Here is a 225,821-nt window from a genome sequence, read left to right on the forward strand (position 1 = left end):
CCAGATCGCCGTCCGTTTGGCCCGCCGACTGCCAAGATGCCCGTGCTGCCTTCAGGCCTGCCCTCTTCAGAAACCAAACTTATGACACAGTAGTATTAGCAGGACGCGGAAAAAGGCTGTGCTGCGGTGGGGTGTCGTGATTCTCCTTTCTGGCACAGGATGGGTTGGAGAGGGGGCGATGCGCGGATCGGACGAACGCAGCGAGCGTCTGTTCCGCTACGTGAGCTGTGAGGTTCGGGTTCCGGCGAACCATCCGTTGCGGCCAATCCGGGCGATCGTGGACGAGGCGCTGGAGGTGATGTCTCCAGCGTTCGAGGGTCTGTACTCCAAGATCGGCCGGCTTTCGATCCCGCCGGAGAAGCTGCTGCGGGCGCTGCTGCTTCAGGCTTTCTACTCGGTGCGCTCGGAGCGTCAGCTGATGGAACAGCTTGATTACAACCTGCTGTTCCGCTGGTTCGTCGGGCTGTCGATGGACGCGCCGGTGTGGGATGTGACGGTGTTCACCAAGAACCGTGAGCGTCTGCTGGCCGGCGATGTGGCAGCCACGCTCCTGGCCACCGTGCCGGGTCAGCCGAAGGTCAAGGCGCTGCTGTCGGACGAGCATTTTTCAGTAGACGGCACACTGATCGAAGCCTGGGCGTCGGTGAAGAGCTTCCGGCCCAGGGACGGCAGTGGCGAGCCGCCGGGGCCGGGGCGCAACGGCGAGCGCGACTTCCACGGCGAGAAGCGCTCCAACCAGACCCATGCCTCGACCAGCGATCCCGAGGCGCGGCTGTACCGCAAGGGCAACGGGCAGCCGGCCAAGCTGGCCGTCATGGGGCATACGCTGATGGAGAACCGCCACGCCCTGGTGGTGGATGTCCGGCTGACGGCGACCACCGGCTTGGCTGAGCGCGAGGCGGCGGTCTCGATGGTCGAGGCCATCCCCGGCCGCCACCGCATCACCGTGGGAGGTGACAAGGCCTACGACACTAAGGATTTCGTGGCGAACATGCGCGAGTTGGGCGCCGCTGCGCACGTCGCCCAGAACACGAGCAACCGCCGCTCGACCATCGATGGCCGGACCACCCGCCATCCCGAGTACGCCATCAGCCTGCGCATCCGCAAACGGATCGAAGAGGTTTTCAACTGTATTAAGGGAGCCGGGCTGCGCAAGGCCCGCCATCGCGGCACGGCTCGCGTCGGCTGGATGTTCACGCTGACCGCCGCCGCTTATAACCTGATCCGCCTGCCCAAGCTGCTGGCAGCATAATTTCGCCCGGAGTCCGCCTGAACGGCGGCTCCGGGAGCCTCGGAGCGCGGGAAAACGCTCCATCCCAGCCAAAACCGGCTTTCGAAACGGCATCTTCAAGCCTCAGCGGAGGCAAGGCCGCTGCATCGGCCCGTTTTTCCGCGTCCTGTTAGGCCTTCTCGCCTTGATATTCCAAAGGTCACTGATTGCAATCAGAAAAGCCAGGGAGAAGAAAACGTCGCACCGCTTCACGTGCTGAGATGGGGCACCGCTAAGCGGTCAAGCTCATTGTCGAAGCGAATTGAACAAGAGAGCCGCATTGTATGCCTGGATCACCCGAACAGGCTTGGCAAAATCCATGACGGCATAGTTGCATCTCGCGCCTCATACTAAGACGTGATCAGACGTCACATTTGTTTGATGTGTTTACCGCCCCATCGCCGTTGAAACCGGGTACACCTGCAAAGCTGTCCGCCAGCAGAGCGGAAAGCCAAACTCCACGCGCACATAGAAGTGGGACGGAACGTGGTACGCGCAACAAGCGCCCCAGATTTTTCCGTTTCAAATCAATTCATTAGGAAGGGAAAGTGGCGGAGGGGATGGGATTCGAACCCACGATAGGGGTTTGAGCCCCTATAACGGTTTAGCAAACCGCCGCCTTCAGCCTCTCGGCCACCCCTCCACCGGGTGCGGTGCGCGGCACCGCTGGCGTTCGTGCGTTCTAACGATCCGATCCGGGCCTGTCAACGCCTACGCTAAAAAATCTCTCCTGCCGAAAATTGCTGAATCGAAAATCACGTTAGGTCGCATCTATGGAAAATCTGTATAAAATTTTATCGACTTTTTAGCGACATCGGGCTATCGTAGCAACGTGACCGATAAAAAACACTGGTTTGGGGGATGCCATGAGCCTGTCACGCCGCTGCGCCGAAACGCTGATCGACTTGGTCGAGATCAAGCTGAGCTGCCTTGAGATCACCGACCGCGAGGACATGCGCGAGAAGGAATTGCTGATGCGCTGCGTTCAGGAACTGAACGCCGAGTTGCGCGGCGAGAACGGGGCCATGTCCGCCTTCGCGGCGCCGAAGCGCCGTGGCCGCCGGCCGAAGCATCTCCAGTATCAAGAACTGCACGTCGTCTGATTGGCGGCGCACAGAGGTTTCTTCAGGCCAACGGCAGGGGAATTCTGTCCGCCACCCGCTGCTCCACCGCCATGCTCTCCGCCGGAACGACCGACAGCGGGGCCGTGCGCGGCAGGCGCAGCGTGAAGCGGGTGCCCTGCCCGACCGTGGACCGCACCGACACCGTGCCGCCCAGCACGCTCTTCACCGTGTTGAACACGATGTGAAGGCCAAGGCCCGAACCGCCCTCCGCACGCTTGGTCGTGAAGAAGGGATCGAAGACCTTGGGCAGATGCTCCGGCGCGATGCCGCAGCCATCGTCGTCGAAGTGGACGACCAGCCACGCATCCCCGTCCGGCTGGGCGCCGATGCGAATCGTGCCGGTGCCGCCCTCGTCGTAGGCGTGGATGACGGCGTTGATGACGAGGTTGGTTAGCACCTGACCGAGCGCGCCGGGAAAGCTGTCCATCGGCAGGTCGTCCGGACAGTCCACCTCGACCGCCAGCCGCGTGCGCTTCAACCGTGGCCGCAGCGAAAACAGAATCTCGTCGATGTAGGTCTTCACGTCGAAGACTCGCCGCTCGCCCGAAGTCTGGTCCACCGCCACCTGCTTGAAGCTCTGCACCAGCGCCGCCGCGCGGGTGATGTTGGTGACCAACAGCCGCGCCCCCTCGGTCACCCCGTCCAGATACTCCGCCATCTCCGACTTGCGCAGCTTGCCCGTGGCGAACTGGCCGCGCAGCAGGCGGGTCTGCTCGCCGATGTGGCTGGCGGCGGTCAGGCCGATGCCGATGGGCGTGTTGATCTCGTGCGCCACCCCGGCGACCAGTTGCCCCAGTGAGGCCATGGTCTCCGCCTGGATCAGGCTTTCCTGCGCGGCGCGCAGTTCGGCCAACGCGTGTTCCGCCTCGTCCTTGGCGGCCACCACCGCCGCTTCCGCCGCCTTGCGGTCGGTGATGTCGGTCATGATGCCGACGTAGCGCACGACCCGGCCGCCCTCGTCGTGAATCGCGCGCCCCATGGCGGCGATCCACATCCAGCCGCCGTCCTCCCGCCGCAAACGGTAATCGTAGGCGTAGGACGCCGTCTCGCCCCGCAAATGCGCCTCGACGTGCCCGAGCACCCGCTCGCGGTCCGCCGGGTGCAGCCGCGATTCCCAAAAGTCCCGCGGCATGGGCGGAATCTCGGCGTGGCCCAGCATGCGCGGAAAGCTGTCCGACCACCAGCAGGCGCCGCTCACCACGTCTGCATCCCAGACGGCGGCGTTGGTCGCCTGCAAGGCCATCTCAAGCCGCTCGGCCAGATCGCGGCGGGCAGCGTCGGCCATCTTCAACTCGGTCAGGTCGTAGACCCAGGTGATGTGGCAGGGGCGGCCGGCGTGCTCGATCAGAGTCGAACTCATGGAGCCGGTGTAGATCTCGCCGTCGCCGCGCCGGAACAGCACCTCCTCGCCCTTGAAGGAACCGTGGCGGTACAGGATCTCCAGCGTGCGGGTGCGGTCGTCCGGGTTGACGTAGAGCGATGCAACGCCGTCGCTGGCCAATTGGCCGTCGCGGGTCTTGAAGGACTCGGCGGCGCTGGCGTTGTGATAGAGATTCTCACCGTCCCGCGTGTTGATCAGCACGCCGACGGGGGCGGTGTCCAGGATGGCGCGCAGCTGCGCTTCCACCACGCCGGGGACAGGCCGGTGTTGGCCGGCACGAAAGGCGATGAACGCGCCCCCAAGGGCACCGATGCACGAAGCCGCAAGCGCAACGGCCAGATATTCCGCAATCATGGATCCTCCCGCCGGCCAACACTGGAGACCGACGGGAGAACAAAATCAACGGATATATCGTCGCGCTTGCATCCCCGTTACTTATATCAAGCTTCAGTTATCGCAAGCGATTACCGAGCCCCTCAGCCCTTCAGCTTCCTGGTCAGGATTTCGTTGACCAGGGCCGGGTTGGCCTTGCCCTGGGTCGCCTTCATGACCTGACCGACGAAGAAGCCGAACAGCTTGTCCTTGCCCGACCGGAACTCCTCGACCTTGTCGGCGTTGGCGGCCAGCACGGCGTCGATGGAGGACTCGATGGCGCCGGTGTCGGTAACCTGACGCAGGCCCTTCTTCTCGACGATGTCGGCCGGCTTCTCGCCGGTTTCGAACATCGCCTCGAACACCTCCTTGGCGATGCGGCCGGAGATGGTATTGTCGGCGATCAGGTCGATCAGGCCGCCGAGGTTCTCGGCCGAAACCGGGCTCTCCTCGATCTCCTTGCCGGCCTTGTTCAGATAGCCGAACAGCTCGCCGGTGACCCAGTTGGCTGCCAGCTTCGGGTCGCGACCCTTCGCCACGGCCTCGTAGAAGTCCGCCTTGGCCTTCTCCGAGACAAGCACGTTGGCGTCATAGGCCGACAGCTTGTACTCGCTGATGAAGCGCGCCTTCTTGTCGTCGGGCAGCTCCGGCAGGGTCTTCTTGATGTCCTCGACCCATTCCGGCTCCAGCTCCAGCGGCAGCAGGTCGGGATCGGGGAAGTAGCGGTAGTCGTGCGCCTCTTCCTTGGAACGCATGGAGCGGGTCTCGAACTTCGTCGTGTCCCACAGACGCGTTTCCTGGTCGATCTTGCCGCCTTCCTCAATGATGTCGATCTGGCGGCGCGCCTCGTACTCGATGGCCGCCATGACGAAGCGGATCGAGTTGACGTTCTTGATCTCGCAGCGCGTGCCGAACGGCGCGCCCGGCTTGCGGACGGAGACGTTCACGTCGCAGCGCATGGAGCCTTCCTCCATGTTGCCGTCGCAGGTGCCGAGGTAGCGCAGGATCGAGCGCAGCTTGCGCAGGTAGGCGCCCGCCTCCTCCGCCGTGCGCATGTCCGGTTCCGACACGATCTCCATCAGCGCGACACCCGACCGATTCAGGTCGATGTAGGTCTTGGCCGGGTGCTGGTCGTGCAGCGACTTGCCCGCGTCCTGTTCCAGGTGCAGGCGGGTGATGCCGACTGTCCGGCTCGACCCGTCCGGCAGGTCCAGCACGATCTCGCCCTTGCCGACGATGGGCTGCAGATACTGGCTGATCTGATAGCCCTGCGGCAGGTCGGCGTAGAAGTAGTTCTTGCGGTCGAAGACCGAGTGCAGGTTGATCTGCGCCTTCAGGCCCAGGCCCGTGCGCACCGCCTGCTCGACGGCGTGTTCGTTGATGACCGGCAGCATGCCGGGAAAGGCGGCGTCAACGAAGCTGACTTGGCTGTTCGGCTCGGCGCCGAACTCGGTCGCGGCCCCGGAAAACAGCTTCGCGTTGGAAATGACCTGGGCATGGACCTCCAGCCCGATCACCATCTCCCAATCGCCCGTCTCGCCCTGAATGTACGACATGGCTCTATTCTCTCGTACGGCTCACGCCACGAACGGCGGGGTGGCGGTAAAGTCGGCGGCCTTTTCGATGACGTGGCCGACGCGCAGAACGGTCTCCTCGTCGAAGGGACGGCCGATGAGCTGCAGGCCCAGCGGCAGACCGTCCGAACCGAGGCCCGCCGGGACCGACATGCCGGGCAGGCCGGCGAGCGAGGCGGGCACCGTGAACACGTCGTTCAGGTACATCTGGATCGGGTCGTCCATCTTCTCGCCGATGGCGAAGGCCGTGCTCGGCGCGGTCGGCGTCAGGATGACGTCGCAGCTCTTGAACGCCTCGTCGAAGTCCCACTTGATGCGCGTGCGCACCTGACGGGCCTTGTTGTAGTAGGCGTCGTAATAGCCGGCCGACAGCACGTAGGTGCCGATCAGGATGCGGCGGCGCACTTCCTTGCCGAAGCCGGCGCCGCGCGTGTTCTCGTACAGATCCTTCAGGTTTCCGCCCTCGACCCGCAGGCCGTAGCGGACACCGTCATAGCGCGCGAGGTTCGACGACGCCTCGGCCGGCGCGACGATGTAGTAGGTCGCCAGCGCGTATTTGGTGTGCGGCAGGCTGATATCCACCGGCTCGGCGCCCGCGGCCTTCAGCCATTCGATGCCCTGGTCCCAGATCTTCGCGATCTCGGCCGGCATGCCCTCCACGCGGTATTCCCTGGGAATGCCGACCTTCAGGCCCCGGATGTCGCCGGTCAGCGCGGCGCGGAAGTCCGGCACCGGCATATCGACGGAGGTGGAGTCCTTCGGGTCGAAGCCGCACATGGAGCGCAGCATGATCGCCGCGTCCTCGACCGTGCGGGTCATCGGCCCGGCCTGATCGAGCGACGAGGCGAAGGCCACGACGCCCCAGCGCGAGCAGCGCCCGTAGGTCGGCTTGATGCCGACAATGCCGGTGAAGGCCGCCGGCTGGCGGATTGAGCCGCCGGTGTCCGTGCCGGTGGCGCCCAGCGCCGCGCGCGCGGCCACCGCCGCCGCCGAACCGCCCGACGAACCGCCGGGGACCAGCTGGCGCGACCAGTTGCCGACCTCGCCCGGGCTCCAGGGGCTGACCACGTTGCCGTGGTAGGAGGTGATGTTGGCCGAGCCCATGGCGAACTCGTCCAGGTTCACCTTGCCCAGCATCACCGCACCGTCGCGCCACAGGTTCGTGGTGACGGTCGATTCGTACTCCGGCTTGAAGCCGTCCAGGATGTGGCTGGCCGCCGTGGTCAGCACCCCCCTAGTGCAGAACAGATCCTTCACCGCGATGGGCAGGCCCTCCATGGGACCGACCTCACCCTTGGCGCGGCGGGCGTCGGACGCCTTGGCCATCTCCAGCGCCTTGTCCGGCGTCTCGGTGATGAAGGCGTTCAGCGGGCGGATGGTCTCCACCGCCTTGACGTGCGCCTCGGTCAGTTCGACCGCGGTGTATTCCTTCTTGGCGAGGCCATCCAGGGCCTCCGCCATGGTCAGATGCGTCAGCGCGCCCATCACTCGACCACCTTCGGAACGACGTAGAAGCCTTCGGCCGTTTCCGGGCCGTTGGAGAGGACGGACTCGCGGTAGCCGCCGTCCGTCACCTCGTCCTTGCGGCGGCGCAGCTTCTGCGCGGCCACGCTGGTCATCGGTGGCACGTTGTTCGTGTCCACCTCGCCCAGCTGTTCGACGAAGGTCAGGATTTGGCTCAGCTCACCCGCCAGGTGATCCAATTCCTCTTCCGGCACCTTGATGCGGGCCAGATGCGCGATCTTGGCCACAGTGGCCTTGTCGAGCGACATGCCTTCTACTCTCTTCCAAGACGTCTGGAAAAAACGGCCTGGAAGCTAGCACCCGAAAACGGTCACCGCAATGATTCAGGCCGCTTGGCGGTGCTGGCGTTCCCACACCTCGCGCCCCATCCGCATGGTGAACAGGGCGATCCGCTCGTTCCACGGGGCCGTCCGCTCCTCAATGGCGACGGGAACGAAACCCAGCTTGCCGTACAGCAGCAGCGCCGGAGTGTTCGTGTTGAAACAGCGCAGGACCAGCTCCGGCAGGCCGTGATGGCCGAAGGCGCGGTCTATCATGGCATGGAGCAGATATTTCGCCACGCCCGCCCGGCGCATGGACGGGTCCACGCTGACGTTGCCGAGGCTGGCACTGCGCCCCTCCTCGAAGGTCGCGAAGTTGGCGTAGCCGACGACCGTGCCGTCGCTCAGCACCACCGTCGGGTCGCGCCGCTCGGCCAGCGAGGCGCGCACCTGCTCCGGCGTCAACGGCCAGCTGGCCCTGGGGAACAGGAAATACAGCTCCTTCGCGTCGCGCGGGAAGGCGCAGATCCGCGGGATGTCGGCGTCGGTCAGGGGGCGGTGCATCAGCATGGGCGTGCTCCAAAAATTACTTACAAGAATAAGTATCCTCGGGCACAACTCAAGCGTTCTTGCCGAGACACCCCGTGGCTTCTATGGTTCGTGGCATGATTCACACGCTCCCCGAACTCGCGGCCCGGTTGGGCCGTGGCCAACGCCTCCTCGGCCTGGACGTCGGCACCAAGACCATCGGCATGGCCGTGGCGGACCCCGGCCTCGTCGTCGCCTCGCCCATCGGCACGCTGCGCCGGACCAAGTTCACGCAGGACGCGCGGGAGTTGGCGAAGACCATCCGCGACTATTCCATCGGCGGGCTGGTCATCGGCCTGCCGCTGAACATGGACGGGTCGGAGGGGCCGCGCGCCGAGTCCACCCGCGCCTTCGCCAACAACCTGATGGGGCGCGCGGATCTGCTGGGCTGGGACGCGGAGATCGCCTTCTGGGACGAGCGGCTGTCCACCTCCGCCGTGGAGCGCTTCATGATCGGCGAGGCCGACATGACCCGCAAGCGCCGGGACGAGGTCGTGGACAAGATGGCCGCCGCCTACATCCTTCAGGGCGCGCTCGACGCGCTGGCGCATCGGCGCCGTATGGAGCAGCAGGAGCGGGACGACCTGGACGACGACGGAGACGGCGAGGACTGACCGCCCGTCCATGCTCGCCATCTTCGGGGCGCTCGCCCCCATCTTTCTGCTGATTCTGTTCGGGCAGGGTCTGCGCCGCCGCGCCGTGGTGCCGGACCATGTCTGGCCGGGGGTGGACCGGCTGACCTATTTCCTGTTCTTCCCCTGCCTGATCGTGGACGAGCTGACCAAGGCCGACCTGGGCGCCGTCGCCATGGGGCCGATGGCGGCGGCCATGGCGGCCGGAGTCCTCGCCACATCAGCGCTGGCGCTCGCCGCCCGGCGGCCGATCGGGCTGGACGGCCCCGCCTTCACCTCGGTCTTTCAGGGGGCGATCCGGCCCAACACCTACGTCGGGCTGGCCGGCGCCAAGGCGCTCTACGGCACCCAGGGCCTGACGCTGACCGCCGTGGGCATCGCCGTCGTCGTGCCGCTGGTCAACGTGCTGTGCGTCACCGTCATGGCGCGGTACGGCCGTGATGGAAAAGGCGCCACGCTTGGCACCGTCGTCGGAGCGATCGTCCGCAACCCGATCATCATCGCCGCGCTGTTCGGCGCCGCCCTGAACGTCAGCGGCCTCGGCCGGCTTCCCGTGCTGGGCGACATTGTGGAGATCCTGGCCCGCGCCGCCCTGCCGCTCGGCCTGCTGTCGGTCGGCGCCGGGCTCGACCTCGCGGCGGCGCGGCAGGCCGGGGCGGGCGTCGCCCTCTCCTCCGCCTTCAAGCTGGCGCTTGTCCCCGGCCTCACCGCCCTGGCCGGGACGTGGCTCGGCGTGGACGGGGCCGCGCTGACCGTCGCCGTGCTGTTCAACGCTCTGCCCTGCTCGGCCAGTTCCTACGTCTTGGCCCGGCAGATGGGCGGCGACCACGCACTGATCGCCGCCATCATCACGGTGCAGACCCTAACCTCGGCGCTCACGCTTCCCGTCGTCCTCTACGCCTTCGGCTGATCCTGGTATACTGATCGGGGCGGCCGATCAAGGCGGCTCCGGCGCGCCTTCCGGGAAGCGCTCCAACGAATCGTCGATCTCGTAATAGTCCGGCTTGCTGCCGACATGGATGTGCCGCAGCGTGACCAGCCCGGTCGGCTGGTCCAAAGACCCGGCGGCGATGTCCACCAACGGATTTTCGTCGCCTTTCCAGAACAGCGACGCCCCACAGCGCGAGCAGAAGCCCCGCTGGGCCGCCTCCGACGACCGGTACCACGCCAGTGTGGAGTCGGCGTCGAAGAAGACCGTATCGCGGGGCACGGTGATGTAGGCGCCGAAATGCCCGTGGAACCGGCGGCACTGGCTGCAATGGCAGTTCACCACCCCCAACGGCCGTTCCGTCACGAGGAAGCGGACACCGCCGCACAGACAGCCGCCCGGCAGAATCGCCCCGCCGCTTATGGCTCCACCTTCGACTGGTTGCCCGGCTCCGTGCTGGTCTTCCGGATCAGACCGTCCTCGCCGATGTCGTAGTAGTCGCCCTTGAAGTCGACCCAGATGTGCCGGTCGGCGCGCAGGCCCGTCGGCTGGTCGAGGCTGCCCGCCGTCACGTCCATGCGCGCTTCTCCCACCGGATCCCAGAACAGCCCCGCGCCGCAGCGGGAGCAGAACCCCCGCCGTGCGCGCTCGGACGACTGGTACCACGCCAGCGTCTCATCCTTGACCAGCCGGAACGCCTCGCGCGGGAAGGTGGTGTAGGCCCCGACGTGGCTATGCTGGCGGCGGCACTGGCCGCAGTGGCAGAAGGAGATCGGGCCGGGCCGCGCCGCGATCTCATACCGCACACCGCCGCACTCGCAGCCGCCCGCCCAAACCTGAGTCTCATCGGCCATCGCTCAACCCCGCCAGAAGGGCTTGTCGGCCTCGTTCACCGCGTCGGCGCGCGACAGGCCGATGTCGTGCAGCAGATGGTCCGGCAGAGCCTCCAGCGCGCGCCGCTGGCGCCGCCGCTCCGTCCATTCCGCGACCGTGTCGAGCAGGGTGACCACGGCGCGCGTGACGCCGCTTTCCGAACGGGCGGAGGTGCCGGAACTGGCCGTATTCGTGCTCTGGAACATGCTCGGTCTCCTCATCCGAAGTCGGTGTCGTGACTGTCTCTCTGCCAAGGAGAATGGGCCACCCGCTTCTTGCGCACAAACGACGCTTTCTCATAAGCTGGATTAGGAAAACTAATCCGAAGGCCCGCCCCGGAGGTTCGCCGCAAGATGTCCCGCCGCCTGCCCCCGCTGAACGCGCTCCGCGCCTTCGAGGCCGCCGCCCGCCACCTGTCCTTCACCAAGGCGGCGGACGAGCTGCACGTCACCCAGGCCGCCGTCAGCCATCAGATCAAAGGGCTGGAGGAATGGCTGGGCATGCCGTTGTTCCGCCGCCTGAACCGCGCCCTGCTGCTGACCGAGGCCGGACAGTCCTACCTGCCCGCCGTGCGCGACGCGCTCGACACCCTCTCCCACGCCACCGAGCGCCTGTTCCGCAAGGACAGCGCGGGCGCCCTGACCATCTCCACGATGCCCAGCTTCGCGGCGAAGTGGCTGGTCATGCGGCTCGTCCGCTTTCAGTCCAAGCATCCCGAACTGGAGGTGCGCCTGCACAGCACCCCGCAGGTCGTCGATTTCGGCCAGCAGGACGTGGACATCGCCATCCGCTTCGGCTCCGGCCGCTGGCCCACGCTCCGTTGCGAGCGGCTGCTGACCGAGGACATCTTCCCGGTGTGCAGCCCCGCCCTGCTGGACGGCGACCGCCCCCTCGCCGCGCCGGAGGACCTGCGCCACCACACGCTCCTTCACGACGACTACATGATCACCTGGAGCGTCTGGGCGGAGGCCGCCGGCCTGACCGGCTTGGACATGACGCGCGGCCCACGCTTCGACGATTCCGCCCTGCTTCTCCAGGCCGCCGTCGAGGGCGCCGGCGTCGCGCTCGCCCGCGGGGTCCTCGTCGCCGACGACATCGCCGCCGGGCGTCTCGTCCGCCTGTTCGACGTGCATCTGCCGGGCGACTACGCTTATTACGTCGTCGCCCCGCCGCATTACTTTTCCCGGCCCAAGGTGAAGGCGTTCCGCGACTGGCTGTTCGAGGAAGCCGCCGCCACCGAACGCGACGCGCACCTGCTCGGCCCAGCCTTGTCCAACCAGCCTCCGGTCCCAACCTCTCCCACAGCCGCCTGATTCGGCCGGCGCCTTGTCCAGCGTCCTCAGGGAGACGGTTTCCATGCCCCACGCCCGCAAGCTCGCCGCAGCCGCCCTTCTCATCGCCACCATCGCCGTCCCCGCCGCCGCGCATCACGGCTGGGGCAGCTACGACGCCGACAAGGTGCTGACCCTGACCGGCACGGTGCAGCAGTTCGCCTTCAAGAACCCGCACGCCATGCTGAACCTGCAGGCCGACGGCAAGGTCTGGCACGTGGTCCTGGCCCCGCCGGGCCGCATGAGCGCGCGCGGCCTGCCCGACGGGACCATCCAGCCCGGCCAGACCGTCACCGTGGTCGGCTACCCCAGCAAGTCCGAACCCGGCGAATTGCGCGCCGAGCGCATCAAGGCCGGCGACCAGACGGTCGAGCTGCGCTGATGGACCATGACCAGGGCCCGACCGGACCGGGCTGGCTCGTCGCGCTGGAGACATCTCCGCTCGGCGATACGCTGCGCCAGTCCATCTGGCTCTATCCCCTGGTCGAGATCGCGCACATCCTGGGGCTGGCGCTGCTCGTCGGCTCCATCGTGGCGTTCGACCTGCGCCTGATGGGCGCCCGTGCCCCGCTGCTGCCGGCGGACGCCTTGTCGCGCCTTCTCCTCCCGATCTCGGTGACCGGCTTCGCGCTCGCCGTCCCCACCGGCATCCTGCTGTTTATCGCCGAAGCAACGGCCCTAGTCCGCAACCCCGCCTTCCTGGTGAAGATGGCGCTGCTCGTCCTGGCGCTGGTCAACATCGCGGTCTTCCACAGCCTCGCCGGCCACGCCATGGCCGCCTGGAGCCTTGCCGACCGACCGCCTCGCGCCGCCCGCCTCGCGGGTGCCGCGTCCCTCACCCTCTGGGTCGCCATCCTGGCCTGCGGGCGGCTCATAGCTTATGTGTGAAAAACTGGGGCTTACGTCTGAAAACAGCGTGTGAGGGGCGCTTGCGGGCGTCCCACGCCGCTCCTATAGTCCCGGCCCATGACCGGAACGCCCCAATCTGACGCGATCTTCCCGCACCGCCACCTTCTCGGCATCGAGGGGCTGACGGCCGGCCAGATCACCACCATCCTCGACCTCGCCAACGGCTACGTCGAGCAGAACCGCCAATCCAACAAGAAGTCGACGCTTCTCAGCGGCCGCACCATCATCAACCTCTTCTTCGAGAATTCGACCCGCACCCGCACCAGCTTCGAGCTGGCCGGCAAGCGGCTCGGCGCCGACGTCATCAACATGTCGGTGGACGGCAGCTCGGTGAAGAAGGGCGAGACGCTGATCGACACGGCGATGACGCTGAACGCCATGCATCTCGATGCGCTGGTCGTTCGCCACGCCGATTCGGGCGCCGTCAAGCTGCTGGCCGACAAGGTCAACTGCTCGGTCATCAACGCCGGTGACGGCCACCACGAACACCCGACCCAGGGCCTGCTGGACGCGCTAGCCATCCGCCGCCGCCTGGGCCGCCTCGACGGCCTGATCGTGGCGATCTGCGGCGACATCCTGCACAGCCGCGTGGCGCGCTCCAACATCCATCTGCTGAACGCCATGGGCGCGCGCGTCCGCGTCGTCGCCCCGCCGACCCTGATCCCCTCGCAGATCGAGCGGTTGGGCGTCGAGGTCCACCACTCCATGGCGACCGGCCTTCGGGATGCCGACGTGGTGATGATGCTGCGCCTCCAGACCGAGCGGATGAGCGGCCAGTACATCCCTTCCACGCGCGAGTACTTCTACTTCTACGGCCTCGACTACGAGAAGCTGTCGGTCGCCAAGCCGCATGCCGTCGTCATGCACCCCGGCCCGATGAACCGGGGCGTGGAGATCGACTCGGAAGTCGCCGACGACCTCAAGCGCTCCATGATCCTCGATCAGGTCGAACTGGGCGTCGCCGTCCGCATGGCCGTCCTTGATCTACTCACCCGCGATCGCCGGGGGACCAATGCCTAATTCCAACGCCACCCGCGTCGCCTACCGCAACGCCCGCCTGCTCGACCCCGCCACCGGCCTCGACCAGCAGGGCACGCTGCTGACCGAAGGCACGAAGATCGCCGACTTCGGCCCGTTGCTGTTCAACGACGGCGTTCCCGAAGGCATCGAGGTCGTGGATCTGAAGGGCCAGTGCCTCGCCCCCGGCCTCGTGGACATGCGCGTCCTGATCGGCGAGCCCGGCCACGAAGAGAACGACACGATCAAGAGCGCGTCGCGCGCCGCGGCGGCCGGCGGCATCACCGCCATGGCGCTGCTGCCCAACACCGACCCCGTCCTTGATGAGGTCGCCGGCCTGGAGTTCATCGCGCGGCGCGCCCGTGAGGTGAAGCTGGTCAAGGTCTTCGCCTACGCCGCCGCCACGCGCGGGACCGAGGGCAACGAGATCACCGAGATGGGCCTGCTGGCCCGCGCCGGTGCCGTGGCCTTCACCGACGGCATCAAAGCGATCGCCAGCGCCAAGGCGATGCGCCGCGCGCTCGGCTACGCCAAGACCTTCGACAAGCTGATCGTGCAGCACCCGGAGGAGCCGAGCCTGGCGTCCGGCGGCATGATGAATTCGGGCGAGCGCGCCACGCGCCTCGGCCTCGTCGGCATCCCGCGCGAGGCCGAGATCATCATGATCGAACGCGACCTGCGCCTGCTCGAACTGTCCGGCGGCCGGCTGCACTTCGCCCACGTCACCACGGGCGAATCGGTCGATCTGATCCGCCGCGCCAAGGCGCGCGGGCTGAAGGTCACCTGCGACACCGCCCCGCATTACTTCGCCCTGACCGAAACGGACGTCGGCGACTACCGCACCTTCGCCAAGGTCTCCCCGCCGCTGCGCGGCGAGATGGACCGCCGCGCCGTCGTGGAAGGTCTAGCCGACGGCACCATCGACGCCATCGCGTCGGACCACATGCCGCAGGACCAGGACCAGAAGCGCCTGCCCTTCGCCCAGGCCGCCTTTGGCGTCATCGGGCTGGAGACCCTGTTCCCGCTGACCCTGGAGCTGGTCCACAAGGGCAACATGCCCCTGCTGAAGGCGCTGGCCTGCGTCACCGTGAAGCCCGCCGAGATCCTGGGCCTGCCGCTCGGCCGCATCGCCAAGGGCGCGCCCGCCGACCTCGTCGCCTTCGACCTGGACGTGCCGTGGAAGGTGGACGTGGACCTCTTCAAGTCCAAGTCCAAGAACAGCCCCTTCGAGGACCGCCCCGTCCAGGGCCGCCCGCTCCGCACCATCGTGGACGGCCGCACCGTCTGGCAGTTCGAGGGCTGACGCGGTGGAACTCCCGGTGGAACTCGCTGTCTCGGCGTTGCTGGGCTACCTGCTGGGCTCCATCCCCTTCGGGCTGGTGCTGACGCGGCTGGCCGGTCTGGGCGACATCCGCAAGATCGGCTCCGGCAACATCGGCGCCACCAACGTGCTGCGCACCGGCAACAAGCCGCTGGCGGCGGCCACGCTGATCCTCGACAGCGGCAAGGGCGCCATCGCCGCCCTCCTGGCGATGGCCTTCGCCGGCCCGGAAGCGGCGGTCCTGGCCGGCGGCGGCGCGATGCTCGGCCACACCTTCCCGGTGTGGCTGGGCTTTAAGGGCGGCAAGGGGGTGGCGACCGCGCTGGGCGTGCTGCTGGCGGTGTCCTGGCCGGTCGGCGTGATCGCCTGCGCGACGTGGCTGGCGATGGCCTTCCTTTTCAAGATCTCCTCCCTCTCCGCCCTGACCGCGCTGGGCCTCAGCCCGCTGGTCGGCTGGTACGTCGCCGGCCCGCTGGTCGCCGGCCTGTGCCTGTTCATCGCCGTACTGGTCTATTTCCGCCACGCCGCGAACATCCGCCGCCTGCTGAAAGGCGAGGAGCCGAAGATCAGTTTTGGGAAAAAGAAGGCAGCCTGATCCTTTTGTTGCGCTGGCGCGGCAGGCGCCAACAACGCAATCACTGGCGATGACAGCGGATTAGACGGCAAGGCGGAGCACGGCTGTCCGCACACATACACTCGCGTGTTGAAAACAGCTCGATGTCGGTTGTAAAACAGGGCGCATGACACAACCGCGCCGCACCCTCACCGACGCAGAACGGTTCGACTGGCTCCGCCTGATCCGGACGGAGAATGTCGGGCCGATCACCTTCCACCGTCTGCTTGACCAGTACGGCAGCGCCAGGGCGGCGCTCGACGCGCTGCCCGAACTGGCGAAGCGCGGCGGACGGACCAAGCCTCTGCGCGTCGCCTCCAAGGCGGAGGTCGAGCGCGAGTTCGCGGCCAACCAGCGCATCGGCGCCCGCCTGCTCTGCGCCTGCGAACCCGATTATCCGGAACCGCTGGCCGCCGTGGACGACGCGCCGCCAGTGGTCTCCGTCCTTGGCCATGCGCATCTGCTGAGGCGGCGCGCGGTCGCCCTGGTCGGCGCGCGCAACGCCTCGCTGAACGGCAAAAAGTTCGCCGAACAGATCGCCCGCGACCTGGGCGAGGCCGGCTTTCTCGTCGTCTCCGGCCTTGCGCGGGGAATCGACACGGCGGCCCACGCCGGGGCGCTCGGCACCGGCACGGCGGCGGTAGTGGCCGGGGGCATCGACGTGGTTTACCCGCCGGAGAACGACCGGCTCTACCGCGACATAGTGCAGCAGGGCGTGGTGGTGGCGGAAAGCGCCATCGGCACCCAGCCGCAGGCCCGCCACTTCCCGCGCCGCAACCGGCTGATCTCCGGCCTGTCGCTGGGGGTTCTGGTGGTGGAGGCGGCGCTGCGCTCCGGCTCCCTCATCACCGCCCGAATGGCGCTGGAACAGGGGCGCGAGGTCATGGCGGTGCCCGGATCGCCCCTGGATCCGCGCTGCCAGGGCACCAACAACCTGATCAAGGAAGGGGCGTCCCTGGTGGCGTTGGCCGACGACGTGATCCGCGCGCTGGAAAACCTGTCCCCGCCCGCCGTTCGCGAGCCTCAAGGCGACCTGTTCGCAGCCCCCAGGCCCAGCGAACCGGCCGAGTCCGAGTTGGAGGCGGCCCGTGCGGTGGTGCTGGAAAACCTCGGCCACACGCCGGTTGCCATTGACGAACTCGTCCGCGGGTGCCAATTGTCCGCACCGGTGGTGTTGACCGTCGTGCTGGAACTTGAGCTTGCGGGCCGCGTCCAGCGCCAGCCGGGGAACCAGGTGAACCTGATCTGAACCCGGCACCGCACCACCCGCGTATTGATAAGGCACATTCAGGGGCGCGGACTCTTGCCGGGCAGCAACGTCGTCATCGTGGAATCGCCGGCCAAGGCGAAGACCATCAACAAGTATCTTGGCTCGGACTACACCGTGGTCGCCAGCTTCGGCCATGTGCGCGACCTTCCCGCGCGCGACGGGTCGGTGCGTCCGGACGAGGACTTCGCGATGGAGTGGGAACTGGGCGACCGCTCCAAGCGCCACATCGACGAGATCGCCAAGGCGGTCAAAGGCGCCGAGCGCGTCTACCTCGCCACCGACCCGGATCGCGAGGGAGAGGCCATCGCCTGGCATCTGCACGAACTCCTTCGCGAAAAGCGTCTGATCGACAAGGTCGAGGTCCAGCGCATCACCTTCAACGAGATCACCAAGAGCGCCGTTCAGGCCGCCCTGGAGAACCCGCGCGACGTGTCCCGCGAGCTGGTGGACGCCTATCTGGCCCGCCGCGCGCTGGACTATCTAGTCGGCTTCACTCTGTCGCCGGTTCTGTGGCGCAAGCTGCCGGGCTCCCGCTCGGCGGGGCGCGTGCAGTCGGTGGCACTGCGCCTGATCTGCGAGCGCGAGTCGGAGATCGAGGTCTTCAAGCCGCAGGAATACTGGTCCATCGACGTGGGCTTCACCACGCCGGGCGGCGCGCCCTTCACCGCGTCGCTGACCCAGCTGGACGGCAAGAAGCTCGACAAGTTCGCCCTGCCCAACCGCGAGGCCGCCGAAGCCGCCGTGGCGAGGATCCGCCCGCAGGCCTTCGCCGTCTCCCAGGTCGAGCGCAAGCAGAGCCGCCGCAACCCGTCCCCGCCCTTCACCACCTCGACCCTCCAGCAGGAGGCGTCGCGCAAGCTGGGCTTCGGCGCCACCCGCACCATGCGCACCGCGCAAAAGCTGTACGAGGGCGTGGACATCGGCGGCGAGACGGTCGGCCTCATCACCTACATGCGAACCGATGGCGTCAGCCTGTCGCAGGAGGCCATCGAGGGCGCGCGCAGCCTGATCGGCTCCCACTACGGCGAGCGCTACGTGCCGGGCCAGCCGCGCGTCTACAAGACCGCCGCCAAGAACGCCCAGGAGGCGCACGAGGCCATCCGCCCGACGGACCTGTTCCGCCGGCCGGAGACCGTCGCCGCCTATCTGGAACAAGACGAGCTGCGCCTGTACGAGCTGATCTGGAAGCGCACGCTGGCCAGCCAGATGGAAAGCGCCGTCCTGGATCAGGTCGCGGTGGACATCGCCTCCCCGTCGAAGGACGTGGTGCTGCGCGCCACCGGTTCCGTCGTCGTGTTCGACGGCTTCCTGAAGGTCTATCAGGAGGACCGCGACGAGCCGTCCGACGACGACCAGCAGGAACGCCGCCTGCCCGCCATGGACCAGGGCGACGCTCTGTCGCGCGGCGACATCAACCCCGAGCAGCACTTCACCCAGCCGCCGCCCCGCTATTCGGAAGCGAGCCTCGTGAAGAAGCTGGAGGAGCTGGGCATCGGGCGCCCCTCCACCTACGCCTCGATCCTTCAGGTTCTCCAGGACCGCAACTACGTCCGGCTGGACAAGCGCCGCTTCATCCCGGAAGACCGCGGTCGGCTGGTCACCGCCTTCCTGAAGAACTTCTTCAACCGCTACGTCGAATACAACTTCACGGCGGAGCTGGAAAACCAGCTCGACGAGATCTCCGACGGGCGGATCGACTGGAAGACGGTTCTGCGCGACTTCTGGCGCGCCTTCCACGCCGCCGTGGAGGGCACCAAGGACCTGACCATCACCCAGGTTCTGACCACGCTGGACGAGGAACTCGGCCCCCACTTCTTCCCGGCCAACGCCAACAGCAACGCGCCGGGGCACGACCCGCGCGTCTGCCCGGTGTGCAGCGCCGGGCGCCTCGGCCTGAAGCTCGGCAAGATGGGCGCCTTCATCGGCTGCTCGCGCTATCCGGAATGCCGCTACACCCGCCCGCTCGCCGTCGCCAACGACGAGAACGGCGAGGTGCAGGAAGGCCCGCGCGAGCTGGGCAACGATCCGGAAACCGGCCTGCCCGTCACCGTGCGGCGCGGCCCCTTCGGCTCCTACATCCAGCTCGGCCCGGCCCCGGCCGCCGCCGCGCCCCCGGTGGTCGAGGAAGTCCCCGCCGACGGCAAGAAGGCCAAAAAGGGCAAGAGGGCCAAGGACGAGGCTCCGAAGCCCAAGCGCGTGTCGCTGCCCAAGGGCATGTCCGCGGCCGATGTGGATCTGGACACCGCGCTGAAGCTGCTGGCGCTGCCGCGCACCATCGGCAACCACCCGGAGACGGGCGAGGAGATCAGCGCCGGCATCGGCCGCTTCGGCCCCTACCTGAAGCACGGCAGCGCCTACAAGTCGCTGACGCCGGACGACGACGTGCTGACCATCGGCATCAACCGCGCCGTCGATCTGCTGGCGGGCGCGGCCAAGAAGTCCTCCGCCCCGGCCAAGACGCTGGGCGACCACCCGAAGACCGGCAAGCCGGTCACCACCGGCGCCGGCCGCTTCGGCCCCTACGTTAAGCACGGCTCCGTCTACGCCTCCATCCCCAAGGGAACCGAGCCCGACAGCGTGACGCTGGAGCAGGCCCTGGAACTGCTGGAGGCCAAGGCCGCCAAGGACGCCGCCAAGAAGGGCAAGGCTCCCAAGGACGCCGAACCCGCTACGGCCGAGGACACCGAGAAGGCCGAAAAGCCCGCCAAGGCGAAGGCTCCGGCCAAGAAGGCCGCGCCGAAGAAGGCCGCCGCGAAGCCAAAGGCGGAGAAGGCTGAAAAGGCGGACGACGAGAAGGCCACCCCAACCCGCAAGCGGGCCTAACGAACCCAGCGCATGACGCCGCCCTCGAACGGCGCCCATGCGCCGACCGTGACGCCCGCGGCGCGCAGCCCCTTGGCCGTCCACTCGTTGCAGGTGTCGTAAAGGCTGTAGCGCCCGACCGCCTCGTAAAACAGGTCGGTCGGGCCATAGCCGCTGCCCGGCAAGGGCATCACCGCCCCGCCCCCATCCCGCCGAAAGCTGCCCCGGACATAGTCCACCAGGGCGCGGTACTGTCCATCCCGCAGCATCAGCGCCCCACAGTCCGGGCTGCCGACCGGCGCGTACATGGCATAAACAGTGCATCACTGTCGGCCCACCGCCGAACACGGCCGAAACGGCGGTGAAGGGGCTCACGTCCTCCCAGCGGCGGGTTTCCAGGTAGAAGGCCCGGTCGCCCCAGCCGAAGGAAAAATGCGTCGTCCAGGGATCGGCGCCGGGAAAGTCGGCACGCGCCAGTTCCGTTGTCCAATCCATCGCCTTGGAAACCGCCGGCAGCACCAGATCCGTGTGCACGCCGTTGGTGCAGACGAACACCTCCAGCCCGTCCCGCGCGGGCTGCAGCCCCTCGACCGGCACGTGGGCAAGAACCACGGCGGCCAGCAGGTACGCCACCACGGCCAACCCGACCAACCCCGCTCCCACCTTCACGCCCCGCACCGGTGCCCTCCCGCCACGCTCGCGGTAGTTTGGCGCGCTTTTGTGGCGCAAGCGGGGCGTTCCGGTTGGATTTCCCCGCGCCAAGGCTTACTTAAGCCATCCACCAACGAGCACCGCGATCCCTTGAGCGACACGCCCCGCCGCACCGGCACCTTCCCCGACAAGGACACCATCCTTGCCTTCATCCGCGGCAGCACCACCCCCGTGGGCAAGCGGGAGATCGCGCGTGCCTTCAAGTTGTCCGGCACCGCCGACCGCGAACGCCTGAAGGAACTGCTGAAGGAACTGGAGGCCGACGGCAACGTCGAGCGCGGTCGCGGCAAGCGCGTCGCCCCGCCGCAGTCCCTGCCCGAGGTCGCCGTGCTGGAGGTCACCGGCGTCGATCCGGATGGCGAGGTGCTGGCCCGTCCCCTGACTTGGACTGGCGAGGGCAACCCGCCGCGCATCTTCATGATGCCGGAGAAGAAAGGCCACCCGGCGCTGGCCACGGGCGACCGCGTGCTGGCGAAGCTCAGCCGCATCAACGACCGCCTCTACGAGGCCCGCACCATCCGCCGTCTGGAAGGCACGGTGGGCCGCGTGCTGGGCGTCTACCGCCCGGCGCCGGAGGGCGGACGCATCGTCCCGACCGACAAGCGCAACAAGACCGAACTGCTGGTCCTGCCAGCCAACCGCAACGACGCCGAACCCGGCGAACTGGTCTTCGCCGACGTGCTGCCGGCCGGGCGCCTCGGCCTGCCCCAGGCCCGCATCGTCGAACGGCTGGGCCACACGGCGGAGCCGCGCGCCGTCAGCCTGATCGCCATCCACAGCCACGGCCTGCCCACCGACTTCACCTGCGCCGCCGTCCGGGAGGCGGAACTCGCCTCGGTCCCCTCCCTCACCGGCCGCACCGACCTGCGCCAGTACCCGCTGGTGACCATCGACGGTGCCGACGCCCGCGACTTCGACGACGCGGTGTGGGCCGAACCCGACGACGATCCGGCCAACCAGGGCGGCTGGCACCTGCTGGTCGCGATTGCCGACGTCGCCTATTACGTCCGCCCCGGCTCGCATCTCGACCGTGCGGCGTACGAGCGCGGCAACTCCGTGTACTTCCCCGACCGCGTCGTGCCGATGCTGCCGGAGGCGCTGTCCAATGACCTCTGTTCCCTGCGCCCGAACGAGGATCGCGCCTGTTTCGCCGTCCACATGTGGATCGACCGTCACGGTGTGCTGCAACGGCACCAGTTCGTACGCGGCATCATGCGCTCCGCCGCGCGGCTGACCTACGAACAGGTGCAGGAAGCCCACACCGGCACACCGGACGAGGTGACCGGCCCCTTGCTGGAGCCCGTCCTGCGCCCGCTCTACGGCGCGTACGCCTGCCTGTGGGCGGTGCGGGAACGGCGCGGTACCCTTGACCTCGACCTGCCCGAACGGCGCGTCCGCATCGACGAGCGTGGCCGCGTGGCGGAGATCACCGTGCGCGAGCGCTTCGACAGCCACCGGCTGATCGAGGAGTTCATGATCTGCGCCAACGTCGCAGCGGCGGAAAGCCTGGAACGCGCTGGCATGCCCGCCCTCTACCGCGTGCACGATCAGCCCTCCCTCGATAAGCTTGAGTCCCTGAGGGAGTTCCTCGGCGGCATCGGCTACACACTCGCCAACGCCCAAGCCCTCAAACCCGAACACTTCACCCGCATTTTGGCGAAGGCCGCCGGCACGCCGGAATCGCAGCTGGTCAGCGAGGTCATCCTGCGCAGCCAGTCGCAGGCCGCCTATGCGCCCGAGAACATTGGCCATTTCGGCTTGGCGCTCAGCCGCTACGCCCATTTCACCAGCCCGATCCGCCGCTACGCCGACCTGATCGTGCACCGCGCCCTGATCCGCGCCCACGGCCTCGGCCCCGGCGGGTTGGACGACGCCGCCATGATGGGGCTGGAGGACATCGGCGAGCATATTTCCACGACCGAACGCCGCGCCGCCGCCGCCGAGCGGGACGCCATCGACCGGTTCACAGCGGCCTTCCTCGCCGACCGGGTGGGCGCCACCTTCTCCGGCCGCATTTCCGGCGTCACGCGGTTCGGCCTGTTCATCCGGCTGGACGAGAGCGGTGCCGACGGCCTGATCCCCGCCAGCACCCTGCCCGACGACCAGTATGAGCATGACGAGCACGCCCACGCCCTCGTCGGCCAGCGCTCGGGCCGCATCTACCGGTTGGGTGCGCCGGTGAAGGTCACGCTGGTCGAGGCCGACCCGCTGACCGGCAGCACGCTGTTCGCCCTGCGGGGGGACGGCGGCGCGGATCTGCCGTGGCATTCCGGCAACCCTCCCCGTGCGGCAAAGCCACAAAGCCGCCCAAGTTCACGCCCGCGCCAGCGTGGCCGCTAGGCCACATTGGTGGACAATCAGCAACAAAGGGGTAGTCGGCCGACTTTTGTCGCGTCCGCGATTCCTTTCGAGGTGTTATTCCTTGCCCATTCGAATCCGGTCATTGTCCGTCCGGATCCGCCTATGGGAAAGGAGGCCTCGGTCGGCGCGCCATGGGCAATCGCAATCGAGGGTTTTCGCCGCACCGGCGCTTGGTCGCCCCGCTTGCGGCCGTCATGTTCATCCTCGGCCATCAGGGCGAGCCGCCCCGGTCGGCCGCTGCCGTCGATCCGACCGTCATCAGCGAGCAGGTCTTCACCGCCGGCTTCGGCAAGATCGCCGAAGTTTATCTCCAAACCGTCGATTTCGGACGCCTGGGACTTGACGGGTTGAAGGGCCTTTCGTCCATCGATCCCAGCACCCGCGCCGAGCGTGTCGGCAACACCGTACGCCTGTACGTGTCCGGCGGGCAGGTTGGGGAGTACAGCGCCCCGTCCGCCAGCGACGCGGCCAGTTGGGCGTCGCTGACCACCCGCGTGGTGGAACGCGCCCGCCTCCACTCGCCGACGCTCCATCAGGCGACGCCGGAACGCATCTATCAGGTCGTCTTCGACGCCGTGACGGCCGATCTCGACGGCTACTCCCGCTACACCGGCACCCAGCGCGCCACCAACGAGCGCGCCCAGCGCGAAGGCTATGGCGGGATCGGCCTGTCGCTCGACACGTCCAACGGGCGCCCTCAGATCCGGGACGTGCTGTCGCGTGGCCCAGCCGACCGCGCCGGCCTGCGCGACGGCGACCAGCTTCTTGCCATCGACGGCGACCTTACGGCCAAGATGACCGACGCGGAGATGCGCGACCGCCTGCGCGGCCCCACCGGCACGCTGGTTCTCATCACCGTGGCGCGCGACAACGGACCGCCGCGCCGCGTCCCGATCCGCCGCGAGCGGGTCGTTCCGAACACCGTCAGCATGACCGTCACCGAACAGGTCGGCGTGCTCAAGGTGGACCGCTTCAACGCCTCCACCGCAACCAACCTGCGCGAAGCCGTTCTGAGCACCCGCCAGAGCGTCGGCAAGGTCCTGCGCGGCTATGTGCTGGACCTGCGCGGCAACCCCGGCGGACTCCTCGATCAGGCGGTCGCCGTGGCCGACCTGTTTATTTCGCGCGGCAAAATCATCTCGACCGAGGGACGCCACCCCGACAGCCGCCAGCGCTTCGAGGCCGCGCCCGACGACATCGCCGACGGGCTGCCGATGGTCGTGCTGGTGGACGGCCGCTCCGCCTCCTCCGCCGAGGTGGTGGCCGCCGCCCTTCAGGACTCGGGCCGCGCGGTGGTCGTCGGCGCCTCCTCCTACGGCAAGGGCAGCGTCCAGACCGTCACCCGCCTGCCCAACGACGGCGAGCTGTTCCTGACCTGGAGCCGCATCTACACGCCGGCCGGCTACACCCTGCACCGCCAAGGTGTGCAACCGACCGTCTGCACCAGCCGCGCCGGCCAGGATGACCCGTCGGCCCTGCTGACCGACCTGCGCGACGGCCGCGCCCGCCCGATTGCCCAGTTCGCCGGATGGCGCGCCAAGGCCGCCGATGACGAAGAGGCGCTGAACCGCCTGCGCGAGGCCTGCCCCTGGAAGGAGCATGAGCCGGAACTGGACCTGAAGGTCGCCCTGCGCCTTCTGTCCGAACCGGCGATGTATCAGCGCGCCGTGGCCTTGGCCTCCACCAACACGGTGGCCGAGCGCTGAGGCGGCGCAACAGCTTGTGCCAAACAAGGTCTTGCCGGTTACAAGCTCTTGACATGGCGGCCGTAGCGGGTATCTTCCCCCGCTACGACGCCGCCCCGCCGGGCCGGCGGGGCACGGATTTTTTGTCGGGATTGAGATCATGGCCAAGCAGAACACCGTCCTCATCAAGCTGGTGAGCACGGCCGACACGGGCTTCTTCTACGTCAAGAAGAAGAACCCCAAGAAGACCACCGAGAAGCTGTCGTTCCGCAAGTACGACCCGGTGGCGCGCAAGCACGTCGAGTTCAAGGAAGCCAAGATCAAGTAAGGTTTCCCGGACCGCCGGAATCGAAAAGGCCGCCTTTCGGGCGGCCTTTTGCGTTTCTGCGCTTCCTACGATAAGCCCCCATCCCACCTCCATCTTCGGCTCTCAGCGAATGCCGGTGGCATTCGCCTGACGCCGGAAGCGCACGCTTCCCATACGCGAGAGGCGGGTGAGGGAGAAGCAAAAAGCCCTCCCCCGCCGTCAGTTGAGGGAGGGTTGGGTGGGAGCCCGGTGCGACGAATGTTTGGGATTACAGCGCTACGGCGCGCGGATCGGCGATGACACAATTGCGGCCCGACCGCTTAGCCTCGTACAGCGCCTCGTCGGCGCGGCGGATCAGGCCTTCGGCGGTGTCGCCCAGACGGCCGCCGACCGAAATGCCGATGGACACCGTCACCGGCACCTCTCCGACCTCGGCGGACACCTTGAAGGGCGAATCGCCGATGCGGTTGCGCAGGCGCTCGGCGACGACCATGGCGGCCTCGCCATCGGTGTCCGGGAGGATGACGATGAACTCCTCGCCGCCCAGGCGCGCCACCAGATCGAAGGTGCGCAGGTTACGGCTGGCGCGGGTCGAAACTTCCTTCAGCACCTCGTCGCCCACGGTGTGGCCGTAGGTGTCGTTGACCACCTTGAAATGGTCGATGTCGAACATCAGGATCGACACGGGCTTGTGGCTGTCGATGGCCCGCTCCAGCAGGCGTGGCAGGTGCGCGTTGACGTAGCGACGGTTGAAGACGCCCGTCAGGCTGTCGGTCAGCGCCATCGACAGGCTCTGCTCGTAGTTCGCGCGCAGCCGCTCCTGGTAGCGCTTGCGGCGGATCTGCGTACGGGCGCGGGCCAGCAACTCGTTACGGTCGATGGGCTTGATGACGTAGTCGTTGGCGCCCAGCTCAAGGCCCTTGGCGACGCGGTTCAGGTCGCCCTCGTCCACCACCAGCAGGATCGGCACCTGCCGCGTGCGCTCGTGCGAGCGCAGCTGCGAGCACAGGCGCAGCCCATCCTCGTTCATCAGGGTCAGGCTGACCACCACGAGGTCCATATCGTCGCTCAGCGCGCGCTCCAGCGCCTTGGCGCAGGTCTCGGCCGACAGGACGTGGTCGTGGTCGCGCTGCAGCGTCTCGGTGACCTTCTCCAGGTCGAGCAGCGAGTCCTCCAGCACCAGCACGCGGGCGCGCTCGTGGGACTCATTCTGCAGGGTCCCGGCGCGCTCGATGACGCCGAACTGGCCGGACGTGCTCTCGCGCAGCCGCCACTCGTCCATCATCATCTTCAGCCGGACGAGCGAGCGCACCCGCGCGAACAGCGCGATGTCGTTGACCGGCTTGGTCAGGAAATCGTCGGCCCCGGCCTCCAGCCCGCGCACCCGGTCGGCCACGTCGGACAGCGCCGTCACCATCACCACGGGAATGTGCATAGTCGCGGGGTCGGAGCGGATCTTCTCGCACACCTCGAACCCGTCCATGCCCGGCATCATGACGTCGAGCAGGACGATGTCCGGCGACTCCTTTCGCACCAGCTCCAGCGCTTCGGGACCGTTGTAGGCGGTGATGACGTCGAAGTACTCGCGCGTCAGCTTGGCCGCGAGCAGCTTCACATTGGGCAGAACGTCATCGACGACAAGGACACGAGCGGACATGGAGGGTGCGACCGATCCCGCTGGAATTCGTTAGCTGAGAAACTTCTGAACGGACTCGAGAAACTTCGTAACGGAGATCGGCTTGGCGATGTAATCCTCGCAGCCGCCCTCGCGGATCTTCTCTTCATCGCCCTTCATCGCGAAGGCGGTCACGGCAATGATCGGGATGGATTTGAGATCGTCGTCCTCCTTGATCCACTTGGTCACTTCCAACCCCGACACCTCGGGAAGCTGGATGTCCATCAGGATCAGGTCCGGGCGGTGCTGGCGCGCGAGTTTCAGCGCTTCCATGCCGTCGCGGGTCTGGAGGGTGTCATAACCGTGCGCTTCCAGCAGATCGTGGAAGAGCTTCATGTTCAGTTCGTTGTCCTCGACAATGAGGACCGTTTTCGCCGGCTTGCCGTCCGTCATCGCCATCATGAGGCTTTTTGGTTCCGTGAGCATCGAAACCCTCCCAGGGCTGTCGCCCGTCTGGACGTCATGGCCACCCCTGCGAGCGGAATCGTCAGGGCCGGTATACCTCCTTTTCTGATAAGCCGCGACGGTTAATTTGTCGTTACCGGGACGGTTAAGTCACAGACCGGGAATGCCACCCCAGCGTGAAGACGTCGCGGGCACCGCCCGCCCTGCCCGATCCCGGTGTTCAGGCGGCGCGGCGGGTCCGACGCCGTTCACTCTTGGTCCGGCCGCCCTTGGTCCGGCGCTTGGCCTTCCGGCGCCGCTCCCCCTTGTCGCCGTACATCTTCACGTCGGCCTGACGGATGACGTCATCCTCGTGATCCTCGGAGCCATAGGCCTGGATGCCGATGGAGAAGCGGATCGGCAGTTCGGCGCCGCCCCATTCGGCGTGCTGGCCGTGGGCCTGTTCCGCCAGCTGGCGGGCGCGGGCGGCCCCCGTTTCGGCGTCGGTGTTGGTCAGCAGCACGGCGAACTCGTCGCCGCCCAGCCGGGCCACCACGTCCTCCTGCCGAACCGCGCCGACGATCAGCCGCGCCACCTGACGCAGGTAGGAGTCGCCGGCAAGATGCCCGTGCGTGTCGTTGATCGCCTTGAAGCCGTCCAGATCGATCATCACCAGAACGCCGCCCGCTGTGCCGTTGCGCCGGGCCGAGGCCAGCTCCCGCCGGAAGTGGCTGTAGAAGCCACGCCGGTTCAGCAACCCGGTCAGCTCGTCCGTCATGGTCAGGCTTTCCAGGTAGGCGATGCGCTCCTGCTGCTCGGCGATCATCGCCTTGGCGTCGGCTAGCTGCTGGGCCAGCGCGTCCGGTTCGATGGCCCGAGGGGTACCAAGCCGCACGCCGCGCACGGCCGGGGTCCAGGCCAAGCCGTCGAAGCGTTCGGCGGCGGCGTGGGACTTGGGCTCCAGAGCGGTGACAATGGCGTTCATCGGTCGGCTCCTCATGATCGAAGAGATCTGCGCCATCCTCACAGCAACCGGCGTGCCAACTCCGAAAGCCTTGAACCGCCTTGTTTTTCCGCGCGGCAGTTTCTTCCGCCGCCCTGTTCTGCCCGGCAGCATTTTCCGCCGGGCCATCGCTACCCGGCAAAAATGTACGGCATTTTAGTCAATTTGATCAGACGACCCGGTCCGGCGGCTCGGCCCCGGCGAAAAAAGCGTCCAGGTTGTCCAGCGCCTTGAAGCCCATGGCGTTGCGCGTCTCGACCGTGGCGCTGCCGAGATGCGGCAGCAGGAAGGCGTTTTCCAGCCCGCGATAGCCGGGATGCAGGTTCGGCTCGTTCTCGAACACGTCGAGGCCGGCGGCGGCGATCCGCCCGGTCTTCAGCGCGGCGATCAGCGCCTCGTCGTCCACGACCGTGCCGCGCGCGGTGTTCACCACGACGGCGCCCGGCGGCAGCTTTTCGATGCGCGCGGCGTTCAGCCAGTGTCTGGTCTCCGGTGTTGCCGGAAAGTGCAGCGACAGCACGTCGCTGACCGCCAGCATCGCTTCCGGGTCGGCGTGGAAGACCGCTCCTTCCTCCAGTTCCGCCGGCAGACGCTTGCGGTTGCTGTAGTGGATGGTCATGCCGAAGGCCCGCGCCCGGCGCGCCACCGCCTGCCCGATTCGGCCCATGCCGATGATGCCCAGCCGCTTGCCGCCGAGATGGGTGCCGAGCAGTTGCGTCGGTGTCCAGCCGGTCCAGGCGCCCGCGCGGATCATCCGCTCCCCCTCCGACGCGCGGCGGGCGGCGCCGAGCATCAGCAGCAGCGCGATGTCGGCGGTGGCGTCGGTCAGCACGTCCGGCGTGTTGGTGACTACCAGCCCGCGCGCCTTGGCAGCGTTCAAATCGATGTGATCGGTTCCGACTGAGAAGGTGGCGAGGATGCGCACGCTGTCCGGCAACGCCTTGATCGCATCGGCGTCCAGCCTGTCCCCGGCGGAGCACAACACCCCATCGGCACCCTGCGCCCTTGCGGCGATGTCCGTTCCCGACAGCGCCTTGTCCTCGGGATTCAGCCGCGCGTCGTAGTCGCGCGCCGCGCGCGCCTCCACCGCGTCGGGCAGATGCCGGGTCAGCACCAGGACGGGCCGCGAAGCTTGGGCGTCGGTGCGCATGGGTGTATCCTCCCAATTCACAGGGTATTGAGGTCGGCGGGCCTTCCGGTCCGGGGCCAAAACACCCATAATCCATCTGACGTTTCCAATCACCCGCCAAACTGACCGTGGATTTCACCTTGCAGAACCGCCGCACCGCCGCCCGCCTCGCCGTCAGCGCGACCTTCGGCGCGTTCCTGCTGGCCCTTGCTCCTGTCCCCGTGGCCCAGGCAGCCCCGGGGGCGGCCTCTGGTGCGGCGGCGGAGATCCTCCCGCACCGGGCTGTCTACAAGATGTCGCTGCTGTCCGCGCGCAACAGCTCCAAGGTCAGCGACGTGCGCGGCCGCATGATGTTCGAATGGGCCGACGCCTGCGACGGCTGGACGACGGAGCAGCGCTTCCAGCTGCGCTTCGTCTACGCCGAGGGCGACGAGATGGCGATGAACACCAACTACACGACGTGGGAGGCGAAGGACGGCCTGCGCTATCGCTTCAACGTGCGCAAGCTGATCAACGGCGAGGTGGACGAGGAAGTGCGCGGCGAGGCCCGGCTGGAGAAGGACGGCACCGGCAGCGCCAACTTCACTAAGCCCGAAGCGCAGGAGATGAAGCTGCCCGACGCCACCATGTTCCCGACGGCGCACACGTTGGCGATCCTCGACCACGCCGGTGCGGGCGACAACTTCTTCAACCGGATCGTCTTCGACGGCGCCGACGCGGAAGGCGCCACCGAGGTCTCGACCGTGATCGGCAAGGGCGACACGGTGAAGGAGGACGGCACCGACCCGCTGCTGAAAGGCAAGAAGGGATGGCCGGTGCGCATGGCCTTCTTCCCGCTGAAAAGCGATGCCGCCCAGCCGGAATATGAGATGAGCCTGCGCCTGCTGCAGAACGGCGTCGCCGAATCCATGCAGATCGACTATGGCGACTTCACCGTGAACGCCATTCTTGAAAAGGTTGAGGCTTTGCCAAAATCCGGGTGCTGACGCGTCCGCGCCACAGCCCATTCGGACAAGATTCCCAGGGATTGAACACCACCTGCAAGAGAGGTTTACTACCTTTGGCTAGTCCGCCGACCGGTGCGTTGCGGTGTGCGCCGGCGCCACCAAGGGGTTTCTCATGAGCAAGAAGCAGGTTCAGGTTGGTCAGGTGTTCCAGTCCGTCGGTTCGGCCAACGGCCGGTCCTGGCGCGTGAAGTCGACCTTCAACATGCTCGGCATCCCGCACGCGCAGGTGGTCAGCATCGAGGACGAGGGCGATTCCAAGACGCTCAGCTGCCTCGTCCTGGTCGATCCCGACTATTATCGCCTGATCGAGTCCCCGCCCCCCGGCAGCGTCGCGGCCTGATCCAAACAAAACGTTCCTCTCCCGCCAGGAGACCAGCCGGCGGATACGGCGCGGGCTGGCGGCGCTGGCTGGAGCCGGCCTACGCCAGGACGAACCAAAGGGAGCGATCCTCGGACAGGCTCGCCACCCCCTCCAGCAGCACGGTGCTGCCGTCGCTCACCGCCACACGGGTGCCGGCACCGTACGAGGAGACGGTCCAGGTCAGGCCGGCCCGAATCTGCAGGCGATCCCCCTCGGCCACGTTGAAGTCGGTGATAGTGTCGGTGCCCGTGCCGCCGCCGATCAGGAACCGGTCGGCCCCGGCCCCGCCGGTGAGCGTATCGTCGCCCAGATCCCCGAACAGCCAGTCATCGCCCAGGTCACCGAACAGGCGGTCGCCTTCCTGCCCGCCGAACAACGTGTCGGCGCCCTGCCCGCCGTAAAGCGTGTCCGCTCCAACGTTGCCGTACAGGATATCCGCTCCAACGTTGCCGTGGAGCGCGTCGGTCTCCGCACCGCCGGCCAGCGTGTCCGCGCCGTCCCCCCCGAACAGCGTGTCGCGGCCGAGGTCGCCGGACAACCGGTCATCGCCCAGGTCGCCGGACAGCCAATCGTCGCCCTGGCCACCATAGACCTGATCGTTGCCCTGCCCGCCGTGCAGCGTATCGGCTCCGGCATTGCCGTACAGCCGGTCGTCTCCAACGTTGCCGTTCGCCCAATCGTTGTCGCCGCCGCCGTGCAGCGTATCGTTACCCTCGCCGCCGGTGACCGTGTCGTTGCCGCCGTCGCCGTAGAGCAGGTCGTTGCCGCCCAGCGATCCCACGACATCGCCGCCGCCGCCGCCGTGCAGCGTGTCGTCGTCGGCGCCCAGAACGATGATCTGCCTGCCGCCACCGCCCATCACGGCCTGCGACCCGGCTCCACCCGTCACCCGCGCATCCCCGAGAATGACCGCGAACTCGACATTCTGAAGCTCGATCGTCGTCCCCGGCGGGAGGTTGCGCAGGTCGAGAACCAGCGCCTCCTGCGTGCCGGTGGCACCGGCCGGGGCGGAGATCACGATGGGCTGCTCCGGCGCCTGGGTCGTGCCGGCCGGAACGCTCGGCACGATGGTGCGCAGGATGACCTGGATGTCGGCGGACAGGTTGCCGAGGACGTCCATGGCGAACTGCACCATCGAACCGTCGCCGGAGCGGGTGCCAAGGGTGCTGGTCAGGTCCGCCAGCGCCTGGGAAGGATTCTGCGGCCCGCCGGTCGGGCCTTCCACGCGCAACCCGAATCCGGCCGGCAGGTCGGCTCCCAGCAGCGCGGCGCCATCGCTGCCCTTGACCAGCGGCACGCTGATGCTCGGGATCGGCTGTCCGGTGCGCGGGTCGACCATGGGGACGGTCGAAATCGAAACGACCTCGATCGGCTTCCCGGACCCGTCCGTCTCGGTCCTCGTCACCACGGGCACACCGTTCACGATCTCCGTGTTGGGGGTGCCGGGCGGCGTGCTTGGGGGCGTCGATGGACCGGGGTCGGCGGGCGGCGTTGAGGGGGCGGTCACCGTGAGGGTAACGTCCTGATAAGCGGTGTTGCCGGCGGTGTCGGTGGCCTTCAGGTAGACCTTGTAGCTCCCGGCCGTGAGTGCCGTACCTCCGACCTTCAGAGCGTTGCCGTCGATGCTGAAGCGGGCGTTGTCGGCGTCGTTGCTGCCGTTGCCGATGGCGAAGCCGTAAGTGATGGTGTGGGTGTCGCTGGCCGACAGCGTGGCGAGGCTGGCACCGCTGGTCGTGGCGGTCGAACTCAGGCTGGTCGTCGAGAGCGCCAAGCTGGTCGGCGCCGACGTGTCGATGACCACCGCGTAGGCGGAGGAGGCGTCGGAGGTGTTGTTGGACGCGTCGGTGGCCTTGGCGGTGAAGCTGTAGCTGCCCTCGGCCAGGGTGACGCCGGTGTGGTCGAAGGTCCAGTTGCCCGAGGCGTTGGCGCTCGTCGTGCCGAGGCTGGTGGTGGTGCCGCCCGCCGTCCTGAACAGCTCGACCGTGGAATTGGCCTCGGCGGTGCCGGCGAGGCTCAGCGTCGTGTCGTTGGTGATCCCGTCGCCGCCGGTGCCGCTGTCGTCCGAGACGCCGGTGATGACCGGCGCGGCCGGCGGGGTCGTGTCGGGATCGGTCACCGTGAGGGTGAAGGCCTGGTAGGCGATATTGCCGGCGGTGTCCGTGGCCTTCAGGTAGACCTTGTAGCTCCCGGCCGTGAGCGCCGTGCCGCCGACCTTCAGCGCGTTGCCGTCGATGCTGAAGGCGGCGTTGTTGGCGTCGTTGCTGCCGTTGCCGATGGCGAAGCCATAAGTGATGGTGTGGGTGTCGCTGGCCGACAGCGTGGCGAGATTGGCACCGCTGGTCGTGGCGGTCGAACTCAGGCTCGTCGTCGAGAGCGCGAGGCTGGTCGGCGCACTGGTGTCGACGACCACCGCGTAGGCGGAGGAGGCGTCGGAGGTGTTGTTGGACGCGTCGGTGGCCTTGGCGGTGAAGCTGTAGCCGCCCTCGGCCAGGGGGACGCCGCTGTGGTCGAAGGTCCAGTTGCCCGAGGCGTCGGCGTTCGTCGTGCCGATGCTGGTGGTGGTGCCGCCCGCCGTCCTGAACAGCTCGACCGTGGAATTGGCCTCTGCCGTGCCGGCGAGGCTCAGCGTCGTGTCGTTGGTGATCCCGTCGCCGCCGGTGCCGCTGTCGTCCGAGACGCCGGCGATCACCGGCGCGGCCGGCGGGGTCGTGTCGGGATCGGTCACGGTGAGTGTGAAAGCCTGATAGACGATGTTGCCGGCGAGGTCAGTGGCCTTCAGATAGACCTTGTAGCTCCCGGCCGCGAGCGCCGTGGCCCCGACCTTCAACGCGTTGCCGTCGATGCTGAAGGCGGCGTTGTTGGCGTCGTTGCTGCCGTTGCCGATGGCGAAGCCATAAGTGATGGTGTGGGTGTCGCTGGCCGACAGCGTGGCGAGATTGGCACCGCTGGTCGTGGCGGTCGAACTCAGGCTCGTCGTCGAAAGCGCCAAGCTGGTCGGCGCCGTGGTGTCGACGACCACCGCGTAGGCGGAGGAGGCGTCGGAGGTGTTGTTGGACGCGTCGGTGGCCTTGGCGGTGAAGCTGTAGCTGCCCTCGCCCAGCGAGACGCCGGTGTAATCGAAGGTCCAGTTGCCCGAGGCGTTGGCGTTCGTCGTGCCGAGGCTGGTGGGGGCGCCGCCCGCCGACTTGAACAGCTCGACTGTCGAGTTGGCCTCCGCCGTGCCGGAAAGGCTCAGCGTCGTGTCGTTGGTGATCCCATCGCCAGCGGTGCCGCTGTCGCTGGAGATGCCGGTGATGACCGGCGCGGCCGGCGGGGTCGTGTCGGGAAGCACGTAGTCGGAGGTATCGAGCGTGAACGTGTAGCCGCTGCTGTAGACCGTGTCGGCAAACAGCACGGTGTAGGAGCCCGGCTGTTCGACGAAGATGCCTTCCCCGTGCCGTCCACGATAATAGCGACCATTATCCGTGGCGGGCGGGTTAAAATCCGCCGCCGCTGAAAAGGTAACCATTTCACCGAGGACAAAAACACCATCGTCATTTCCCGTCCCATCCCCAGGCGACTCCTTGAAATAACGAATTTGATCCAAATTAATTCCGGTGGTTATACTATAACTGCCGCCACCATTATTCTGAACAAAATAGAAATTTTTCTTTGACAAAACCGACATGATACACGCCCGCGGACAATTTCAGCTTTGGCTCATGAAGCCGCATACTTCGCCGTACAGTAGCAGCCGCGCACCGTCAAGTTGCCGCTTCCTATCATCAACGCCGATTGAGAATCCGACTCCCCGGTGGCGGGTACGGGAGGAATGGGCGCGCGGTTCCAGCCGGCGGCGCCGGAACCAGATATGAAAAAAGCCCCGCTCCAACGGAGCGGGGCTTTTTCGGTTCGTCCGGCGATCAGCCTTCCTTGGGCACGGCGACCTTCGGCTTGGGCAGGTCGAGCTTCAGATGCAGTTCGCGCAGGCGCGCGGTGTCCACCGGGGCCGGAGCCTGCATCAGCAGATCCTCGGCGCGCTGGTTCAGCGGGAAGGCGATGACCTCGCGGATGTTCGGCTCGTCGGCCAGCAGCATCACAATGCGGTCGATGCCCGGCGCCGAACCGCCGTGCGGCGGGGCGCCCAGCTTGAACGCGCTCAGCATGCCGCCGAAGCGGGCTTCCAGCTCCTCCGGCGGGTAGCCGGCGATGTCGAACGCCTTGTACATCACCTCCGGCAGATGGTTCCGGATGGCGCCCGACGACAGTTCCACGCCGTTGCAGACGATGTCGTACTGGTACGCCTTGATGTCCAGCGGGTTCATCGTGTTCAGCGCCTCCAAGCCGCCCTGCGGCATGGAGAAGGGGTTGTGGCTGAAGACGACCTTGTTGGTCTCCTCGTCCAGCTCGAACATCGGGAAGTCCACGATCCAGCAGAAGCGGAAGGCGTTCTTCTCGATCAGGTCCAGCTCCTCGCCGATCTTCGTGCGGGCGAAGCCGGCCAGCTTGGCGGCTGCCGCCGGCTGGTCGCAGACGAAGAAGACCGCGTCGCCGTCCTCCAGCCCCACCGCCGTGCGCAATTCGGCCTGGGCGGCCTCCGGCACGAACTTGGCGATCGGCCCCTTGCCGCCGGTCGCCTCGAAGATGATGTAGCCGAGGCCGGGCGCGCCCAGACCGCGCGCCCAGTCGTTCAGCTTGTCGAAGAAGCTGCGCGGCTTGTCGGCAACCTTCGGGGCGCGGACGGCGCGCACGACGCCGCCCTTCTCGATGGTCTGCTTGAAGGCGCGGAATTCCACGTCCTCGCGCTTGAACACCTCGGTCACGTCGGTGATGACCAGCGGGTTGCGCAGATCCGGCTTGTCGTTGCCGTACTTCAGCATCGACTCCGCGAAGCTGATCCGGCGGAACGGCGGCTTGTCGATGACCGGCGCGGTCTCGCGGCGGAAGCCGCCGAACTCGTCGAAGATGCCGAACAGCACCGGCTCGATGGCTTCGAAGACGTCGTCCTGGGTGACAAACGACATCTCGAAGTCGAGCTGGTAGAACTCGCCCGGCGAGCGGTCGGCGCGGGCGTCCTCGTCACGGAAGCAGGGCGCGATCTGGAAATAGCGGTCGAAGCCCGCGACCATCAGCAGCTGCTTGAACTGCTGCGGCGCCTGCGGCAGCGCGTAGAACTTGCCGGGGTGGTTGCGGCTCGGCACCAGATAATCGCGCGCACCCTCCGGCGAGGAGGCGGTCAGGATCGGCGTCTGGAATTCGGTAAAGCCCTGCTCGATCATGCGGCGGCGGGCCGACGCGATGACGCGGGCGCGCAGCATGATGTTCTCGTGGATGCGCTCGCGGCGCAGGTCCAGGAAGCGGTAGCGCAGGCGCACGTCCTCGCCGGTGTCGGCGTCCTGGTTGACCTGCAGCGGGATCTGCTCGGCCTCGCCCTGCACCGTCAGTTCGGCGATCTGCACTTCGATGCGGCCGGTCGGCAGCTTGTCGTTGATCGTCTCCGGCGTGCGCTTCACGACCTTGCCGGTCACGGTGATCACCGACTCCAGCTTCAGCCGCTCGGCGATCTGGAAGGCCGGGTTGGAGGTATCGACCACGCACTGCGTCAGGCCGTAATGGTCGCGCAAGTCGATGAACAGCAGCTGTCCATGGTCGCGCTTGCGGTGAATCCAGCCCGACAGGCGGACGGTCAGACCGGCGTTCTCTTCGCGAAGCTGGCCGCAGGTGTGCGTGCGGTAGGGGTGCATGGGTCGAAACACCTTGGGATAAGGTCGGAATCCTGCGCGGAAAGGCGGCCCGACACACCACACCGACAGCGCCGGATTGTCAAGCCGCGATCCGTGCTTTTCTGCCCTTCACGCCCCACCAAAGGGCGAGCTTTCACGGCGCGCCCTGCTCGTGTATGAAGCAATCATGACTCTCATCACCACGACCGAAGCCCTGGAAGCCTTCTGCCAAACGCTGTCCGGGACCGAATACATCACCGTCGACACCGAGTTCCTGCGCGAGAAGACCTACTGGCCGCAGCTCTGCCTTGTGCAGGTCGGCGGGCCGGACGGGGCCGTCGCCATCGATCCGCTCGCCGAGGGCATGGATCTGGCGCCGCTGTTCCGCGTGATGACGGATCCGTCCATCCTCAAGGTCTTCCACGCCGCCCGCCAGGACGTGGAAATCTTCTGGCACCTGTCGGGCCAGATCCCGCACCCGCTGTTCGACACGCAGGTCGCCGCCATGGTCTGCGGCTTCGGCGAGAGCGTAGGGTACGAGACGCTGGTGACCAAGCTGGCCGGCGCCCGCATCGACAAGTCCAGCCGCTTCACCGACTGGTCGCAGCGCCCCCTGACGGAACGGCAGCTGACTTACGCCCTGTCCGACGTCATTCACCTGCGCCCCGCCTATGAGAAGCTGAAGCGCCGCCTGCACCGCACCGGCCGCGCCCACTGGCTGGAAGAGGAGATGGCCGTCCTGACCGACCCGGCCACCTATCAGGTGGATCCGGAAACGTCGTGGCTGCGCCTGAAGGTGCGCACCAACAAGCCGCGCTTCATGGCGATCCTGAAGGAGCTGGCCGCGTGGCGCGAGCGCGAGGCGCAACGCCGCGATCTGCCGCGCTCCCGCGTGCTGCGCGACGAGGCCCTGCTGGAGATCGCCGCACACGCGCCGACCACGGTGGACGACCTTGCCCGCACCCGCGGCATGGGCCGGGGCTTCGCCGAGGGTCGCCAGGGCACGGACGTGCTGGCCTGCGTGCAGCGCGGCCTGGACCTTCCCGACTCCGAGCTGCCGCGCGTCGAGCCGCGCGAGGAGCCGCCGCCCGGCCTCCAGCCCATCGTCGAGTTGCTGCGCGTGCTCCTCAAGATGAAGTGCGAGGAGAACAACGTGGCGTCCAAGCTGGTTGCCTCCGCCGCCGACCTGGAGGCCATCGCCGCCGACGATTCCGCCGATGTGCCGGCCATGCACGGCTGGCGGCGCGAGCTGTTCGGCGAGGACGCGCTGGCGCTGAAGCATGGGCGCGTCGGGCTGGCCGTCATGGACCGCCGCGTGCGAATCGTTCCGACCGGCGAAGGCTCGGCACCGTGAACAAAGGGTGGCCGCCCCGGCGGCCATCCATTCGATCCCGCATCTTTTTTGGTGAGAATTCGAAACGTATTTCGTTTGTTAACCACGCTTTAAGGCCTTTTTAAACAAGCATAGGCTTGATATCTCAATGGACCGAGTCCGTGCTGACCTGGTCCAAAGGGACGATGGCGGCATTCGGGCGCGAGCACCGGGCCGGTTTGGGGGATTTCGCGTATGAGCAGGTTCGGCGGCAAACCACCTATGGGACGCGACCGCGTCCGCCTCTCCACGACGGAGAAGCAGGCCGCCGTCGCCGCCGCCAAGGACCAGAAACCCGAGTTCGACAACGACAAGCTGCTGAACCTTCTGCGCTCGGCCAAAAGCGAGTTGCAGGGGACGCGGCTCATCCACATGCACCTGTCGCTGCTGAAGGACAAGGACCCGGCCAGCCAGATGATCGTGCGCACGATCATCCAGGAACTGTCGAGCAAGGCGTCCTACCTGCAAGCCTTCAACATCTCCAACGGCGACGTCATCATCCTCTACAAGGGTTTGAAGCTGACCGGCGTCACCGACGTCTGCCAGAAGGTCGAGCAGATCTTCCTGTCGAAGACGACGCTGACCGGGCCGAACCCGTACAAGGAATATTCGCTTTATTCGATCATGGAACTGGCGTTGAACTTCATCAACGTCATCCGCTTCGTCGAGGAGTTGCAGGCCGGCGAGACGGGCTTCCACACCGCCGAGACCAAGCCGCCGATCACGCTGGAGGAGATGGCCAAGCTCGAACGCTCCATGCAGATGTTCGACCTGTCGCCGTTCCTCTTCAACCAAGCCATCTCCAACATCGGCCCGGCCACCGAAGACGAGATGGAGTATTTCGAACTCTACATCTCGATCAAGCTGCTGCAGGAGCGGCTCTGCCCCGACTACGACATCACCGCCAACAAGTGGCTGTTCAACTACTTCACGGCGAATCTCGACCAGTCGGTGCTGCGCGCGCTGAACCACGGCCTCAGCTTCATGCGCGGTCGGCGCATCGGCATCAACATCAACCTGTCCACCGTGATCTCCACCGGCTTCGTGAAGTTCGACGAACGCCTGCCCATGGACTTCCGCGGGCAGGTGGTGCTTGAGATTTCCAAGGGCGACCTGATCGAGAACCTGTCGCTGTTCAACGAGGTCGTCGATTTCGCCCAGGACCGCAAATACCAGATCGCGGTGGACGGCCTGAACCCGTTCTGGGTGACCAACTTCGACCTGGAATATCTGAACGCCGACTACGCGAAGATCTTCTGGTCCAGCGACATGCTGGAGATGGACCCGACCTTCGAGAAGTATTTCTTCGACCGCATCGCCGAGCAGGACCGCTGCAAGTTCATCCTGGCGCGCTGCGACAGCGTGTCCAGCCTCGTCTACGCGCACAAGGCCGGTATCAATTTCGTCCAGGGCCGCGCGGTGGACAACATCCTGCGCAAGGGCGTCAGCGTCCGCGAAGCCATCTCCCACGCCAAGGTGACCTGAGCCTCTTATTCTCGCAGGCAATAGATTTTTCACGGATTACACGGATTTAAACGCGAATTTATTCGTCTTGTTAAACCGCGGCCCTTCCGAAAAAAGCCGCTGGCAAGCAAATAAAAATCCGTGCAATCCGTGTTTTAAATCCGCGAAATCCGTGTAGTCTCTGTTGCTCCACGAGAATCCATCACTCCGCCGCTTCCGGACGGGGTTGGACGACTTCACCCTTACGGCTCAGCACCTTCGCCAGCGCATCCAGCCGCCTCTGGACGACCTCGCCGGCCGGCACGCTGCCATCCTCGGGCAGGGTCAGCACCAGCCGCTCGCCCGACACCTTCAGCACGGTCCGCTGCAGCAGCGCCGTCGCACCGCCGGTCAGCGTGTGGGCCAGCCGCAGCGCCAGCCCCAGCACCAGGGCCTTCAGCGCCTGCGCGTCCGACAGCAGAGCCCGCGCCCCCAGCGTCGCCGGCCCCTCGATCGTTCCCGTGTAGCGGGCATAGGCGGCCAGAGCCAGGAACGCCCGCTCATCGTGGTCCACGCCGGGAAACGGGAAGCGCAGAATGCGCAGGAAGGCGTGTTCCGCCCGATAGTCCGGATGATCCGACCAGCCCACATCACTCAGAAGGCAGGCCGCATGGCGCAGCCGCTGCGCGGCGTCGTCCTCTCCGGCGAACAGGCCGCTTGTCCAGGCGATCAACAGCGCCGGGTCGCCGAGCCGCCCGAACCGCTGCGCCCAATCGTCCGCCGCCGCCAGCAAGGGGTCATGCCGCTGCATCTCCGGGCTCAGCAGCGAGAACAGGTGCCCTTCACGCAGGCCGAAGGCCGAGAACACCACGGCCGAGGGCTGCGCCGCCCGCAGCAACCGCTCGAACACCAGTGCCGCGTAGGGCAGCGTGTCGATGCGCCGGCGCGAGCCGGACATCTTCTCCAGCGACGACTTGCTCTGCCTGGCGATCAGCGCCGCGAAGTCGCGCGCCTCGCCGGCCGGCACGGTGTAATGGTGGATGATGTGCAGCGGGTGCTTGGTCTGCTCCATGTGCAGCTTGGCGAGCGCGCGCCAGCCGCCGCCGACCGGGTAGAAGGGCCGCCCCTTGACCTGCAACAGCCAGTCCAGCGTCTCGAAATGCTGGTCGATGGTGCGGTTCAGCCCGTTCTGCTTGACCGCCCCGCTCTCCATCAGGCGCAACGGCCCCAGCGGCGTGGTTACATGCTCGCCGATGACGCCGTGATCGAGCCGGACCAGCTCCAGGCTGCCGCCGCCCATGTCGCCGACCAGCCCGTGCGCCGCCGGAGTGCCGGACAGCACGCCCAAGGCGGACAGCCGCGCTTCCTCCTCGCCGCTGATCACGCGGACGGTCAGGCCGGTGCGCTGCTCGATGGCGTCCACGAAGGCGGGGCCATCCTCCGCATCGCGCAGGGCGGCGGTGGCGATGACGTCCAGGCGGCCGACGCGCATGGCCGAGGCCAGCAGCGCGAACCGCTCCAGCGCGTCCAGCGCCTGCACCTTGCCGTCGGGGTTCAGGCGCCTGGACTTCTCGACTCCGCGCCCCAGCCCGCACAGTACCTTCTCGTTGAAGATCGGCAGCGGCGCCCGTTTCAGCCCGTCATAGACGACCAGACGGATGGAGTTGGAGCCGATATCGATGACCGCAACCCGCTCGGCCTTTTCAACCGGTGAGGCGGTGCGTTCCTGCGCCGACGTCATGGGCAACCCTTGCCTTGCTTCAAGAGACCGTGCGGAGCTTCAACCGCGGCGGGGTGCGTTTGGTCGCGATCGCACTGCCCCGTCCCGACAGGCTCGGGTTGGTCATGAAGTAGTTGTGGGCGCTGAACGCGTCCGGTCCAGCCTCCACCCGATGATAGACGCCGTCCGGCCCCAACTTCCAGGTGTGCGCTTCGTCCTTGAAGTTGGCGACCATGATCTGATCCAGAACCTGCTCGTGCACCGTCGGGTTCTCGATGGGCACCAGCGTCTCGATGCGGCGGTCCAGATTGCGCGGCATCCAGTCGGCGGAGGAGATGAAGACCTTGGCGTGCGGGCTCGGCAGCGGGTGGCCGTTGCCGAAGCAGACGACGCGTCCGTGCTCCAGGAAGCGGCCGACGATGCTGCGCACGCGGATGTTCTCCGACAGGCCCTTCACGCCGGGGCGCAGGCAGCAGATGCCGCGAATCACCATGTCGATCTGCACGCCCTTCTGGGACGCCTGGTACAGCTTGTCGATGATCTCCGAATCGACCAGGGAGTTCAGCTTCACCCAGATCTGCGCCGGCTTGCCGGCGGCGGCGTTGGCGATCTCCGCGTCGATTTTCTGCATCAGCTTCTGGCGCAGCGTGATCGGCGCGATGGCGATCTTCTCCAACACCTTCGGCGTGGCGTAGCCGGTCATGAAGTTGAACATCACCGCCGCGTCGTGGCACAGCGCCGGGTCGCAGGTGAAGAAGGACAGGTCGGTATAGATCTTCGCCGTGATCGGGTGGTAGTTGCCCGTCCCGAAATGGACGTAGCTGCGCAGAGCCTTGTTTTCGCGCCGCACGACCAGCGACACCTTGGCGTGCGTCTTCAAATCCACGAAGCCGTAGACCACCTGGGCGCCCGCGCGTTCCAGGTCGCGCGCCCAGCGGATGTTGGCCTCCTCGTCGAAGCGCGCCTTCAGCTCGACCAGCGCCGTGACCGACTTGCCGGCCTCCGCCGCCTCGATCAGCGCGGCGACGATGGGGCTGTCCTTGCTGGTGCGGTACAGCGTCTGCTTGATGGCGACCACCTGCGGATCGCGCGCGGCCTGCCGGATGAACTGCACCACCACGTCGAAGCTCTCGTACGGGTGGTGGACGACGATGTCCTTATCGCGGATTGCCGCGAAACAGTCGCCGCCGAAGTCGCGGATCCGCTCCGGGAAGCGGGCGTTGAACGGCCGGAAGACGAGGTCCGGCCGCTCGTCCACGATCAGCTGCTTGGTGTCGGTCAGACCGATCAGCCCGTCGAGGATGAACACGTCGTCGTTCGACACGTTCAGCTCATGCCGCAGGAACTCGCGCAGGTCGGCGGCCATGCCCGCGTCGGTGGCGAGCCGGATGACGCTGCCCCGGCGGCGGCGCTTCAGCGCGCTTTCGAAGGTCCGGACCAGATCTTCCGCTTCTTCCTCGATTTCGATTTCGCTGTCGCGCAGCACGCGGAAGACGCCGTGCGCCTTCACCTGGAACGGCGGGAACAGGCGGTCGATGAACAGCATCACCGCCTTTTCCAACTGGATGAATCGGATGTCGGAGCCCGGCAGGCGGATGAAGCGGTCCAGCTGCGCCGGCAGCGGCACCAGCGCGTCCAGATGCCGCCCCTTCACCGGCTCGTGCAGTTGCAGCGCCAGCGCGAAGCCCAGGTTCGGCAGGAACGGGAAGGGATGCGCCGGATCGACCGCGATGGGCGTCAGAATCGGGAAGATGTCGTCGAGGAACTTGGCTTCCAGCCAATCCTTTTCGCCGTCGGACAGGTCCTCCGCCTCGGCCACCGTGATCCCGGCCTCGCGCAGGTCCACCCGCAGGCTGCGCCACATGGCCTGCTGGCTGTTCATCAGCTCGATGATGCGCTGGTTGACGGCGGCCAGCTGCTGGGCCGGCGTCAGGTTCTCGGCACTCGGCGTCTTCACGCCGGCCGCCACCTGCCCCTTCAGGCCGGCGACGCGCACCATGTAGAACTCGTCCAGGTTGCTGGCCGAGATCGACAGGAAGCGCAGCCGCTCCAGCAGCGGGTGATTCGGGTTGGAGGCCTCTTCCAGGACGCGCTGGTTGAAGGCCAGCCACGACAGCTCGCGGTTGATGAAGCGCTCCGGGGAGTTCGCTTCGATGCTGAACGCTTCCAGGTCCTGAAGGTGGGTCACGGCGGCCTCGGGCTTTTCAGGGATCATGGCGCCGGCGAAAGCCGGCGCACCAGTCGGGGCGACGAGTCTATCCCATTTAGGTTACGGTTTCGGGACAAGCATAGTCCCTGCTGAAAAACAGGTTCAAGCCCGCCCCGTCACGTCAATCCGGATGACCAGGATGAAGACCCTCTACCTGCTTCGTCACGCGAAATCGTCCTGGGACAATCCCGCCCTGGACGACCACGACCGTCCACTGGCCCCGCGCGGGGAAAAGGCGGCCCAGAAGATCGGCCGGCACCTGAAGGAGCACAAGGCGCACATCGACCTCGTCCTGTGTTCGACCGCCATCCGCGCGGTGGACACCGGACGGCGCGTGTTGTCCGCCATGGGGGCCACGACCGTTCCCGTGGAGCATGAACGGGGCCTCTATCTCTGCGGCCAGCACGTGCTGCTGGAACGGTTGCGCGACGCCCCGGATTCGGCCGGATCGCTGATGCTGGTCGCCCACAATCCCGACCTGCATGAGTTGGCCCAGCAGCTCGTCGGTTCCGGCGACGACCACCACCGCGAGGCGCTGGCCGAGAAGTTTCCGACCGGTGCCTGCGCCGTGCTGCTGTTCGAGACGATGCACTGGCGGGACCTCGACCTCGGGGCCGGCCGGCTCGCTGATTTCGTGCTGCCGCGCAAACTTGCTTAACCCACAGCGAGGCTTGGGGTATTTCAACTTTGTCCATGTTGGGCTCCGTCCAGACCGGGAGTGCCCCCTTGTCATCCGCACCGCCGAAAACGACCGCGACCGCGACCGCCGTTCGGGAAGTGGAAATGAAGCTCCACCTCGACCCGCGCGACCTCGGCCGCGTCCTGGGCCTGGAAGCCCTGCGCGAGCGGGCGGAGGGGGAGCCGGTCACCCGCCACCTGCGCACCGTCTATTTCGACACGCCGGACCTGCGCCTGTTCGCCGGCGGCGTGGCGCTCCGCGTGCGCCAGGACGGCGATCGCTTCATCCAGACCCTGAAGACGGTCAACTCCGCGACCACCGGCGACTCGGCCGCCGTCGCCGTCCGCAAGGAGTGGGAGTGGACCATCGCCACCGCCACTCCCGATCTCGCCCCTCTGGAGGCCGAGGGCATCGCCGCCCTGGTCCCGGCGGAGACCCGCTCGGCGCTGGCCCCCATCTTCACGACGGACTTCCGGCGCACCGTCCTGCTCGTCCGTCCCGACGCGCTCACCGCCATCGAGGTCGCGGTGGACGAGGGGGAGATCGCCGCCGGCACCGCCTGCGCCCGCATCAGCGAGGTGGAGCTGGAACTGAAATCCGGACGCGTCAGCCGCCTGTTCGACCTCGCCCTGGCGCTCCAGCGCGGCGTGCCCATGCGCATCGGCACGGAGAGCAAGGCGGAACTCGGCTACCGGCTCGTCACCGGCCGCCTGCCCGCCCCCGTCCTGCCGGAGCCCCTCGGCCTGTCCCCCGTCACCACGGCGGCGGAGGCGTACCGACACATCGTCCGCCACTGCCTGCGCCAGCTTCTCGCCAACGAGGCCTGCGCGCTGGCCGATGGCGACGTGGAAGGGCTGCACCAGATGCGGGTCGCGTTGCGCCGGCTGCGCACCGCCTTCCGGCTGTTCCGCCCGGTCACCGGAAAGCCGGACCTCTGCCGCGCCGGTGACGGTCTTCGCTGGCTCACCGGGCAGCTCGGCCCGGCGCGGGAATGGGATGTGCTGCTGTCCGGTGTGATCGAGCCGTTCGCCGCCTCCGCCAAGGCCCCCGCCGGCCTGCCCGCCTTGGCTGCTGCCGTCCGGGAAGCCCGCCGTGCGCCCACCCACATGGCGATGGAGGCGATCCTGTCGCCCCGCTGCACCGGGTTACTGCTGGCGCTCGGCGCGTGGGTGGAGGAAGGCCGCTGGCACACCGGCGCGGAACCGGCGCTCCGCGCCCAACTCGACCGTCCCGTCGCAGAGCTGGCCGGCGGCTGGCTCGCCACGCAGCACGCCAAGGCGATGAAGGCCGGCAAGGAGCTGGACAACGCCGACACCAAGGCTCTGGACACGCTGCGGCGGCGCCTGCGCAAGCTGCGCTACGCGGCGGAGTTCTTCCGTGGCCTCTACGCGCCGGAGGCCACGCACCCCTTCATCGCCGCCTTGGAGGCTGTGCTGGGCGAACTCGACGCCGACCACGACACGGCCATCGCCCGAAACCTGCTGCGCACGCTTCCCGCCATTGCCCCCGGCGCCGACCCGGCCGTCGCCGACGCCGCGCTGAAATGGCTGAACAAGCGGGCCGAAAAGCGCCGCAAGGCCATCCCCGATCTGTGGAAGGCGTTCAAGGAGACGCCGGTGTTCTGGGAGGCGCGCGCCCTCACCCGTCCCCGGCGGGAGGGTGAGGGGTAAGCGTCACATCGCTCAGGCGCTGGCGGCGGCCGTCTCGATGCCCAGCGCCTGAAGCGCGGTCGCCACGATGGCGCGGGCCGACAGGCCGGCGTCCTCGTACTGCTTGGCCGGGGCATCGTGGTCCAGGAACAGGTCCGGCAGGACCATGGGGCGGATCTTCAGCCCGCCGTCGAGCAGGCCGGAGGTGGCGAGGAACTGCAGCACGAAGCTGCCGAAGCCGCCGACCGAGCCCTCCTCGATGGTGATCAGCACCTCGTGGTGCAGCGCCAGCTGGCGGACCAAGTCCTCGTCCAGCGGCTTGGCGAAGCGCGCGTCGGCCACCGTGGTCGACAGCCCACGCGCGGCCAGCTCCGCCGCCGCCTTGTGCGCCTCGCCCAGCCGCGCCCCGTAGCTGAGCAGCGCCACCTTCGAGCCTTCCTGCACCACCCGGCCCTTGCCGATGGGCAGGATGAGGCCGCGCTCCGGCATCTCCAGCCCGACGCCCTCGCCGCGCGGGTAGCGCAGCGCCGAGGCGCGGTCGTCGATGGCCGCCGAGGTCGCCACCATATGCATCAGCTCGACCTCGTCGGCCGCCGCCATCAGCACGATGTCCGGCAGGCAGCCAAGATAGGCCACGTCGAAGGCCCCGGCGTGCGTCGCCCCGTCCGCGCCCACCAGCCCGGCGCGGTCGAGCGCGAAGCGCACCGGCAGGTGTTGCAGCACCACGTCGTGCACCACCTGGTCGTAGGCCCGTTGCAGGAAGGTCGAGTAGATGGCGCAGAACGGCTTGAAGCCCTCGGTGGCCAGCCCCGCCGCGAAGGTCACGGCATGCTGCTCGGCGATGCCGACGTCGAAGCAGCGGTCGGGAAAGCGCTGGCCGAACAGGTCGAGGCCGGTGCCAGACGGCATGGCGGCGGTGACCGCCAGCACGCGCTTGTCGGCCTCGGCCTCGGCGATCAGGGCGTTGGCGAAGACGCGGGTGTAGGTCGGCGCGTTGGACTTGGGCTTGGCCTGGGCGCCGGTGATGACGTCGAACTTGGCCACCGCGTGCAGCTTGTCGGCCGAGGCCTCGGCCGGGGCGTAGCCCTTGCCCTTCTTGGTGACGACGTGGATCAGGACGGGCTTGTCGTCCTCGGCATCGCGCACGTTCTGCAACACCGGCAGCAGGTGGTCCAGATTGTGCCCGTCGATCGGGCCGATGTAGTAGAAGCCCAACTCCTCGAACAGCGTGCCGCCGGTCACCATGCCCCGCGCGTACTCCTCCGCCCGGCGCGCAGCCGTCCGCAGGGGACGCGGCAACTGGTCGGCGATCTCCTTCGCCAGATGGCGCAGCGACAGATAGGGCTTCGACGAAATCAGGCGCGACAGATAGGCGCTCATCGCGCCGACCGGCGGCGCGATGGACATGTCGTTGTCGTTCAGGATGACGACGAGGCGCGAGTTGGCGGAACCCGCGTTGTTCATCGCCTCATAGGCCATGCCGGCGCTCATCGCGCCGTCGCCGATCACCGCGATGACGTTGTTCGACTTGCCCAGCAGGTCACGCGCCACCGCCATGCCGAGCCCGGCGGAGATGGAGGTGGAGCTGTGGCCGGCGCCGAACGGGTCGTATTCGCTCTCCGACCGCTTGGTGAAGCCGCTCAGGCCGCCGCCCATGCGCAGGGTGCGGATGCGGTCGCGCCGCCCGGTCAGGATCTTGTGCGGGTAGCACTGGTGCCCGACGTCCCAGATCAGCCGGTCTTCGGGCGTGTTGAAGACGTAATGCAGGGCAACGGTCAGTTCGACCACGCCCAGCCCGGCGCCGAGATGGCCGCCGGTGACGGACACCGCGTCAATGGTCTCCGTGCGCAGTTCGTCCGCGAACTGGCGCAACTGTTCCGGCTTCAGGGCTCGCAGATCGGCTGGGGTGGAGACGGTGTCGAGAAGCGGCGTCTTGGATTGCGCGGTCACTCTTGCACGTCCTCCGTTCAGGTCCGCCGCGCGACGACGAAGTCGGCGACCGCCTTCAACATATCGGCGCGACCCTCGAAGATCTCCAGGTGCGCCACGGCCTGGGCGGCCAGCATTTCGGCTTGGGCGCGTGCGCGGTCGCGCCCCAGGATCGACACGAAGGTCGCCTTGCCGGCCTTCGCGTCGCGGCCGACGGACTTGCCGGTCTCGGCCTCCGTTCCTTCCACGTCCAGCAGATCGTCCACGATCTGGAAGGCAAGCCCCAGGTCATGGGCGTAGGCGCGGAGCGCGTGGCGCTGCGGCGGGGACGCCTTGCCCAGGATGCCGCCGGCCTCGGCGGAGAAGGCGATCATCTCGCCGGTCTTCATGCGCTGAAGGCGCGTGGTGGTGCCGAGGTCGAAGGTCTCGTGCTCGGCGATCAGGTCGAGCATCTGCCCGCCGACCATGCCGTGCGGACCGGCCGCCTTGGCGAGCGCCGAAACCAGCTGGCAGCGCACGTTTGGATCCTCGTGGGTCGCCGGATCGGCCAGCACCTCGAAGGCGAAGGTCAGCAGGCCGTCACCGGCCAGGATCGCGGTCGCCTCGTCGAACTGGCGGTGCACGGTCGGCCGGCCCCGGCGCAGGTCGCCGTCGTCCATGGCCGGCAGGTCGTCGTGGATCAGGGAATAGCAGTGGACGAACTCCACCGCCGCCGCGACGCGCACCGCGCAATCCGGATTGACCCCGAACAGGTTCGCGGAATGGAAAACCAGAAAGGGGCGCAGCCGCTTGCCGCCGTTCAGGCAGCCGTAGCGCATCGCCTCGAACAAAACCGCCTCGGCGAGGTCGGTGGTGGGGAGGAGGCGGGTGATGGCCTGTTCCACCACCTCGGTCATGTCGGCCATCGCGGCCTTGAGTTCGGTCTGCACGTCAGTCGATCCGGGCCGGTTCGGTGCCGAGGGTACCGTCGGCGGTCACGGTGATGCGGTCGATCTTGGCCTGCGCCTCGCGCAGCTTGGCCTCGCAATGGCGCTTCAGGGCCGTGCCGCGCTCATAGGAGGAGATGGCGTCGTCGAGCTTGCCGCGCCCTTCCTCAAGCTGGCGCACGATGCGCTCCAACTCGGCCAGCGCATCCTCGAAACTGAGGGCGGCAATGTCGGGGGGAATCTGTGCGTGCTCAGCCATGACCAATCCGAGTTTGGGCTCGTGAAATCCGAAGTTATGACCCGTGCCCCCAATGCGCAAGGCCCGCGGCGGACGTATGACGGTCTCGCCACGGGCCTAGCCGGAAGAATCTGCGGTCAGCAGTACATCAGCTCGCGGACATGCGCCGCGCAAGCGGAAGCCAGGGCGCGGAGGTTGTACCCCCCTTCGAGCACGGACACAATGCGCGCGCCGCAGTGGGTGCGCGCCATGTCGCCCAGCTTGCGCGTCGCCCAGACGAAATCGTCGTCGGTCAGGTGCAGGCTGGCCAGCGGGTCGCGGGAGTGCGCGTCGAACCCGGCGGAGATCATCAGCAGGTCGGGTTTGAAGTGGTCGATGGCCGGCAGGATGATGTGGGTCATCGCGTGACGGAATTCCGGCGAGCCCGCCATGGCCGCCAGCGGCGCGTTCACGCAGTTGCCGTATTCGCCCCGCTCGCCCGCGTCGCCCGTGCCGGGATAGAGCGGCGACTGGTGGGTCGAGCAGTAGAGCAGGTCCGGGTCGCGCTGGAAAATGTCCTGCGTGCCGTTGCCATGGTGCACGTCGAAGTCCACCACCGCCACCCGCTGCAACCCATGAACGGCGCGCGCGTGATAGGCGCCCACCGCCACGTTGTTGAACAGGCAGAACCCCATCGCCTTGTCGTACTCGGCATGGTGCCCCGGCGGGCGCACGGCGCAGAAGGCATTGCGCGAATGGCCGGTCGCCACCGCATCCACCGCCGCGATTACCGCCCCGGCCGCCCGCAACGCCGCCTCGCCCGATCCCGGCGAGACCACCGTGTCGGCGTCGATGCCCGCGTGCTCATGCTCCGGAATGGCCGACAGGACGCGGTCGATGTGTTCCTTCGGATGGGCGCGGGCGAGCTGCTCAATGGTGGCGCGCGGTGCCTCCTGGCGCTCCAGAAGATAGAACTCCTCCGTCTCCAGAGCGGCCAGCACGGCGCGCAGGCGGTCCGCGCATTCCGGATGGCCCAGCCCTGTGTCGTGTTCCAGGCAGGCGGCGTGGGTGAACAGGGTGGTGAGCATGTTTTTCTGTCGTTTTTCGTTGGTGGACGAGGCATTTCCTGCCGCTATTGTTCCCGGATCGCTAATGAAAGTACAGGCTGATTCCGGGGCTTAACGTCACATCCCCCACGACGTGGAAAACCACCCCTTTTGCGCGGCGGACGCGCGGAAATCCTTCAGACGACGCGCTCGATCACGAAACGGTAGACACCCGCCTCCTCGTCGCTGGACCGCAGGCGGTTGCCCGTGGCCTCGCAGAAGGCGGGAAAGTCCTTGACCGCGCCGGGATCCGTCGCCTCGACCGTCAGCACCTCGCCGACGGCGATCGCCTTCAGCGCCTTGCGCGCGCGGAGCACCGGCAACGGGCACTGCAACCCCTTGGCGTCCAGGCGGTGGTCGGTCATGGTGGACATCTCCTTCGATCCAAGGCTTGCGCGTTGATCCTAAAGGCGCTCGCCGGTCCGCTCAACGCCGTCGAGGCAAGCGTTGACGGAACCGGGGACATCGCTGGGCCTACGGGACTTCCACGGGTAGACAGTCCGCCGAGCCCTTCCATATCATTGAGCACGAATGATATATCACGGGCGCTGCGTTCACGTGCGGCCGGGGTTGACGTCGACAGCCATGGTAGACTTGATGAACATCGCCGACCTGCAGAGCAACGCGCGCCGGGCCAGCACGCTGCTGAAAGCCATGAGCAACGAGCGCCGCCTGCTCATCCTCTGCTACCTGACCGAAGGCGAAAAGTCCGTGGGTGAGTTGGAGGAGTTGGTCGATCTCAGCCAGTCGGCGCTGTCGCAGCACCTTGCCCGCCTGCGCCGGGACAAGCTGGTGCGCACGCGCCGGTCCGCCCAGAACATCTACTATTCGCTAAACGGGCACGAGGCGCAGACCGTCATGGCGACCCTGCACGGCCTGTTCTGCGCCCCCGGCACCCGCAAGGACGAGGGCGCCTCGGCGCCGACGCCCGAATCCACCAACGCGCCAGCGTAAGCTCTCACCGCTCCTCGAAGAAGCGGCGGCCGAACAACAGCGCCGCCATCGCCAGAACAACCCATCCCAGCATGAAGGCGGACCCACCGAGCGGCGCTGTCATGCCGACGGGCAGCGGCCCGGTCGTGGCGAGCGCGTAGAGCGTTCCGCTGAACAGCAAAATGCCCGCGACGAACAGCCAACCAGCCAGACGGACCGCCACCCGCGCCGTGCCGCCCGCGCGCCGGACCAGCACCACCAAGGCAACCAGCGCCAGCGCGTGCCACATCTGGTATTGTCCGGCGAGGTGGAACAGTTCCTGCGCGCGCGGATCGCCGGCCAGGCCGTGGCTGGCGTAGGCCCCCGCCCCCACCGCAACCGCGCCGTTCAAAGCCGCGAAGGCCGTCCAGATCCGGTCGACAACGCCCATGAAGTCCCTCCGCACCAATTCCCTAATCGCGCGCGACCATACGCCATCGCGCGCGGCTCTGCCGAGCCCCGTTTGGCCCATCGTTTGCTAACAAAGTATCTGAAACGGCCCGTTCGACGGAGAGTCAAGGCTTTCACGTCGGGCAGGCCGCAAACTGCGTTGCAATTTGCCAAAGGCAGCCGTGGACGGCGACATGTTGCACCCGCAGCCGCAAGGCACCCCGTCGCTTGACCCGATGGCGGCTCCGTCGATCGACGAGCGGCTGGCCGTGTGGGCGCGCGCGCGGGGCGGCCGTTTGCTGGTGGTGGACGACAGCGCGACCAACCGCGCCCTGATCACGGCCCTCCTGCGCAAGGTCGGCTTTTCGGTGGAGGCGGCCAGCGATGGCGTCGAGGCCATTCACGCCGTCGCCAACGCCGCAATCCCCTTCGACGCCGTGCTGATGGACGTGTCGATGCCCGGCATGGACGGGCTGACCGCGACCCGGAAGATTCGGGCCATGTCCGACCCGCCCATGGCCGACCAGCGCGGGCGTGTTCCGATCATCGCCGTCACCGCCCACGGCTTCCCGGAGGACCGCGTCCGCAGCCTCGCCGCCGGCATGAACGAGCATCTCGTGAAGCCGGTGCGCCGCGCCGACCTGCTGGCGGCGCTGGCGCGCTGGCTGGATGCGCCGGACGCCGCCCTGGTCAGAACGACGAATCCGGCTCCTTGAGGAATTCGACCTCATCCGGCGTGCTGGTGCGGCCGAGGACGGCGTTGCGGTGGGGAAAGCGGCCGAACCGCTCGATGATTTCGCGGTGCCGTTCGGCGTAGCGGACGATTTCCGGATCGCCGATCCGCTCCCGGCAGAGGGTGCAGGACAACTCCTGGCTCTCCGGATCCTCATGATGCTCGAAGGGCAGATAGAGGAAGATCTTTTCGTCGGCGTTGCATTCCAGGTCGAAGCCCTGCTCGACGGCGTGGCGGGCCACAGCGCGGGCCTTCCCGTCGGTCGCGAAGGCCCGCGGGTCGCCCCGGAAGACGTTGCGCGGCACCTGGTCCAGCAGGACGCACAGGGCGATGCAGCCGTCCACGTCGTCCTTCCAGTGGTCGTACTTGCCGGCCGCGGCGTTCTCGTAATGGGGCAGCAGCGTGTCCCGCACCGTGCGGTCGAAGCTGTCGGATTTCCGGAACCAGTAGGGCTTCATCGCCTCGTCGAACCAGAAGTCCACGATCTCGTCGATCAGCTTGTCCACCATGCCAGCCTCTTGCGAATTGGTGCCCATAACAGAACAGGGCGCCCGAAGGCGCCCTGTCCAGTCTTAATTGATCCTTCGGCAGAAGCCGAGATCAGTGCAGGCCCGCCCACAGCTTGCGCTTGGACGCGTACATCAGACCGGCCAGCACCAGCAGGAACAGGATCACCTTAACGCCCATCTGCTTGCGCGCATCCAGGTGCGGCTCGGCGATGAAGGTCAGGAAGGTGGCAACGTCCTTGGCCTGCTGCTCGACCGTCGCCTTCGTGCCGTCGGCGTAGGTCACGCCGTCCGGCTGAAGGATGTTCGGCATGCCGACCTGATGGCCCGGGAAGTACTTGTTGTAGTTCATGCCCGGCATCAGGTTCACGCCTTCCGGCGGGTTGTCCTCGAAACCGGTCAGGAAGGCGTACAGATAGTCCTCGCCACCGACGCGGGCCTTGGCGATCAGCGACAGGTCGGGCGGCAGGGCGCCGTTGTTCGCCGCGCGCGCCGCGTTGTCGTTGGGGAACGGCGACGGGAAGCGGTCGGCCGGAACAGCCGGACGCATGAACATCTCGCCCGAATCGTTCGGACCGGCCTGGACCTCATAGCCGGCGGCGAGCGCCTTCAGCTCGTCTTCGCTGAAGCCGATGCCCGCCAGGGTGCGGATCGGTACCAGCTTCGCCGAGTGGCAGGACGCGCAGACTTCCTTGAAGATCTGGAAGCCGCGCTGCGCCGACGCCTTGTCGATGGTGCCGAACACGCCGCTGTGCGGCCAGCTCTGCTGCGGGATGTGGACCGCCTCCGACGCCTGCGCGGCGCCAGCGAGACCCAGGGCGAAGGCCGCCGAGAGGATTGCAGTCTTCAGAGCGCGCATTAGGCCTTCTCCATGGGCTTGGCATGGGCGCCGGCGGCAACGCGCCCACCGCCCTTCAGAACGGGTTCGCTGATGCTGGCCGGGAGCGGCAGCGGACGCTCCAGCTTGCCCAGCAGCGGCAGCAGGACCAGGAAGTGGAAGAAGTAGTAGGCGGTGCCGATGCGGGCGATCAGCAGCCACACGCCTTCGGCGGGCATGGCGCCGGCATAGCCGAGCACCAGGGCGTCGATGGCGAGGATCCAGAAGAATTGCCGATAGATCGGACGGAACTTGCAGCTGCGCACCTTGGAGGTGTCGAGCCACGGCAGAACCGCCAGGACCGCGATGGCGCCGAACATGGCGAGCACGCCGCCCAGCTTGTCCGGGATCGCGCGCAGGATCGCGTAGAACGGCAGGAAGTACCATTCCGGAACGATGTGCGCCGGGGTGACCAGCGGGTTGGCCGGGATGTAGTTGTCCGGGTGGCCGAGGTAGTTCGGCGCGAAGAACACGAAGGCCGCGTAGAAGATCAGGAACACGACGACCGCGAAGCCGTCCTTCAGCGTGACGTACGGGTTGAACGGCACGGTGTCCTGCGGGCCCTTCGGGTCGATGCCCAGCGGGTTGTTCGAGCCGGACACGTGCAGCGCGGCGGTGTGCAGGATCACCAGACCCAGCAGCACGAACGGCAGCAGGAAGTGCAGCGCGAAGAAGCGGTTCAGCGTCGGGTTGTCGACCGAGAAGCCGCCCCACAGCCAGGTCACGATCGGGTCGCCGACGATCGGGAAGGCCGAGAACAGGTTCGTGATGACGGTGGCGCCCCAGAAGCTCATCTGGCCCCACGGCAGCACGTAGCCCATGAAGGCGGTCGCCATCATGGCCAGCAGGATGAACACGCCGAGGATCCACAGGATCTCACGCGGGGCCTTGTAGGAACCGTAGTACAGGCCGCGGAACATGTGGATGTAGACGGCGATGAAGAACATCGACGCGCCGTTGGCGTGGACGTAGCGCAGCAGCCAGCCGTAGTTCACGTCGCGCATGATGCGCTCGACCGACTCGAACGCGATCGTCGTGTTGGCGGCGTACTGCATGGCCAGCACGAGGCCGGTCGCGATCATGATCACCAGCATGATGCCGGCAATCGCACCGAACGCCCACAGATAGTTGACGTTCCGGGGCATCGGATACTGGTTGTACTCGTGATCCAGCATCGTGAAGATCGGCAGGCGGCTGTCGATCCACTTCACGACGGGGTTCTTGAACTGGGGGGCGTGAGCCTGAGCCATCTTGGGGTCTCCAGAACCTTAGGGCCGCTTAGCCGAGCCGGATCGCGGTGTCGCCCGTGAAGGCGTACTGCGGAACGACGAGGTTGGCCGGGGCCGGACCCTTGCGGATGCGGCCGGCGGTGTCGTAGTGCGAACCGTGGCACGGGCAGAACCAGCCGTTGTAGTCGCCCTTCGGATCGGTCGGCTTCTGCCCCAGCGGCACGCAGCCGAGGTGCGTGCAGATGCCGATGACGATTAGCCATTCCGGCTTCTTGACGCGAGCATCGTCGGCGACCGGATCGCGCAGCTCGCCGAGGTTGACCTTCTTGGCCTCCTCGATCTCCGCGCCCGTGCGGTGGCGGATGAACACCGGCTTGCCGCGCCAGGTGACCGTGATGGCCTGACCTTCCGCGACCGGGGCCAGATCCACGTCGATCGAGGCGAGCGCCAGCGTGTCGGCGGCCGGGTTCATGCTGTCGACGAACGGCCAGGCGGCCGCGGCGACACCAACGGCACCCACCGCTCCGGTGGCGAGATAGAGGAAGTCACGGCGGGAAGTCCCCTCGCCGCCGGGGGCCGCATGGGCACCCGTCCCGGGCGGATGCGTGGTCTGAGCCATAAGCGTGTTACTCCTCAAGGCATACGCGGCGCGCCGAAGCGCCCGATGGCACGTGGCCGTTCTTTATCACGACTTGACGGGCGAGTCCGCCGAATGGGTGAGCGAGGGCGCGCCGCGTCGTCCGGGGTGGCTGGCCCCGGTTATTCCGGGTGCGGTATACCGTCGCGGCCACGCCTTGAAAAGGCTTTGTAATCGGACAATGTGTCGCGCGCCGCGCTGCAACATCAGAATTTGCTAAAAACCCGCATTCTTCCCAGGGATTCTCTGCATGCGTCTCGTGCTCTTCGAACCGGATATCCCGCAGAACGCCGGCACCCTGATGCGTCTGGCGGCGGGACTCGGGGTCGCCCTCGACCTGATCGAGCCCTGCGGCTTCGTCCTCGACGACCGAAAGCTGCGGCGCGCCGGCATGGACTATTTGGACCAGCTCGCCATGACGCGACACGCCTCGTGGTCGGCCTACGCCCGCGCACCCCACGCCGGACGTCTGGTGCTGCTGACCACGCGCGGCGCCATCCCCTACACCGACTTCGCCTTCGCCCCCGACGACCGGATCATGGTCGGGCGCGAGAGCGCCGGGGTGCCGGACGAGGTGCACGAGGCCGCCGACGCCCGCCTCGTGATCCCGCTGAAGCCGCCTGCGCGTTCTCTGAATGTTGCACTTAGCGCGGCGATGGTGTTGGGTGAAGCCCTGCGACAGACCGCCGCACTTCCGCAATAGAGGCCCCCTTCGAAGAAGGCCGGAGAGCAACCGATGCCCGTTCCCGAAACGCCTACCGTCCCCACCGAAGACCAAAAGGCCCGCGCGACCGCGTGGTTCGCCGAGTTGCGCGACCGCATCTGCGCGGCGTTCGAGCGGCTGGAGGACGACCTGACGGGCACTCACGCCGACCTTCCCCCCGGCCGGTTCGAGCGCAAGGCCTGGACCCGCCCCGATCACGGCGGCGGCGAAGGCGGCGGCGGCGTCATGTCGGTGATGAAGGGTCGCGTGTTCGAAAAGGTGGGCGTCAACATCTCCACCGTGCACGGCACCTTCAGCCCGGAATTCCGCGCCAACATTCCCGGCGCGGGCGACGACGGGCGGTTCTGGGCCTCCGGCATCAGCCTTGTCGCCCACATGCGCTCGCCGCTGGTGCCGGCCACGCACATGAACACGCGGCACATCGCGACGAGCATCGGCTGGTTCGGCGGCGGCGCCGACCTGACGCCGATGGTCGAGAACCCGCAGGACACGGCGGACTTCCACGCGGCGCTGAAAATCGCCTGCGACAGGCACGACCCAGCCTATTATGCGCGCTACAAGGAATGGTGCGACCGCTACTTCTTCCTGCCGCACCGGGGCGAGGCGCGCGGTGTGGGCGGCATCTTCTTCGACAATCTGGATTCCGGCGACTGGGAGGCTGATTTTGCCTTCACTCGCGACGTCGGGCTGGCCTTCCTGGAGGTCTACCCGGCGCTCGTCCGCCGCCACATGAACGAGCCTTGGACTGCCGAACAGCGCGAGCACCAGCTGATCCGCCGTGGACGGTACGTGGAGTTCAACCTTCTCTACGACCGGGGAACGACCTTCGGCCTGAAGACCGGCGGCAACACGGAGGCCATCCTCATGAGCCTGCCGCCGGAAGTTAAGTGGCCGTGAGGGTCAGGGAGGGGGCACGCGCAAGCGCCGTTGCGCCTCGCCCAAACACTCCTCCCGCCCCGGCCGGAAATCCTCGGCGATCCACCACGCCTCGACGTCCTTCATGAGCTTGCCGACCTCCGGTCCCGGCTTCAGCCCCATCGCCAGCAGATCGCGCCCGGCGATGGGCAGGCGCAAGGCCGGCAGGTCGTCCGCCGTGTCGAGCGCCGCCTTCACCGCGCTCAGCGCGACCGGACCGGGTGCGTCCACCGCCGCCAGCATCACCAGATCCCGATACAGCCCTGCGTCGCCCAGCCGATAGAGCGCTTGGCGGCGTTTGACGGCGTTGTCCGACGTTGAGACAGCCATGGGCGGCTCGACCAAGCCGACCAGACGGTCGCGATCGGCGTTGGACAGCTTCAAGGCCTCCGACGCCTTCAGCGCGCCGGCACGGTCGGTCGCCAGGACGGCGGCAAAGCGGCGCACGGCGTCGGGCGGCTCGGCCAAGTCATGCTCCAGCCGGACGAGGCCGTCCAAGCGCGCGGTCTCCGTCGCGGTGGGCAACAGGTGCTCCATCACCCCCCGATCCAGCATCAGGCGCCAAATGGACGCCGGGTCCTTGGCGGCCAGCAGGCGGGACAACTCGCCCCGCACGCGCTCGCCGGACAGGGTCGGCAAACGCGGGGCCATGGCCGTGCAGGCGGCCAGCGCCTCGGCATCCGGCTCGCCCCGGCCGTAATGCGCGTGGAAGCGGAAGAAGCGCAGCAGGCGCAGCACATCCTCTTCGATGCGCTGGCGCGCGTCGCCAACAAAGCGCACCCGCCCCGCCGCCATGTCTGCGAGGCCGCCGAAGGGGTCGTAGACCAAACCGTCCGCCGTGCAGCTCAGGGCGTTCATGGTCAGGTCGCGGCGGGCGGCGTCCTCTCGCCAGTCGTCGGTGAACTCGACGCGGGCGTGCCGGCCGAACGTCTCGACGTCGCGGCGCAGCGTGGTGATCTCGTAGTGACACTTGCCGGACACGGCGGTCACGGTGCCGTGCTCGATGCCAGTGGGAATGGCGTGCAGGCCGGCGGCTTCCAGCAGTTCGATCACGCGCTCGGGCGGGGCGTGGGTCGCGATGTCGATGTCCTTGACCTTGCGGCCGAGCCAAGCGTCGCGCACGCAGCCGCCGACGAAGCGCGCGTCAGCGCCCCCGGCGGCCAGCGCGTCCAGAACGGCGCGCGTTTCGGGGGATATCATCCAGGGCTGCGGGGCAAGGCGGGCGGTCGCGGTCATGCCGGCACGCTAACCCGCCGCCGCCTTACTTTCCAGCGGGCGCACGCCTTACTTCCCGGCGGGCGCACCTTGGCGACCCTCGATCAGCGTGCCGTTTTCCAGATGCGCCGGAGCGTAGGGGCTGTGCGGCGGCGCACCGCTGGTCAGCGCCAGGGTGCCGAGCGTCAGGGCCATCAGCCCCACCCCGCCCAGCACCAGCCAGTGCCACGGCGCGGTCACCCACCAGGGGGCGCGGAGGTGCGCCTCCTCCGCCTGGGCGCGGCGGCGTTCGATGACGATGATGTAGAGCAGGTAACCGGCCGTCGGCAGCAGCAAGGGCACCACGACCGTCAGGAAGATCCTCAGCACCCGGCACCGCCTACTGCGTTTTGCCGATGGGGGTTTCGCCGATGGGGGGCTCTCCCAACGTGTCCTCGCGCAGCACGTCGCGCAGGTTCACCAGCATGCCGGCCGTCGCTCCCCAGATGAAGCGGTGCTGGTACGGGAAGACGTAGAAGAACCGCTTGGCCCCCTGGAATTCGCGGCTGTGCCGCTGCGGATTGGACGGGTCGAGGATGAAGGCGAGCGGCACCTCGAACACCTCCGCGACCTCCGTCGGGTCGGGAGTCAGCAGGAAGGGCGGACGCACCACCCCGACCACCGGAGTCACCCGGAACCCCGTGCGCGTCACGTAGGTGTCGAGCCGGCCGATGATCTCGACGTGATCACGGCTCAACCCGATCTCTTCCTCCGTCTCGCGCAGGGCGGTTTCCTCGGGCGAGCCATCGAACGCCTCCATCCGGCCGCCCGGAAAGCTGATCTGCCCGGCGTGGGCGGTCAGGTGGGCGGTGCGCTGGGTGAAGATCACCGTGGCGCCCTCCGCATGCTCCACCAGCGGCACCAGAACCGCCGCCTCGCGCAGCTTGTCCGGCGGGCCGAAGCCGGGATTCAGGTCGTGATCGCCGCGCACCTTAACCGGGCGCAGGGTCGCGGCGGCGCTCCCTGGAAAGCGCTTGCGCACGTCCTCCAACGTCAGTCTCCAGGCAGCTTGCCCAGCGCGAAGAAGACTTTCCTGCTCCATAGGCCGATCTCAGCCTCCCCATCATCGCCGTCTGGCGCAGACCTGTCCTTCATGCCATCTCTCAGGACGGCGCGGTCCACCATTTCGTAATAGACCGACCGCAGGATCCGTGCCTCCAGCCTATTTCTTATTTCTATATAGGGTATCGGCTCTCCGCTTTGAGGATTATGGGCGACCCTGATCGGATGATCCGACCCAGCCTCAACCCATTCGTCTAAATTTGTTCGGAACGATATCACCTGATCGTCGCCATCTCCACTTGCCGACATCTCGACAGCGACGAAGGGTGCGTCCTCGACAACTATGCGCCCGCGCTCAACAGGCGTAACGAGCCAAAAATCGCCTGCGTCATCCCGCCGCAGAACGGTGGAGAACAGCTTCACCAGCTCGATCCGCCGGATCGGGTCGCCTTCGTGGAACCACGTCCCGTCCCGCGCGATGCGGATGTCGAAGACCTGCTCCTTGGGCAGGAACTTCAGCTTTCCAAGCGCATCCCCATCGGAGCGCTTGTCATTCGCCCTTTCGTCACCGACCTTCATCGAATGCCTTCACCCGGTTCGGCCATCGGTACGGCCGCGTAACGTAATTTCGCCATACTCGTCACATAGGTCCACAGTTACGGTTTTGAATAGGAGCATTGACGTGAGCGCAACGGACGCCGCCCCGACTCCGCAATCGATACCGGGTTCCGAGAATCCTCACCAACTGATGGCGGAGATCGAAGCGCTCGGCGGCCGGCTCGCGCATGTGCGCGACCGCATCGGCCGGATCATCTTCGGCCAGCAGGATGTGATCGACCTGACGCTGATCACGCTTCTGGCCGGGGGCCACGTGCTGCTGATCGGCGTGCCGGGCCTTGCCAAGACGCGGCTGGTCGAGACGCTGGGCACCGTGCTGGGCCTCGCCGAGAAGCGCATCCAGTGCACGCCCGACCTGATGCCGGCCGACATCCTGGGGTCCGAAGTGCTGGAGGAGAACGAGTCGGGCCGCCGCTCCTTCCGCTTCATTCCCGGCCCGGTGTTCAGTCAGCTCCTTATGGCGGACGAGATCAACCGCGCCAGCCCGCGCACCCAGTCGGCGCTTCTCCAGGCCATGCAGGAACACCGCGTGTCGGTCGCCGGCCACTACCACCCCCTGCCCGAGCCGTTTCACGTCCTGGCCACCCAGAACCCGCTGGAGCAGGAAGGCACCTATCCCCTACCCGAAGCGCAGCTCGACCGCTTCCTGATGCAGGTGGACGTCAGCTACCCTGACCGCGACGCCGAACGGCGCATGATGATCGCCACCACCGGCGTGACGGACGAAAAGGCGGTGACCGTGCTGAGCCCCGCCGACCTTCAGGCCGCGCAACGGCTGGTTCGCCGCGTGCCCGTCAGCGAGGGCGTGGTGGAGGGCATTCTCGACCTCGTGCGCCGGGGCCGGCCGGAGACGACCGACCTGCCGGAGGTGCAGCGCCACGTCGCCTGGGGGCCGGGGCCGCGCGCCAGTCAGGCTCTGATGCTCGCCGCCCGCGCCCGCGCCGTGCTGGACGGGCGCATCGCCCCGTCGCTGGACGACGTGGTAGCACTGGCGAAGCCGGTGCTCGGCCACCGCATGGCGCTGAACTTCGCAGCACGGGCGGACGGCGTCACGCTGGACGACATCATCGGCCGCCTCTGCGCGCCGCTGGCGTAAGGACCGGTCGATGGCCGCCCCAACCCTCGGCGTTTCGGCGCTCCGCGCGCAGCAGCGGGCGGAGGGACTGTCCGCCACGCTGCCTCCTCTGCTGGTCGCGGCGGAGCGCGTGGCCTCCACCGTCGCCCAGGGTGTGCACGGACGGCGCCGCGTCGGCCTCGGCGAGACCTTCTGGCAGTTCCGCCGCTACCAGCCGGGCGACTCGCCCCAGATGATCGACTGGCGTCAGTCGGGCAAGACCCAGCCCGTCTACGTCCGCGAGAACGAGTGGGAGGCGGCGCAGACCGTCTGGCTGTGGCGCGACCGGTCGCCCAGCATGGACTACCGCTCCGACAAGGCCCTGCCGACCAAGCGCGACCGCGCCGACCTGCTGACGCTCGCCACGGCGGTGCTTCTGGTGCGCGGCGGCGAGCGGGTCGGCCTGCTGAACTCCGGCGTGCGTCCGGACCACGGCAAGTTCGCGCTGAACCGCATGGCCGGGCTGATGACTGATCCGCGCAACGCCCACGCGCCGGAAGGCCTGCCGACGCCGGAGCCCCTGCCCCGCCACGCCCAGGTGGTTCTGGCTGGCGACCTGCTGTCGCCCCTGCCGGAGATTCACGCGACGATTTCCGCCCTGACCGGGCGCGGCGTGCGCGGGCATCTGCTCCAGATCCTTGATCCGGCGGAGGAGACCCTGCCCTACGACGGCCGCGTCGAGTTCGAAGGCTTCGAAGGCGAGGACGAGTTGCTGGTGCCGCGCGTCGAGGCGGTGCGCGAGGCCTATCTGGAGCGGCTGCACGCCCACCAGGACGGCCTTGCCGCCCTGGCCCGCGCTGCCGGGTGGAGCTTCGCCGTGCACCGGACCGACCGACCGCCGCAGGCCGCGCTGCTGGGTCTCTGGGGCGCCCTGGCGCGGGAGGCGGTGTGAGGATTGGTTGAGAAGAGCCCCCTTCCTCCCACGCTTTGCGTGGGCCTCTCCTTCCCCCACCTTGCGGCGGGGGCAGGTTTTATCCCCTCCCCCGCCGCAAGGTGGAGGGTTAGGGTGGGGGCCCAACGCGACCACTTGGGAAAAGCACAACCAGACCGCACATTAGTTCCTTTCGTGCAGGAAGACCGTAAACGCTGATGCTGGGTTTCGGACCGATCGCCTTCGCCGCCCCGTGGGTCCTCACCGCGCTGGCCGTGCTGCCGGTGCTGTGGTGGCTGCTGCGGGTGACGCCGCCCGCCCCGCGCGTGGTCCGCTTTCCGGCCATCCGCCTGCTGCGTGACCTCGTGGCGCGGGAGGAGACGCCGGCCCGCACGCCGCTGTGGCTGCTGATCCTGCGCCTGATCGTCGCCGCTCTGGTCATCCTGGCCTTGGCCGGCCCCCTGCTGAACCCGCGCGCCGCCCTGCCCGGCAGTGGACCGTTGCTGCTTCTGGTGGACAACGGCTGGGCGTCGGGCCGCGACTGGCCGAACCGCCGCCGCACCATGGAGGAACTGGTCGGGCAGGCCGAGCGGCAGAACCGCCCGGTGATCGTGCTGACCACCGCCCCACCGGCCAGCGGCGAGAAGATCCACCCCTCCCCGCCCATGCCCGCCGCCGAGGCGCGCCGCATCGTCCAGGCGATGGAACCCCTGCCCTGGCCGACCGACCGTGCCGCCGCGCTTGAGGCGGTGCGCGCCCTGACCACAAAGGGGGCCGCCCACACCGTGTGGCTGTCGGACGGGCTGGGCGACAAGTCCGCCCGCGCCCTGGCCGAGGCGCTGCAACGGCTGGGTTCCGCCGAAGTCCTCGACGACTCGTCCGAGAAGCCCGCCCACCTCCTGCTGCCACCAGCCCCGGAGGGCACCGCCCTGACCGCCCGCGTCGTGCGCGCCGACGCCAGCCGGCCGGAGCCCGTCACCGTGCGCCTTGCCGGCGCCGATGGCCGTCTGCTGACCCGCCAGACGGTGGCCTTCGAGCCGGGCCAGTTGGTCCGCGAGGTGCGGCTGGACGTGCCGGCCGAGTTGCGCAACGACGCCGCGGCGCTTCGCATCGAGAACGACACGACAGCCGGCGCCACCGTCCTGCTGGACGAACGTTGGCGCCGCCGCCCGGTCGGTCTGTCGTCCGGCCGTCCGGAGGGCGAGAACCAGCCGCTTCTGTCCGACCTGCACTACTTGGAACGCGCCCTCGCCCCCTACAACGAGGTGCGGCGCGGCGAGACCGCCGACCTGTTGAAACGCGACCTCGCCGTGCTGATCCTGTCCGACATCGGCGCGCTGGGCGGGCAAGAGGCGCAGACCATCGAGGATTGGGTAAAGAAGGGCGGCGTGCTGCTGCGCTTTGCCGGTCCCCGTCTGGCGCAGAACCCCGACAAGCTGGTGCCGGTGCGGCTGCGCGTCGGCGACCGCGCGCTGGGCGGCGCCCTGTCCTGGTCGGAACCGGCCCGCCTCCAGCCGTTCGACGCGAAAAGCCCCTTTGCCGGCCTGCCCATCCCCCCCGACGTGCAGATCACCCGACAGGTGCTGGCCGAACCGTCGCTCGACCTCGCCGACCGCACCTGGGCGCGGCTGGCCGACGGCACGCCGCTGGTCACCTCGGAAAAGCGCGGCGACGGGCACATCGTGCTGGTCCACACCACCGCCAGCCCCGACTGGTCCAACCTGCCCATGTCTGGTCTGTTCGTGAACATGCTGCGCCGCCTCGTCGCGCTCAGCGGCGGAGTCACCGGAGCCGGCGCCAACGGCGCGCTGGAACCGCTGGAGGTGCTGGACGGCTACGGCCGGCTGGTGCCACCGCCGGCCACCGCCTTTCCCCTGAGCGGCGACGCGAACGCCGACGCGATCGGGCCGCGCCACCCGCCGGGTTTCTACGGCACCGACGACGCGCGGCGCGCGCTGAACCTGACCGCCTCGCTGACCAGGATCGAACCGCTGGGCGCGCTGCCCGGCGGCGTCGCCCGCGCCGCCTACGGAAGCCGGGGCGAGGTTCCCTTGAAGCCGGGCCTGCTGGGCGTCGCCCTCGCCCTCGCCACGGTGGATCTGCTGATCGCGCTGGCCCTGCGCGGCCTGCTCGGCCGCTGGACCGCCCGCCGCCGCGCGGGGGCTGCCGCCGCCGCGATCCTCCTCGCGGTCGCCTCGCTTCCGCTGAAGCCCGCCCGCGCGGACGACATGCAGGCGACCAAGGTGACGGCCGAGACCTATCTCGCCTACGTCCGCACCGGCGACGGCGTGGTGGACGACACCTCCCGCTCCGGCCTGGAAGGGCTGGTCGAAGTGCTGAACCGCCGCACCGCCGTCGAGGCGTCCGGCGCGGTCGGCGTCGATCTGGAAGCCGACGAGCTGGCCTTCTTCCCCCTGCTCTACTGGCCGGTCACGCCGGGCCAACGCGCCCTCAGCGACCAGGCGCGCACGCGCATCAACGAATACATGCGCAACGGTGGCACCATCCTGTTCGACACGCGCGACCAGTCGGCCGGCGCCCTCGGCGGCACGCGGTCGCTGCAAACGCTGGTGGAGGGGCTGGACGTGCCGGCCCTGGCCCCGGTGCCGCCCGACCATGTGCTGACCAAGTCCTTTTACCTGCTGAACGACTTCCCCGGCCGCTACAACGGCGGCGATCTGTGGATCGAGGCGCGCGAGGGCCGCGCCAACGACGGCGTTTCGCCCGTCATCATCGGTGGCAACGACTGGGCCGCCGCCTGGGCGGTGAGCCGCAACGGCCAACCCATGTACGCCGTCGTCCCTGGCGGCGAGCGGCAGCGAGAGATGGCCTACCGGTTCGGCGTCAATCTTGTGATGTACGCGCTGACCGGCAACTACAAGGCCGATCAGGTGCATGTGCCCGCGATCCTTGAAAGGCTCGGCCAGTGACGGACTTCGCCGGAACCTCCATCGCGCTGGCACCGCTTCTGCCCTGGGCGATTCTGGCGCCGCTGCTGGTGGTGGCCGTGCTGGTGCTTCTGCTTGCTCTGTTCCGCCGCGCGCGGGGCGTGTGGCTGCGCACGCTGGCCGTCCTCGTCCTGGCGCTCGCCCTCATCAACCCGTCCCTGGTCCATGAAAAGCGCGAGCCGATCAAGGACGTGGCCGTCGTTGTCCTCGACGCCTCGCCCAGCCAGAACATCGGCGACCGCAGGGCGCAGGCCGAACGCGCGCTGGACGATCTGACCAACCGGCTGAAGGCCTTCGACGACCTGGAAGTCCGCGTCGTGCGGGCGGGCGACGGCTCGTCCGGCGCCGCCGCGATCAACGAGACGCAGCTGTTCGACGCGCTGAACCGCGCCATGGCCGACGTTCCGCGCCGCCGGATGGCCGGTGCGGTGCTGATCACCGACGGCCAAGTCCACGACGTTCCGGAAAACCTCGCCAAGCTCGCCGAGATTGGCCCGGTGCACACGCTGCTGACCGGCCAGCGCAACGAGGGTGACCGCCGCCTGACCATCGTTCAGGCCCCCACCTACGGCCTCGTCGGCAAGCCGGTGGAGCTGACCATCCGCGTGGACGACATGCCCGGCCGCCAGAGCCAGGACGCCGCCGTCACCCTGCGCCAGGACGGCGGCCCGCCCCGCACCGTCCGCGTTCCCGTGGGCCGCGACTTCCACATGGAACTTCCCGTCGGCCACGGCGGCCAGAACGTGCTGGAGATGGAGGTCGAGGCCGCCAAGCAGGAATTGACCCTCGCCAACAACCGCACCGCCGTCGTGGTGAACGGCGTGCGCGACCGCCTGCGCGTCCTGCTGGTCTCCGGGGAGCCGCACGCGGGCGAGCGGACATGGCGCAACCTGCTGAAGGCCGATCCGTCCGTCGATCTCGTCCACTTCACCATCCTGCGCCCGCCGGAAAAGCAGGACGGCACGCCGATCCGTGAGCTGTCGCTGATCGCCTTCCCCATCCGCGAGCTGTTCGAGATCAAGCTGGACGAGTTCGACCTGATCATCTTCGACCGCTACCGCCGACGCGGCGTGCTGCCGCAGATGTATCTGGAGAACATCGCCGAGTATGTGCAAAAGGGCGGCGCCTTGCTGGAGACCTCCGGCCAGGGCTATGCCACGCCGCTGTCGCTGTTCCGGACACCGCTGGGTCAGGTCCTTCCCGCCGAGCCCACCGGCCAGACCATCGACCGCCCCTTCAAGCCGAAGGTGACCGAAGTCGGTCGCCGCCACCCCGTCACCTCCGGCCTGCCCGGCGACAAGGCGGAAGGCGAACCCACATGGGGCCGCTGGTTCCATCAGGTGGAAGTTTCACCGAACAACGGTTCCGTCGTGATGGACGGCGCCGACAACCGGCCGCTTCTGGTGCTCGACCGCGTTGGCAAAGGGCGCGTGGCGCAGTTGGCCTCCGACCAGATCTGGCTGTGGAGCCGTGGCTATGAGGGCGGCGGCCCGCAGGCCGAACTGCTGCGCCGCCTCGCTCACTGGCTGATGAAGGAGCCGGAGTTGGAGGAGAACGACCTCCGCGCCCGCGTGGATGGCAACAAGATCACGGTGGAGCGCCGCTCTCTGGAGCCCGATCCGCGCTCGGTCACCCTGACCACCCCGTCCGACGAGACCCGCACGCTGGAGATGACCGAGGACAAGTCCGGCCGCGCCACCGCCACGGTGATCGCGGCGGAGCCCGGCATCTACCGCGTGACCGACGGCGACCGCACCGCGCTCGCCGTGGTCGGCGCCGTCAACCCGCCGGAACTGGCCGACGTGCGCGCCACCGGCGACAGGCTAGCTCCCGTCGCGGAAGCAACCGGCGGCGGCATTCACTGGATCGCCGACACGGAGAGCGGTCCGCGCCCCGGTATCGACGTCCGCCGCACACGCCCCGACCGCGCCCACACCGGCGACGGCTGGATCGGCCTGCGCGCCAACGGCGATTTCGTCGTGACCGGGGTCTCGGAGGTGCCGCTTCTGCCGGTCGGCGCAGTCCTGGCGCTGGCGCTGGGCGGCCTGCTCCTGGCATGGCGTCGCGAGGGGCGGTAAGCGCATTTCGACTGTTGCGGAATGCCAAGTTTCCGATTATGGTGCGGCCCCTTCCGGCGTTTCACGCCGTCGGTTGGGGCGTCGCCAAGCGGTAAGGCAGCGGTTTTTGGTACCGCCATTCCCAGGTTCGAATCCTGGCGCCCCAGCCACCCTAATCCATTGATCTAAAACAAAAAATTGGTCCGCTTCGGCGGGCTTTTTTCGTCGCACGGGGTGGCGACACGCCCAAGATAAAATCGTTGCGAACCAACGAGATACAACACGAGCAAAAAGCTCCCGGCGATGAATTTTGCGATTAATTCACCCAGCAGAGGGGGCGGATTGACGCTTCCCGCCTCACCCGCGATTCGGTGGTGCCGCTTTCCGGCCAGCGCCTATAGCTGTTCACGCCCCCAGGGAATCACAGCTTGGCACCGCTCCATTTCCTCCCGCAGCCAGAGCCGGTAACCCGAACCACCCGGCTTGGGAGGCGGCGCAGGCCGGATGTGCCCACCACGGGCGCCACAGCTCCGACAGCGAACACGGAGGGCGGCCTCTGCTACGATGGCATCGGAGCCGCACGCCCGCACCAGCACGTCCAGCGCCACACGCTCCCGGTGGCCGCAGCCGGCGACCACACAGAAAACGTCAACGTGAGTGCCGACAACCCGCCACCGGCCAAGCGTATGATAGCGCTCATCGTCATCCTCCGGCGCCGGCCGGCGGCGCGTGCCGTTACCGCTCATGGCGCTCGGGGGCGGGCGTAGGGATCGCTCTACGGCGTTTTGCGCGGCGTACATGAGCACTGCCGTCCTACGGTGGACTTCACCTTCACACCGATTTGCGCACCGAGTTCGGGTGTCTTACAAGCGAGGAACGGTCATGGTCGTCGTCATCGTGCGAAGAGGGCGGTGGCGGCGCGCAGCATCGCGGACTGGCCCGCCCGCGGGATGGCCGGCCAACTGAAGCCCAGCCGCTCCAGCAGCAACTGCGTGCGTTCGGACGAGAGTTCGAGGCGGCGCGCCCGGCCCTGCGGCGACCGGCCGTTGTAGAGCCCGAAGGCGTCCATGGTCTGGGCCAGCGCGGTGTCCATCTCCGGCTCCCCAATGGCGCGTTCCAGCCGGTCAAGCAGGGTGCCGAAACCAACGGCGCAGGCGGTGCCCTCCATCCCCACGGCCGAGGTCACGAAGTCGGCCAGCGTGTCGCGCCGGTCGTTCTCCACATGATGGGTCTCGTTGGCGAGGGCGGCGGCCCCAGCCAGCAGCACCACCGCGCGCGCCACCCGGTCGACGTGGCAGAGCCAGACATACGAATCGTCGGGCACCACCCCCAGTCGCAAGAAGGCGGCGAGCTGGCGGAAGAAGGCGTTGTCGCGGATGTTGAGCTGGAGCGAACCGCCATCGGCCGCGTAGACGATGTTGCCGACGCGGTGGATGGTCGCGTTCGGAAGCCTTTCACGCGCGGCGACGACCAACCGTTCCGCCTCCTGCTTGCTGCGGACGTAGTAGTTCTCGTCGAGATCCGTCGGCACCGCGTCGTACTCGGTGAAGAGGCGGAAGCCCTCCTCCGGCGCCTTGCCGGTGACCGACAGGGTGGAGATCAAATGGAGGTCGGCTCCGTTCACGGCGGCGAGGTCGATCAGCCGGCGCGTCGCCTCCACGTTATCGGCGTGGAACTCCCGATAATGGCCGAAATGGTTGACGTTGGCGGCGCAGTGGAAGACCGCCTGCGTCTCCGCCGCCAGCCGGCCGCGCGCGGCGCCCGACAGGCCCAGGTCGTCGCGCCGCAGGTCGCCGGCCAGCACGGTCAGGCGCGGGGCGGCGGCGAGCGCCGCGCCCTCCTCCGCCCCGAAATAGCCGCTCAGAACGCGGGCGAGGCGGGCGCGGGCGGCATCGTCGTCGGCCCCGCGCACCAGGGCGGTCACCCGGCGCCCGGCGTCCGCCAGCAGCTCGCGCAGCAGATAGGCGCCAAGATAGCCGGTGCCGCCGGACAGCAGCACCCGGCCATAGTCGCGCCGCGCGCCGTAGTCGCGGTCCCGGTAGGGCCGGTTGCGCTCCTCGTAGGCCTGCTGCTGCGCGCCCAGCGCGGCGTCGCGCTCCGCGTCGTAGGCAGCGAGCCCATCCTGATAGGCGTGCCAATGGGCGCGGGCGTCGCGGATCAGCCGGTGCAGGTTTTCCGGCTGCGGCTTGCAGCGCCGGGCGAAGTCGGCGAGCACGGGCTGTTCGTAGAGGTCGTTAATCGTGCAGGCAAACTCGCGCCGCAGCCGGTTAACCGCGGCGATGGCGCGCAGGCTGTCGCCGCCCAGCTCGAAGAAATTATCCTCGCGGCCGAGGACGGGACGTTGAAGCGCCTCGGCCCACAGCTCCGCCACGCGCCGCTCGGTGGGCGTGCGCGGCGGGGTGCGGGTAGCGCCGGCCTCCGCTGCTGGCAGCGCGGCGCGGTCGGCCAGCGCCGCCAGCAACGCCGCGCGGTCCACCTTGCCGGCGACGGTCACCGGGATCGCCGGCACGCGGATCACCGCCGCCGGCACCATGTAAGCCGGCAGCGTCTCCGCCGCGTGGGCATGCCAGTCGGCCTGCGTCGGCTCGGTGGCCCCGACGTGCAGCGTGACGAAGGCCCACAGGGTCTGGGCGCCGCCGGCCGGCGTATCGACCAGCGCCACCGCCTGCCGCACCGCCGGATGCTCCTCCAGCCGGTGCTCGATCTCGCCCAGCTCCACGCGCTGCCCGCGCAGCTTCACCTGCCCGTCGACCCGGCCGAGGACCAGCAGCTGCCCGTCCGGCATCCAGCGGCCGAGGTCGCCGGTGCGGTAGCGCCGGCCCTCGGGGGTCTCCACGAAGGCGGCGGCGGTCAGGTCCGGCCGGTTCAGGTAGCCGATGCCGAGGCCGGCGCCGCTCAGCCACACATCGCCCACGGCGCCGGGCGGAACCGGGCGCATCTCCTCGTCCAGGATGTGGATGCCGGTGTTGGGCAGCGGACGCCCCGCCGTCATGCGCGGCGATCCCGGCAGCAGCGGGCCGGCCGAGGCCGCCGCCGTGTTCTCGGTGGGGCCGTAGCCGTTGTAATAGCGCAGGCGCGCCGCGTAATGCTGCACGTCGGCGGCGATCGGCGGTTCGCCCACCGTCATCAGGATGCGCAACGTCGGCAGGTCCGCCCGCTCGAACAGCCGCAGGTAGGAGGGCGGCAGGGTCGCCGAGGTGACGCCCAGCCGGATCAGCTTGGCCTGAAGGCCGGCGATGTCGTCCATCTCCGCCCGGCGGATCGGCACCAGCGCGCCGCCCGTGGCCCAGGTCATCACCACGTCGGAGATCCAGGCGTCGAAGGACGGCGAGGAACTGAGCAGCACCCGCTCGTCCGGCCGAACGCCGAGCAGCCGGGCCATGGACAGGCCAAGGTTGATCGTGCCGCCATGGTGCAGCATCACCCCCTTCGGCACGCCGGTGGAGCCCGAGGTGTAGATGATGTAGGCGACGTCGCCGGGCGCGCTGTCCCGACCGGCCTGCGGCGTCCCCACCGTCTTCAACCGGGCGTGGGCGGCCCGGAAGTCCGTGTCCAGATCCTCCGGCCGCAGCAATGCGTGGCCGGCCTCGGCCAGGGCCGGCGGCAGGGGCAGGCCGTCCAGCGCCAGCACGGTGCGGATGCCGGCGTCGCGGGCGATGAAGGCCAGCCGGTCGCCCGGCAGGTCGCGGGTCAGCGGCAGATAGGCGCCGCCGGCCTTCCAGACCGCCAGGACGGCTTCCGGCAGGGCCGGGGAGCGTTCCGTCAGCACGCCGACCGGTTCGCCCCGGCGGACGCCGAGCGCCAGCAGCGCGTGGGCCAGCGCGTTGGCGCGGGCGTCGAGCCCGGCGTAGCTGACGGTCTCCCGGTCGGTGACGATGGCCGGGGCGTCCGGCCGGTCGGCGGCGAGTTGGGCGAAGCGGTGGTGGATGCAGGCGGCGGGGTGGGGCATCGCCGGACCGTGTTCCCAGCCGGCGAGGCGCTCGGCCTCGTCCGGCAGAAGCGGCGGGAGCGGCTCGTCCGGCCGATGGTCGGGTCCGGTCAGGTGACGCGTCCAGCCGGCCAGCGCCTCGATCCAGGCGCGGGCGGTCTCCCGCTCGTAGAGGGCGGCGTTGGCGTAGAGCATGAGGACGAGGCCGCCGTCCTCCTGCCCTTCATGCACCAGAACGATGTCCTGGGCCGGGGCGCTGAAGCGCAGCTCGTACCGCAGCTCGTACCGCATCTGGCTGTCGTCGGCGGCGCCGATGCCGGCGAAGCGCAGGCCGGAGGACCGGGCGCCGGAATGGCCGGGGTTCTCGGTCACCGCGAGATCGAACAGCGGGTAGCGGGCGGGGTTGACCGCCGGCGAGCGGTCGCGGCGGAAGTCGCGGGTGATGCGGGCGAAGGGGTAGCGGCCGTGGCGCAGCGCGTCGGCCAGCGTGCGCTGGGTCGCCCGCACCGCCTGCTCCAGCGTGTCGGCGCGGCGCACCCGGCAGGCCAGCGGCAGCATGTTGACATAGTAGCCGACGACCGCGGCCTCCTCCGCCGTCTCGCGGGTGGAGGCCGCGGTGCCCAGCAGGAATTCCCCCCGGCCGGTGCGGCGGCGCACCTCCTGCGCCATCAGCGTGAGCATCAGCGCGTGCAGGCTGGCCCCGTTGCGCCGGGCGAAGGCTCGCAGCCCCTCGGCCGTGGCGGGGGGAAGCCGCAGCCGGTGGCAATGGCTGCCCTTGGCCGCTGCGGCGGTGCGCGCGGCGGGGCGGGCGAAATCCAGCGGCCATTCGTCGAAGGCGGCGGAATCGAGCGTGGCGAGGATGCCCCGCCAATAGGCGGCGTCCGCCCGCCCGGCGTCGCCGGACAGGTAGGCCTCCTCGGACGCGGCGGTGCGGTCGAAGCCGGCGGCGGCGGGCGGCGGGGATTCCCCGCGCAGCAGGGCGCCCAGCTCCGCCACCAGCAGGCCGAGCGAGAGCCCGTCACCAATGGAATGGTGCAGCACCAGCCAGAACAGCGGCGCGGAGCCGTCCGCCGTCCGGGTCAGCCCGGCCCGCCACAGCGGCGGGGCCGCCATCGCGAAGGGCTCCGTCTGGCGGGCCTGGATGCGGGCCAGCGCCGTCGCGCGGTCGGGGGCGGACTCCAGCTCCAGCCCGGCTGCGGGAGAATCGGTGACGGTGCGGCGGAGCGTGCCGGCCGCGTCCTCGGCAAAGCCGGTGCGCAGCGCCTCGTGCCGCGCGACCAGGGCCGCCCAGGCCGCCTGCAAGAGCGCGTCGGCGGGGAGCCCGCCTTCGACGGCGAGCGTGAGCGGGATGTTGAAGCCGCGCGTGTCGAGGCCGGCCTGCTCCGCGACCCAGAATTCCCGCTGCCCCTCGGTGGCGCGGTCGGAGGCGCCAGTGCCAATACCGTTGACGGCGGGGGCCAGGGCGGCGATGCGGGCGGCGAAGCCGCGCAGGGTCGGTTCCGCGAACAGCTCGCGGGCGGGGACGGGGTGGCCCAGCGCCGCTTCCAGCCGGTGGGCAACGGAGATCGCCAGCAGGCTGTGCCCGCCGAGCGCGAAGAAGTTGTCGTCGCGCCAGACCGGGCCGCGCCCCAGCACCTCGGCCCAGATCCGGGCGACCGCCTGTTCCAGCGCGCCTTGCGGCGGGACCGTCGCGCCCTGTGGCGCGCGGCCGGCAATCAGCGCCTTCAGCGCCGCCCGATCCACCTTGCCGGAGCTGGTGAGCGGCACCTCCGGCACCGGGATCACCGCGGCGGGGATCATGACGGCGGGCAGCTGGTCGGCCAGCCAGACGCGCCAGGTCTCGTCGGACGGCAGGGGGGCGCCGTCGGCGGCGGGGCGGACGAAGGCCCACAGGCTTTGCACCGCGCCGGCCTTGCCGTCCACCAGCGCGACCGCCTGGGCGACGGCCGGGTGGCCGTCCAGCGCATGCTCGATCTCGCCCAGCTCGATGCGGATGCCGTTCAGCTTCACCTGATCGTCGGCGCGGCCAAGGATCTCCAGCTCGCCCCCGGCGCGCCAGCGGCCGAGGTCGCCGGAGCGGTAGAGCCGGCCCCACGGCGTGTCGAGGAAGGCCGCCGCCTCCTGCTCCGGCCGGTTCAGATAGCCATGGGCGAGCCCGGCGCCGCCCAGCCACAGCTCGCCCACCGCGCCCGGCGGCAGGGGATTGCCGGCGGCGTCGTGGATGGAGACGCTGGTGTTGGGCAGCGGCCGTCCGACCGGCAGGAATCCGCGCTCCTCCGGGGTCAGCAGGCCCATGGCGCTGGTGATGGTGTTCTCGGTCGGGCCGTAGGCGTTGTAGTAGCGCAGGCGCCCGGCGTAGGTCCGCACGTCGGCGGCCAGCGGCGCCTCGCCGCCCGTCACCAGGATGCGCAGGCTCGGCAGCTCCGCCCCGTCGAGCAGGCGCAGGTAGGTGGGCGTGATGTCGGCGACGGTAACGCGCTGTTCGGTCAGGAAGGCCAGCAGGCGAGCCGGGGCGCTCAGAAGCTCGTAGGGCACCGGGCAGAGGGCGGCGCCGAAGGCCAGCGGCACGCCAATGTCCGACAGCGACACGTCGAAGGAGGGCGAGGCGAACATCAGCGTCCGGTCCTCCGGCGTCAGGCCGAAGATCTCGCCGGCGCTCAGCACCACGTTCACATAGCCGGCGTGGCCGACGAGCGTCCCCTTGGGCTGCCCGGTGGAGCCGGAGGTGTAGAGGATGTAGGCGGCATCGCCGGGACCGCCCGCCGGCCGATCCGGGCGGTCGGTGCGGCGGACGTCCGGGGACAGGCTTTCGGGGCGCAGGACGGGGATGCCGGCCAGCGTCTCGGGAACCGCCGCGCCGTCCAGCACCACCAGCAGGCCGGCCGCCGCGTCGGCGGCCATGAAGGCCAGCCGTTCCGGCGGCAGGTCGGCCGCGAGCGGGAGATAGACGGCGCCGGCCTTCCAGACGCCGAGCAGCGTCGCCGGCAGATTGGCGGAACGGCCGGTCAGCACGCCGACGACGCTGCCGGGTGCGACCCCGCGTTCGAGCAGGGCGTGGGCCAGCGCGTTCGCCTCCTCCTCCAGCGCGCGGTAGGTCAGGGTCCGGGTGGCGGTGACGACGGCGGGGCGGTCGCCCTGGCGGCTGCCGGGGCGGTCGAGCAACCGTTCGAACAGCTCGTGGAAGCGCAGGGCCGGGCGCGCGATGGCCGGGCCGTGGTCCCAGGCGGCGAGGAGATCCTCTTCCTCGGGCAGCAGGGCGGGCGGGACCTCTCCGTCGCGGGCGGCGTCCCCGCCCAGCCAGCGCGCCCAGCCGGTGAGCGCCGCCAGCCAGCGCTCCGCCGTCTCCTTCGCGTAGAGCGCGGCGTTGACGTGCCATTGCAGCAGCAGCCCGCCGTCCGGCAGCGCTTCGTGGATCAGCACCATGTCCTGCCCCGGCGAATGGCCAGTGCGTTCATAGGCGATGTCGCCGGCCGCCGCGGTCAGGGGGGCGAGGCGCAGGGGCGTGCCGGCGGCCCGGCTCCCCGGATTCTCGGTGACGGCGATGTCGAACAGCGGGTAGCGGGCGGGGTCGCGCCGCTGCGGCCGGGCCTTCCAGAAGGCGTGGTACAGGCGCGCGAAGGGGTAGCGCGCGTGCACCAGCGCCTCGGCCAGCGCCGCCTGGGTGGTGCGCAGATCAGCGGCGAAGGGAGCGCCGGGAACTGGGCGCATGACCAGGGGCAGCATGGTGACGCCGTAGCCGACGACCTGCGCGTCGGCTGCCGTTTCCCGCGTGAAGGCGGTGGTGCCGAGCGTGAAGCACGCGCGCCCGGTGCGCCGCCAAACCTCGCGGGCCAGCAGGGACAGCAGCAGGGCGTGCAGGCTGGCGTCGTTCCGGCGGGCGACGGATTTCAGGCCGGCGGCGGTGGCTGCATCCAACCGGATCTCGAAACGGTGGCTGCCGGTCCCGGCGGCGGTGGAACGCGGCGTGTCGAGCGGCCAGTCCTCGAAGGTCTCGTCGGGTAGGGCGGCCAGTTGGCTGTCCCAATAGCGAGCGTCCTCGGCGGCGACCGGGCCGGCCAGATAGGCCTGCTCCCGCGCGGCAAGGTCGGCGTGGCGACCGGCCAGCGGCGGCAGCCGGTCGCCGAGCAGAAGGGCGGTCAGCTCCTCCATCAGGATGCCGACGGAGCGGCCGTCACCCACCGAATGGTGCAGGGCCAGCCAGAACAGCTGCTCGCCGCTGTGCTCCACCGCGACCAGCCCGGCGCGCCACAGCGGGGCGGCGGCCATGGCGAAGGGCTCCGCCTGGCGGCGGCGGATGTGGAGCAGCGCCCGGTCGCGGTCCGGCAGGGCGGCGATCTCCAGCCCCTCCTCCAAGGCGGGGGCGACGAGGCGGCGCAGGCGGCCGTCGGCGTCCTCCCGGAAGGCGGTGCGCAGCCCCTCGTGCCGCGCCACCAGCGCCGCCCAGGCGGCGGCCCAGCGCTCCGGCGTCGGTCGGCCATCGTCGAGGCGGCCATCGTCAAAGCCGCCCTTGACGAGACGGATCACCGGAATGGTGAAGGGGCGGGTGTCGAGCCCGGCGGCCTCGGCCACCCAGAACTCCCGCTCCCCTTCAGTGGCGAGGTCGTCTTCGATGCGGGTCTCGGGCTCGATGGCGGGCGCGACCGTCGCGGCGCCGCGCAGCTCCGCGACCTTGCGGGCGAAGCCGGCGAGCGTCGGGGCGGCGAACAGGGCGCGGGCGGGAATCGTGGCAGCGAGATCGGCCGACAGCCGGTGCGCCATGGTCACGGCCAGCAGGCTGTTGCCGCCGAGCGCGAAAAAATTGTCCTCCCGCGCGACGTCCGCGCCCAGAAGGGCCGTCCACAGGGCGGCGATGCGCGTCTCCAGATCGCCGGACGGGAGATGGCGGTCCGCCGTGCCGGGCTGCGGCCGGGCGTGGGCGAGGCTCAGCAGGGCCTTCCGGTCGAGCTTGCCGACGGCGGTCAGGGGGATGGACGCCACCGGCGTGACGCTGGCCGGCACCATGTAGCCGGGCAACCGCTCGGCCAGGAAGGCGCGCCAGCCCTCGTCCTCCGGCAGGACGGCGCCGTCGGCGGCGCGGACGAAGGCGCGCAGCGCCCCGGTGCCCTCCGCCGCGCGGTCCAGCAGGGCGATGGCCTCGGCCACGCCGGCGTGGTCGCGCAGCGCCTGTTCGATCTCACCCAATTCGATGCGCTGGCCGTGCAGCTTGACCTGATGGTCGATGCGCCCGGCCAGCACCAGCCGCCCGTCCGAATCCCAGCGGCCGAGGTCGCCGGTGCGGTAGAAGCGGCCCTCCGCCGTCTCGACGAAGGCGGCGGCGGTCAGCTCCGGCCGGTTGACGTAGCCGCGGGCGAGGCCGGCGCCGCCGAGCCACAGCTCCCCCGCCACCCCCGGCGGGACCCGCGTGCCGTCGGCGCGGCGCAGCGAGACGCGCGTGTTGGGCAGCGGCCGGCCGGCCGGCACGGGTTCGCCGGCATCCGGCGCGATGCGGCCGTTGGCCACGAGAATGCTCGCTTCGGTCGGGCCATAGGCGTTCCAGAAGGCGATGTCCGCGTGGTGGCGGGCGTCGTCGGCGTTCGGCGCCTCGCCGCCGGTCAGCAGCACGCGCAGGCCCCGGAAGGGCGTGTCCTGGCTGATCCGCAGGTAGGAGGGGGCGTGGAAGGCGACGGTGACGCCCAGCGCGGCGTAAAACTCCTTCAGTGCCCAGGGATCGTCGCGCAGTTCCTGGGACACCGGGGCGATGGGCATGCCGTGCAGCAGGGCCAGCCCGAGTTCCCACAGCGAGGCGTCGAAGCCCGGCGTGGCGGCCAGCGACATGCGGTCGTCGGAGCGCAGCCCCACCGCCTCTCCGGTCGCCAGCGCGGCGTTGACGAGGCCGCCGTGCGGCACCGCGACGCCCTTCGGCTGGCCGGTCGTGCCCGAGGTGTAGATGATGTAGGCGATGTCGGACGCTGCACCGGCGACCGCCGGATGGGCCGCGGAACCGCCGAGGGTCTCGGGGCGGAGCGTCGTCCCGACCGTCTGGGCCAGGGCCGGCGGCACCGGGTGGCCGTCCAGCGCGATCAGCAGGCGGGCGCCGGCGTCGCGCGCCATGAAGGCCAGCCGCTCCGGCGGCAGTTCGCGCGCCAGCGGCAGATAGGCGGCCCCGGCCTTCCACACGCCGAGCAGGACGGCCGGAAGCGCCGCCGAGCAGTCGGTCAGCACGGCCACCGGCTCCTCCCGCCCGATGCCGTGCTGGAGCAGCGCGTTGGCGATGCGGTTGGCTTGGGCGTCGAGGGCGGCGCGGTCCTGCGCGCCGGCGCGGGTGACCACGGCCGGCCGGTCCGGTTGCCGGTCCGCCAGCACCTCGAACAGCTCATGGGCGCGGGCGTCGGGACGGCGGCGTTCGTCGCCCCGCTCCAGGGCGTCCAGCAAGGCCGCCTCATGGGGCAGCAGGGCCGGCAGCGGCGTGGACAGGCGGGCGGCGTCCGCCGCCAGCCAGCGCGCCCAGGCGGCGAAGCCGGTCAGCCAGGCGCGCGCCGTGTCCTCCGCGTGGACGTCCGGATTCCACTGCAACATCAGCTCCAGCCCGCTCCCCTCGCTCCCCTCGCCGTCCAGCGGCTCGTGGCTGAAGGCGAGGTCGAGGCCGGCGGCGGGGTGCGCCAGCGCGCCCGGCAGGCGGCGCGGCGCGAAGGACAGGCCGGTCGCCGGGTCGCGGCTGACGCGCGACGGGTTGGCGGTCAGCGCGATGTCGAACAGCGCCGTGCGCGAGGGCGGCCGCGCACCGGGGTGGCGCTGGCGGAACTCGCGCTGGATCAGCCCGACGGGATGCTCGGCGTGCTCCACCGCCTCGGTCAGGCTGGCCTGGGCAGCCCGCAACTGGTCGGACAGGGAACCGTCCACGGCCGGCAGGACCACCGGCAGCAGGTTGACGAAATGGCCGACCGCCTCGTCCGCCCCGACGGGGCGGAGCGAGACGCCGGTGCCCAGGATCAGGTCCGTCCGTCCGGTGCGCCGCCGCGCTTCGGCGGCCAGGATGGCGAGCAGCAGCCCGTGCAGGCCGATCCCCTGCGCCTGCGCCAGCCGGGTGAGCGCGCCGACGGTCGGGGCGTCCAGCCGTTCGGCCAGGGGCGGGGCGGAACGGCCGCTCGGCGTGTCGGGGCGGCGGAAGTCGGTGGGCAGCTCGTCGAAGGCGTCGGGGCGCCGCGCCGCCAGCCGGTCCAGCCGGTCGCGCCAGAAACGGCGGTCGCGCTCCGCCCGTTCCGAGGCGAGGTACAGCCGTTCCGCCCGGTCGGCGACGGCGATGCCGTGCGGAACCGGCGGCAGCGCGCGACCGAGCAGCAGGGCCAGCGCGTCCTCCTGCACGATTCGGGCGGAGAGGCCGTCTACCACCGCGTGGTGCAGCACGAACCAGAACAGCGTCTCCCCGCCGGCCTCGACCCGCATCAGGCCGGCGCGGGCCAGCGGCGGCTCGCCCAGGGCGAAGGGGGCGGCGGCGTAGCCGGCGATCAGCTCCCGTGCCTCTTCCGGCGTGTGGCAGCGGTCGATGGACAGGCGGGCCGGGGCCGGCAGGGCGTCCGCCGCGACGGTGCGCCAAACCACCCGGCCGTCCGGCCCCGCGCCGAACCCGGTGCGCAGCGCCGGGTGGCGGGCGAGCAGCGCGGTCCAGGCGGCGCGCCAGCGTTCCTCCGCCGGGACCGGGCCGTGCACCGACAGCACACGTACGACGTGCGATCCCGCCGCGGGCAGGCCGAGGCCGGCGGCGATCCAGAAATCCTCCTGCCCGGCCGTGGCGAATCCGGTATCGGTATCCAGCGCGTCCCCATCGCTCTCGTCGGTGGGGGGCGCCGTGGCGCCGACGGCGATGCGGTTGGCCAGGGCGGCGACGGTCAGCGTCGCCAGGATGCCCTGCACCGGCACGGAATGCCCCAGAGCGCGCAGCCGCTGCCCGATCTGGATGGCGAGCAGGCTGGTGCCGCCGATGGCGAAGAAGTTGTCCTCACGCATCACCGGGCGGACGTCCAGCACCTCTTCCCAAACGCGGGCGATGGTGGTCTCCAGCTCGCCCTCGGGGGGCGTTCCGCCGGTCTCGCGATCGGCGGCCCGCGCGGCGTCGGCCAGCGCCAGTAGCGCCTGCCGGTCCACCTTGCCGGCCGAGCTGACCGGCATCCTGGCGACGGTGCCGACCTGGGCCGGGACCATGAAGGCGGGCAGCAGTCCGGCCAGATAGGCGCGCCAGTCCTCCGTGGCGGTGCCTTCGGTGGTGGCGCCTTCCGCGGCGTCCTCCGGCTGCGGGCTCTCGACGAAGGCGAGCAGCCGGCCCTTGTGCTGGAACGCGGCGGCGTGGCGGACTCCGGGGTGGCGCAGCAGCGTGCGTTCGATCTCGCCCAGCGAGACCGACTGGCCGGACACCTTCACCATGTCGTCGGCGCGGCCCAGCGACTCCAGCTCCCCGTCCTCATTCCAACGGCCGAGATCGTGGGTGCGGTAGGCGCGGCCGAAGGGCGTATCGACGAAATTCTCCGCGCTCAGGTCCGGCTGGTTCAGGTAGCCGCGCGACACGCCGCGGCCGACCACATGGATCTCCCCGACCTCGCCCGGCGCGACCGCGTTGCCGTCCTTGTCCAGAAGATGCACGGAGCTGTTCACGAAGGGGCGGCCGCTGGGCAGCGGGCCATCGCCGTCGGGCCGCACCCGGTGCATGCAGATGGTGCCGCAGGCTTCCGTCGCGCCGTGCATGTTCCAGTAGGCGAGGTGGCGGGCGTAGTGCCGCGCGTCGTCGGCGTTCGGCCGCTCCCCGGACGTCAGGATCATGCGCAGCCCGGCCGGCACCGCCCCGCCGAACAGACGCAGGTAGGAGGGGGTGAACAGCGCGACGGTGACGCGGCGCTCCGCCATCATCGCCAGCAGCCGTTCCGGCTCGTCGATCAGTGTGCGGGTGGCGGGGACGTAGGCGGCGCCGGACAGCAGGGGCAGGCACAGTTCCCGGAAGCCCAGGATGAAGCCCGGCGAGGTGGACAGCAGGATGCGGTCGTCCGGCCGGATTTCCTGCGCCTCGACATGGCCGAGCGCAAGATTCACGCAGGCGTCGTGCTGGATCAGAACGCCCTTGGGTTGTCCTGTCGAACCGGAGGTGAAGAGGATGACGGCGAGGTCGTCCGGCTTGCCCGGCCGGTGCGGGCGGTGGGCGTTCCGCGCCCGGAAATCTTCGTCCAGCGCCTCCGGCCGCAGGATGGCCGGGGACCCCGCCGCTTCGGCGAGCGCCGCGACCAGCCCGTCCGGCGGCGTCAGGCCGTCCAGCGCGATGACGATCCGCATGCCGGCCTGCCGCGCCATGTTGGCGAGCCGCCGGGCCGGCAGATCGGCGACCATCGGCACATAGACGCCGCCGGCCTTCAGGATGGCCAGGAAGGCGATCGGCAGGTCGCCCGACCGTTCCGCCAGCACGCCGACCGGCTCCCCCTTGCGCAGGTCGAGACCGAGCAGGGCGTGGGCCAGCGCGTTCGCCGCCGCGTCCAAGTCCGACCAACTCAGGATCCCGCAGGCGCCGACGATGGCCGGGGCGTCCGGCTGCCGGTCGGCGAGGTTTTCGAACCCTTCGTGAAGGCACAACGCCGGCCACGCCCGGACGGGACCCAAGCAAATTGAGGTCTGCTCAGCATCGGCAGAGCGGGCGAAGTCGGTATTGGTCATCGAAATACCCGGCAATGCTTCGGATAAACGGTGGCCCGGAGAGAAATTCGTTTCTTAATTCATAAATATCCAGGAATTTCTCCAGTCGAGCGATCTATTACTAATAATGCATCCTATCAGGAAAGAGTCAACAATTTATACAACCGAAAAATTTCATTTTGCAGCCGTTTCGAACGGGAGAACGGATGGCCTGGATCACACTCTGATGCAGGCGCCGGGCTCTTACATCCGTATGACGTGGGGGCTTGGCACGCCGATTGACGGCAACGTCACCGTGTTGGCAGCGATGGTGAGACCGGGCATGGCTTGACCAGGAATATGTGCCAACTCGGTCAATCAGGCGGCTGTCGACGTGCCCCCGCGATGTGGCGATAGCCCGCGACTGGCCGTGGTCGCGAGCGGAGAGGCGACACTGACCAGGACGACGATCTGCTCTAAGGCGCGACAATCAGGACAAGCGCTCCATCTCTCAAAGGGGGCAATTCCTCGTGTCGACAGGCCGGCTGCGCACCATGCGCTTCCACGGCTACGCCCTCGCCGCTCCCGTCACGCCGTGCTGAAACTCAGAAGGAGCGTCGCACCATCAGGTGACACGGTTTCCCGTAACGCCGGTCAACCTGCGAATCGCCGATGTCGGCAGCGGCCGCGACTCCCCTGCTGAACCGCGCAGATCGACGGACCTACCCCCTCTGCGCATGGATTAGAACGTTGCGGGGCGGGTTCGTCTGGGCATGGGAGCGCCAGTGCATGGGCGCATCCCATGGAGGAAACCAGGGAGACTTTTATGAACAAGTTGATCGCCGCCACCGCCGCCGTTCTGATGATGGCCGGTTCCGGGATGGCCGTGGCGCAGACAAGCTCCACGACCGGCACGACCTCCAGCGGCACCGCCGCCACTACGCAGAACGCGCAGACCGCCACCGGCACGGTCAGCAAGATCGACCGCAGCAGCCAAACCCTGACCATGCAGGACGGCACCAAGTACAAGCTGTCCTCGAACGCCGACGTCGCCAAGGTCAAGGAAGGCGATCAGGTGCGCGTGCAGTACCAGACGCAGGGCTCCGACCGCATGGCGATGCAGGTGACGCCGGCCACCGGCTCGGCGGGCTCGTCTTCTTCGACAACGGGGTCCAGCTCCTCGGGCATGTCCGGTTCGACCAGCACGAGCCCGAGCGGCACCCAGCAGAAGCAGTAACCGATTCCCCCCAACCTCGCACGGGGCGGCGCCGATTCTTCCCTCAAGGGCGGCGCCGCCCTTCCTTTATCCTTCCGAGGCGCGGAAGTTCAGCAGGCTCGGCGCCTTGTCGATGATCTCTTCCAGGATCAGCGACGCCGTTTCCAGGTCGCGTTCCAGGTCGTTGCCCAGCTTGCCGGCGTAGTTGGGGCGCTGCAGCTTCTCGTGCGCGTCGTGTAGGCTGCGCAGTTCCGACACGAAGATTTCGCGTGCGCCCATCGGCAGGATCGGGTTGGCCGACAGCACGAAGAAGAACCGCATGCTGGCGCGCACCAGCAGGGCCAGCATCACCGTGTCCAGCCGCTCGAACTGGTCGCGCAGATCGTCGGAGCGGTTGTCCACGAGGTTGCGCAGCCGCTGCTCGATCAGGATGACGAGCGCCTGGAACTCCCCCACCTTGTTCCGGAACTCCCGATAGGCGCCGAAGCTGTGCTTGCTCGCCTCATGCTCGGCGAGCTGGGCGAGCTTGGCGGCCTCGCGGCACTGCCGCTCCAGCGCGCTCAGCAGTTCCTTGACCTCGGCGCGGGTGTATTGGCGTTTGCTCATGGTGACCGGGGGCCCTTCAACCGACGGCCCGCCCTATACCACGAAGGAACGCTCCGGGTCACCGGGGCGTGTTGTCGTCGGTCGCCTTATCGCCGTGATGTGCGCGGCGTGCAGGGCGTCCGTCGTGCAGATTTCATCGAATTTTTTAATGATCGGCTGCCACCGGCTTCCCCGGACGGCGCACCAGCGGCATGAGCAGCAGGGCGGCGAAGAACACGCCCGCCATCACCAGCAGGCAGTCGTTGAAGGTCATCACCATCGCCTCGCGCTGCACCAAACCGACCAGACGCTTCACGGCGGCGGCCTGGGGATCGGCGACGAGGCCGTCGAAGGTCGCGGCCAGACCGTTGATGGTCTGCTGCACCTGCGGACGGGCGAGGTTCAGGTTGTCGCCCAGCCGGTTCATGTGCAGCGCCAGCCGGTCGATCAGCACCGTGTTGATGGCCGCGAGGCCGATGGCGCCGCCGAGGTTGCGCATCAGGTTGTAGAGGCCCGAGGCGTTCTTCAGCTGCTCCGGCGGCAGGGTGCCGAGCGCGATGCTGTTGATCGGGATGAAGCACAGCATCAGCGAGAAGCCGCGCACCGCCTGGGGCAGGAACAGCTCCCAAAAGCCGGCCTCGGCAGTCAGGAAGCTGTTCAGCCAGACGCCGGTGCCGAACAAGGTCAGGCCCATGGCCAGCATGACGCGCAGGTCGAGCTTCTTCGACAGGGCGCCGGCAACGGGGGCGGACATGAACTGGAAGGCGCCGGTCACGAACATGATCGTGCCGATCTGCAGGCTGTTGAAGCCGCGCACCCGCGCCAGGAACAGTGGCTGCAGATAGACCGCGCCGTAAAGCCCGATGCCGATGATGAAGCTGTAGAGCGACCCGATGGCGAAGTTGCGGTCGAGGAAGGCGCGCAGTTCCACGATGGGATTCCGGTAGGTCAGGACCCGCCAGAAGAAGCCGACGCCGGCCAGAGCCGTGACGACGGCGAAGATCGCCACATACTCGTCCGCGAACCAGTCCTGGCGGGGGCCTTCCTCCACCACGAACTCCAGGCTGCCGAGGAAGGCCGCCATCAGGCCGAGGCCAAGGAAGTCGAAGCCCTTGCGCAGGCCCGGATTGGGCCGGTCCACGTCCACCAAAATCCACACCAGCGAGGTCACGACGATGCCGGGGATGACGTTGGCGAGGAACAGCCAGTGCCAGGAGAAGCTTTGCGTCAGCCAGCCGCCCAGCGTGGGGCCGAGCGTCGGCGCCATGGTGGCGACGAGGCCGATCATCACCGACACGCCCGCGCGCTTTTCCGGCGGAAACAGGGAGAAGCTGGTGGCGAACACGGTCGGGATCATGGCGCCGCCGATGAAGCCCTGGAGCGCCCGCCAGACGATCATGGATTCGATGCTGGAGGTGAAGGCGCAGGCCACGCTGGTCAGCGTGAAGCCCGCCGCCGCGATGGTGAACAGCACGCGCGTGGACAGGATTCGCGCCAGCATGCCGGACAGCGGGATCATCACCACCTCGGCGATGAGGTAGGAGGTCTGCACCCACGAGATTTCGTCGGAACTGGCCGCGAGGCCCGCCTGGATTTCCGAAAGCGAGCTGGAGACGATCTGGATGTCCAGGATCGCCATGAACATGCCGACGACCATGGCGAGGAAGCCCGCCCAGTCGCGGCCGGTGACTGGCCTCGATTGAGGGGGGCGCACTTGGGGGGGAATGGCGGGGGAGCCCGCCGCGTCCCGGCCCGCGGGGGACGGGGGAGTCTGGGACCGGGACGCGGGGGCCGCGCCGCCCGACGCCGCAGTGGGGGCTGCGTCGCGGGCGGAGAGTGTTTCGTTGCTGTCCGTGGTGGACGTCATGGGTGCCCTCCCCCAGGGCGAAACTGTGTTGCGTTACTTATTGCGTTACTTGGACGCGACCGCCTGTCCGGGGTGGAAGGCGCCGAACACGGAACCGGCGACGTGCGGACGATCCTCCGCGCCACGGGTGTCAACCTCGGCGACCACGGACAGGCCGGGGCGCAGAAGGCCGGACAGCGCGTTGTCGCGCGGCAGGGCGATGCGCACCGGCACGCGCTGGACGATCTTGGTGAAGTTGCCGGTCGCGTTCTCCGGCGGCAGCAGGCTGAACTGCGAGCCCGAGGCCGGGGCGAAGCTCTCCACCTTACCGTCCAGGTGCTTGCCCGGATAAGCGTCGATCTCCACCGTCACGGATTGGCCGGGTCGCATGCGGGCGAGCTGGGTTTCCTTGAAGTTGGCGACCACATAGACGTCCGGCAGCGGCACCAGCGAGAGAAGCTGCACGCCCGGACGGGCATACTGGCCGACCTGGACGCCCCGGTTGCCGACGACGCCGTCCACCGGCGCGTGGATGACCGTGTTGGCGAGGTCGTTGCGGGCCGACTGCAAGGTCGCCTCGGCCTGACGCAGGCGCGCCTCGGTTTCCGTCCGACTGGCGTTCAGCACGCCGATCTGGTCCTTCTCAGCCTCCAGCGCGGCGCGGGAACGGTTCACCTGGGCCATCGCCTTACGGAGATCCGCCTCGACGGTTTCCAGCTTCTGCCGGCTGGCCCAGCTGTCGCTGGCGAGCGAGCGGGTGCGGTCGAAATCCTGCTGGGCGCGGCGCTGCTCGGCCTCGGCGCTGGCGAGGGTCGCGGCGGCTTGGTCGATCAGCGCGCGCTGAAGTTCCAGCTTGCTGTCGATGGTGCCGAAGGCGGCCTTCTGCGCGGCGACGGCGGCCTCCGCCTCGGCGACCTTGGCGCGGAAGTCCTGATCGTCGAGCACGGCCAGAACGTCGCCCGCGTTCACCTGCTGGTTCTCGGCCACGCGGACCTCCCGCACATAGGCGGAGACCTTGGGGCTGACCACGGTGATGTCGCTGTGGACATAGGCATTGTCGGTCGATTCGATGAACCGACCTTCGGTCCACCAGTGCCAGCCGCCGAACCCGCCGCCCACCAGGGCCGCCGCCGCGACACCCGTCAGCACGATCTTTCGAACGCCCTTTGCCCGACCGCTCTCTGCCATTGTCCTGATCCCGTCCCTGCGGTTCCGAAACTGAACCGTTCAGTTTAGTCTTGCAGCAAGATGGGTCAGCCCCCACCTCTTGTCAAGGGTGAACTGGACGGTCTAGTTTTCACGATAGGGATTGTGGTTAAATGCGGAACGCGGTACGGCCCCGGAACGTTGCCGAACAGGTTTCAGGACGCGAGGAGCGCATGAGCACACTGGTTGCCCCCACCCCCGAGGCAGGGTCGAAGCCGGCCCAGATCCTGGAGGCCGCCGGAAAGCTGTTCCTGGAAAACGGCTATGGGGCCGTCAGCATGGACGCGGTCGCCAAGACGGCAAACGTGTCCAAGGCGACGCTCTACGCCCATTTCGGCAGCAAGGATGAGCTGTTCCGCGCCATGGTCGCCTGCGAATGCCGCGGCAACGCGATCATGTCTGTCTGCGAAGAGGCCAAGGGCCTGGATTTGGCCGAGGGACTGCGTCTAATCGGGCGCCATTTCAGCACAATGGTACTGTCGCCCAAGGCGCTGGCCGGCTATCGCGTGGTGGTCGGCGAGGCGCACCGCTTCCCCGAGCTGGCGCACGCCTTCTACGACGCCGGCCCGGCGCGCACCATGGAGCAGATCGTCGGCTACATGGCCTGGGTCAACGAGAAGGGCCTGCTGGCCATTCCCGACCCGCAGCTCGCGGCCGAGCAGTTCGTCGGCCTTATTAAGTCCCACACGCACCTGCGCTTCCTCCTGTGCCTGACCGAACGGCCGACCGACGCGGAGATGGAGCGCATTCTGGACGGCGCGGTGAACCTGATCATCAAGGGGTATGCGCCGCCGGCGTCGTGACCGGCAGCGAACCACTGTCAGCAAACGCCGGCAACAAACCTTGGCATCCGTGGCTTTTCCGGGCGGCGGGGCCGGGGCCGCTTTACCCGGCGGCGGGCGTGGTGCAGTATCCGGCGCGCTAGACGGGCCCGCGCAATCAGGCTGATGGGCCGCTCGGATACGAAGAACGTTTCTCATGGTCGCGCTGCTTTCGAACCACGGGTCCGGTGGGCTTGCCCCGCAACGTCCGGAGCTGACGCTCGGCGCCAAGTTCCGCATGATCAACTGGGGCCTCGTGCTTCTGGTCTGCATCATCACGTCGGTGGGCGTCGCCCTGCTCTATTCGGCGGCCGGCGGGCACTGGAGGCCGTGGGCGCAGCCGCAGCTGGTCCGCGCCATTCCCGGCCTGTTCCTGATGCTGGCGATTGCGCTGGTGGACATCCGGCACCTGATGAAGTCGGCCTACGTGATCTTCGTCATCGTGCTGTGCCTGCTGATCGCGGTGGAGCTGATGGGCCGCATCGGCATGGGCGCGCAGCGCTGGATCGACCTGGGCTTCTTCCAGCTGCAACCGTCAGAGCTGATGAAGCCGGCGCTGGCGCTGGCGCTGGCGCGCTACTTCCACGGCGTGACGCTGGACCAGATTGGCCGGCCGCTGCTGCTAATCCCGCCGCTGCTGCTGGTGTTCACGCCGGTGGCCCTGGTGCTGATGCAGCCGAACCTGGGCACGTCGATGCTGCTGATCCTGGGAAGCGGCGCTGTGTTCTTCGCGGCCGGCGTGCGCATCTGGAAGTTCATGGTCTGCATCGGCGGCGGTCTGGCGGCCATCCCCATCGCGTGGGAATTCCTGCACGACTATCAGAAGCAGCGCGTCTACACCTTCCTCGATCCGGAGACCGACCCGCTGGGGGCCGGCTACAACATCCTGCAGTCGAAGATCGCGCTGGGCTCCGGCGGGCTGTTCGGCAAGGGATTCATGTCGGGCTCGCAGAGCCAGCTGATGTTCCTGCCGGAAAAGCACACCGACTTCATCTTCGTCGTGCTGGCCGAGGAATTCGGCATGGTCGGCGCGCTGGCGCTGCTGGCGCTGTACCTGCTGCTGCTGATCTATGGGGTGGTGATCGCGCTGAGCTGCCGCAGCCAGTTCGCCCGGCTGGTGGCGGTCGGCATGACGACGCAGTTCTTCCTGTATGTCTTCGTCAACGTCGCCATGGTGATGGGCGTGATCCCGGTGGTGGGCATCCCGCTGCCGCTGGTGTCCTACGGCGGGTCGGCGATGTTGACGCTGATGATCGGCGTCGGGCTGCTGCTGAGCATGTCCGTCCACCGGGAAGTCCGCATTCCGAAGAGCGGCGTGACGGACATGTGAGGCGGGCCTCTTTTGAGGGTAAACACCCCTGTCCGTCATGACCGGGCTTGACCCGGTCATCCACACCACCGCCGAGCGTTTCTGCCCCGGCGTGGATGCCCGGCTCAAGGCCGGGCATGACGTCAAGAGGAGAGTAGTCCCCTCGAAGAGGGAATGCCTTAGCCCTCCGACACTTCCTCGTTCATCTGGATCAGCACCTTGTCGATGCGGCGGCCGTCCATGTCGACGACCTCGAACCGCATGCCGCCCCAATGGAAATGCTCGGCGGCCGTGGGCACATGGCCCAGCTGGTCCAGCATGAAGCCGGCAATGGTGTGGTAGTCGCCCTCGCCTTTCAGGCCACGCACGCCGACCAGGGCTTCCACCTCCTCAATGGGGGTCATGCCGTCCACCAGCCAGGAACCGTCCTCGCGCTGGATGGCGCCGCCGTCGGCCTCCTGACCCTGTTCGGGCATCTCGCCGGCGATGGCCTCCAGAATGTCGGTGACGGTGGCGATGCCCTCGACGCTGCCGTACTCGTCCACCACCACGGCCATGTGCACGGTGGCCTGCTTGAACAACTCCAGCAGGCGCAGGACCGGCGTGCCGTCGTGGACGATCAGCGGCTCCACCATCGCGGCGCGCAGGTTGAAGGGTTTGCCCTGTAGGGCCTGGTCGAGCAGCGCCTTGGTCGAGACGATGCCCTGCACCTCGTCCACGTCGCCCCGGCAGACGAGGAAACGGGAGTAGCCGCTCTCCTGAATTTCCCGCGCGATGTTCTCCGGCGGGTCGTCAGGGTCGAGCCAGATCAGATCCGGGCGCGGCGTCATGATCGAGCGCGCGGTGCGGTCGGACAGGCGGAAGACGCCTTCGATCATCAGGCGTTCGGCCGGCTCGAAAACGCCGCTCTGGGTGCCTTCCTTGATGAGGGACTTGACCTCTTCCTCGGTGACGGTCTGCTCGCGCGCGGTGGGCAGGCGCAGCAGCTTCATCAGTCCCTCGGTCGAGATGCCCAGCAGCCAGACCAGCGGGGCGGCGATGCGGGACAGCGTGCTCATCGGGCCAGCGACGTTGGAGGCGATGCGCTCCGCGTTCACCAGCGCCACGCGCTTGGGCACCAGCTCGCCGACGATCAGCGACAGGTAGGTGATCGCCGCGACCACCAGGGCGAAGGCCACCTGATGCCCGTAGGGGGCGAGCCAAGCCACCTCCGCGTCCAGCACGCGGCCCAGCCGCTCGGCAAGGGTGGAGCCGCCGTAGGCACCGGCGACGATGCCGACCAGCGTGATGCCGACCTGCACCGTGGACAGGAAGTTGCCGGGATCGTCCGCCAACTCCAGCGCGGCGCGGGCGCCCTTGCTGCGCTTTTCCTCCGCCAATTGTTGCAGCCGCGCCCGCCGCGACGACACGACGGCCATCTCCGACATGGCGAAGTAGCCGTTGAGCAAAATCAGCAGAATGATAACCAGCACTTCCCAGATCATGGCGTCGAGCCCGCGGGCGCTCCCTTAACCGAACATCTTGTGGAACAACAGCAAAGCGGCCTGCCCGAGCCCGAGCAGAACCGCCGCGACGATGGCGATGGCAACGAGGCCGGCGACGAGGCCGGCGATCACGAAGGCGCCATCCTTCTCGATCAGCCCCAGCGCGATCAGCGCGATGGCGAAGGCCGGGGGCTGGTTGCCGAAGACGATGGGCAGGGCCAGGACGAGAGCCAGAGCCATCACGGCCAGTCCGAGCAGCCGCTCCGCGACCGGATCGGTCAGCATGGGAAGGCGTTCGTGGAGGTGGCGTTCGACCCGGTGGATGTAGGGCTGGGCGCGGTTGACCACACGCAAGAAGGAATCGCGGTCCACCGTCGCGGCGGCGACGCGCCGGGGCAGCCAGGGCTGGTGCCGGCCGGCGGCCATCTGCGCGCCGATCAGGATCATCGGCAGGCCGGTCGCGGTGGACAGGCCGGGCACCGGCAGCACGTTGGGAATAGACAGGATCAGCAGCAGCGCCCCGAAGGCCCGGTCACCCAGGATGCCCATCAGGTCGCCCAAAGCAATGCGCGAATCGTGATCGTGCGCCAGGAAGTCGTTCAGCAGATCCGACGCGCGGCGGCGGCGCACGCCGCCCTCCAACGTCTCCGCATCCGTGGACGTCTCAGGGTGAGCCTCAGGTTGTCGGCCGTCGCTCACGACGCTCCCCGCGGATACCGCCCGGGGTTGCGGAAGGGTAAACCCATGGACCTTTCGCGGCGCAACATCAGTTGTGTCCCTTCTACAGGATCGGCCAAGCCAACGCCAGCGCGCGTGTTGGAATCACGGTAGATCAAGGGCTTGACCCACGCAGCGGAAGCTCGACCGTGAAGGTGGAGCCCTGTTCGAACTCCGAATCGACGCGGATTCGCCCACCATGCCCCTCCACGATGGTGTGGCAGATGTAGAGGCCGAGGCCGACCGTCGTCTCCCCCGCCGTACCCGGCTTGCCGGAGCGGGCGAAAGGCTGGAACAGCTGGTCCAGCTCCGCCGCCGGGATGCCCCGGCCATCGTCGGCGACCGCGATCCGGACATGGTCGGCGTCCGACGACACGGACACGCGGATGCAGGCACCCTGATCGGAATATTTGATGGCGTTGGACAACAGGTTGTTCAGCACCTGCTCCAGCTTGGCGGGGTCGATCTCGACCTCCGGCGGAAGATCGTCGGCGATGGACAGCTCGATGGTCATGGCCTTGCCTTCGGCCAACACACGGTTCATCGAGATGTTCCGCCGCACCAGTTCGGCGACGTCCGTGGGCCGGGGAACCAGCCGCAGCCGCCCCGCCTGAACCGCCGCCAGGGACAGCGCATCCTCCACCAGATGGCGCATGAACAGGCTGGATTCGCGGATGCGCTCCAGAAAGGCGCGCTCGGATTCCCCCAGCCGGTCGCCCATCCGCTTTTCCAGGAGCTGGGCGTAGCCGGCGATGACCTGGAGCGGAGAGCGCAGGTCGTGGGCCAGCATGCCCATCAGGCGGTTCTTCTGCTCGTTGCTGGCGGCCAGCTCGGCGTTGGCCTTGGCCAGCGCGCGCTGGGCGTTGGACAGGTCGCTGTTCAGGCGGGTCATCTCGTCGAACAGCGCGTCGGTGTCCAGCCCGACGGAAGGGCGCGCCTCGCCCAGCGGCTCCAGCCGGGCGGCCAGCGCGGGGTTGCGCGGGGCCAGCCGGTCGGCCATCGGCCGCACGGCGCCGGGCGCCCGCGCCACGGCCAGGACAAGGCCGGTCTCGTCCCGGCGGCCGGAGACGTAGAGCGGCCCGCTCTCCTCCAGCAGGGATTCCAGCGGGCGGTCGAGCACCATGCCGGTGCGGCGTACGTCGGTGAAGAGATCGAGCGCCCGCCCGACGGCGTCCAGCCCGAACATCATCGGGAAGGGCTTACCGGGCTTGGGCCGCAGATTCGGCAGGCCGGCACCGACCGGGTGGCTGGCGCGCAGGCGGCCGTCGAGATCGCAAGTCAGCACAAGGCCGTCCATCGGCGCTTTTTCCACCCCTAATCGGCGCTGGCGATGGCCACCGCGTCGGCGGCGCTGGAGGCGAAGCCATCGGCGCCGACCGTCCGCCAGAGGTCCGGAACGAGGTTGAACGGATAGCCGCCGACCAGAATGCGCAAGGGTCGATTTCCCGGCGGGCGATCCGCCAGATCCGCGCGCACGGCGGCAATCAGGTCCGCGACCGCGCCGACATGGGCGGTGATGGTCGCGGAAATGGCCAGCACCGAAGCACCCCGCTCCTCCACCGCGCGGACGATGCTGCGCGCCGGGGTGTTCGCGCCGAGATAATAGGTGTCCCAGCCGGCCATTTCGAAGAAGTCGGCGACCATGCGGATGCCGATCTCGTGCAGTTCGCCGCTGACGCAGGTGGCGATCATGGAGCGGTTGCAGCGCTCCGCCGCGAAGATGCGCGGGTAGAGCATGGACATCACGCCCTGCGTGGCCGCCGTGGCGAAATGCTCGTGCGCGACGGAGATGGCGCCCGTCTGCCAGAGCCGCCCGACCTCGCGCAAACACGGCTGGAAGACGTGCAGGTAGGCGTCGCGCACCGCCATGCCGCCTTCGACACGGTCGAGCACCAGCGCCGAGGCCCGCCGCCGGTCGCCGGCCAGCAGGGCGCCCAGATAGTCGCGCGCCACGTCCGCGAAGGGCGCGTCGTCCTCGATCAGGCACGGTAGTTCCACCGGCATGTCGGGCAGCGCCGTCAGCGCGGCCCCGATGCAGGCCCGCACCCGCTCGGCAGTCGGCGCATCCACGCGGGCAACCACGACGTCGCGAAGGATTTCCAGGCTTTCGCCCAACTCTTCGACGGGAATGCCGAGGTTCGAGAAGAGGATCTTGACCCAGGCGGCGTATTCGCGGAACAGGTCCGGGCTGCCGGCGGCCACGGCCTCGGCCAGATAGAGGACGTGATAGCGCAGATCCTCGACGCATTTGTCCCGCCCCGCCTCGCCATAGCGGGCGTAGAGCGCGGGCCAGCGTTCGAACTGGATGGCGACCACGGCGCGGGCGATGTCCTCGCGGCGCGCAACGATGGGGTTGCCGGCGGAGTTGCCGGCTGGCCGAACCCCACCGCTCACCGCTCGGACGGTTTCAAGCATCACCGCTCCACTCCCGTCTCGATTGTTCGCTTGCCGATGATAAATGCGGAAGCCGCCCCGGCTTTGCAACGGGGCGACCGGCATAGACGCCCATGCGGGATGGGCATGATCGCATTGTGAATCATTGCGCGGGTTGAGCAGAAAGCCCGCTCCGCACGATGAGAAGAAATTGCGATTTCTGTTTGAAAATCAATGTCTTGGGCGCGTTTTCCGTGTGCGTCCGTTGTGCAGCCGACGCACAACCAATCGTGCACGAAAGGATGCGCGCTTTGTATCGGTCAACGCAACAGATTATCGGCGAATGCCGCAGGCGCCCGCGCCCCGTCCTACTTCGTCTTCTGCACGGCGAAGGTCAGGCGCTTGATGAGATCGGCCTTGGACACCGGCTTTACGAGATAGCCGGAGATGCCATAGGCGATGGCGCGCTTGACGGTTTCGGCCTCGCGATGAGCGGTCAGGACGACGACGGGGAGATCGGCCAGGGGATTGCCGGTCGCGGTGCGCAACGCGTGCAGCAGGTCGAGCCCGCCCATGCGCGGCATTTCCAGGTCACAGATGGCGAGATCGATGTTGTCCTGCTGGTCGCGCAGGATTTCCAGGGCCTGCATGCCGTCCGACGCCTCCCACACCATGCGGACCTTGAGATCCTGGAGCAGGCGGGACACCAGACGGCGGGTGAAGGCGTCGTCCTCGATCAGAAGCACGCCGAGATCGTTGATGGAGCGGATCCGCTGTCCGCCGTTCGCGTCGTCGAGCGCCATTCCCAACCTCGTACCGCATCCTGCCCCGTGGCCACCGCCCGCACGCAGCGGTTCCGATGCCGTTTTCGACGTCAAGAAAATGCTTTCGACAGGCGAAAGTCCAGAGTTTTGCTCAACCGCACTGGTCGATTGCGTCCCGCGATACTCCGGACGGAGGTTGGCGGCGGGGGTTGGGCTTGGCATTCCTCCGCGCGACCGCCTATGTTGGGTCCGTTTCGAACAACGCCCGAGCCCAGCCGCCGTGCCCGCTCCGTTCCCCCCCAGCGCATCCGAGACCGAGGACCGGCTACCCGGCCTGCCCGGCTCCGACGTTCTGGCCGAGGTGGTCGAGGCGACCGGCGCCGGCATCACCGTGGCCGACCCGACGCAGCCGGACACGCCGCTGATCTATTGCAACCAGGCCTTCCGCGAGATGACCGGCTATGCGGCGGAGGAGCTGATCGGGCGCAACTGCCGCTTCCTTCAGGGGCCGGACACCGACCCTGCCACGGCGGTGGAAATCGCGGCCGCGCTACGGGCCGGACAGCCGGTGTCGGTGGAAATCCTGAACTACCGCAAGGACGGCACGCCCTTCTGGAACGCGCTGTCGGTCCGCCCGATTCCGGACGCGGAAGGGCGGGTGCGCTGGTTCGTGGGGTCGAGCCTGGACGTGACGCGCCGCCGCCAATCGGAGCAGGAACTGCGCGACGCCCAGGACCAGCTGACCAAGCTGGCCGCCGAGACCTTCGCCCTGGCCGAGGATCTGGACCGCGCCCGCGAGGAGGCCGACGCCGCCCGGATATCCGCCGAGAACGCCAGCCGCGCCAAGTCCCGCTTCCTGGCGATGATGAGCCACGAGCTGCGCACGCCGATGACCGCCGTGATCGGCATGGGCGACCTGCTGATGGGCACGCCGCTGACCGACCAGCAGAAGGGCTTCGTCAAGACTCTGCGCTCGTCAGCCGACACGCTGCTGGCGATCCTGAACGACATCCTGGACTTCTCCAAGATCGAAGCCGGGCAACTGGAGCTGGAGGAGATCGACTTTTCCCTGCACCGGCTGGTCGAGGACGTGGTGCAGCTGTTCCTGGTGCGCGCCGCCGCCAAGGGGCTGACGCTCACCGCCTCCATCGCCGAGGACACGCCCCGCCACGTGCGCGGCGACCCGACGCGGCTGCGGCAGGTGCTGTTCAACCTCGTCGCCAACGCCATCAAATTCACCGACCGGGGCGGCGTCGAGATCGCCGCCTGGTGCCCGGACAGCGACGGCAACGAGATGCTTCTGCGCTTCGAGGTCGCCGACACCGGCATCGGCATGACCGAGGAGCAGCGCGCCCGCCTGTTCGAGGCCTTCGTCCAGGCCGACGCCTCCACCAGCCGCAAGTACGGCGGCACCGGCCTGGGGTTGGCGATCTGCAAGCGGCTGGTCGAAGCGATGGGCGGGGACATCGGCGTCGCCAGCGCGCCGGGTCGCGGGTCCACCTTCCGCTTCGCGCTCAAGGTCCGCCGGGCCGAGGCGCCGCCGCCCGCCGACATGCTTGGCCGCCCGCACACGGAGCTGGTCGGGCCGCAGGCACCGGCGGAGGTGCCGGGAGCGGATGCGGTGTCGCTGCGGCTGCTGCTGGCCGAGGACAACGACATCAACCGCATGCTGATCTCCGCCATGCTGACGCGGATGGGCCATCGGATCGACGCGGTGACCGACGGGCGCGCGGTGATCGCGGCGTTGCAGGCGGCGGAGTATGACGTCGTGCTGCTGGACATGGAAATGCCGGTGATGGACGGCCGCTCCACCGCGCGGGCCATCCGGCGGATGAGCGGTCCGGTGTCGCACCTGCCGGTCGTCGGCATCAGCGCCGACGCATTGCCGGAGCATCGCGACGGGCACATGGCGGCGGGTCTGGACGCCTATTTGACCAAGCCGGTGGACTGGGACCATCTGAACGCGGTCATCGTCGATCTGGCGACCCGCCCGCGCGACGGCCGCTCCGTCCCCGTGCCCGCCCCGGCGGAGCATGTGCCGGAGCGCGACCTGTTCGCCCGGCTGCCGCTGGTGGACCGGGTGAAGCTGTCGGAGCTGCGGCTGGCGCTGGGGTCGGAAAGCCTGGACGGCATGCTGCGCCTGTTGCCGGAAACGGCGATGCGGGAACTGTCGGCGGTGCGTTCGGCCCTTCAGGGCAACCGGCCGCGCGACCTGCGGCAGGCGGCGCACACGCTGGCCGGGCTTGCCGCCAACTTCGGCACGCCGCGCATGGCCGCCATCGCCCGCGCGCTGAACGACAATTACACCGACGCGGACAAGGTGGCGGCGCTGGTGCCGCTGCTGGAGAACGCCGTGGAGGCGACCAGCCGCGCCATCACCGATCCGGACATCGGCGGCGCGCCCGCAGGGCTGAGCTGATATTCCCCGCCGCCCGTTGTTTCACGCGCGGGCGATCTGCTAAACGGGTGCCATGGCACGCCGACGCAGCGGGTCGCCCCGCGTTTCCCACCCGGACCAGTTCGATCTGCTCGAATTCCCCGAGCCGACCGCCGTCCTGCTCACCTATTCCGGCCGCACGGTCGATCTTGAGGCGCCCGATTTCGGCCCATTCGAGATCGAGGACATCGCCCGGCCGCTGGCCTATCAGTGCCGCTTCGTCGGCAACACGCGGGCCTTCTTCAGCGTCGCCCAGCATTGCGTCCTGGCGAGCCACCTCGCGCCGGAAGGGTACGAGTACGACGCCCTGATGCACGACAGCGAGGAGGCCTTCACCGGCGACTGGCCGACGCCGTGGAAGGCGCGCATCGGGCGCGACGCCATCCGCGCGGCCATCGCGCCGATCAAGCAGGCGCTCGCCAAGCGCTTCGGCTTCCGCTATCCGGAGCCGAAGGCGGTCAAGCTGGCCGACCAGCGCGCGCTGGCGACCGAGCTTCGCGACCTGTGCGCGCCGCACCGGGTCAACTGGCAGGATCTGCCGCCGGCGGCCGAGGCCCCCATCGTCCCGCTGGGGCCGGAGGAGGCAATGGCGAACTTCCTCGACCGCTACCGCGAACTGAAGCCCAACCGTTAAAGCGAATTTGCATTCGCTTTAGATTCATATGGCCTCATTTGCCGGCCGGGCTTCGGACGCACGGGCGTCCGGGACCGCCGTCGCGGTCCAGAGCGGATCAAAATCCGCTTTAAGCCCTGGCCGTCAAGCCTGCCCCACCGTCTGGCCGGTGGCGCCACGGCCACGGCGTCCGCGCGCGGCGGCCTGCCGCATGGCGAGGTCGTCGTTCGCCCCCTGCCCCGCTTCCGACTGGGTCGCGCAGCGTTCCGCCAGTTCGCGGATGGCGGCGCGGACCTGCGGGTCGCGGATGTTCTGGAAGTAGCGCGCCAGCATCAGCGCCTCGCGCGAACGCAGCGTGCCTTCCGACTCCTCCGCATGGCCCTCCGCCGCGCCCTCGTGGGCGGCGCCGCGCTCCTCCAGGCCTTCGAAGAAGACCGAAACGGGGACCCGGAAGAATTGGGCCAGTTTGAACAGCCGGCTGGCCGAGACACGGTTGAAGCCACGCTCGTACTTCTGAAGTTGCTGGAACGTCAGACCGAGGGCCGAGGCCACATCGCTCTGGCTGAGACCGGCCAGCATGCGCAACTCGCGCAAGCGCTGCCCGACGAAGACATCGACCTCGTTGAGGCCTTCCTTCTTTTCACGACCGCGTTTTTTCACAGCGTTCCCCATGCGTTTATGGTGTTCGGGACCGACGCCCGGCCATGCAGGAGAAGGCGCCACCCAAGAAAGATTCCGTGTCGCCCATGCCTGGACAATTTTGGCATCGCGCAAGCGTCCATTGCAACTCAGCTATGACGACGCGAGTGCAAAGTCAACCTCTGCTGTGCCGTTTACTACCTCAGATACATAGGTGTCTGTCGATGGCAGGCCCTTCGCATGGTGTTTTCATCTGAACTTTCGGAGTAGTCCTGCGGGACAGCGCGCAAACGGCGAAGGACGCAAGAAAGCTTCCACGAACCGGCAGCGATCGGGCGTGGCGAGCCCGCGACAGTAGGCACATTTTGCCGGGCACTGGGCAATTTCTGCCCAGGAATTAACCCTCTATTCATCAAGAGAAAGCAGCATGCCCGCTGAAGTAGACCCCGGCGCGGAATTTGCAGCCACTTTGCTGCGCCTGCGAAGCAAAGCGTGCAAAGGGTAAGGGCCTGAGATCAGGCGCCTGCCGCCGACGCCGGGGCATCGATCGGGGACACGGGCGTGAACAACCTGCTGCAGACCTTGCGCAATCTCGGCCCCGCTCGCCTCGCGGCGATCGGCGGCGTGGGCATCCTGCTGATCGGGTTCTTCATCTATCTGACCACGCGCCTCTCCACCCCGGAGATGGAGCTTCTCTACGCCGAACTCCAGCAGACCGAGGCGGCGGCCATCGCCAAGAAGCTGGAGGAGGCCAAGGTCCCCTTCACGGTGGACAAGACCGGCACCAAGATCATGGTCCCTTCCGATCAGGTCGGGCCGACGCGAATGAAGATGGCCGCCGCCGGCCTGCCGTCGGGCGGTTCGGTCGGGTACGAGCTGTTCGACAAGGGCGAAGGCTTCGGCGCCACCAGCTTCATGCAGAACATCAACCACCTGCGCGCGCTGGAAGGCGAGATGGCGCGCACGGTGCAGACGCTGAACGGCGTGCAGCAGGCCCGCGTGCATCTGGTGCTGCCCAAGCGCGAGCTGTTCGCCCGCCAGCAGAACCCGGCCACCGCCAGCGTCTTCCTGAAGCTGCGCCCCGGCGCGCAACTGACCCGCGAGAACATCCAGGCGATCCAGCACCTGATCGCCGCGTCGGTCCCCAACCTCGACCCCGGCCACATCTCCATTGTGGACGACAAGGGCAAGCTGCTGGCGCGCGGCACCGGCACCGACAGCCCCGACGCCATGCTGGCCAGCGCCGAGGAAAAGAAGACCGCCTACGAGGGCCGGCTCGCCCGCACCATCGAGGATCTGCTGGGCCGCACGCTCGGCTACGGCAAGGTGCGCGCGGAGGTGTCGGCCGACCTCGACTTTGACCGCATCACCACGCAATCGGAGATCTTCGATCCGGAAAGCCAGGTCGTCCGCTCCACCCAGACGGTCAACGAGGCCAACGAAAGCAGCGATCGCGACCCGCTGCAGCCGGTCACCGTGGACCAGAACCTGCCGACGTCGCAGTCAGGCAACAACGCCGGCCCGATCTCGCAGAACAAGCAGAGCCGCAACGAAGAGACGATCAACTACGAGATCAGCCGCACCACCAAGAACCACGTCCGCGAGACGGGGCAGGTGCGCCGCCTGTCCGTGGCGGTGCTGGTGGACGGCACCTATGCGCCGCCCAAGGACGGCAACCCGGCGGCCTATCAGCCGCGCAGCGAGCAGGAAGTCGAGAGCATCAAGGCTCTGGTCCGCTCCGCCGTCGGTCTGGACGCCGTGCGCGGCGACACGCTGGAAGTCGTCAACATGCGCTTCTGGTCGCCGGAAGACGACATGCAGAAGCCGGAGGAACTGTTCCTCGGCATGACCAAGGACGACCTGTTCCGCATCGCGGAGATGGTCGTGCTGGGCATCGTCGCCGTGCTGATCATCCTTCTGGTCATCCGCCCGCTGATCACCCGCGCCTTCGACCGCGCTGACCAGCAGGAGGAGGACGAGATGGACAAGCTGCTGGCCGACCAGTCGGGCATGCCGGCGGCGCTCGCGGCCCCGACCGGCGCGCTGGCCCAGGATCTGGCGCTGGAGGCCGCGCAGGCCGACGAGGATCTGGAACAGATGATCGACATCAACCGCGTCGAGGGCCGCGTCCGCGCCTCCTCGCTGCGCAAGGTGGGCGAGATCGTGGAGAAACACCCGGAGGAAGCGGTGTCGATCCTGCGCAACTGGCTCTATCAGGAGAGCTGAGGCGATGAGCTCCGTCCGCAAGTTCCTGTTCGACGAATCCTTCGACGTGGACGCGCCCCCCAGGGTGCAGATGCAGGTCGAGGACGATTACCTGGAGCCCGAGCCGGAACCGCTGCCCGAACCGGAGCCGGAAATCCCGCCGCCACCGGTCTTCAGCGAGGAGGAGCTGGCCGCCGCCCGCGCCCAGGGCTACGCCGAGGGCGAGACGGCCGGCAAGGGCATCGGCTACGGCCAGGGCTTCGTGGAAGGCAACAACGCCGGCCGCAAGGAAGGCTACGAGCAGGCCAGGACGGAGATCGAGGCAACCGTCAACGCCCGCATCGCCAACGCCCTCGATCAGATCGCCGGCGGCGTGCAGCAGCTGATCGCCGCGCGCGCCGCCACCAACGCCATGCGCGCCGACCAGCCGGTGCACATCGCGCTGGCCATCGTGCGCAAGCTGATGCCGGAACTGGCGCGGCGCGGCGGGCTGGCCGAGGTGGAGGCGATGGTGCGCGCCTGCCTGACCGACCTGATGGACGAGCCGCGCCTGGTCGTGCGCGTGGCCGACGACACGGTCGATCTGGTGCGCGAGCATCTGAACGAGATGATCCAGGGGCGCGGCTTCTCCGCGACCCTGATGGTGGTCGGCGACCCGACGGTCGCCCCCGGCGGCTGCCGCATCGAGTGGGCGGAAGGCGGCATGGAGCGCGACACCGCGCGCTTGCTGGCCGACATCGAACACCGCGCGGCCGGTTTTCTGGAAGCACCGGCGCCCGTCTGACGGGTTGTCGTTTCTGACGGGTATTGGAGAGTATTGAGATGGCCAAGGACAGCTTCTCCCTCGACGATCTGGACGGCGGCGCGCGCAACGACGTTTCGGAGTACGACACCGGGCTCGGCCCGGCGAAGGATCTGGAGGCCGTCTACGACATTCCGGTCCAGATCTCGGCCGTGCTGGGCAAGTCCACCATGCAGGTCAGCCAGCTTCTGAAGCTCGGCCGGGGTGCGGTGGTGGAGCTTGACCGCAAGGTCGGCGAGGCCATCGACATTTACGTGAACAACCGTCTGGTCGCGCGCGGCGAGGTCGTCGTCGTGGAAGACCGGCTGGGCGTGACCATGACCGAAATCATCAAGTCGGATCGCGGATGAGCGCCACGCGGGACACCGTCGAGAGCACCCGGCCCCGGGAATCAAAAGGTGGCGGGGGCAAGACCGGGGCGAGCGCCATGTCGCCGGGCCGGGGCGCGCGTCTGCGCGGCGGCGTGGACGTGGCGACGCTGGTCGGGCTGGCGGCGGCGGCGGGGGTCATCCTCATCGCCATGGCGGCCGGCGGGTCTTTGCGCGCCTTCCTCGACCCGCCCTCGCTGATCATCGTGCTGGGCGGCACGATGGCGGTCACCACGGCGTCCTTCTCGCTGGGCGACGTGGCCGTGGCGTGGCGCGACGCGGGTGCCGTGCTGATCCACCAGACCCACGACCCGCGCGGCGTGGCCCGGCAGGTCCTGCTGCTGGCCGAGGCCGCCCGGCGCGCGCCGGAGACGCTGAAGAACCTGCTGCCGGAACTGCGCGGCGAGGTGTTCCTGCACCGCTGCGTCACGCTGGTGTCCGAAGGGCTGCCGCCCGACGACATCGAGCGGATGCTGACCGGCGAGGTCGAGGCGTCCGGGTCCAGCCACGTCAAGAGCGCCGGCGTGCTGCGCCGCGCGTCGGAGGTGGCGCCGGCCATGGGCCTGATCGGCACGCTGGTCGGCCTCGTCCAGATGCTGGGCAGCCTGAACGACCCGTCGGCCATCGGCCCGGCCATGGCGCTGGCCCTGCTGACCACCTTCTACGGCGCCGTCCTCGGCAACGTCGTGCTCGCCCCCCTGGCCGCCAAGGTGGAGCGTTCGGCGGAAGAGGACGCGCTTATCAAGACTCTCTACACCATCGGCGCCGTATCCATCGCGCGCCAAGAGAACCCACGGCGTTTGGAGATGCTTCTCAACGCCGTCCTGCCGCCTGGAAAGCGGATTCAGTACTTCGACCGGGACTCCGACCGGGGATCTCCGAGGGGAGCGTAAACGATGCGTCTGCTGATCGTTGGAACGTTGGAAGGATACATCACCGCCGCCGGCAAGATCGCCATGCAGCGCGGCGCGAAGGTGTCCCACACCGACAGCATCGAGGGTGCGCTCAACGCCTTGCGCGCCGCCGCCGGTGCCGATCTGGTGATGATCGACGTCAAGCTCGACATCGCCCAGTTCATCGTCAGTTTGAAGGCCGAGCGCATCACCATCCCGGTGGTCGCCTGCGGCATCGGCACCGACGCGGCCGCCGCCGTGAAGGCGATCCGCGCGGGCGCCAAGGAATACGTCCCGCTGCCCCCGGACGCGGAGCTGATCGCCGCCGTGCTGGAGGCGGTGGCCGAGGAAAGCCACGCCATCGTCTGCCAGGACCCGGCCATGCTCGCCACGCTGCGGATGGCCGATCAGGTCGCCCCCAGCGATGCGTCCGTCATGATCACCGGCGAAAGCGGCACCGGCAAGGAGCTGATGGCCCGCTACATCCACCGCAAGAGCCGGCGCGCCGACCAGCCCTTCGTCGCCGTGAACTGCGCGGCCATTCCGGAGAACCTTCTGGAATCCGAACTGTTCGGCCACGAGAAGGGCGCCTTCACCGGCGCCGTCGCGCGGCGGCTCGGCAAGTTCGAGGAAGCCAACAACGGCACGCTGCTGCTGGACGAGCTGTCGGAGATGCACCCGCGTCTTCAGGCCAAGCTGCTGCGCGCCATCCAGGAAAAGGAAATCGACCGCATCGGCTCGTCCCAGCCGGTGAAGGTCAACGTCCGCCTGATCGCGACCTCCAACCGCAACCTGGAGAACGAGGTTCGGTCCGGCAACTTCCGCGAGGACTTGTACTTCCGCCTGAACGTCTTCAGCGTCGGCATCCCCAGCCTGCGCGAGCGGCCGGAAGACATCCCGCTGATCGCCGACCATTTCCTGAAGAAGTACGCGGCGGCCAACGGCATGGGCGAAAAGCGCCTGTCCGACGACGCGCTGATCATGCTGAAGGCTCACCACTGGCGCGGCAACGTGCGCGAGCTGGAAAACACCATGCATCGCGCGGTGCTGCTGTCCAAGGGCGAGACGGTCGGCCCCGAGGCCATCATGCTGACCAGCCAGCTTCTGGCCCCGGAAGGCTCGGCCCAGGCGTCGATCCCGCAGAATTCGCCGGTCGCGAACCCGTTCGCCGGGCCGGGGGGCACCGTGCCGGCCGCACCGCCGCGCGGCTACGCCCCGCCGCCTCCCCCGCCGCCGGTCGCCTCGGCGCCGCCTTCCTCGCTGCCGCTGCCGACCAGCTACGCGCCGCCACCGGCGGGCGCCAACGGCAATGGCGCCCCCAGCGGTCTGGCCGCCCTGGTCGGCCGCACCGTGGCCGAGGTGGAGCGCGACCTGATCATCGGGACGCTGTCGCACTGCCTGGGCAACCGGACGCACGCGGCGAACATCCTGGGCATCTCGATCCGCACGCTGCGCAACAAGCTGAAGCAGTACAACGAGGAAGGCATGTCCGTGCCGCCACCGGGCAGCGAGGAACGCGCGGCGGGGTAGCGATATCCCCCTCTCCCTTGATGGGAGAGGGGTTGGGGTGAGGGTGGCGCCGGCGAAAGCCAGCTGGTCTCTTCCCGCTCTTCGAGCGGTAACGACCCCCCATCCCAACCCTTCTCCCACAAGGGGAGGAGGGCTTCGAAGAAACGGGGGACGCGGGGGAACAGGAGAGCATGGCGCTCACCGAGCACACCAATCCGGACGGCGGCGGGGGCGGCGGAAGCGGCAACATGGCCGCCTTCGGCGAGATGTTCGAGGTCGCGAAGCGCTCGCTGAAGCGCGGCGACATCGTCATGGCCGCCGGCATCATGCTGATCGTCGTCGGCCTGATCCTGCCGCTGCCGCCGATGCTGCTCGACATGATGCTCGGGCTGAACGTCACGATCTCCATCCTGATCCTGATGGTCGTGCTGTTCATCGAACGGCCGCTCGACCTGTCGTCCTACCCGACGATCCTGCTGATCACGACGCTGCTGCGCCTGTCGCTGAACATGGCGTCCACGCGCCTGATCCTGACGCACGGGCACGAGGGCACACAGGCGGCGGGGCACGTGATCGAAGCCTTCGCCGGCTTCATCATGGGCGGCGACTTCATCATCGGCGTGATCGTCTACGCGATCCTGACGATCGTGAACTTCAAGGTCATCACCGCCGGTTCGGGGCGTATCGCGGAAGTGGCCGCGCGCTTCACCCTGGACGCCATGCCCGGCAAGCAGATGGCCATCGACGCCGACCTGTCGGCCGGCCTGATCGACGAGGCGACCGCCCGCGCCAAGCGCAAGGAGCTGGAGGACGAGAGCGCCTTCTTCGGCTCCATGGACGGTGCGTCGAAGTTCGTGAAGGGCGATGCCGTCGCCGGGTTGATGATCATGTTCATCAACATCATCGGCGGCGTGGCGCTGGCGGTCCTGCGCTACGACATGCCGGTGCTGGAGGCGCTGGACACCTTCACCAAGCTGACCATCGGCGACGGTCTGGTGTCGCAGATCCCGGCGCTGGTCATCTCCATCTCCGCCGGCTTTCTGGTGTCGAAGGCCGGCGTCGGCGGTTCCACCGACAAGGCGGTGGTCGGCCAGCTGACCGGCCACACCTCCGCGCTGGCTCTGTCGGCCGGCGCCATCGGCCTGCTGGCGCTGATGCCGGGCATGCCGATGCTGCCCTTCATCCCGGTCATCGCGGTGATCGGCGGTGCCGCCTGGTACCTGCCCCGGATGCGCGCCAAGAAGGAGGAGGAGGAAGCACTCGCCGCCGCCGAGGAGGCCGCCGGCTTGGGGCCGGGCGGCGGTGCGGCCGCCCCGGTGGCGGATGAGCCGATCTCCACCGCGCTGGCCATCGACCTCATCCGGCTGGAGCTGGGCTACGGCCTGCTGTCGCTGATCAACCAGCCGCAGGCGGGCAGCCACCGGCTGACCGACCAGATCAAGGGCCTGCGCCGGCAGATCGCCGGCGAGGTCGGCTTCGTCATGCCGGCGGTGCGAATCCAGGACAACCTGCAGCTTCCGCCCAACAGCTACATCATCCGCGTCAAGGAGATCGAGGCGGGGCGCGGCGACATCCGGCCGAACATGCTGCTGGTCATGGACCCGCGCGGCGACGCCATGAGCCTGCCCGGCGAGCAGACGGTGGAGCCGACCTTCGGCCTGCCGGCCATCTGGATCGAGCCCGGCTACCGCGAAGAGGCCCTGTTCAAGGGCTACACCGTCGTCGATCCGTCCACCGTCGTCACCACGCACCTGACGGAACTCATCAAGGACAACATGCCCGAGCTGCTGTCCTTCACCGAGACGCAGAAGCTGCTGGACGAGCTGGACAAGGAGCACCAGAAACTGGTCGCCGACGTGGTGCCCAGCCAGATCACCGTGGGCGGTCTCCAGCGCGTTTTGCAGAACCTGCTTGCGGAACGCGTCTCGGTACGCGATCTTGCCACCATCCTTGAGGGCGTTTCGGAGGCGGCGAGCCAGACCCGCAGCATCACGCAGATCACCGAGCACGTGCGTACACGCCTGGCGCGGCAGATTTGCGACGCGAACATCAACGAGATGGGATTCATCCCGCTCGTCACCCTCTCCCCGGAATGGGAGCAGGGGTTCGCGGAATCGCTGGTGGGCGACGGCGACGACCGGCAGCTGACAATGGCGCCGAGCCGCCTGCAACAGTTCATCACTTCGGTCCGCCAAACCTTCGAGCGACACGCCATGATGGGCGAGACCCCCGTCCTGTTGACCAGCCCCCTGATCCGGCCCTTCGTCCGTTCCATCGTGGAGCGGTTCCGGCCGGCGACCGTGGTCATGTCGCAGAACGAGATCCACCCCAAGGCGAAGATCAAGACCCTGGGGCAGATCTGATGGCATGCGCCGTGAACGACACCACTGATTGGCTGGAGGCCCGCTTATGCGGCTGAAGTCCTTCCACGCCAAGACCATGTCCGAGGCCATGAAGATGGTCCGCCAGGCGCTGGGCGACGACGCGATCATCGTCGCCACGCGCGAGGAGGAAGGCGGCGGCGTGCGCGTGACCGCGGCGGTGGAGGAGGACGACCTGCTGATGCAGCAGGCGCGCATCACCCAGGCCGCGCCGAGGCATGTCGAGGACGAGGAGGACGAGGAACCGGAGATCGACGTCAGCGAGGTGGTGGCCGACGCCCTGCACCGCCACGGCGTGCCGGCGGCGCTTGCCGAACAGCTGATCGACGCGGCGGCTGGCCTCGACACCGACGATCCCACGCTGGCGCTGGGCGCGGCGCTCGATTCGATGTTCACCTTCAGCCCGCTGCACGACAAGCGCGGGGCCACCAAGCCGTTGGTGCTGGTCGGCCCGCCGGGCGGCGGCAAGACGCTCATCGCGGCGAAGCTGGCGGCCCGTGCGGTGCTGAAGAAGCGCTCCGTCGGCGTCATCACCACCGACACGGTGCGCGCCGGCGGCATGGAGCAGCTGGCCGCCTTCACCCGCGTGATGAAGGTCAAGCTGGTCACCGTCGAGGATCCGGACGCGCTGTCCGGCGCCTTCGAGGTCAACCGGGGCGTGGACGTGGTGCTGGTCGATACGGCCGGACGCAACCCCTACGACGCCGAGGACATGGCCGACCTGAAGGCGCTGCTCGCCGCCGGAGAGGCGGAGCCGATCCTGGTCCTGCCCGCCGGGCTGGACGCCATGGAGGCCGCCGACATGGCGCTGGCCTTCAAGGCGCTGGGGGTGCGGCGGATGCTGGTCACCCGGCTGGACATGGCGCGGCGTCTCGGCGGCCTGCTGCTGACCGCGCAGCGCGCGCGGATGGCCTTCTGCGACGCCAGCGTTTCGTCCAAGGTGGCGGAAGGGCTCACACCACTGAACCCGGTGGCACTCGCCCGCCTGATGATGCCCGTTGAGGAGAAGGCCCCGCGCGGTGCGGCCAAGCCGGCCTCCTCGTCTTCCAAGAAAAAAGCTGCCCGCTCTCCCTCGTCGAGGACCATCCCATGACCGATCCGGTGTTTCCGGCCGCCCTCAAGAACGTTCGCCCGCTGCGCGGCGCCAACGTGATCGCCGTGGCCAGCGGCAAGGGCGGCGTCGGCAAGACGTGGTTTTCGATCACGCTGACCCACGCGCTGACCAAGATGGGCAAGAACTCGCTGCTGTTCGACGGCGACCTCGGCCTCGCGAACGTGGACATCCAGCTGGGCTTCCAGCCGAAGAACGATCTGGGCGCCGTCATCAACGGCCAGGTGACGCTGGGCAAGGCGGCGCAGAAGTTCCCCGACACCGGCTTCGACATCATCGCCGGCCGGTCCGGGTCGGGCACGCTGGCGCAGTTGCCGAGCCAGCGCCTGTCCGGCCTGCGCAACGACCTGCTGGAGCTGGCGCGCAGCTACGACTGCGTGGTCATGGACATGGGCGCCGGCGTGGACCGCACGGTGCGCACGCTGTCCGGCCCGGCGGGCATCACGCTGGTGGTGACGACGGACGAGCCGACCTCGCTGACCGACGCCTACGCCTTCATCAAGCTGACCCACGCCACCAACCCGGCCGCCGACCTGCGCGTCGTGGTGAACATGGCGCAGAGCATCAAGGACGGCGAGCGGACCTACGGCACCATCCTGAAGGCCTGCCAGAACTTCCTGAAGTACAAGCCGGGTCTGGCCGGCATCATCCGCCGCGACATGAAGGTGCGCGACGCAATCCGCAACCAGTCGCCCCTGCTGACCCGCTCGCCCTCCAGCGACGCCGCCAAGGACGTGCAGGCCATCGCACAGCGGCTGCTGAACGGGTCGTAAGGGCGGGCTGATGGGAGGCCCGGCGGCCCCTCCCCCCGTCGCCCTGCCGGTGGCGACGACGCCCACGGCACCGGCCGCGACCCCGGTGCCGGTGGCCGAAGTCACGGTGCAGAAGCTGCCCGAGCGGCTGCAGGAGGTGACGCGCCCGATGGTGCTGACCGGCACCGTGGCGGGCGAGACGCCGGAGGGCCTGACCCGCGTGCGGACCTCGGCGGGCGAGATCCTGCTGAAGACGGAAACGCCGCTGCCGCCGGACAAGCCGGTGACGCTTCAGATCACGCCGGGGCAGACACAGGCCGGGACCGGGCAGGCGCCAGCGACGAAAGCGCTGATCTTGTTGCAGTCCGCAGCGGTGCCGACTCCCGCGACCGGAGGGCTGCAAACGCCGCAGGCCGGGGCCGGAGCAACACCGAGCGTCATCCTACCGAACCTGACCTCGCCCACCCCCAACGCGACGGCCCCGACGCTGCCCTTGCTCGTGCCGGGCAGCGTCGTTCCGGCGCTGGTGATCGCCGCAACGCCGAAGCCAGCCACCCCACCCGGCGCGGCGCCGGTTCTGCCGGGGCAGAACGCCGTTCCGCAAGCGCCGCTGCCGCCGCAGGCGCCGACGACATCGTCGCCGCAGGCACCGACAGCCCCGACGGGTGCGCCGGTGCCCTCGCCCGCTCCGGCGGCAACGCCGCAGGGAAGCCCGGCGCCGGCCAGCGCGCCCATGGGCGGCATGCCGACCGGAAAGCCGATGCTCGACACGCCGGTGCAGTTGGGCGGGAACGCGGCGCATCCCGGCGCCGAAACGCCGACCATGGCAACACCGGAGCGTGCGGGGACCGCGCCGCCGGAGCCGGAACTGCCGAAGGGCGGCACGGTCGCGCTGAAGATCCTGACCTTAACTCCGCCGCCCGAACAGCCGAAACAGCCCGGCAAGACCGGCAATGGCGAGGGGCCCGGTGCACGGCCTACACCGACCGCTCAGGACACCCCGGTGCCGGACGATACACCATCGGACGTGCCCGTGCTGAAGGGCACGGTGGCGGGCTCGACACCGCAGGGGCAGCCGATCCTGGCGACCAAGCAGGGCATGCTGGCGCTGAACGTCCAGGCGAGCCTGCCGCAGGGCACCAAGGTCACCGCCGCGCTGACCGACCCGGCCAAGGCGTTGCAGGCGACCGCCCCGCCTTTGCCGGATTTGGCGCCAATGAGCGAGCGCGATTGGCCGGCGATGAAGCAGTTGCTGACCTCGCTGGCCGGACTGGACCGGGTGGCGGCGCAAACCCTGCTGAACACCATCATGCCGCAGCCGAACCGTAAGCTGAGCGCGGCCATGACCTTCCTGCTGTCGGCGATCAAGGGCGGCGACGCGCGCGCGTGGCTGGGCGACGACGCAACCTCGGCCCTGAAGAAGGGCGGGCGCGGCGACCTGCTGTCGCAACTGGAGCAGGAGTTCAAGAGTCTGCAACGGCAGGCCAGCGAGCCCCTGCCCGGCGACTGGCGGCCCTACACGCTGCCGATGATGGACAGCAACGGTCCGAAACCCATCCATCTGTACGTCCACCCCGTGAATGACGAGGAGGACGGCGGGGACAAGCGCGAGGGCGGGCCGAAGGGCAGCCGCTTCCTGTTGGACCTGGACCTCAGCCGGCTGGGGCCGATGCAGTTGGACGGGCTGGTGCGGCCGAACCGCTTCGACCTGATCCTGCGCAGCCACACGGCCCTGCCGCCGGAATTCCGCCTGGACCTGATCCAGATCTTCGCCGACAGCATCCGCGCGGTGGGCTACACCGGCGGCCTGTCCTTCCAGTCCGGCGCCAAATGCTGGGTGAAGCTGACCCGCGCCGGCTCGCGCGGACAGAACGTCACGGCCTGATGAGTCATTCCACATGCACCGCCGCGACCTGCTGACCACCGTGCCGAACCCGGACGCCCGCCACGACTATCTGGTCGAACTGGCCGGAGAGCCGATGCCGGGCACGCATTTGATGGTGCGCTACGTGCCGGATCGCGTGGTGGCGGAGCCACAGGGTTTCACCGCCTATCTCGGGGCGCTGAGCGGCGTTGCGGGCGGTTTGGAAAGCTTGGCTCTGGCCGTTCTGGACGACCTGAACAACGAGCTGGTGCCGCGCTGGGCCGAGGTGACGGCGGAACGGGCGGAGCCCCTGCCCCACCGCGTGGTCGTCGAGGATCGCCAGCCCAACTGGGACAACCCACAGCTGTTCGCGCGGATGCGACCGATCTGATATCGAAGGCGTTTGATGGCTTCCATCAAACGCCTTCGGTTCAAACCCGGCAGTACATGGCGCAGCCATGTGCGAGAGGGGCATACGGCCGGCAGACCATGAAGCACTCATGCGCCGGCCGTATGACCGGTCAGCGCAGCGAGCCGCGTGCCATCGGCCGCCGCAGCCCGTAGCCCCGGTATGCCAGCAGCGCCAGCGGGAAGGCCCAGAGATGCAGCGCGTGCAGCGCCCAGGCGACCGCGCACACCATGTAAACAGCCATCGCCGCCGCCCACAGCCACAGCAATCCGGCCACCAGCAGCGCGCGCGGCGCTTCGGTTCCAGCGTGCCGCAGCGCGGCCAGGACAACCACGGCACCAAGCAGCGCCGCGAGACCCAGGAAGAGCGTGACGGGGTCGGCGAGATTGAAGCCGGTCAGATGGCCCCACAGCATCCGGGGATCGTAGCGGGCTGGGTCGAGCCATTCCCCAGCCATTGCGCCGAGCGACGTCTCCCACGGGCCGCCGTCCGCAAGCAGGGTGGCCGGGTGAAAGTCCGCCGGGTGGCTGTTGAGGAAAAGCAGCAGGAAGCCGGTGATCGCCCCGGACGCGACGCTGAAATGCACCAAGCCGGGAATCCGTGGCCCCAGGTCCGGCAGGCCGAGCCGGCGCAACACGGGACGCCCCGCCGCCTGCACCGCGACCGGCAACAGCACCAGCATGGTCAATTCCACCATGCGCACGGCGATCGGAATCAGGAAATCCAGCATGGGGCACCGCACCGGAAGGGCGTGCCGCAACGGCATCACGAGGCGGGACGATGGTCGAGCAACAAATTTGGGACCCCTTACGGCCTAGGACCACCAAGGGGGCTACTCCCGCAAAGCCGAACCATCAGCGGACGAAAGGCACATTGTGCGGCGGCGTCCCGACACGAGATTCCGATTGAGGAACGACACGGAATGCGGGTCCGGGACGGGAGGTGCGCCATGGAAACCAAGAGCTTTTGGACGCCGGACGCCGAGCGGCTGGCGCGGGAAACCGAGGATTTGCTGCGCTTCGGCGCGCGTTTCCTGATGGGGCTGAGCTTCGTCGCGCTGGGGGTGCTGACGGCGTTTGCCCTGTACCTGTAGAGCTGCACCTGTAGGCACGAACGATCAGGACTCCGCCGCGCTCTCCTCGGCCTGACGGCGGCGGAAACCGACCAGGGCGGTTTCGTCCAGCATCTCCGCCTGCTTGCGCTTCAGCTTTTCCTTTTCGCGCTTCAGCCGTTCTTCCTCGGCGAGTTCATAGCGCTTCAGCTCCTGGAAGGCCTCGGCCATCTGGTCAGTGGCGACGGCAATCTGGATGTCCACCTGCCCCATCGACAGGGTCAGGCGCTTGCCCCGCTCCATCGCGGCCTTGGCGAAGTTGGTGTAGCTGAAGGCGAATTCGGGATTGTCGCGCGCCGCTGCCTGTTCGGCGGCAACCTCTTCCTTCAAACGCTCAAGCTCCGCCTTCAGGCGGTCGGAGAGGTTCTGAAGCTCGGCCAGATTGCGCCGCTTCTCATCGAGCTGCTGCTTTTGCAGGCGGATGATGTTCTTCAGGCTGCTCATTGCTGCTGCGGCGGCCATTCTTCAATGCCGAAGATCGCGGCCAGCATGGAATAGCTGGTGGCGAGGTCGGTCGCTTCACGTTTGCCCTGCTTGAGGAAGGTCTCCAGCGCGGGATTGTAATGGATGGCCTCGTCCACCTGCGGGTCCGAACCCTTGCGGTAGGCGCCCAGCCGGATCATCTCCGCCATGTTGTCGTAGGACGACATCAGGCGGCGGGCGTGGGTCACCAGTTCGTTTTCCATCGGCGTGTTGCAGCCGGGCATGGTTCGCGACACGCTGCGCAGGATGTTGATGGCCGGATAGCGCCCGCGCTCGCCGATCTGGCGCTCCAGAACGATGTGGCCGTCCAGGATGCCGCGCACCGCATCGGCGATGGGCTCGTTGTGGTCGTCGCCTTCCACCAGCACGGTGAACAGGCCGGTGATGGAACCGGAGCCGGCCACACCCGGCCCGGCGCGCTCCAGAAGGCGCGGCAGTTCGGCGAAGACGGTCGGCGGGTAACCCTTGGTCGTCGGCGGCTCGCCGGCCGACAGACCGATTTCGCGCTGGGCCATGGCGAAGCGGGTGACGCTGTCCATCATGCACAGCACGTCGCGGCCCTCGTCGCGGAAATACTCGGCGACGGACAAAGTCAGGTAGGCCGCCTGACGGCGCATCAGCGGCGCCTCGTCCGACGTGGCGCAGACGACGATGGAGCGGGCGAGACCTTCCTCGCCCAGATCCTCGGTGATGAATTCCTGCAACTCGCGGCCACGTTCGCCGATCAGGCCGATCACCGCGATCTCGGCGGCGGAGAAGCGGGCGAGCATCGACATGACCGACGACTTGCCGACGCCGGAGCCCGCGAAAATGCCCATGCGCTGGCCACGGCAGCAGGTCAGGAAGGCGTTGATGGCGCGGATGCCGAGGTCGAGCTTCTCGCCGACGCGGGCGCGGGAGTGGGCGGACGGCGGCGCGTTGCGGATCGGCACGCCGCGCGGTCCCTTGGGCAGCGGCCCCTTGCCGTCCACCGGCTCACCCAGCGCGTTGACGACGCGACCCAGCCATGCGTCGCACGGGAAAACGGAGGGTTGACCGTCCGCCACCAGCGCGCGGCAGCCCAGTCCGACGCCGTCAAGGGCTCCCAATGGCATAAGCATTGCGCGCCCTTGTCGAAAGCCGACGACCTCACAAGGTACATGGCGTCCGTCGCGCGTTTCCACGATGCAGCGGCCGCCGACGGACAGTTCCTTTTCGATGCCGCCGACCTCGACCATCAGGCCGAGCACGGCGGTGACCCGCCCAAACCGGCTGTAGCCGGGAAGGGCATCGATTTCCTGGATGAGGCGGGCGACGTCGGCGGGCACGGCTTTGCTGTTTCGCGGACGTTGACGGGGTGGTCGAAACGGGTTGCCAGCCACGGGCGGCAACGGCATCTCGACCGCTCCGGTCCATCATCATCCGCAATCATTAACGTTAAATGAAGCGCTATGCCTCTGGCGTTAAGCTGAATCGTCTGTTAACTTGTGTAAACAGGCGGAGCGATCTGTTAAGGATCGAACGTCCAACACAAGCCGGTTCGGATAGCCAGAAACGCGCCATCAAACGTCGGGATATCGCCATGAGGGTTCTGCTGGTTGAGGACGATTCGTCCGTCGCGAAGAGCATCGAATTGATGCTCCAGTCCGAGGGCTACATCGTCGATTCTACCGACCTGGGTGAGGACGGGCTCGAAATCGGCAAGCTGTACGATTACGACATCATCATCCTCGACCTGATGCTGCCGGACATCGACGGGTACGAGGTGCTGCGCCGTCTGCGCGCGGCGCGCGTGACCACGCCGATCCTGATCCTGTCGGGCCTGTCGGAGCTGGACCACAAGATCAAGGGCCTGGGCTTCGGGGCCGACGACTATCTGACCAAGCCGTTCGACAAGCGCGAGCTGATTGCCCGCATCCAGGCCATCGTCCGCCGGTCCAAGGGCCATTCCGACAGCATCATCCGCACCGGCCGCCTGACCGTGAACCTGGACACCCGCACGGTGGAGGTGGACAACCAGCCCCTGCACCTGACCGGCAAGGAATACGGCATCCTGGAGCTGCTGAGCCTTCGCAAGGGCACCACGCTGACCAAGGAGATGTTCCTGAACCATCTCTACGGCGGCATGGACGAGCCGGAACTGAAGATCATCGACGTGTTCGTCTGCAAGCTGCGCAAGAAGCTGGCGAACGCGACGCAGGGCGACAACTACATCGAAACCGTCTGGGGCCGTGGCTATGTGCTGCGCGATCCGCACGAGGATGCCGGTGCCATGCCCCGCGCGCCGCAGCAGGCCCAGCAGGCGGCGGGGTAACGCCCACCCACACCGGTCAGTAATTGCTGGTTTCGATCAGGTTGCCGTCCGGATCCCGGACATAGACGGAGGTGATGGGGCCGATGGCGCCCGTGCGCGGCACGGGGCCCCTCCTCCACCAGCACGCCATGTGCCGGTTGATCTTCCAATCGCCAAATTGGGAAGCAAGCGGTCAGCGTTTCCAGAACGGCTTTTCAGACTCGCGGCGGGCGTGGTCCTGCGTGACGCCGATGTCCCGCAGCAGATGATCGTCCAAATTCGCTAACGCCCGCCGCTGCCGGCTGCGTTCCGACATCCTGGACCAAGCCTCCACCCAGGCTCTGAGCGTCCGCAATGGCATCCGCCAAAGGACCACGGGATCAGGGCCGCGCGCCCGACCCGGTCGCCCCACCGCTGTCCTATCGCTCATCGCCCGACACTCCGTTTTCTCGCCTTCCCGTCGTTGGATGCACTGGAAACCGGGTTGCGCGCAAAGGGTGCTTTCTCTACCTTGCATGAGAAAAGCTCATGCCACCTGTCGATCCAAACGGGGTGAAGGGTGAGAAAGCTGCCTCCTCTCAACGGTCTGCGCGCGTTCGAGGCGGCCGCCCGCCATTTGAGCTTCACCAAGGCGGCGGAAGAACTGAACGTCACGCAGAGCGCCATCAGCCACCAGATTCGCGCGCTGGAGGACCGCCTGGGCGTCCGGCTGTTCCGCCGGCTGAACCAGATGCTGGTGCTGACCGACGCCGGGCAATTGCTGCTGCCAAGCGTGCGCGAGGCGTTCGACCGGCTGGCCGCCGGGCTGGACAGGATCATGGGGCAGGAACGCGCCGGCGTTCTGACGATCAGCGTCTCACCATCCTTTGCACGGCTCTGGCTGATGACCCGCATCGGGCGTTTCCGCGAGCGGCACCCGGACATTCATCTGCGGATCAGCGTCAGCCAGCACGACATCGATTTCGCGCGGGAAACGGACATTGATCTGGGCCTGCGGCATGGGCTTGGGTCTTGGGACGGGCTACGGGCCGACCGCTTCCTGACCGACGACGTCTTTCCGGTGTGCAGCCCGATGCTGCTGCAGGGAGCAAATCCGCTGACCGATCCCACCGACCTGCGCCATCATGTTCTGCTGAACGACACGCAGCACACCTATTGGACCGACTGGCTGCCCGCCGCCGGCCTGCACGACCTGAGACCGAGCGCGGAACTGGCCTTCGACGACATCGGGATCGCAATCGAGGCGGCGGTGAACGGCCAGGGAATCGCCATGGGGCGCGCCACCCTGGTTGCCGACGAACTCAGCGCCGGCCGTTTGCTGCGCCTGTTCGGCGATGCGGTGCCAGCGGATTTCGGCTGTTACGTCGTTTGCCCGGAGGAAACCGCCGACCGCCCCAAGATCGCCGCGTTCCGGGCGTGGATCCAGGAGGAAGGCGCTGCGGCAATGAAAACGGCGCCGTCCCTGTGACGAACGCCGATTCCCGTCCCGCTCAGATCGCCGCGCGCAGGCCCGCCGTCGAGAAGCCGCCCAGGCTGTAGAGGCCGCGCTGGCCTTCCACCGGCTTGAAGCGGTCGGTGATGCCCAGCACGGTTTCCGCCCCGCCCAGATACAGAACGCCGTCGGGCGGCATCTGGCGGGCGATGGTCTCCAGAACCTTGGTCTTGGTCGGCTGGTCGAAGTAAATCAGCACGTTGCGGCAGAAGACCACGTCGAATTGCCCTAACGGCGACAGGTCGGTCAGCAGGTTCCATTCACGGAAAGACACCATCTGGCGCAGCTGCTGGCTGATCTGCCACTTGTCGCCCTGCTGCTTGAAATGCTTCACCAGCATCTGGATGGGCAGGCCGCGCTGCACCTCGAACTGGGTGTAGACGCCGGACTTGGCGCGCTCGACCATCTCGGCGGAGATGTCGGTGCCGACGATCTCGATGCGCCAGCCGGCCAGCCTCGGCCCCTCGTCGGCAAGCAGCATGGCCAGAGAATAGGCCTCCTGCCCCGAGGATGAGGCCGCCGACCAGATGCGGATCGAGCGCTTGGCCGCTCGGGTCTCCAGCAGCTTCGGCAGAACCAGCTGCTTGAACTGGTCGAAGGGCTTTTGGTCGCGGAAGAAGGAGGATTCGTTGGTGGTCATCGCCTCCGTGATGTCGCGCAGCAGGGCTTCATCCTTGCGCGTGCGCACGGTGGTGGCCAGCTCGTCCAGGCCCTTCATGTTCCACTTGCGCGCCACCGGCATCAGCCGGGATTCGAGCAGGTAGGCCTTGTCCTTCGTCAGGACGAGGCCTGACCGCTGCTTGAGCAGCGTGGAGAACATGTCGAAATCTTCGACTCTCATGCTGCCCTCGTGGCGAACTTGCGGATGTAGGGGCCGATTTCCTTCAGCGGCAGCACGGCCGAGCAGATGCCCGCCTGCGCCACCGCGCCCGGCATGCCCCAGACGACGCTGGTGGGCTCGTCCTGCGCGATCAGGGTGCCGCCGCCGTTGACCACGTCGGTGCAGCCCTTCAGCCCGTCCTGGCCCATGCCGGTCAGGATACAGGCCAGAATCTTGCGGCCGCCGTAAGCCCGCAGGATGGAGCGCATCATCGGGTCCACCGCCGGGCGGCAGAAATTCTCGGGCGGATCCTTGGTCAGGGAGATGACGTTCGCCCCGCCGCGCTGCGCCACCAGCATGTGGAAGTCGCCGGGCGCGATGTAGCAGCGGCCGTTCACGATCGGCTCGCCGTCCTTCGCCTCCTGGGCGTTCAGCCCGCACTGGCGGGTGATGTGCTCCGCCAGAATGGTGGTGAAGGTGGCCGGCATGTGCTGGGTGATGAGGATCGGTTGGGTGACGCCGGTCTTCAGATGGCTCAGCACCTCGAACAGGGCCTGCGGGCCGCCGGTGGAGCTGCCGATGGCGATGATGTCCGGCTTGGCCTGCACGGCGGTGGCGGTGACCGGGCGCAGCGTCACCGGGCCAGGCTCGCGCTTGGCGAAGCTGGGTGTCGCAATGGGAGTCAGCGGGCGCAGTTCGCCGCGCGTGCGGGAACCGGCGCGCCGGGCCGCCGCCCCCAGCGCCTTCACCTTGGAGACCAGCTCGCGCTTGAAGTCCTCCGCCCCGCCCAGCTCGCGGGTCGAGGTGGGCTTCGGGATGTAGTCGGCGGCACCCGCCGACAGGCAGCGCATGGAGACGTCGGCCCCGCGCAGCGTCAGCGTCGAGGCCATGATGATCTTCACCTGCGGCGCCACCGCCAGCAGCTTCGGAATGGCGGTCAGCCCGTCCATCACCGGCATCTCGATGTCGAGCACGATGACGTCGATCGAGTTGCGCTGGAGCGAGTTGACGGCCATCTGCCCGTCGCCGACCGAGGCGACGACGCGGATGTCGGAATCGCCTTCCAGGGCGCGGGTCAGCAGGCCGCGAATGACGGCGGAATCGTCCACCACCATAACGCGGACGGGGTCCGCGCTGGCTGGCGCGGGCGCCGCCGTGCTGGTGCCGAGGGGGGGTCTGCTGCCGAAGCGGTCGGACATGGAACGGTCAGCCTTTCGACGCCAGGGGCGTTACGGTCAGGCGCTTCACAGCAACCCGACCTGCTGGAACTTGGTCTGGATGATGTCGCTGTCGAAGGGCTTCATGATGTATTCGTTGGCCCCAGCCGACAGCGCCTCCTGGATGTGGGCAAGGTCATTTTCCGTCGTGCAGAAGACGACCTTGGGGAAGTCCCCGCCGCTCATCTTGCGCAGCCGGCGCAGGAACTCGATGCCGGTCATGACCGGCATGTTCCAGTCCAGCAGAATGGCGTCGGGCATCTGCCGCGCGCAGGCTTCCATGGCCTGCCTACCGTCCTCCGCCTCGGAGCAGGCGAAGTTCAGTTCCTCCAGGATCTTCCGCGCGACCTTGCGGACCACGCGGCTGTCATCGACCACCAGACAGGATTTCATATCAAACAGGCCTCGGGCTTCTTGGCTGACCGGGGATGGCTGACCGGGGATGTTAGCCTCAGGCCGCTTCCATGTTGGTGAAATTCAGCAGACGCGGCACGTCGAGCACCACCATCAGCTGTCCGTTCAGGCGATAGATGCCGGTGGACACCTCGCGCCAGCGCGGGTCCAGGGTGGCCGGGTTGCGCTCGAAATCGTCGTTGGAGAGGCTCAGCACCTCGCCCACCGAATCCACCATCAGGCTGTACAGCTCGCCGCGCAGATCCACGACGATGGACATGCCGGGCTTGTCCTTCGGACGCGCCGACAGGCCGAGGCGCAGGCGCACGTCGATGGCGGTGACGATGCGTCCGCGCAAGTTCAGCGAGCCGGCGACCTCCGGCGGGGCCAGCGGGATGCGGGTGATCCGCTGGTGACCCAGCACGTCCTGGACCTGCAGGACCGGAATGCCGAACATCTGGTCGGCAATGGTCATGGTCACGTAGTCCTGATTGCCGCCGGAGACGATCTCGTCCCCCTTGGCCTTCTTGGTCGTGGTGGTGGGCAGCTTGGCGTTGCTCATGCGGCACCTTTCTGCTCGGACAGCGTCTGCTGCAGGGTGTAGAGCAGCGCGTCACGGTCGAACTTGGCGACGTAGTCGGTGAAGCCGGCCTGCCGGCCGCGATCGAGGTCGCGCGGGCTGGCGTGGCTGGACAGGGCGACCATGGGGATGCCGCTCCAGCGGCTGCCGTGGCGCACCGCCTCGGCGAAGTCGAAGCCGCTCATGCCCGGCATCTCGATGTCGGAGACGATGACGTCGAAGTCCTCGCCGGCCTCGCACAGCGCCAGCGCCTCGTTGGCGTTCTCCACCGCGGTCACGTCGTAGCCGGCCACCGACAGCAGCGGAGTCAGCAGGTTGCGGAAGAACGGGCTGTCGTCCACCAGCAGGACGCGCTGCGACTTCTCTTCCTCGAACGCCTCGCTGGAGGAGGAGCCGAACCAGTCCTTATAGGCCTGGGTCAGGAAGAAGCCGGCGTCGATCACGTCGGTCGCCTTGCCGGCGATGATGGCGGAACCCATCAGGCCCGGACGCTCGGCGGTCAGCTGGACGACCAGCCGCTCCTCCACGATGTCCACGATCTCGTCCACGATCAGGCCCATGGAGCGGTCGCCGTCGGCGAAGACCAGCACCGGCTGGCGGCCTTCCTGGCCCATCATGAAGCCGGGGTCGATGGGGACCAGCGGCATCAGCTTGCCGCGATACTGGACGACCGGCATGCCGTTGGACGCCTCGACCGAGGAGAGATCCACGTCCTCCAGGCGGGCGACCAGCGACAGCGGCACCGCCTTGGGCGCGCCCTCGCCGGCGCGGAACAACAGCAGGGCCATCTTGTCCTCCTGGCGCGCGGCCTGGACCGAGGTGGCCTCCTTGGTGACGTTCTCGCCCATGGTCATCTCGCCGGTCGCCGACGCGATGCCGTTGGGGTCGAGGATCATGATGACCGAGCCGTCGCCCAGGATGGTGTTGCCTGAGAACATCTCGATATGGCGCAGGATCGGCGCCACCGGCTTCACCACGATTTCCTCGGTGTCGAACACGCGGTCGACCATGATGCCGAAGGTGTAGGTGCCGACCTGGGTGACGACGATGAAGGTCTCGTCGTCGTCGCGCTTGACCTTGCCTTCCTGGTCGTCCAGCCGCAGCAGCTCCTGGAGCGACACCAGCGGCAGCAGGCGGTTGCGCAGGCGCAGGACCGGCGTGCCTTTCAGCCGTTCGATGGTGTGCTCGCTGTCGGCAGCGGCGCGCACCAGCTCGACCACGCTGATCTGCGGAATGGCGAAGCGTTCGCCCGCGCACTCCACGATCAGGGCTGAGACGATGGCCAGCGTCAGCGGGATTTTGATGACGAAGGTCGAGCCCTTGCCCTGGGTCGACTTGATCTCGATGGTGCCGCCGATCTTCTCGATGTTGGTCTTGACCACGTCCATGCCGACGCCGCGGCCGGACACGTTGGTGACCTTCACGGCCGTCGAGAAGCCGGGCTTCATGATGTACTGGATGATCTGCTGGTCGGACATCGCCGCCAGCTCGCTCTCCGTGGCCATGCCGTTCTGGATGGCCTTCTGCTTGATCTTGTCGATCGCCAGGCCCTTACCGTCGTCCTGGATCTCGATGATGATGTGGCCGCCCTCGTGATAGGCGTTCAGCGTGATGCGGCCCGTCTCAGACTTGCCGGTGCGCAGGCGGTCGGCCGGGATTTCCAGGCCGTGGTCCGCCGAGTTGCGCACCATGTGGGTCAGCGGGTCCTTGATCAGCTCCAGAACCTGACGGTCCAGCTCGGTGTCGGCGCCGAGCATCTGGAGGTCGATCTTCTTGCCCAGTTCGTGCGCCAGATCGCGCACCAGACGCGGCAGCTTGGCCCAGGCGTTGCCGATGGGCTGCATGCGCGTCTTCATGACGCCCTCCTGCAGCTCCGACGTGACGTGGTTCAGGCGCTGCAGCGGGGCCGCGAACTCGCTCTCCTTCTGGGAGCGCAGGATCTGGAGCAGCTGGTTGCGGGTCAGCACCAGCTCCGACACCATGGTCATCAGATTTTCGAGCAGATCCACGTTGACGCGGATGGTCTGCGCAGCGACCGCCGATTCCTTCGCGCCGCCGTCACCACCGCCGGCGCCACCGCCGCTGGAACCACCCTCGACCGGGGCCGGCACCTTGGCGGCGGCCGGCGCGGGCTCGGGCTCCGGCACGACGAGATCCTGGGAGGGGGCGGGCTCCTCGGCCGGATCCGGCGTCACCGGGGCCAGCGCGGTGCTGGTCGGGCCGGGGGTGGCGTTCCAAAGCGCCTCAAGCTCGTCCAGCGTGACGTTGCCGGAGGACGCCACCACGGGCTCCTCGGCGGCGGCAACGGCCGGAGCCGGGGGCGGTTCGGTGGCCGGGGCGGGCTTGGCGGCCGGAGCCCCGCCACCGCCCAGCTTGCCTTCGGCGCAGTCGTTCAGGCGGCCGATCAGCGGCAGATCGTCGCCGGGCGGTTCGGCCTCAGTGGCCTCCAGCACGGCGAGCAGGCTCTTGATGGTGTCCAGCGCCTGAAGAATCAGCGACACCGCTTCCGGCGTGATGGTCAGTTCGCCGTCACGGAACTTGCCCAGCACGTTTTCCGACGCGTGCGCGACCTTTTCCAGGCGCGGCAGGCCAAGGAAGCCACAGGTGCCCTTGATGGTGTGGACGAGACGGAAAATGTTCGAGAGCAGTTCCGGATTGTTGGGATTCTGCTCCAGTCGGACCAACTCGACGTCGAGGACCGACAGGTTTTCGTTCGTTTCCGTCAGGAATTCGGAGAGCAGATCATCCATGTCGCGATCCCCAGCCTGATGTTATGGCGCGTTTCCGGCCGGCCGTCCGGGGAAGCGGCTTGCACAAAGCCGCCGGTACGGGCCATTCCAGGTACGGGGCGAGCGTGTCAAACACTGATTAAGAGAACCTTACCTCTTCCGATAGCGTCCGAGTGGTTCCCTTGCAGGGACGCGCGCCGGTCGCGATGTCACATGCCAATTGCCGGAGGGGCCGATCGCCGGAAGGCCCGATCGCCGGAAGGAGGCAGCATGACCGACGAGGAACTGGCGCAATCGGTGCGCGCCGCCGTGGAGAGGCTGAACGAGGCGCTGGCCGTGGCCGCGCGCCACAGCGTGGCCGTCACCCTGCGGACGACCGCCCACCAGACCACCAACGGGGTGGAGCAGATCGTCGTCGAGGCGCGAATCTTCAAGCAGCTGTAGGGGCCAGTTGTAGGGGCCGTCACCACTCGATGGCGAAAACCAGCGTCTCCGGCCCGGACGGAGTCGCGGTGAGGCGGAAGCCGTCGTCCTCGGCGAAGCGGCCGGTGACGTAAGCGTGGATGGTGCGCGGGGTCAGATCGGCGGCGTCCGCCGTCCCGTCCAGCGCCGCCGCCGCTTCCGGCTTCAGCGCGCCGGGGCGCCCGGCGGCGGTGACGGTGATGCGGCCGGACTCCTCCGTGCCCTCCCCCGCCACGGTGACGGTGCCGCCGTGGGTCAGCGCCTCTTCGGCCAGGACAATGGTGTTCAGCAGCACCTTCGGCGCGCCGCGCTTGAAGGCCAGCATGTCGTTGGGCACCCCCGCCGGCCAGTCGAGCTTGGTCCGCCCACCCTCCAGCCAGCCCTGCGCAGCGGTCCGGGTGTCGCCGAAGCCCTTCTGCTCCCGCCCGGCGAGGCCGTAGGCGAGGCGGAAGACGCGCAGCCGCTTGTCCGCCTGCCCCGAGGAATGCTCGATCAGCTTGACCGCCTCGCCCAGGAAGCCGCCGGCCGGCTCGTCCTCCATCTCCTCGATCAGCTCAAGCCCGTTGCGGATCGCGCCCACGGGGCTCACGAGGTCGTGGCAGACGCGGGAGGCGAGAAGCTCAAGGACGCGGATGTCGAGGGGCACGGGGGCGTCTCCGGACGTTGGTGGCCGAAAGAACGGGACCCTTCACCGGGAACTTCCGGGATGCGGCCCGCATTCTGTAGCATCGTCGTTTCTAACACACCTTCACGGCAATGGGGTGCGGCATGGACGATTCTCTGGTTCCCGGCGCGTGGGTGCGCCATCCCGCCCAGCCCGATTGGGGTCTGGGACAGGTGCAGTCGGCCATCGGCGACCGCGTCACCGTGAATTTCGAGCATGCGGGCAAGGTCCTCATCAACACGGCGGTGGTGGCCCTGACCGTCACCGACCCGGATGAGGTCTTCGGAGGCTCCCCGCAATGAAGGCCGGGGCGCTGGCGGTGATGCTGGTGCTGCTGTCCACCGCGCCGGCCTTGTGCGAGGAGCCCGACCCGGAGCACGGCAAGACCCTGTTCCGCGCCTGCGCCTTCTGCCACACGCTGACGCCGGACGGCGGGAACCGCGCGGGCCCGACCCTGTGGAACCTGTTCGGCCGAACGGCGGGCGCGGTGGAGGGCTACCGCTACTCCCCCGCGCTGAAGGACAGCGGCATTGTGTGGAACGAGGACACGGTGGCCCGCCTGTTCGAGGTCGGCCCCGACGCCATGACCCCCGGCAGCAAAATGCCGTTGCAGACCATCCCGAGTGCGGAGGATCGCGCCGACCTTGTCGCCTATTTGAAAGCGGCCACGGCACCGTAGACCGAGCACCCTCAATCTGTGGGGTTGAAGCGCGGGGAGCGCCCGCTTATCGTCGGCGGAGGATTGTCAAGGAAGGTTCGTTTTCACATGAAGGCCATGCTGCTCGGCTTCGCCGCCGCCGCCCTGATCGCGTTTGGCGCCGCGGTGGCGCTCAACTCCGTGGACCACAGCTCGGCCAGCCGCTATTCCAGCCAGTCAGTCCGCCTCTGACCCGATGGGCCGTCGGTGGACGTGGATGCCCGGATCAAGTCCGGGCATCACGATGAGAAGACGGGCCTGAACAGCCCGCGTTGAGCCTATCCTGTAATCATCACTTTGGGCGGGAAGCCCGGATGCGCGCCATCAGGTCGGCGGTCTTCATGGCCTCGATCAGGCTGGAGGCTCCGGCCTTGCCCGTGCCGGCGATGTCCAGCGCCGTGCCGTGATCGGGCGAGGTGCGAACGAAGGGCAACCCCAGTGTGATGTTGACCCCGGTGTCGAAGTCGATGGTCTTCAGCGGGATCAGCGCCTGATCGTGGTACATGCACAGCGCCGCGTCGAAGGTGCCGCGCGCCACCGCGTGGAACAGCGTGTCGGACGGGCGTGGACCGCTGGCGTCGATGCCCTCCGCGCGCAGGGCGGCGACGGCGGGGGCGATGATATCGATTTCCTCACGGCCCATGGTGCCGTCCTCGCCCGCGTGCGGATTCAGCGCCGCCACGGCCAGACGCGGCTTTTCGATGCCGAAGTCGCGCGCCAGCCCCGCCGCCGTCACCCGGCCGGCGTGGACGATGGCCTCGGTCGTCAACTGCTTCACCGCGTCGCGCAAGGACACGTGGATGGTCACCGGCACCACACGCAGGTCGCGGGCGGCCAGCATCATCACCGGCTCGGAGGTCAGGCCGACGAGATGCGCCAAATATTCGGTATGGCCGGGATGGCGGAAGCCGGCGGCGTAGAGCGCCGACTTCTGAATCGGGTTGGTGACCACGGCGGCGGCCTGTCCTCCGCGCACCAGATCGACGGCCCGGTCGATGCTGTTGATCACAGCCGCCCCGTTGGCCGGGTCAGGCCGGCCCGACACGACCGGAGCGGCCAGGGCCAGCGGCAAAACCGGCAGGGCGTTGTCGAAGACGCTGACCGCCTCCCCCGCCGAGCCGACCGCCTGGACCGGCACCGACAGGCCGATGCGGGCGGCCAGGGCGCGCAGGCGGTCCGGATCGTCCAGAAGGACGAAGGGCGGCACGCCGTCGTCCCGGCGCGCCGCCCATGCCTTCGCCGCGATCTCCCCGCCGATCCCGGCCGGCTCGCCCATGGTAACGGCAAGCGGCAGCCGGTCCTGCGGGACAGCGGTCATCAGACGCGATACTCCACAAAGGCCGTCCGGCGCAGGTCGCGCAGGTAACGGCGGGACAGCAGGTCGGCGCGCTCGTTGATCAGGTCACGCTCGATCTCCTCGCGCGGCGGCAGCTTCACCTCCTTGGGCGGGGCCGGCGGCGGGGGCGGAGGCGGCGGGGCGGGCGCGGCCACGGGCTGCGGCGCGGCGCCGGCTGGCGGCTGGATCATCGGCACGTCGCGCTTGCAGACGATCAGGATGATGGCGCCGCCGGGGCTCATCAGCACGGGGCTGGGCTGGCCGAGCGGGGCGCTGACGGCGAAACCCTGCAGGCCCGGCGCCAGATCCTTCACGCGCAGCGTGCCCATGTCGCCCGCCTCGGGCACATCGAGCGCCTTGGCCTTCGCGTCGAAGTCCGCGCAGCTTTTGATCGACTTGCGCAGCTTTTCCGCCTGCTCCTTGACCGCCTTCAGCTCCTCCTTGGAGGGAGCCGGGATGACGATCTGCTTCATGTTGACCTTGGCCTTCTCAAGGTCGGGCTTCGGCTGGGGACGCGGCTGCGGAGGCGGGGGCGGAGCGGCGGCCTCGCTGGCGCCGCCGGTGCTGGCGGAACTGCCGTAAGCGCGCTGATCGCGGACCAGCAGGATGTGGTAGCCGGTGGCGGTGCGCACGGGCGCCGACATCTGGCCGGGGCGCATGCTGGACAGGGTCTTGTCCAGCTCGCCGTTCAGTTCGCCGGAGCGGACCCAGCCCATGTCGCCGCCGGCGGCGGCGCCGGCCGACTGCGAGAACTGGCGGGCGAGCGCGGCGAAGTTGCCGCCACGGCGGACCTCCTCCACCAGACGGTCGGCGGTGCGGCGCACCTCGTCCTCCTGGTCGGGGTTGTCCACGGCCAGGAAGATCTCGGCCACCAGATATTCCGGCTTGCCGATGTTGGCCTGGATGCGCTGCATGACCGCATCGACCTCTTCCTCGCCGATCACCACCTCCTGACGGATGCGGCGCTGCATGACGCGCTGCCACGCCAGCAGGGCGCGGACCTGCGAGGTCAGGGTGGAGACCGGCACGCCCTGGTCCTTCAGCAGCTTTTCCAGCTGCTGGCGGTTCATCCGGTTCTGTTCGGCGATGCGGCCGATGGCATCGTCGATCTCGGCCTGCGGGACCGAGACGCCAAGGCGCTTGGCCTCCTGAAGCTGAAGACGCTCGTCCACCAGCTGGCGCAGCACCTGCGGGGTGAGGCGCTGGCGCGTTTCCGCGCTGTCCTGCACGCCGGCGTTCATCAGCGCCAGCCGGATGCGCGCGTACACATCGGAGACGGAGATGACCTCGTCATTCACGACGGCGGCGATGCGCTCCGCCGGGACGTTGGCGGCGGGGGGAGCACCGGCGGCCGGAGCTTTGCTCGTCTGCGCGACGGCGGGGACGGCGGCAACAAGGGCGCAAGCGGTCGCCGCGGCGAAGGCTGACCGGACGGCTCGCAGACTCGACATGGTGCTCCAGCTCCAGAGGTGGTTGCCGTTTAATACGGCCCGCCCACGCGTGTGTAAACGGAATCGTGGTTTCAAGGCTGGAACGGTTTTGTGGCGGGAAAGGGGACGCACCGCCGATCCGTCCTCAACCATCTTCCAAATTTTGTTATCTTCCAAATTCAGCCATCTTCCAGATGCAGCAGCGCGGCGGTGCCGAGCAGCAGGCTGATGCCCGCCGGGCTCCAGGCGGCCATCATCAGCGGGATGGTCTCCGACATGCCGAAGGTGCGGATCACGTCGGTCAGCACGAACAGCACGAATCCGGTCAGCACGCCGCCGGTGACCATGGTCATGGTGCCGCCCCGGCGCGGCAGGCGCAGTGAGAAGGCGGCGGCGAACAGCACCATGGAGAAGTAAAGAAGCGGCTGCGACATCAGCGACTGATAGTGCAGACGGTGCCGCGTCGCCGGAAAGCCGGTGGATTCCAGCGTCTTGATGAAGTGCGGCAGATCCCAGAAGGAGATGGTCTCCGGCGGGGCGAAGCTCTCCTCGATGGTCGTCATGTCCAGTTCGGTCGGGATGGTGTAGGAGGCGACCGCCTCCGTTTCCTTCTTGCCCTGGTTGACGGTGGCGTTCAGCAGCTCCCACCGCTTTTCCTTCAGGATCGCCCGCGGCGCATCGACGCGGCCCAGATACTTCATGTCCGGGTCGAAGCGCAGCAGCATGACCTGCGACAGCTCGAAGGTCATCGGGTTGACCGTGTCGGCGTGGATGAAGAACTGCTCCCGGTCGGCCTGCTGGCGCAGCCACAAGCCGGAGCGCGACACGTTCAGCGTGCTCGTGCGCTGCTTCAGGTAGCGGTCCTGCATCTGGTCGTACTTGGCGATGAAAACGGCGCCGACGGGGTTGATGACGGCCACCTTGAAGACGCCGATCAAGGCGGCGGCGATCAGGACGGGCATCAGGAACTGCCACGCCGACACGCCGACCGCGCGGGCCACCACCAGTTCGGCGCTGCGGGTCAGGCGCCAGAAGGTGAACATGCCGCTGAACAGGATCACGAAGGGGAAGATCTGCTGGCCGATCTCCGGCAGCTTCAAGAAGGCCATCTGCACGACCAGCCCGAAGGTCACGCCCGGCTTGCTGCCGGCGCGGCGCAGCAACTCGACGATGTCGAGCAGCAGGATGATCGACAGCAGGATCACCAGCAGCAGGACGAACCAGGTGACGAACTGGCGCCCGATGTAGCGCGAGAGGGTAACGGAGGAATACATGGCTAGGAATACCTGGCTTCGGCCTCCCGGGCCGCTCGACGGGCAAAGGGCGCCGGGGCTATGTACTGCCTAATGGGGCCGGAAACAACTGGCCCGCGCCTTGACAGAGCGCGTGGGAAGGTCTTTATCGCAAGAAGGTCCGCAACGGATCCCCCACCGTTCCCCGGCGCGCCCGCGCCGGCCGCTCAGCCGAGAGGAGCCGATGAAGTTCGCCTTTGCGAAGCCCGCGCTGCCCACCGCGCTGCCCAAGTCCGGCACCGTCGTCGTCACCGTCGCCACCGAACGCGCGCTGGGCGCCGCCGGGCAGGAGCTCGACCAGAAGACCGGCGGTTCGATCACACGCGCCATGAAGGCCAGCCGCTTCACCGGCAAGCGTGAGGAGACCCTGGCGATCCTGGCCCCGGCCGGCGTCGAGTTCGACCGAATCCTGCTGGTCGGCCTCGGCAAGCCGGAGGAGGCAAGCGAGACCGCCTTTCAGGCGGCCGGCGGCGCCCTGATCGCGGCGCTGGACAAGTCGGGCGAGACCGAGGCGTCGGTCCTGCTGGACCTGCCCACCGGCTCGGCCCTGACGCCCGCCGATGCGGCGGCCGAGCTGGCCTTCGGCGCGCATCTGCGCTCCTACCGGTTCGACAAGTACCGCACGACCGAGAAGAAGGACGCCAAGCCGTCCCTGAAGAAGGTCACCGTCCTGACCGCCGACGCGGACGCCGCCAAGCGCGCCTACGGCAAGCTGGAGACGCTGGCGGAATCCGTGCTGTTCACCCGCGATCTGGTGTCGGAGCCGGCCAACGTCATCCACCCGGAAAGCCTCGCCGAACGCTGCAAGGAGCTGGCCGAGGTCGGCGTGCAGGTCGAGATTCTCGACCTGAAGAAGCTGAAGAAGCTGGGCATGGGCGCCCTGCTGGGCGTCGCCCAGGGCAGCGCGTTCGAGCCGCGCGTGGTCGTCATGCGCTGGGACGGCAACCCGGACGCCGAGGACCGCCGCCCAGTCGCCTTCATCGGCAAGGGCGTGACCTTCGACACCGGCGGCATCTCCATCAAGCCGGCCGCCGGCATGGAGGACATGAAGTGGGACATGGGCGGTGCCGCCGTGGTCATCGGCACCATGCGCGCCCTGGCCGCCCGCAAGGCCAAGGTGAACGCGGTCGGCATCGTCGGCCTTGTGGAGAACATGCCGTCCGGCACTGCGCAGCGGCCGGGCGACGTGGTCACCTCCCTGTCCGGCCAGACCATCGAGGTTATCAACACCGACGCGGAAGGCCGCCTCGTCCTGGCCGACTGCCTGTGGTACGCGCAGGACAGCTTCAAGCCGCGCCTGATGATCGACCTCGCCACCCTGACCGGCGCCGTCATCATCGCGTTGGGCCACGAGCACGCCGGCCTGTTCGCCAACAACGACGAGCTGGCCGAGGCCCTGGCCGCCGCCGGCCGGACGGTGGGCGAGCCGCTGTGGCGCCTGCCGCTGGGCGATGCCTACGACAAGGACATCAACTCCGACATTGCCGACGTGAAGAACGTCGGTTCCGGCCGGGGTGCGGGCAGCATCATCGCGGCGCAGTTCCTGAAGCGCTTCATCAACGACCTGCCCTGGGCGCACATCGACATCGCCGGGGTGGTCTGGTCCAAGAAGGACACCGCGACCGTGCCGAAGGGCGGCACCGCTTTCGGCGTCCGCCTGCTCGACCGCTTCGTGGCGGATTATCACGAGGGGAAATAACGGCCCCTGCCCCGCCGTCATTCCCGCGCACGCGGGAATGACGGCGGGGGCCCGTACAAGGCGATCATGACCGAGGTCCGATTCTATCATCTCCAGCGGCGCACGCTCGAACAGGCGTTGCCGAAGATTCTGGAGAAGGTGCTGGAGCGCAACTGGCGGGCCGTCGTGCTGGCCGGGTCGCCGGAGCGCGTGGACGCGCTGAACCAGCATCTGTGGACCTACGACCCGGCCTCCTTCCTGCCGCACGGCAGCGCCCGCGACGGATTCGCCGACCAGCAGCCGGTCTGGCTGACGGCCAACGACGAAAACCCCAACAGCGCCACTGTTCTGGTTCAGGTGGACGGGGTGGTCAGCGACAGCCTCGCCTCCTACGACCTTGTCTGCGACCTGTTCGACGGCAACGACGAGGAGGCGGTGTTCGCCGCCCGCGACCGCTGGAAGGCCTGCAAGGCCGCCGGCCACAGCCTCACCTACTGGCAGCAGAACGACCGGGGCGGCTGGGAAAAGAAAGCGTGATCACGCCGGAAAGGTGATGACGAAACGGCTGCCGGGATTGGCGTCCTCGACCGTCATGGTCCCGTCGAGCTGCCCCACGAGGCCCCGCACCAGCTTCATCCCCATGCCGGACGACGCCGCGAGGTCCAGATCCTTCGGCAGGCCGGGGCCGTTGTCCGTAATGGTCAGCCGGCAGCCCTGCTCCACCCGGTCGAAGCGAATGGTCAGCCGTCCCTCACCGCCATCACCGAAGGCGTGTTTGAGCGCGTTGAGGGTCAGTTCGGTGGCGATCAGCCCCAGCGATGAGGCCCGGCCGGTCTCCATCAGGATGCTGTCGGGCACCTCGACCATCAGGGTGCAGCGCGTGCCGTCGATGAAGGCCGCGGCGATGCCCTCGGCCACCCCCCGCAGATAACCGGCCACGTCGAGTGTGGCGAGATCGTGGCGTGTCGCCTCGAACAGACGGCGGTGCACGACGGCCATGGCCTGCACGCGCCCGAACGCCTGCTCGACCACGCGCCGGGCTTCCGGATCGGAGATCCCCTGAGTCTGCATCGACAGGACGCCGTGCAGCAGCTGGAAGCTGTTCATGATGCGGTGGCTCATCTCGCGCGCCACCAGCTCGTTCTGGCGGGCCTCGGCCAGCGCCACTTGCAGCTCCTGCTCGGCCCGCTTTTCGGTATCGATGTCGGTGACGACCGCGACGGCGCCGGTGATCCGGCCGGCTTCGTCCCGTAACGGCGCGGCCGACACGCGGGTCCAGACGTCCGTTCCGTCGTCCTGCCGGTACTGGAAGTCGATGCCCGGCACGACCGTCTCCCCCCGCAAGGCGCGGGCGCCGGCAAAATTGTGGCGCTCGACGGGCAGCCCGTCCGGTCCGGTGGCCCGCCAGCGCGGCACCGCCCGGTCATCGGCCGATGGAAGAACATTGGAGGTGTAGCGGCGCATGATGTCGTTGGTCCGCCGGACGAGGCCGTCCGTTCCGTACACCGCGACGCCGACCGGAAGATGGTCGAGAACGGAGGAGAGAAGCGCCTCGCTCTCCCGCCGCTCCCGTTCGGTCCGATCGCGCTCGATCAGGATGGCGACGGTATGGGCGAGCAGGTCGATCGCCTCAAGATCGCGCGGCTCCGGCTCGCAAGGCTGGCGGTGATACACGGTGAAGACGCCCAGCACCGTGCCGGCGAAAGACCGGATCGGCGTGGACCAGCAGGCGCCGATCCCAAGCTCCTTCGCCAGGGCGAGATAGGGCGTCCACAGCGCGTCCTTGGTCACGTCGCCGACGATCACGCGCTGACCGGTGTGGGCGGCCAAGCCGCAGGACGGCGAGTGTGGGCCGATTTCGAACCGTTCGGTGACGTGCCGATAGACGTCGGGTAGTCCCGCCGCCGCACCGAGGCGCAGGCAGCCCTCCGCTTCGTCCACCACGAAGATGGCGGCCCGAGCGTCCAGCTGCTCCGCGCCCGTGCGGGCCAGAAGGTCGAGCACATCACTCAGCAAAGCACCGCCCACGGCCATTTCGAGGGCTGTCTTCTCCGCCAGCAGCAGTCGTTCCGAACGCGACGCGCGCTGGTCACGTCCGTCCTCGGCGCCGATCATCGGCCGATCCACTCACGCACCGCCGACTCCACACAAGCCATCCCATCGTTCGTGAACGATTAATTAGAGGGCGATCCTACGTCGCCGGGGGGGTGACTTACCACCAACGCCTGCTACGCCTTTCGTCAGAGCCATGGGGTCTTGAGAGGGGCTTTGAAACCGTTGGACAATCCGGCGTCAAAGGAATCGCGTCGAGATTGTCCATTGTCGTAACAAATCGCTTGGCAGGCGCCCCATAGCCCGGTAATGTCCAAGACAATAAACAACCGGCAGAAGACAGAAAATGGCCGCCGGCATGACGCAGGAAACAAGAAAGTTAGGGTGGCCGGACCACTCCGCGCTCGGCCAAGGGCGCATTCGCCCCGTTTCCAGCGGGTCAGGAAGGGTGTGACGCCATGCCCGACGCCAGCCCCGACCTCATCCTCCACCCCTACGCGGCGGCCCTTCTGCAAAGCCGTGTCGCGGCGGTCCTGGTGTTCGATGTGGCGCCGGACGGGTCGGGGTTCCTTTTCCGCTCCTTGAACCGGCGGTGCGAGGAGCTGACCGGGCTCGACCCGCGCCACACGGTCGGCTCGATGCTGGCGGAGATCCTGACCTCCGACGACGCCCTGCGGCTGGAACAGCGCCTGTTCGCCTGCGTGGAGACCCGCCGCCCGCTGGTGGTGGAAGAGCGACTGTCCTTCCCGCGCGGCACCGGCTGGTGGGAGATCGAGCTGACGCCCGTCTTCTCCGAGCTGGACGAACGGGTGCAGCAGATCCTGGCCGTCGGCGTGGACGTGACAGCGCGACACGAGCTGGCCCAGCGTCCGCGCGCCGCGACCCCACCGCTGCACGCCGTGTTCGACACGCCCTTCGCGGCCGTCGTCACCATGAACCGCGAGCATCGCATCACCCTGTTCAACAAGGGCGCCGAGCAGCTGTTCGGCTATCGCGAAAGCGAGGTGCTGGGCCGTCCCATCGACCTGCTGATCCCGACCCGTTTCCGCGAAGGGCACCGCCGCCATGTGGAAGGCTACGCCCAGTCCGCGCAGAGCGGCTCCCGCATCATGGGCGAGCCGCGCGATCTGGTCGGCCTGCACCGCGACGGCACCGAAATCCCGCTGGAAGGTGCCGTGTCCAAGCATGTCGAGGCTGGCGGCGTGCGCTTCAGCGTGGTCCTCCGCGACGCCCGCCGCAGCTTGGCGGCCGAACGCGCGCTGGCGACCCGCGAACGGCTGCTGGGCGCGGTCGCCGAGAACCTGAACGGCGTCTTCCTGCGCCGTGTGCGCGACCGGTTGGGCCGCTGGCGCTTCGACTATGTCAGCTCCGGCGCGGAGGCCTTGTTCGGCTGCCGGCCGGAGGAGATCCTGGCCGATCCCGGCCGCCTGCTCGACCTCGTCCACCCGGACGACCGCGACCTCTTCCAGGCGGCGCTCGACGTTTCGGCCCGCGACCTCAGCCGGCTGGACGTGGAGTTCCGCATCGACGACGGCATGCGCTGGCTGCACGCCGTGTCCCGCCCGGTCCGCACGGCGGCCGGCGAGGTGGTGTGGGACGAGGTCGTGCTGGACGTGACCGAGCGCAAAAAGGCCGAGCTTGCCCTGGTCCGCAGCGAGGAGCGCGCCCGCGCCCTGATGGCCGAGGCCAACCGCGCCAACCGCGCCAAGTCGGAATTCCTGGCCTCCATGAGCCACGAGTTGCGCACGCCGCTGAACGCCATCCTCGGCTTCGGGCAGCTTCTGGAGATGCAGACGGACAGCCCGTTGGACGAGCGCCGGAAGGGCTACGTCGCCAGCGTGCTGAAGGGCGGCCACCATCTGCTGAGCCTGATCGACGACATTCTGGAACTGGCGAAGATCGAGGCCGGGCAGATCCCGGTTACCCCGGTCGAACTGGACGCCGCCGACATGGTGGCGGAGGTCTGCGGGACGCTCGACACAATGGCGGCGGCGCGCCGTGTCGCCCTGCGGACGGAACTGCCGAACAGCACGCGTCCGCGCGTGCGCGCCGACCGGACGCGGCTGATGCAGGTGCTGACGAACCTTGGCTCCAACGCCGTGAAGTACAACCGCCCCGGCGGCAGCGTCACTCTGGTGGTCAGCCGGCCGCAACCGGACATCCTGCGATTCGCCGTGCACGACACCGGCCACGGCATCCCGGCCGAGCGCCAGTCGGAGCTGTTCCAGCCCTTCAACCGGCTGGGCGCCGAGGCGACGGGGGTGGAGGGCACCGGCCTTGGCCTCGCCCTGACCCGCCGTCTGGTGGAGGCCATGGACGGAACCATCGGCTTCACCAGCACGCCGGACGTCGGCTCCTCCTTCTGGGTTGACCTGCCGGCCGTCGCCGAGCCGGTGCAGCCCGCCGGCATCCCCGACCTGCGCCCCTTCACGCTGCTCCAGGTCAGCGCCGAACCGGCCGGCCGCGCCGCGTTGGACGCGCTGCTGACCGCCCTGCCCCAGACCACGCTGATCAAGGCCGACACGGCCGAACGGGCACTGGAACTGGCCGTCACGCGGCGGCCGGACATCATCCTTCTCGACATCGCCCTGCCGGGGGTGGACGGGTTCACCGCGATGGCGTGCCTGCGCACGCTGGAGCAGACGCGCGGCATCCCGGTCGTGGCGCTGTCCGACGACGGTTCGCCGGGGGCAGCAGAGCGCGGCAAGGCCGCTGGCTTCCGCGACTGGCTGACAAATCCGTTGCATTTCGAAGCGCTTCTGGCGACCTTCAGGAAAGCCCTGTCCGAAAAATAACCCATCGGACGTTTTGGGAAATCCGCGTGAGGACGAAGACGGCGCTCTCATGACACGCAGCGACATCGACCAGAGCCTCGCCCGGGAGGTGAAGGACGCCGCCGTCCTGATCGTCGACGACAACGTCGCGAACGTCGATCTGCTGCGCGAAATCCTGAGCCACGACGGCTTCACCCGCGTGCGCGGCGAGACCGACCCGCGCAACGTGCCTGCCCTGTGCGAGGCGGAACGCTACGACCTGCTGCTGATCGACATCCGCATGCCGCACATGAGCGGATTCGAGCTGATGGAGCGGCTGAAGGCGATCCACGCCGGCGATTACGTGCCCATGCTGGTCCTGACCGCCCACACCGACCAGGAGACGCGGCGCAAATCGCTGGAGCTGGGTGCCAACGATTTCCTGACCAAGCCCTTCATCGCGTGGGAGCTGCTGCACCGCGTGCGGAACATGCTGGAAATCCGCATGCTCTACCGCCGCGCAGCCGAGGAAAACCGCGACCTGGAACGCCGCGTGTCGGAGCGCACCGCCGAACTCAGCGAAGCGCTGGCCGCCGTACGGCAAGCCGACCGCGCCAAGCTGGACTTCCTGTCGGTGATGAGCCACGAGTTGCGCACGCCGCTGAACTCCATCATCGGCTTCGCCGAGGTGCTGGAGGGCGAATCGCTCGGCAAGCTCGGCCACCCCGACTACATGGAATACGTCAAGCTGATTGAGGAGAGTGGCAAGGCGCTGCTCACCATGGTCAACAAGATCCTCGACTACACGCGGGGCTCCACCGGCGCCATAGAGCTGCTGGAATCGGACGTCAATCTGCCGCTGCTGCTGAACACCTGCATCAACCTGCTGGCGCCCAAGGCGCAGCCCAAGGGCCTGACCATCGCGGTCGAGCCCGGCCCGCAGGCCAGCGTGCGCGCCGACCACCGCCGCTTGCGCGAAATCCTGCTGAACGTGCTCGACAACGCGGTGAAGTTCAGCCACCCCGGCGGCCACGTCTCCGCCCGGATCGAATTGCGCGCCGACACCGTCGCCATCCTGGTCCGCGACGATGGCCCCGGCATTCCGCCGGAGATCGCCAGCCGCATCTTCAACCCCTTCACCCAGGCCGAACGTTCGCTGGTGCGCCAGCACGAGGGGATCGGCCTCGGCCTGCCCATGGTCCGCCGGTTCGCCGAACTGCACGATGGCAGCGTGGAGTTGGACAGCACGCCGGGACAGGGCACGACGGTGACGGTCCTGCTGCCCGCCTCCCGCCTGATCGCATAGGCCATCCGGCTCAGAAAAAGAAAACGCCGCGCTCCGGGGTGGAGCGCGGCGTTTTTTGTGCCGGATGGCGTCGGCTCAGCAGAGCCTTACTCCCACTCGATGGTGCCGGGCGGCTTGGAGGTGATGTCGTAGACGACGCGGTTGACGCCGCGAACCTCGTTGACAATGCGGTTCGACACGCGGGCCAGGAAGTCGTGCGGGAACGGGTACCAATCGGCGGTCATGCCGTCGGTCGAGGTCACCGCGCGCAGGGCCAGCACATGGTCGTAGGTGCGGCCATCCCCCATCACGCCCACGGTGCGGACCGGCAGCAGCACGGCGAAGGCCTGCCAGATCGCGTCGTAGAGGCCGGCGTTGCGGATTTCCTCCAGATAGACCGTGTCGGCCTTGCGCAGGATGTCCAGCTTCTCCGGCGTGATCTCGCCCGGAACGCGGATGGCGAGGCCGGGGCCAGGGAACGGATGACGGCGGATGAAGGCATCCGGCAGGCCCAGCTCACGGCCGAGCGCGCGGACCTCGTCCTTGAACAGCTCGCGCAGCGGCTCGACCAGCTTGAGCTTCATGCGCTCCGGCAGGCCGCCGACGTTGTGGTGCGACTTGATGGTGACCGAGGGGCCGCCGGTGAAGGAGACGCTCTCGATCACGTCGGGGTACAGCGTGCCCTGGGCCAGGAACTCCGCCCCGCCGACCTTGGCGCTCTCCTCGTCGAACACGTCGATGAACAGGCCGCCGATGATCTTGCGCTTCTGCTCCGGATCGGTGACGCCGGCCAGCTTGCCCAGGAACAGGTCGGCCGCCTCGCGGTGGACCAGCGGGATGTTGTAGTGGTCGCGGAACAAGGTCACGACCTCGTCCGCCTCGCCGGCGCGCATCAGGCCGGTGTCCACGAAGATGCAGGTCAGCTGGTCGCCGATGGCCTCGTGGAGCAGCACGGCGGCGACCGAGGAGTCCACGCCGCCCGACAGGCCGCAGATCACCTTGCCCTTGCCGACCTGGGCGCGGATCTTGTCGATGGCCTGCTGCTTGAAGGCGGCCATGGTCCAGTCGCCCTTCAGGCCGGCGACGCGGTGGACGAAGTTCGCCAGCAGCTGCGCGCCGTGCGGGGTGTGCACGACCTCCGGGTGGAACTGCACGCCGTAGAACTGGCGGGCGTCATCGGCGATGGCCGCGAACGGCGCGCCCTCGCTGACCGCAACCGCGTGGAAGCCGTCCGGCAGCGCGGTGACGCGGTCGCCGTGGCTCATCCACACCTGCTCGCGCGCGCCGACGGCCCACAGCCCGTCGAACAGGGCGCAGGTCTTCTTCACCTCGATGAAGGCGCGGCCGAATTCACGGTGGTCGGAGCCGGAAACCGCGCCGCCCAGCTGGTGGCACATGGTCTGCTGGCCGTAGCAGATGCCCAGGACCGGCACGCCGAGCGTGAAGACCACCTCCGGCGCGCGGGGGCCGTTCTCCTCGGTGACCGAGGCCGGGCTGCCCGACAGGATGACGGCCTTGGGCCCGTAGTCGCGGATCCGGTCCTCCGTCATGCTGAACGGGTGGATCTCGCAGTACACGCCGGCCTCGCGGACGCGACGGGCGATGAGCTGGGTCACCTGCGACCCGAAATCGAGGATGAGAACGCGCTCGGCGGACATGGAAGCAACCTGATGCGGGGGATCAAGCCCCTAGCTACCGCATTTCAGGCCCTGTGGACAAGCGTGCAAGCGGCGCGAGGTCGCGCCAGCCATAGGCAATCTCGATCAATTCGGCGCCCGCGAAGCGGATCGGGCGTTCGGCGATGCGGATGCCGCCCAGCCGTTCGTAGAACCAGCGGGACGGGTTGTCGCGCAGGCACCACACGGCGGCGGAGCGGATTCCGGCCTCCAGGAACCGTTCGGCCATGATCGCCATCAGGCGCCGGCCAGTCCCCTGCCCCTTCGCCTCGTCGTTCAGATAGATGGCGTAGAATTCGCCGTCGAAGCCATCGACCGGAACGCGCCGGGCGCCGAAGGTGGCGAAGCCCTGCACGCGGTCGTCCCCGTCCACGGCCACCAGGGCGCCCCGGCCCGGCCCGCGCGCCTGCACCGCGTTGTGCCAGCGCATGGCCGCCGCCGCCTCCGACAGGTTGACGAGATAGGCGGCCGGGACCAGCCCCGGATAGGTGGAACGCCAACTGGCGACATGGACCTTGGCAATGTCCGTGGCGTCGGAAGGACGCGCATCCCGAATCACCGCCGTCTCGATCATGGCCCGCTCCCGTTCTTCATTGCCTGTTATCTGGGCACGGGAGGCGGGCATGTCCAGCGAGCGGCTTACGAGGCTTCCGGCTCCTCCGCCTTCGCTTCCTCGGCAGCCGGTTTCTCGGGGGCCGGTTCCTCGGCCTTGCGCTCCAGCACCGCGGCGAAGAAGCCGTCGGTGTCGTGGCGGGCCGGGGTCAGGCGCAGGTAGGGGCCTTCGGCCGGCGGGGTGCCGGCGTCCTCCTCGGCCCACACCTCGGCGACCGGCTTCACGGTGAAGTCCGGGTGGGTTTCCAGGAAGGCGGCGACCTGCTGCTCGTTCTCGTCCGGCAGCATGGAGCAGGTCGCGTAGATCAGGCGCCCGCCGGGCTTCACCAGACGCGCGGCGCTGTCGAGGATGCTCGCCTGGAGCGGCACCAACTCCTCAAGGCCGGGGCCGAGGTGGCGCCAGCGGCTGTCGGGGTTGCGGCGCCAGGTGCCGGTGCCGCTGCACGGCGCGTCCACCAGAACGCGGTCGAACTTGCGCTTGTGGCGCTTCACCCAGGGGTCGCGCTCGCTGGACAGCGGGTGCGCCTCGATGTTGTGGAGGCCGGCGCGGCGGAACCGCTCGGCGGCACGCTTCAGGCGCCCGGCCAGCACGTCGCAGGCGACCACGCGGCCCTTGTTCTTCATCAGCGCGGCGATGGCCAGCGTCTTGCCGCCGGCCCCGGCGCAGAAATCCACCACCTGCTGCCCCGGCTTCGGCGCCACGGCGAGTGCCACGAGCTGCGAGCCCTCGTCCTGGATTTCCACAAGGCCGTTCTTGAAGGCGTCCACGGTGGACAGCGGCGGGCGGCCGTGCACGCGCAGGCCCAGCGGCGACCAGCGCGTCGGCTCCGCCGTGATGCGGGCGCGCTCCAGCGCCTTGCGCGCGCTGTCGCGGTCGGCCTTGACCGGGTTGATGCGCAGGTCGAGCGGCGCGGGGTCGAGCAGCGTCTTCATCTCCACCGCGAAGCGGTCGCCGAGTGCTACGCGCATCGGCTCCTCCGCCCAGGGCGGGCATTCGACGCGCACGGTCTCCGGCATCTGCGGGTGTTCGAGCGTGTGGCCGTCCAGCGCGTTGGCGAGCTTCGCCTCGTCCGGCTCCAGGGCGGCCGGGCCGAACTTAGAGCCGTCGAAGAGGGCCTTCACGGAGGCGGCGGGCTTGCCCTCCCCCAGGATTTCGTTGGCGAGGACGCGGGCGCGCGGGGTCGGCGGGTGGCCTTCCCGTTCCAGCCACCAGGACAGGCGGGCGTGCCGGCGCAGGATCGCGTAGGCCGTTTGCGCCACCGCGTTGCGGTCCTTCGACCCGATGTAGCGGCGGGCGCGGAAATAGGCGCTCATCACCGCGTCGGCGGGGCGCGGGGTTTCGTCGATCTCGGTCAGCAGGTCGATGACCGCCTGGAGGCGGGCGGCGGGGGTCATGGTCGGTCCTTGATAGAAAGCAAACAGGCGGTTGAAGCGCTCACCGGTCGATAACCCGTTTCCGGGCCTCTTGTCATCCTCCGCCGCAGCGGCTGTGACAAGAACCCCGGTGAATCGCTGCCGCAAAGAACAGTCGTTGACCGCGATTCAGTATTAAGGCAAAAAAGAGGTAGTGGCACTTGCCTTTGCCGCAACGGTCGTGGCGAGACGGCCCTTCCTTCTTTTCCGGCGAACTTATCGAACTCGGTACGGGGTACGCGATGGCGGCTGCGGTCGGCGGTGTCATGGCGCGCGTCTCGATGCGCGCATCTTCTCTCCTTGCGCTCGGGCTTTTGGCCGCTTGCGCGGGCAACGCACCGACCACCGCCCGGACCGATGGTTCGCAGGCCATGCGGGCAAGGCCGGGACTTGAGCAGGTCGCCGAAGACTTCCGCAGACTTCCGGGCTGGGTGGACGACGACCACGCGCAGGCCCTGCCGGCCGTGCAGCGCACCTGCCGCTGGGTCGACGCGCAGCCGCAGGGCAAGGCGCTGGGACCGCATCCGGCCGCCGGCACCACGGCGGAATGGCGGCCGATCTGCGCCGCCGCGCGCAACCTGCCGGCCAATGATTCCGAGACGGCGCGCCGCTTCTTCGAGGAACACTTCACGCCCGTGTCCCTGTCCGAGGGGCAGGAAGGGCTGTTCACGGGTTATTATGAGATCGAACTGCGCGGCAGTTGGACCCGCACCGACCGCTACAACGTGCCGATCTACCGCATGCCGAAGCGGACCAAGAAGGGCATCCCGACCCGCGCCCGCATCACCGACGGCGCGCTGAAGGGCAAGGGCTTGGAGATCATGTGGGTGGACGATCCCATCGACGCCTTCTTCCTGGAAATCCAGGGCTCCGGCCGGGTCAGGATGACGGATGGATCGGTGGTGGGCCTCGGCTACGGCGGGCAGAACGGGCACAGCTATTATCCCATCGGCCGTTACCTGATCGACCAGGGCATCGCCACGCCGGATCAGGTGTCGTTGCAGTTGATCCGGCGCTGGCTGAAGGAGCATCCGGAACAGGCCAAGCGGGTGATGAACCTGAACCCCTCCTACGTCTTCTTCCAGCATCGCCCGGACGTCGGGGCGCGCGGCGCGCGCAACACGCTGTTGACCGCCGGGCGCAGCCTCGCCGTGGATGCGGAGCACATTCCGCTGGGCGCGCCGCTGTGGCTGGAATTGACGGGCGCACCGGTGCCCGGCGGCGCGATCAAGCGCCTCGTCGTCGCCCAGGACACCGGCGGCGCGATCAAGGGGCCCGTGCGCGGCGACCTGTTCTGGGGCCACGGCAGCGAGGCCGAGGAGGGCGCCGGCGTGATGAAGGCGAAGGGCCGCTACACCATGCTGGCGCCGCGCAACGCCTCCATCATCGTGGCGCAGCGCCGGTAGGCACGATGCTCATCCGCCTGCCGGACATGCCCGACCGGGCGGCGGCGCTGGCCGCGCTGGAGGAGATCTTCTTCCTCTCCACCACGCGCACCAGCTTCGCCTCGGCCGAGGAGCGGGCGGGCTTCTTCAAGACCTGGACGGGCTGGTACGTGGAGCGGGCGCCAGCCGACGTCTGGTTCGCCCTGGAAAAAAAGAAAGAAGATACGGACGGCGCGATCCTCGGCTATCTGACCGGCTGCAAGGACAGCGCGTGCGCAGAGGAACTTGCCCGCGTCATTCCGAAGTACGAGGTTTTCGCCGACCGCTTCGCGGACTTCCCCGCCCATCTGCACGTCAACGTCCGGCCGGGTTTCCGGGATCGCGGGATCGGGCGGATGCTGGTGGACGCCTACGCCGAGGATTGCCGGGCGGACGGGGTGCCCGGCGTCCATCTGGTCACCGGGGTCTTCGCCCGCAACGTGACCTTCTACCAGCGCGCCGGCTTCACCGAGGCGACCCAGCGCGGACCGCTGCTGTTCCTGGGGCGGCGGCTCAGGACGCCCTGATTCCCCGCACGAACAGGTCCACCGCCTTGCGCACGAAGGCGTCGCGCTCTTCCTCCGGCGGCATCTCGCACAGGCCGAGTTCCAACGCGCAGTAGCAGCCGCCGCGCAGGGCGCCGATGAACTGCATCGCCACAAAGGCCGGATCCTCGACCCGCGCGATACCGCGCTGGGCGGCACGCTCGAAATAGGCGACGAACATGGCAATGGTGTGCTCCGGCCCGGCCTGGAAATACAGCTGAGCCACCTCGGGAAAGCGCTTGGCCTCGCCGCTCACGGTCTGGTGAATTTTGACCGCCTCCGGCGACCAGACGAGGTCCACGAAGCGGCGGGCCATGCGGTACAGCGCTTCGTCCAACGGCACGTCGTCGAGCGAGTCGGGCGCAAAGCGCATGCCGCGCCGGTCGCATTCAGCGCGTATGGTCGCGCCGAACAGTTCCTCCTTGCTCGGAAAGCGGGTGTAGAGCGTCGTCTTCGACACGCGCGCCCGTTGCGCCACGAGGTCCATGGAGGTCGCGGCGTACCCCAGTTCCAAGAACACCTCCCGCGAGGCGTCAAGGATCTTTTCCGTTTTGGGATCGGGAGGTGCGGCAATCGGCGCTGAGGTCATCTGGACTAAACTGTATCGTTCACTCTTGACGGAGGGCGAGCTTCGGCCTAGGAGTTTATCAGTACGATACAGTCCAGTCCAGTCGGGAGAAGGGTTATGGATCGGCGGTGGGGATCGGGGATCCTGGTGCTGGCGCTGCTGCTGGGCGCGCTGTCGCTGTCCGGCTGTAAGGAGGGCAACACCGCCTCGGCGCCGGAGCCGCGCCCCGTGCGCGTCGCCACCGTGGCGCTGGAGCCAGCCGACGACACCGTCCGCTACCCCGCCGTGATCCGCCCGCGCGTGGAGGCCGACGTCGGTTTCCGCGTCGGAGGCAAGGTGGTCGCCCGATTCGTGGAGGTCGGGGCGCGGGTGGAACCGGGCATGGCGCTGGCGAAGCTCGACCCGGCGGACATCCAGCTTCAGGTCCGCGCCACGCAGGCGCAGTTGGCCTCCGCCAAGGCCGACGCCGCCAACGCCCGTTCCGACTTCGACCGCTACGCCAAGCTGAAACAGGGCGAGTGGACGACCCGCCAGGAATACGACCGCCGCAAGACCACGCTGGACAAGGCCGAGGCCAAGGTCCGGGAGATCGAGGCGCAACTGCGCGTCCTGAACAACTCGGCCCAATACACGACCCTGATGGCCGACGCCCCCGGCGTGGTCACCGCCGTTCTGGTGGAGCCCGGCCAGGTGGTCGCGCAGGGGCAGACGGCGCTGCGCGTCGCCAAGCTGGACGACGTGGAGGCGGTCGCCAACATCCCCGAACAGCAGGTCGCCGGCCTGCCGCAGCGCCAGCTTGCCGTGGAGCTGTGGGCGCAGCCCGGCCTGCACATCCCCGCCTCGCTTCGGGAAATCTCGCCCAGCGCCGACCCGGCCACCCGCACCTATCAGGCGCGCGTCACGCTGAAGGACCCGCCGGCAACCGTGCAGCTGGGCATGACCGCGACCCTGATCGCCCGGCAGGAGCGCGGCGGCATGGTCGCCCGCCTGCCGCTCAGCGCCGTCACGCAGAAGGACCAGGGCACCGCCGTCTGGGTCGTCACCGAAGACCGGCTGGAGCTGCGCCCCGTCGCCGTGGTGGCCTACGCCGGCGACCTCGCCATCGTCACCGACGGGCTGAAGGAGGGTGAGCGCGTCGTCACCGCCGGGGTGCACAAGCTCGATCCCGCCCAGAAGGTCCGCGTCTGGACGGAGCCGGCGCGATGAGCCGCCCCAACCGCGGAAACCTGTCGGCCTGGGCGCTGTCGCACCGCACGCTCGTCCTCTTCTTCATTCTCGCCAGCGTCCTGGCTGGCGCGCTCGCCTACAAGAACCTGGGCCGGGCGGAGGATCCGTCCTTCACCTTCAAGGTGATGACGATCCGCACGGAATGGCCCGGCGCCACCGCGCGCGAGGTGGAGCAGTTCGTCACCGACCGCATCGAGAAAAAGCTGGAGGAGGTCCCCTACTACGACTTCGCCCGCAGCTACTCCAAGCCCGGTGAGTCGGTGATCTTCCTTCAGCTGAAGGACAGCACGCCGCCGCGCAAGGTGGCCGACCTCTGGTACCAGACCCGCAAGAAGGTCGGCGACATCCGCCACACCCTTCCCGAAGGCGTGATCGGCCCGTCCTTCAACGACGAGTTCGGCGACGTCTATTCCGCCATCTACGCCTTCATGGGCGAGGATTTCACCCCAGCCCAGCTGAAGAAGGTGGCCGAGGACGTGCGCGCTCGGCTGCTGCGCATCAAGGACGTGGAGAAGGTCGATCTGATCGGCCAGCAGGACGAGCGGATCTACGTCGAGATCTCCAGCCAGCGCCTCGCCAGCTTCGGCCTGCCGGTGGAAGCGGTGATTCAGGCGCTCCAGCGCGAGAACGCCGTCGCGGCGGCGGGCGACGTGGACACCGGGTCGCAGAAGGTGTTCGTGCGCGTCGATCTCGGCATCGACACAGCGGAAGAGGTTCGCGCCATTCCGGTGGAAAGCGGCGGCCGGATGCTGACCATCGGCGACGTGGCCGAGGTGAAGCGCGGCTATGTGGAACCGCGCCGCTACACCATGCGCCACAACGGCCGCGAGGCCGTCGGCCTCGGCGTCGTCATGGCGAAGGGCGGCAACGTCCTGCATGTGGGCGAGGCGCTGAAGGCCGAGATGGCCAAGGTCGAAACCGGGCTGCCCGTGGGGCTGGAGGTGGCGCAGGTCGCCGACCAGCCCAACGTGGTCGAGCATTCGGTCGGCGAGTTCATGAAGTCGCTGGCGGAGGCGTTGGGCATCGTCATCCTGGTCAGCCTCGTCAGCCTGGGCTGGCGCACCGGCATCGTGGTGGCGCTGGCCGTGCCGCTGGTGCTGGCGTTGACGCTGGTTGCCATGCAGATCCTGGGCATCGACCTGCACCGCATCTCGCTGGGCGCGCTGATCATCGCGCTGGGCCTGCTGGTGGACGACGCCATCATCGCCGTGGAGATGATGGTGGTGAAGATGGAGCAGGGCTGGGACCGGCTGAAGGCCGGCGCCTACGCCTACACCTCCACCGCCTTTCCCATGCTGACCGGCACCATCGTGACGGCGGCCGGCTTCGTGCCGGTGGGCCTCGCGGCATCGGCGGCGGGCGAATACACCAACGCCATCTTCTGGGTAGTGGGGCTGTCGCTGCTGCTGTCCTGGGTCGTGGCGGTGATCTTCACGCCCTATCTCGGCTACATCCTGCTGCCCAAGCCCAAGCATGTGGCCGGCCACAATGGGCACAGCGACCACGAACACGACATCTACAACACGCGCGGCTACCGCATCCTGCGCGCCATGGTGCGGGCCTGCGTGCGCGCCCGCTGGGTGACCATCGGCGTCACGGTCGCGGCCTTCGTCGCCTCGCTGGTCGGCTTCGGCTTCGTGCAGCAGCAGTTCTTCCCCAGCGCCAGCCGGCCGGAGCTGCTGGTGGACATCCGCCTCGCCGAGGGGTCGTCCTTCGACGCCACCAGCGCCGAGGTGCGGAAGCTGGAAAAGCTGCTGGGCGACGATCCCAACGTCGATTACTGGGTCGCCTACACCGGTGGCGGCTCGCCCCGCTTCTACCTGCCGCTGGACCAGCAGTTGCAGAACAGCAACTTCGCCCAGTTCATGGTGATGACCAAGGGGCTGGAGGAGCGCGAGCATGTCATGGCCGCCCTGGAAAAGCGGCTGGAGACCGCCTTCCCAGCGGCGCGCGTGCGCATCAGCCGGCTGGAGAACGGCCCGCCCGTCGGCTACCCGGTGCAGTTCCGCGTGACCGGCGAGGATCCGAACACGATCCGCAAGATCGCCTACGACCTGCGCGACCGCATGCGCGCCCATCCCAACATGGCAAACGTCCATCTGGATTGGGACGAGCTGTCCAAGCGCGTCCGTCTGGAGGTGGACACCGCCAAGGCCCGCGCGCTGGGCGTGTCCAAACAAGACCTTTCGAACGCCCTGCAACTGCTGCTGAACGGCCTGCCGATCACGCAGTACCGCGAGGGCACGGAGCTGATCGGCGTCGTCCTGCGCACCACGCCGGACGAGCGGCTGGACCTGTCGCGCATCGGCCAGCTGAACATCCCCACCGGCAAGGGCGCAGCCGTGCCGCTGTCCCAGGTCGCCACGGTGAAGTACGAGCTTGAGGAGCCGGTCCTGTGGCGCCGCGCCCGCGAGACGACGATGACCGTCAAGGGCGACGTGACCGGCGGCGTCCAGGCCCCGGTGGTCAGCACGCAGCTGGACGCGGAGCTGAACGCGCTGCGCGCCACCCTGCCGGAGGGCTACGCCATCGCCATGGGCGGCGCCATCGAGGAAAGCGCCAAGGGCCAGGACTCCATCAACGCCATGCTGCCGCTGATGCTGCTGATCATGGTGGCGACGCTGATGATCCAGCTCCAGAGCTTCTCGCGCGTCATCATGGTCCTGCTGACCGCACCGCTGGGATTGATCGGCGTGACGGCCTCGCTGCTGCTGTTCAACCTGCCCTTCGGCTTCGTCGCCATGCTGGGCGTGATCGCGCTGGCCGGCATCATCATGCGCAATTCGGTCATCCTGGTGGACCAGATCGAGCAGGACGTGCGCCTGGGCCGCTCCCGCTGGGACGGCATCATCGAGGCCACCGTGCGCCGCGCCCGCCCCATCGCCCTGACGGCGGCGGCGGCCATCCTCGCCATGATCCCGCTGGCGCGCAGCGCCTTCTGGGGTCCCATGGCGGTGGCGATCATGGGCGGCCTGACGGGTGCGACCGTGCTGACGATCTTCTTCCTGCCGGCGCTCTACGCCGCGTGGTTCCGCGTGACGGCGCCGGAGCGGGAAGAGGCGGAGCAAGGCATGCCGGATGGGGTGCCGCACCCGGCGGAGTGAGCATGGAGGCTGAATCCTCGCCCGCCCTTGGGACGGACCGGGGAGATCGTCGAGGGCGTCCCTACAGCACCGGCCCTTCAAACCAATGCCGCCCCTGGCGGTCCTCGACCTCGATCACCCACACGTCCGGGTCGTAGCGGGTCTGGCGGGCGATGTAGGCGTCGGCGGTGGCCTCGTCCACCGGGTCGGGGCCGGTGCCGCGCGACCAGCGCAGCCGCTCCTCGTCGCGCACCTGGACCAGCACGCTGAAGGTTCGATCCAACCGGTTCAGCTTCAGGATGACCGTGCCGCGGCTGGGATCGCCCTTGCGCAGCACCATCATCGTCACGCCCTCGGCGTCGGCGGCGCGGATGTGCGCCATGACCCAGAGATGCGTCGGCAGCCGGTCGTCCATGAAACCTCCGGTGATTGAGGGCTCGCCACGGCCGCGCCCCCGATGTAGACAGGACCCATGGCGACTCTCCTGGACGCTCTCGACGCCGCCGTCAACCACCACATGGCCGGGCGGCTTGACGACGCCGCGCGGCTGTACCGGCTCGTCCTGGCCGTAGAGCCGGCGCAGCCCGACGCCCTGCATCTGCTCGGCGTGCTGGAGGCGCAACGCGGCACACATGAGGCGGCGGTCCCCCTCATCACCCGGTCCGTTCGCCTGCGGCCCGAGGCGGGGCAGCCCTGGGCGCATTTGGGCGGCGCACTGCACGCGTTGCGCCGCTCCGACGAGGCCGCCGCCGCGCTGACCCGCGCCCTGACGCTCGACCCGGCGCAGAGCGACGCGCTGGACAATCTCGGCGCCGCGCTGCACGCGCTGGCCCAATACACGGCGGCGCGGGCGTGGCTGATCCGCGCCGAAAGGATGCGGCCCGGCCATCCGGAAACACTGCTCAACCTTGGCACCGTGCTGCGTGACCTGCGCCGTTTCGCGGAAGCCGAGGCCTGCTTCGACGCGGCCATCGCCCGCCGGCCGAACCACGCCAACGCCCATCTGGCGCGCGCCGTCGGGCGGCTGGTCCAGGGCGACCTCCTCGCCGGCTGGGACGAGTTCGAATGGCGCTGGCGCCGCTTCCCCACCCCGCCCTGGGCCGGCGAACCACTGGATGGCCGAACCATCCTGCTGCACGCCGAACAGGGCTTCGGCGACGCCATCCAGTTCGCACGCTACGCCCCGCTGGTGGCGCGCGCCGGCGGGCGCGTGATCCTGGAGGTCCACCCGCTGCTGTCCCGCCTGATCGGCACGCTGGGGCCGGAGGTGCAGGTCGTAGAGCGCGGACCGGAACCGCCGCCGCACGACCTCCACTGCCCGCTGATGAGCCTGCCGCGCGCCTTCCGCACCGATCTGGCGACGATCCCGGCTGCCCGCTCCTACCTGTCGGCCGATCCCGGCGACATCGCCCGCCAGCGCGCCCGTATGGAAGAAGGTGATGGCCTGCGCGTCGGCCTCGTCTGGGCCGGCAATCCGAAACACCGCAACGACCGCAACCGCTCCATCCCGCCCGACCGGCTACGCCCGCTGCTGGCGGTGCCGGGGGTGCGCTTCTTCAGCCTGCAAGTCGGCGACGCGCGCGACGCCTTGCCGGACGGGGTGACCGACCTGATCAATGGGGTACACGACTTCGCCGACACGGCGGCGATCCTGGCAAACCTTGACCTTCTCATCGCGGTGGATACGGCGACCATCCATCTGGCCGGGGCGCTCGGCGTGCCGGCGTGGCTGCTGCTGCCCTTCGCGCCGGATTGGCGCTGGCTGCTCGACCGGGGGGACACGCCCTGGTACCCCAGCTTGCGCCTCTATCGCCAGCCGCGCCCGGACGACTGGGACACGGCGCTCGCCACCGCCGCCGCCGTCCTGCGGGCCATGACGGCGAGGCGATAGCGGCGGCTTACGCCTGCTTGGCGTCGATGATGCCGCGACGGATGGCGCGGGTCTTGGTGAAGTGGTCCTGAAGCTGGTCGCCCTCGCCCCAGCGGATGGCGCGCTGAAGGGCGGTCAGATCCTCCGTGAAGCGCTGGAGGATCTCCAGCACGGCTTCTCGGTTGTTCAGGAACACGTCGCGCCACATCACCGGGTCGCTCGCCGCGATGCGGGTGAAGTCGCGGAAGCCGCCAGCCGAGAACTTGATGACCTCGGACTTGGTGTCGTCCTCAAGGTCGGAGGCGGTGCCGACGATGGTGTAGGCGATCAGGTGCGGCAGGTGCGAGGTGATGGCGAGCACGCGGTCGTGATGGTTCGCGTCCATGATCTCGACCGTCGAGCCGAGGCGGCGCCACAGCTCGGTCACCTTCTCCACGGCGTCCTTATGAGCGCCGGGGGGCGGGGTCAGGATGCACCAGCGCCCGTCGAACAGGGTGGCGAAGCCGGCCTCGGGGCCGGAATGCTCGGTGCCCGCGACCGGGTGGCCGGGGATCAGATGCACGCCGTCCGGAATGTGCGGGCCGATGTCGCGCAGCACCGCCTGCTTCACCGAGCCGACGTCGGTGACGATGGCGCCGGGACGCAGGTGCGGGCCGATAAGTTCGCCCACCTCGGCGAAGCTGCCGACCGGCGTGGCGAGGATCACGAGGTCGGCGCTGTCCAGCGCCTCGCCCAGATTGGTGGTCGCCCGCTCGACGATGCCCAACTCCATCGCCTTGGCGCAGTGCGCCGCGCTGCGGTCGGCGCAGACGACGTGCCTCGCCACCCCATAATGGCTGAGCGCCCGCGCCAGGGAGGAGCCGATCAGGCCGATGCCGACGATGGCAACGCGGTCGAACAGGGGGGCGCCCGGGGACGTGGCGGTGTCGCTCATGATGGGGTACCGACTGCGGATGGAGGTTTGCGAAACGCTCCGCTTTAAACCACCAAGGCCGCGTGGGACCAAGCGAAAGTTTGCCGCGCACCCGAGCCGAAACAGCATCGGGCCGCCCCGAAGGACGGCCCGATGTCTTGTACACCGTGTGATCGATTGGCCGCTTACGCCGCCAGGAAGTCCTTCAGCGCCGTCACCACCTCGCGCATTTCGGCTTCGGTGCCGATGGTCACGCGCAGGCAGCTCGGCAGGCCGTAGGCGGGCATCTGGCGGACCAGGATGCCGCGCCCCTTCAGGAACTGGCGGGCCGCCTCGGCGTCGTCCTTGCCGGGCTTCTGGCCGGCGAAGTCCACCAGGATGAAGTTGGTCACGCTGGGGTGCGTCTTCAGGCCGAGGCCGTGGACTTCACCCGCGAACCACTCCCGCCACTGCTCGTTGTGGGCGCGGGAGCGTTCCAGGAACTCGCTGTCCTCGATGGCCGCGACGCCGGCCGCCTGGGCCGCCGCCGAGACGTTGAAGGGGCCGCGCACGCGGTTCAGCACGTCGGCGATAGCCGCCGGGCAGTAGGCCCAGCCGAGACGCAGGGAGCCCAGCGCGAAGATCTTCGAGAAGGTGCGGGTCATCACCACGTTGGGGTGACGGTCCACCAGCTCCTGACCCGCCGAATAGTCGTTGCTGTTCATGTACTCGGCGTAGGCCGCGTCGATGACCAGGATGACGTTGGACGGCAGGCCGGCGTGCAGGCGGGCCATCTCCTCGGCGGTGATGTAGCTGCCGGTCGGGTTGTTCGGGTTGGCGACGAAGACCAGCTTAGTGCGCGGCGTCACGCGGGCCAGTAGCTTGTCCACGTCGGTGGTCAGGTTCGTTTCCGGCGCCTTGACCGGGGTGGCGCCGACCGACTTGGCGCCGATCGGGTACATGAGGAAGCCGTGCTCGGTGTAGAGCACCTCGTCGCCCGGACCGGCGTAGGCGCGGATCAGCAGGCTGATGAGTTCGTCGGAGCCGGCGCCGCAGACGATGCGCTCCGCGTCCAGGGCGAAGCGGTTGGCGATGGCCTTGCGCAGCGCCGTCGAGCCGCCGTCGGGGTAGCGGTGCAGTTCGCCCGCGACGCGCTGGTACGCCTCCATGGCGCGGGCGCTGGGGCCGAGCGCGCCTTCGTTGGAGGCGAGGCGGATGTGCCCCGCGTGCTCGCCGCCGACATAGGGGGCGATATCGAGGATCCCCGGACGAGGAACCGGGCCATTCGACTGGGTCATGACAGATCAGGCCTTGCGGGCGTCGTTGGACAGGTGAAGCGGGACGGCGTAGCCGCCCACGATGTTGACCCGCACCGGGATCTCGCCCAGCCGCTCGGCGAAGGCGGACAGGCGCGGGTCGGTGTGATCGACGAAGTCGGCGATCTCCACCAGATGGATGGACGGACCGGACAGGTCCCTGGCGTGCCAGGTGCAAAAGCCGGTCGGCGGCAGGCCGCAGGCCTCCAGATGGTCCTTCAGCCGGCCGCGGCTGAGGTCGTGGCCGAGCTCGACGCCGAGCAGCGTGCGGTCGTCGCCGGTCGGCTCGTGCGGGACCAGCGCGATGGCCAGCGCGTCGCGGTCCTCGCCACGGGCGTTGCCGCGCGCCCCGAAGGGCAGCCGGGCCACGACCCGGGGCGTGCGCGCGTCGGACGACAGCAGGAACCGCCACCAGGGATCGCCGTCGTCCTCCGCCGGGTAGGGAACCACGCCGACGGTGGCCGTCCCCTCCGACACCGCGCGGATGGCGGCGACCGGGGTGTTCACGGCGGTCATGGCGACGAAGCTGCCGTAATGGTCGCGCGCCACGTCCCAGAAGCCGCGCCGATCCTCCGGCGCGTAGACGGCGACGGCGAAGGGCCCCTGAAGGCGGGTCAGCGCGGTGATCATCTCGCGCCAGATTCGCACGATCACGGCCGCCGGGAAGGAGCCGGCGTGACGCGCCATCAGGCGGCGCAGGATCACCGCCTCGCGCGCCGGGCGCAGATAGATGGACTGGGCGTTGGCGTGGGGGTCCGCCTGCCCCTTGGCGGCGCCGATCCGCTCCGCCACCGACGCGCGGCGCATCAGCAGGTCGTGGATCGCATCGTCGATGTGATCGATCTCGCGGCGCAGGTCGTCGAGGGGAGACTTGGGCGGGGGCATGGGGCGGGAGACCATCGAAATCGGGCCAGCGAAAACCGGGCCGGCGAAAACTCAGCCGGATAGTAGTAGTCCGCATGCTCCCTAAAATCAAAGAAAACGTTGACACCCCCAAGCCTTGCTCCGTAGCTATACGCTCCCTGTGTCCGGAGGCCTTGCAAACCGCCATGTCCGCGCCGAAACCCGCCGTCGTCGCGCCTGCCGACGCTGGGTCCTTGCCCGGCCACCGCGTCACGCTCGGCGTCGATCGGCCGATGCGGCTCGACAGCGGGGCGGAGCTGGGTCCCTTCGAGGTCGCCTACCAGACCTACGGAACGCTGAACGCCGACCGTTCCAACGCCATCCTGATCTGCCACGCGCTGACCGGCGACCATTACGTGCTGGACCAGCACCCAGTCACCGGCAAGTCCGGCTGGTGGGAGATGCTGGTCGGTCCCGGCAGGCCGGTGGACACCGACCGCTATTTCGTCATCTGCTCCAACGTCATCGGCGGCTGCATGGGCTCGACCGGTCCGAAGGAGATTGACCCGGCGACCGGCAAGCCCTACGGCCTGAACTTCCCGGTCATCACCATCGGCGACATGGTCCGCGCGCAGAAGCTGCTGGTCGAGCATCTGGGCATCGAGCAACTGTTCTGCGTGATCGGTGGGTCCATGGGCGGCATGCAGGTGCTGCAATGGGCGGTCGCTTATCCCGAGTCCGTGTTCGCGGCGGTGCCCATCGCCACGGCGGCGCGCCATTCCGCGCAGAACATCGCCTTCCACGAGGTCGGCCGCCAGGCGATCATGGCCGATCCGGACTGGGCCGGCGGCAACTACCTGCTGGAGGGCACGCGCCCCCACCGGGGACTGGCGGTGGCGCGCATGGCCGCGCACATCACCTATCTGTCGGAGCCGGCGCTGCACCGCAAGTTCGGCCGCAACCTGCAGAACCGGCAGTCCTTCACCTACGGTTTCGACGCCGATTTCCAGGTGGAAAGCTACCTGCGCCACCAGGGCATCACCTTCGTGGAGCGGTTCGACGCCAACAGCTACCTCTACATCACGCGGGCGATGGACTATTTCGATTTGGCCGGGGACCACGGCGGGTCGCTGCCCAACGCCTTCCGTAAGGACGGGCGCGGCACGCCGGTGCGCTTCTGCCTCGCCAGCTTCTCCAGCGACTGGCTGTTCCCGACCTCGGAATCGCGGGCCATCGTGCACGCGCTGAACGCGGTCGCCGCCAACGTCAGCTTCGTGGAAATCCAGACCGACAAGGGCCACGACGCCTTCCTGCTGGACGAGCCGGAGTTCCATCAGGTGGTCCGCGGCTTCCTGGAGGGCTGCGCCGAGCACCGGGGCCTGACCGCCCGCCGGCGCGCCCCCTGACACGAGTGCAGCAACGATGAGCCCCCTCGACGACAGCAGCGCCGCCTCCGTCCGCACCATCAGTGGGAACGGCAACGGCAACGGCATCCGCTTCGACCTGAAGCTGATCGCCGAGATGGTCGAGCCGGGCAGCCGCGTGCTGGACGTCGGCTGCGGCGATGGGACCCTGCTGGCCTTCCTCAACCGCGAGAAGGGCGTGGACGGGCGCGGGATCGAGCTGTCCATGGATGGCGTGCACCAGTGCGTGGCGCAGGGCCTGTCGGTGATCCAGGGCGACGCCGAGACGGACCTGAAGGACTATCCGGCCGATGCCTTCGACTATGTGGTCCTCAGCCAGACGCTTCAGGCCATGCGGCAACCGCGCACGGTGCTGGAGAACCTGACGCGCATCGGCCGGCGCGCCATCGTGTCGGTGCCGAACTTCGGCTACTGGCGCATCCGCCTGCAACTGCTGCTGACCGGCCGCATGCCGGTGACGGAGAAGCTTGGCTACCAGTGGTGGGAAACGCCCAACATCCACTTCTGCACGATCAAGGATTTCGTGACCCTGACCGAGGAAATGGGCATCCGGATCGAGCGCTGCATGATCGTGGACCGCGTCGGCCGCGTGACCGGGCACGCCCATTCGGGCTTCGCCAACCTGCTGGGCGAACAGGGCGTGTTCCTGTTGCGCCGGGGGTGAGACAACGGGCTGAGGCAACCCGTCCGGGGTTCGGGGTGTTTAAGGGCAAGGTCTTCGAAACGGGAGCTTTGCACCATGCGTATCGCCGCCGCCCTTCTGGCACCCTTCCTCATCGTGGGGGCGGCTTCCGCCCAGACCACCGGCGCCCAGAACACCGCCCCGGCTCCGGCGGCGGATCAGGCGCCCCTGATGACCGCTCCTCGCCCCGACGACACGCCGACCACCGACCCGACCAAATCCCAGGAGGGCGTCAGCGGCGCCGCCCCGTCGGATGAAATGCAGAAGGCGGCGCCCTCCGTCGCCTACAACCCGCGCGGACTGACCACCGCCGAGGCCCGGACACTGATCGGCAAGGAGTTGCGGACCCGCGACGGCCAGACCGGCGGCGCCATCCGCGACTTCACGCTGAGCGGGGACGACGGGCCGGTGGACCGTGTGGTGGTGGAGTCCGGCGCGAAGCTGGTCTCGTTGCCCGCCGACATGCTGCGCGTGGACACGGGCGGTGGCGGCGCGACGGTCGATGTGCCGCAGGCGGCTCTGACCTCCGCGCCGGAATACACCTACAGGGACGGCGAGAAGACGCTGGTCGGGAAGCCTTAGATCTCACGTACGGCTTCAGCCCGGGCTTACTTGACGGCGGCGTTTCCTCCGTCGGCGAAGAGGGCCGATCCGGCTACGAAGCTCCCCATGGGACCGGCGAGGAACAGCGCTGCCTGCGCTATTTCCTCGGGCTGCGCTATCCGCTTCAGCGCGTGCAGTCCAGCGGCCCATTCCTTTTGCGCGCTGTCTCCGGCCATCGCGGTGTCGACCCCGCCGGGAAGCAGCGCGTTCGCCCGGATGCCGTGGCCGGCATAGTCGGCGGTGAGGCCCTTCACTAGCCCCATGAGGCCGGCTTTCGCGGCGGCATAGGCCGCCATGCCGGGAAGGCCGACGCTGGTTCCCACGAAGCTCGACGTGACGATGATCGAACCGCCGCCCCGATCGAGCATGGCGGGAACCTGACTGCGCGCACCAAGGAAGGCCGCCGTCAGATTGATCGACAGGACCTGCTGCCATTCCATCGGCGTGATCGCCGCAAGCGGTTTGAGGGGACCGACGGTTCCCGCGTTGTTGAAAGCGATGTCGAGCCCTCCGAATTCCTTCAGCGCGGTCTCGACCAGTTCCTCATGCGTGTCCGCTTCGGCGACATCTCCGGCCACCGCCCGCGCACGGCCGCCGGCGGCCTTGATCGCCGCAACGGCTTTGTCCAAAGCGGCGCCGGTCCGCGCGTTGACGACCACGGCGGCCCCTTCTGACGCGAACAGCTTTGCCGTCGCGAGGCCGATCCCGGCGGACGCGCCCGTAACGATGGCCACCTTGTCTTGCAGCATGGGCATTGCTTCTCTCCTCGGTTGGATGAGCATGCCTAAGCAACTCGGTAGATGTCCGACACCCGATTCTTGCTACGCAGGGGTGTTTGCCCGGTATCCGGCCTTCATCGGAAATCGGCCTGCGTCCCCACCTCCCTCAACAGGTCCAGCACCAGCCGCTCGCCGTCCGGCCAGGGGCCGAGGCCCGACGCCGTGTTGATGTGGCCAAGGGGGCCGGCGTCGATGAAGTCGGCTCCCCACCCGACCGCGAAGCCGCAGGCGCGGTTGATGGCGCAGTAAGGGTCGTTGTTGCCCGCGATGACCACGGTGTGGAAGGGCAGCGGGTCGTCGGGCACCGGGGCGAAACAATGCACCTCCGGCGGGGTATGCTTCGCCGATTCGACGTCGGACGGGGCGACCAGCAGGGCGGCGGCGACCTTGCCGACCGACGGGCTCGTGCGCGCCCAATGGGCGACCAGCACGCAGGACAGGCTGTGGGCGATCAGCACGACCGGGGCTCCCGAGTCGGCCACGGCGGCTTCCAGCGCGGCTTCCCAATCCTCCCGATTCGGGGCGTCCCAATCCGCCTGTTCGACGCGGCGGAAGGCCGGGTGGCGGCCCTGCAACCACGTCTGCCAATGCTCGGGCCCCGAATTGCCGAGCCCCGGCAGGATCAGAACGCTCGCCTTCGCCATTTCTTCAACCTCGCGTTAATGTCATATCACTATGCTAGCCAAACGATAAGGCCGGACAACAGTGCCCCAAACCCTCGATAGGGAGGAACAGCTTGGAACTCAGCGCCCGCACCGCACAAGAGATCTGTGACAACATCGGCCGCGAGCTGGAGGTTGTCGTTTCCTTCATGGGGCCGGGGGGTTCGATCATCGCCTCCACCGCCCGCGAGCGGATCGGCAGCACCCACCCCATCGCCGCCGACATCATGGCCGGCCGCACCGACGAGCGCGCGGTGACCAGGGAGGAGGCGAAGGCCAACCCCGCCATGCGCGAGGGCTACAACGTCTCCATCGACGTGGACGGCAAGCGGGTCGCCTCGCTGGGCGTCGCGGCACCGGTCGATCAGGCCCGCCGCTACGCCCGCATCGCCCGGCACTGGGCCATTTCGACCATCCGGGCCGAGGTGGCGGAGACGCAGCGCACCCAGCTGCTGCGCGAGCTGTCCGACCGGCTGGAGCGCGACGTCGGCGGGCTGATGAGCGAGGCGGCCGAGGCCGGGCGCAAGCTGGACGAGGCGGTCGGCGGGGCCAAGCGCGCCAGCGGCGACTGCCTGCGCCAGACCGGCGATGCGGCGGCGGCGGCGCGCGCCGTCGACGGGTCGGTCAGTGCCATCGTCGGCGTCATCGACCGGCTGTCCTCCACCGCCCAGCGCATCTCCGGCGACACCGCCAAGGCGCGCGAGATCAGCCAGGCGGCAGCCGTCGATTCCGACCGCGCCACCACGGTCATGACCTCCCTGCGCGCGGCAGCGGAGCAGATCGCCAGCGTGGTGAAGCTGATCAACGCCATCGCCAGCCAGACCAACCTGCTGGCGCTCAACGCGACCATCGAGGCGGCGCGCGCGGGCGAGGCCGGCCGGGGATTCGCGGTCGTGGCGAACGAGGTCAAGGCGCTGTCCCGCCAGACCGCCGACGCCACCAAGCAGATCGCCGATCAGGTCGCCAACCTGCAACGCGAGACGGCGGCGGTGGACGAGGCGCTGGGCCGCATCCATTCGACCATCGGGTCGATTCAGACCATCAACGACACGGTGGCCGCCGCCATCGACGAGCAGGCGGGCCTGACCGCCGAGGTGTCGCGCAACATCGACCGTTCCCGCCAGGACGCGACGGAGGCCGAGCGCAGCATCGGCGACGCCGAACGGACGGTCGGCGGCGTGTCGCAGACGTTGGACACGCTGAGCACGCTGGCGCAGACCCTGACCACGCGCGTCAGCGGCCTGAACGCCCGCGTCGGCGACGTGCTGCGACAGATGCGAGGGTAAGGCTCAGGGCTCCTCGGACACCCGCCATGCGCCCGACCCCGCCGGCCGGCGGGCGGGGGCGGTTCCGCCGGGAAGCGGGACGATCAGGCGGCGCTTCGTCGGCTGCGCCTTGCGCGCCACGCCGGCGAAGATCTGCTTGGACGCCTCGATCATGGTGACGCCGGCGAAGGCCTTGAACCAGCGCTCGCCCACCTCCTCCCACGCGGGCGCGGTCTTCAGCAGGAAGCGGGAGCGTAGCGGCGGGATGAACAGGGCGTGGCCGGTGCGCTCCGGCACGAACATGGTGTCGCGCAGAACCTGCTTCAGTTGCGAGGCCGAATAGGGAAAGCCATGGCCGAAGGGCGTCCAGTCGGCGCGCGCCCACAAGCCGCGCCGGTTCGGCACCACCGCCAGCACGCGCCCGCCGCCGGCCAGCACGCGCCAGATCTCGCGCATCATGGGGCGCAGTTGCTCCGTGCCCTCCAGCCCGTGGACGAGCAGCACGCGGTCCACCGACATGTCGGCCAGCGGCAGGTCGGCCTCGTCGCCCAGCGCCACCAGCCCCGGCCCCTCCGGCGGCCAGAAGGCGACGCCCTGGCTGGCCGGCATGATGGAGATGACACGCTCCGCCTCGCTCTGGAAGGGGCGCAGATAGGGTGTGGTGTAGCCGACCCCCAGCACGATCTGACCATGCACGTCCGGCCAGATCATGCGGATGCGCCGGCGGATCATCCGCCGCGCCGCCTGACCCAGGCTGGACTCATAGAACTCCCGAAGGTCTACAATATCGGTGTACATGGTCATCCGAAGTTACCACGTTTCTCTGCGGGAGGGGCCCTCGGCCATGGAGATCCACCTCGTTCCGGCTTTCGCCGACAATTACATTTACCTGCTTCGCGATCCGGCCAGTGGCGCCGTTGGTGTCGTGGACCCCGGAGACGCCAAATCGGTGGAGGCGGAGCTGTCGCGGCGCGGCTGGACGCTCACGCACATCTTCAACACCCACCACCACAACGACCACATCGGCGGCAACCACGACCTGAAGACGCGCACCGGCGCCGACGTGATCGGGGCGCGCGCCGACGTGGCCCGCATACCCGATATGGAGACGTGCCTGGGCGAAGGCGAGACCATTTCGTTCGGATCGCAGACCGCGCGCGTTCTTTTCATCCCCGGCCACACCTCCGGCCACATCGCCTTCTGGTTTCCGGAGGCCAAGGCGGTCTTCTGCGGTGACACGCTGTTCGCGCTGGGCTGCGGCCGGCTGTTCGAGGGCACGCCCGCGCAGATGTGGGATTCGCTGAAGAAGCTGCGCGACCTGCCCGGCGACACGCGCGTCTATTGCGGGCACGAATACACCCTGTCCAACGCCCGGTTCGCGGTGACCATCGAGCCCGGCAACGCCGAACTCCAGGCCCGCGCGAAGGAGATCAAGGCCACGCGGGATCGCGGCGAGCCGACGATTCCCACCACCATCGAGCTTGAGCGGCGCACCAACCCGTTCCTGCGCGCCGATGTGGCCGAGGTGCAGGCGTCCATCGGCATGGCCGGCGCCGATCCGGTGGAGGTCTTCGCCGAAATCCGCCGCCGCAAGGACAGTTTCTGATATAGGCTTGCCGCACCCCGCCGGGAGGAGACGAAGAATGAAGCTGCGCTGGAGCCCGACCTCGCCCTACGTCCGCAAGGTCGTCATGGTGGCGATCGAATGCGGGCTTGAGGACTCCATCGAAAGGCAGGAGACCAACGCCTGGTCGCCGGACACCGACCTGCCGCAGGACAACCCGCTGGGCAAGGTTCCGGCGCTGATCCTCAAAGAAGGCACGGCGCTCTACGACAGTCCGGTCATCGCCGAGTATCTGGACACGCTGCACGACGGCCGGCGCCTGTTCCCGCCGACCGGCCCGGCGCGCTGGACGGCGTTGCGCCTGCAAGCTCTCGCCGACGGCATCTGCGACGCGGCGATTCTGCGCCGGCTGGAAGCCAACCGCCCGGACGGCGAGAAGTCGCCGAGCTGGATGGAACGCCAGCGCCGCGCCGTCGCCCGCGCGCTCGACGTGCTGGAGGGCGAGGCCGCCGGGCTGGGCGATGAGCTGACCATCGGGACGCTATCCGTGCTGGTGGCGCTGGGCTATCTCGACTTCCGCTTCGGGCACGAGGACTGGCGGGAGGGCCGGCCGGCACTGACCCGGTGGTTCACCGCCATGGCCGACCGCGACAGCTTCCGCCGCACCGCGCCGCCGCCCGCGTGAATCGATGACGCCGGAACGCATCATTGAATTGCTGGGGATGCAGCCGCACCCCGAGGGCGGTCACTATGTGGAGACCTACCGCCACGCCCTGGAGGGCGGCGGGCGCGGGGTGAAAACCGGCATCTACTTCCTGCTGCGCGCGGGCGAGCGCTCGCACTGGCATCGGGTGGACGCGGTGGAAATGTGGCACTGGCACGCCGGCGGCGCGCTGGAACTGTCCATTTCCGAGGACGGGCGGTCGGTGGACCGCCTGATCCTCGGCATGGATCTGGAGCACGGCCAACGCCCCCAGGGCGTCGTCCCGGCCCACGCCTGGCAGGCGGCGCGTCCGCTGGACGGCTGGGTGCTGGTCGGCTGCACCGTCTCGCCGGCCTTCGAGTTCGCCGGTTTCGAAATGGCCCCGGAGGGCTGGGAACCGGGGCTGTAAGCCGCTTTCAGGAGCAGGCCGCGTTTCAGGAACAGCAGGAGCCGGCCGCCTCGTCCTCATGCGCCAGATCGTTCAGGATGGGGCAATCGGGGCGGTCGTCGCCGTGGCAGGCGTGGGCGAGGTGCTTCAGCGTGTCGCTCATGGTGCGCAACTCGGCGATCTTGGCTTCCAGTTCGGCGACATGCTCCAGCGCCACCCGCTTGACCTCGGCGCTGGAGCGGCTGCGGTCCTGCCATAGGCCGACGAGGGTCTGGATGCGCTCGATGCTGAAGCCCAGCGTGCGCGCCCGCTTGATGAAGCGCAGGACGTTCACGTCGTTCGGCGTGTAGACCCGGTAGCCGGAGGCGGTGCGGCCCGCCTCCGGAATCAGACCGATGGACTCGTAGTAGCGGATCAGCTTGGCGTTGACGCCGGACGCCTTGGCGGCTTCACCGATGTTCATGGTTTCCATCCACGGGCTTCCATCCACGGAGAGTGAGTGCGTTGGTGACGACGCTGACGGAGCTGAGCGCCATGGCCGCGCCGGCCAGGACCGGGCTGAGATAGCCGAACGCCGCCAGCGGGATGCCGACCACGTTGTAGGCGAAGGCCCAGAACAGCCCCTGCTTGATCTTGGCGTAGGTCCGCCGCGACACGTCGATGGAGCCGGCGACCAGACGCGGGTCGCCGCGCATCAGCGTGACGCCGGCCGTGTGCATCGCCACGTCGGTGCCGGTCGCCATGGCGATGCCGACGTCGGCCGCCGCCAGCGCGGGGGCGTCGTTGATGCCGTCGCCGACCATGCCGACCACCTTGCCCTCCCCCTTCAGGGTCGCCACGACATCGGCCTTGTCGCCGGGCAGAACCTCGGCGAAGACGCGGTCAATGCCCAGCTCGCGGGCGACGGCGTGGGCAGCACCCTTGCTGTCGCCGGTGACCATGACCGTTTCCACGCCCTGCTCCTTCAGCGAGCGGATGGCGGCGCGGGCGCTGTCCTTCACCGTGTCGCCGAAGGCCACGAGGCCGAGCGGGCGGAGGGTCGGAGCGGTTTCGGCGAGCCATGAGACGGTGTGACCGGACGCCTCCAGATCGGCGGCGCGGGCGTCCAGCGCCGGGTCGGCGATGCCGGTCTCCTGCATCAGGCGCTTGCTGCCGAGCAGGATGGAGCGGCCGTCCACCGTGCCCGACACGCCCCGGCCGGCGAGCGCCTTGAACTCCGCGAACGCGGCGGGGGCGACGCCCTGTTCCTCCGCGCGGGTGCGGACGGCGTGGGCCAGGGGGTGTTCGCTGCCGGACTGGAGGGTCGCGGCGAGGCGCAGGAGGTCCGCCTCGGTGATGCCCCCGGCGGAGACGAGGTTGGTGACGCGGGGCTTGCCCTCCGTCAGGGTGCCGGTCTTGTCGAAGGCGACGGCGGTGATGGCGTGGGCATGCTCCAGCGCCTCGGCGTCCTTGATGAGGATGCCGTGCCGCGCGGCGACCCCCGTGCCGACCATGATGGAGGTCGGGGTGGCGAGGCCCAGCGCACAGGGGCAGGCGATGACCAGGACCGACACCGCCGTGACGATGGCGGCCTCCACGTCGCCGGTGGTCGCCCACCAAGCGGCGAAGGTCACGGCGGCGATTACCAGGACGACCGGCACGAAGACCGCGCTGACCTTGTCCACGAGACGCTGGATCGGCGCCTTGGACGCCTGGGCGCCCTCCACCATGCGGACGATCTTCGCCAGCATGGTTTCGGAACCGACGGCGAGGGTCTCGATGACCAGAAGGCCGTCCACGTTGATGGACCCGCCGGTGACGCGGGAATCCGGCGCCTTCTCCACGGGCAGGCTCTCGCCGGTCAGCATGGATTCGTCCACGCTGCCCGCCCCCTCGACCACGCGACCATCCACGGGGATGCGCTCGCCGGGGCGGACGACGACGGTGTCACCGACGCGAACCTGCTCCACCGGGATTTCGGCCTCCGTGCCGCCGCGGCGGACGCGGGCGGTGTCGGGGCGCAGGTCCATCAAAGCGCGGATGGCTGCCGCCGTCTGGCCCTTGGCGCGGGCCTCCAGCCACTTGCCCAGCAGCACGAAGGCGGTCAGCACCGCCGAGGCTTCGAAATAGAGGTGCGGCGTGTGACCGGGATGCGCGGTCAGCATCATGTAGACGCTGAGGCCCCAGGCCGCCGAGGTGCCGAGCGCCACCAGCAGGTCCATGTTGCCGGACCCGGCGCGCAGCGCCTTCCAGCCGGCGCGGTAGAAGCGCCAGCCCAGCCAGAACTGGACGGGGGTGGCGAGCAGGAACTGCGCCCAGGGGGGCAGCATCAGGGGCACGCCCATCAGATCCCCGACCATGCCCACGACCAGCGGGGCCGATAAGGCGGCGGCAATCAGGACATGGTTCAGTTCGCGCCGGCTGCGGTCGGCCGCCGCGTCCGTGGCGGGGGCGGCGTCGGTGACGACGGGGGCGGCGGTGAAGCCGGTCATTTCGATGGCTTCGGCCAGCCGGCTCGCATCCACCGCGCCGGTGTAGGCGACGACGTGCGCGCGTTCGGTGGCGAGGTTTACGGCGGCGCTTTCCACGCCCGGCACGCGCAGCAACGCCTTTTCGACGCGCGCGACGCAGGAGGCGCAGGTCATGCCGCCCACGGTCAGATCGAATTCCTGCTTCTGCGGCTCGTAGCCCGCCATCTCGATGGCTTCGGCCACGGATTTGGCGTCGGGCCGGTCCGCGAAGGTGACGTGCGCGCGTTCGGTGGCAAGGTTGACCGAGACGCCGGTGACGCCGGGCACGCGCGACAGCGCCTTTTCCACCCGGCCCACGCAGGACGCGCAGGTCATCCCCGAAACGCCGATGTCGAGCGTCGCGGCGTCTGTGTTTTGGCCGGTTTGGACAGCTGCGGTGGACATGGTGGTCCTTCCCAATAATCTTGCGCTGCACCCCCATATGAGGCTTCCAGCGATTGGAAGGTCAAGGGGCTGAATTCAGCAGGCTGAATCCGAGGGGCTGAATTCGGGTCTCCCAGGGACACATGACGGAAGTGGGATGGAAACTTGCCACGTTCCTCCGTAGCTCTTAGGGCACGAACCAGAGGAGGACCCGTCCTTATGCCCACCGAGACAAAACTGCAGCCCGGCGTCGTGACCGGAGAGGACTACCGCCGGCTGGTCGCCGCCTGCCAGGAGGGTGGGTACGCCCTGCCCGCCGTCAACGTGGTCGGCACCAACAGCGTCAACGCCGTGCTGGAGGCGGCCGCCAAGAACCGGTCGGACGTGATCGTCCAGCTGTCCAACGGCGGCGCCCGCTTCTTCGCCGGGGAAGGTATGAAGGACGCGCTCCAGGCCCGCATCCTGGGCGCCGTGTCCGCCGCCCAGCACGTCCATCTGCTGGCCAAGGAATACGGTGTCTGCGTCGTGCTGCACACCGACCACGCCAACAAGGGCCTGATCCCTTGGGTCGAAGGCATGATCGCCCACGGCGAGGAGTTCTTCCGCCGCACCGGCAAGCCGCTGTTCAGCTCCCACATGCTGGATTTGTCGGAGGAGCCGCTGGAGGAGAACCTCGCGGAATGCGCCCGCATCCTGAAACGCCTCGCCCCGCTGGGCATGGCGCTGGAGATCGAGCTGGGCGTTACCGGCGGCGAGGAGGATGGCATCGGGTCCGAGGACCTGGAGGCCGCCGACAACGCCCGCCTCTACACCCAGCCGGAAGACGTGCTGCACGCCTATGAGCTGCTGTCACCCATCGGCACCTTCTCGGTCGCGGCGTCCTTCGGCAACGTGCACGGGGTCTACGCGCCGGGCAACGTGAAGCTGCGGCCGGAGATTCTGGGCGCCTCGCAGGAGCTGGTGGCGCAGCGCCACGGCGGCGGGAAGAAGCCGCTGGCGCTGGTATTCCACGGCGGTTCCGGCTCCGAGAAGGAGAAGATTGCGCAGGCCGTGGGCTTCGGCGTGTTCAAGATGAACATCGACACCGACACCCAGTTCGCCTTCGCCGAGAGCATCGGGCGCTTCGTCCTGGAAAACGAGGCGGCCTTCCGCCACCAGATCCATCCGGAAACCGGAAAGCCGCTGAAGAAGCTGTACGACCCGCGCAAGTGGCTGCGCGAGGGCGAGGCCGGCATCGTCCGCCGCCTGGACGAAGCCTTCGCCGACCTGGGATCGGCCGGCCGGACGCTGGCCGGCTGAGCGACGGCCACCCCTCTTCCGCCCGTTGGCGGGAGAGGGGGCTGCGCAAAAGACGTAGAGAGCAAAGAAAGCAAAAAAGGGTCGAGGCTCTGGAAATTTTCCTATTTTCCTTTGGGCTCCGCACGCAACCAACGCATGCAAACACCTGAAATCATGGTATAACGAAGAAACTGCGCACGAGATAATGCGCGCGTCATGTGTAGTTTCTAAAAACTACGAACAAGCAAAAGATTAAAAGGGATCTCGCGAAGCTGCAAAATGCAGTGAAAAAGCATTGTCTGACCATTCAATACCATATTACCCTTGGTTTTCTAAGCGCTCGAGTCTAGCGTGGCGCCATGAAGCTGGATACACGCCTTTCCACGCTTGCCGCCGTTGCCGCGTTGCCAGTCGTACTGTTTGCAGCAGTGCTGCTGTTTCTCTACGGGAACGAGCGACGGACGGTGGTGGAACAGGCGCTGCACGCCAAGGCCAGCGGCGCTGTGTCCGCGGTGGAACGGCAGATCGCCAACGAATTCGGCGTGCTGAACGCCCTGGCGACCTCGGAGGCGCTCGACAAACCCGACCTGACCGCCTTTCGAATCCAGGCCCAGCGCGTGCTGGACACCCAGCCGACATGGGGCGCCATCGTGCTGAACCAGCGCGATCGGCAACTCATGAACACCCGGATCCCTCACGGCGAACCGCTGCCGATGACCATCGAGGCGGAAAGCCTGGACCGCGTCCTGACCACCGGCCGCCCGCAGGTGAGCGACATCCTGCGCATGCCGGAGTGGAGCCCGGTGCCTTTCCTGCTGGTCCGCGTGCCGGTGATCCGGGATGGCGCCGTGCGTTACGCGCTGACCGCCTACATGCCGGCCTATCCTCTGGCCCAACTGCTGCGGGAACAGGTGTCGCCCCAGGACTGGCGGATGGGGATTCTCGACCGGAACGGCCGGTTCGTGGCGCGGACCGCCTCGCCGCATGCGCTCGACCCGGCAATCGGCGCCCTGCCCCCGCAACGCGTGCGGGACGGTCTTGCCGAAGCGTCCGCCAGAAACGGCATCTTCACGATCCCGGCGTCCAACGGCCGGCCCGTCACGGGCGCCGCCGTCCATTCCGAACTGACCGGCTGGACGGTGATGGCCGGAAACGACACCGACACGGTCACGTGGGCGACGCACCGCTCGGTCATCCTTGCTGGGCTGGGCGGCCTGCTGGCGGTGTGCTGCGCCACCGCCTTGGCCTGGGGACAGATCCGCGCCCACCAGCGCCAGCGTGAGGCGGAGCGCATCGTGGCGGAGGTCGAAACCGAACGCGCCGTGACCAACCGGCTGAGTGACATCGCCGCGCATTTTCCGGGAGTGCTCTACCGACGCGTCCTGAAGGACGGCGTCATCAGCTACCCCTACATCAGCAATTACCGCCACGTGGTGGCGGACGCGACCGGGATCGCGGCCGGCAGCGTCGATGGCGAGGCCTTCGCCCGCGCCATCGAGACCCGCATGACCCCGGCCTCCCGCCAAACGTGGAAGGACACCATCGAGCGGTCCGCCCGAACCGGGGAACCCTACGCCGCCGACCTGGAGATCCTGGCGCCCGACGGCTGCATCCGCACGCTGCGCAGCCTCGCTCAGACGCGCCGGGCCGCCGATGGTTCGGTGATCTGGGACGGGTTGATCCTGGACGTCACCGAAGCGCTGGAGGCCGAGACCCGGTCGCGCGTCAACGACGAACGCCTGCGGCTGGCGGCGGAGGCCGCGCGCCTCGGCACCTTCGACCTGGACATCACCGCCAGGAAGCTGACCTGGTCGCCGCGCTGCAAGGCCATGTTCGGACTGCCGCCGGACGCGGAGGTGAACGGCGCCGTCTACCTGTCGCGGGTCCACCCCGACGACATCGCCAAGGTCCGCAAGGCGGAGGCCGGCGCCTTCGATCCGGACGGGCCGGGAGAATACAACGTGCGCTTCCGCGCGCTCTGGCCCGACGGCACGGTCCGCTGGCTGGAGGCGCTGGGCAAGGTGCTGTTCGAGGGCGAGGGAGGCGAAGGACCGAACAGGCGTCACCCCGCCCGCCTGATCGGCACAGTGATGGACGTGACCGAGAACCGGCGCGCCGAACGCGCGTTGAAGGATGCGCGGGACCGCGCCGAACAGGCCAATCGGTCGAAGTCCAAGTTCCTGGCCGCCGCCAGCCACGATCTGCGCCAGCCGCTGCAGTCGGTGTTCCTGTTCACCGAGGCCCTGCAGCCGCACATCCGCGACGCGGGCGGCCGCGAGAAGCTGATGCATCTGGAACGCGGGCTTGACGCGCTGAAGGGCCTGCTGGACAGCCTGCTGGACGTGTCGAGCCTGGACGCCGGCATCGTCACGCCGGTAATCGAGGACGTGCCCCTCGCCAGGCTGTTCGAGGAATTGGCGGTCGCCTACACGCCGGTGGCGTCCGGCAAAGGGCTGAGCTTTCACATCGACGCGGATTGCGCCTGCGTCCGCAGCGACCGGACGCTGCTGGCGCGCATGCTGCGCAACATCATCGAGAACGCCATCCGCTACACCGCCAAGGGCGGCATCCGCATCGCCTGCAAGCGGACCGGCGACCGCGTGGTGATCGACGTGGCGGACACCGGCATCGGCATCCCCCCGGAGCATCTGGAGCGCATCTGGGAGGAATTCCATCAGGTCGGCAATCCGGAACGCGACCGCCAGCAGGGCACCGGCCTTGGGCTGGCCATCGTGCGGCGCATCGCGTCCCTGCTGGATCACCCCGTGTCCGTCCGCTCGGCGCCGGGACGCGGGTCGGTGTTCAGCATCGATCTGCCGGCCGGCCATACCGCCGCGGCGACGCCGTTCATCGCCGCGCCCGCGCGTGAGCGGCCGGGAACCGGCCAGTTCGCGGTCGTCGTGGACGACGACGCCATCGTCCTGCTGGGCCTGAAGACGATGTTCGAGGAATGGGGCTACGACGTGCTGGTGGCCGGCTCCACCCAGGACGCCGTGCAGAAGCTGGAGGGCATGGGGCGGCGGCCGGACGTTCTGGTGGTCGATTACCGGCTGCGCAACGGCCGGGTGGGAACCGAGGCCATCACCGCCATCCGCCGGATGTTCGACGCCGACATTCCCGGCCTGATCCTGACGGGCGAAACGGCGGAGGACTGCCGCAAGGACGCGGCCCAGCATGGACTGGGGCTCATCCACAAGCCGGTTACGCCGCGTCAGCTCGGCCAAGCGCTCCAACGGCACCGGACGAAGACGAACGCGGCGGAGGACGCCGGCCGGGAGGCGGTCTCCCTGCCCCCCTTGCCGTGATTCAATCGCGTCCTTAGGCGAGCCCTTCGGCGTCGAAACCAGCGTTGGACAGAGCCTTGCGCAGGGCCTCGGCATCCGGGGCGCCGGTCACGCGGACGTCCTTCGTCGCGACGTCGATCTGCACATCCTCGACACCGGCGACGGCGCCGAGCGCCTTGCGCACGGACGCGGCGCAGCCGCCGCAGGTCATGCCGGGAACCTTGAACGCAACCATGGTCGATCTCCTTCGTTGAAAGGTGGTCATGCAAGGAGCGTCCGCCTTCCAGCGATGGGAAGGTCAAGCGGGAAATTCACGGACCTTCCAGCCCTTCCCGGTGTTGATGCCGGCAGTCTTTCAGGAAGGGGGCGGACGATGCGGTTGGCGGGTGTCGCGGTGCTGCTGGGGGCGATGTTTCCGGGGATGGCGCTGGCGCAGGCGCAGGATGCGGAGCACATGAAGCTGTCCACCGGCCTGCCGATCAGCATCGAGGACGCCGCGAAGATCGAAAAGGGCAGCGTCGATGTGAAGATGCGCGGCTATTACGACCGGCTGAAGGAAAATGGCGGACGCAACCTGTTTACCCTCGATCCGGAATTCGAGGTCGGAGTCGCCGACGGCTTGGCGCTGAAGCTGTCACCGGCCTACCGCCTGGGCAACGCTGAGGACGCCCAGCAGGGTGACCTGGAACTGAAGGCCGAATACAACATCCTGGCGCCGACGCAGGGACGACTCGGCCTTTCCATCGAGCCGGTGGTCGCCCTGCCCTACGGGTCCGGCGGCAAGACGACCGAGGCCGGGGCCTCGTTGCGCGTGACGCAGCCGCTGGGCACGTCCGACACGGCGCCGCGCCTGCATGTGAACCTCGGCTGGCGGCACCTGTTCGACCCGGCCCCGGACGAGCGCGACAACCGGTTCCTGAAGGCGGCGGGCGTGAACGTCGCGGTGGCGCCGGTGACGGCGGTGGCCTTCGACGTGGTGCGCGAGGAGTCGAAGGAAGACGGCAAGGCCCGGAATTTCGTGGAGGCCGGCGTGCGGCACATGCTGGCCGAGAAACTGGCGGTTGGTGCCGGGGTGGGCGTCGGGTTCGGTCCCGATTCGCCGCGCTACCGGGTGCTGGTCGGGGTGCAGAAGTCGTTCTGACGCGCCCTGAACCTATAACGAAACAGCCTGCAGCGAAACAGCCTGTACCGAAACGCGCACACGACAAAACGCGCGCGGGACCTTGCGGCCTCGCGCGCGACACTCACAACCGGGAGTCGGAGTCGTCCTGGCTTGGGGCTCTATCGCCCGTGGGCGGAAGGCGGACCTTCCGCCGCAGCAACACCAGACGGTCGGGAGCGCGAAGAGCGCCCCCGGGCCGGGATCAGGCCGCGACGGCCTGCTTGTCCTGCGCCTTGGCGATGCGGCGCTTCAGGCGGCGCGCATCGTCGCTCAGGACGGCGTCCTTCGCGTCGAGCAGGAAGGCGTCAAGGCCGCCCTTGTGCTCAATCGAACGGATCGCGTTGGTGGAGAGGCGCAGACGCACCATCTGACCCAGCGCATCGCTCAGCAGCGAGGTTTCCTGCAGGTTCGGCTGGAAACGGCGGCGGGTCTTGTTGTTGGCGTGGCTGACGTTGTTGCCAAACTGCGTGCCCTTGCCGGTCACGGAGCACCGACGTGCCATCGGACTGATCCTTTATTTTAGCAAATGAAACCCGGTTCCGGGCGTTATGCCACCCGAAGAGAGGCGGCGTTATAGTCGAACAAGCGCGCGCCCGTCAAGGAAGGAAGAGACGGGCGCGCGCCGATCGACGGACCCCTGGCTGGAGAGGCCCGCGATGCCGGTGTTACTCGGCCACGGGCGCGGCGGCCTTCGGGGCTTCGGTCTTAACCTCGGGGGCCTTCACCTCGGCCTTCGCTTCGGGGACCTTCACCTCAGGAGCCTTGGGCGCGGGAGCCGGGGCGGGCTTGGCGGCTTCGACCTTCGGGGCCTCAGCCTTGACCTCGGGAGCCTTCACTTCCGGAGCCTTGGGAGCGGGCGCCGGAGCGGCGGCGGGCTTCGGAGCCTCGGCCTTGGGGGCGGCCTTGGGCGCCTCGGCCTTCGGAGCGACCTTCTTCGGCGCGGCGGCCTTCGGGGCCGGCTTCGATTCGACCTTCGCGGGCGCCGGAACCGGAGCGGCGGCCGGGGCCGTCGCCTTCACCTCGGGGGCCTTGGGCACGGCAACCTTGGGCGCGGGGGCCTTGGGAGCCGGAGCGGGAGCCGGGACCGGGGCGGCCTTCGGAGCGGCCGTCTGGGCGGGGATCGGGGCAAGGACGGCGGAGGCCTGCACGGCGCCAACCTCGGCGGCCAGCTTGGAGGACACGTCCAGGAAGGTCTGAACCTGATCGGTGACGCGGGCCTGGGCGACGCTCAGCCACTCGCGCTGGAGGGCGGTGAGATCGGCGGGGTTGCGGACCTTGCTCAGCTCACCGACGAGGCGGGTGGTCTCGCCGACGCTGGCGGTCACGCCGTCGAACCAGCGACGGTAGCCGTCCTGCAACACGCCCGCGATGCGGGTCGGCAGAGCGGCGTTGGATTCGGTGTTGTTCTTGGCGAGCGTGCCGAACTGCCCGAGAAGGCCCAACAGATTGGCGTTCATCCCTAAAGTCTCCTGACTGCGAATCGACGCGGAGGCTGAAACGGAAAGGCCAACTCCGGCGAACATTCCGGGAGACTGCGGGCAAAAACCTTCGCCCAAACGCCAAAAAGGCGCTCCTTTCCCGCCCATTGCACCTTATGCACGGGAATGACGCGTTGCAATAAAAATGTTGCAGCGCAGCAAGAGCGCTGCGCGGCCGCGCCCTACTCCACCGGGCGCCCCAGGAACTTCTCCAGCAGCGCGCGGGCGGCAGCGGTCGGGGTAATGGCGCCGCCGGTCACCCGCGCTTCCAGCGTGGCGAGGTCGGCGCGAACGGCCGGATGGGCCTGGAAGGCCTCCACCAGCGTCTCGCGGATCTCGTTCCACAACCAGGCGCGGGCCTGCTCGGACCGCCGCGTGACGCGAGCGCCGGAGGCCTCCATGGCGGCCTTGTGCTCGCCGATGGTGGTCCAGACCTGATCGATACCGGCCTTGTTGACCGCCGAGCAGCTGAGCACCGGCACCCGCCAGTCGCCGTGCCGCAGCAGCATCAGCGCGTGCCGGTAGTCGGCCACTGTGTGGCGCGCGGTCGCGGCGAGGTCGCCGTCCGCCTTGTTGACGACCAGGAGGTCGGCCAGCTCCACAATGCCCTTCTTGATGCCCTGAAGCTCGTCGCCGCCGGCGGGGAGCAGCAGGAGCATGAACAGGTCCACCATGTCGGCGACCGCCGTTTCCGACTGGCCGACGCCCACCGTCTCCACGACGATCACGTCGAAGCCGGCGGCCTCGCAGATCAGCATCGCCTCGCGCGTGCGCCGCGCCACGCCGCCCAGCGTGGAGCCGGCGGGAGACGGGCGGATGAAGGCGTTGGCCTCGCGCGACAGGTCCACCATGCGCGTCTTGTCGCCGAGGATGGAACCGCCGGTGCGCTGGGATGTCGGGTCGATGGCCAGAACCGCAACGTTGTGGCCGAGCCCAATGACGTGCAGCCCGAACGCCTCGATGAAGGTGGACTTGCCCACGCCCGGGACGCCCGAGATGCCGACGCGCACCGAATTGCCGGTGTGGGGCAGCAGCGCCTCCAGCAACTGGTCGGCCTGTGCACGGTGGTCGCGGCGGGTCGATTCGATCAGCGTGATGGCGCGGGCGAGCGCGCGGCGGTCCCCACGGCGCACCGCTTCGGCGAGCGCGGCGGGGGTGTGGGCGGAGGAGGTCGTCATGGAAGGGAAACTAGCGGGGCGGAGCCTTAGGATAAAGCCTCCATGCGACCGTCCAGCCAGCGTTCGAGCGCGGCGAAGAGCGCGACGGCGGTGGCGCAGGCCTCGTCCCTGGATTCCGGCTTGGCAAGGTCGGTTTCCAACTGGGAGAGGAGCGCCTTCCAGCGGCCGGCCATGTCGATACCGGACGAGGCCAGAAAGCGCGCGCCGCGGGTGCCGTCAAAGCCGAGGCTTCGCGTGATGTTGGGCAGCATGGCGCGTCCGCCGTGGGCCGAGCCGTCCAGCACGTAACGGGCGGCAAGGCGCGCGGGGCGGCTGTCCAGCGGCGGAAGGTCGGTGGCGACCGGCTGCGAGTCGGCATCAAGGCCGAGGTCCGCGAGATCGGCGCGCAGCAGGTCCAGGCGCGCGCCCTCACCCAAGGTTTGCTCGATGGGGGCGTTGAAGCCGTGCAGCGCGACCAGGGCGGCGCGGTATTGGGCCACGGTGATCGCGGGGCTGGTCAGCGGACGCAGGACCGGAGCCTTGTCCAGCCGGTCGTGGATCACTTGAGTCGCCGCGCGCAGGGCTTGCCGGGCCGGTCCCATGGGGGCTCCGTTGGTGTTTGGCGGTCAGGTCGGGGCGAGGACTTCGGGGACGGGCTCGGGGCCCTGTGAGGTCTCCTGCTGGCGCGCCCACAGCGCGGCGTAGGCACCGCCGCGCGACAGCAGGTCGGCGTGGCGGCCCCGCTCAATCACGCGGCCGGCTTCCAGCACGAGAATCTCGTCGGCGTCGATCACCGTGGACAGGCGGTGCGCGATGACCAGGGTGGTGCGGCCACGGCTGACCTCGCGCAGGTTGGCTTGGATCTCGCGCTCGGTGTGGGTGTCCAGCGCGCTGGTCGCCTCGTCGAACAGGAGGATGCCGGGGTTCTTCAGGATGGTGCGGGCGATGGCGACGCGCTGCTTCTCACCACCGGACAGCTTCAGCCCGCGCTCGCCCACCGTGGTCTGGTAGCCGTCGGGCAGCGCCATCACGAAGTCGTGGATGTGGGCGAGCTTCGCGGCCTGCTCGACCTCCACCGGGGAGGCGCCGGGGCGGCCGTAGGCGATGTTGTAATAGACCGTGTCGTTGAACAGCACCGTGTCCTGCGGAACGATGCCGATGGAGGCGCGGAGGCTCGATTGGGTCACGTCGCGCAAATCCTGCCCGTCGATCAGGATGCGGCCGGCCGACACGTCGTAGAAGCGGAACAGCAGGCGGCTGATGGTCGATTTGCCGGCGCCGGACGGGCCGACGATGGCGACCGTCTTGCCGGCCGGCACGGTGAAATCCACCCCCTTCAGAATCGGACGGCGCGGGTCGTAGCCGAACTCGACGGTCTCGAACCGGATTTCGCCGCCGGTGACGACGAGCGGCTTGGCGTCGGAGCTGTCGGCGACCTCCCGGTCCACGGACAGCAGCTTGGTCATCGCCTCGATGTCGGTCATCGACTGCTTGATCTCGCGGTAGACCACGCCGAAGAAGTTCAGCGGCTGGTAGAGCTGCAACAGGTAGGTGTTGACCAGAACGAAGTCGCCCAGCGTCATCGAACCGTTGGCGATGCCGCGCGCCGCCATGCCCATGACGACCGCGAGGCCCAGGGAAATGATCGCCGACTGGCCGATGTTCAGGAACGACAGGCTCTGCTGGCTCTTCACGGCGGCCTGCTCGTAAGAGCCGAGCGCAGCGTCGTAGCGGCGCGCCTCGTGCTCCTCGTTGCCGAAATATTTGACGGTCTCGTAGTTCAGAAGGCTGTCGATGGCCTTGGTGTTGGCCTTGCTGTCGGTGTCGTTCATGGCGCGGCGGAACTGGATGCGCCATTCCGACACGAAGAACGTGTAGGCGATGTAGCCGAACACCGTCACGAAGGTCGCCAGCGCGAACCAGCCGTTGAACATCCGCCACAGGATGACGCAGACCAGCCCGATCTCCACCAGAGTCGGCACAATGGAGAACAGCGTGTAGCGCAGCAGCGATTCGATGGCCCGCGTCCCGCGCTCCAGCGAGCGGGTCAGGCCGCCGGTCTGCCGTTCGAGGTGAAAGCGCAGGGACAGGGCGTGCAAATGGCGGAAGACCGACAGGGCGACCCGCCGGATCGTGCGTTGCGCCACCTTGGCGAAGACGGCGTCGCGCAGTTCCGCGAAGACCAGCGACATCACGCGCGCCAAGCCGTAGGCAACGATAAGGCCGAGCGGGATCGCCACTGCCGCCCCGGTTTCCGCCGGGGCCAGCGCGTCCACCGCCTGTTTGTAGAAGATGGGAACGTAGACGTTCGCCGCCTTGGCCCCGACCAGCAGCAGCATCGCCAGCGCCACGCGGACGCGCATCTCGACCGAATCGCGCGGCCAGAGATACGGCAGGAGCGAGCGCAGGGCCGCGAACTCGCCCGTGCTGGACGCCGCCTCGGCGTAGTTGGGGACGGGGCTGGCGGATCGGCTGCGGCGCATGGAAACAGACTCAGGGGGAATTTCGGGGAGACGGGCTGCCCTAACCTAGGCGCCCGGGGCGCGTTCGCAAAGGGTTGCCGTGCCCCCGCGCATGGCTGCCCTGCGGTGAACCGCCGCAAACATTAGATTTTCGTCAAAAAGTAAAGAGAGTTGAAACACGGATCCCGTATGGTCACGGCATTATCGCTCGCTGGGATTCATCCGACCATGCAGAACGCCAGCTTTTCCGGCCGCTTCAAGGTGGGAACCCGCATCTATTCGGGCTTCCTGCTGATCCTCGCGCTGCTGGGCCTCGTCGTCGCCGTCGGGGTGCGCGCGCTGTCCACCACGGACGCCGATTTCGACCGCTATGCCAGCATCTCCGACAACTCGCTCCGCGTGGCGGAGTTGGAGGCCAAGGTGGCGGAGATGCGGCGCAACGTCCTGAATTACTCCTTCACCGGCGACGACGCGATGATCGGCCGGGTCAAGGAGATCCAGAAGACGCTGGAGCATGAGCTGCGGACCGCCCGCGACGCCACGCTCGATCCTGGCCGCCGTGCCAACCTGGACCGGATGATCCAGTATTTCCAAAGCTATCAGGCCAATTTCGGCAAACTGGCCGAGGTGCGCGAGCGGCGCGACCAGTTGGTGGCCGAGCAGTTGAACCCCATCGGGGCGAAGGCCACGGCCAACCTGGAAAGGATCCTCGCCACGGCCGCCGCCGACGGCGACCAGGAGGCCGCCGCGCTGACCGGCGCCGCGCAGGAAAAGCTGATGGGGGCGCGCCTCGCCGCCCTGCGTTTCCTGATCGAGCCGAACCAGACGCTGGCGGACGAGGTGAAGATCCGGAACGACGCCTTCAACACGCTGCTTCACCCCCTGGCCGAACGGCTGCGGAACCCGGAGCGCAAGCGGCTGGCGCAGGAAACCGACCAGCTGTCCGACCGCTATGTGGAGACGTTCGCCCAGGTGGCCGCCGCCGTGATGGCAACGCAGGACCTGGCTTTCAACGTGATGGCCAAAGAGGCGGCGGAATTCGGCGATCTGGCCGCCAAGACCGTACAGATGCAGACCCAGGCCCGCAAGGTCATGCATGACGAGATGCAGGCGACCATGGAAGGCACCATGTCTGCCGACATCTGGATCGCCGTGGCGGCCCTGCTGGTCGGCCTGCTGGTGGCGTGGGCCGTGGCACGCTCCATCGTCAAGCCGGTGGTCGAGATGACCGGCACGATGACCAAGCTGGCCGAGGGCGACCTGACCGTGACCATTCCGGCCCTGGCCAACCGGGACGAGATCGGCCGGATGGCCAAGGCGGTGGAGGTGTTCAAGGACAACGCCATCCAGAAGAAGCGCATGGACGAGGCCGAGCGCGAACGGCTGGAAGCCGAGCGCCGCGCCGACGAGGCCCAGCGCGCCCGCGAGAAGGCCATCGGCGAGGAGATCGCCGCGCTGATCGACGGCGTGTCCAAGGGCGACCTGTCGCGCCGCCTCGATCTGGCCGGCAAGGACGGCTTCTACAAGACCATGTCGGAGGGCATCAACCGCCTGACCGACACGGTGGAGGCGGTCATCGACGACCTGGGCACGGTGCTGGGCGCGCTGGCTCAGGGCGACCTGAACAAGCGCGTCGAGCGCGATTACCAAGGTGCCTTCCAAAAGCTGAAGACCGACGTCAACGCCACCTCCGCCAAGCTCTCCGAAATCGTCGGGCAGATCACCCAAGCGGCCGAGACCATCGCGTCGGCTGCTGCCGAGGTGTCCACCGGTTCCGCCGACCTCGCCGAGCGGACCGAGCAGCAGGCCTCCTCGCTGGAGGAGACGGCGGCGAGCATGGAGGAGCTGGGCGCCACCGTGCGTTCCAACGCCGACAACGCCCAGCGCGCCAACACCATGGCCAGCGAGGCGCGGACGGCAGCCGAGTCGGGTGGCGGCGTGGCGGACTCGGCCATCGAGGCGATGAAGCGCATCGAAGGCGCCAGCCGCAAGATCACCGACATCATCGGCGTGATCGACGAGATCGCCTTCCAGACCAACCTGCTGGCGCTGAACGCGGCGGTGGAAGCGGCGCGGGCGGGCGATGCCGGGCGCGGCTTCGCCGTGGTGGCGCAGGAGGTGCGTCAGCTGGCGCAGCGCTCCGCCCAGGCGTCCAAGGAGATCAAGGGCCTGATCCTGGACAGCGACAGTCAGGTGAAGGACGGCGTGGAACTGGTCAAGAAGGCCGGCGACGCGCTGGAGGGCATCGTCTCCGGCGTGCAGCAGGTCGCCAGCCTGATCGCCGAGATGGCGTCGGCCAGCAGCGAGCAGGCCTCCGCCCTGGACGAGATCAACGCCACCGTCGCCCAGATGGACGAGATGACCCAGAAGAACGCCGCCCTGGTCGAGGAAACCACCGCCGCCGCCCAGGCGATGACCGGTCAGGCCGCCGACCTGAAGACGCTGATCGGCTTCTTCAAGCTGGACGCGCGCGCCGTCCAGGCGGTCGCCACGGCGACACGGCCTGTGGCGCAGCGGACCATCGCCGCGACCCGGCCGGCAGCCCGCGTGGCCGCAAAGCCGGCGGCGAAGCCGGTCGCCAAGCCCGCCGGGGCCGGCAGCGCGTTGAAGCGCAACATCAGCGACGACGACGATTGGAAGGAGTTCTGAGGGACTTCCAACGGCTTGGCAGCGGCCCGGCATTAGAGCGGATTTCGATCCGCTCTGGACCGCAACCGCGGGCCCGGACGCCCATGCGTCCGAAGCCCGGCCGGCAAGTGAGGCCATATGAATTTAAAGTGAACGACAGTTCGCTTTAACGGAACGGTGGCGATTGGCGTGGTTCAATCGCCACCGTTCTCGTTTCTGGAGCAAGCATCATGCGGCGCTGGTTTCTGCTTCTCCCCCTGACGGCGTGGCTGGCCGGCTGCGGCGTGGTCAGTGGTGCGGCCAGCGTGGCCGGCACGGCCGTCAGCATCACCGGCAAGGCGGTCGAGACCACCGTCGATGTGGTGACCTACCCAATTCGGTGAGCGGAGGCCGATTCGGTATCAGTTGGGGATCGGCGCCGCTTCGATCTTGCGGCGGGGAGCGGCCTTGATGGTCGGGCCGGCGTTGTCCACGGGCTTGGCGAGGGTGGTCGTCGTGCCCTTGGTGGTCCGGGGCTCGTTGCCGCGTAGGCGCAGCAGGTGCATGCGGACGTAAGCGGTCGAGCCGCCGGCCTGCACCGCGACCCAGTCGGTGCCGCGCGCGCGGCCCAGAGCCTTCACCGGCTGGCCGGCGGCCAGCGAGGCGACGATGGGGGCGCTGTTGGACGGCTGTGAGCGCAGTTGAGTGGCCTTGTCCGTCTCCCACTCGCCGAACATCTGGTCGAGACCCGGACCGGACGAAGGCGCCGTCTGGACGACGGGCGGACGGGGAACGCGGTCGCGCGTTTCGCAGGCGGGAAGCAGAACCGCACCGGCCACCGCCAGGGACAGAGGAAGCAGACGCACGAGCCGAGACATCTTCGATCCTATGGGCTAGCCCTTTCGATGGCGCGACCATACAGGATGCGGGTGCCGCCGCGCCACCGCGCCGCAGCATGAAGGCTATGCACTGTTTGTGGCATGACCTCAGCCAAGAACGCCAAGCTGCCAGAAAAAGAAGGTCGCGAGCGCCACGACGATGGTCAGCAGCTGTCGCCCCGTCGCGACGCAGACGAGGATGGCGGCGATGGAGCCGACCAGCTGCGGGTTGCGCCACGTCAGCTCCAACCCTTCTCCGTTCGGAGCCAGCGCCATCGGCACGATGATCGCCGTCAGGACGGTCACCGGCACGAAGCCCAGCGCCTCCTTCAGCAGAGGCGGGAAGGTGATGCGGTCGCCGGCGATGAACAGGGCGGCCTTGAGGAACACCGTCACCGCCGACATGCCGAGGATCATGATAGTGTTGGTCATGCGGCCTCCTCCTGCCGGGCAAGGCCGCGCGCGCGCCAGCGCGTCAGGGCGAGGCCGACGGCGACGCCGACCAGAACCGCTGCCATCAGGCCGAGCTTGTAAGGCAAATCCTGGCCGATCAGGGCGACCGCCCCGGCGGCCAGCGCGGCGGCGAGATGCGGCAGGCTGGCCAGCTGCGGCACCACGATGGCTATGAAGGTGGCGACCATCGCGAAATCCAGGCCGAGCGACTGAAGCTGCGGGAAGGCCGCGCCGAACAGCAAGCCGACCAGCGTCCAGAGCTGCCAGTTGCCGTACATGGCCAGCGCCGACCCCAGGAAATACCAATGACCGAGCGGCGCCTTGGGATGGCGGGCGTAGTAGCCGGCCATGACCGCGAAGGTCTCGTCGGTCAGCAGGAAGCCAAGAAGCCAGCGCCAGCGCGCCGGCAGATGGGCGACGTGGGGCAGCAACGTCGCGGCGTAGAGCATGTGCCGCAGGTTGACGATGAAGGTGGTCAGCCAAATCACCGCCAGCCCGGCGTGCCCGGCCACCAGTCCCAGCGCGATGAACTGGCTGGAGCCGGCATAGACCGACAGGGACATCAACTGCCCCTGCCAGGGGGCGAGCGGGCCGGCCGTCACCAGCGTGCCGTAGATCACGCCGAAGGGGGCGGCGCCCACCAGCATGGGCACGGTGTCGCGGGCGCCCGCCGCGAGGCTGGACAGTCGGGTCATGGTCATTGGAATGGTTCAGACGCGGAAGGCGGACATTAGCGCCGGGCGCGACGGACTTCCTTAACTTTCTTGCACAAAGGAAGACAGGTTGTGTCGCGGCACATCCATTTGGTCCGCCTGAAGGGTTAGGATACAAGAGCGCGGCCCCCTCCTGGAGGGGAATTTTCTTCCGCACGCCATTCCGGCAGGCTGAAGGGCATGGTGGCGGACGCTTCCCATGATTTTCCCGTCTATACGGCGCGTGAGCGCGCGGCGGACCTGATCGTCCACGCGCTGGGCGTGATCGCGGGGCTGGTCGGCGCCTCGTGGCTACTGAGCGTCACGGCGGGCCGCGTGTCCGCCGCCGAGATGGCCTCGCTGGTCGCCTATGGGGCCGGTCTGGTCGGCATGCTCACGGCCTCGGCAGCCTATCACGCGGCACGGCCCGGACCGCGCAAGGCGATGCTGCGCCGGATCGATCACGCCATGATCTATGTGATGATCGCCGGCAGCTACACCCCCTTCACCGTGAACCGGCTGGACGGTGCAAGCGGACCTGTGCTGGGCGTCGCCGTGTGGGCGGTGGCGCTGGGCGGAGTCGTGTTGAAGCTGGTCGCCCCCTGGCGGTACGAGCGGTTGGGCTTCGCGCTGTATCTTGGGCTGGGCTGGGCTATCCTGTCGGTCGCGGGACCGATGTGGCGATCACTGGCGCCGACGACGCTGGCGCTGCTGGCGGTCGGCGGCGTGATCTACACGGTCGGGGCGGTCATCCACACCAAGCAGCATCTGCCCTACCACGTGCCGGTGTGGCACGCGCTGGTCGTCGTGGCGGCCGCCTGCCATTTCGCGGCGGTGGCGCGCGAATTCGTCGCGTGAGACGCGAGCCGACAAACGGGCTTGCCCGCTGGCCGAGCCTTGGCGGCTTTGCTAGGCTGGGCGCCGGTTGCCGGGAGAGGACGGTTCGCATGAACGACAAGACCAATTGGTTGGACACCGCGCGCACGGTGGCCGTGGCGGTGCTGCTGGCCTTCGGCGTGCGCACGGCGGTGGCCGAGCCGTTCCATGTGCCCACCGGCTCCATGGAGCCGACGCTGCTGGTCGGCGACTTCCTCTTCGCGAGCAAATTCCCCTACGGCTACAGCCGCTATTCCCTGCCGGCCAACGCGCGCCTGTTCGAGGGCCGCCTGCTGGGCCACCCGGCGGAGCGCGGCGACATCGTGGTCTTCCGCCTGCCGCGCGACACCGAACAGACCTATGTGAAACGCGTCGTCGGGCTGCCCGGCGACACGGTGCAGGTGACCGGCGGGGTGCTGCGCATCAACGGCACACCGGTGACGCTGGAGCGCATCGCCGATTTCGAGGACGCAGGCGCCGGTGGTGTGGCACGGCGCATTCCGCAATACATTGAGACCCTGCCGAACGGCGTCCGCCATCGCATCCTGCACGACGGGCATCTGACCGCCGTGGACGACACGCCGCCCTACCGCGTGCCGGAGGGCCATTACTTCATGATGGGCGACCACCGCACCAACTCTCTGGACAGCCGCGTGCCGGAGCAAGTCGGCGGCGTGGGCTTCGTCCCGGCCGAAAACCTGATCGGGCGAGCCGACCTGCGCCACTTCTCTGTGGACTTCAACACGCGCCTGGACGATCCGTCCGGCTGGCTGAAGGCCCTGCGGCTGAACCGGATCGGCTTGGTGGGGTAAACGATCTCGACAGCGATCCAATTGCTTTCCCCCATCGTATAAAACGTTGGGCAGTACTCCGCACCAAGCGTTATTAAGACGAAATCACCTTCGCCATAATGAATTGCAGTGCTGTTTGATTTTTCGAGAGGGAACGTTTCGGGAAGTTGGCAGTTGATGGCGCGTATCTGGTTATATGATGGAGTTCAAAGACATGACTTCGTCCAGCGCCATACGCGACATTCTTGTTGCCGGCCTCCACAACACCCACGCTTTGGAAATGGAAGCGTTGCAGATCATGAACCGGCAGGTGGAACGGCTGCAAAACTATCCGGAGCTGGAACAGGCTCTGCGCGCGCACATCCATGAGACCGAACAGCAGCGCCAGCGCCTTGAAGAGGCGATGAGCGAGTTGCAGACCAGCCCATCCACCATCAAGCAGGCCATTTTCGGCCTGATGGGGAACGTGGCCGCCGTGGCGCACACCCCCGCCAAGGATGAGATCCTGAAGAACATGTTCGCGAACCACGCGTTCGAGAACTATGAGGTTGCGGCCTACAAGGCTCTGATCGTCATGGCCGAGGCCGCCGGATACAGCAAGATCACCGGCTTCCAGCAGTCTCTTCGCGAAGAAGAGGCCATGGCGCAGAAGATGAAGGACATGGTCGAGCCGATCACACGGAAATACATCAGCCTGGAGCAGCGGGAGACCACGGCCAGTCACTGATGCTTCCGAGCCGTCTCCGTTCCCTCCCAGCCATCACCCTTCCCATGGCCCCTTCCCATGGCCACGCCATGGGTCCCTTCCCTCTCCCGCCGAGGCGGGAGAGGGATTTTCGTTGCTTTAATGCACCGTCGTAACCGGCTGCGTCGACGCGGCGCGGACCTGCGCCGAGACGGGTAGGCCGTTGATGGTCAGCTCGCCGGCCTCCGCGCCCACCTTCACCGTCTGGCCGTCGTTGACGCGGCCTTCCAGGATCATGGTGGCGAGCGGGTTCTGAAGTTCCCGCTGGATCACGCGCTTCAGAGGCCGCGCCCCGTAGACCGGGTCGTAGCCGGCCTCAGCCAGCCATTCGGTCGCGGGCTCGTCCACCTCCAGCGTGATGTCGCGGTCGGCGAGCATCCTGGTCAGGCGGCCCAACTGGATCTTGACGATCCCGCCCATGTGGCTGCGGTTCAGGCGGTGGAACAGCAGGATTTCGTCCAGCCGGTTCAGGAATTCCGGCCGGAAGTGCGCCCGCACCACCTCCATCACCTCGTCGCGCACGGCACTTGAGTCCTGGCCCTCCGGCTGGCTGGCCAGCACGTCGGAACCGAGGTTCGAGGTCATGATGATGACCACGTTGCGGAAGTCCACTGTCCGCCCCTGCCCGTCGGTCAGGCGCCCATCGTCGAGCACCTGGAGCAGCACGTTGAAGACGTCCGGGTGGGCCTTCTCCACCTCGTCGAACAGCACGACCTGATAGGGCCGGCGGCGGACCGCCTCGGTCAGCGCCCCGCCCTCCTCATAGCCGACATAGCCCGGAGGCGCGCCGATCATGCGGGCGACGGAGTGCTTCTCCATGTATTCCGACATGTCGAGGCGAACCATCGCGGTCTCGTCGTCGAACAGGAACTCGGCCAGCGCCTTGGTCAGCTCGGTCTTGCCGACGCCGGTGGGGCCGAGGAACAGGAAGGAACCGATGGGGCGGTGCGGGTCCTGCAACCCGGCGCGCGCCCGGCGGATGGCGTTGGACACCGCCACGATGGCCTCGTCCTGGCCGACCACGCGGGTCTTCAGGCGGGTTTCCATCGCCAGCAGCTTCTCGCGCTCGCCGGCCAGCATCTTGTCCACGGGCACGCCGGTCCAGCGGCTGACCACGCTGGCGATGTCGGTGTCGCGCACCTCCTCGTTCAGCATGCGGTTGGCCGCGTGTTCCTCGGCGTGCTTCAGCTTCTTCTCAAGCTCCGGGATCACGCCGTAGGCGAGCTCGCCGGCCCGGCCCCAATTGCCATCGCGCTGGGCTTGTTCCAACTCCGTGCGGGCGCGTTCCAGATCCTCCTTGAGCTTCTGGGCGCCCTGGAGCTGGTCCTTCTCCGCCTGCCACTTGGCGGTCAGTTCCGCCGATTCCTGTTCGAGGTCGGCCAGTTCGCCTTCCAGGTTGGCGAGACGGGTGCGTGAGGCCTCGTCGGACTCGCGCTTCAGCGCTTCGCGCTCGATCTTCAGCTGGATGATTCGGCGGTCCAGCTCGTCGATCTCCTCCGGCTTGCTATCCACAGCCATCCGCAGGCGGCTGGCCGCCTCGTCCACGAGGTCGATGGCCTTGTCGGGCAGGAAGCGGTCGGTGATGTAGCGGTTGGACAGGGTCGCGGCCGCCACGATGGCGCTGTCGGTGATGCGCACGCCGTGGTGGACCTCGTACTTCTCCTTCAGACCGCGCAGGATGGAGATGGTGTCCTCCACCGTCGGCTCGGGCACGAAGACGGGCTGGAAGCGGCGGGCCAGGGCCGCATCCTTCTCGATGTGCTTGCGGTACTCGTCCAGCGTGGTGGCGCCGACGCAGTGCAGTTCGCCGCGCGCCAGCGCGGGCTTCAGCATGTTGGAGGCGTCCATGGCGCCGTCCGCCTTGCCGGCCCCGACCAGCGTGTGCAACTCGTCGATGAAGACGATGATCTCGCCGGCCGCCGCCTGGATTTCCTGGAGGACTGCCTTCAGCCGCTCCTCGAACTCGCCGCGGTACTTGGCGCCGGCGACCATCGCGCCGAGGTCGAGCGAGAGCAGCTTCTTGTTCTTCAGGCCTTCCGGCACGTCGCCCTTGACGATGCGCTGGGCGAGGCCTTCGACGATGGCGGTCTTGCCGACGCCGGGCTCGCCGATCAGGACGGGGTTGTTCTTGGTGCGGCGGGCGAGGACCTGGATGGTGCGGCGGATTTCCTCGTCGCGGCCGATAACCGGGTCGAGCTTGCCTTCGCGCGCCGATTCGGTGAGGTCGCGCGCGTACTTCTTCAACGCGTCGTAGCCCTGCTCGGCGCTGGCCGTGTCGGCGGTGCGACCCTTGCGGATCTCGTTGATGGCGTTGTTCAGCGCCTGCGGGTTGACGCCCGCGCGCTTCAGGACATTCGCCGAGGGCGTGCCGTCGGCCATGGAGAGGGCGAGCAGGATGCGCTCGGCGGTGACGTAGCTGTCGCCCGCCTTTTGGGCGATCTGTTCGGCCTGTTCGAAGACGCGCGCCAGTTCCGGCGACAGGTACACCTGCCCCGCCCCGCTGCCTTCCACCTTCGGCTGCTTGTCCAGTTCGGCGTCCACGCCCGACAGCGCCAGTGCCGGGTCGCCGCCGGCCGCGCGGATGAGATTGGCGGCCAGCCCTTCCTTATCGTCCAGAAGGGTCTTCAGCAGATGTTCGGGGGTGAGCCTCTGGTGCCCGCGGCGCAAAGCCAGAGTCTGCGCCGCCTGCACGAAGCCACGGCTGCGCTCGGTGTACTTTTCGAAGTCCATGATGTGCTCCCTTTCATGGCCGACCGTCCGCTAGGCAGCCCGGTCAGCCCGATCCACGTGAGGTGTGCGATCCACAAGGATGCTGTGTTGCCGTAGATGTGGTATAGCCCAGGGCGGTTGCAAGACCACCCTTGATGCGTGGTTATTGAAGGATACGACCGCCGCCGAGGCTAAGCCTTACGCCCCGCATGCGCCGAATGCGTGTCTATCGCAAGAGGTGTGTGAGCGGCTAGGGTTTCGGACTTCCGGCCGCGAGGCCCGACGTTCTGCCCCGACAGCGGATCCGCTTCATGACGGCCATAGACCTCACGACCCGCCGCCCGACCGTGCCGCCGACCCTCGCCGCCCCCCTGCTCCGCCTCGCCTGGCATGCCCGCAACCTGTGGCACTGGGTCGCCCGCCCGCTGACCATGGGGGTGCGGGCGATCATCGTGGACGAGTCGGAGGATGGGGCCCGGCGCGTGCTGCTGATCCGCCATTCCTACATCGGCGGCTGGCACTTCCCCGGCGGTGGCGTCGACAAGGGCGAGACGCTGGTCGAGGCCATGCGCCGCGAGGTGCGCGAGGAAGTGGGAATCAGCGTCGAGGCCGACCCGCAGCCGTTGGGCATGTACGCCCGCTTCCGCCATGGGGCGAGCGACCATGTGGCCGTCTTCATCGCGAAGTCCTGGTCGGGAACGCCCAAGGCGGATGGGGTGGAAATCCTGGAAACGCGCTTCTTCCGGCTCGACCAGCTGCCGGACGACCTGTCCCCGGCGACGCGGCGGCGACTGGAGGAGTTCCTGGGCCGGCAGCTTCCCGCTGAACGCTGGTGACGGTTTCCGTTTGCACCGGTTGACAGAATCGAACCAGTGCCACCATTGTGCACTGCAATGAACGCGACCGTCGCCGCCATCCGCCGCTACCCCGTCAAGGGCCTGAGCGGCCAAGACCTGCCCGCCGTGGACCTCGCCAGCGGGCAATCCCTGCCGTTCGACCGACGTTTCGGCCTGCTGCACGGGCCGGCGGCGCTGGACCCGGATTTCGAGGGCTGGCGGCCCAACGAGGACTTCTTCACGCTGGACCGGAACGAGAAGCTGGCGCTGCTCGACACCGAATTCGACGAGGCGACCCAATCGCTGATCATCCGGCGCGCCGGCAAGCAGGTCTCGCGCGGCCGGCTGGACCAGCCGATGGGCCGCATGCTGATCGAACAGTTCTTCGCCGCCTATCTGGCGGGGGCCGCGCCCGGCCTGCCGAAGTTGGCCGAGGCCAAGGGATTCGCCTTCACCGACCGTGAAGAGGCGGCCATCTCCATCCTGAACCTCGCCAGCGTGCGCGATCTGGAGGAGCGGGTGGCCAAGCAGCCGGTCGATCCGCGCCGTTTCCGCGCCAACCTGATGATTGACGGGCTGGAACCGTGGGTGGAGCGCCAGTGGATCGGGGGCTTGCTGCGAATCGGCGGCGCGACGCTGCGCATCTGCGACCACACGGAATGCCGCCCGGCCTGCGAGGTGAACCCCGCCACCGGCGCGCGCGACCTGAACGTGCTTCCGATTCTGGAACGCGGTTACGACCACACCCAGTGCGGCGTCTACGCCCGTGTGGTCGAGGGCGGCCGGGTCACGCTGGGCGACCCGGTCGCGCTGTCCTCGACAAACGACGCTTAACTGTTAAGCGTTGAGCGCTGCGCGCTCGTCGGCACCGTCCGACTCGTCGCCGGCCTCGCCAGCCACGTCATCCTCAACCGACGAACCGGCGCTCTGCGGCTGGCCCTGGCCGTTGCCGCCCACGCCGCCACGCTGGCGGTTCTCGGATTCCTGGATCTGGCTGATGATGCGGAAATAGTGTTCCGCGTGCTGCAGATAGTTTTCCGACTGGACGCGGTCACCCGACGACGCCGCGTCGCGCGCCAGCGCCAGATATTTTTCGTGGACCTGCCACGCGTTGCCGCGGATGCGCACGTCCGGGCCGTTGCTGTCGAAGGTCTGGTGACGCAGCGGGACGTTCTGGCGACGGTTGCCACCGCCACCACCGCCACCGCCTCCACCACCGCTGCCGCCGCCGCCGTTGCCCCGACCGCGCGAGCGCCTGGAGTTCGGTCCTTGTCTCATTCGGCTCTTAAGGCCCCATCTAAGAGAAGCGCATTCCCCGGATCGCTCCGGCGGCCGTCCCGGCCACCGGGCCCGCCGTGGAAAAGGTCCACGGATGGGTCGCGGGGATCAAACGACGTGCCCGCCCAAAATATCGGCTGGTCAAGCGGTTCTCTGCCCAAAGGTTCAGAGTCTCCGGTAACCCTGGGATCGCCGTCGTACGATGCACCCTAATGGGGACGGCGGGGCAATCCAACCTTTTTTTTGGGGGATACCCCGGTTTCAACGATCATTCCGCCCCCGAACGCATCGTTCCACGCCGCCGAGGTCGCGGAAAATCCCGGTGACGGCGATGCCGGCTGCGGCGAGCAGCCGCGCCACGTCCCCCGCCTGCCCCTGCCCCACCTCCAGCGCGGCAATTCCGCCGGGGGAGAGAAGGCTTGGCAGTTGGCGCGCGATGATCCGGTAGGGGGCGAGCCCGTCCGGCCCGCCGTCCAGCGCGCGGAGCGGGTCGTGCTCCCGCACCTCCGGGGCGAGGGTGGCGATGTCGGCGCTGGGGATGTAGGGCGGGTTGGAGACGACCACGTCGAACCGCTCGGCCAGGCCGTCGCCCCAGTCGCCGGTCTGGAAGCGCGCGCGGTCGGCGAGCCCATTGCGCGCGGCGTTGGCGGTGGAGGCGGCGACCGCGTTCGGGCTGAAGTCCACGCCAAGGCCGGTCGCGTTCGGCAACTCGGCGAGCAGGGCCAGCAGGATGCAGCCGGTCCCCGTGCCGAGGTCGAGGATGCGCAGCGGCGCCTTGGGGTCGGGAATGTCCTTCAGGACCGCCTCAATCACCGTTTCGGTGTCCGGGCGCGGTTCCAGCGTGTCGGCGTTGAGCGCGAGGTCGAGGGTCCAGAACTCCCGATGGCCGAGAATGCGGCCGACTGGCTCGTGCGCCGCGCGGCGGTCGATCAAGGCGAGCAGGCGCGCGGCGTCGGACTCGGGGACCGGATCGTTGGCTCTGGTGAAGAGGCCCTCGCGGGTGAGGCCCAGCGCGTGCTCAATCAGCAGGCGCGCGTCGAGGTCCGGCGTGTCGATGCCGGCGGCGGCAAGGCGGGACTCGGCGAGGCGGCGAAGGGCGCGGAGAGTGGTCATCGCGCGCCATCCAACCCGGACATTATGTCCCCTCCCCTGCGAAGCGGGGGAGGGTTAGGATGGGGGCAAGTATCCCCCCGAGACCACTGATGAGAGATGTGACGCTCAAGTACCGCGCTCGCGACCTTCGCACCCAGCCGACGGATGCGGAGACGATGTTGTGGCGGTTTTTGCGCAGGGAGCAGTTGGGCGGATGGAAGTTCCGGCGGCAGCACCCTATTCCGCCGTACATCGCGGACTTCGCCTGTATTGAGGCCAAGCTGCTTGTCGAAGTGGACGGGGGCCAGCATGCGGATTCCGCCTACGATGCGGCGCGGAACAGGCATTTGCGGCTGCATGGCTGGCGGGTCCTGCGATTCTGGAACAATGAGGTGTTGGGCAATCCGGAGGGGGTTGCACAAAGCGTTCTGGATGCTCTTGGAGGGATCCGGGATGCGGACACTTGCCCCCACCCTAACCCTCCCCCGCTTCGCAGGGGAGGGGATTAGGTTACTGCAACTCGGACAGGCGCGCGGCCTCGTCCTCGGCGATCAGGGCGTCGATCATCTCGTCCAGGGCTTCGCCGGCCATTACCTTGTCGATCTTGTAGAGCGTCAGGTTGATGCGGTGGTCGGTCACGCGGCCCTGCGGGAAGTTGTAGGTGCGGATGCGTTCCGACCGGTCGCCGGAGCCGACCTGATTCTTGCGGTCGGCCGCGCGGGCCGCGTCCTTGGCGGAGCGTTCGGCCTCGTACAGGCGGGCGCGCAGCACCTTCAGGGCCTTGGCCTTGTTCTTGTGCTGGCTTTTCTCGTCCTGCTGGCTGACCACGATGCCGGTGGGCAGGTGCGTGATGCGCACCGCGCTGTCCGTCGTGTTCACCGACTGGCCGCCGGGGCCGGAGGAGCGGAACACGTCGATGCGCAGATCCTTCTCGTCGATGTGGATATCGACTTCCTCGGCTTCGGGAAGCACGGCGACGGTGGCGGCCGAGGTGTGGATGCGCCCCTGCGTCTCGGTCGCGGGAACGCGCTGGACGCGGTGGACGCCGGATTCGAACTTCAGGCGGGCGAACACGCCGCGCCCGGTGATGTTGGCGATGGCCTCCTTGTAGCCGCCGATGCCGGTCTCGCTGACCTCCATCGTCTCGAAGCGCCAGCCGTGCAGCGCGGAATAGCGGCGGTACATCTCGAACAACTCGGCGGCGAACAGCGCGGCCTCGTCGCCGCCGGTGCCGGCGCGCACCTCCAGGATGGCGTTCTTCTCGTCCGCCTCGTCCTTGGGCAGCAGCGCGATCTGGACGCGGCGCTCCAGGGCGGGCAGCCGCTTGGTGAGGTCGTGGAACTCCTCCTCGGCCAGCGCCTTCATCTCGGCGTCGGCGGCGGGGTCGGCGATCATGCCGGCGAGGTCGGCGGCCTCCGCCCTGGCCTTCTTCAGCTCGCCGATCGCCTCGGCGATGGGGGTAAGTTCGGCATACTCCCGCGACAGCCGGGCGAAGTCGCCAGGGTCCGTGGTGCCCGCCGCCAGGGCATCGCGCAACTCGTCATGGCGGGCCACGACCTTATTGAACTTCTCGTCCAGGCTCACGTCGCTCGTCCTCACTCGTTTCTTCGTCACCCAGCCCGAACAGGCGCAACAGCAGCCGCTCGGCAGCCGCCCGTTCGGTCAGGCCCGCTCCGTCGCCCTCGGCGGCCAGGGAGCGCAGCACCTCCGACGGACGGTGCAGCAGCCGATTGACCAGCAGCCGCGTGGCCGCCTGCGCGTCCAGCCCGCCATGCTCGGCCAGGAGCCGCCGCCGCTCCGTCTCGAAATGCGCCCGCAGCGCCGCCACGGCGGGCACGGCGGCGCGTTCGGCGCGGGTGCGGACGAAACCGGCCAGAGCCTCGTCCACGATGGCCCAGGCGGCCCGCGTCGCGGCCTCGCGCCCGACCCGGCCTTGCAGCGCCACGCGCTCCAGATCGGCGAGGTCGTAGACGAAGGCCTCGTCCAGGCCGGTCACGCCCGGATCCACGTCGGCCGGGATGGCGGCGTCCACCACGAACATCGGACGACGGCGGCGGCGCTTCAACGCCGCCTCCATCGCCGGGCCGGTAAGGATATAGCGCCCCAGACCCGCCGCGGTCACCACGATATCCGCACCGGCCAGCGCGGAATCGAGATCGGCCCAAGGAACGAAGTGGCTGTTCATGCGCCGGGCGGCGGATTCGGCTCGGCGGTCCACAGGAGAGGCGACGGTCAGGCGGCCGAGGCCAGCTTCTCGCAAGCCGTCGAGCACCAGGGCGCCCATGTCGCCGAGGCCCATGAGCAGGCCGGAGCAGCGCTTCAGGTCGCCGTGCAGGTCGCGGGCCACCTGGACGGCGGCGGCGACGAGGGAGGTCGCACCCTCGGCGATGGGCGTCTCGCTGCGCACGCGCTTGGCGGCGGCATAGGCGGCCTGGAGGGCGGCTTCCAGTTCGGGGCCGGTCAGGCCGGCGGTGGCGGCGTGGCGGTGTGCCGCCTTCAATTGGCCGAGGATGTGGGGTTCGCCGACGATCTGGCTGTCGAGGGAGCAGGCGACCGCGAAGAGGTGACGGATCGCGTCCGCGCCGGTGTGGGTGTAGAGCTGGTCGGCAAGGTCCGGCTCCGGCACGCCCGCGCGGTCGGCCAGCAGGTCCGCGACGGCCAGCGCAGCCTCGTTGGGGCGCTCATGGGCCGCTTGGACCTCCACCCGGTCGCAGGTGCTGAGCCAGACGGCTTGGGTGAAGCCGAGGTCACGCAGGCGGCCGAGCATCAGGGGCACCTCCGCCTCTTCCGTCGTCAGACGGTCACGGAGCGCGCCCGAGCAGGTCCGATGGCTGGCGCCGATGACGAGGTAGGAGGTGGTGGTCACGGGTACGCGTTTGTTGTCCACAGATGAACACAGATAAACACAGATCGCGATTCAGGGTGAGCCTGATCGCTCTGTGTCCATCTGCGTTCATCTGTGGATCTGAAAATTACTCAGCCGCCGACGCAGCTTCCGCGGCCGCCTTGGCGGCTTCGATCTCGGCGGCCTTCTTCTCGACAAGCCCGACGAGGTGCTCGACGATGTCCTGGTCCTTCAGGCGGTGATCGGTCACGCCGGACAGATAGACCTGATGGGTGTTGTTGCCGCCGCCGGTCAGGCCGATATCGGTCTCGCGCGCCTCGCCGGGGCCGTTCACGACACAGCCGATCACGGAGAGGGTCAGCGGCGTGGTGATGTGGGCGAGGCGCTGTTCCAGCACCTCCACCGTCTTGATGACGTTGAAGTTCTGACGCGCGCAGCTCGGGCACGAGATGACCGTCACGCCACGACGGCGTAGGCCCAGCGACTTCAGCATGTCGTAGCCGACCAGAACCTCCTCGGCCGGATCGGCGGAGAGGGAGACGCGCATCGTGTCGCCGATGCCCGACCACAGCAACATGCCCAGGCCGATGGACGATTTCACCGTGCCGGCGCGCAGGCCGCCCGCCTCCGTGATGCCGATGTGCAGGGGGTAGTCGCAAGCCTCGGCCAAGCCCTGGTAGGCGGCGACGGCCAGGAAGACGTCGGACGCCTTGACCGAGATCTTGAACTCGGTGAAGTCATGGTCTTCGAGGATTTTAGCGTGGTTGAGCGCGCTTTCGACCAGCGCCTCCGGGCAGGGCTCGCCGTACTTCTCCAGCAGATCTTGTTCCAGCGAGCCGGCGTTGACGCCGATGCGCATGGAGCAGCCATGATCCTTGGCCGCCTTCACCACCTCGCGCACGCGCTCGGCCGAGCCGATGTTGCCGGGGTTGATGCGCAGGCAGGCCGCACCGCTCTCCGCCGCCTCGATGGCGCGCTTGTAGTGGAAATGGATGTCGGCGACGACCGGCACCTTGACCTGCCGCACGATGTCCTTCAGCGCCAGCGCCGATTCCTGATCGGGGCAGGAGACGCGGACGATGTCGGCGCCCACCCGCTCCGCCGCCTGGATCTGCTCCACCGTCGCCTTCACGTCCGCCGTGGGCGTGTTGGTCATGGTCTGGACGGAGATCGGCGCGTCGCCGCCGACGAGCACGTTGCCCACGCGGATCTGGCGGGACTTGCGGCGGTGGATCTCGCGGTAGGGGCGGACGCTCATGGGGACAGGCCTCGGGGCAGCGGGACAGGAGCACAATAGCCGGAACGCCGGACGCGCCCTTATAGCGCAGCCGGCGTTACGCCTGAAGTGCGGTCCGGCGCGCCGGATTCAAGGGTCAATTCGGCTGGGGTGAATCCGGCGGGCGTGGGGATCAGTGCGTGCCGCTGCCGCGCAGGGTCGGGGCGTGCTGGTCGAGCGCCACATCGCGCAGAACCTGCCCGACCGCGCCCAGCGGAGCGCCTTCCACCCCGTCGGTCACCACGGTCAGGCCGCCGGCGTTGCCGGTGCGCACGCGGATGCCGGAGCGGTCGGGCACGCGGTACACGTCGCCCGGCTTCAGCACGCGGGTGAAGATGATCTCGCCGTTGCCGTCGCGGACCTGAATCCAGCTGTCCTGCGTGGCGCGGAGCTGGACGCGGGAGGCTTGGTTCTGGCTGCCGTAGACCTTGGACGGCAGTCCGCCGGCCTGTTCGCCGGGTGCGCGGGCGGCGGGCGCGGTCGGGGCCGTGTTGGCCAGGGCAGTGGCGCCCGGCGACAGGGGTGTCGGTTCCTGAGTCGTCGCCTCGGCCTCGTCCTCATCGGACGGTGGGGGCGGAACGACCGCCATCACCGGGGGAGCGGCCGGCGGAGCGGCGGGGATCGCGGCGGCGGGAGCCGGGCTCAGCGAGGGCTTCATCGCCGGAGTCGGGGCCGCCGGAACGGAAGCGGGCGCGGGTGCGCTCGCGACGGGGGCTGGGGCGGGTGCCGGAACGGGAGTTGCGACCGGAGCAGGAGCCGGGCCGGGTGCGGGCGCCACGGCCACAGGCGGAACGCTGGGCGGCGGGGGAGCCGGCGGGGCCGAGGCGCCGCCGGCCGCAGGCGGAACGGCGGGGGGGGCTTCGGCGGTCGTGACGGGAGCGGACACCACCGGAGCCGCCACCACGGGCGCCGGAGCCGGATCGGCGGAAACCGGAGGCTGGCTGCCGGAGCCGAGCGGCAGGGTGTCGAGCAGCGAGACCAGCCGGTCCGGCAGCGTGGGAACGAGGTCCACCATGCTGCGGTCGGTCGCCGACAGATAATACCAGCCGCCGTAGACGATGCCGGCCAGCACCATCGTGACGAGCAGGACCGTGCCGCCGGGAATGCGGCCTTCCGGAACAGGCGTCGGGAAATAGAGCTGCTGGCTGCGCGTCTTGCCGGTCGTCTCTTCCTTGTAGCGGGTGACGACGGACTCGGGATCCAGGCCCAGATACTCGGCGTAGGAGCGCAGGAAACCGACGGCGTAGGCGGTGCCCGGAAGCTCCTCGAACCGACCGGACTCGATGGCTTGCAGGTAGGGGTAGCGGATGCGCAGCATGGCGGCCACGTCGCGCAGTTCCACCCCGATGCTCTCGCGCGCTTCGCGCAGCGTGTCGGACACGCTGGGGCCGGTGGCGACGGCGCCTTCCTGTACGGCGGGGTCGAGAGTGCCAAAAACCTTGCGCTTGCCCATCATGTCAGCCGTACCGTCGCTCTGGAAATCAGGCGGATGCACCCCCCGGATGGGTACGCCGCCGCAGGTGCGCGCGCAACCGGGAATGACCGCGAATTAAGCGACGTTGTATACGCCAATCGGCCGAGCCGTTGTAACAAAACGTCGCAGTTACGAACGATTTTGGAGAGGTGTGTTTCTTTGGATCAACAGGTCCGGATCAACACTCTCTAGATCAACACGCCATGGTCCTTGGCGAAGCTGCACAGCTTGTCGCGCAGGCTGTGGTCGCCGCGCTGATAGAGCCCGGCCATGTACTGGCGCAACGCCGCCACGTCCAGCGAGCGCAGCATGGTCTTGACCGGGCCGACCGACGGCGGGGCCATCGACAAGGTGCGGAAGCCAATCCCGATCAGCGCCATGGCGTCGAGCGGCCGGCCGGCCATCTCGCCGCAGATGCTGAGCGACACGCGGGCCTCGCCGCAGGCATCCACCAGCCGGCGCAGCAGGCACAGCATGGCTGGCGACAGCGGGTCGTAACGGGTCGCCGTGCGCGGGTTGCCCCGGTCGCTGGCGAAAATGTACTGCGTCAGATCGTTGGAGCCGACCGACAGGAAATCGACGCGCGGCAGCAGGGCCGGCAGCTGCCACAGCAGGGATGGAACCTCAATCATCGTGCCGACGCGCAGGCGGCTCGGCGGCTCCACGCCCTGCGACCCCAGCCGCTTCAGCTCCAGGTCAAGCAGACGCTTGGCGGCGTCGAACTCGGCCACCTCGGCGATCATCGGGAACATCACCGACAGGGGGCGCCCGGCCGCCGCCCGCAGCAGCGAGCGGAGCTGCTGCCGCAGCAGAGACGGATGGTCGAGACCGATGCGGATCGCCCGCCAGCCGAGCGCCGGGTTCTCCTCCTCGCCCGCCACGATGTAGGGCAGCATCTTGTCGCCGCCGACATCCAGCGTGCGGAAGACCACCGGCTTGTCCCCGGCCTCGTGCAGGATGCGGGCGTAGAGGTCGGTCTGCGCCTGAACGTCCGGGTAGGACGAGCGCACCATGAAGGGAATTTCCGTGCGGTAGAGGCCGATGCCTTCCGCCCCGCTGGCGTGCAGGTGCGGCAGGTCGATGAGCAGGCCGCAGTTCAGCTGAATCGAGATGGGCGTGCCGTCGCGCGTCACCGAGGGCAGCGCGCGGATCTCCGCGTACATCTGCTCCTTCCGGGTGCGGAGCGCGACGCTCTCCGCGAAGGCCATCTGAATGTCTTCGGCCGGGCGCACGAAGACCTGTCCATGGTCGCCGTCCACGATCACGGGGTCGAGCGGCTCCACGCGGTTCAGCGCGTCGGACGCCTGGACCACCGGGATGTTCAGCGCGCGGGCGACGATGCAGACGTGGCTGGACGGCGAGCCTTCCTCCAGGATCACCCCGCGCAGGCGGCGCTGGTCGTAGTCGAGCAGTTCCGCCGGCCCCATGGAGCGGGCGACCACCACGATCTCGTCCGGCAGGGTGCCGCCGTCCGCCTCCGACTTGCGGCCGGCGAGGTGTTGGAGCAGACGGTTGGTCAGGTCTTCGAGATCAAGCAGCCGTTCGCGGATGTAGGGGTCCGTCAGGTGGCTCATGCGGGCGCGGGTGTCGTTCTGCACCTGCTGCACCGCGGCTTCCGCCGTCAGGCCCATGCGGATCGCCTCGCGGATGCGCGACAGCCATCCCCGGTCCTCCGCGAACATGCGGTAGGTTTCCAGAATGTCCTTCGGCTCGCCCAGGCCGGCCAGCGCGGCAGCGGCCAGAAGATCGTCGATGGCGCTGTGCATGGTGGCCAGCGCGGCGTTCAGCCGCTCCAGCTCGACCTCCGCGTCCTCGGCGACCATCTGGCGGATGGTCAGCTGCGGCCGGTGGATGACCGCGAGACCCATGGACAGGCCGCCAGTCAGCGCGGTGCCGGACAGGCGCGCCGGCAGAAGCGCCGGATCGCCGGTGGAGGCGACTTCCTGCGGGTTGACCAGCTCGCCCTGGGCGACCAGCTCGGCCACCACCATGGCGATGGTCTGGAGGGTCTCGACCTCCTCCTCCACGTAGCGGCGGCGGTCCTTGTGCTGGATGACCAGAACGCCGCGCACCTTGCCGCCGCGCAGGATCGGCACGCCCGCGAGGGAGAGGAACGGATCTTCACCCGTTTCCGGGCGGTAGGCGAAGCTGGGGTGCGAGGGCGCGTTGTCGAGCGCGATGGGCCGCGCGTGCCCGGCGATGTCGCCAACGATGCCTTCGCCGACGCGCAAGCGTGTGTTGTGCACGGCGTCCTTGTTCAGACCTTCGGTCGAGAACAGCTCCAGCACCTCGCCCGCGCGCATGACGTAGCAGGAGCAGACGTCCGCCCCCATCTCCATCGCGATCAGCGAGACGATCTTGTCGAGCCGGTCCTGTCCGGTGCCCGAACCGGCCATGACATCGCGCAGCCGCGCGAGCAGGCGGCGCGACGCGGCGCCGTCGAAACCGGGGGCGCCATCCTTGCCAGTGGGAGGAACCTCGCCGACGGCGCTGCTCATGTCACGCCGCTCCTAAGACAGCCGGTTCACCGAAGGGAAGCACCGCGCCGCCCTGGCGTTGGACGAGCGCCGATTCGGCCTGGGCCACCAGATCGGCGATGATCTCGGCGACCGGTTGTTCCCGTGTGACGAGGCCGACGCTCTGGCCGGCCATGAGGGAGCCGGTCTCGACATCGCCGTCAATCACCGCGCGGCGCAGGGCGCCGGCCCAAAAATGTTCGATTTCCAGCAGGCCGGCGTCGCGGCTCATCTCACCCCGGTCCACCTTGGCGATGACCTCGCGCTGAAGCTCGATGAAGCGGCGGGCGCCCGCGTTGGCGAGCGCGCGCACCGGGATCACCGGGAAGCGCGGATCAAGCTGCACCGACGCCTGGGCGTCGCGGGCGGACGCCCGGATGAAGGTCTGCTTGAAGTTGGGATGCGCGATGGATTCGGTCGCGCAAACGAAGCGCGTGCCGATCTGCACGCCCGCCGCACCCAATTCCAGATAGGCGACAATGGCCTCGCCCCGGCCGATGCCGCCGGCCACAAAGACCGGGACCTCGCGCAGGTCGGGTAGGATTTCCTGAGCCAGCACGGTGGTGGACACCGGGCCGATGTGGCCGCCGGCCTCCGTGCCCTCGATCACCAGGGCGTCGGCGCCGATCTTCACCATGCGCCGGCCGCTGACCAGGGTGGGGGCGAAGGCCATGACCTTGGCGCCGCCGTCCTTGATCTTCCGGATCGTGGCGCCGGACGGAAAACCGCCGGCAATCACCACGTGGCCCACCGCCTGCTCCCGGCAGACGTCGATCAGGTGATCGAGATCCGGGTGCATGTTGATGAGGTTCACGCCGAAGGGCTTGTCCGTCAGCCCCTTCGTTCCGGCAATCTCCGCCGCCAGCTGGTCCGGCGTCATCGACCCGCAGGCCACGACGCCGAAGCCGCCGGCGTTGGAGATGGCGGACACGAGGTGGCGTTCCGACACCCAGCTCATCGCACCGCCCATGATGGCGGTCCGCGTGCCGAGGAAGGCGCGCCCCCGCGCCCACAGCTGGTCGAGCCGTGCCCGTGCCGCCGCGTCGGATATGACGTCGGTCATGACCGGCTCTCCCCTTCCCTATCCGCTCAGGCCGCGTCCAGGCCGTAGGCGGTGTGCAGCGCGCGCAGAGCCAGCTCCGCGTACTCCTCGGCGATCAGGACCGAAATCTTGATCTCGGAGGTGGAGATGACCTGGATGTTGATGCCCTTGTCGGCCAGCGCCTTGAACATGCGCTGCGCGACACCGGCGTGGCTGCGCATGCCGACGCCGATCACCGACACCTTCACCACGTTGGCGTCCGACGCCAGGCGCTGGTAGTTCAGCTCGGCCTTGGCGTCCTCCAGCACCTTCACGGCGCGGGCGACGTCGGCCTTGCCGACCGTGAAGGTCAGGTCCGTGGACTTGCCGTCCTCGGACACGTTCTGGACGATCATGTCCACGTTGACGGCGTTGTCGGTCAGCGGGCCGAAGATGCTGGCCGCCACGCCCGGACGGTCGGCGACGCCGATGAGGGTGATCTTCGCCTCGTCGCGGCTGTAGGCGATGCCGCTCACAACTTCCTTTTCCACGATCTCGTCCTCGTCAACAACAAGGGTACCGGGAAGCGCGCTGCCGGCGGCCTCCTCGAAGCTCGACAGAACCTGCACGCGCACGCGGTGGTTCATCGCCATTTCGACCGAACGGGTCTGCAGGACCTTGGCACCCTGCGAGGCCAGCTCCAGCATCTCCTCGTAGGTGATCTTGGAGAGCTTCTTGGCCTTCGTGACGATGCGCGGGTCGGTCGTGTAGACGCCGTCCACGTCGGTGTAGATGTCGCAGCGGTCGGCCTTCACCGCCGCAGCCACGGCCACCGCCGAGGTGTCGGATCCACCACGGCCCAGCGTGGTGATGCGCCCGTCCTTGGTCACGCCCTGGAAGCCGGCGATCACGGCGACTTCGCCGGTCTCCATCTGCTTCTCAAGCTCGGTCGTCTCGATGGAGACGATGCGCGCCTTGCCGTGCGTGTCGTCGCTGTAGATGGGAATCTGCCAGCCCAGCCACGAGCGGGCCGGGATGCCGATCGACTGCAGCGCGATGGCCAGGAGACCGGAGGTCACCTGCTCACCCGACGCGACGATCGCGTCGTATTCGCGCGCGTCGTGCAGCTTGTCGATGTCGTTGCAGTGCTTGACGAGCTGGTTGGTCACGCCGGACATCGCCGACACGATGACCGCCACCTGATGGCCCGCCTTGACTTCCTGCTCGACCTTGCGAGCCACGTTCTTGATGCGGTCGATGTCGCCGACCGACGTGCCACCGAACTTGAGGACGATCCGCGCCATACCTCACACCATTTCTGGGCCGGAACCAACGCCGGCCTGCCGCGCCCCCCGCTCTACCGTTGCCGGCGCGGGGCGGCGTATCCATACTCTGTCGCTCACAGCGAGGCAAGTTCGCCCCGCAATTGTTTCGATCCAACCAGCATACGGAATTTCTTCCATGACCGCGACTGCCGGGACCGCCGGGACCGTAGACCCAGAGGATATTGCCCGCTTCTCCGCCATCGCCGCGGAATGGTGGGACCCCACGGGCAAGTTCCGGCCCCTGCACCGCCTGAACCCGCTGCGCCTGACCTACATCCGCGACACCGTCTGCGCCCGGCTGGGCCGCGATCCGCTGGCGCCGGAGCCGTTGAAGGGCCTGCGCGTGGTGGACATCGGCTGCGGCGGCGGCCTGCTGTCCGAACCGGTCGCGCGCATGGGCGCCACGGTGGTCGGCGTGGACGCGGCGGAAAAGAACGTGAAGACCGCCGCCGCCCATGCGGCCGAAACCGGCACGCCCGTGGACTACCGCGCGACGACGGCCGAAGCCCTGGCGGCCAGCGGTGAGCGATTCGACGTGATTCTGGCGATGGAGGTGATCGAGCACGTCGCCGACGTGGACCTGTTCGTAAAATCGCTTTCGGAATTGCTGGCGCCCGGCGGCGTGCTGTTCCTGGCGACTCTGAACCGCACGCCGAAGTCCTTCGCGCTGGCCATCGTGGGGGCGGAGTACATCCTGCGCTGGCTGCCGCGCGGCACCCACAACTGGCGCCAGTTCCTGCGCCCCAGCGAACTGGCCGCCGCCGTACGCGCGCACGGGCTGGCCATCAAGGACCTGACCGGCCTGACGTACAGCCCGCTGTCCGACGAGTTCAAGCTGAACGCGCGGGACCTGGACGTGAACTACATGGCCTGGGCCGAGCGGGCGTAAGGGGCGCGGGCGTAAGGGAGGATCGGGCGGTTGGGCCAAGCGTCAGCGCGGCCCAACCGACGAGTACACGTACACCGTTGCCGCGCCTGCAGAATGAGATTTCCTAAGTGAAAAAGAAAAACGGGAGAGCTTTCGCTCTCCCGTTTTTTCTTCACACCGCGTGGCTGGCTTCGTGTTGGGTCAGCAGAGCGTAGATCGCATCCGCCGAGTCCGAGCCGCGCAGTTTTTCGCACATGGACTGATCGCGCAGCAGCCGCGAGACGCGGGCGAGCGCTTTCAGATGATCAGCGCCGGCGTGTTCCGGGGCCAGCAGAAGAAAGATCAGGTCGACCGGTTGCTCATCGATCGCATCGAAGTCGATGGGCCGTTCCAGCCGGGCGAAAACGCCGTGGACACGGTCGAGGTTGGGCAGCTTGCCGTGCGGGATGGCGATGCCATGGCCCACGCCGGTGGTGCCCAACCGCTCGCGTTCCAGCAGGACGTCGAAGATCGCCCGTTCGTGCTGGCCGGTCAGCTCGGCCGCCTTGCGCGCCATGTCCTGCAAAGCCTGCTTTTTGCTGCCGGCCTTGAGGTTGGGGATGATGGCGTGCGGCGTGATGAGATCGAGCATGACGCGTCGAATGTGGTTGAGACGGAACCCGACAGATCAGGCGCCGGCCTTCTCCGCGGGGTCGACCCAGCCGATGTTGCCATCGGCCCGGCGGTACACCAGGTTCAGGCGGCCATGGGCGCTGTTGCGGAACAGGAGGGCCGGCGCTTCCGCCAGTTCCAGACGCATCACAGCTTCGCTCACCGTCGAGGTCACGATGGAGGTTTCCATCTCGGCGACGACGATGGGCTGGGCCTTCTCGGCCAAGGCCTCGTCCTCGACATGGTGGTCGTCCTTCTCCGCTTCCAGGACCTGGTAGCGGGCGGGCACCGGCTCATGCGTGGCATCGCCGTTGTGGTGATCGCGCAGGCGGCTCTTGTAGCGGCGCAGGCGCTTGGACAGCTTGTCGCACGCGGTGTCGAAGGCCGGATACGGCTCGGTCGCCTCGGAAGCGCTCTGCAGGACGATGCCGCGGCCCACATGGACCTGGATGTCGGCCTTGAACAGGTGGGCATCCTTGGTCAGGACGACGTTGGCCTCGATCGGCTTGTTGAAATACTTGCCGACGACGGTGTTCAGGCTGTCCGCGACATGGGTGCGCAGAGCATCGCCAACGTCAAGCTGCTTGCCTTTGACGGTCAGTTGCATTTTGGGAGGTTTCCAAATTGGTCCGCGATGGACAGAAAACGACGGCGGGCCGCCATGTGCGGACCGGGACCATAGTGGTCAAGGCTTAGGCTGTCAACGAACGACCGCCCTATCCCGAACCGCCTACATGCGTGACATCTTGGCACGGCGTCGCTGCACCGATGACGGTATGCGCATGGCTTCACGATACTTCGCAACCGTCCGGCGCGCAATGTCGATCCCTTCGCCGCGCAATATCTCGACGATTTTGTCGTCGGACAACACGTCCTCGGGCTTTTCGGCGTCTATCATGGTCTTGATGCGATGGCGCACCGCCTCCGCCGAGTGGGCGGCCTGCCCATCCGCCCCCTGGATCGCGGATGTGAAGAAATACTTCAACTCGAACACGCCGCGCGGGGTCGCCATGAACTTGTTGGTGGTGACGCGGCTGACCGTGCTTTCGTGCATGCCGATGGCCTCGGCGATGTCGCGGAGGATCAGCGGCTTCAGGTGCGAAACGCCGTGGATGAAGAAAGCGTCCTGCTGGCGAATGATCTCCCCCGCCACCTTCAGGATGGTGGTCGCGCGCTGGTGCAGCGACTTGACCAGCCAGTTGGCCGACTGAAAGCGTTCGGTGATGTATTCCTTGTCGGCCTTGTTCCGGGCCGTGCCTGAGATGCGCGCGAAGTAGCGGTGGTTGACCAGCACGCGCGGCAGCGTGTCGGGGTTCAGGTCGATCAGCCAGCCGCCGCCGGGGTTGGCGCGCATCAGGATGTCCGGCGTCACCAGCTGGGCCGGGGTGTGGTCGAAGGACAGCGCCGGCTTCGGGTTCAGCTTTCGGATCTCCGACACCATGTCGGCGATGTCCTCGGCATCCACCCCGCAGACCTTCATCAGGGCCGGCAGGTTGCGCGCCGCCAGAAGCTCCAGATTGTCGAGCAGCGCCGCCATGGCGGGGTCGAGCCGGTTCTTCTCGCGCAGCTGTATGGCGAGGCATTCCTTCAGCGAGCGGGCGAAGATGCCCGGCGGGTCGAAGCGCTGGACGGCGGCCAGCACCCGCTCCACCCGCTCCGGCTCGCAGCCGAGCTGGCCGGCGAGCGCGTCGACCTCCAGCCCCACGAGCCAGCCGGCCTCGTCCAGCATGTCGATCAGGGCAAGGCCGATCAGCTGGTCGCCATGCGTCGGCAGATCGACCTTGAGCTGTTCGATGAGATGGTCGCGCAGGCTCTTCTGGCCGGTGAGCGTGGCCTCCAAGTTCGAGTCGTCATCCTCGAAGCCGCCGCGCCCGCCGCGCTCGTTCCACTGGCCGTAGACGTCGCTGGAACCGTCTGTGCCGTCGGAAAAACGGTCGTCGGAATAGACGTTCTCGAAATCGGTGTCGAGCGGCGAGTCGGAGGAGGAGCCCATCGTCTCCGACGAGGTCATCTCCACCGTGTCGCGGGTGCGCCCGTCGGGAATGGGTGCCGGCGGTTCGTCGAGGTTGGAGCGTTCCGCGCCGGCCGAATCCGAACCGCCGTCGCCGCCACCATCGGACCCGCCCGAATCGCCGGGACCGCTGTCGCGCTCAAGCAGAGGGTTCTGCTCGATCTCCCGGTCCACGAAGTCGGACAGCTCGATGTTCGAGAGCTGCAGCAGCTTGATGGCCTGCTGCAGCTGGGGCGTCATGACCAGAGTTTGGGCCTGACGGAGATCGAGACGTTGACTGAGCGCCATGGGCGGGAGGACCAGGCTAGAGGCTGAACCGGTCGCCGAGGTAGACCCGGCGCACATCCTCGTGCGCCACGATCTCCGACGGCTCTCCCTCCATTAGTACCACACCATCGTGCAAGATGTATGCCCGATCGACGAGGTCGAGCGTTTCTCTTACGTTGTGATCCGTTATCAACACCCCGATACCCCGGTCGCGCAGATGGCCGACCAATTCGCGGATGTCGTTCACGGCAATCGGGTCGATACCGGCCAGCGGCTCGTCCAGAAGGATGAAGTGCGGCTGCGAGGCCAGCGCGCGGGCGATCTCCACGCGGCGGCGCTCACCGCCGGACAGGGCCAGCGCGGGGGCGCGGCGCAGGTGCGTGATGGAAAATTCGGCCAGCAGCTCGTCCAGCATCGCCTCGCGGGCGTCGCGGTTGGTCTCGACCACCTCCAGCACGGCGCGGATGTTGTTCTCCACCGACATGCCGCGAAAGATCGAGGCTTCCTGCGGCAGGTAGCCGATGCCGAGCCGAGCGCGCCGGTACATGGGCAGCGCGGTGATATCTTGCCCGTCGAGCAGGATGGTGCCCGAATCGGACGCCACCAGCCCGGTGATCATGTAGAAGCAGGTGGTCTTGCCCGCGCCGTTGGGGCCGAGCAGCCCGACCGCCTCGCCGCGCTGGACGCTGACGGAGACGTCGCGCACCACGGGGCGCTTCTTGTAGGCCTTGCCGAGATGCAGGGCGACAAGCCCCTCGGTCGGCACGGCCGCCTCTTTGGCTGGGCCGGCGGCCGGCGCGGCGCTTGGCGCGGTGGCGGCGTAATCGGGCCTGTCTTCGATGTCCATGGCCATTGGTTCGTTACCGGCGGTCAAGGCTTCGCGGCCGGCTTGGCCGGCACGGGCGCGGCGCCCGGCTGCTGGCCCTGGCCGGGGATGAGCAGGCCCGACACCCGGCCGCCGGTCGCCGGGCCGGCGATCACCCGGTTGATCTTCGTCTTCATGTTCATCTCGGCCGCTTCGCCGTTCAGCTGGTTGTCGCCGCGCGTGATCTTCACGTCGCCGATCAGCACCGCCGTCTCGTCGGCAACCGAATAGACCAGCTTGTCGGACAGGGCCACGTCGGTGGCGGTGGTGACGACCACATGGCCGGAACCGTCGATCCGCTCCATCACCGTCGAGCCGTCCGGCCCCTTCTTGAACTGGCCGATCAGCACGTCGGCCCGCAGCGTGTCGTTGCCGCGCGTCGCCACGGCGTCGCCGCGCGCCACGGCCATCTCCCTGGCCTCGTAATATTCCAGGCTGTCGCGGGCGGTGACCACATCGGTCTTGGTGACCAGCTTCAGGTTCCGGCCGGTGACCACGGCCACCTGCTTGTCCACGTCATAGACGCCACGGTCGCCGAACACCTGCTGGGCGTTGCCGAGGATCTTGACGTTGCCGTCGGCGACCAGCTGGAACACCTCGTTCCCCTTGCCGGGAACCTCGCGGTAGTAGGCGGTCAGCACGTCGGCGTAAAGCGTGGTGTCGCCGCGCTTGGCCGAGGCGTTGCCGCGCGCCACGTAGGCGCGCACGTCCTGGTGCCATTCGATGGCCTGATCGGCGTTGACCTCGACCGGCATGCCGCCGCTGCCGGACATGCCGGGAAGCCCCTGGGCAAAGGCAAATTCAGGTGACAGCGCCAACAGGGCGGCCAGCGCCGCCCCCGCCGTGAGGGAACGTGCACTCAACGCTTCTTACCTCCCGGACGTTCGGCGGCCTGAACGTCGGCCTTGGATTGGTTCAGGAACACCACGGTCTTGCCGCGGTCGGACAGGCGGAAGCCCTGGGCGTTGATGACGCCCTGCGGCCCCTGCCCTTCCACATGCTGGTCGCCCCAGGCGGTGCCCTTCCGCACGTCGGCATCGGCTTCGGTCGTCGTGAACTCGTTGCCGTCGTCGCGCAGGACGCGGACGTTGCCGCGCATCTTCAGAATGCCGGTGGTCTGATCGTACCAGCCCTTGTCGGACCGGATGGTCACCCAGGCCCCGTCGTTCTGGGTCATCTCCGCCTCCGGCTGGTCGAGCAGGATGATGTCCGGCTGGTCGGCCGATTTGTCGGCCTGGACGGCAACCACGGAGAAGGGCTGGTTGTGCTCGTCCGCCGCGATGTAGCGCGGCTTGATCATTTCGAGCTGCCCCTTGTCGGCGGAAATCTTCGGGGTCGGCAGTTCGGTCAGCGACGGCCAAGCGGCGAGCAGGGCCATGAGGGCGAGCGCCGCCGCCGGCAGAGCGAACTTCATCATGGTGACGAAGCGGCTGTAAACGCGGCTGACCGGCCGGATTTCCCGACGCCGGTGGGCGCGCGCGGCCGGCGCGGGCCCGCGCGGCGGGGCCGATGCCCCGGTCCGCGGCCTCTCGTCCGTCTGCAGGTCGTGCGCGCTCATGGCTCTTTCCTATTCCGTCCCCGGTGCTCAGGCCGCCCCGGCGCGCAAGCAGTCGTGGATGTGCACGACGCCCAGCGGCCGGTCCGCCTCGATCACGAACAGGGTGGTGATCTGCTTCTCGTTCATCTCCCGCAACGCCTCGACGACGAGCGCCTTGGGGCGGATCGTCTTCGGCCGGGGCGACATGATGCTGTCGGCACGCTCCACCAGCAGTTCCGGCGCCAGATGGCGGCGCAGGTCGCCGTCGGTGATGACGCCGACCAGCGCACCGGAATCGTCCAGCACGCCGACGCAGCCCAGCCGCTTGGCCGTCATCTCCAGAATGACGTCGGACAGCGAGGTGTCCAGACGGCACAAGGGCATATTCTCTCCCTTGTGCATCACGTCGGTCACCTTCAGCAGCGCCCGGCCGAGCTGCCCGCCCGGATGCAGATCCTTGAAGTCCGACGCGGTGAAGCCTCGACGCTCCAACAGCGCGACCGCCAGGGCGTCACCCAGAGCCAGCGTCATGGTGGTCGATGTGGTCGGCGCGAGACCCAGCGGACAGGCCTCCGGCGCAGCCGGCAGGATCAGCGCGATGTCCGACTGCTCGGCCAGCGAGGAGCCGGCGCGGCGCGTGACCCCGATCAGCGGGATGGCGAAGCGGCGCGTGAAGGCGACGACGTCCGACAGCTCATTCGTCTCGCCGGAATTGGACAGGGCGATGACTGCGTCGGCGCGCGTGATCATGCCGAGGTCGCCATGGCTCGCCTCGCCCGGATGGACGAAGAAGGCCGGCGTGCCGGTGGAGGCCAGCGTGGCGGCGATCTTGCGCCCGACATGGCCCGACTTGCCCATGCCGGTCACGACGACGCGCCCCTCGATGCCGGCCAGCGTGTCGAGCGCGCGGGTGAAGGCGCCGTCCAGGCTGGCGGCGAGCGCGGTCAGCGCCTCGGCCTCCATGCGCAGAACGCGCACGGCGCTGGCGAGGTCGCGGTCGGGCACGGCCGTGGCGAGCGTGTCCCGCTGCTCCGTGGCGGCCGGACGGTCGATCAGGCTGGTCAAGGCTGCGCTTGCCTCTTTCAAGTTATCCAAACAGGTATGGTGCCGCCGTGCTGTTTTGCATATGCACGAACGGGCATGATCCGCGCGGCAGTATGCCCGCCAGCGCGTCCCCGGTCAAATTAAGGCGGTCAAATCAAGCCCGTCACATCAACGGCCGGGGCACCGAGACTATTCCCGGTCGGGGTACGCTCAGTGCGCCAGAATGTCCGGCTGCTCCCAGCCGCCGAGGTCGAGCGCGCCGCGCGCCGGCAGGAAGTCGAAGCAAGCCTTGGCGAGGTGCGTGCGCCCTTCGCGCGCCAGCATCACGTCCAGCTTCGCCTTCAGGTCGTGCAGGTGCAGCACGTCGGAGGCCGCGTACTTCATCTGCTCCGGCGTCAGCTCGTCGGCACCCCAGTCGGAGGACTGCTGCTGCTTGGACAGCTCCACTCCCAGCAGGTCCTTCACGAGGTCCTTCAGGCCGTGCTTGTCGGTGAAGGTGCGTACCAGCTTGGACGCCACCTTGGTGCAGTAGACCGGCTGGCAGACCACGCCGAGATACTGCTGCATCACCGCCACGTCGAAGCGGGCGAAGTGGAAGAGCTTGGTAACCTCGGGATCAGCGAGCAGGCGCTTGAGGTTCGGCGCCTCGTAGCGGCCCTGGCGGAACTGCACCAGATGCACTGTGCCGTCGCCGGGCGACAGCTGGACGAGGCACAGCCGGTCGCGGTGGGGGTTCAGCCCCATCGTTTCGGTGTCGATGGCGACCGCGTTGTCGCGGGCGAGGGATTTCAGGTCGAGACCGTCCGGCAGGTCGCCGTCATGGAGATCGATGGGCATCAGTGGCATTCCCGCGTGTCACGGTCCCCGGCCACGGACCCCAGAAACGACGAACGCCGCTCTGCTTCCCGCCACCCCCGGAGGGGAGGTCTTGAGCATGCGGCGCAGCCGGGTAGATATGGTGCCCAGGAGAAGACTCGAACTTCCACGACATTTCTGCCACAGGTACCTGAAACCTGCGCGTCTACCAATTCCGCCACCTGGGCTCGGTGTGGGCCGCTTATGTAGCCGTCCGGCGGATCCCCGTCAACAGCTTTTTTGAACTTTCTGCGTCGACAGGCCGCGACCTCGCGCGCCTGCGATTTTGAACAGGGGGCCACGCAGGGGGCCTAGCCTCTTCGGGGCGGTTTCTATATAAGCATCGACCGATCCGTTGGCCTTCCGCAGGGATTGGGCACGGGTCGGGATGGAATGTTGCGGGCCCAAAACGGCACGGGAGAAGGTCGATGTCCTATCGCTATCAGATTGTCACGGTGTTCGGCGGGTCGGGCTTCATCGGCCGCCACCTGATCCGGCGCCTTGCCAAGTCCGGCGCCATCGTCCGCGTCGTCACGCGCCACCCCAATCAGGCCAATTTCCTGAAGACGGCCGGCTCGGTCGGGCAGATCGTGCCTATGGCCGCCGACGTCACCAAGGACGAATCGGTCGCGCGCGCCATCCAGGGCAGCGACACCGTCATCAACCTGATCGGCGCCCTGTACGAGACCGGCCCCTGGAGCTTCCAGACCGTCCACGTCGATGCCCCGGCGCGCATTGCCCGCATCGCCAAGGCCAACGGCGTGCGCAAACTGGTCCACGTCTCGGCGCTCGGCGCCGACAGCGCTTCGGCATCGGCCTACGCGCGCTCCAAGGCGGCCGGCGAGCAGGCGGTCCTGAAGGAATTCCCGGACGCCACCATCCTGCGCCCCAGCATCGTCTTCGGCCCCGAGGACCGCTTCTTCAACAAGTTCGCCTCGATGGCGCAGATCTCCCCGGTCCTGCCGCTGATCGGCGGCGGCAAGACGAAGTTCCAGCCGGTCTATGTCGGCGATCTGGCCGACGCCATCGGCGCCGCCGTCTATCTGGACGAGACTAAAGGCAAGACCTACGAGCTGGGCGGTCCGCGCACCTACAGCTTCCGCGAGCTGATGGAGCTGATGCTCGGCGAGATCCACCGCAAGCGCCTGCTGGCGCCGGTGCCCTGGGGCGTGTCGGAAAAGCTGGGCGCCTTCTTCGAGAAGATCCCCTTCTTCGCCCCGCTGCTCACCCGCGATCAGGTCGAGCTGCTGAAGAAGGACAACGTCGTCGCGCCGGGCAAGCCGGGCTTCAAGGAGCTGGGCATCAACGAACTGGCGGCCTGCGAGGTGATGCTGGAGACCTATCTTGCGCGCTTCATCGTCGGTGGCCGCACTTCGACCCTGACCCGCGACGTGGGCAAGTTCCACAAGTACCCGAGCGCGCACTGAGGCACCCTGCCCTGCTGGCATAAAAAAGCCCCGGCCGATTGGCCGGGGCTTTTTTCGTTTCGGGGCTTGTTCGCTTGGGGGTGGCGGCGCCTTACAGATAGAGGAACGCCAGCATCCCGGAGCCCAGCGCGATGCGGTACCAGCCGAAGGGGGCGAAGCCGTAGCGGCCGACAAAGTCCACCAGCGTCTTCACCACCACGGCCGCCGCGATGAAGGCGGTGACGAAGCCGACCGCGATCAGCGCACCGGAATCGAAGCTCATCGCGTTCCAGTTCTTGTAGAGATCGTAGACCGTGGCGCCGGCCATGGTCGGGATCGCCAGGAAGAAAGTGAATTCGGCTGCCGTGCGGCGGTCCACGCCCATCATCAGCGAACCCAGGATCGTGGCACCGGAGCGCGACACGCCGGGCACCAAGGCCAGACATTGGAACAGGCCGATCTTCAGCGCCAGCGGCGCCGGGAATCGCTCGATCGCGTGGAAGCGCGGCGACGGCACGAAGCGTTCGATCAGCAGGATGGCGACGCCGCCGACGATCAGCATCACGCTGACCACGGTCGGGTTGAACAGCGTGTTCTTGATGAAGCCATGCAGCCCAGCGCCCAGCACCATCGCCGGCAGGAAGGCCAGAAGCACCGCCAGCACGAAACGGCGGGCGTTGGGATCGCTGGGCAGCCCGGTCGCGACACGCCACAGCCGGGCGAAATAGACGACGCAGATCGCCAGGATGGCGCCGAGTTGGATGGTCACCTCGAACACCTTTCCGGGCGGGCCTTGGAAGCCCAGGAAATCGCCGAGAATAATGAGGTGCCCCGTCGAGGACACCGGCAGGAATTCGGTCAGCCCCTCGACAAGGCCGAGGAGAATGGCATCGAGAAATTGGTCAATGAGCATGCAGCGCAGCGCCTCTGGCGAGATTGCGGACGGCAATGTGCGGCTTATAGCAGTGGGGAACCGCTTTGGCGACGGACATGGGTCGGTACCCCGAAATGGGGATTGGGTCCGTTATGGGACTAATTTTCTTTCTGTTTTCCGGATGGGAGTCTGGCCCGAAATCAAGCCCGTGACATCCCTCCGAAAAAAGGTCAGTACGCGTTACCTAATGGCCGTTTTTTGCTCGCGCGGCTTGTTCTCTTGCGATATATGACGTCGTGCCCGCGTGACCGCGGACAATCGTTTTCACCGCGGCCACGCCCCTTCGGGCGCCCGGCCGCCAGCACCGTCCCGGAATTCTCGGGATACGCGAAGAAGGAGCAGGCGTCATGGCGAACCAGAGGATGTTGGGCTTCGTGCACACCGCGCAGCGGATGCCCGACAAGCGTCCCGCCACCGAGCGCCGCCAGGACTTCGCCGAGATCTACGCCCGCTTCACGGATGAGCGCGCCAACGAGCAGGCCAACCGCTGCTCGCAGTGCGGCGTTCCCTTCTGCCAGGTGCACTGCCCGGTCTCCAACAACATCCCCGACTGGCTGAAGCTGACGGCCGAGGGCCGGCTTGAGGAAGCCTACGAGGTTTCCCAGGCGACCAACAACTTCCCGGAAATTTGCGGCCGCATCTGCCCGCAAGACCGCCTGTGCGAGGGCAACTGCGTCATCGAGCAGTCCAGCCACGGCGCCGTCACCATCGGCTCGGTCGAGAAGTATATCAACGACACCGCCTGGGATCAGGGCTGGGTCAAGCCGCGCACGCCGTCGCGCGAATTGGGCCTGTCGGTCGGCGTGATCGGCGCCGGCCCGGCCGGCCTCGCCGCCGCCGAGGAGCTGCGCGCCAAGGGCTATGAGGTACACGTCTACGACCGCTACGACCGCATGGGCGGCCTGCTGGTCTACGGCATCCCCGGCTTCAAGCTGGAAAAGACGGTCGTCGAGCGCCGCGTCAAACTGCTGGCCGACGCCGGCGTGGTGTTCCACCCGAACTTCGAGGTCGGCCGCGACGCCGCCATGGCGGACCTGCGCCGCAAGCACGTCGCCGTGCTGGTCGCCACCGGCGTCTACAAGGCCCGCGACATCCAGGCACCGGGCTGCGGCCTCGGCAACATCGTGCCGGCGCTGGAGTATCTGACCACCTCCAACAAGGTCAGCCTGAGCGACACGGTCGAGGCGTTCGAGAACGGCTCGCTGAACGCTGCCGGCAAGAACGTCGTGGTGCTGGGCGGCGGCGACACCGCCATGGACTGCGTGCGCACGGCCATCCGCCAGGGCGCCAAGTCGGTGAAGTGCCTGTACCGCCGCGACCGCAAGAACATGCCGGGCTCGCAGCGCGAGGTGGCGCACGCCGAGGAAGAGGGCGTGGAGTTCATCTGGCAGGCCGCTCCGGAAGGCTTCAACGGCGACACGGTGGTGACCGGCGTGCGCGCCGTGCGCATCCATCTGGGCGTCGCCGACGCCACGGGCCGCCAGACCCCACAGGTGATCGAGGGCTCCGAGTTCACGGTCGATGCCGATCTGGTCATCAAGGCGCTGGGCTTTGAGCCGGAAGACCTGCCATCGATGTTCGGCGAGGCCGATCTGAAGGTGACCCGCTGGGGCACGCTGCTGATCGACCACCGCACCAAGATGACCAACCTCGAGGGCGTGTTCGCCGCCGGCGACATCGTGCGCGGCGCCTCGCTGGTGGTGTGGGCCATCCGCGACGGCCGCGACGCGGCGGAAGGCATTCACGCCTACGCCCAGGCGAAGGCCGCCGTCCCGGTCGCCGTGGCGGCCGAGTAAGCCAATCCATCCATTATTCGCGGGATCCAAGGGCCGATGGCCCTTGGCGGGGGTGAAGGGGGCGGTGCCCCCTTCAAAACAGACTGACGGAAAGGGTCCACCGATGACCACCGAGATGAACCAGGGTGAGCAGTTCGTCGCCGAGTATCGTGCCAACGCCGCGGCGCTGACCACTGCGAACGCCTACGATCCGGCCGACGAGCACGACGCCTGCGGCGTCGGCTTCATCGCCGCGATCGACGGCAAGCCCCGCCGTTCGGTGGTCGAGAAAGGCATCGAGGCGCTGAAGGCCGTCTGGCACCGTGGCGCTGTGGACGCCGACGGCAAGACGGGCGACGGCGCCGGCATCCACGTCGCCGTCCCGCAGAAGTTCTTCAAGGACCACGTCAAGGTCATCGGCCACCGCGCGCCGGACAACAAGTTGGCGGTCGGCCAAGTGTTCCTGCCGCGCATCTCGCTCGACGCGCAGGAGGCCTGCCGCTGCATCGTCGAGACCGAGATCCTGAGTTTCGGCTACTACATCTACGGCTGGCGTCAGGTGCCGATCAACGTCGACATCATCGGCGAGAAGGCCAACGCGACCCGGCCGGAGATCGAGCAGATCATCGTCGGCAACAGCAAGGGCGTGTCGGACGAGCAGTTCGAGCTGGACCTGTACGTCATCCGCCGCCGCATCGAGAAGGCGGTGAAGGCCGAGCAGATCAACGACTTCTACATCTGCTCGCTGTCCGCCCGCTCGCTGATCTACAAGGGCATGTTCCTGGCGGAGCAGCTAACGACCTTCTATCCGGACCTGCTGGACGAGCGGTTCGAGTCCGACTTCGCCATCTACCACCAGCGCTATTCGACCAACACCTTCCCGACCTGGCCGCTGGCCCAGCCATTCCGCATGCTCGCCCACAATGGCGAGATCAACACGCTGAAGGGCAACGTCAACTGGATGAAGGCGCACGAGACCCGGATGGAGCATCCGGCCTTCGGCGCGCACATGCAGGATCTGAAGCCGGTGATCGGCGTCGGCCTGTCGGACTCGGGCGCGCTCGACACCGTGTTCGAGGTGATGGTCCGCGCCGGCCGCACGGCCCCGATGGTCAAGATGATGCTGGTGCCGCAGGCGCTGACCAGCTCGCAGACCACGCCGGACAACCACAAGGCGCTGATCCAGTACTGCAACTCGGTTATGGAGCCGTGGGACGGCCCGGCCGCTCTGGCCATGACCGACGGCCGCTGGGTCGTCGGCGGCATGGACCGCAACGGCCTGCGCCCGATGCGCTACACCATCACCACGGACGGCCTGATCATCGCCGGGTCCGAGACGGGCATGGTGAAGATCGACGAGACCCAGGTGGTCGAGAAGGGCCGCCTCGGCCCCGGGGAGATGATCGCCGTCGACCTCCAGGCCGGCAAGCTGTTCCACGACCGCGAGCTGAAGGATTACCTCGCCCTTCAGAAGCCGTGGGGCAACTGGGTCAAGAACACCACGCATCTGGACGAGCTGGTGAAGACGGCCTCGCAGAAGGGCGAGCCGTCCGACATGGAGAAGGCCGAGCTGCGCCGCCGCCAGATGGCCTTCGGCATCACCATGGAAGACATGGAGCTGATCCTCCACCCGATGGTCGAGGACGGTAAGGAGGCCATCGGCTCAATGGGCGACGACAGCCCCATCGCCGTGCTGTCGGACAAGTATCGCGGCCTGCACCACTTCTTCCGCCAGAACTTCTCCCAGGTCACCAACCCGCCCATCGACTCGCTTCGCGAGCGCCGGGTGATGAGCCTGAAGACGCGCCTGGGCAACCTCGGCAACATCCTGGACGAGGACGAGAGCCAGACGCGCCTGCTGCAGCTGGAATCGCCGGTCCTGACGACCGCCGAGTTCCGCGCCATGCGCGACTACATGGGCGACACGGCGGCCGAGATCGACGCCACCTTCCCGGTGGACGGCGGTCCGGATGCCCTGCGTGACGCGCTGCGCCGCATCCGCCAGGAGGCGGAGGACGCGGTGCGCGGCGGCGCCAACCACGTCATCCTGACCGACGAGCGGATGGACGCCACGCGCGCCGCCATCCCGATGATCCTGGCCACGGGCGCCGTCCACACGCACCTGATCCGCAGCAACCTGCGCACCTTCACCTCGCTGAACGTGCGCTCGGCCGAGGCGCTGGACGTCCATTACTTCGCCGTGCTGATCGGCGTGGGCGCCACCACGGTCAACGCCTATCTGGCGCAGGAAGCCGTCGCCGAGCGTCACCGCCGCGGCCTGTTCGGTTCGCTGCCGCTGGAAAAGGGCATGGTCAACTACAAGAAGGCCATCGACGACGGCCTGCTGAAGATCATGTCCAAGATGGGCATCTCGGTCATCAGCAGCTATCGCGGCGGCGGCAACTTCGAGGCCATTGGCCTGTCGCGCGCCCTGGTCGCCGAGCATTTCCCGGCCATGGTCAGCCGCATCTCCGGCATCGGCCTGAACGGCATCCAGAAGAAGGTGCTGGAGCAGCACGCCACGGCCTACAACGAGGAGGTCGTGGCCCTGCCGGTCGGCGGCTTCTACCGCTTCCGCAAGACGGGCGACCGCCACGGCTGGGAGGGTGGCATCATCCACACGCTCCAGCAGGCGGTGACTAACGACAGCTACACGACCTTCAAGAAGTACAGCGAGCAGGTCAACAAGCGCCCGCCGATGCAGCTGCGCGACCTGCTGGAGCTGCGCTCGACCAAGCCGTCCGTCTCAGTGGACGAGGTCGAGAGCATCACCAGCATCCGCAAGCGCTTCATCACGCCCGGCATGTCCATGGGCGCGCTGAGCCCCGAGGCGCACGGCACGCTGAACGTCGCCATGAACCGCATCGGCGCCAAGTCCGACAGTGGAGAGGGCGGCGAGGATCCGGCGCGCTTCCGCCCGGACAAGAACGGCGACAACTGGAACTCCGCCATCAAGCAGGTGGCGTCGGGCCGCTTCGGCGTCACCGCCGAGTACCTGAACCAGTGCCGTGAGCTGGAGATCAAGGTCGCCCAGGGCGCCAAGCCCGGCGAGGGCGGCCAGCTGCCCGGCTTCAAGGTGACGGAGATGATCGCCCGTCTGCGCCACGCGACGCCGGGCGTGACCCTGATCTCCCCGCCGCCGCACCACGACATCTACTCGATCGAGGATCTCGCGCAGCTCATCTACGACCTGAAGCAGATCAACCCGGACGCCAAGGTCACGGTGAAGCTGGTCAGCCGGTCGGGCATCGGCACCATCGCCGCCGGCGTCGCCAAGGCCAACGCCGACGTGATCCTGATCTCCGGCCACAGCGGCGGCACGGGCGCCAGCCCGCAGACCTCGATCAAGTTCGCCGGCCTGCCGTGGGAGATGGGCCTGTCGGAGGTGCATCAGGTCCTGACTCTGAACCGTCTGCGCCACCGCGTGCGGCTGCGCACCGACGGCGGCCTGAAGACCGGCCGCGACATCGTCATCGCCGCCATGCTGGGCGCGGAGGAGTACGGCATCGGCACCGCCAGCCTGATCGCCATGGGCTGCATCATGGTGCGCCAGTGCCACTCCAACACCTGCCCGGTCGGTGTTTGCGTGCAGGACCAGAAGCTGCGCGACAAGTTCGTCGGCACGCCGGAGAAGGTGGTCAACCTCTTCACCTTCCTGGCCGAGGAGGTCCGCGAGATCCTGGCCGGCCTGGGCTTCCGCTCGCTGAACGAGGTGATCGGCCGCACCGACCTGCTGCATCAGGTCAGCCGCGGCGCCGAGCATCTCGACGACCTCGACCTGAACCCGCTGCTGGCGCAGGTCGATCCGGGCGAGAACGCGCGCTACTGTACGTTGCAGGGCCGCAACGAGGTGCCGGACACCCTGGACGCGCGCATCGTCGCCGACGCCCGCCCGCTGTTCGAGGAGGGCGAGAAGATGCAGCTCGCCTACAACGCCCGCAACACGCAGCGCGCCATCGGCACGCGGCTGTCCTCGATGGTGACGCGCAAGTTCGGCATGTTCGGGCTCCAGCCCGGCCACATCACCGTCCGCCTGCGCGGCACGGCGGGCCAGTCGCTGGGCGCCTTCGCGGTGCAGGGCATCAAGCTCGAGGTGATGGGCGACGCCAACGACTACGTCGGCAAGGGCCTGTCGGGCGGCACCATCGTGGTCCGTCCGACCACCTCCAGCCCGCTGGAGACGAATAAGAACACGATCATCGGCAACACGGTCCTCTACGGTGCGACGGCCGGCAAGCTGTTCGCCGCGGGCCAGGCCGGCGAACGGTTCGCCGTCCGCAACTCCGGCGCCACGGTGGTGGTCGAGGGCTGCGGCTCCAACGGCTGCGAGTACATGACCGGCGGCACGGCGGTCATCCTGGGCAAGGTCGGCGACAACTTCGCCGCCGGCATGACCGGGGGCATGGCCTACGTCTACGATCCGGACGACTCGCTGCCGCTCTACATCAACGACGAGAGCGTCATCTTCCAGCGCATCGAGGTCGCGCACTACGAGCACGTCCTGAAGAGCCTGATCGAGGAGCACGTCGCCGAGACGCAGAGTCGCTTCGCCGCCGAGATCCTGAACGACTGGGCGCGGGAGCTGACCAAGTTCTGGCAGGTGGTTCCGAAGGAGATGTTGAACCGTCTGGAAGTGCCGGTGACCCTGCCCAAGGCCATCCCGGCGGAGTAACCCCGGTTATTTGTGCAGATGCGAACGGCGGCTCGGATCATCCGGGCCGCCGTTTTCGTTCGGGCTGTTGCACAGACGTCCTATCTTTTTTGGATTGCTGGAATAATCTGTTTCTTGGATGGTTATTAGGGCGGCTTTGGTTCGAAGGGTCGCAGAAGGAGGCGCCATGGCGTCGTCGGAAGGCTTGCGCATCGACATCCGGTTCGCCCTGGCTGGGGACGGACCGCGCTGTGCCGAGATCTTCCTGCATGGCCGCCGCAAGGCCTTCTCCTGGCAACCGGAAGACCGCTTCGGGCTGGATGACTATTACGACTGCGTGGACGGCGAGGAGGTGCTAGTCGCCGAGGTGGAGGGCGACGTGGTCGGCTTTGTCTCCATCGACGCGCCGGAACGCTTTATCCACAACCTGTTCATCGACCCGGCGTGGCGCGGCCGGGGCATCGGCTCGGCCCTGCTGCGCGAAGCGCTGAGCCTGTTGCAGGGATCGGCGCAATTGGCCTGCGCGGCGCGCAACGCGGCGGCCCGCGCCTTTTACGAGCACAACGGCTGGACACCGGTGCCGGGCGGGCATCGCGACGCCGCAGACCCACTGGTGATGTATCGGAAGTCCGCCGTCTGAAAATTCGCGACCTGAATTCACCCGAGTCAAGGGGTAATCCATAAGCCGATAGAGAAGGGGCACCGGCCAAAGCGCAGACTGTTTTCATGGCTTTCCTTGCGCTACAGTCCGGCCCGGCATGCGTATCCTATTTCACCACCCCCTTCACCCCTTGTCCCGCGTCGCGCGGGTGATGCTCGCCGAGAAGGGCCTGCCCTTCGAACCGGTGATCGAAAAGCCGTGGGAACGGCGCGAGGAATTCCTGACCCTCACCCCCGCCGGCGAGCCGCCGGTTCTGGTGGAGGACGACGGCACCGTCGTGGCCGGCGGGCTGGCCCTGATCGAGTATCTGGAGGAAGCCTACCCCGACGTGGCGCTGATGCCGCGCGAGGTGGCGCTGCGCGCCGAGGTGCGCCGGGTCGCCTCCTGGTTCCTTCAGAAGTTCGACCGCGAGGTGACCGAAAATCTCGTCGGCGAAAAGCTGATCAAGCGCCTGTCCGGGCAGGGACATCCCTATGCCCCGGCGATCCGCGCCGGTCTGGCGAATATCCAGTACCATCTGGAATACATCGCCTTCCTGTCGGAGCGGCGCCCCTGGCTGGCCGGGCCGGCCTTCACCGTGGCCGACATCGCGGCGGCGGTGCAGCTGTCCTGCCTCGACTACATCGACAACGTGCCCTGGGACAAGAACCCGGAAGCCAAGGACTGGTACGCCCGCATCAAGTCGCGGCCGAGCTTCCGGGCGCTGCTGGCCGACAGCATCCCCGGCTGCCCGCCGCCCAAGCACTACGCGGATCTGGATTTCTGAACGGGCGGGCGAGGAAGGCTACTTCTTCACCCCCGCCCCATCGCCCGGTCCCTTCGATTCCGGCAGCTTGCTGGGTTTGGGCGCCTCTTTCTGCTGCGCTTCTTCCATCCGCGCTGCGCGCTCCAGGTTCGCCGCCGCCGTCTTCGCTACGCTGGCGTCGGGGGCGAGGCGCTGGACCAGCTTCCAATCATCCTTGGCGCCGGCCACGTTGCCAATCTGCGCCTTGATGTTGCCGCGCAGGAGCAGGGCTTCCGGGTCGTTGGGGCGCAGTTCCAGCGCATGGTCGATGTCGGCGATGGCCTGCCGGTCGTTGGCCAGCGCCTTGTGCGCGGCGGCGCGGTAAAGGTAGGCGTCGGCGCGGCGCGGATCCCTGGCGAGCGCCACGTCCAGGTCGGCAATGGCGTCCCAGAAGCGCTCCGTCTCGGCGCGGGCGAAGGCGCGGTCGATGTGGAGGTCCACGTCGTCCGGCTGGCGCTCCAGCGCCTGGGTATAGAGCCGCTCGGCGCGCGAGTAATCACCGGCGCGCAGCCACGCCCAACCGGCCCGGCCGAGGATGGAGGCCGCCGCCTTCGGATCGTCCTTACCGAGGATGGGGGCCAGCTCCTCCAGCCGCGCGCCGGCCGCCTTGAAGTCGCCCTTGTGGAACAGGGCCAGCGCCTGACACAGCCGCGCGAGGTCGCCGCCGCCCCGGTCCTGCCAAGTCAGCGCGCTTTCGAAGGCCTCCGCCGGCTTCTTCTCGGCCAGCGTCACGCAGGCGCGGAATTCCTTGTCATGGTCGATGGCGGCCAGCGCCGGGCTTGCGAAAAACAGCGCGAGCGCGGCCGGAAGAAGGTAAGCATTGCGTCGGGTCATGGCGGCCTTACACTCCGCCATTGCCGCTTCCGACGCAAGGATCCGAGAGAGATGACCGAACCCCGTCTGTTCGTCTTCGGCCTGGGCTTCACCGCCCGCGTGTTCGCCGACGCGCTGAAGGCTGAAGGCTGGCGGGTCGCCGCGACCTGCCGCGGCGAGGAGAAGCGGGCCGCGCTGGAGGCCGCCGGTTACGAGGCGTTCCTGTTCGACCGGGGCCGGCCGCTGGCCGACGCCAAGGCGGCGCTGGAGGGTACCACCCACCTGCTGGTCAGCGTGCCGCCCGACGACAAGGGCGACCCGGTGCTGGACCATCACGGGGCGGATTTGGCCGACCTGCGGACGCTGGACTGGGGCGGTTACCTGTCCACCACCGGCGTCTATGGGGACACCAAGGGCGAATGGGTCGGCGAGGCCGCGTGGCTGCGCCCGACCGGCGAGCGGCAGAAGCGCCGCGTCGAGGCGGAGCGCGGCTGGCTGAACCTGTACCGCCAGTACGGCGTGCCGATGCACCTGTTCCGGCTGGCCGGCATCTACGGCCCCGGCCGCAGCGCACTGGACAGCGTCCGCGACGGCACCGCCAAGCGCGTGGACAAGCCGGGACAGGTGTTCAGCCGCGTCCATGTCGAGGATATCGCCGCCACCCTGCGCGCCTCGCTGGCGCAGCCGACACTGGGCGCCGTCTACAACGTGGCCGACGACCTGCCGACGCCGTCGCACGAGGTGGTGGAGTACGCCTGCACGCTGCTGGGCGTCGAACCGCCGCCGCTGGTGCCCTTCGAGAAGGCGGAACTGTCGCCGATGGCCGCAAGCTTCTACGCCGACTGCCGCCGCGTGAAGAACGACCGCATCAAGCGGCAGTTGGGCGTGGTTCTGAAGTACCCGGACTATCGGGCGGGGCTGGACGCGCAGCTCGCGGCGGAGACGGCGTAGGCTGGGGTGGGAGCAACAGGATTCACACGGATTTCACGGATTGAAACACGGATTTCACGGATTTTTTTGATGCTTGGCCACGCCGTGGCTTTTCCGTAAGACGCGCGCTGAGCAAGCCGATAAAAATCCGTGCAATCCGCGTTCAAATCCGTGAAATCCGTGGAAAATTTGTACTCCACCCTCCGACCTACACCCGCGCCGACAGCCCCCGCATCCGCAGGAACTCGGCGAACTTCTGGTCCACGACCATGATGTGCATCTTCAGCCATTTGCCGATGAAGCCCAGCACCAGGAAGCGGCCGAGGTAATCGTCGGGATCGTCGCCCTCCCGCACGAAGGTCCAGATGTCGTCCACCTGACTCATGAAGGACTCGTGCAGCTTCCGGTGCGCGACGCGGTCGGGGTAATCGACCGTCTCCATCAGATCCTCCTCGCGGCGGAAATGCTCGCGGGTGAAGCCGATCAGATCCTCGCAGATGGTCCGCAGGTCCGCGTCGGGCTCCTGCCCACGCTCCAGCGAGGCGCGGATGTCGTTGTAGAGGTCGAACAGCTGGTGGTGCTCTTGGTCGAGTTCGCCATGACCGAGCCCCCAGACATCGCCCCATTCCAGATCGACCTTCTCGCCCACGCCCGCCTCCGTCTTCCCCCTGCCCGCTGCCCCGCCCGCCACTGTAAATAGGGGGTGACGCTTGCGCCAAGCGGCTATTTGACGCAACGAAACAACCCGCGTCGCGCAACCTGCGACCAAATGCGCGGTCACTTTCGGCAGGATTGCAACCATAGTGATCCAGACCGATAACCGGTGCGCTGGGGAGGCGCATGACCCGCAGGCCGGAGGACACAACGCAGGGCGGCAGCAGCGGCGCGGCTGGAACAGCGGCCATGGCCGAGTTGCGCCGCCACATGGACGATCTGGTCGCCCGCGTGCCACGCCACGCCATTCGCGCGGTGATCGACGAAATCGACAACACCAGCGTCCCCAATGGGGAGCGCGCCCGCCATCTGCGCGACGCGCTGGTCGAGCATTTCAACCGCCTGCGTCCGATGAAGGCGCGCCGCCTGTTCACCAGCCTGTTCGAACCCTTTCTGGTGGACGACCATGTCCTCTACCGCGCGAGGGAGCCGATTCCGGGGTTGATCCAGCGGGTGGACATGGGCGGCATCTGGCAGGCGCTGTCGCGGCTGGGCTTCCCGACGCTGGCGATGGAGGTGCAGAACCGCTTGGACGACCTGTCGCAGGACGCCATCCTGGATCAGGTTCTGACCGGCCCCGAGGCCATGGCGATGCGTGAGGCCATGCGGGGCGAGGCGGCGCGCTTCCTGGCCCTGCTCCAGACCAGCCGCAAGGCCGCCGAAGAGTTCCTGATCGTCGCCAACCGGGAGGCGCTGAAGGATGCGCGCCAGCGCACCCCGCACCTGACCGCCAAGGCGCCCATCGACGTGCGCTCGCTCGCCTTCGTCCAGGCTGTGCTGGAGGACAACGCCGCCCTGCTGCCACTGGCCGAGCGGATGCGGCAGGACATCGCCGAGATCGGGGCGGTCGGCGAGTTGCGGCAGGCGGAGGTGGACGGGCAGGCGGCCATGCTGGTCGGCTATGTGCGCGAGGTGCGCAAGGCCTGTCCGGCGCGCGACATGGACGAGCCGGTCGCCTGGCTGCCCCCCCTCGTCGCGTTGAACATCAAGCACCGCTACGACGTGATCCTGCGCTACGTGCGGGAATACGGCGGGCCGATGCCCGGCGACAACCATCCGCTGCATCAGGCTTTGTTCGGCCACTTTTCCGCCTGCTGCACCACCATCGTCCAGGTGATCCGCGCCGTGTTCGGCGATCTGGCCGTGCAGGAGGGGCACGTGCTGTCGCTGCACCGCCCGGTGCGGGAGTTGCTGGACACGGCGGTCACCCGATTCGAGCAGTCGCTGGCCGCACTGTCGGGCGCCGGGTTCCTGTCGAATCGGCTGATCGGCCCGCGCATCCGCCCGATGCTGGCCGAGGTCAGCCGCGCGCTGACCTCCATCGTCATGCCCCTGGCGGTGGAGCGCGCGCAGGCGGCCACGACCGCCCGCAGCGGGCCGGCCCCGGATCACGACGACCTGATCTGGCTGCTGGACTTCGTCTGGCGCTGGGGCGCCACGCTGGGCAGCGTCGGCTATGCCAGCCCGGAACTTCAGGCGATGCGCACCCGCATGCTGGACAACGGGCACGCGGCCTTCCTTCAGGCCATCAAGATCGACGAGGACGAGGATCTGCCCCGCCGCATGGACCATCTGGTGCGCATCAACCGCGTGCTGGCCGCCATCGGCGAGAGCGTCGGCCCGTGGATCAGCCCGGTCAGCCAGGGGCTGCACCGAGTCGTCGATTACCACCTGGACGTGGTGGACGAGATCGCGCCGGAGGCGCAGTTCGTCATCGACCACTTCATCGGCGCGGTGCGCAAGGAACTGGGCCGCTCCCGCCACTGGCAGAGCGTCGATCTGGTCGCCATCCTGCGGCTTTACGAGTCGCGGGCGGGGTGAAACGGGTCCTTGCCCGCCGCAAAACACGAATTTGGTTCGGCACAACCGACGTTGTGCTATGATGCGCCCCCGTTCCGTGTCGCCGCGAGCGGCCGGGCCGGCGGGCGACGACCACGAATCGCTCAATACGAATCGCTCCACAAGAACGACCTGCCGAGACGACGACCAGCATGAACATCATCATCGAACGCGCCGCCCTCCTTCGGTCCCTGGGTCACGTGCAGAGTGTGGTGGAGCGCAGGAACACCATTCCGATCCTGTCCAACGTTCTGCTGAAGGCGAACGACGGCGAACTGTCGCTGGCCGCCACCGACATGGACCTGGAAATCGTCGAGATGGTGCCGGCCACCGTCACCCGCGCCGGCGGCACCACCGCCCCGGCCCACACGCTGTACGACATCGTCCGCAAGCTGCCGGACGGCAGCCAGGTGGAGCTGGACATCGGTGGTGACGGCACGATCCTGACGCTGCGTGCCGGCCGGTCACAGTTCAAGCTGTCCTGCCTGCCGGTGGAGGATTTCCCGCAGCTGTCCGGCGGCGATCTGGCCCACCGCTTCGATCTGGCGGCGAACGACCTGCGCGCGCTGGTGGACCGCACGCGCTTCGCCATCTCCACCGAGGAGACGCGCTATTACCTGAACGGCATCTACCTGCACGCCGCCAAGGCCAAGACCGGCGGCGCGGAGCTGCCGGTGCTGCGCGCCGTGGCAACCGACGGCCACCGTCTGGCGCGGGTCGAGATGCCGCTGCCGGACGGTGCGGCGAACATCCCCGGCGTCATCGTGCCGCGCAAGACGGTCACGGAAATCCGCAAGCTGATCGACGAGGCCGCCGACCGCATCGAGCTGTCGCTGTCCGACAACAAGATCCGCTTCGCCTTCGATTCGGTGGTCGTGACCTCGAAGCTGATCGACGGCACCTTCCCGGACTATGAGCGGGTCATCCCGGTCGGCAACGACAAGGTGATGGAGGTGGACGCCAAGCTGTTCGCCGCCGCCGTGGACCGCGTCGCCACCATCTCCACCGAGAAGAGCCGGGCGGTGAAGCTGTCGCTGACGCGCGGCACGCTGACCCTGTCCGCCACCAGCCCCGAGGCCGGCAGCGCCACCGAGGAGCTGGAGGTCAATTACCAGGAAGGCCCCCTGGAAATCGGCTTTAACTCTCGCTATCTGCTTGACATCACGCAGCAGATCGAGGGCGAGGGCGCCCGTTTCACGATGGCGGACGCGGCCTCCCCGACCATCATCCGCGACGTTGCCGACGCCGCCGCGCTCTACGTGCTGATGCCGATGCGTGTGTGATCGGCCCGATGGACGGGGTCCAGGGGCCTCATGGCCCCTGGTGGGGTGCAGGGGTGACGCCCCTGCAAACCGGAACGGACAAGTTGCTCGACGCCAGAACGACCCACACTCCGGACGCCGCCGAAGCCCTGGCGGTGACGCGCCTGACGTTAACGCGGTTTCGCGGCTACGACAGCGCGCGGCTGGAGCCTGACCGGCGCCCGGTGGTACTGATCGGCCCGAACGGCGCCGGCAAGACCAACCTGCTGGAGGCCGTCAGCTTCCTCGCCCCCGGCCGGGGCCTGCGCGGTGCCAAGCTGTCGGAGGTGGAGCGCATCGGCTCTCCGCCCGGCGCCGGCTGGGCGGTCGCCGCCGTGCTGGAGACGCCGACCGGCCCCGTGGACATCGGCACCGGGCGCGAGGTCGCGGCCAATGGCTCCGGAGGGGGCGACCGCGACCGCCGCGTCGTCCGCGTAGACGGCCATCCGGCCAAGGGCCAGACGGCGCTGGCCGAACATGTCGCCATCGTCTGGCTGACCCCGCAGATGGACCGGCTGTTCCTGGAAGGCTCCAGCGGGCGCCGTCGCTTCCTCGACCGACTGGTCTTCGGCTTCGATCCGGCGCACGCCGGGCGGCTCAGCCGCTACGAACACGCGCTCCGCGAACGCGCGCGCCTGCTGCGCGACGGGCGCGTGGACGAGGGATGGCTGTCCGGCCTGGAAGACCAGATGGCGACCACCGGCGTGGCCGTCGCCGCCGCCCGCCGCGACGTGGTGCAACGCCTGCGCGCCGCCTGCGGCCGGGCCGTGGGGCCGTTCCCCGGCGCCGATTTGGCCGTGCTGGGCGCCGTGGAACGCTGGCTGGACGAAGGCCCGGCGCTCGCCGTCGAGGATTCGCTGCGCCAAAGCCTGCGCGACAGCCGCCGGCTCGATTCGGACACGGGCGGGGCGGCGGTGGGGCCGCACAAGAGCGACCTTGCCGTGCGTCACACGATCAAGGACATGCCGGCGGCGCTGTGTTCCACGGGGGAGCAGAAGGCCCTGCTGATCGCCATCGTGCTGGCCAACGCCCGCCTGCTGGCGGCCGAGCGCGGGGCGGCACCGCTGCTGCTGCTGGACGAGGTTGCGGCGCATCTGGACCCGCACCGGCGCGAGGCGCTGTTCGACGAGATCCTGGCGCTGGGCGCGCAGGCCTGGATGACGGGGACGGACGACAACGTCTTCGCCCCGCTGGGCTCCGCCGCCGTACGCTTCCACATCGAGGACGCGCACGTGACGCCGGGGTAGAATTGCCGAAAAAATGCTGCCCGAAAAAACACCATGGGCAGCGCCGTAAATCGCCGAAACCGCAACGCAGTCTGTTATAGTCGCACCATGGCACAGGAAGCTTTGAAGAACGATCTCCCGCAGCAGGACTACGGGGCGGAATCGATCACCGTCTTGCGCGGGCTGGACGCCGTGCGCAAGCGGCCCGGCATGTACATCGGCGACACCGACGACGGCTCGGGCCTGCACCACATGGTGTACGAGGTCGTGGACAACGCCATCGACGAGGCGCTGGCCGGCTACTGCGACAAGGTCGTGGTGCAGTTGAACGCCGACGGATCGGTGACGGTGCGCGACAACGGGCGCGGCATTCCCACCGACATCCACCCGGAGGAAGGCGTCTCGGCAGCCGAGGTCGTGATGACCCAGCTGCACGCGGGCGGCAAGTTCAACCAGAACTCCTACAAGGTGTCCGGCGGCCTGCACGGCGTGGGCGTGTCGGTGGTGAACGCCCTGTCGGAGATCCTGGAGCTGCGCATCTGGCGCAACGGCCGCGAATGGTTCATGCGCTTCCGCCACGGCGTGCCGGAGGCCGGTCTGGCCGACGTCGGCCCCGCCCCGATGGTGGACGACAACAAGGGCGGCCAGAAGCAGCTGAGCGGCACGGAGGTCACCTTCCTGCCGTCCAAGGAAACCTTCACCAACACCGAGTTCGATTTCGCGACGCTGGAACACCGGCTGCGCGAGCTGGCCTTCCTGAACTCCGGCGTGCGCCTCGTCCTGACCGACGCGCGCGGCGTGGAGCCGAAGGTGCACGACCTGCATTACGAAGGCGGGCTTGAGGCCTTCGTGAACTGGCTCGACCGCTCCAAGGTGCCGCTGCACAAGCCAGCCATCGCGATCCGCGCCGAGCGGCAGACTGAACACGGCGGCATCGTCACGGTGGAATGCTCGCTCCAGTGGAACGACAGCTACCACGAGACGACGCTCTGCTTCACCAACAACATCCCGCAGAAGGATGGCGGCACGCACCTCGCCGGCTTCCGCGCGGCGCTGACGCGGGCGATCAACAACTACGCCAACGAATCGGGCATCGCGAAGAAGGAGAAGGTCAACCTTTCCGGCGACGACGCGCGCGAGGGTTTGACCTGCGTGTTGTCGGTGAAGGTCCCCGACCCGAAATTCTCCAGCCAGACCAAGGACAAGCTGGTCTCGTCCGAAGTCCGCCCGGTGGTTGAGACGGTGGTGGGCGAGGCGCTCGCCCTCTATTTCGAGGAGCATCCGGCCGACGCCAAGCGCGTCGTGCAGAAGGTCGTCGAGGCCGCCGCCGCCCGCGAGGCCGCACGCAAGGCGCGCGAGCTGACGCGGCGCAAGGGTGCCTTGGACATGGCCTCCCTGCCCGGCAAGCTGGCCGACTGCCAGGAGCGCGACCCGGCTCTGTCCGAACTGTTCATCGTCGAGGGCGATTCGGCAGGCGGGTCGGCCAAGCAGGGCCGCTCGCGCCAGTTCCAGGCCATCCTGCCGCTGCGTGGCAAGATCCTGAACGTGGAGCGGGCGCGCTTCGACAAGATGCTGTCCTCGGCGGAGATCGGCACGCTGATCGCGGCGCTGGGCACCGGCATCGGGCGCGACGAGTTCAACCCGGACAAGACGCGCTACCACAAGATCATCATCATGACCGACGCGGACGTGGACGGCAGCCACATCCGCACGCTGCTGCTGACCTTCTTCTTCCGGCAGATGCCGGAGCTGATCGAGCGCGGCTACCTCTACATCGCCCAGCCGCCGCTTTACCGCATCAAGCGCGGCAACGCGAAGGAACGGTATCTGAAGGACGACCGGGCGCTGGAAGAGTATCTGATCGAGGCGGCGCTGGGCGACCTGTCGGTGACGCTGTCCGACGGCACGCTGCTGACCGGCCAGCCGCTGAAGGATCTGGTCGAACAGGCCCGCAGCGCCCGCCATCACATCGACGCTCTGGCCCGCAAGGCCGCCAGCCTGAACGTGGTCGAGCAGGCGGCGGTGAGCGGCGCCCTGTCGGCCGCTCTCGCCAACGACTCCGCGCAGGCGCTCCAAGCCGCGCAGGGCGTGGCCGAGCGGCTGAACCGGGCGGACGCCGAAGGCGGCTGGCGCGGCGAGGCCCTGCCGCAGGGGGGCTACGCCCTGGTCCGCACCCGCCGTGGCGTCACGCACCGCCACAACTTGGACGCCGACCTGCTGAAGAGCGTCGAGGCGCGCAAGCTGGACGCCATCGCGGCGGACCTGAAGCGCGTCTACGCGGAGCCTGGCCGCGCTTTCGAAAAGCAGAAGGAAACCCGCAGCCTGACCGGCCCCTTCGCCCTGTTCGAGGCGGTGATGGACTTGGGCCGCCGTGGCGTGACCATCCAGCGCTACAAGGGCCTTGGCGAGATGAACCCGGACCAGCTGTGGGAGACCACTCTGGACCCGACCAAGCGTTCGCTGCTGCAAGTGAAGGTGAGCCACGCCGATCAGGCGGAGGAAGTCTTCTCGACCCTCATGGGCGACATCGTGGAGCCCCGCCGCGAGTTCATTCAGGAAAACGCGCTGAAGGTGGCCAACCTCGACGTGTAAATTGTGTGTGTGGTCTTTAACGCAAAGTTTGAGAAACCGAACTCTATGACTGAGAAGCTTTAACTCTATGATTGAGAAGTCTAACTCAATGATTGAGACAAGCTAAGTTCGGCCGAAGCTGGAGCTCGACAGGACAGATGTCAATTGAGGGCGGACCCCACCGGGTCCGCCCTTTTTGTCACTCCCCTTACTAAGCGCTGGGTTGCAGTCCGGACCCGCTCTCTCAGTCCTTGGGACGCTTCCGCCGCGGCGGGTCGACGCCCCCCTCGCCCCCCTCAATGATCAAGCCGGCCAGCATGGCGGACGGGTGCGTCGCCAGGGCACGCGCCAGGTCGACCACCATGGCCAGCGACGGGTTGGACCGGCCGCGCTCCAAGTCGCTGAGATAAGGCACGCTCATTCCGGCGCGGAACGCGAGTTCCTCCTGGGAGAGGCCCTGGGCTGTCCGCAGGTCGCGCAGAATGGCGCCGAACTGGTTGGCGATGCTGTCCATTCCGAGGAATGCACGGCGTTGCGGTGCTAACCACCATAAGATATATCCTATGTTGCGAAAGACGGCTCCCAGTGAGCGGCTTGCCCGATCAACCCTTGGTGCTTTGAAGGACACGGAAAGAACCACCATCCGATGTCGAACGCGTTTGCCCCATCCCATCCGGTCGCCCCGGCAACGGATGAAGCTTTTCACGCCATCCTCGCCGCGTTGGCGGACAAGCATGCGGAACTCGACGCGCGCCGGTCGGACCTTGCCCGGCAGATGGCCGCGCTCGAGCAGGAGTTGACGTGCCTCGAAGGGAGCATCCGGGTGTTCAGCAACTGCCGCAACCCGATGCCGGCTTCGGTCGCGACGATCGGTTCCATGGGCCCGCGCCGCTCGGCCGAACGGAGCGAGATCGCCGACGACGCCCTGCGGGTGCTGCGGGACGCCTCCCGTCCGCTGTCGACCTCCGACATTGTCCGCGCGCTCTGCACCAAGTGGAACGTCGTGCTTCGCCCGCTGGAGTTCCGGCGCATGGCGGTGGCCGTGATCGCCGTCCTCCGTCTCCGCGAGGCGCGTGGTCTCGTCGCGGAGGTTGGCCGCGCCCAGCGGAACGCCGTTCTGTGGGCGGCAATCAGCGCGCATGATCGCTCACGGCATCCCTGAGCCACAGGAACCGCCAGCCCCCCTCGCCATTTTGCCGGTAGCGAGTGCCGCGTGATGATCGGCGGCGAGCCAATCACCTCAGCCATCGGCCGGCCCGGTGCCGCACATCCGCCAGACCGGCACCACCCGACATTCTGTCCGGATTCGCCGTTTCCGCTCCCATACGGGTGACTTCCTCCGATCGCCTACGCGCAAAAGACTGGCTATGCTAGAGACTCGCAGGGTCGCTTCCGGAACCGCAGGGTTGCCCGGGTGCGCCAACCGATAACGGCTCGATAATCGCAGTTATTAGGGCGTTATCAGCCGCTCCCGCCTGTTGTCGGCGCAGGACGCCGGCGCCTCGGGCCGGCCCGCCGCGCCGGAGGCCGCCATGCCCGCCGTTCCCCCGCCCATCGCCATTCCGTTCGCCCACCTTCCGCACCTCAGCGCCACCGACCTCGCCCGCCTGCGCGCCGCCTTGGCCACCCGCCCCCTGGCCGCGGCGACGCGGCGGGCGCTGCTCGGCGACGCCCGCCTGTTCGTCCGCTGGTGTGCCCAAACCGGGCACCGCGCCCTGCCGGCCAGCCGGGCGACGGTGACCGCCTTCCTCGCCGCGGCGGCGGCGGCCGGTCGCGCCCCGGCGACACTCCGCCGCTACCGCAGCTCGCTCGCTTGGTGGCACGCCGCCGGCGGCTACGCCAACCCGTGCGCCGCGACGGTGCTGAGCGCGCCGCTGCCGGACCCCGCTCTCACCGATGCCGGCCTGGCGGCGTTGCGCCGCTTCCTCGACGTGGCGCAGCGCGGGCTCGCCCCGGCCACCCTGCGCGCCGTGCGCGCCGACGCCCGCGTCTTCGCCGCCTGGTGCGGCGCCCGCAGCCTGTCCTGGCTGCCCGCCACGCCGGAGACGGTGCGCGCTTTCATCCAGGACGCCGGGGCCACCCGCAAGCCGGCGACCCTCGCCCGCTACCTCGCCTCGATCGCCCTGCTGCACCGGGCCGCCGAGCACCGCAACCCGTGCGACCACTGGAGCGTCGCCCTGGAACGCCGCGGCCACGCCCGCGAGCGCGGGAGCGCGCGGCGGCAGGCGGCACCGCTGACCGACGCGGTGCTCGGTCCCATCCTCGACCGGCTGACGCCCGACGGGGAGCGGCGACTCCGCCCCATCGACCTGCGTGACCGGGCGCTGCTGCTGGTCGGGCGCGACACGCTGGCCCGCGCCGACGAGCTGGTGGCGCTGCGCTGGGCGGACCTTCAGCCGGTCGATCCCGACGCCCCGGAGGCGTGGCCCGGCGAGGGCACGATCCGCATTCGCCGCTCCAAGACCGACCCGGAGGGCGAAGGCGCCGAGGCCTGGCTGTCGACCGAGGCGATGGCCGCGCTCGCCGCGTGGCGGGCGGTGGCGCCCCGCTGGCCGGACCCGGCCACCGGCGCGGCCATGCGCGAGGGAACGTTTGTCCTCAGCCATCTGCGGCGTGGCGCTCCCGGCGAGCGGATGAGTCCGGCGGCGGTGCGCCGCGTCATTCTCCGGCGCACCGGCGAGGCCGACCCGCAGGCCACCGGCTTCGGCGGGCACAGCCTGCGTGTCGGCGCCGCCCAGGACCTGCTCGCCGCCGGCGTCGACCTCGCCGGCCTCATGCAGGCCGGGCGCTGGACGTCGCCGCAGATGCCGGCGCGCTACACCGAGCGCTTGCGCGCCGCGCGAGGGGCGGTGGCTCGAGTCCGTCGTGCCCGGCAGGACGCTTTAGGCAAAGCTGGACTCTGACGGGAAGGCGGAAACGCCGGTTTGTGGCGCGGTGAAAGCGTGGCCTTTTACCACACCCGCGATTCGGAACCCGGTCCCCCGGAGGGGTGTTGCAGAAGTCGTGGCAAAACGTCGTGGTGAAAGGGCATGGGGAAAGCCGCTGCCGCACGTACCACTCCGCGTCTGATCGGGTATGCCCGAGTGTCTACCGACGACCAGCGGTTGGATCTGCAGATCGATGCCCTCACCCAGGCGGGGGTGGCACCCGAGGACATCTGGACCGATACCGCGTCGGGCCTGACGGTTGCGCGCCCCGGCTTGGCCGGCGTGCTGAAGGCGGTGCAGCCGGGCAACGTGCTGGTGGTGTGGAAATTCGACCGCTTGGCTCGGTCAACCTTGGAGTTGCTGAAGATCGCCGACCAGCTCAAGCGCAAGGACGTCGGCTTGCGCAGCTTGACGCAGGGGATCGACACCAGCGGCCCGGCGGGAGCTCTGGTCTTCGCGGTGCTCGCGGCCGTCGCGGAGATTGAAGCCACCATGATCTCCGAGCGGACCGTCGCCGGTATGGAGGCGGCGCGATTGCGCGGTGTTCACCTCGGGCGCCCGCGAAAGCTGACCGACAAGCAATGTGCGATGATCGAAACCCTGCTCAGGAACCGCCATGGTGGCCAGACGGCCCGGCAAATTGCTGAACAGTTCGGGGTGGAACGCACAACGATGTATTGTGCTCTTCGGGAACACCGCGCTCGGACGGGCAAAGAGTAATAGGGAGAGGCAACCAGCGCCATCATATCTTGATCAAGTCGCCTTTGGTCTCCGTCGGCTCTGCCTTTGGCGCCGCTGGAGAGGCCGGTGCAAACCGGTCGGTGGCGCGCTTGAGGGCCTCCCACCCGGCCTTGGCGGACCCTTTCGCCTCCTGAAGCGCCTCCGTGACCGCGATACAGAAGTCGAGTCTTTGCTGAGCATCCTGGCGCGTGGCATCGAGTGCCCGGCTGATCGCGGTGGTCTGTTCGTCTGTGCCGGGCGTCGATTTGTCCACGCCGAACAGGGGCAGAAGGTACTCGCGTCCCGCCGTGCGGGCCGCTGCGACGGCCTTGTCACCGAACCTGCCAGCCGCCACCAAGCCGGTGTCCCAAGTCGTCAACGCAGCCGAAACGGTGGGCGAGCACAACGGACCGCTTATCGGCTTCGGATCGCCTGCCAGTGCTGGAGCGGAGACGAAAACACCGATGGCGATCAGGGCGGCGGCGATGCGGGGGACCGGCATGACGATTGTTCCCAAGTGGCCCGGTGCATGTGGTGGCATGGGCGTCGCTGTTCCAGACGCAGCGTGCATGCCGGACAATCTCCATCGGCCATCGTATCGGCAAGACACGGTTGCTCCAATAGAGCGATCGGAGCACGGACGCTTGGAGCGGTCTTCCTGTCCGCCTGCAGCCTGTGGCGAAAACGGGCGACGATTCCGGAGCCGCTGATGGTCCGCTTTTCGCCGATATCGTTGAAAAAGTCGGGTGCTGATCGAGTGCTGCTGCGCCGATTGTAAGGGCCGAACGGGCAGAGGCCCCCCTCATACCGGCCTGGGTTCCGGCATCGGGATGAGCTTGGCGAGTTTGCGGAGGTTCTGGGCGGCGGCCGCGAGGTGGAACTCGTCGCGGGCGACGTTCGCCCCCCTCAAGCACAGCCGGTCGAGCCTCAGGATGCGTTTGAGGTGGGCAAACAGCATCTCGACCTTCTTCCGCTCGCGCCGTGAGGTGGCGTAGGCGTCGGTGGCGG

Annotated in this window: 194 protein-coding genes, 3 tRNA genes and 1 pseudogene; 94 read left to right on the forward strand and 104 right to left on the reverse strand. The window is 68.3% G+C overall.

The window, feature by feature from the left end; genetic code table 11:
• Positions 1-178 precede the first annotated feature (178 nt).
• The gene (locus tag J2852_RS16675; RefSeq protein ID WP_209877513.1) at positions 179-1,252 is read left to right on the forward strand and encodes an IS5 family transposase; all 1,074 of its coding nucleotides are present in this window, start codon (positions 179-181) and stop codon (positions 1,250-1,252) included.
• 567 nt (positions 1,253-1,819) lie between these two features.
• On the opposite strand, the gene J2852_RS16680 is transcribed toward J2852_RS16675, so the two are convergent.
• Positions 1,820-1,913 (reverse strand) — tRNA-Ser (locus J2852_RS16680).
• Between the two features lie 223 nt (positions 1,914-2,136).
• Here J2852_RS16680 and J2852_RS16685 point away from each other — a divergent pair.
• Positions 2,137-2,373 carry a hypothetical protein gene (locus J2852_RS16685; RefSeq protein WP_209877515.1) on the forward strand — a complete coding sequence of 79 codons (237 nt, stop codon included), beginning with the start codon at positions 2,137-2,139 and terminating at the stop codon, positions 2,371-2,373.
• A 22-nt stretch (positions 2,374-2,395) separates the two neighbouring features.
• Here the strand turns inward: J2852_RS16685 and J2852_RS16690 are convergent, their stop codons facing one another.
• From J2852_RS16690 to J2852_RS16710, 5 genes are all read right to left on the reverse strand, one after another.
• Positions 2,396-4,024, reverse strand: coding sequence for a PAS domain-containing sensor histidine kinase (locus tag J2852_RS16690; RefSeq protein ID WP_343206764.1), 1,629 nt, complete (start codon positions 4,022-4,024; stop codon positions 2,396-2,398).
• A 227-nt stretch (positions 4,025-4,251) separates the two neighbouring features.
• Positions 4,252-5,703 (reverse strand): Asp-tRNA(Asn)/Glu-tRNA(Gln) amidotransferase subunit GatB, encoded by a 1,452-nt coding sequence (gene gatB, locus J2852_RS16695; RefSeq protein ID WP_209877519.1) that lies wholly within the window; start codon positions 5,701-5,703, stop codon positions 4,252-4,254.
• A 21-nt stretch (positions 5,704-5,724) separates the two neighbouring features.
• Positions 5,725-7,206, reverse strand: coding sequence for an Asp-tRNA(Asn)/Glu-tRNA(Gln) amidotransferase subunit GatA (gene gatA / locus J2852_RS16700; RefSeq protein ID WP_209877521.1), 1,482 nt, complete (start codon positions 7,204-7,206; stop codon positions 5,725-5,727).
• Positions 7,206-7,493 carry an Asp-tRNA(Asn)/Glu-tRNA(Gln) amidotransferase subunit GatC gene (gene gatC / locus J2852_RS16705; protein ID WP_209877523.1) on the reverse strand — a complete coding sequence of 96 codons (288 nt, stop codon included), beginning with the start codon at positions 7,491-7,493 and terminating at the stop codon, positions 7,206-7,208. Before gatC ends, gatA begins: the two co-directional genes overlap by 1 nt.
• Positions 7,494-7,568: 75 nt before the next feature.
• Complete coding sequence (locus J2852_RS16710; protein ID WP_209877525.1) at positions 7,569-8,075, reverse strand: GNAT family N-acetyltransferase; 507 nt, start codon at positions 8,073-8,075, stop codon at positions 7,569-7,571.
• 95 nt (positions 8,076-8,170) lie between these two features.
• On the opposite strand from J2852_RS16710, the gene ruvX reads away from it, so the two are divergent.
• Complete coding sequence (ruvX, locus tag J2852_RS16715) at positions 8,171-8,707, forward strand: Holliday junction resolvase RuvX (protein WP_209877527.1); 537 nt, start codon at positions 8,171-8,173, stop codon at positions 8,705-8,707.
• A gap of 10 nt (positions 8,708-8,717) precedes the next feature.
• Complete coding sequence (locus tag J2852_RS16720; RefSeq protein ID WP_209877529.1) at positions 8,718-9,635, forward strand: AEC family transporter; 918 nt, start codon at positions 8,718-8,720, stop codon at positions 9,633-9,635.
• A gap of 27 nt (positions 9,636-9,662) precedes the next feature.
• On the opposite strand, the gene J2852_RS16725 is transcribed toward J2852_RS16720, so the two are convergent.
• The 3 genes from J2852_RS16725 to J2852_RS16735 are packed head-to-tail and all read right to left on the reverse strand — an operon-like array spanning position 9,663 to position 10,732.
• The gene (locus J2852_RS16725; RefSeq protein WP_209877885.1) at positions 9,663-10,076 is read right to left on the reverse strand and encodes a GFA family protein; all 414 of its coding nucleotides are present in this window, start codon (positions 10,074-10,076) and stop codon (positions 9,663-9,665) included.
• Positions 10,073-10,507: a GFA family protein gene (locus J2852_RS16730; protein ID WP_209877531.1), complete on the reverse strand. Its 435-nt coding sequence runs from the start codon at positions 10,505-10,507 to the stop codon at positions 10,073-10,075. Before J2852_RS16730 ends, J2852_RS16725 begins: the two co-directional genes overlap by 4 nt.
• Before the next feature lie 3 nt (positions 10,508-10,510).
• Positions 10,511-10,732 (reverse strand): DUF1127 domain-containing protein, encoded by a 222-nt coding sequence (locus tag J2852_RS16735; protein ID WP_209877533.1) that lies wholly within the window; start codon positions 10,730-10,732, stop codon positions 10,511-10,513.
• Between the two features lie 147 nt (positions 10,733-10,879).
• On the opposite strand from J2852_RS16735, the gene J2852_RS16740 reads away from it, so the two are divergent.
• The 8 genes from J2852_RS16740 to topA all read left to right on the forward strand — a co-directional run bounded on the left by J2852_RS16740 (position 10,880) and on the right by topA (position 19,810).
• Positions 10,880-11,839, forward strand: a complete 960-nt coding sequence (locus J2852_RS16740) for a transcriptional regulator GcvA (RefSeq protein WP_209877535.1) — start codon at positions 10,880-10,882, stop codon at positions 11,837-11,839.
• A 43-nt stretch (positions 11,840-11,882) separates the two neighbouring features.
• Complete coding sequence (locus J2852_RS16745; protein WP_209877537.1) at positions 11,883-12,239, forward strand: DUF6152 family protein; 357 nt, start codon at positions 11,883-11,885, stop codon at positions 12,237-12,239.
• Positions 12,239-12,745, forward strand: coding sequence for a DUF6644 family protein (locus tag J2852_RS16750; protein ID WP_209877539.1), 507 nt, complete (start codon positions 12,239-12,241; stop codon positions 12,743-12,745). Before J2852_RS16745 ends, J2852_RS16750 begins: the two co-directional genes overlap by 1 nt.
• Before the next feature lie 78 nt (positions 12,746-12,823).
• Positions 12,824-13,786 carry an aspartate carbamoyltransferase catalytic subunit gene (locus J2852_RS16755; RefSeq protein ID WP_209877541.1) on the forward strand — a complete coding sequence of 321 codons (963 nt, stop codon included), beginning with the start codon at positions 12,824-12,826 and terminating at the stop codon, positions 13,784-13,786.
• Positions 13,779-15,086 carry a dihydroorotase gene (pyrC, locus tag J2852_RS16760; RefSeq protein WP_209877543.1) on the forward strand — a complete coding sequence of 436 codons (1,308 nt, stop codon included), beginning with the start codon at positions 13,779-13,781 and terminating at the stop codon, positions 15,084-15,086. Before J2852_RS16755 ends, pyrC begins: the two co-directional genes overlap by 8 nt.
• 16 nt (positions 15,087-15,102) lie before the next feature.
• Positions 15,103-15,699: a glycerol-3-phosphate 1-O-acyltransferase PlsY gene (gene plsY, locus J2852_RS16765; RefSeq protein ID WP_343206766.1), complete on the forward strand. Its 597-nt coding sequence runs from the start codon at positions 15,103-15,105 to the stop codon at positions 15,697-15,699.
• A 145-nt stretch (positions 15,700-15,844) separates the two neighbouring features.
• A complete protein-coding gene (gene dprA, locus J2852_RS16770) occupies positions 15,845-16,966 on the forward strand; it encodes a DNA-processing protein DprA (RefSeq protein WP_209877547.1) in 1,122 nt (373 codons plus the stop codon).
• Positions 16,967-17,020: 54 nt separating this feature from the next.
• Positions 17,021-19,810, forward strand: coding sequence for a type I DNA topoisomerase (topA, locus tag J2852_RS16775; protein WP_209877549.1), 2,790 nt, complete (start codon positions 17,021-17,023; stop codon positions 19,808-19,810).
• Here topA and J2852_RS32065 read toward each other — a convergent pair.
• The gene (locus J2852_RS32065; RefSeq protein ID WP_209877551.1) at positions 19,807-20,097 is read right to left on the reverse strand and encodes a DUF2459 domain-containing protein; all 291 of its coding nucleotides are present in this window, start codon (positions 20,095-20,097) and stop codon (positions 19,807-19,809) included. The two genes, topA and J2852_RS32065, sit on opposite strands and share 4 nt — an antisense overlap.
• 13 nt (positions 20,098-20,110) lie before the next feature.
• Positions 20,111-20,467: pseudogene (locus J2852_RS32380) on the reverse strand (DUF2459 domain-containing protein); the annotation flags it as partial.
• Positions 20,468-20,590: 123 nt separating this feature from the next.
• On the opposite strand from J2852_RS32380, the gene rnr reads away from it, so the two are divergent.
• The 3 genes from rnr to rpmG all read left to right on the forward strand — a co-directional run bounded on the left by rnr (position 20,591) and on the right by rpmG (position 24,874).
• The gene (rnr, locus tag J2852_RS16790) at positions 20,591-22,840 is read left to right on the forward strand and encodes a ribonuclease R (protein WP_209877552.1); all 2,250 of its coding nucleotides are present in this window, start codon (positions 20,591-20,593) and stop codon (positions 22,838-22,840) included.
• Between the two features lie 215 nt (positions 22,841-23,055).
• Positions 23,056-24,567 (forward strand): S41 family peptidase, encoded by a 1,512-nt coding sequence (locus J2852_RS16795; protein WP_246499758.1) that lies wholly within the window; start codon positions 23,056-23,058, stop codon positions 24,565-24,567.
• A 139-nt stretch (positions 24,568-24,706) separates the two neighbouring features.
• Positions 24,707-24,874, forward strand: coding sequence for a 50S ribosomal protein L33 (rpmG, locus tag J2852_RS16800; RefSeq protein ID WP_012974790.1), 168 nt, complete (start codon positions 24,707-24,709; stop codon positions 24,872-24,874).
• Positions 24,875-25,121: 247 nt separating this feature from the next.
• On the opposite strand, the gene J2852_RS16805 is transcribed toward rpmG, so the two are convergent.
• The 3 genes from J2852_RS16805 to J2852_RS16815 form a co-directional block, all read right to left on the reverse strand.
• A complete protein-coding gene (locus tag J2852_RS16805) occupies positions 25,122-26,510 on the reverse strand; it encodes a PleD family two-component system response regulator (protein WP_209877557.1) in 1,389 nt (462 codons plus the stop codon).
• A gap of 30 nt (positions 26,511-26,540) precedes the next feature.
• Positions 26,541-26,930, reverse strand: a complete 390-nt coding sequence (locus tag J2852_RS16810; RefSeq protein WP_343206767.1) for a response regulator — start codon at positions 26,928-26,930, stop codon at positions 26,541-26,543.
• Between the two features lie 223 nt (positions 26,931-27,153).
• Positions 27,154-27,897 (reverse strand): GGDEF domain-containing protein, encoded by a 744-nt coding sequence (locus J2852_RS16815; protein ID WP_209877559.1) that lies wholly within the window; start codon positions 27,895-27,897, stop codon positions 27,154-27,156.
• Between the two features lie 13 nt (positions 27,898-27,910).
• Here J2852_RS16815 and J2852_RS16820 point away from each other — a divergent pair, with 13 nt between their 5' ends.
• Positions 27,911-28,075 carry a hypothetical protein gene (locus tag J2852_RS16820; protein ID WP_209877561.1) on the forward strand — a complete coding sequence of 55 codons (165 nt, stop codon included), beginning with the start codon at positions 27,911-27,913 and terminating at the stop codon, positions 28,073-28,075.
• Between the two features lie 9 nt (positions 28,076-28,084).
• On the opposite strand, the gene J2852_RS16825 is transcribed toward J2852_RS16820, so the two are convergent.
• Complete coding sequence (locus tag J2852_RS16825; RefSeq protein WP_209877563.1) at positions 28,085-29,065, reverse strand: 2-hydroxyacid dehydrogenase; 981 nt, start codon at positions 29,063-29,065, stop codon at positions 28,085-28,087.
• Positions 29,066-29,184: 119 nt separating this feature from the next.
• Here J2852_RS16825 and J2852_RS16830 point away from each other — a divergent pair, with 119 nt between their 5' ends.
• Positions 29,185-30,030 (forward strand): cell envelope integrity EipB family protein, encoded by an 846-nt coding sequence (locus tag J2852_RS16830; RefSeq protein WP_246499760.1) that lies wholly within the window; start codon positions 29,185-29,187, stop codon positions 30,028-30,030.
• Between the two features lie 133 nt (positions 30,031-30,163).
• Positions 30,164-30,391: a hypothetical protein gene (locus tag J2852_RS16835; protein WP_209877567.1), complete on the forward strand. Its 228-nt coding sequence runs from the start codon at positions 30,164-30,166 to the stop codon at positions 30,389-30,391.
• 79 nt (positions 30,392-30,470) lie between these two features.
• Here J2852_RS16835 and J2852_RS16840 read toward each other — a convergent pair whose 3' ends face one another.
• Positions 30,471-33,920: an Ig-like domain-containing protein gene (locus J2852_RS16840; RefSeq protein WP_209877568.1), complete on the reverse strand. Its 3,450-nt coding sequence runs from the start codon at positions 33,918-33,920 to the stop codon at positions 30,471-30,473.
• Positions 33,921-34,314: 394 nt separating this feature from the next.
• Positions 34,315-36,135, reverse strand: a complete 1,821-nt coding sequence (gene aspS, locus J2852_RS16845; RefSeq protein WP_209877570.1) for an aspartate--tRNA ligase — start codon at positions 36,133-36,135, stop codon at positions 34,315-34,317.
• Between the two features lie 166 nt (positions 36,136-36,301).
• Between aspS and rnd the strand changes: the two genes are divergently transcribed.
• Complete coding sequence (gene rnd, locus J2852_RS16850) at positions 36,302-37,468, forward strand: ribonuclease D (RefSeq protein ID WP_209877572.1); 1,167 nt, start codon at positions 36,302-36,304, stop codon at positions 37,466-37,468.
• A gap of 213 nt (positions 37,469-37,681) precedes the next feature.
• Complete coding sequence (locus tag J2852_RS16855; RefSeq protein ID WP_209877574.1) at positions 37,682-38,971, forward strand: hypothetical protein; 1,290 nt, start codon at positions 37,682-37,684, stop codon at positions 38,969-38,971.
• A gap of 181 nt (positions 38,972-39,152) precedes the next feature.
• Here the strand turns inward: J2852_RS16855 and J2852_RS16860 are convergent, their stop codons facing one another.
• Positions 39,153-40,670: a Ppx/GppA family phosphatase gene (locus J2852_RS16860; RefSeq protein ID WP_209877576.1), complete on the reverse strand. Its 1,518-nt coding sequence runs from the start codon at positions 40,668-40,670 to the stop codon at positions 39,153-39,155.
• A 19-nt stretch (positions 40,671-40,689) separates the two neighbouring features.
• Positions 40,690-42,837 carry an RNA degradosome polyphosphate kinase gene (locus J2852_RS16865; protein ID WP_209877578.1) on the reverse strand — a complete coding sequence of 716 codons (2,148 nt, stop codon included), beginning with the start codon at positions 42,835-42,837 and terminating at the stop codon, positions 40,690-40,692.
• A gap of 160 nt (positions 42,838-42,997) precedes the next feature.
• On the opposite strand from J2852_RS16865, the gene J2852_RS16870 reads away from it, so the two are divergent.
• Complete coding sequence (locus J2852_RS16870; RefSeq protein ID WP_209877580.1) at positions 42,998-43,516, forward strand: SixA phosphatase family protein; 519 nt, start codon at positions 42,998-43,000, stop codon at positions 43,514-43,516.
• 125 nt (positions 43,517-43,641) lie between these two features.
• A complete protein-coding gene (locus J2852_RS16875) occupies positions 43,642-45,207 on the forward strand; it encodes a CYTH and CHAD domain-containing protein (RefSeq protein ID WP_246499761.1) in 1,566 nt (521 codons plus the stop codon).
• 12 nt (positions 45,208-45,219) lie between these two features.
• Here J2852_RS16875 and dxs read toward each other — a convergent pair whose 3' ends face one another.
• The 5 genes from dxs to J2852_RS16900 all read right to left on the reverse strand — a co-directional run bounded on the left by dxs (position 45,220) and on the right by J2852_RS16900 (position 49,729).
• Complete coding sequence (dxs, locus tag J2852_RS16880; protein ID WP_209877584.1) at positions 45,220-47,136, reverse strand: 1-deoxy-D-xylulose-5-phosphate synthase; 1,917 nt, start codon at positions 47,134-47,136, stop codon at positions 45,220-45,222.
• A gap of 17 nt (positions 47,137-47,153) precedes the next feature.
• Entirely contained in the window at positions 47,154-48,020 is an 867-nt protein-coding gene (locus tag J2852_RS16885; protein ID WP_209877889.1) for a polyprenyl synthetase family protein, read from the reverse strand.
• A 25-nt stretch (positions 48,021-48,045) separates the two neighbouring features.
• On the reverse strand, positions 48,046-48,300 hold the full coding sequence (locus J2852_RS16890; RefSeq protein ID WP_209877586.1) for an exodeoxyribonuclease VII small subunit: 255 nt from the start codon (positions 48,298-48,300) through the stop codon (positions 48,046-48,048).
• A gap of 116 nt (positions 48,301-48,416) precedes the next feature.
• On the reverse strand, positions 48,417-49,346 hold the full coding sequence (locus tag J2852_RS16895) for a histone deacetylase family protein (RefSeq protein ID WP_209877588.1): 930 nt from the start codon (positions 49,344-49,346) through the stop codon (positions 48,417-48,419).
• 155 nt (positions 49,347-49,501) lie between these two features.
• Positions 49,502-49,729: a sulfurtransferase TusA family protein gene (locus J2852_RS16900; RefSeq protein WP_209877590.1), complete on the reverse strand. Its 228-nt coding sequence runs from the start codon at positions 49,727-49,729 to the stop codon at positions 49,502-49,504.
• A gap of 232 nt (positions 49,730-49,961) precedes the next feature.
• Here J2852_RS16900 and J2852_RS16905 point away from each other — a divergent pair, with 232 nt between their 5' ends.
• Positions 49,962-50,318, forward strand: a complete 357-nt coding sequence (locus tag J2852_RS16905; RefSeq protein ID WP_209877592.1) for an ArsR/SmtB family transcription factor — start codon at positions 49,962-49,964, stop codon at positions 50,316-50,318.
• Positions 50,319-50,322: 4 nt separating this feature from the next.
• On the opposite strand, the gene J2852_RS16910 is transcribed toward J2852_RS16905, so the two are convergent.
• Positions 50,323-50,727 carry a DUF423 domain-containing protein gene (locus tag J2852_RS16910; protein ID WP_209877594.1) on the reverse strand — a complete coding sequence of 135 codons (405 nt, stop codon included), beginning with the start codon at positions 50,725-50,727 and terminating at the stop codon, positions 50,323-50,325.
• Positions 50,728-50,920: 193 nt separating this feature from the next.
• On the opposite strand from J2852_RS16910, the gene J2852_RS16915 reads away from it, so the two are divergent.
• Complete coding sequence (locus tag J2852_RS16915; RefSeq protein WP_209877596.1) at positions 50,921-51,442, forward strand: response regulator; 522 nt, start codon at positions 50,921-50,923, stop codon at positions 51,440-51,442.
• On the opposite strand, the gene J2852_RS16920 is transcribed toward J2852_RS16915, so the two are convergent.
• The 4 genes from J2852_RS16920 to petA all read right to left on the reverse strand — a co-directional run bounded on the left by J2852_RS16920 (position 51,417) and on the right by petA (position 54,690).
• Positions 51,417-51,968: a DUF924 family protein gene (locus tag J2852_RS16920; RefSeq protein WP_209877598.1), complete on the reverse strand. Its 552-nt coding sequence runs from the start codon at positions 51,966-51,968 to the stop codon at positions 51,417-51,419. The genes J2852_RS16915 and J2852_RS16920 overlap by 26 nt on opposite strands.
• A 91-nt stretch (positions 51,969-52,059) precedes the next feature.
• Positions 52,060-52,824 carry a cytochrome c1 gene (locus tag J2852_RS16925; protein ID WP_209877600.1) on the reverse strand — a complete coding sequence of 255 codons (765 nt, stop codon included), beginning with the start codon at positions 52,822-52,824 and terminating at the stop codon, positions 52,060-52,062.
• Entirely contained in the window at positions 52,824-54,092 is a 1,269-nt protein-coding gene (locus tag J2852_RS16930) for a cytochrome b (RefSeq protein ID WP_209877602.1), read from the reverse strand. Before J2852_RS16930 ends, J2852_RS16925 begins: the two co-directional genes overlap by 1 nt.
• Positions 54,093-54,120: 28 nt before the next feature.
• Complete coding sequence (gene petA, locus J2852_RS16935) at positions 54,121-54,690, reverse strand: ubiquinol-cytochrome c reductase iron-sulfur subunit (RefSeq protein WP_209877604.1); 570 nt, start codon at positions 54,688-54,690, stop codon at positions 54,121-54,123.
• 268 nt (positions 54,691-54,958) lie between these two features.
• On the opposite strand from petA, the gene J2852_RS16940 reads away from it, so the two are divergent.
• Positions 54,959-55,411: a tRNA (cytidine(34)-2'-O)-methyltransferase gene (locus J2852_RS16940; protein ID WP_209877606.1), complete on the forward strand. Its 453-nt coding sequence runs from the start codon at positions 54,959-54,961 to the stop codon at positions 55,409-55,411.
• Between the two features lie 33 nt (positions 55,412-55,444).
• The gene (gene hemF / locus J2852_RS16945; protein WP_209877608.1) at positions 55,445-56,329 is read left to right on the forward strand and encodes an oxygen-dependent coproporphyrinogen oxidase; all 885 of its coding nucleotides are present in this window, start codon (positions 55,445-55,447) and stop codon (positions 56,327-56,329) included.
• Positions 56,330-56,332: 3 nt separating this feature from the next.
• Here hemF and J2852_RS16950 read toward each other — a convergent pair whose 3' ends face one another.
• Genes J2852_RS16950 through J2852_RS16965 form a run of 4 tightly spaced genes read right to left on the reverse strand, consistent with a single transcriptional unit; the run spans position 56,333 to position 59,182 of the window.
• Positions 56,333-57,583 carry a CCA tRNA nucleotidyltransferase gene (locus J2852_RS16950; RefSeq protein ID WP_209877610.1) on the reverse strand — a complete coding sequence of 417 codons (1,251 nt, stop codon included), beginning with the start codon at positions 57,581-57,583 and terminating at the stop codon, positions 56,333-56,335.
• Positions 57,584-57,631: 48 nt separating this feature from the next.
• A complete protein-coding gene (locus J2852_RS16955) occupies positions 57,632-57,931 on the reverse strand; it encodes a DUF6111 family protein (RefSeq protein ID WP_209877612.1) in 300 nt (99 codons plus the stop codon).
• A gap of 10 nt (positions 57,932-57,941) precedes the next feature.
• Positions 57,942-58,598, reverse strand: coding sequence for a CoA pyrophosphatase (locus J2852_RS16960; RefSeq protein WP_246499788.1), 657 nt, complete (start codon positions 58,596-58,598; stop codon positions 57,942-57,944).
• Complete coding sequence (locus J2852_RS16965) at positions 58,595-59,182, reverse strand: DUF1285 domain-containing protein (RefSeq protein WP_209877616.1); 588 nt, start codon at positions 59,180-59,182, stop codon at positions 58,595-58,597. Before J2852_RS16965 ends, J2852_RS16960 begins: the two co-directional genes overlap by 4 nt.
• Before the next feature lie 103 nt (positions 59,183-59,285).
• Here J2852_RS16965 and J2852_RS16970 point away from each other — a divergent pair, with 103 nt between their 5' ends.
• From J2852_RS16970 to J2852_RS16990, 5 genes are all read left to right on the forward strand, one after another.
• Positions 59,286-60,317: an AAA family ATPase gene (locus J2852_RS16970; RefSeq protein WP_425514387.1), complete on the forward strand. Its 1,032-nt coding sequence runs from the start codon at positions 59,286-59,288 to the stop codon at positions 60,315-60,317.
• 10 nt (positions 60,318-60,327) lie between these two features.
• Complete coding sequence (locus J2852_RS16975; RefSeq protein WP_209877618.1) at positions 60,328-61,227, forward strand: DUF58 domain-containing protein; 900 nt, start codon at positions 60,328-60,330, stop codon at positions 61,225-61,227.
• 197 nt (positions 61,228-61,424) lie between these two features.
• Entirely contained in the window at positions 61,425-64,136 is a 2,712-nt protein-coding gene (locus J2852_RS16980; protein ID WP_209877620.1) for a DUF4159 domain-containing protein, read from the forward strand.
• Positions 64,133-66,232, forward strand: a complete 2,100-nt coding sequence (locus J2852_RS16985) for a glutamine amidotransferase (protein WP_209877622.1) — start codon at positions 64,133-64,135, stop codon at positions 66,230-66,232. The genes J2852_RS16980 and J2852_RS16985 overlap by 4 nt, the downstream gene beginning before the upstream one ends.
• Positions 66,233-66,306: 74 nt before the next feature.
• Positions 66,307-66,381: transfer RNA gene (locus J2852_RS16990), tRNA-Gln, on the forward strand.
• Between the two features lie 722 nt (positions 66,382-67,103).
• Here J2852_RS16990 and J2852_RS16995 read toward each other — a convergent pair.
• Positions 67,104-79,808, reverse strand: coding sequence for a non-ribosomal peptide synthetase (locus J2852_RS16995; RefSeq protein ID WP_209877624.1), 12,705 nt, complete (start codon positions 79,806-79,808; stop codon positions 67,104-67,106).
• 784 nt (positions 79,809-80,592) lie between these two features.
• Between J2852_RS16995 and J2852_RS17000 the strand changes: the two genes are divergently transcribed.
• Positions 80,593-81,003, forward strand: coding sequence for a DUF1344 domain-containing protein (locus J2852_RS17000; RefSeq protein ID WP_209877625.1), 411 nt, complete (start codon positions 80,593-80,595; stop codon positions 81,001-81,003).
• Between the two features lie 66 nt (positions 81,004-81,069).
• On the opposite strand, the gene J2852_RS17005 is transcribed toward J2852_RS17000, so the two are convergent.
• From J2852_RS17005 to J2852_RS17015, 3 genes are all read right to left on the reverse strand, one after another.
• Entirely contained in the window at positions 81,070-81,588 is a 519-nt protein-coding gene (locus tag J2852_RS17005) for a hypothetical protein (protein WP_209877627.1), read from the reverse strand.
• A gap of 145 nt (positions 81,589-81,733) precedes the next feature.
• A complete protein-coding gene (locus J2852_RS17010; protein WP_425514389.1) occupies positions 81,734-83,224 on the reverse strand; it encodes a DHA2 family efflux MFS transporter permease subunit in 1,491 nt (496 codons plus the stop codon).
• Between the two features lie 255 nt (positions 83,225-83,479).
• A complete protein-coding gene (locus J2852_RS17015; RefSeq protein ID WP_209877630.1) occupies positions 83,480-84,601 on the reverse strand; it encodes an HlyD family secretion protein in 1,122 nt (373 codons plus the stop codon).
• A 191-nt stretch (positions 84,602-84,792) separates the two neighbouring features.
• Here J2852_RS17015 and J2852_RS17020 point away from each other — a divergent pair, with 191 nt between their 5' ends.
• Entirely contained in the window at positions 84,793-85,422 is a 630-nt protein-coding gene (locus J2852_RS17020; RefSeq protein ID WP_209877632.1) for a TetR/AcrR family transcriptional regulator, read from the forward strand.
• Between the two features lie 175 nt (positions 85,423-85,597).
• Positions 85,598-86,770, forward strand: a complete 1,173-nt coding sequence (gene rodA / locus J2852_RS17025; protein WP_209877634.1) for a rod shape-determining protein RodA — start codon at positions 85,598-85,600, stop codon at positions 86,768-86,770.
• 158 nt (positions 86,771-86,928) lie between these two features.
• Here rodA and J2852_RS17030 read toward each other — a convergent pair whose 3' ends face one another.
• The 5 genes from J2852_RS17030 to J2852_RS17050 all read right to left on the reverse strand — a co-directional run bounded on the left by J2852_RS17030 (position 86,929) and on the right by J2852_RS17050 (position 92,126).
• Positions 86,929-88,233 carry a hemolysin family protein gene (locus tag J2852_RS17030; RefSeq protein ID WP_209877636.1) on the reverse strand — a complete coding sequence of 435 codons (1,305 nt, stop codon included), beginning with the start codon at positions 88,231-88,233 and terminating at the stop codon, positions 86,929-86,931.
• A gap of 24 nt (positions 88,234-88,257) precedes the next feature.
• On the reverse strand, positions 88,258-88,863 hold the full coding sequence (locus J2852_RS17035; RefSeq protein WP_343206768.1) for an exopolysaccharide biosynthesis protein: 606 nt from the start codon (positions 88,861-88,863) through the stop codon (positions 88,258-88,260).
• 202 nt (positions 88,864-89,065) lie between these two features.
• Complete coding sequence (locus tag J2852_RS17040) at positions 89,066-90,247, reverse strand: sensor histidine kinase (protein ID WP_209877640.1); 1,182 nt, start codon at positions 90,245-90,247, stop codon at positions 89,066-89,068.
• A 17-nt stretch (positions 90,248-90,264) separates the two neighbouring features.
• Positions 90,265-91,365 (reverse strand): cobalamin-dependent protein, encoded by a 1,101-nt coding sequence (locus tag J2852_RS17045; RefSeq protein ID WP_209877642.1) that lies wholly within the window; start codon positions 91,363-91,365, stop codon positions 90,265-90,267.
• A gap of 326 nt (positions 91,366-91,691) precedes the next feature.
• Entirely contained in the window at positions 91,692-92,126 is a 435-nt protein-coding gene (locus tag J2852_RS17050; protein ID WP_209877644.1) for a response regulator, read from the reverse strand.
• A 241-nt stretch (positions 92,127-92,367) separates the two neighbouring features.
• On the opposite strand from J2852_RS17050, the gene J2852_RS17055 reads away from it, so the two are divergent.
• Both J2852_RS17055 and J2852_RS17060 read left to right on the forward strand, forming a co-directional pair.
• Positions 92,368-94,506 (forward strand): ATP-binding protein, encoded by a 2,139-nt coding sequence (locus J2852_RS17055; protein ID WP_343206769.1) that lies wholly within the window; start codon positions 92,368-92,370, stop codon positions 94,504-94,506.
• 52 nt (positions 94,507-94,558) lie between these two features.
• The gene (locus J2852_RS17060) at positions 94,559-95,158 is read left to right on the forward strand and encodes a transcriptional regulator (RefSeq protein WP_209877648.1); all 600 of its coding nucleotides are present in this window, start codon (positions 94,559-94,561) and stop codon (positions 95,156-95,158) included.
• Between the two features lie 123 nt (positions 95,159-95,281).
• Here J2852_RS17060 and J2852_RS17065 read toward each other — a convergent pair whose 3' ends face one another.
• A complete protein-coding gene (locus J2852_RS17065; protein WP_343206770.1) occupies positions 95,282-95,797 on the reverse strand; it encodes a helix-turn-helix domain-containing protein in 516 nt (171 codons plus the stop codon).
• 540 nt (positions 95,798-96,337) lie between these two features.
• Between J2852_RS17065 and fliF the strand changes: the two genes are divergently transcribed.
• From fliF to J2852_RS17115, 10 genes are all read left to right on the forward strand, one after another.
• Entirely contained in the window at positions 96,338-98,002 is a 1,665-nt protein-coding gene (gene fliF / locus J2852_RS17070) for a flagellar basal-body MS-ring/collar protein FliF (RefSeq protein WP_209877650.1), read from the forward strand.
• 4 nt (positions 98,003-98,006) lie between these two features.
• Complete coding sequence (locus J2852_RS17075) at positions 98,007-98,765, forward strand: FliH/SctL family protein (protein ID WP_209877652.1); 759 nt, start codon at positions 98,007-98,009, stop codon at positions 98,763-98,765.
• Positions 98,766-98,803: 38 nt separating this feature from the next.
• Positions 98,804-99,133, forward strand: a complete 330-nt coding sequence (gene fliN, locus J2852_RS17080; protein WP_209877654.1) for a flagellar motor switch protein FliN — start codon at positions 98,804-98,806, stop codon at positions 99,131-99,133.
• Positions 99,130-100,044: a motility protein A gene (locus J2852_RS17085; protein WP_209877655.1), complete on the forward strand. Its 915-nt coding sequence runs from the start codon at positions 99,130-99,132 to the stop codon at positions 100,042-100,044. The genes fliN and J2852_RS17085 overlap by 4 nt, the downstream gene beginning before the upstream one ends.
• A 3-nt stretch (positions 100,045-100,047) precedes the next feature.
• A complete protein-coding gene (locus J2852_RS17090; RefSeq protein ID WP_209877657.1) occupies positions 100,048-101,574 on the forward strand; it encodes a sigma-54-dependent transcriptional regulator in 1,527 nt (508 codons plus the stop codon).
• A gap of 170 nt (positions 101,575-101,744) precedes the next feature.
• Positions 101,745-103,916, forward strand: a complete 2,172-nt coding sequence (gene flhA, locus J2852_RS17095) for a flagellar biosynthesis protein FlhA (protein ID WP_209877660.1) — start codon at positions 101,745-101,747, stop codon at positions 103,914-103,916.
• A gap of 46 nt (positions 103,917-103,962) precedes the next feature.
• Complete coding sequence (locus J2852_RS17100) at positions 103,963-105,027, forward strand: flagellar biosynthesis protein FlhF (RefSeq protein ID WP_209877662.1); 1,065 nt, start codon at positions 103,963-103,965, stop codon at positions 105,025-105,027.
• Entirely contained in the window at positions 105,024-105,818 is a 795-nt protein-coding gene (locus J2852_RS17105) for a MinD/ParA family protein (RefSeq protein WP_209877664.1), read from the forward strand. Before J2852_RS17100 ends, J2852_RS17105 begins: the two co-directional genes overlap by 4 nt.
• Before the next feature lie 10 nt (positions 105,819-105,828).
• On the forward strand, positions 105,829-107,682 hold the full coding sequence (locus tag J2852_RS17110) for a hypothetical protein (protein WP_209877666.1): 1,854 nt from the start codon (positions 105,829-105,831) through the stop codon (positions 107,680-107,682).
• Positions 107,683-107,695: 13 nt separating this feature from the next.
• Entirely contained in the window at positions 107,696-108,052 is a 357-nt protein-coding gene (locus J2852_RS17115; RefSeq protein WP_209877668.1) for a hypothetical protein, read from the forward strand.
• Between the two features lie 130 nt (positions 108,053-108,182).
• On the opposite strand, the gene J2852_RS17120 is transcribed toward J2852_RS17115, so the two are convergent.
• Complete coding sequence (locus J2852_RS17120) at positions 108,183-108,800, reverse strand: hypothetical protein (RefSeq protein WP_209877670.1); 618 nt, start codon at positions 108,798-108,800, stop codon at positions 108,183-108,185.
• A gap of 219 nt (positions 108,801-109,019) precedes the next feature.
• Between J2852_RS17120 and J2852_RS17125 the strand changes: the two genes are divergently transcribed.
• A complete protein-coding gene (locus tag J2852_RS17125; protein WP_209877672.1) occupies positions 109,020-109,163 on the forward strand; it encodes a hypothetical protein in 144 nt (47 codons plus the stop codon).
• 24 nt (positions 109,164-109,187) lie between these two features.
• On the opposite strand, the gene J2852_RS17130 is transcribed toward J2852_RS17125, so the two are convergent.
• Together J2852_RS17130 and fliI are read right to left on the reverse strand one after the other, a co-directional pair.
• Positions 109,188-109,625 carry a flagellar FliJ family protein gene (locus tag J2852_RS17130; RefSeq protein WP_209877674.1) on the reverse strand — a complete coding sequence of 146 codons (438 nt, stop codon included), beginning with the start codon at positions 109,623-109,625 and terminating at the stop codon, positions 109,188-109,190.
• The gene (gene fliI / locus J2852_RS17135; protein WP_343206771.1) at positions 109,622-110,971 is read right to left on the reverse strand and encodes a flagellar protein export ATPase FliI; all 1,350 of its coding nucleotides are present in this window, start codon (positions 110,969-110,971) and stop codon (positions 109,622-109,624) included. The genes J2852_RS17130 and fliI overlap by 4 nt, the downstream gene beginning before the upstream one ends.
• A gap of 254 nt (positions 110,972-111,225) precedes the next feature.
• On the opposite strand from fliI, the gene ctrA reads away from it, so the two are divergent.
• Complete coding sequence (gene ctrA / locus J2852_RS17140; RefSeq protein WP_209877678.1) at positions 111,226-111,957, forward strand: response regulator transcription factor CtrA; 732 nt, start codon at positions 111,226-111,228, stop codon at positions 111,955-111,957.
• 172 nt (positions 111,958-112,129) lie between these two features.
• On the opposite strand, the gene J2852_RS32245 is transcribed toward ctrA, so the two are convergent.
• Complete coding sequence (locus J2852_RS32245) at positions 112,130-112,453, reverse strand: DUF1127 domain-containing protein (RefSeq protein ID WP_343206772.1); 324 nt, start codon at positions 112,451-112,453, stop codon at positions 112,130-112,132.
• Between the two features lie 42 nt (positions 112,454-112,495).
• Here J2852_RS32245 and J2852_RS17150 point away from each other — a divergent pair, with 42 nt between their 5' ends.
• The gene (locus J2852_RS17150; protein WP_209877681.1) at positions 112,496-113,404 is read left to right on the forward strand and encodes a transcriptional regulator GcvA; all 909 of its coding nucleotides are present in this window, start codon (positions 112,496-112,498) and stop codon (positions 113,402-113,404) included.
• A 22-nt stretch (positions 113,405-113,426) separates the two neighbouring features.
• Here J2852_RS17150 and J2852_RS17155 read toward each other — a convergent pair whose 3' ends face one another.
• Genes J2852_RS17155 through J2852_RS17175 form a run of 5 tightly spaced genes read right to left on the reverse strand, consistent with a single transcriptional unit; the run spans position 113,427 to position 119,188 of the window.
• Positions 113,427-114,269, reverse strand: a complete 843-nt coding sequence (locus J2852_RS17155; protein WP_209877683.1) for a CheR family methyltransferase — start codon at positions 114,267-114,269, stop codon at positions 113,427-113,429.
• Positions 114,266-115,447 carry a protein-glutamate methylesterase/protein-glutamine glutaminase gene (locus J2852_RS17160; RefSeq protein ID WP_209877685.1) on the reverse strand — a complete coding sequence of 394 codons (1,182 nt, stop codon included), beginning with the start codon at positions 115,445-115,447 and terminating at the stop codon, positions 114,266-114,268. The genes J2852_RS17155 and J2852_RS17160 overlap by 4 nt, the downstream gene beginning before the upstream one ends.
• Positions 115,448-115,492: 45 nt before the next feature.
• Positions 115,493-115,858, reverse strand: coding sequence for a response regulator (locus J2852_RS17165; RefSeq protein ID WP_209877687.1), 366 nt, complete (start codon positions 115,856-115,858; stop codon positions 115,493-115,495).
• A 58-nt stretch (positions 115,859-115,916) separates the two neighbouring features.
• Entirely contained in the window at positions 115,917-116,420 is a 504-nt protein-coding gene (locus J2852_RS17170) for a chemotaxis protein CheW (RefSeq protein ID WP_209877688.1), read from the reverse strand.
• Complete coding sequence (locus tag J2852_RS17175; protein ID WP_209877690.1) at positions 116,417-119,188, reverse strand: hybrid sensor histidine kinase/response regulator; 2,772 nt, start codon at positions 119,186-119,188, stop codon at positions 116,417-116,419. The genes J2852_RS17170 and J2852_RS17175 overlap by 4 nt, the downstream gene beginning before the upstream one ends.
• 249 nt (positions 119,189-119,437) lie before the next feature.
• Between J2852_RS17175 and J2852_RS17180 the strand changes: the two genes are divergently transcribed.
• The gene (locus J2852_RS17180; RefSeq protein ID WP_209877692.1) at positions 119,438-119,611 is read left to right on the forward strand and encodes a hypothetical protein; all 174 of its coding nucleotides are present in this window, start codon (positions 119,438-119,440) and stop codon (positions 119,609-119,611) included.
• A 19-nt stretch (positions 119,612-119,630) separates the two neighbouring features.
• On the opposite strand, the gene J2852_RS17185 is transcribed toward J2852_RS17180, so the two are convergent.
• Positions 119,631-120,275 (reverse strand): histidine phosphotransferase family protein, encoded by a 645-nt coding sequence (locus tag J2852_RS17185; protein ID WP_209877694.1) that lies wholly within the window; start codon positions 120,273-120,275, stop codon positions 119,631-119,633.
• A gap of 122 nt (positions 120,276-120,397) precedes the next feature.
• On the opposite strand from J2852_RS17185, the gene J2852_RS17190 reads away from it, so the two are divergent.
• From J2852_RS17190 to J2852_RS32070, 3 genes are all read left to right on the forward strand, one after another.
• Positions 120,398-120,595: a DUF3553 domain-containing protein gene (locus tag J2852_RS17190; RefSeq protein ID WP_209877695.1), complete on the forward strand. Its 198-nt coding sequence runs from the start codon at positions 120,398-120,400 to the stop codon at positions 120,593-120,595.
• A complete protein-coding gene (locus tag J2852_RS17195) occupies positions 120,592-120,972 on the forward strand; it encodes a c-type cytochrome (protein WP_209877697.1) in 381 nt (126 codons plus the stop codon). Before J2852_RS17190 ends, J2852_RS17195 begins: the two co-directional genes overlap by 4 nt.
• Positions 120,973-121,059: 87 nt before the next feature.
• Positions 121,060-121,182 (forward strand): hypothetical protein, encoded by a 123-nt coding sequence (locus J2852_RS32070; protein ID WP_281418455.1) that lies wholly within the window; start codon positions 121,060-121,062, stop codon positions 121,180-121,182.
• Between the two features lie 100 nt (positions 121,183-121,282).
• Here the strand turns inward: J2852_RS32070 and pdxA are convergent, their stop codons facing one another.
• The 3 genes from pdxA to lptG form a co-directional block, all read right to left on the reverse strand.
• Complete coding sequence (gene pdxA, locus J2852_RS17200; protein ID WP_209877699.1) at positions 121,283-122,308, reverse strand: 4-hydroxythreonine-4-phosphate dehydrogenase PdxA; 1,026 nt, start codon at positions 122,306-122,308, stop codon at positions 121,283-121,285.
• A complete protein-coding gene (locus J2852_RS17205; RefSeq protein WP_209877700.1) occupies positions 122,308-123,777 on the reverse strand; it encodes a peptidylprolyl isomerase in 1,470 nt (489 codons plus the stop codon). Before J2852_RS17205 ends, pdxA begins: the two co-directional genes overlap by 1 nt.
• 158 nt (positions 123,778-123,935) lie before the next feature.
• Entirely contained in the window at positions 123,936-125,030 is a 1,095-nt protein-coding gene (lptG, locus tag J2852_RS17210; RefSeq protein WP_209877702.1) for an LPS export ABC transporter permease LptG, read from the reverse strand.
• A gap of 202 nt (positions 125,031-125,232) precedes the next feature.
• Between lptG and J2852_RS17215 the strand changes: the two genes are divergently transcribed.
• A complete protein-coding gene (locus tag J2852_RS17215) occupies positions 125,233-126,747 on the forward strand; it encodes a leucyl aminopeptidase (protein WP_209877704.1) in 1,515 nt (504 codons plus the stop codon).
• A gap of 66 nt (positions 126,748-126,813) precedes the next feature.
• Positions 126,814-127,263, forward strand: coding sequence for a DNA polymerase III subunit chi (locus J2852_RS17220; RefSeq protein ID WP_209877706.1), 450 nt, complete (start codon positions 126,814-126,816; stop codon positions 127,261-127,263).
• Here the strand turns inward: J2852_RS17220 and J2852_RS17225 are convergent, their stop codons facing one another.
• Positions 127,264-128,841 (reverse strand): sensor histidine kinase, encoded by a 1,578-nt coding sequence (locus J2852_RS17225; protein WP_209877708.1) that lies wholly within the window; start codon positions 128,839-128,841, stop codon positions 127,264-127,266.
• A 395-nt stretch (positions 128,842-129,236) separates the two neighbouring features.
• On the opposite strand from J2852_RS17225, the gene J2852_RS17230 reads away from it, so the two are divergent.
• Positions 129,237-131,573, forward strand: coding sequence for a PAS domain-containing hybrid sensor histidine kinase/response regulator (locus tag J2852_RS17230; protein ID WP_209877710.1), 2,337 nt, complete (start codon positions 129,237-129,239; stop codon positions 131,571-131,573).
• Between the two features lie 49 nt (positions 131,574-131,622).
• Positions 131,623-132,837, forward strand: coding sequence for an ATP-binding response regulator (locus J2852_RS17235; protein WP_209877712.1), 1,215 nt, complete (start codon positions 131,623-131,625; stop codon positions 132,835-132,837).
• An 86-nt stretch (positions 132,838-132,923) separates the two neighbouring features.
• On the opposite strand, the gene guaA is transcribed toward J2852_RS17235, so the two are convergent.
• The 3 genes from guaA to J2852_RS17250 form a co-directional block, all read right to left on the reverse strand.
• Positions 132,924-134,474 carry a glutamine-hydrolyzing GMP synthase gene (gene guaA, locus J2852_RS17240; RefSeq protein ID WP_209877719.1) on the reverse strand — a complete coding sequence of 517 codons (1,551 nt, stop codon included), beginning with the start codon at positions 134,472-134,474 and terminating at the stop codon, positions 132,924-132,926.
• 34 nt (positions 134,475-134,508) lie between these two features.
• Positions 134,509-135,066: a GNAT family N-acetyltransferase gene (locus J2852_RS17245; protein ID WP_209877721.1), complete on the reverse strand. Its 558-nt coding sequence runs from the start codon at positions 135,064-135,066 to the stop codon at positions 134,509-134,511.
• Positions 135,067-135,131: 65 nt separating this feature from the next.
• Positions 135,132-136,499, reverse strand: a complete 1,368-nt coding sequence (locus tag J2852_RS17250) for an RsmB/NOP family class I SAM-dependent RNA methyltransferase (protein ID WP_209877723.1) — start codon at positions 136,497-136,499, stop codon at positions 135,132-135,134.
• Positions 136,500-136,759: 260 nt separating this feature from the next.
• Between J2852_RS17250 and mltA the strand changes: the two genes are divergently transcribed.
• Together mltA and J2852_RS17260 are read left to right on the forward strand one after the other, a co-directional pair.
• Positions 136,760-137,923 carry a murein transglycosylase A gene (mltA, locus tag J2852_RS17255; protein WP_209877725.1) on the forward strand — a complete coding sequence of 388 codons (1,164 nt, stop codon included), beginning with the start codon at positions 136,760-136,762 and terminating at the stop codon, positions 137,921-137,923.
• A 5-nt stretch (positions 137,924-137,928) separates the two neighbouring features.
• A complete protein-coding gene (locus J2852_RS17260) occupies positions 137,929-138,468 on the forward strand; it encodes a GNAT family N-acetyltransferase (RefSeq protein WP_209877727.1) in 540 nt (179 codons plus the stop codon).
• On the opposite strand, the gene J2852_RS17265 is transcribed toward J2852_RS17260, so the two are convergent.
• The gene (locus J2852_RS17265; RefSeq protein WP_209877729.1) at positions 138,455-139,075 is read right to left on the reverse strand and encodes a TetR/AcrR family transcriptional regulator; all 621 of its coding nucleotides are present in this window, start codon (positions 139,073-139,075) and stop codon (positions 138,455-138,457) included. The two genes, J2852_RS17260 and J2852_RS17265, sit on opposite strands and share 14 nt — an antisense overlap.
• Before the next feature lie 96 nt (positions 139,076-139,171).
• Here J2852_RS17265 and J2852_RS17270 point away from each other — a divergent pair, with 96 nt between their 5' ends.
• Entirely contained in the window at positions 139,172-140,260 is a 1,089-nt protein-coding gene (locus J2852_RS17270; RefSeq protein ID WP_209877731.1) for an efflux RND transporter periplasmic adaptor subunit, read from the forward strand.
• Entirely contained in the window at positions 140,257-143,385 is a 3,129-nt protein-coding gene (locus tag J2852_RS17275; RefSeq protein ID WP_209877733.1) for an efflux RND transporter permease subunit, read from the forward strand. The genes J2852_RS17270 and J2852_RS17275 overlap by 4 nt, the downstream gene beginning before the upstream one ends.
• 61 nt (positions 143,386-143,446) lie before the next feature.
• Here the strand turns inward: J2852_RS17275 and J2852_RS17280 are convergent, their stop codons facing one another.
• Entirely contained in the window at positions 143,447-143,779 is a 333-nt protein-coding gene (locus J2852_RS17280; RefSeq protein WP_209877735.1) for a DUF1491 family protein, read from the reverse strand.
• 57 nt (positions 143,780-143,836) lie between these two features.
• On the opposite strand from J2852_RS17280, the gene J2852_RS17285 reads away from it, so the two are divergent.
• Positions 143,837-145,255 carry a tetratricopeptide repeat protein gene (locus tag J2852_RS17285; protein ID WP_209877737.1) on the forward strand — a complete coding sequence of 473 codons (1,419 nt, stop codon included), beginning with the start codon at positions 143,837-143,839 and terminating at the stop codon, positions 145,253-145,255.
• A 7-nt stretch (positions 145,256-145,262) separates the two neighbouring features.
• Here J2852_RS17285 and J2852_RS17290 read toward each other — a convergent pair whose 3' ends face one another.
• The 3 genes from J2852_RS17290 to J2852_RS17300 all read right to left on the reverse strand — a co-directional run bounded on the left by J2852_RS17290 (position 145,263) and on the right by J2852_RS17300 (position 148,327).
• Positions 145,263-146,168, reverse strand: coding sequence for a prephenate/arogenate dehydrogenase family protein (locus J2852_RS17290; RefSeq protein WP_209877739.1), 906 nt, complete (start codon positions 146,166-146,168; stop codon positions 145,263-145,265).
• Positions 146,169-146,332: 164 nt separating this feature from the next.
• Complete coding sequence (gene hisC, locus J2852_RS17295; RefSeq protein WP_209877742.1) at positions 146,333-147,424, reverse strand: histidinol-phosphate transaminase; 1,092 nt, start codon at positions 147,422-147,424, stop codon at positions 146,333-146,335.
• Positions 147,425-147,430: 6 nt separating this feature from the next.
• A complete protein-coding gene (locus J2852_RS17300) occupies positions 147,431-148,327 on the reverse strand; it encodes a chorismate mutase (RefSeq protein WP_209877750.1) in 897 nt (298 codons plus the stop codon).
• Positions 148,328-148,491: 164 nt separating this feature from the next.
• Between J2852_RS17300 and metX the strand changes: the two genes are divergently transcribed.
• The 3 genes from metX (at position 148,492) to J2852_RS17315 (ending at position 150,973) form a co-directional block, all read left to right on the forward strand.
• Positions 148,492-149,691, forward strand: a complete 1,200-nt coding sequence (gene metX / locus J2852_RS17305) for a homoserine O-acetyltransferase MetX (protein ID WP_209877751.1) — start codon at positions 148,492-148,494, stop codon at positions 149,689-149,691.
• A gap of 16 nt (positions 149,692-149,707) precedes the next feature.
• Positions 149,708-150,373, forward strand: coding sequence for a methionine biosynthesis protein MetW (gene metW, locus J2852_RS17310; RefSeq protein WP_209877753.1), 666 nt, complete (start codon positions 149,708-149,710; stop codon positions 150,371-150,373).
• A gap of 75 nt (positions 150,374-150,448) precedes the next feature.
• Positions 150,449-150,973: a PRC-barrel domain-containing protein gene (locus J2852_RS17315; protein ID WP_209877755.1), complete on the forward strand. Its 525-nt coding sequence runs from the start codon at positions 150,449-150,451 to the stop codon at positions 150,971-150,973.
• Positions 150,974-150,999: 26 nt separating this feature from the next.
• Here J2852_RS17315 and J2852_RS17320 read toward each other — a convergent pair whose 3' ends face one another.
• Complete coding sequence (locus tag J2852_RS17320; protein ID WP_209877757.1) at positions 151,000-151,749, reverse strand: SDR family oxidoreductase; 750 nt, start codon at positions 151,747-151,749, stop codon at positions 151,000-151,002.
• Between the two features lie 98 nt (positions 151,750-151,847).
• Positions 151,848-152,417, reverse strand: coding sequence for an RBBP9/YdeN family alpha/beta hydrolase (locus tag J2852_RS17325; RefSeq protein WP_209877759.1), 570 nt, complete (start codon positions 152,415-152,417; stop codon positions 151,848-151,850).
• A 92-nt stretch (positions 152,418-152,509) separates the two neighbouring features.
• On the opposite strand from J2852_RS17325, the gene J2852_RS17330 reads away from it, so the two are divergent.
• Positions 152,510-153,721: a methyl-accepting chemotaxis protein gene (locus tag J2852_RS17330; protein ID WP_209877761.1), complete on the forward strand. Its 1,212-nt coding sequence runs from the start codon at positions 152,510-152,512 to the stop codon at positions 153,719-153,721.
• A 3-nt stretch (positions 153,722-153,724) separates the two neighbouring features.
• Here the strand turns inward: J2852_RS17330 and J2852_RS17335 are convergent, their stop codons facing one another.
• Positions 153,725-154,504 carry a class I SAM-dependent methyltransferase gene (locus J2852_RS17335; protein WP_425514388.1) on the reverse strand — a complete coding sequence of 260 codons (780 nt, stop codon included), beginning with the start codon at positions 154,502-154,504 and terminating at the stop codon, positions 153,725-153,727.
• A 40-nt stretch (positions 154,505-154,544) separates the two neighbouring features.
• Here J2852_RS17335 and gloB point away from each other — a divergent pair, with 40 nt between their 5' ends.
• From gloB to J2852_RS17350, 3 genes are read left to right on the forward strand one after another with little or no spacing between them, the layout of a single operon-like run.
• A complete protein-coding gene (gene gloB / locus J2852_RS17340; RefSeq protein WP_209877763.1) occupies positions 154,545-155,306 on the forward strand; it encodes a hydroxyacylglutathione hydrolase in 762 nt (253 codons plus the stop codon).
• A gap of 37 nt (positions 155,307-155,343) precedes the next feature.
• Positions 155,344-155,949, forward strand: a complete 606-nt coding sequence (locus J2852_RS17345; protein ID WP_209877765.1) for a glutathione S-transferase C-terminal domain-containing protein — start codon at positions 155,344-155,346, stop codon at positions 155,947-155,949.
• 4 nt (positions 155,950-155,953) lie between these two features.
• Positions 155,954-156,376 (forward strand): cupin domain-containing protein, encoded by a 423-nt coding sequence (locus J2852_RS17350; RefSeq protein WP_209877767.1) that lies wholly within the window; start codon positions 155,954-155,956, stop codon positions 156,374-156,376.
• Between the two features lie 25 nt (positions 156,377-156,401).
• Here J2852_RS17350 and cueR read toward each other — a convergent pair whose 3' ends face one another.
• Together cueR and J2852_RS17360 are read right to left on the reverse strand one after the other, a co-directional pair.
• Positions 156,402-156,818 carry a Cu(I)-responsive transcriptional regulator gene (cueR, locus tag J2852_RS17355; RefSeq protein ID WP_209877769.1) on the reverse strand — a complete coding sequence of 139 codons (417 nt, stop codon included), beginning with the start codon at positions 156,816-156,818 and terminating at the stop codon, positions 156,402-156,404.
• On the reverse strand, positions 156,805-159,249 hold the full coding sequence (locus tag J2852_RS17360) for a heavy metal translocating P-type ATPase (protein WP_209877771.1): 2,445 nt from the start codon (positions 159,247-159,249) through the stop codon (positions 156,805-156,807). Before J2852_RS17360 ends, cueR begins: the two co-directional genes overlap by 14 nt.
• 198 nt (positions 159,250-159,447) lie before the next feature.
• On the opposite strand from J2852_RS17360, the gene fbaA reads away from it, so the two are divergent.
• On the forward strand, positions 159,448-160,527 hold the full coding sequence (fbaA, locus tag J2852_RS17365; RefSeq protein ID WP_209877773.1) for a class II fructose-bisphosphate aldolase: 1,080 nt from the start codon (positions 159,448-159,450) through the stop codon (positions 160,525-160,527).
• Between the two features lie 338 nt (positions 160,528-160,865).
• The gene (locus tag J2852_RS17370) at positions 160,866-163,811 is read left to right on the forward strand and encodes a hybrid sensor histidine kinase/response regulator (protein ID WP_209877775.1); all 2,946 of its coding nucleotides are present in this window, start codon (positions 160,866-160,868) and stop codon (positions 163,809-163,811) included.
• Between the two features lie 13 nt (positions 163,812-163,824).
• Here J2852_RS17370 and J2852_RS17375 read toward each other — a convergent pair whose 3' ends face one another.
• Positions 163,825-164,025 carry a heavy-metal-associated domain-containing protein gene (locus J2852_RS17375; protein WP_209877778.1) on the reverse strand — a complete coding sequence of 67 codons (201 nt, stop codon included), beginning with the start codon at positions 164,023-164,025 and terminating at the stop codon, positions 163,825-163,827.
• Between the two features lie 138 nt (positions 164,026-164,163).
• Here J2852_RS17375 and J2852_RS17380 point away from each other — a divergent pair, with 138 nt between their 5' ends.
• Positions 164,164-164,931 carry a hypothetical protein gene (locus J2852_RS17380; protein ID WP_246499768.1) on the forward strand — a complete coding sequence of 256 codons (768 nt, stop codon included), beginning with the start codon at positions 164,164-164,166 and terminating at the stop codon, positions 164,929-164,931.
• A 223-nt stretch (positions 164,932-165,154) separates the two neighbouring features.
• On the opposite strand, the gene rpmB is transcribed toward J2852_RS17380, so the two are convergent.
• The 5 genes from rpmB to J2852_RS17405 form a co-directional block, all read right to left on the reverse strand.
• Positions 165,155-165,454, reverse strand: a complete 300-nt coding sequence (rpmB, locus tag J2852_RS17385; protein WP_209877780.1) for a 50S ribosomal protein L28 — start codon at positions 165,452-165,454, stop codon at positions 165,155-165,157.
• Between the two features lie 163 nt (positions 165,455-165,617).
• Positions 165,618-166,409, reverse strand: coding sequence for a phasin family protein (locus J2852_RS17390; protein ID WP_209877782.1), 792 nt, complete (start codon positions 166,407-166,409; stop codon positions 165,618-165,620).
• Between the two features lie 203 nt (positions 166,410-166,612).
• A complete protein-coding gene (meaB, locus tag J2852_RS17395; protein WP_209877784.1) occupies positions 166,613-167,608 on the reverse strand; it encodes a methylmalonyl Co-A mutase-associated GTPase MeaB in 996 nt (331 codons plus the stop codon).
• Between the two features lie 26 nt (positions 167,609-167,634).
• Positions 167,635-168,189: a biliverdin-producing heme oxygenase gene (locus J2852_RS17400; RefSeq protein WP_209877786.1), complete on the reverse strand. Its 555-nt coding sequence runs from the start codon at positions 168,187-168,189 to the stop codon at positions 167,635-167,637.
• A gap of 24 nt (positions 168,190-168,213) precedes the next feature.
• Entirely contained in the window at positions 168,214-170,070 is a 1,857-nt protein-coding gene (locus tag J2852_RS17405; protein ID WP_209877788.1) for an ABCB family ABC transporter ATP-binding protein/permease, read from the reverse strand.
• Positions 170,071-170,277: 207 nt separating this feature from the next.
• Between J2852_RS17405 and J2852_RS17410 the strand changes: the two genes are divergently transcribed.
• Both J2852_RS17410 and J2852_RS17415 read left to right on the forward strand, forming a co-directional pair.
• Positions 170,278-172,698 carry a methyl-accepting chemotaxis protein gene (locus J2852_RS17410; protein WP_209877790.1) on the forward strand — a complete coding sequence of 807 codons (2,421 nt, stop codon included), beginning with the start codon at positions 170,278-170,280 and terminating at the stop codon, positions 172,696-172,698.
• Positions 172,699-172,907: 209 nt separating this feature from the next.
• On the forward strand, positions 172,908-173,060 hold the full coding sequence (locus J2852_RS17415; RefSeq protein WP_209877792.1) for a hypothetical protein: 153 nt from the start codon (positions 172,908-172,910) through the stop codon (positions 173,058-173,060).
• Between the two features lie 18 nt (positions 173,061-173,078).
• On the opposite strand, the gene J2852_RS17420 is transcribed toward J2852_RS17415, so the two are convergent.
• The 3 genes from J2852_RS17420 to J2852_RS17430 form a co-directional block, all read right to left on the reverse strand.
• Positions 173,079-173,522 (reverse strand): SH3 domain-containing protein, encoded by a 444-nt coding sequence (locus tag J2852_RS17420; RefSeq protein WP_343206773.1) that lies wholly within the window; start codon positions 173,520-173,522, stop codon positions 173,079-173,081.
• 120 nt (positions 173,523-173,642) lie between these two features.
• On the reverse strand, positions 173,643-173,966 hold the full coding sequence (locus J2852_RS17425; RefSeq protein WP_209877796.1) for an AzlD domain-containing protein: 324 nt from the start codon (positions 173,964-173,966) through the stop codon (positions 173,643-173,645).
• On the reverse strand, positions 173,963-174,688 hold the full coding sequence (locus J2852_RS17430; RefSeq protein ID WP_246499770.1) for an AzlC family ABC transporter permease: 726 nt from the start codon (positions 174,686-174,688) through the stop codon (positions 173,963-173,965). The genes J2852_RS17425 and J2852_RS17430 overlap by 4 nt, the downstream gene beginning before the upstream one ends.
• Positions 174,689-174,880: 192 nt before the next feature.
• Between J2852_RS17430 and trhA the strand changes: the two genes are divergently transcribed.
• The 3 genes from trhA to J2852_RS17445 all read left to right on the forward strand — a co-directional run bounded on the left by trhA (position 174,881) and on the right by J2852_RS17445 (position 177,073).
• Positions 174,881-175,537, forward strand: coding sequence for a PAQR family membrane homeostasis protein TrhA (gene trhA, locus J2852_RS17435; RefSeq protein ID WP_209877798.1), 657 nt, complete (start codon positions 174,881-174,883; stop codon positions 175,535-175,537).
• 89 nt (positions 175,538-175,626) lie between these two features.
• A complete protein-coding gene (gene lepB / locus J2852_RS17440) occupies positions 175,627-176,367 on the forward strand; it encodes a signal peptidase I (RefSeq protein ID WP_209877800.1) in 741 nt (246 codons plus the stop codon).
• Between the two features lie 193 nt (positions 176,368-176,560).
• A complete protein-coding gene (locus tag J2852_RS17445; protein WP_209877802.1) occupies positions 176,561-177,073 on the forward strand; it encodes a ferritin-like domain-containing protein in 513 nt (170 codons plus the stop codon).
• A gap of 117 nt (positions 177,074-177,190) precedes the next feature.
• Here the strand turns inward: J2852_RS17445 and clpB are convergent, their stop codons facing one another.
• Positions 177,191-179,821: an ATP-dependent chaperone ClpB gene (gene clpB, locus J2852_RS17450; RefSeq protein WP_209877804.1), complete on the reverse strand. Its 2,631-nt coding sequence runs from the start codon at positions 179,819-179,821 to the stop codon at positions 177,191-177,193.
• 290 nt (positions 179,822-180,111) lie between these two features.
• On the opposite strand from clpB, the gene J2852_RS17455 reads away from it, so the two are divergent.
• On the forward strand, positions 180,112-180,636 hold the full coding sequence (locus tag J2852_RS17455; protein ID WP_209877806.1) for an NUDIX domain-containing protein: 525 nt from the start codon (positions 180,112-180,114) through the stop codon (positions 180,634-180,636).
• A gap of 57 nt (positions 180,637-180,693) precedes the next feature.
• The gene (locus J2852_RS17460; RefSeq protein ID WP_209877808.1) at positions 180,694-181,470 is read left to right on the forward strand and encodes an MOSC domain-containing protein; all 777 of its coding nucleotides are present in this window, start codon (positions 180,694-180,696) and stop codon (positions 181,468-181,470) included.
• Between the two features lie 3 nt (positions 181,471-181,473).
• Here J2852_RS17460 and J2852_RS17465 read toward each other — a convergent pair whose 3' ends face one another.
• Together J2852_RS17465 and prmC are read right to left on the reverse strand one after the other, a co-directional pair.
• Positions 181,474-181,914: a DUF4167 domain-containing protein gene (locus J2852_RS17465; RefSeq protein WP_209877810.1), complete on the reverse strand. Its 441-nt coding sequence runs from the start codon at positions 181,912-181,914 to the stop codon at positions 181,474-181,476.
• A gap of 261 nt (positions 181,915-182,175) precedes the next feature.
• Positions 182,176-183,027 (reverse strand): peptide chain release factor N(5)-glutamine methyltransferase, encoded by an 852-nt coding sequence (prmC, locus tag J2852_RS17470; protein ID WP_209877811.1) that lies wholly within the window; start codon positions 183,025-183,027, stop codon positions 182,176-182,178.
• Positions 183,028-183,116: 89 nt separating this feature from the next.
• Here prmC and J2852_RS17475 point away from each other — a divergent pair, with 89 nt between their 5' ends.
• Positions 183,117-183,515, forward strand: a complete 399-nt coding sequence (locus J2852_RS17475; protein WP_209877813.1) for an endonuclease domain-containing protein — start codon at positions 183,117-183,119, stop codon at positions 183,513-183,515.
• A 1-nt stretch (position 183,516) separates the two neighbouring features.
• On the opposite strand, the gene prfA is transcribed toward J2852_RS17475, so the two are convergent.
• The 7 genes from prfA to J2852_RS17510 form a co-directional block, all read right to left on the reverse strand.
• Complete coding sequence (gene prfA, locus J2852_RS17480) at positions 183,517-184,590, reverse strand: peptide chain release factor 1 (protein WP_209877815.1); 1,074 nt, start codon at positions 184,588-184,590, stop codon at positions 183,517-183,519.
• A complete protein-coding gene (gene hemA / locus J2852_RS17485) occupies positions 184,565-185,872 on the reverse strand; it encodes a glutamyl-tRNA reductase (protein ID WP_209877817.1) in 1,308 nt (435 codons plus the stop codon). Before hemA ends, prfA begins: the two co-directional genes overlap by 26 nt.
• A 106-nt stretch (positions 185,873-185,978) precedes the next feature.
• Positions 185,979-187,109, reverse strand: coding sequence for a flavodoxin-dependent (E)-4-hydroxy-3-methylbut-2-enyl-diphosphate synthase (gene ispG, locus J2852_RS17490; protein ID WP_209877819.1), 1,131 nt, complete (start codon positions 187,107-187,109; stop codon positions 185,979-185,981).
• 151 nt (positions 187,110-187,260) lie between these two features.
• Positions 187,261-188,583, reverse strand: a complete 1,323-nt coding sequence (locus J2852_RS17495; RefSeq protein ID WP_246499772.1) for a helix-turn-helix domain-containing protein — start codon at positions 188,581-188,583, stop codon at positions 187,261-187,263.
• Between the two features lie 206 nt (positions 188,584-188,789).
• The gene (ptsP, locus tag J2852_RS17500) at positions 188,790-190,997 is read right to left on the reverse strand and encodes a phosphoenolpyruvate--protein phosphotransferase (RefSeq protein ID WP_425514390.1); all 2,208 of its coding nucleotides are present in this window, start codon (positions 190,995-190,997) and stop codon (positions 188,790-188,792) included.
• Positions 190,998-191,100: 103 nt separating this feature from the next.
• Complete coding sequence (locus J2852_RS17505) at positions 191,101-192,180, reverse strand: NAD(P)H-dependent flavin oxidoreductase (RefSeq protein ID WP_209877822.1); 1,080 nt, start codon at positions 192,178-192,180, stop codon at positions 191,101-191,103.
• A gap of 26 nt (positions 192,181-192,206) precedes the next feature.
• Positions 192,207-193,442, reverse strand: a complete 1,236-nt coding sequence (locus J2852_RS17510) for an aspartate kinase (RefSeq protein WP_209877824.1) — start codon at positions 193,440-193,442, stop codon at positions 192,207-192,209.
• 157 nt (positions 193,443-193,599) lie between these two features.
• On the opposite strand from J2852_RS17510, the gene ubiG reads away from it, so the two are divergent.
• Complete coding sequence (ubiG, locus tag J2852_RS17515) at positions 193,600-194,352, forward strand: bifunctional 2-polyprenyl-6-hydroxyphenol methylase/3-demethylubiquinol 3-O-methyltransferase UbiG (RefSeq protein ID WP_209877826.1); 753 nt, start codon at positions 193,600-193,602, stop codon at positions 194,350-194,352.
• A gap of 151 nt (positions 194,353-194,503) precedes the next feature.
• On the opposite strand, the gene ptsN is transcribed toward ubiG, so the two are convergent.
• From ptsN to J2852_RS17560, 9 genes are all read right to left on the reverse strand, one after another.
• On the reverse strand, positions 194,504-194,962 hold the full coding sequence (gene ptsN / locus J2852_RS17520; RefSeq protein WP_209877828.1) for a PTS IIA-like nitrogen regulatory protein PtsN: 459 nt from the start codon (positions 194,960-194,962) through the stop codon (positions 194,504-194,506).
• A gap of 36 nt (positions 194,963-194,998) precedes the next feature.
• Entirely contained in the window at positions 194,999-195,589 is a 591-nt protein-coding gene (gene hpf, locus J2852_RS17525; RefSeq protein ID WP_209877830.1) for a ribosome hibernation-promoting factor, HPF/YfiA family, read from the reverse strand.
• 123 nt (positions 195,590-195,712) lie between these two features.
• Positions 195,713-197,281, reverse strand: a complete 1,569-nt coding sequence (gene rpoN / locus J2852_RS17530) for an RNA polymerase factor sigma-54 (protein ID WP_209877838.1) — start codon at positions 197,279-197,281, stop codon at positions 195,713-195,715.
• A gap of 16 nt (positions 197,282-197,297) precedes the next feature.
• Entirely contained in the window at positions 197,298-198,113 is an 816-nt protein-coding gene (lptB, locus tag J2852_RS17535; RefSeq protein ID WP_209877840.1) for an LPS export ABC transporter ATP-binding protein, read from the reverse strand.
• A gap of 17 nt (positions 198,114-198,130) precedes the next feature.
• Entirely contained in the window at positions 198,131-198,988 is an 858-nt protein-coding gene (locus J2852_RS17540; protein ID WP_209877842.1) for an LptA/OstA family protein, read from the reverse strand.
• Complete coding sequence (gene lptC, locus J2852_RS17545; RefSeq protein ID WP_209877844.1) at positions 198,985-199,683, reverse strand: LPS export ABC transporter periplasmic protein LptC; 699 nt, start codon at positions 199,681-199,683, stop codon at positions 198,985-198,987. Before lptC ends, J2852_RS17540 begins: the two co-directional genes overlap by 4 nt.
• Positions 199,684-199,710: 27 nt before the next feature.
• Positions 199,711-200,625 (reverse strand): KpsF/GutQ family sugar-phosphate isomerase, encoded by a 915-nt coding sequence (locus J2852_RS17550; RefSeq protein WP_209877901.1) that lies wholly within the window; start codon positions 200,623-200,625, stop codon positions 199,711-199,713.
• Between the two features lie 291 nt (positions 200,626-200,916).
• On the reverse strand, positions 200,917-201,543 hold the full coding sequence (locus tag J2852_RS17555) for a ribonuclease D (protein WP_209877846.1): 627 nt from the start codon (positions 201,541-201,543) through the stop codon (positions 200,917-200,919).
• A 119-nt stretch (positions 201,544-201,662) separates the two neighbouring features.
• Positions 201,663-201,749, reverse strand: a tRNA-Leu gene (locus tag J2852_RS17560).
• A gap of 240 nt (positions 201,750-201,989) precedes the next feature.
• Here J2852_RS17560 and J2852_RS17565 point away from each other — a divergent pair.
• Complete coding sequence (locus J2852_RS17565) at positions 201,990-202,988, forward strand: complex I NDUFA9 subunit family protein (protein ID WP_209877848.1); 999 nt, start codon at positions 201,990-201,992, stop codon at positions 202,986-202,988.
• 91 nt (positions 202,989-203,079) lie between these two features.
• Here the strand turns inward: J2852_RS17565 and J2852_RS17570 are convergent, their stop codons facing one another.
• Positions 203,080-203,880 (reverse strand): undecaprenyl-diphosphate phosphatase, encoded by an 801-nt coding sequence (locus J2852_RS17570; protein WP_209877851.1) that lies wholly within the window; start codon positions 203,878-203,880, stop codon positions 203,080-203,082.
• Positions 203,881-204,248: 368 nt separating this feature from the next.
• Here J2852_RS17570 and J2852_RS17575 point away from each other — a divergent pair, with 368 nt between their 5' ends.
• From J2852_RS17575 to J2852_RS17590, 4 genes are all read left to right on the forward strand, one after another.
• Complete coding sequence (locus J2852_RS17575) at positions 204,249-205,697, forward strand: NAD(P)-dependent oxidoreductase (RefSeq protein WP_209877853.1); 1,449 nt, start codon at positions 204,249-204,251, stop codon at positions 205,695-205,697.
• A gap of 103 nt (positions 205,698-205,800) precedes the next feature.
• Positions 205,801-210,348 carry a glutamate synthase large subunit gene (gltB, locus tag J2852_RS17580; protein ID WP_209877855.1) on the forward strand — a complete coding sequence of 1,516 codons (4,548 nt, stop codon included), beginning with the start codon at positions 205,801-205,803 and terminating at the stop codon, positions 210,346-210,348.
• Positions 210,349-210,514: 166 nt separating this feature from the next.
• A complete protein-coding gene (locus tag J2852_RS17585; protein WP_209877857.1) occupies positions 210,515-210,967 on the forward strand; it encodes a GNAT family N-acetyltransferase in 453 nt (150 codons plus the stop codon).
• A gap of 118 nt (positions 210,968-211,085) precedes the next feature.
• Positions 211,086-211,754 carry a glutathione S-transferase family protein gene (locus tag J2852_RS17590; protein ID WP_209877859.1) on the forward strand — a complete coding sequence of 223 codons (669 nt, stop codon included), beginning with the start codon at positions 211,086-211,088 and terminating at the stop codon, positions 211,752-211,754.
• 18 nt (positions 211,755-211,772) lie between these two features.
• Here the strand turns inward: J2852_RS17590 and J2852_RS17595 are convergent, their stop codons facing one another.
• Positions 211,773-212,606, reverse strand: coding sequence for a tetratricopeptide repeat protein (locus tag J2852_RS17595; RefSeq protein WP_209877861.1), 834 nt, complete (start codon positions 212,604-212,606; stop codon positions 211,773-211,775).
• A 51-nt stretch (positions 212,607-212,657) separates the two neighbouring features.
• Here J2852_RS17595 and J2852_RS17600 point away from each other — a divergent pair, with 51 nt between their 5' ends.
• Positions 212,658-213,536, forward strand: a complete 879-nt coding sequence (locus J2852_RS17600; RefSeq protein ID WP_209877863.1) for an SDR family oxidoreductase — start codon at positions 212,658-212,660, stop codon at positions 213,534-213,536.
• A gap of 187 nt (positions 213,537-213,723) precedes the next feature.
• Here the strand turns inward: J2852_RS17600 and J2852_RS17605 are convergent, their stop codons facing one another.
• A complete protein-coding gene (locus tag J2852_RS17605) occupies positions 213,724-214,164 on the reverse strand; it encodes a bacteriohemerythrin (protein ID WP_209877865.1) in 441 nt (146 codons plus the stop codon).
• A gap of 191 nt (positions 214,165-214,355) precedes the next feature.
• On the opposite strand from J2852_RS17605, the gene J2852_RS17610 reads away from it, so the two are divergent.
• The 4 genes from J2852_RS17610 to gyrB all read left to right on the forward strand — a co-directional run bounded on the left by J2852_RS17610 (position 214,356) and on the right by gyrB (position 221,187).
• A complete protein-coding gene (locus J2852_RS17610) occupies positions 214,356-216,050 on the forward strand; it encodes a hypothetical protein (RefSeq protein WP_209877866.1) in 1,695 nt (564 codons plus the stop codon).
• Between the two features lie 170 nt (positions 216,051-216,220).
• The gene (gene dnaN / locus J2852_RS17615) at positions 216,221-217,351 is read left to right on the forward strand and encodes a DNA polymerase III subunit beta (protein ID WP_209877868.1); all 1,131 of its coding nucleotides are present in this window, start codon (positions 216,221-216,223) and stop codon (positions 217,349-217,351) included.
• A gap of 83 nt (positions 217,352-217,434) precedes the next feature.
• A complete protein-coding gene (gene recF, locus J2852_RS17620; RefSeq protein ID WP_246499776.1) occupies positions 217,435-218,616 on the forward strand; it encodes a DNA replication/repair protein RecF in 1,182 nt (393 codons plus the stop codon).
• A gap of 87 nt (positions 218,617-218,703) precedes the next feature.
• Positions 218,704-221,187: a DNA topoisomerase (ATP-hydrolyzing) subunit B gene (gene gyrB / locus J2852_RS17625; RefSeq protein WP_209877872.1), complete on the forward strand. Its 2,484-nt coding sequence runs from the start codon at positions 218,704-218,706 to the stop codon at positions 221,185-221,187.
• A gap of 223 nt (positions 221,188-221,410) precedes the next feature.
• Here gyrB and J2852_RS32075 read toward each other — a convergent pair whose 3' ends face one another.
• The gene (locus J2852_RS32075; RefSeq protein ID WP_209877874.1) at positions 221,411-221,680 is read right to left on the reverse strand and encodes a helix-turn-helix domain-containing protein; all 270 of its coding nucleotides are present in this window, start codon (positions 221,678-221,680) and stop codon (positions 221,411-221,413) included.
• A gap of 132 nt (positions 221,681-221,812) precedes the next feature.
• Here J2852_RS32075 and J2852_RS17635 point away from each other — a divergent pair, with 132 nt between their 5' ends.
• The 3 genes from J2852_RS17635 to J2852_RS17645 all read left to right on the forward strand — a co-directional run bounded on the left by J2852_RS17635 (position 221,813) and on the right by J2852_RS17645 (position 224,813).
• Complete coding sequence (locus tag J2852_RS17635) at positions 221,813-222,328, forward strand: hypothetical protein (protein WP_209877876.1); 516 nt, start codon at positions 221,813-221,815, stop codon at positions 222,326-222,328.
• A 370-nt stretch (positions 222,329-222,698) separates the two neighbouring features.
• On the forward strand, positions 222,699-224,069 hold the full coding sequence (locus tag J2852_RS17640; protein WP_209877877.1) for a site-specific integrase: 1,371 nt from the start codon (positions 222,699-222,701) through the stop codon (positions 224,067-224,069).
• Positions 224,070-224,195: 126 nt separating this feature from the next.
• Positions 224,196-224,813: a recombinase family protein gene (locus J2852_RS17645; protein ID WP_209877879.1), complete on the forward strand. Its 618-nt coding sequence runs from the start codon at positions 224,196-224,198 to the stop codon at positions 224,811-224,813.
• Positions 224,814-224,835: 22 nt separating this feature from the next.
• On the opposite strand, the gene J2852_RS17650 is transcribed toward J2852_RS17645, so the two are convergent.
• Positions 224,836-225,315 carry a hypothetical protein gene (locus J2852_RS17650; protein WP_209877881.1) on the reverse strand — a complete coding sequence of 160 codons (480 nt, stop codon included), beginning with the start codon at positions 225,313-225,315 and terminating at the stop codon, positions 224,836-224,838.
• A gap of 300 nt (positions 225,316-225,615) precedes the next feature.
• On the reverse strand, positions 225,616-225,821 hold a 206-nt coding region (locus J2852_RS17655), incomplete at its 5' end, for a transposase (protein WP_209877883.1).

It is taken from the genome of Azospirillum soli (assembly GCF_017876165.1).
Classification (GTDB): Bacteria; Pseudomonadota; Alphaproteobacteria; order Azospirillales; family Azospirillaceae; genus Azospirillum; species Azospirillum soli.

Bases quoted from the DNA above. Each gene is read 5' to 3' on its own strand.
- J2852_RS16675 (WP_209877513.1), top strand. From the start codon at position 179: ATGCGCGGATCGGACGAACGCAGCGAGCGTCTGTTCCGCTACGTGAGC.
- J2852_RS16685 (WP_209877515.1), top strand. From the start codon at position 2,137: ATGAGCCTGTCACGCCGCTGCGCCGAAACGCTGATCGACTTGGTCGAG.
- gatB (WP_209877519.1), bottom strand. From the start codon at position 5,703: ATGTCGTACATTCAGGGCGAGACGGGCGATTGGGAGATGGTGATCGGG.
- gatA (WP_209877521.1), bottom strand. From the start codon at position 7,206: ATGGGCGCGCTGACGCATCTGACCATGGCGGAGGCCCTGGATGGCCTC.
- gatC (WP_209877523.1), bottom strand. From the start codon at position 7,493: ATGTCGCTCGACAAGGCCACTGTGGCCAAGATCGCGCATCTGGCCCGC.
- J2852_RS16710 (WP_209877525.1), bottom strand. From the start codon at position 8,075: ATGCTGATGCACCGCCCCCTGACCGACGCCGACATCCCGCGGATCTGC.
- ruvX (WP_209877527.1), top strand. From the start codon at position 8,171: ATGATTCACACGCTCCCCGAACTCGCGGCCCGGTTGGGCCGTGGCCAA.
- J2852_RS16720 (WP_209877529.1), top strand. From the start codon at position 8,718: ATGCTCGCCATCTTCGGGGCGCTCGCCCCCATCTTTCTGCTGATTCTG.
- J2852_RS16730 (WP_209877531.1), bottom strand. From the start codon at position 10,507: ATGGCCGATGAGACTCAGGTTTGGGCGGGCGGCTGCGAGTGCGGCGGT.
- J2852_RS16735 (WP_209877533.1), bottom strand. From the start codon at position 10,732: ATGTTCCAGAGCACGAATACGGCCAGTTCCGGCACCTCCGCCCGTTCG.
- J2852_RS16740 (WP_209877535.1), top strand. From the start codon at position 10,880: ATGTCCCGCCGCCTGCCCCCGCTGAACGCGCTCCGCGCCTTCGAGGCC.
- J2852_RS16745 (WP_209877537.1), top strand. From the start codon at position 11,883: ATGCCCCACGCCCGCAAGCTCGCCGCAGCCGCCCTTCTCATCGCCACC.
- J2852_RS16750 (WP_209877539.1), top strand. From the start codon at position 12,239: ATGGACCATGACCAGGGCCCGACCGGACCGGGCTGGCTCGTCGCGCTG.
- J2852_RS16755 (WP_209877541.1), top strand. From the start codon at position 12,824: ATGACCGGAACGCCCCAATCTGACGCGATCTTCCCGCACCGCCACCTT.
- pyrC (WP_209877543.1), top strand. From the start codon at position 13,779: ATGCCTAATTCCAACGCCACCCGCGTCGCCTACCGCAACGCCCGCCTG.
- dprA (WP_209877547.1), top strand. From the start codon at position 15,845: ATGACACAACCGCGCCGCACCCTCACCGACGCAGAACGGTTCGACTGG.
- J2852_RS32065 (WP_209877551.1), bottom strand. From the start codon at position 20,097: ATGTACGCGCCGGTCGGCAGCCCGGACTGTGGGGCGCTGATGCTGCGG.
- J2852_RS16795 (WP_246499758.1), top strand. From the start codon at position 23,056: ATGTTCATCCTCGGCCATCAGGGCGAGCCGCCCCGGTCGGCCGCTGCC.
- rpmG (WP_012974790.1), top strand. From the start codon at position 24,707: ATGGCCAAGCAGAACACCGTCCTCATCAAGCTGGTGAGCACGGCCGAC.
- J2852_RS16805 (WP_209877557.1), bottom strand. From the start codon at position 26,510: ATGTCCGCTCGTGTCCTTGTCGTCGATGACGTTCTGCCCAATGTGAAG.
- J2852_RS16810 (WP_343206767.1), bottom strand. From the start codon at position 26,930: ATGATGGCGATGACGGACGGCAAGCCGGCGAAAACGGTCCTCATTGTC.
- J2852_RS16815 (WP_209877559.1), bottom strand. From the start codon at position 27,897: ATGAACGCCATTGTCACCGCTCTGGAGCCCAAGTCCCACGCCGCCGCC.
- J2852_RS16820 (WP_209877561.1), top strand. From the start codon at position 27,911: ATGATCGAAGAGATCTGCGCCATCCTCACAGCAACCGGCGTGCCAACT.
- J2852_RS16825 (WP_209877563.1), bottom strand. From the start codon at position 29,065: ATGCGCACCGACGCCCAAGCTTCGCGGCCCGTCCTGGTGCTGACCCGG.
- J2852_RS16835 (WP_209877567.1), top strand. From the start codon at position 30,164: ATGAGCAAGAAGCAGGTTCAGGTTGGTCAGGTGTTCCAGTCCGTCGGT.
- J2852_RS16840 (WP_209877568.1), bottom strand. From the start codon at position 33,920: ATGGTTACCTTTTCAGCGGCGGCGGATTTTAACCCGCCCGCCACGGAT.
- aspS (WP_209877570.1), bottom strand. From the start codon at position 36,135: ATGCACCCCTACCGCACGCACACCTGCGGCCAGCTTCGCGAAGAGAAC.
- rnd (WP_209877572.1), top strand. From the start codon at position 36,302: ATGACTCTCATCACCACGACCGAAGCCCTGGAAGCCTTCTGCCAAACG.
- J2852_RS16855 (WP_209877574.1), top strand. From the start codon at position 37,682: ATGAGCAGGTTCGGCGGCAAACCACCTATGGGACGCGACCGCGTCCGC.
- J2852_RS16860 (WP_209877576.1), bottom strand. From the start codon at position 40,670: ATGACGTCGGCGCAGGAACGCACCGCCTCACCGGTTGAAAAGGCCGAG.
- J2852_RS16870 (WP_209877580.1), top strand. From the start codon at position 42,998: ATGAAGACCCTCTACCTGCTTCGTCACGCGAAATCGTCCTGGGACAAT.
- J2852_RS16875 (WP_246499761.1), top strand. From the start codon at position 43,642: ATGAAGCTCCACCTCGACCCGCGCGACCTCGGCCGCGTCCTGGGCCTG.
- J2852_RS16885 (WP_209877889.1), bottom strand. From the start codon at position 48,020: ATGGCCGACATGACCGAGGTGGTGGAACAGGCCATCACCCGCCTCCTC.
- J2852_RS16890 (WP_209877586.1), bottom strand. From the start codon at position 48,300: ATGGCTGAGCACGCACAGATTCCCCCCGACATTGCCGCCCTCAGTTTC.
- J2852_RS16895 (WP_209877588.1), bottom strand. From the start codon at position 49,346: ATGCTCACCACCCTGTTCACCCACGCCGCCTGCCTGGAACACGACACA.
- J2852_RS16900 (WP_209877590.1), bottom strand. From the start codon at position 49,729: ATGACCGACCACCGCCTGGACGCCAAGGGGTTGCAGTGCCCGTTGCCG.
- J2852_RS16905 (WP_209877592.1), top strand. From the start codon at position 49,962: ATGAACATCGCCGACCTGCAGAGCAACGCGCGCCGGGCCAGCACGCTG.
- J2852_RS16910 (WP_209877594.1), bottom strand. From the start codon at position 50,727: ATGGGCGTTGTCGACCGGATCTGGACGGCCTTCGCGGCTTTGAACGGC.
- J2852_RS16915 (WP_209877596.1), top strand. From the start codon at position 50,921: ATGTTGCACCCGCAGCCGCAAGGCACCCCGTCGCTTGACCCGATGGCG.
- J2852_RS16920 (WP_209877598.1), bottom strand. From the start codon at position 51,968: ATGGTGGACAAGCTGATCGACGAGATCGTGGACTTCTGGTTCGACGAG.
- J2852_RS16925 (WP_209877600.1), bottom strand. From the start codon at position 52,824: ATGCGCGCTCTGAAGACTGCAATCCTCTCGGCGGCCTTCGCCCTGGGT.
- J2852_RS16930 (WP_209877602.1), bottom strand. From the start codon at position 54,092: ATGGCTCAGGCTCACGCCCCCCAGTTCAAGAACCCCGTCGTGAAGTGG.
- petA (WP_209877604.1), bottom strand. From the start codon at position 54,690: ATGGCTCAGACCACGCATCCGCCCGGGACGGGTGCCCATGCGGCCCCC.
- J2852_RS16940 (WP_209877606.1), top strand. From the start codon at position 54,959: ATGCGTCTCGTGCTCTTCGAACCGGATATCCCGCAGAACGCCGGCACC.
- hemF (WP_209877608.1), top strand. From the start codon at position 55,445: ATGCCCGTTCCCGAAACGCCTACCGTCCCCACCGAAGACCAAAAGGCC.
- J2852_RS16950 (WP_209877610.1), bottom strand. From the start codon at position 57,583: ATGACCGCGACCGCCCGCCTTGCCCCGCAGCCCTGGATGATATCCCCC.
- J2852_RS16965 (WP_209877616.1), bottom strand. From the start codon at position 59,182: ATGAAGGTCGGTGACGAAAGGGCGAATGACAAGCGCTCCGATGGGGAT.
- J2852_RS16975 (WP_209877618.1), top strand. From the start codon at position 60,328: ATGGCCGCCCCAACCCTCGGCGTTTCGGCGCTCCGCGCGCAGCAGCGG.
- J2852_RS16980 (WP_209877620.1), top strand. From the start codon at position 61,425: ATGCTGGGTTTCGGACCGATCGCCTTCGCCGCCCCGTGGGTCCTCACC.
- J2852_RS16995 (WP_209877624.1), bottom strand. From the start codon at position 79,808: ATGACCAATACCGACTTCGCCCGCTCTGCCGATGCTGAGCAGACCTCA.
- J2852_RS17000 (WP_209877625.1), top strand. From the start codon at position 80,593: ATGAACAAGTTGATCGCCGCCACCGCCGCCGTTCTGATGATGGCCGGT.
- J2852_RS17005 (WP_209877627.1), bottom strand. From the start codon at position 81,588: ATGAGCAAACGCCAATACACCCGCGCCGAGGTCAAGGAACTGCTGAGC.
- J2852_RS17010 (WP_425514389.1), bottom strand. From the start codon at position 83,224: ATGGTCGTCGGCATGTTCATGGCGATCCTGGACATCCAGATCGTCTCC.
- J2852_RS17015 (WP_209877630.1), bottom strand. From the start codon at position 84,601: ATGGCAGAGAGCGGTCGGGCAAAGGGCGTTCGAAAGATCGTGCTGACG.
- J2852_RS17020 (WP_209877632.1), top strand. From the start codon at position 84,793: ATGAGCACACTGGTTGCCCCCACCCCCGAGGCAGGGTCGAAGCCGGCC.
- rodA (WP_209877634.1), top strand. From the start codon at position 85,598: ATGGTCGCGCTGCTTTCGAACCACGGGTCCGGTGGGCTTGCCCCGCAA.
- J2852_RS17030 (WP_209877636.1), bottom strand. From the start codon at position 88,233: ATGATCTGGGAAGTGCTGGTTATCATTCTGCTGATTTTGCTCAACGGC.
- J2852_RS17040 (WP_209877640.1), bottom strand. From the start codon at position 90,247: ATGGACGGCCTTGTGCTGACTTGCGATCTCGACGGCCGCCTGCGCGCC.
- J2852_RS17045 (WP_209877642.1), bottom strand. From the start codon at position 91,365: ATGCTTGAAACCGTCCGAGCGGTGAGCGGTGGGGTTCGGCCAGCCGGC.
- J2852_RS17050 (WP_209877644.1), bottom strand. From the start codon at position 92,126: ATGGCGCTCGACGACGCGAACGGCGGACAGCGGATCCGCTCCATCAAC.
- J2852_RS17060 (WP_209877648.1), top strand. From the start codon at position 94,559: ATGGCACGCCGACGCAGCGGGTCGCCCCGCGTTTCCCACCCGGACCAG.
- J2852_RS17075 (WP_209877652.1), top strand. From the start codon at position 98,007: ATGAGCTCCGTCCGCAAGTTCCTGTTCGACGAATCCTTCGACGTGGAC.
- fliN (WP_209877654.1), top strand. From the start codon at position 98,804: ATGGCCAAGGACAGCTTCTCCCTCGACGATCTGGACGGCGGCGCGCGC.
- J2852_RS17085 (WP_209877655.1), top strand. From the start codon at position 99,130: ATGAGCGCCACGCGGGACACCGTCGAGAGCACCCGGCCCCGGGAATCA.
- J2852_RS17090 (WP_209877657.1), top strand. From the start codon at position 100,048: ATGCGTCTGCTGATCGTTGGAACGTTGGAAGGATACATCACCGCCGCC.
- flhA (WP_209877660.1), top strand. From the start codon at position 101,745: ATGGCGCTCACCGAGCACACCAATCCGGACGGCGGCGGGGGCGGCGGA.
- J2852_RS17100 (WP_209877662.1), top strand. From the start codon at position 103,963: ATGCGGCTGAAGTCCTTCCACGCCAAGACCATGTCCGAGGCCATGAAG.
- J2852_RS17105 (WP_209877664.1), top strand. From the start codon at position 105,024: ATGACCGATCCGGTGTTTCCGGCCGCCCTCAAGAACGTTCGCCCGCTG.
- J2852_RS17110 (WP_209877666.1), top strand. From the start codon at position 105,829: ATGGGAGGCCCGGCGGCCCCTCCCCCCGTCGCCCTGCCGGTGGCGACG.
- J2852_RS17115 (WP_209877668.1), top strand. From the start codon at position 107,696: ATGCACCGCCGCGACCTGCTGACCACCGTGCCGAACCCGGACGCCCGC.
- J2852_RS17120 (WP_209877670.1), bottom strand. From the start codon at position 108,800: ATGCTGGATTTCCTGATTCCGATCGCCGTGCGCATGGTGGAATTGACC.
- J2852_RS17125 (WP_209877672.1), top strand. From the start codon at position 109,020: ATGGAAACCAAGAGCTTTTGGACGCCGGACGCCGAGCGGCTGGCGCGG.
- J2852_RS17130 (WP_209877674.1), bottom strand. From the start codon at position 109,625: ATGAGCAGCCTGAAGAACATCATCCGCCTGCAAAAGCAGCAGCTCGAT.
- ctrA (WP_209877678.1), top strand. From the start codon at position 111,226: ATGAGGGTTCTGCTGGTTGAGGACGATTCGTCCGTCGCGAAGAGCATC.
- J2852_RS32245 (WP_343206772.1), bottom strand. From the start codon at position 112,453: ATGCAAGGTAGAGAAAGCACCCTTTGCGCGCAACCCGGTTTCCAGTGC.
- J2852_RS17155 (WP_209877683.1), bottom strand. From the start codon at position 114,269: ATGAGAGTCGAAGATTTCGACATGTTCTCCACGCTGCTCAAGCAGCGG.
- J2852_RS17160 (WP_209877685.1), bottom strand. From the start codon at position 115,447: ATGTCCGACCGCTTCGGCAGCAGACCCCCCCTCGGCACCAGCACGGCG.
- J2852_RS17165 (WP_209877687.1), bottom strand. From the start codon at position 115,858: ATGAAATCCTGTCTGGTGGTCGATGACAGCCGCGTGGTCCGCAAGGTC.
- J2852_RS17170 (WP_209877688.1), bottom strand. From the start codon at position 116,420: ATGAGCAACGCCAAGCTGCCCACCACCACGACCAAGAAGGCCAAGGGG.
- J2852_RS17175 (WP_209877690.1), bottom strand. From the start codon at position 119,188: ATGGATGATCTGCTCTCCGAATTCCTGACGGAAACGAACGAAAACCTG.
- J2852_RS17180 (WP_209877692.1), top strand. From the start codon at position 119,438: ATGACCGACGAGGAACTGGCGCAATCGGTGCGCGCCGCCGTGGAGAGG.
- J2852_RS17190 (WP_209877695.1), top strand. From the start codon at position 120,398: ATGGACGATTCTCTGGTTCCCGGCGCGTGGGTGCGCCATCCCGCCCAG.
- J2852_RS17195 (WP_209877697.1), top strand. From the start codon at position 120,592: ATGAAGGCCGGGGCGCTGGCGGTGATGCTGGTGCTGCTGTCCACCGCG.
- J2852_RS32070 (WP_281418455.1), top strand. From the start codon at position 121,060: ATGAAGGCCATGCTGCTCGGCTTCGCCGCCGCCGCCCTGATCGCGTTT.
- pdxA (WP_209877699.1), bottom strand. From the start codon at position 122,308: ATGACCGCTGTCCCGCAGGACCGGCTGCCGCTTGCCGTTACCATGGGC.
- J2852_RS17205 (WP_209877700.1), bottom strand. From the start codon at position 123,777: ATGTCGAGTCTGCGAGCCGTCCGGTCAGCCTTCGCCGCGGCGACCGCT.
- lptG (WP_209877702.1), bottom strand. From the start codon at position 125,030: ATGTATTCCTCCGTTACCCTCTCGCGCTACATCGGGCGCCAGTTCGTC.
- J2852_RS17215 (WP_209877704.1), top strand. From the start codon at position 125,233: ATGAAGTTCGCCTTTGCGAAGCCCGCGCTGCCCACCGCGCTGCCCAAG.
- J2852_RS17220 (WP_209877706.1), top strand. From the start codon at position 126,814: ATGACCGAGGTCCGATTCTATCATCTCCAGCGGCGCACGCTCGAACAG.
- J2852_RS17225 (WP_209877708.1), bottom strand. From the start codon at position 128,841: ATGATCGGCGCCGAGGACGGACGTGACCAGCGCGCGTCGCGTTCGGAA.
- J2852_RS17230 (WP_209877710.1), top strand. From the start codon at position 129,237: ATGCCCGACGCCAGCCCCGACCTCATCCTCCACCCCTACGCGGCGGCC.
- J2852_RS17235 (WP_209877712.1), top strand. From the start codon at position 131,623: ATGACACGCAGCGACATCGACCAGAGCCTCGCCCGGGAGGTGAAGGAC.
- guaA (WP_209877719.1), bottom strand. From the start codon at position 134,474: ATGTCCGCCGAGCGCGTTCTCATCCTCGATTTCGGGTCGCAGGTGACC.
- J2852_RS17245 (WP_209877721.1), bottom strand. From the start codon at position 135,066: ATGATCGAGACGGCGGTGATTCGGGATGCGCGTCCTTCCGACGCCACG.
- J2852_RS17250 (WP_209877723.1), bottom strand. From the start codon at position 136,499: ATGACCCCCGCCGCCCGCCTCCAGGCGGTCATCGACCTGCTGACCGAG.
- mltA (WP_209877725.1), top strand. From the start codon at position 136,760: ATGGCGGCTGCGGTCGGCGGTGTCATGGCGCGCGTCTCGATGCGCGCA.
- J2852_RS17260 (WP_209877727.1), top strand. From the start codon at position 137,929: ATGCTCATCCGCCTGCCGGACATGCCCGACCGGGCGGCGGCGCTGGCC.
- J2852_RS17265 (WP_209877729.1), bottom strand. From the start codon at position 139,075: ATGACCTCAGCGCCGATTGCCGCACCTCCCGATCCCAAAACGGAAAAG.
- J2852_RS17270 (WP_209877731.1), top strand. From the start codon at position 139,172: ATGGATCGGCGGTGGGGATCGGGGATCCTGGTGCTGGCGCTGCTGCTG.
- J2852_RS17275 (WP_209877733.1), top strand. From the start codon at position 140,257: ATGAGCCGCCCCAACCGCGGAAACCTGTCGGCCTGGGCGCTGTCGCAC.
- J2852_RS17280 (WP_209877735.1), bottom strand. From the start codon at position 143,779: ATGGACGACCGGCTGCCGACGCATCTCTGGGTCATGGCGCACATCCGC.
- J2852_RS17285 (WP_209877737.1), top strand. From the start codon at position 143,837: ATGGCGACTCTCCTGGACGCTCTCGACGCCGCCGTCAACCACCACATG.
- J2852_RS17290 (WP_209877739.1), bottom strand. From the start codon at position 146,168: ATGAGCGACACCGCCACGTCCCCGGGCGCCCCCCTGTTCGACCGCGTT.
- hisC (WP_209877742.1), bottom strand. From the start codon at position 147,424: ATGACCCAGTCGAATGGCCCGGTTCCTCGTCCGGGGATCCTCGATATC.
- J2852_RS17300 (WP_209877750.1), bottom strand. From the start codon at position 148,327: ATGCCCCCGCCCAAGTCTCCCCTCGACGACCTGCGCCGCGAGATCGAT.
- metX (WP_209877751.1), top strand. From the start codon at position 148,492: ATGTCCGCGCCGAAACCCGCCGTCGTCGCGCCTGCCGACGCTGGGTCC.
- metW (WP_209877753.1), top strand. From the start codon at position 149,708: ATGAGCCCCCTCGACGACAGCAGCGCCGCCTCCGTCCGCACCATCAGT.
- J2852_RS17315 (WP_209877755.1), top strand. From the start codon at position 150,449: ATGCGTATCGCCGCCGCCCTTCTGGCACCCTTCCTCATCGTGGGGGCG.
- J2852_RS17320 (WP_209877757.1), bottom strand. From the start codon at position 151,749: ATGCCCATGCTGCAAGACAAGGTGGCCATCGTTACGGGCGCGTCCGCC.
- J2852_RS17325 (WP_209877759.1), bottom strand. From the start codon at position 152,417: ATGGCGAAGGCGAGCGTTCTGATCCTGCCGGGGCTCGGCAATTCGGGG.
- J2852_RS17335 (WP_425514388.1), bottom strand. From the start codon at position 154,504: ATGACCATGTACACCGATATTGTAGACCTTCGGGAGTTCTATGAGTCC.
- gloB (WP_209877763.1), top strand. From the start codon at position 154,545: ATGGAGATCCACCTCGTTCCGGCTTTCGCCGACAATTACATTTACCTG.
- J2852_RS17345 (WP_209877765.1), top strand. From the start codon at position 155,344: ATGAAGCTGCGCTGGAGCCCGACCTCGCCCTACGTCCGCAAGGTCGTC.
- J2852_RS17350 (WP_209877767.1), top strand. From the start codon at position 155,954: ATGACGCCGGAACGCATCATTGAATTGCTGGGGATGCAGCCGCACCCC.
- cueR (WP_209877769.1), bottom strand. From the start codon at position 156,818: ATGAACATCGGTGAAGCCGCCAAGGCGTCCGGCGTCAACGCCAAGCTG.
- J2852_RS17360 (WP_209877771.1), bottom strand. From the start codon at position 159,249: ATGTCCACCGCAGCTGTCCAAACCGGCCAAAACACAGACGCCGCGACG.
- fbaA (WP_209877773.1), top strand. From the start codon at position 159,448: ATGCCCACCGAGACAAAACTGCAGCCCGGCGTCGTGACCGGAGAGGAC.
- J2852_RS17370 (WP_209877775.1), top strand. From the start codon at position 160,866: ATGAAGCTGGATACACGCCTTTCCACGCTTGCCGCCGTTGCCGCGTTG.
- J2852_RS17375 (WP_209877778.1), bottom strand. From the start codon at position 164,025: ATGGTTGCGTTCAAGGTTCCCGGCATGACCTGCGGCGGCTGCGCCGCG.
- J2852_RS17380 (WP_246499768.1), top strand. From the start codon at position 164,164: ATGCGGTTGGCGGGTGTCGCGGTGCTGCTGGGGGCGATGTTTCCGGGG.
- rpmB (WP_209877780.1), bottom strand. From the start codon at position 165,454: ATGGCACGTCGGTGCTCCGTGACCGGCAAGGGCACGCAGTTTGGCAAC.
- J2852_RS17390 (WP_209877782.1), bottom strand. From the start codon at position 166,409: ATGAACGCCAATCTGTTGGGCCTTCTCGGGCAGTTCGGCACGCTCGCC.
- meaB (WP_209877784.1), bottom strand. From the start codon at position 167,608: ATGACGACCTCCTCCGCCCACACCCCCGCCGCGCTCGCCGAAGCGGTG.
- J2852_RS17400 (WP_209877786.1), bottom strand. From the start codon at position 168,189: ATGGGACCGGCCCGGCAAGCCCTGCGCGCGGCGACTCAAGTGATCCAC.
- J2852_RS17405 (WP_209877788.1), bottom strand. From the start codon at position 170,070: ATGCGCCGCAGCCGATCCGCCAGCCCCGTCCCCAACTACGCCGAGGCG.
- J2852_RS17410 (WP_209877790.1), top strand. From the start codon at position 170,278: ATGCAGAACGCCAGCTTTTCCGGCCGCTTCAAGGTGGGAACCCGCATC.
- J2852_RS17415 (WP_209877792.1), top strand. From the start codon at position 172,908: ATGCGGCGCTGGTTTCTGCTTCTCCCCCTGACGGCGTGGCTGGCCGGC.
- J2852_RS17425 (WP_209877796.1), bottom strand. From the start codon at position 173,966: ATGACCAACACTATCATGATCCTCGGCATGTCGGCGGTGACGGTGTTC.
- J2852_RS17430 (WP_246499770.1), bottom strand. From the start codon at position 174,688: ATGACCATGACCCGACTGTCCAGCCTCGCGGCGGGCGCCCGCGACACC.
- trhA (WP_209877798.1), top strand. From the start codon at position 174,881: ATGGTGGCGGACGCTTCCCATGATTTTCCCGTCTATACGGCGCGTGAG.
- lepB (WP_209877800.1), top strand. From the start codon at position 175,627: ATGAACGACAAGACCAATTGGTTGGACACCGCGCGCACGGTGGCCGTG.
- J2852_RS17445 (WP_209877802.1), top strand. From the start codon at position 176,561: ATGACTTCGTCCAGCGCCATACGCGACATTCTTGTTGCCGGCCTCCAC.
- clpB (WP_209877804.1), bottom strand. From the start codon at position 179,821: ATGGACTTCGAAAAGTACACCGAGCGCAGCCGTGGCTTCGTGCAGGCG.
- J2852_RS17455 (WP_209877806.1), top strand. From the start codon at position 180,112: ATGACGGCCATAGACCTCACGACCCGCCGCCCGACCGTGCCGCCGACC.
- J2852_RS17460 (WP_209877808.1), top strand. From the start codon at position 180,694: ATGAACGCGACCGTCGCCGCCATCCGCCGCTACCCCGTCAAGGGCCTG.
- J2852_RS17465 (WP_209877810.1), bottom strand. From the start codon at position 181,914: ATGAGACAAGGACCGAACTCCAGGCGCTCGCGCGGTCGGGGCAACGGC.
- prmC (WP_209877811.1), bottom strand. From the start codon at position 183,027: ATGACCACTCTCCGCGCCCTTCGCCGCCTCGCCGAGTCCCGCCTTGCC.
- J2852_RS17475 (WP_209877813.1), top strand. From the start codon at position 183,117: ATGAGAGATGTGACGCTCAAGTACCGCGCTCGCGACCTTCGCACCCAG.
- ispG (WP_209877819.1), bottom strand. From the start codon at position 187,109: ATGAGCGTCCGCCCCTACCGCGAGATCCACCGCCGCAAGTCCCGCCAG.
- J2852_RS17495 (WP_246499772.1), bottom strand. From the start codon at position 188,583: ATGATGGGCAAGCGCAAGGTTTTTGGCACTCTCGACCCCGCCGTACAG.
- ptsP (WP_425514390.1), bottom strand. From the start codon at position 190,997: ATGGCCGGTTCGGGCACCGGACAGGACCGGCTCGACAAGATCGTCTCG.
- J2852_RS17505 (WP_209877822.1), bottom strand. From the start codon at position 192,180: ATGACCGACGTCATATCCGACGCGGCGGCACGGGCACGGCTCGACCAG.
- J2852_RS17510 (WP_209877824.1), bottom strand. From the start codon at position 193,442: ATGGCGCGGATCGTCCTCAAGTTCGGTGGCACGTCGGTCGGCGACATC.
- ubiG (WP_209877826.1), top strand. From the start codon at position 193,600: ATGACCGCGACTGCCGGGACCGCCGGGACCGTAGACCCAGAGGATATT.
- ptsN (WP_209877828.1), bottom strand. From the start codon at position 194,962: ATGCTCGATCTCATCACGCCGCACGCCATCATCCCCAACCTCAAGGCC.
- hpf (WP_209877830.1), bottom strand. From the start codon at position 195,589: ATGCAACTGACCGTCAAAGGCAAGCAGCTTGACGTTGGCGATGCTCTG.
- rpoN (WP_209877838.1), bottom strand. From the start codon at position 197,281: ATGGCGCTCAGTCAACGTCTCGATCTCCGTCAGGCCCAAACTCTGGTC.
- lptB (WP_209877840.1), bottom strand. From the start codon at position 198,113: ATGGCCATGGACATCGAAGACAGGCCCGATTACGCCGCCACCGCGCCA.
- lptC (WP_209877844.1), bottom strand. From the start codon at position 199,683: ATGAGCGCGCACGACCTGCAGACGGACGAGAGGCCGCGGACCGGGGCA.
- J2852_RS17550 (WP_209877901.1), bottom strand. From the start codon at position 200,625: ATGGAGGCCGAGGCGCTGACCGCGCTCGCCGCCAGCCTGGACGGCGCC.
- J2852_RS17555 (WP_209877846.1), bottom strand. From the start codon at position 201,543: ATGCCCATCGATCTCCATGACGGCGACCTGCCGGACGGTCTCGACCTG.
- J2852_RS17565 (WP_209877848.1), top strand. From the start codon at position 201,990: ATGTCCTATCGCTATCAGATTGTCACGGTGTTCGGCGGGTCGGGCTTC.
- J2852_RS17570 (WP_209877851.1), bottom strand. From the start codon at position 203,880: ATGCTCATTGACCAATTTCTCGATGCCATTCTCCTCGGCCTTGTCGAG.
- J2852_RS17575 (WP_209877853.1), top strand. From the start codon at position 204,249: ATGGCGAACCAGAGGATGTTGGGCTTCGTGCACACCGCGCAGCGGATG.
- gltB (WP_209877855.1), top strand. From the start codon at position 205,801: ATGACCACCGAGATGAACCAGGGTGAGCAGTTCGTCGCCGAGTATCGT.
- J2852_RS17585 (WP_209877857.1), top strand. From the start codon at position 210,515: ATGGCGTCGTCGGAAGGCTTGCGCATCGACATCCGGTTCGCCCTGGCT.
- J2852_RS17590 (WP_209877859.1), top strand. From the start codon at position 211,086: ATGCGTATCCTATTTCACCACCCCCTTCACCCCTTGTCCCGCGTCGCG.
- J2852_RS17595 (WP_209877861.1), bottom strand. From the start codon at position 212,606: ATGACCCGACGCAATGCTTACCTTCTTCCGGCCGCGCTCGCGCTGTTT.
- J2852_RS17600 (WP_209877863.1), top strand. From the start codon at position 212,658: ATGACCGAACCCCGTCTGTTCGTCTTCGGCCTGGGCTTCACCGCCCGC.
- J2852_RS17610 (WP_209877866.1), top strand. From the start codon at position 214,356: ATGACCCGCAGGCCGGAGGACACAACGCAGGGCGGCAGCAGCGGCGCG.
- dnaN (WP_209877868.1), top strand. From the start codon at position 216,221: ATGAACATCATCATCGAACGCGCCGCCCTCCTTCGGTCCCTGGGTCAC.
- gyrB (WP_209877872.1), top strand. From the start codon at position 218,704: ATGGCACAGGAAGCTTTGAAGAACGATCTCCCGCAGCAGGACTACGGG.
- J2852_RS32075 (WP_209877874.1), bottom strand. From the start codon at position 221,680: ATGGACAGCATCGCCAACCAGTTCGGCGCCATTCTGCGCGACCTGCGG.
- J2852_RS17635 (WP_209877876.1), top strand. From the start codon at position 221,813: ATGTCGAACGCGTTTGCCCCATCCCATCCGGTCGCCCCGGCAACGGAT.
- J2852_RS17640 (WP_209877877.1), top strand. From the start codon at position 222,699: ATGCCCGCCGTTCCCCCGCCCATCGCCATTCCGTTCGCCCACCTTCCG.
- J2852_RS17645 (WP_209877879.1), top strand. From the start codon at position 224,196: ATGGGGAAAGCCGCTGCCGCACGTACCACTCCGCGTCTGATCGGGTAT.
- J2852_RS17650 (WP_209877881.1), bottom strand. From the start codon at position 225,315: ATGCCGGTCCCCCGCATCGCCGCCGCCCTGATCGCCATCGGTGTTTTC.